This is a genomic window from Streptomyces cylindrosporus (genome assembly GCF_022698165.1).
Taxonomy (GTDB): domain Bacteria; phylum Actinomycetota; class Actinomycetes; order Streptomycetales; family Streptomycetaceae; genus Streptomyces; species Streptomyces cylindrosporus.
Map to the genome: position 1 here is coordinate 340,285 of NZ_JALDAY010000006.1, position 226,806 is coordinate 567,090.

The 226,806-nt window shown below is 71.6% G+C and carries 195 protein-coding genes and 2 pseudogenes (2 of these 197 cut by a window edge); 93 read left to right on the forward strand and 104 right to left on the reverse strand.

Translation table 11 applies throughout. The annotated features are described in order from the left end of the window. Positions 1-1,520, forward strand: partial view of a GMC oxidoreductase gene (locus MQP27_RS21375; RefSeq protein ID WP_242766892.1) — the 3' portion only. The gene continues 100 nt to the left of window position 1, outside the view; 1,520 of the gene's 1,620 nt are visible here — the last part of the coding sequence; its start codon lies beyond the left edge, outside the window; the stop codon is at positions 1,518-1,520. 65 nt (positions 1,521-1,585) lie between these two features. Here the strand turns inward: MQP27_RS21375 and MQP27_RS21380 are convergent, their stop codons facing one another. From MQP27_RS21380 to MQP27_RS21420, 9 genes are all read right to left on the reverse strand, one after another. Beyond that, a complete protein-coding gene (locus MQP27_RS21380; protein ID WP_242766893.1) occupies positions 1,586-2,668 on the reverse strand; it encodes a class I SAM-dependent methyltransferase in 1,083 nt (360 codons plus the stop codon). Continuing rightward, complete coding sequence (locus MQP27_RS21385) at positions 2,665-3,855, reverse strand: glycosyltransferase (RefSeq protein ID WP_242766894.1); 1,191 nt, start codon at positions 3,853-3,855, stop codon at positions 2,665-2,667. Before MQP27_RS21385 ends, MQP27_RS21380 begins: the two co-directional genes overlap by 4 nt. Continuing rightward, entirely contained in the window at positions 3,852-4,664 is an 813-nt protein-coding gene (locus MQP27_RS21390) for an alpha/beta fold hydrolase (RefSeq protein ID WP_242766895.1), read from the reverse strand. The genes MQP27_RS21385 and MQP27_RS21390 overlap by 4 nt, the downstream gene beginning before the upstream one ends. A gap of 3 nt (positions 4,665-4,667) precedes the next feature. Next, complete coding sequence (locus tag MQP27_RS21395; protein WP_242766896.1) at positions 4,668-4,979, reverse strand: acyl carrier protein; 312 nt, start codon at positions 4,977-4,979, stop codon at positions 4,668-4,670. Next, on the reverse strand, positions 4,976-9,535 hold the full coding sequence (locus tag MQP27_RS21400; RefSeq protein ID WP_242766897.1) for a type I polyketide synthase: 4,560 nt from the start codon (positions 9,533-9,535) through the stop codon (positions 4,976-4,978). Before MQP27_RS21400 ends, MQP27_RS21395 begins: the two co-directional genes overlap by 4 nt. A gap of 13 nt (positions 9,536-9,548) precedes the next feature. Further along, positions 9,549-16,502, reverse strand: coding sequence for a type I polyketide synthase (locus MQP27_RS21405; protein WP_242766898.1), 6,954 nt, complete (start codon positions 16,500-16,502; stop codon positions 9,549-9,551). Between the two features lie 235 nt (positions 16,503-16,737). Beyond that, positions 16,738-18,408 (reverse strand): FAD-binding protein, encoded by a 1,671-nt coding sequence (locus tag MQP27_RS21410; RefSeq protein WP_242766899.1) that lies wholly within the window; start codon positions 18,406-18,408, stop codon positions 16,738-16,740. A 126-nt stretch (positions 18,409-18,534) separates the two neighbouring features. After that, the gene (locus tag MQP27_RS21415; protein ID WP_242766900.1) at positions 18,535-19,710 is read right to left on the reverse strand and encodes an NAD(P)/FAD-dependent oxidoreductase; all 1,176 of its coding nucleotides are present in this window, start codon (positions 19,708-19,710) and stop codon (positions 18,535-18,537) included. A gap of 34 nt (positions 19,711-19,744) precedes the next feature. Continuing rightward, on the reverse strand, positions 19,745-20,398 hold the full coding sequence (locus MQP27_RS21420; RefSeq protein WP_242766901.1) for a TetR/AcrR family transcriptional regulator: 654 nt from the start codon (positions 20,396-20,398) through the stop codon (positions 19,745-19,747). A 115-nt stretch (positions 20,399-20,513) separates the two neighbouring features. Here MQP27_RS21420 and MQP27_RS21425 point away from each other — a divergent pair, with 115 nt between their 5' ends. From MQP27_RS21425 to MQP27_RS21470, 10 genes are all read left to right on the forward strand, one after another. Then, a complete protein-coding gene (locus MQP27_RS21425; RefSeq protein WP_242766902.1) occupies positions 20,514-21,164 on the forward strand; it encodes a TetR/AcrR family transcriptional regulator in 651 nt (216 codons plus the stop codon). 199 nt (positions 21,165-21,363) lie between these two features. Then, a complete protein-coding gene (locus MQP27_RS21430; RefSeq protein WP_242766903.1) occupies positions 21,364-21,558 on the forward strand; it encodes a ferredoxin in 195 nt (64 codons plus the stop codon). Between the two features lie 19 nt (positions 21,559-21,577). After that, positions 21,578-22,804, forward strand: coding sequence for a cytochrome P450 (locus MQP27_RS21435; RefSeq protein WP_242766904.1), 1,227 nt, complete (start codon positions 21,578-21,580; stop codon positions 22,802-22,804). Then, positions 22,798-23,595: an SDR family NAD(P)-dependent oxidoreductase gene (locus tag MQP27_RS21440; protein ID WP_242766905.1), complete on the forward strand. Its 798-nt coding sequence runs from the start codon at positions 22,798-22,800 to the stop codon at positions 23,593-23,595. Before MQP27_RS21435 ends, MQP27_RS21440 begins: the two co-directional genes overlap by 7 nt. Positions 23,596-23,618: 23 nt before the next feature. Next, the gene (locus MQP27_RS21445; RefSeq protein ID WP_242766906.1) at positions 23,619-24,782 is read left to right on the forward strand and encodes an amidohydrolase family protein; all 1,164 of its coding nucleotides are present in this window, start codon (positions 23,619-23,621) and stop codon (positions 24,780-24,782) included. A 37-nt stretch (positions 24,783-24,819) separates the two neighbouring features. Then, positions 24,820-26,031, forward strand: coding sequence for a M24 family metallopeptidase (locus MQP27_RS21450; protein WP_242766907.1), 1,212 nt, complete (start codon positions 24,820-24,822; stop codon positions 26,029-26,031). Next, complete coding sequence (locus tag MQP27_RS21455) at positions 26,021-27,145, forward strand: M24 family metallopeptidase (RefSeq protein ID WP_242766908.1); 1,125 nt, start codon at positions 26,021-26,023, stop codon at positions 27,143-27,145. The genes MQP27_RS21450 and MQP27_RS21455 overlap by 11 nt, the downstream gene beginning before the upstream one ends. 77 nt (positions 27,146-27,222) lie before the next feature. After that, positions 27,223-28,194 (forward strand): enoyl-CoA hydratase/isomerase family protein, encoded by a 972-nt coding sequence (locus MQP27_RS21460; protein WP_242766909.1) that lies wholly within the window; start codon positions 27,223-27,225, stop codon positions 28,192-28,194. Then, positions 28,191-30,533, forward strand: coding sequence for a CaiB/BaiF CoA-transferase family protein (locus tag MQP27_RS21465; RefSeq protein ID WP_242766910.1), 2,343 nt, complete (start codon positions 28,191-28,193; stop codon positions 30,531-30,533). The genes MQP27_RS21460 and MQP27_RS21465 overlap by 4 nt, the downstream gene beginning before the upstream one ends. Before the next feature lie 21 nt (positions 30,534-30,554). Continuing rightward, the gene (locus tag MQP27_RS21470) at positions 30,555-30,866 is read left to right on the forward strand and encodes a hypothetical protein (RefSeq protein ID WP_242766911.1); all 312 of its coding nucleotides are present in this window, start codon (positions 30,555-30,557) and stop codon (positions 30,864-30,866) included. Positions 30,867-30,919: 53 nt separating this feature from the next. On the opposite strand, the gene MQP27_RS21475 is transcribed toward MQP27_RS21470, so the two are convergent. After that, positions 30,920-32,371, reverse strand: coding sequence for an MFS transporter (locus MQP27_RS21475; RefSeq protein ID WP_242766912.1), 1,452 nt, complete (start codon positions 32,369-32,371; stop codon positions 30,920-30,922). 190 nt (positions 32,372-32,561) lie between these two features. After that, the gene (locus MQP27_RS21480) at positions 32,562-33,395 is read right to left on the reverse strand and encodes an SDR family NAD(P)-dependent oxidoreductase (protein WP_242766913.1); all 834 of its coding nucleotides are present in this window, start codon (positions 33,393-33,395) and stop codon (positions 32,562-32,564) included. Positions 33,396-33,567: 172 nt separating this feature from the next. Between MQP27_RS21480 and MQP27_RS21485 the strand changes: the two genes are divergently transcribed. The 4 genes from MQP27_RS21485 to MQP27_RS21500 all read left to right on the forward strand — a co-directional run bounded on the left by MQP27_RS21485 (position 33,568) and on the right by MQP27_RS21500 (position 37,470). Next, positions 33,568-34,458: a helix-turn-helix transcriptional regulator gene (locus MQP27_RS21485; RefSeq protein WP_242766914.1), complete on the forward strand. Its 891-nt coding sequence runs from the start codon at positions 33,568-33,570 to the stop codon at positions 34,456-34,458. Between the two features lie 122 nt (positions 34,459-34,580). After that, positions 34,581-35,585, forward strand: coding sequence for an RNA polymerase subunit sigma-70 (locus MQP27_RS21490; protein WP_242766915.1), 1,005 nt, complete (start codon positions 34,581-34,583; stop codon positions 35,583-35,585). A gap of 20 nt (positions 35,586-35,605) precedes the next feature. Continuing rightward, on the forward strand, positions 35,606-37,030 hold the full coding sequence (locus MQP27_RS21495; RefSeq protein WP_242766916.1) for a DHA2 family efflux MFS transporter permease subunit: 1,425 nt from the start codon (positions 35,606-35,608) through the stop codon (positions 37,028-37,030). Positions 37,031-37,119: 89 nt separating this feature from the next. Continuing rightward, a complete protein-coding gene (locus MQP27_RS21500) occupies positions 37,120-37,470 on the forward strand; it encodes a VOC family protein (protein WP_242766917.1) in 351 nt (116 codons plus the stop codon). Here the strand turns inward: MQP27_RS21500 and MQP27_RS21505 are convergent. After that, on the reverse strand, positions 37,457-38,152 hold the full coding sequence (locus MQP27_RS21505; RefSeq protein ID WP_372511266.1) for an AraC family transcriptional regulator: 696 nt from the start codon (positions 38,150-38,152) through the stop codon (positions 37,457-37,459). The genes MQP27_RS21500 and MQP27_RS21505 overlap by 14 nt on opposite strands. 150 nt (positions 38,153-38,302) lie before the next feature. Here MQP27_RS21505 and MQP27_RS21510 point away from each other — a divergent pair, with 150 nt between their 5' ends. Next, positions 38,303-39,319, forward strand: coding sequence for a zinc-binding dehydrogenase (locus tag MQP27_RS21510; protein ID WP_242766919.1), 1,017 nt, complete (start codon positions 38,303-38,305; stop codon positions 39,317-39,319). A 32-nt stretch (positions 39,320-39,351) separates the two neighbouring features. Then, the gene (locus MQP27_RS21515) at positions 39,352-40,209 is read left to right on the forward strand and encodes an alpha/beta fold hydrolase (protein WP_242766920.1); all 858 of its coding nucleotides are present in this window, start codon (positions 39,352-39,354) and stop codon (positions 40,207-40,209) included. Here the strand turns inward: MQP27_RS21515 and MQP27_RS21520 are convergent. Both MQP27_RS21520 and MQP27_RS21525 read right to left on the reverse strand, forming a co-directional pair. Next, a complete protein-coding gene (locus MQP27_RS21520; RefSeq protein ID WP_242766921.1) occupies positions 40,200-40,628 on the reverse strand; it encodes a nuclear transport factor 2 family protein in 429 nt (142 codons plus the stop codon). The two genes, MQP27_RS21515 and MQP27_RS21520, sit on opposite strands and share 10 nt — an antisense overlap. Further along, positions 40,628-41,350 carry a GNAT family N-acetyltransferase gene (locus MQP27_RS21525; protein WP_242766922.1) on the reverse strand — a complete coding sequence of 241 codons (723 nt, stop codon included), beginning with the start codon at positions 41,348-41,350 and terminating at the stop codon, positions 40,628-40,630. The genes MQP27_RS21520 and MQP27_RS21525 overlap by 1 nt, the downstream gene beginning before the upstream one ends. 494 nt (positions 41,351-41,844) lie before the next feature. Here MQP27_RS21525 and MQP27_RS21530 point away from each other — a divergent pair, with 494 nt between their 5' ends. Next, positions 41,845-43,080 (forward strand): acyl-CoA dehydrogenase family protein, encoded by a 1,236-nt coding sequence (locus MQP27_RS21530; RefSeq protein WP_242766923.1) that lies wholly within the window; start codon positions 41,845-41,847, stop codon positions 43,078-43,080. Between the two features lie 53 nt (positions 43,081-43,133). Here MQP27_RS21530 and MQP27_RS21535 read toward each other — a convergent pair whose 3' ends face one another. The 7 genes from MQP27_RS21535 to MQP27_RS21565 all read right to left on the reverse strand — a co-directional run bounded on the left by MQP27_RS21535 (position 43,134) and on the right by MQP27_RS21565 (position 56,479). After that, positions 43,134-43,727: a GAF domain-containing protein gene (locus tag MQP27_RS21535; protein WP_242766924.1), complete on the reverse strand. Its 594-nt coding sequence runs from the start codon at positions 43,725-43,727 to the stop codon at positions 43,134-43,136. A 32-nt stretch (positions 43,728-43,759) separates the two neighbouring features. Further along, positions 43,760-44,362, reverse strand: a complete 603-nt coding sequence (locus MQP27_RS21540) for a GTP-binding protein (protein ID WP_242766925.1) — start codon at positions 44,360-44,362, stop codon at positions 43,760-43,762. Continuing rightward, on the reverse strand, positions 44,340-44,717 hold the full coding sequence (locus MQP27_RS21545; RefSeq protein WP_242766926.1) for a DUF742 domain-containing protein: 378 nt from the start codon (positions 44,715-44,717) through the stop codon (positions 44,340-44,342). The genes MQP27_RS21540 and MQP27_RS21545 overlap by 23 nt, the downstream gene beginning before the upstream one ends. Before the next feature lie 2 nt (positions 44,718-44,719). Further along, positions 44,720-45,148, reverse strand: a complete 429-nt coding sequence (locus MQP27_RS21550; protein ID WP_242767151.1) for a roadblock/LC7 domain-containing protein — start codon at positions 45,146-45,148, stop codon at positions 44,720-44,722. A gap of 51 nt (positions 45,149-45,199) precedes the next feature. Beyond that, the gene (locus MQP27_RS21555) at positions 45,200-46,780 is read right to left on the reverse strand and encodes a sensor histidine kinase (RefSeq protein ID WP_242766927.1); all 1,581 of its coding nucleotides are present in this window, start codon (positions 46,778-46,780) and stop codon (positions 45,200-45,202) included. Positions 46,781-47,202: 422 nt separating this feature from the next. Then, positions 47,203-48,675: an FAD-dependent oxidoreductase gene (locus tag MQP27_RS21560; protein ID WP_242766928.1), complete on the reverse strand. Its 1,473-nt coding sequence runs from the start codon at positions 48,673-48,675 to the stop codon at positions 47,203-47,205. Positions 48,676-48,724: 49 nt separating this feature from the next. Continuing rightward, on the reverse strand, positions 48,725-56,479 hold the full coding sequence (locus MQP27_RS21565; RefSeq protein WP_242766929.1) for a type I polyketide synthase: 7,755 nt from the start codon (positions 56,477-56,479) through the stop codon (positions 48,725-48,727). A gap of 353 nt (positions 56,480-56,832) precedes the next feature. Between MQP27_RS21565 and MQP27_RS21570 the strand changes: the two genes are divergently transcribed. Continuing rightward, positions 56,833-57,291 (forward strand): SRPBCC family protein, encoded by a 459-nt coding sequence (locus tag MQP27_RS21570; RefSeq protein ID WP_242766930.1) that lies wholly within the window; start codon positions 56,833-56,835, stop codon positions 57,289-57,291. A 47-nt stretch (positions 57,292-57,338) separates the two neighbouring features. Here the strand turns inward: MQP27_RS21570 and MQP27_RS21575 are convergent, their stop codons facing one another. Next, entirely contained in the window at positions 57,339-58,262 is a 924-nt protein-coding gene (locus MQP27_RS21575) for a hypothetical protein (RefSeq protein ID WP_242766931.1), read from the reverse strand. 5 nt (positions 58,263-58,267) lie between these two features. After that, a complete protein-coding gene (locus MQP27_RS21580) occupies positions 58,268-58,738 on the reverse strand; it encodes a hypothetical protein (RefSeq protein ID WP_242766932.1) in 471 nt (156 codons plus the stop codon). A 332-nt stretch (positions 58,739-59,070) separates the two neighbouring features. Between MQP27_RS21580 and MQP27_RS21585 the strand changes: the two genes are divergently transcribed. Further along, complete coding sequence (locus tag MQP27_RS21585) at positions 59,071-60,600, forward strand: APC family permease (RefSeq protein ID WP_242766933.1); 1,530 nt, start codon at positions 59,071-59,073, stop codon at positions 60,598-60,600. A gap of 11 nt (positions 60,601-60,611) precedes the next feature. Here the strand turns inward: MQP27_RS21585 and MQP27_RS21590 are convergent, their stop codons facing one another. Next, positions 60,612-61,103: a MarR family winged helix-turn-helix transcriptional regulator gene (locus MQP27_RS21590; RefSeq protein WP_242766934.1), complete on the reverse strand. Its 492-nt coding sequence runs from the start codon at positions 61,101-61,103 to the stop codon at positions 60,612-60,614. Positions 61,104-61,188: 85 nt separating this feature from the next. On the opposite strand from MQP27_RS21590, the gene MQP27_RS21595 reads away from it, so the two are divergent. Together MQP27_RS21595 and MQP27_RS21600 are read left to right on the forward strand one after the other, a co-directional pair. Further along, on the forward strand, positions 61,189-61,770 hold the full coding sequence (locus MQP27_RS21595) for an NADPH-dependent FMN reductase (protein ID WP_242766935.1): 582 nt from the start codon (positions 61,189-61,191) through the stop codon (positions 61,768-61,770). 62 nt (positions 61,771-61,832) lie between these two features. Then, positions 61,833-63,227 carry an FAD-dependent oxidoreductase gene (locus MQP27_RS21600; RefSeq protein WP_242766936.1) on the forward strand — a complete coding sequence of 465 codons (1,395 nt, stop codon included), beginning with the start codon at positions 61,833-61,835 and terminating at the stop codon, positions 63,225-63,227. Positions 63,228-63,280: 53 nt separating this feature from the next. Here the strand turns inward: MQP27_RS21600 and MQP27_RS21605 are convergent, their stop codons facing one another. Then, on the reverse strand, positions 63,281-64,198 hold the full coding sequence (locus MQP27_RS21605; RefSeq protein WP_242766937.1) for a peptidoglycan-binding domain-containing protein: 918 nt from the start codon (positions 64,196-64,198) through the stop codon (positions 63,281-63,283). 169 nt (positions 64,199-64,367) lie between these two features. Between MQP27_RS21605 and MQP27_RS21610 the strand changes: the two genes are divergently transcribed. Then, on the forward strand, positions 64,368-64,721 hold the full coding sequence (locus MQP27_RS21610; RefSeq protein WP_242766938.1) for a VOC family protein: 354 nt from the start codon (positions 64,368-64,370) through the stop codon (positions 64,719-64,721). A 16-nt stretch (positions 64,722-64,737) separates the two neighbouring features. On the opposite strand, the gene MQP27_RS21615 is transcribed toward MQP27_RS21610, so the two are convergent. Continuing rightward, the gene (locus MQP27_RS21615) at positions 64,738-66,258 is read right to left on the reverse strand and encodes an MFS transporter (protein ID WP_278196339.1); all 1,521 of its coding nucleotides are present in this window, start codon (positions 66,256-66,258) and stop codon (positions 64,738-64,740) included. A gap of 159 nt (positions 66,259-66,417) precedes the next feature. On the opposite strand from MQP27_RS21615, the gene MQP27_RS21620 reads away from it, so the two are divergent. Further along, positions 66,418-67,638 (forward strand): chitinase, encoded by a 1,221-nt coding sequence (locus MQP27_RS21620; RefSeq protein ID WP_242766940.1) that lies wholly within the window; start codon positions 66,418-66,420, stop codon positions 67,636-67,638. 170 nt (positions 67,639-67,808) lie between these two features. After that, positions 67,809-68,480, forward strand: a complete 672-nt coding sequence (locus MQP27_RS21625) for a hypothetical protein (RefSeq protein ID WP_242766941.1) — start codon at positions 67,809-67,811, stop codon at positions 68,478-68,480. A 23-nt stretch (positions 68,481-68,503) separates the two neighbouring features. Here the strand turns inward: MQP27_RS21625 and MQP27_RS21630 are convergent, their stop codons facing one another. From MQP27_RS21630 to MQP27_RS21645, 4 genes are all read right to left on the reverse strand, one after another. Next, positions 68,504-69,283, reverse strand: a complete 780-nt coding sequence (locus tag MQP27_RS21630; protein WP_242766942.1) for an alpha/beta fold hydrolase — start codon at positions 69,281-69,283, stop codon at positions 68,504-68,506. Positions 69,284-69,364: 81 nt separating this feature from the next. Then, positions 69,365-69,601 (reverse strand): hypothetical protein, encoded by a 237-nt coding sequence (locus tag MQP27_RS21635; protein ID WP_242766943.1) that lies wholly within the window; start codon positions 69,599-69,601, stop codon positions 69,365-69,367. A gap of 107 nt (positions 69,602-69,708) precedes the next feature. Next, positions 69,709-70,902: a GDSL-type esterase/lipase family protein gene (locus MQP27_RS21640; protein WP_242766944.1), complete on the reverse strand. Its 1,194-nt coding sequence runs from the start codon at positions 70,900-70,902 to the stop codon at positions 69,709-69,711. A gap of 16 nt (positions 70,903-70,918) precedes the next feature. Beyond that, a complete protein-coding gene (locus MQP27_RS21645; protein WP_242766945.1) occupies positions 70,919-71,497 on the reverse strand; it encodes a TetR/AcrR family transcriptional regulator in 579 nt (192 codons plus the stop codon). Between the two features lie 70 nt (positions 71,498-71,567). Here MQP27_RS21645 and MQP27_RS21650 point away from each other — a divergent pair, with 70 nt between their 5' ends. The 4 genes from MQP27_RS21650 (at position 71,568) to MQP27_RS21665 (ending at position 74,941) form a co-directional block, all read left to right on the forward strand. Then, positions 71,568-72,062, forward strand: coding sequence for an FBP domain-containing protein (locus tag MQP27_RS21650; protein ID WP_242766946.1), 495 nt, complete (start codon positions 71,568-71,570; stop codon positions 72,060-72,062). Positions 72,063-72,071: 9 nt separating this feature from the next. Then, positions 72,072-72,692, forward strand: a complete 621-nt coding sequence (locus MQP27_RS21655; protein ID WP_242766947.1) for an L-threonylcarbamoyladenylate synthase — start codon at positions 72,072-72,074, stop codon at positions 72,690-72,692. Positions 72,693-72,819: 127 nt separating this feature from the next. Next, on the forward strand, positions 72,820-73,575 hold the full coding sequence (locus MQP27_RS21660) for a dienelactone hydrolase family protein (protein WP_242766948.1): 756 nt from the start codon (positions 72,820-72,822) through the stop codon (positions 73,573-73,575). A gap of 190 nt (positions 73,576-73,765) precedes the next feature. Next, a complete protein-coding gene (locus MQP27_RS21665) occupies positions 73,766-74,941 on the forward strand; it encodes a glycoside hydrolase family 64 protein (protein WP_242767152.1) in 1,176 nt (391 codons plus the stop codon). A 51-nt stretch (positions 74,942-74,992) separates the two neighbouring features. Here the strand turns inward: MQP27_RS21665 and MQP27_RS21670 are convergent, their stop codons facing one another. Both MQP27_RS21670 and MQP27_RS21675 read right to left on the reverse strand, forming a co-directional pair. Continuing rightward, entirely contained in the window at positions 74,993-77,389 is a 2,397-nt protein-coding gene (locus tag MQP27_RS21670) for a M4 family metallopeptidase (protein WP_242766949.1), read from the reverse strand. Positions 77,390-77,576: 187 nt separating this feature from the next. Further along, entirely contained in the window at positions 77,577-79,607 is a 2,031-nt protein-coding gene (locus MQP27_RS21675) for a S9 family peptidase (protein WP_242766950.1), read from the reverse strand. Between the two features lie 88 nt (positions 79,608-79,695). Between MQP27_RS21675 and MQP27_RS21680 the strand changes: the two genes are divergently transcribed. Beyond that, complete coding sequence (locus tag MQP27_RS21680) at positions 79,696-80,268, forward strand: GNAT family N-acetyltransferase (RefSeq protein ID WP_242766951.1); 573 nt, start codon at positions 79,696-79,698, stop codon at positions 80,266-80,268. Positions 80,269-80,272: 4 nt separating this feature from the next. On the opposite strand, the gene MQP27_RS21685 is transcribed toward MQP27_RS21680, so the two are convergent. Then, positions 80,273-81,184 (reverse strand): helix-turn-helix domain-containing protein, encoded by a 912-nt coding sequence (locus MQP27_RS21685; protein ID WP_242766952.1) that lies wholly within the window; start codon positions 81,182-81,184, stop codon positions 80,273-80,275. Between the two features lie 128 nt (positions 81,185-81,312). On the opposite strand from MQP27_RS21685, the gene MQP27_RS21690 reads away from it, so the two are divergent. Both MQP27_RS21690 and MQP27_RS21695 read left to right on the forward strand, forming a co-directional pair. Further along, a complete protein-coding gene (locus MQP27_RS21690; protein ID WP_242766953.1) occupies positions 81,313-82,113 on the forward strand; it encodes an SDR family oxidoreductase in 801 nt (266 codons plus the stop codon). A 315-nt stretch (positions 82,114-82,428) separates the two neighbouring features. Further along, positions 82,429-83,382 (forward strand): MHYT domain-containing protein, encoded by a 954-nt coding sequence (locus MQP27_RS21695; RefSeq protein ID WP_242766954.1) that lies wholly within the window; start codon positions 82,429-82,431, stop codon positions 83,380-83,382. A gap of 32 nt (positions 83,383-83,414) precedes the next feature. On the opposite strand, the gene MQP27_RS21700 is transcribed toward MQP27_RS21695, so the two are convergent. Then, positions 83,415-85,679: a zinc-dependent metalloprotease gene (locus MQP27_RS21700; protein ID WP_242766955.1), complete on the reverse strand. Its 2,265-nt coding sequence runs from the start codon at positions 85,677-85,679 to the stop codon at positions 83,415-83,417. A 114-nt stretch (positions 85,680-85,793) separates the two neighbouring features. Then, positions 85,794-86,309, reverse strand: a complete 516-nt coding sequence (locus tag MQP27_RS21705; RefSeq protein WP_242766956.1) for a putative immunity protein — start codon at positions 86,307-86,309, stop codon at positions 85,794-85,796. A gap of 221 nt (positions 86,310-86,530) precedes the next feature. Between MQP27_RS21705 and MQP27_RS21710 the strand changes: the two genes are divergently transcribed. The 3 genes from MQP27_RS21710 to MQP27_RS21720 all read left to right on the forward strand — a co-directional run bounded on the left by MQP27_RS21710 (position 86,531) and on the right by MQP27_RS21720 (position 90,472). Beyond that, the gene (locus tag MQP27_RS21710; protein ID WP_242766957.1) at positions 86,531-87,754 is read left to right on the forward strand and encodes an RNA-guided endonuclease InsQ/TnpB family protein; all 1,224 of its coding nucleotides are present in this window, start codon (positions 86,531-86,533) and stop codon (positions 87,752-87,754) included. Between the two features lie 75 nt (positions 87,755-87,829). Then, the gene (locus MQP27_RS21715) at positions 87,830-89,338 is read left to right on the forward strand and encodes a metallophosphoesterase family protein (RefSeq protein ID WP_242766958.1); all 1,509 of its coding nucleotides are present in this window, start codon (positions 87,830-87,832) and stop codon (positions 89,336-89,338) included. A gap of 93 nt (positions 89,339-89,431) precedes the next feature. After that, positions 89,432-90,472 (forward strand): LLM class flavin-dependent oxidoreductase, encoded by a 1,041-nt coding sequence (locus MQP27_RS21720; protein WP_242766959.1) that lies wholly within the window; start codon positions 89,432-89,434, stop codon positions 90,470-90,472. Positions 90,473-90,532: 60 nt separating this feature from the next. Here the strand turns inward: MQP27_RS21720 and MQP27_RS21725 are convergent, their stop codons facing one another. The 7 genes from MQP27_RS21725 to MQP27_RS21755 all read right to left on the reverse strand — a co-directional run bounded on the left by MQP27_RS21725 (position 90,533) and on the right by MQP27_RS21755 (position 96,270). Further along, positions 90,533-91,216: a response regulator gene (locus tag MQP27_RS21725; RefSeq protein WP_242766960.1), complete on the reverse strand. Its 684-nt coding sequence runs from the start codon at positions 91,214-91,216 to the stop codon at positions 90,533-90,535. Positions 91,217-91,295: 79 nt separating this feature from the next. Beyond that, positions 91,296-91,964: a potassium-transporting ATPase subunit C gene (locus MQP27_RS21730; RefSeq protein WP_242766961.1), complete on the reverse strand. Its 669-nt coding sequence runs from the start codon at positions 91,962-91,964 to the stop codon at positions 91,296-91,298. A 6-nt stretch (positions 91,965-91,970) separates the two neighbouring features. Then, on the reverse strand, positions 91,971-94,103 hold the full coding sequence (gene kdpB, locus MQP27_RS21735; RefSeq protein ID WP_242766962.1) for a potassium-transporting ATPase subunit KdpB: 2,133 nt from the start codon (positions 94,101-94,103) through the stop codon (positions 91,971-91,973). Further along, positions 94,100-95,764, reverse strand: a complete 1,665-nt coding sequence (gene kdpA, locus MQP27_RS21740; RefSeq protein WP_242766963.1) for a potassium-transporting ATPase subunit KdpA — start codon at positions 95,762-95,764, stop codon at positions 94,100-94,102. The genes kdpB and kdpA overlap by 4 nt, the downstream gene beginning before the upstream one ends. An 8-nt stretch (positions 95,765-95,772) precedes the next feature. Further along, entirely contained in the window at positions 95,773-95,862 is a 90-nt protein-coding gene (gene kdpF / locus MQP27_RS21745; RefSeq protein WP_016434100.1) for a K(+)-transporting ATPase subunit F, read from the reverse strand. Next, positions 95,859-96,032, reverse strand: coding sequence for a hypothetical protein (locus MQP27_RS21750; protein WP_242766964.1), 174 nt, complete (start codon positions 96,030-96,032; stop codon positions 95,859-95,861). Before MQP27_RS21750 ends, kdpF begins: the two co-directional genes overlap by 4 nt. 85 nt (positions 96,033-96,117) lie before the next feature. Next, a complete protein-coding gene (locus MQP27_RS21755) occupies positions 96,118-96,270 on the reverse strand; it encodes a hypothetical protein (RefSeq protein WP_242767165.1) in 153 nt (50 codons plus the stop codon). A 124-nt stretch (positions 96,271-96,394) separates the two neighbouring features. Here MQP27_RS21755 and MQP27_RS21760 point away from each other — a divergent pair, with 124 nt between their 5' ends. Further along, positions 96,395-97,969 carry a Na+/H+ antiporter gene (locus MQP27_RS21760; protein WP_242766965.1) on the forward strand — a complete coding sequence of 525 codons (1,575 nt, stop codon included), beginning with the start codon at positions 96,395-96,397 and terminating at the stop codon, positions 97,967-97,969. Positions 97,970-98,027: 58 nt separating this feature from the next. On the opposite strand, the gene MQP27_RS21765 is transcribed toward MQP27_RS21760, so the two are convergent. The 3 genes from MQP27_RS21765 to MQP27_RS21775 form a co-directional block, all read right to left on the reverse strand. Next, positions 98,028-99,002, reverse strand: a complete 975-nt coding sequence (locus MQP27_RS21765) for a TauD/TfdA dioxygenase family protein (protein WP_242766966.1) — start codon at positions 99,000-99,002, stop codon at positions 98,028-98,030. Between the two features lie 111 nt (positions 99,003-99,113). Then, a complete protein-coding gene (locus MQP27_RS21770) occupies positions 99,114-99,659 on the reverse strand; it encodes a HEAT repeat domain-containing protein (protein WP_242766967.1) in 546 nt (181 codons plus the stop codon). 87 nt (positions 99,660-99,746) lie between these two features. After that, complete coding sequence (locus tag MQP27_RS21775) at positions 99,747-101,297, reverse strand: glycoside hydrolase family 32 protein (RefSeq protein WP_242766968.1); 1,551 nt, start codon at positions 101,295-101,297, stop codon at positions 99,747-99,749. 169 nt (positions 101,298-101,466) lie between these two features. On the opposite strand from MQP27_RS21775, the gene MQP27_RS21780 reads away from it, so the two are divergent. Genes MQP27_RS21780 through MQP27_RS21795 form a run of 4 tightly spaced genes read left to right on the forward strand, consistent with a single transcriptional unit; the run spans position 101,467 to position 106,071 of the window. Beyond that, positions 101,467-102,876 (forward strand): extracellular solute-binding protein, encoded by a 1,410-nt coding sequence (locus MQP27_RS21780; RefSeq protein ID WP_242766969.1) that lies wholly within the window; start codon positions 101,467-101,469, stop codon positions 102,874-102,876. Next, a complete protein-coding gene (locus tag MQP27_RS21785; protein WP_242766970.1) occupies positions 102,873-103,820 on the forward strand; it encodes a carbohydrate ABC transporter permease in 948 nt (315 codons plus the stop codon). The genes MQP27_RS21780 and MQP27_RS21785 overlap by 4 nt, the downstream gene beginning before the upstream one ends. Positions 103,821-103,834: 14 nt before the next feature. Beyond that, positions 103,835-104,689, forward strand: coding sequence for a carbohydrate ABC transporter permease (locus MQP27_RS21790; protein WP_242766971.1), 855 nt, complete (start codon positions 103,835-103,837; stop codon positions 104,687-104,689). Continuing rightward, the gene (locus tag MQP27_RS21795) at positions 104,686-106,071 is read left to right on the forward strand and encodes a glycoside hydrolase family 32 protein (protein ID WP_242766972.1); all 1,386 of its coding nucleotides are present in this window, start codon (positions 104,686-104,688) and stop codon (positions 106,069-106,071) included. Before MQP27_RS21790 ends, MQP27_RS21795 begins: the two co-directional genes overlap by 4 nt. 32 nt (positions 106,072-106,103) lie before the next feature. Here MQP27_RS21795 and MQP27_RS21800 read toward each other — a convergent pair whose 3' ends face one another. Continuing rightward, the gene (locus MQP27_RS21800; RefSeq protein WP_242766973.1) at positions 106,104-107,168 is read right to left on the reverse strand and encodes a LacI family DNA-binding transcriptional regulator; all 1,065 of its coding nucleotides are present in this window, start codon (positions 107,166-107,168) and stop codon (positions 106,104-106,106) included. A 97-nt stretch (positions 107,169-107,265) separates the two neighbouring features. Here MQP27_RS21800 and MQP27_RS21805 point away from each other — a divergent pair, with 97 nt between their 5' ends. From MQP27_RS21805 to MQP27_RS21815, 3 genes are all read left to right on the forward strand, one after another. Continuing rightward, entirely contained in the window at positions 107,266-108,096 is an 831-nt protein-coding gene (locus tag MQP27_RS21805; RefSeq protein WP_242766974.1) for an aldo/keto reductase, read from the forward strand. Positions 108,097-108,145: 49 nt separating this feature from the next. Next, positions 108,146-108,763, forward strand: coding sequence for a DNA polymerase ligase N-terminal domain-containing protein (locus tag MQP27_RS21810; RefSeq protein ID WP_242766975.1), 618 nt, complete (start codon positions 108,146-108,148; stop codon positions 108,761-108,763). A gap of 112 nt (positions 108,764-108,875) precedes the next feature. Beyond that, the gene (locus MQP27_RS21815) at positions 108,876-109,310 is read left to right on the forward strand and encodes a cupin domain-containing protein (protein WP_242766976.1); all 435 of its coding nucleotides are present in this window, start codon (positions 108,876-108,878) and stop codon (positions 109,308-109,310) included. Here MQP27_RS21815 and MQP27_RS21820 read toward each other — a convergent pair whose 3' ends face one another. The 4 genes and pseudogenes from MQP27_RS21820 to MQP27_RS51710 form a co-directional block, all read right to left on the reverse strand. Next, positions 109,311-111,650, reverse strand: a complete 2,340-nt coding sequence (locus MQP27_RS21820) for a SpoIIE family protein phosphatase (protein ID WP_242766977.1) — start codon at positions 111,648-111,650, stop codon at positions 109,311-109,313. A gap of 76 nt (positions 111,651-111,726) precedes the next feature. Continuing rightward, the gene (locus tag MQP27_RS21825; protein ID WP_278196340.1) at positions 111,727-112,194 is read right to left on the reverse strand and encodes a peroxiredoxin; all 468 of its coding nucleotides are present in this window, start codon (positions 112,192-112,194) and stop codon (positions 111,727-111,729) included. Next, a complete protein-coding gene (locus MQP27_RS21830) occupies positions 112,191-112,571 on the reverse strand; it encodes a DoxX family protein (protein ID WP_242766978.1) in 381 nt (126 codons plus the stop codon). The genes MQP27_RS21825 and MQP27_RS21830 overlap by 4 nt, the downstream gene beginning before the upstream one ends. Positions 112,572-112,648: 77 nt before the next feature. Beyond that, positions 112,649-112,783: pseudogene (locus tag MQP27_RS51710) on the reverse strand (helix-turn-helix domain-containing protein); the annotation flags it as partial. Here MQP27_RS51710 and MQP27_RS51715 point away from each other — a divergent pair. After that, entirely contained in the window at positions 112,776-113,105 is a 330-nt protein-coding gene (locus tag MQP27_RS51715) for a hypothetical protein (RefSeq protein WP_372511269.1), read from the forward strand. The pseudogene MQP27_RS51710 and the gene MQP27_RS51715 overlap by 8 nt on opposite strands. A 1-nt stretch (position 113,106) precedes the next feature. Here the strand turns inward: MQP27_RS51715 and MQP27_RS21845 are convergent, their stop codons facing one another. The 6 genes from MQP27_RS21845 to MQP27_RS21870 form a co-directional block, all read right to left on the reverse strand. After that, a complete protein-coding gene (locus MQP27_RS21845; RefSeq protein WP_242766979.1) occupies positions 113,107-113,634 on the reverse strand; it encodes a MarR family winged helix-turn-helix transcriptional regulator in 528 nt (175 codons plus the stop codon). A 100-nt stretch (positions 113,635-113,734) separates the two neighbouring features. Continuing rightward, positions 113,735-114,565: an SDR family oxidoreductase gene (locus MQP27_RS21850; protein WP_242766980.1), complete on the reverse strand. Its 831-nt coding sequence runs from the start codon at positions 114,563-114,565 to the stop codon at positions 113,735-113,737. 16 nt (positions 114,566-114,581) lie between these two features. Then, complete coding sequence (locus MQP27_RS21855) at positions 114,582-115,766, reverse strand: NAD(P)/FAD-dependent oxidoreductase (RefSeq protein WP_242766981.1); 1,185 nt, start codon at positions 115,764-115,766, stop codon at positions 114,582-114,584. Beyond that, on the reverse strand, positions 115,763-115,957 hold the full coding sequence (locus tag MQP27_RS21860) for a ferredoxin (RefSeq protein ID WP_242766982.1): 195 nt from the start codon (positions 115,955-115,957) through the stop codon (positions 115,763-115,765). Before MQP27_RS21860 ends, MQP27_RS21855 begins: the two co-directional genes overlap by 4 nt. Positions 115,958-116,010: 53 nt before the next feature. Beyond that, positions 116,011-117,228 carry a cytochrome P450 gene (locus tag MQP27_RS21865; protein WP_242766983.1) on the reverse strand — a complete coding sequence of 406 codons (1,218 nt, stop codon included), beginning with the start codon at positions 117,226-117,228 and terminating at the stop codon, positions 116,011-116,013. 282 nt (positions 117,229-117,510) lie between these two features. Next, positions 117,511-118,248: a response regulator transcription factor gene (locus MQP27_RS21870; protein ID WP_242766984.1), complete on the reverse strand. Its 738-nt coding sequence runs from the start codon at positions 118,246-118,248 to the stop codon at positions 117,511-117,513. Between the two features lie 211 nt (positions 118,249-118,459). Here MQP27_RS21870 and MQP27_RS21875 point away from each other — a divergent pair, with 211 nt between their 5' ends. After that, positions 118,460-119,395 (forward strand): SGNH/GDSL hydrolase family protein, encoded by a 936-nt coding sequence (locus tag MQP27_RS21875; protein ID WP_308289966.1) that lies wholly within the window; start codon positions 118,460-118,462, stop codon positions 119,393-119,395. Positions 119,396-119,417: 22 nt separating this feature from the next. Here MQP27_RS21875 and MQP27_RS21880 read toward each other — a convergent pair whose 3' ends face one another. Both MQP27_RS21880 and MQP27_RS21885 read right to left on the reverse strand, forming a co-directional pair. Further along, on the reverse strand, positions 119,418-120,068 hold the full coding sequence (locus MQP27_RS21880) for a TetR/AcrR family transcriptional regulator (RefSeq protein WP_242766985.1): 651 nt from the start codon (positions 120,066-120,068) through the stop codon (positions 119,418-119,420). A 2-nt stretch (positions 120,069-120,070) separates the two neighbouring features. After that, entirely contained in the window at positions 120,071-121,291 is a 1,221-nt protein-coding gene (locus MQP27_RS21885; RefSeq protein ID WP_242766986.1) for a cytochrome P450, read from the reverse strand. A 159-nt stretch (positions 121,292-121,450) separates the two neighbouring features. Here MQP27_RS21885 and MQP27_RS21890 point away from each other — a divergent pair, with 159 nt between their 5' ends. Continuing rightward, positions 121,451-122,932, forward strand: a complete 1,482-nt coding sequence (locus MQP27_RS21890; protein WP_242766987.1) for an MFS transporter — start codon at positions 121,451-121,453, stop codon at positions 122,930-122,932. 43 nt (positions 122,933-122,975) lie between these two features. On the opposite strand, the gene MQP27_RS21895 is transcribed toward MQP27_RS21890, so the two are convergent. Continuing rightward, positions 122,976-123,158 (reverse strand): hypothetical protein, encoded by a 183-nt coding sequence (locus MQP27_RS21895; RefSeq protein WP_242766988.1) that lies wholly within the window; start codon positions 123,156-123,158, stop codon positions 122,976-122,978. 270 nt (positions 123,159-123,428) lie between these two features. On the opposite strand from MQP27_RS21895, the gene MQP27_RS21900 reads away from it, so the two are divergent. The 3 genes from MQP27_RS21900 (at position 123,429) to MQP27_RS21910 (ending at position 125,784) form a co-directional block, all read left to right on the forward strand. Next, positions 123,429-123,671 (forward strand): hypothetical protein, encoded by a 243-nt coding sequence (locus MQP27_RS21900; protein WP_242767166.1) that lies wholly within the window; start codon positions 123,429-123,431, stop codon positions 123,669-123,671. 201 nt (positions 123,672-123,872) lie between these two features. After that, positions 123,873-125,060 (forward strand): sensor histidine kinase, encoded by a 1,188-nt coding sequence (locus MQP27_RS21905; RefSeq protein WP_242766989.1) that lies wholly within the window; start codon positions 123,873-123,875, stop codon positions 125,058-125,060. 40 nt (positions 125,061-125,100) lie between these two features. Next, complete coding sequence (locus MQP27_RS21910; protein ID WP_242766990.1) at positions 125,101-125,784, forward strand: response regulator; 684 nt, start codon at positions 125,101-125,103, stop codon at positions 125,782-125,784. Between the two features lie 4 nt (positions 125,785-125,788). Here MQP27_RS21910 and MQP27_RS21915 read toward each other — a convergent pair whose 3' ends face one another. After that, positions 125,789-126,490, reverse strand: a complete 702-nt coding sequence (locus tag MQP27_RS21915) for a TetR/AcrR family transcriptional regulator (protein ID WP_242766991.1) — start codon at positions 126,488-126,490, stop codon at positions 125,789-125,791. Positions 126,491-126,603: 113 nt separating this feature from the next. Here MQP27_RS21915 and MQP27_RS21920 point away from each other — a divergent pair, with 113 nt between their 5' ends. From MQP27_RS21920 to MQP27_RS21950, 7 genes are all read left to right on the forward strand, one after another. Continuing rightward, a complete protein-coding gene (locus MQP27_RS21920) occupies positions 126,604-127,353 on the forward strand; it encodes an SDR family oxidoreductase (protein WP_242766992.1) in 750 nt (249 codons plus the stop codon). A 71-nt stretch (positions 127,354-127,424) separates the two neighbouring features. After that, a complete protein-coding gene (locus MQP27_RS21925) occupies positions 127,425-128,327 on the forward strand; it encodes an SDR family NAD(P)-dependent oxidoreductase (RefSeq protein ID WP_242766993.1) in 903 nt (300 codons plus the stop codon). Between the two features lie 262 nt (positions 128,328-128,589). Continuing rightward, positions 128,590-129,573, forward strand: a complete 984-nt coding sequence (gene ligD, locus MQP27_RS21930; RefSeq protein WP_242766994.1) for a non-homologous end-joining DNA ligase — start codon at positions 128,590-128,592, stop codon at positions 129,571-129,573. 143 nt (positions 129,574-129,716) lie between these two features. Next, positions 129,717-130,493, forward strand: a complete 777-nt coding sequence (locus tag MQP27_RS21935) for an NPP1 family protein (protein ID WP_242766995.1) — start codon at positions 129,717-129,719, stop codon at positions 130,491-130,493. Positions 130,494-130,569: 76 nt separating this feature from the next. After that, on the forward strand, positions 130,570-132,126 hold the full coding sequence (locus tag MQP27_RS21940; protein WP_242766996.1) for an MGH1-like glycoside hydrolase domain-containing protein: 1,557 nt from the start codon (positions 130,570-130,572) through the stop codon (positions 132,124-132,126). Positions 132,127-132,197: 71 nt separating this feature from the next. Further along, positions 132,198-133,214 carry a questin oxidase family protein gene (locus MQP27_RS21945; RefSeq protein ID WP_242766997.1) on the forward strand — a complete coding sequence of 339 codons (1,017 nt, stop codon included), beginning with the start codon at positions 132,198-132,200 and terminating at the stop codon, positions 133,212-133,214. A 148-nt stretch (positions 133,215-133,362) separates the two neighbouring features. Next, the gene (locus tag MQP27_RS21950; protein WP_242766998.1) at positions 133,363-134,331 is read left to right on the forward strand and encodes a formylglycine-generating enzyme family protein; all 969 of its coding nucleotides are present in this window, start codon (positions 133,363-133,365) and stop codon (positions 134,329-134,331) included. Between the two features lie 42 nt (positions 134,332-134,373). Here MQP27_RS21950 and icmF read toward each other — a convergent pair whose 3' ends face one another. The 3 genes from icmF to MQP27_RS21965 all read right to left on the reverse strand — a co-directional run bounded on the left by icmF (position 134,374) and on the right by MQP27_RS21965 (position 140,215). Further along, positions 134,374-137,604, reverse strand: a complete 3,231-nt coding sequence (icmF, locus tag MQP27_RS21955; protein WP_242766999.1) for a fused isobutyryl-CoA mutase/GTPase IcmF — start codon at positions 137,602-137,604, stop codon at positions 134,374-134,376. Positions 137,605-137,717: 113 nt separating this feature from the next. Next, a complete protein-coding gene (locus tag MQP27_RS21960) occupies positions 137,718-139,148 on the reverse strand; it encodes a phytoene desaturase family protein (RefSeq protein ID WP_242767000.1) in 1,431 nt (476 codons plus the stop codon). A 77-nt stretch (positions 139,149-139,225) separates the two neighbouring features. Beyond that, the gene (locus MQP27_RS21965; RefSeq protein ID WP_242767001.1) at positions 139,226-140,215 is read right to left on the reverse strand and encodes an ArsR/SmtB family transcription factor; all 990 of its coding nucleotides are present in this window, start codon (positions 140,213-140,215) and stop codon (positions 139,226-139,228) included. 112 nt (positions 140,216-140,327) lie between these two features. Here MQP27_RS21965 and MQP27_RS21970 point away from each other — a divergent pair, with 112 nt between their 5' ends. Next, on the forward strand, positions 140,328-141,509 hold the full coding sequence (locus MQP27_RS21970) for an MFS transporter (RefSeq protein ID WP_242767002.1): 1,182 nt from the start codon (positions 140,328-140,330) through the stop codon (positions 141,507-141,509). 70 nt (positions 141,510-141,579) lie between these two features. Continuing rightward, positions 141,580-142,515, forward strand: a complete 936-nt coding sequence (hemC, locus tag MQP27_RS21975; protein WP_242767003.1) for a hydroxymethylbilane synthase — start codon at positions 141,580-141,582, stop codon at positions 142,513-142,515. Positions 142,516-142,540: 25 nt separating this feature from the next. On the opposite strand, the gene MQP27_RS21980 is transcribed toward hemC, so the two are convergent. From MQP27_RS21980 to MQP27_RS21995, 4 genes are all read right to left on the reverse strand, one after another. Next, entirely contained in the window at positions 142,541-143,065 is a 525-nt protein-coding gene (locus MQP27_RS21980) for a hypothetical protein (RefSeq protein WP_242767004.1), read from the reverse strand. Between the two features lie 192 nt (positions 143,066-143,257). Beyond that, a complete protein-coding gene (locus MQP27_RS21985; RefSeq protein ID WP_242767005.1) occupies positions 143,258-144,112 on the reverse strand; it encodes an ABC transporter permease in 855 nt (284 codons plus the stop codon). Beyond that, the gene (locus tag MQP27_RS21990; protein ID WP_242767006.1) at positions 144,072-144,923 is read right to left on the reverse strand and encodes an ABC transporter ATP-binding protein; all 852 of its coding nucleotides are present in this window, start codon (positions 144,921-144,923) and stop codon (positions 144,072-144,074) included. Before MQP27_RS21990 ends, MQP27_RS21985 begins: the two co-directional genes overlap by 41 nt. Beyond that, entirely contained in the window at positions 144,920-145,372 is a 453-nt protein-coding gene (locus tag MQP27_RS21995) for a MarR family winged helix-turn-helix transcriptional regulator (protein WP_242767007.1), read from the reverse strand. The genes MQP27_RS21990 and MQP27_RS21995 overlap by 4 nt, the downstream gene beginning before the upstream one ends. A 256-nt stretch (positions 145,373-145,628) precedes the next feature. Between MQP27_RS21995 and MQP27_RS22000 the strand changes: the two genes are divergently transcribed. Next, the gene (locus tag MQP27_RS22000) at positions 145,629-146,423 is read left to right on the forward strand and encodes an RNA polymerase sigma factor SigF (protein ID WP_242767008.1); all 795 of its coding nucleotides are present in this window, start codon (positions 145,629-145,631) and stop codon (positions 146,421-146,423) included. A 15-nt stretch (positions 146,424-146,438) separates the two neighbouring features. Here MQP27_RS22000 and MQP27_RS22005 read toward each other — a convergent pair whose 3' ends face one another. Further along, positions 146,439-146,780, reverse strand: coding sequence for an ANTAR domain-containing protein (locus MQP27_RS22005; RefSeq protein WP_372511270.1), 342 nt, complete (start codon positions 146,778-146,780; stop codon positions 146,439-146,441). Positions 146,781-146,940: 160 nt separating this feature from the next. Here MQP27_RS22005 and MQP27_RS22010 point away from each other — a divergent pair, with 160 nt between their 5' ends. Continuing rightward, positions 146,941-147,735, forward strand: a complete 795-nt coding sequence (locus MQP27_RS22010; protein WP_242767010.1) for a VOC family protein — start codon at positions 146,941-146,943, stop codon at positions 147,733-147,735. 12 nt (positions 147,736-147,747) lie between these two features. Here MQP27_RS22010 and glgX read toward each other — a convergent pair whose 3' ends face one another. After that, positions 147,748-149,895: a glycogen debranching protein GlgX gene (gene glgX / locus MQP27_RS22015; RefSeq protein WP_242767011.1), complete on the reverse strand. Its 2,148-nt coding sequence runs from the start codon at positions 149,893-149,895 to the stop codon at positions 147,748-147,750. Further along, positions 149,892-150,395, reverse strand: a complete 504-nt coding sequence (locus MQP27_RS22020; protein ID WP_242767012.1) for a pep a2 — start codon at positions 150,393-150,395, stop codon at positions 149,892-149,894. The genes glgX and MQP27_RS22020 overlap by 4 nt, the downstream gene beginning before the upstream one ends. 247 nt (positions 150,396-150,642) lie before the next feature. On the opposite strand from MQP27_RS22020, the gene MQP27_RS22025 reads away from it, so the two are divergent. The 9 genes from MQP27_RS22025 to MQP27_RS22065 all read left to right on the forward strand — a co-directional run bounded on the left by MQP27_RS22025 (position 150,643) and on the right by MQP27_RS22065 (position 165,340). Further along, entirely contained in the window at positions 150,643-150,945 is a 303-nt protein-coding gene (locus MQP27_RS22025; protein WP_242767013.1) for a DUF5133 domain-containing protein, read from the forward strand. A gap of 69 nt (positions 150,946-151,014) precedes the next feature. Then, positions 151,015-152,982: an alpha-1,4-glucan--maltose-1-phosphate maltosyltransferase gene (locus MQP27_RS22030; RefSeq protein ID WP_242767014.1), complete on the forward strand. Its 1,968-nt coding sequence runs from the start codon at positions 151,015-151,017 to the stop codon at positions 152,980-152,982. 25 nt (positions 152,983-153,007) lie between these two features. Further along, entirely contained in the window at positions 153,008-154,726 is a 1,719-nt protein-coding gene (gene treS, locus MQP27_RS22035; RefSeq protein ID WP_242767015.1) for a maltose alpha-D-glucosyltransferase, read from the forward strand. A 28-nt stretch (positions 154,727-154,754) separates the two neighbouring features. Then, the gene (locus MQP27_RS22040) at positions 154,755-156,077 is read left to right on the forward strand and encodes a maltokinase N-terminal cap-like domain-containing protein (protein WP_242767016.1); all 1,323 of its coding nucleotides are present in this window, start codon (positions 154,755-154,757) and stop codon (positions 156,075-156,077) included. 4 nt (positions 156,078-156,081) lie between these two features. Beyond that, positions 156,082-158,286, forward strand: a complete 2,205-nt coding sequence (gene glgB, locus MQP27_RS22045; RefSeq protein ID WP_242767017.1) for a 1,4-alpha-glucan branching enzyme — start codon at positions 156,082-156,084, stop codon at positions 158,284-158,286. Between the two features lie 60 nt (positions 158,287-158,346). Beyond that, complete coding sequence (locus MQP27_RS22050; protein WP_242767018.1) at positions 158,347-159,435, forward strand: glutamate--cysteine ligase 2; 1,089 nt, start codon at positions 158,347-158,349, stop codon at positions 159,433-159,435. A 140-nt stretch (positions 159,436-159,575) separates the two neighbouring features. Continuing rightward, positions 159,576-161,483, forward strand: a complete 1,908-nt coding sequence (locus tag MQP27_RS22055; RefSeq protein ID WP_242767019.1) for an AMP-dependent synthetase/ligase — start codon at positions 159,576-159,578, stop codon at positions 161,481-161,483. A 159-nt stretch (positions 161,484-161,642) separates the two neighbouring features. Then, the gene (locus MQP27_RS22060; RefSeq protein ID WP_242767020.1) at positions 161,643-163,016 is read left to right on the forward strand and encodes an NAD(P)/FAD-dependent oxidoreductase; all 1,374 of its coding nucleotides are present in this window, start codon (positions 161,643-161,645) and stop codon (positions 163,014-163,016) included. Positions 163,017-163,096: 80 nt separating this feature from the next. Further along, positions 163,097-165,340 (forward strand): FUSC family protein, encoded by a 2,244-nt coding sequence (locus MQP27_RS22065; protein ID WP_242767021.1) that lies wholly within the window; start codon positions 163,097-163,099, stop codon positions 165,338-165,340. 6 nt (positions 165,341-165,346) lie between these two features. Here the strand turns inward: MQP27_RS22065 and MQP27_RS22070 are convergent, their stop codons facing one another. The 5 genes from MQP27_RS22070 to MQP27_RS22090 all read right to left on the reverse strand — a co-directional run bounded on the left by MQP27_RS22070 (position 165,347) and on the right by MQP27_RS22090 (position 168,416). Beyond that, positions 165,347-165,778 carry a hypothetical protein gene (locus tag MQP27_RS22070; protein ID WP_242767022.1) on the reverse strand — a complete coding sequence of 144 codons (432 nt, stop codon included), beginning with the start codon at positions 165,776-165,778 and terminating at the stop codon, positions 165,347-165,349. A 44-nt stretch (positions 165,779-165,822) separates the two neighbouring features. Beyond that, positions 165,823-166,668: an ANTAR domain-containing protein gene (locus MQP27_RS22075; RefSeq protein ID WP_242767023.1), complete on the reverse strand. Its 846-nt coding sequence runs from the start codon at positions 166,666-166,668 to the stop codon at positions 165,823-165,825. Continuing rightward, the gene (locus tag MQP27_RS22080; RefSeq protein WP_242767024.1) at positions 166,665-166,898 is read right to left on the reverse strand and encodes a DUF5133 domain-containing protein; all 234 of its coding nucleotides are present in this window, start codon (positions 166,896-166,898) and stop codon (positions 166,665-166,667) included. Before MQP27_RS22080 ends, MQP27_RS22075 begins: the two co-directional genes overlap by 4 nt. Before the next feature lie 28 nt (positions 166,899-166,926). Beyond that, the gene (locus MQP27_RS22085) at positions 166,927-167,790 is read right to left on the reverse strand and encodes a SigB/SigF/SigG family RNA polymerase sigma factor (protein ID WP_242767025.1); all 864 of its coding nucleotides are present in this window, start codon (positions 167,788-167,790) and stop codon (positions 166,927-166,929) included. 188 nt (positions 167,791-167,978) lie between these two features. Then, the gene (locus MQP27_RS22090; protein WP_242767026.1) at positions 167,979-168,416 is read right to left on the reverse strand and encodes an ATP-binding protein; all 438 of its coding nucleotides are present in this window, start codon (positions 168,414-168,416) and stop codon (positions 167,979-167,981) included. Positions 168,417-168,549: 133 nt separating this feature from the next. On the opposite strand from MQP27_RS22090, the gene MQP27_RS22095 reads away from it, so the two are divergent. Together MQP27_RS22095 and MQP27_RS22100 are read left to right on the forward strand one after the other, a co-directional pair. Next, on the forward strand, positions 168,550-168,783 hold the full coding sequence (locus MQP27_RS22095; protein WP_242767027.1) for a hypothetical protein: 234 nt from the start codon (positions 168,550-168,552) through the stop codon (positions 168,781-168,783). A 266-nt stretch (positions 168,784-169,049) separates the two neighbouring features. Then, complete coding sequence (locus MQP27_RS22100; protein WP_242767028.1) at positions 169,050-169,505, forward strand: cyclic nucleotide-binding domain-containing protein; 456 nt, start codon at positions 169,050-169,052, stop codon at positions 169,503-169,505. Between the two features lie 4 nt (positions 169,506-169,509). Here MQP27_RS22100 and MQP27_RS22105 read toward each other — a convergent pair whose 3' ends face one another. Together MQP27_RS22105 and MQP27_RS22110 are read right to left on the reverse strand one after the other, a co-directional pair. After that, the gene (locus MQP27_RS22105) at positions 169,510-170,805 is read right to left on the reverse strand and encodes an MFS transporter (RefSeq protein ID WP_242767029.1); all 1,296 of its coding nucleotides are present in this window, start codon (positions 170,803-170,805) and stop codon (positions 169,510-169,512) included. 120 nt (positions 170,806-170,925) lie between these two features. After that, a complete protein-coding gene (locus tag MQP27_RS22110) occupies positions 170,926-171,543 on the reverse strand; it encodes a LysE/ArgO family amino acid transporter (RefSeq protein WP_242767030.1) in 618 nt (205 codons plus the stop codon). Between the two features lie 66 nt (positions 171,544-171,609). On the opposite strand from MQP27_RS22110, the gene MQP27_RS22115 reads away from it, so the two are divergent. Continuing rightward, positions 171,610-172,521, forward strand: a complete 912-nt coding sequence (locus tag MQP27_RS22115; protein WP_242767031.1) for a LysR family transcriptional regulator ArgP — start codon at positions 171,610-171,612, stop codon at positions 172,519-172,521. 40 nt (positions 172,522-172,561) lie between these two features. Here the strand turns inward: MQP27_RS22115 and MQP27_RS22120 are convergent, their stop codons facing one another. Beyond that, positions 172,562-173,299 carry an SDR family oxidoreductase gene (locus MQP27_RS22120; RefSeq protein WP_242767032.1) on the reverse strand — a complete coding sequence of 246 codons (738 nt, stop codon included), beginning with the start codon at positions 173,297-173,299 and terminating at the stop codon, positions 172,562-172,564. A 93-nt stretch (positions 173,300-173,392) separates the two neighbouring features. Between MQP27_RS22120 and MQP27_RS22125 the strand changes: the two genes are divergently transcribed. Next, a complete protein-coding gene (locus MQP27_RS22125; protein WP_242767033.1) occupies positions 173,393-174,256 on the forward strand; it encodes a LysR family transcriptional regulator in 864 nt (287 codons plus the stop codon). 264 nt (positions 174,257-174,520) lie between these two features. Here MQP27_RS22125 and MQP27_RS22130 read toward each other — a convergent pair whose 3' ends face one another. After that, a complete protein-coding gene (locus MQP27_RS22130; protein ID WP_242767034.1) occupies positions 174,521-175,228 on the reverse strand; it encodes a TetR/AcrR family transcriptional regulator in 708 nt (235 codons plus the stop codon). Positions 175,229-175,331: 103 nt separating this feature from the next. Between MQP27_RS22130 and MQP27_RS22135 the strand changes: the two genes are divergently transcribed. Then, positions 175,332-176,546, forward strand: coding sequence for a saccharopine dehydrogenase family protein (locus tag MQP27_RS22135; protein ID WP_242767035.1), 1,215 nt, complete (start codon positions 175,332-175,334; stop codon positions 176,544-176,546). Between the two features lie 108 nt (positions 176,547-176,654). Next, on the forward strand, positions 176,655-176,909 hold the full coding sequence (locus tag MQP27_RS22140) for a WhiB family transcriptional regulator (RefSeq protein ID WP_242767036.1): 255 nt from the start codon (positions 176,655-176,657) through the stop codon (positions 176,907-176,909). On the opposite strand, the gene MQP27_RS22145 is transcribed toward MQP27_RS22140, so the two are convergent. From MQP27_RS22145 to MQP27_RS22160, 4 genes are read right to left on the reverse strand one after another with little or no spacing between them, the layout of a single operon-like run. Beyond that, on the reverse strand, positions 176,906-178,732 hold the full coding sequence (locus tag MQP27_RS22145) for a sensor histidine kinase (protein ID WP_242767037.1): 1,827 nt from the start codon (positions 178,730-178,732) through the stop codon (positions 176,906-176,908). The two genes, MQP27_RS22140 and MQP27_RS22145, sit on opposite strands and share 4 nt — an antisense overlap. Next, positions 178,729-179,427: a response regulator transcription factor gene (locus MQP27_RS22150; protein ID WP_242767038.1), complete on the reverse strand. Its 699-nt coding sequence runs from the start codon at positions 179,425-179,427 to the stop codon at positions 178,729-178,731. Before MQP27_RS22150 ends, MQP27_RS22145 begins: the two co-directional genes overlap by 4 nt. Before the next feature lie 18 nt (positions 179,428-179,445). Continuing rightward, the gene (locus MQP27_RS22155; protein WP_242767155.1) at positions 179,446-180,204 is read right to left on the reverse strand and encodes a L,D-transpeptidase family protein; all 759 of its coding nucleotides are present in this window, start codon (positions 180,202-180,204) and stop codon (positions 179,446-179,448) included. 48 nt (positions 180,205-180,252) lie between these two features. Further along, a complete protein-coding gene (locus tag MQP27_RS22160; protein WP_242767039.1) occupies positions 180,253-181,677 on the reverse strand; it encodes a M1 family metallopeptidase in 1,425 nt (474 codons plus the stop codon). A 161-nt stretch (positions 181,678-181,838) separates the two neighbouring features. Here MQP27_RS22160 and MQP27_RS22165 point away from each other — a divergent pair, with 161 nt between their 5' ends. Beyond that, positions 181,839-182,198 (forward strand): DUF488 domain-containing protein, encoded by a 360-nt coding sequence (locus tag MQP27_RS22165; protein WP_242767040.1) that lies wholly within the window; start codon positions 181,839-181,841, stop codon positions 182,196-182,198. On the opposite strand, the gene MQP27_RS22170 is transcribed toward MQP27_RS22165, so the two are convergent. From MQP27_RS22170 to MQP27_RS22190, 5 genes are all read right to left on the reverse strand, one after another. Then, complete coding sequence (locus MQP27_RS22170) at positions 182,153-184,009, reverse strand: GMC family oxidoreductase (protein WP_308289967.1); 1,857 nt, start codon at positions 184,007-184,009, stop codon at positions 182,153-182,155. The genes MQP27_RS22165 and MQP27_RS22170 overlap by 46 nt on opposite strands. Then, positions 184,006-185,388, reverse strand: coding sequence for a tocopherol cyclase family protein (locus MQP27_RS22175; RefSeq protein ID WP_242767041.1), 1,383 nt, complete (start codon positions 185,386-185,388; stop codon positions 184,006-184,008). The genes MQP27_RS22170 and MQP27_RS22175 overlap by 4 nt, the downstream gene beginning before the upstream one ends. Beyond that, complete coding sequence (locus MQP27_RS22180; protein ID WP_242767042.1) at positions 185,385-186,071, reverse strand: FadR/GntR family transcriptional regulator; 687 nt, start codon at positions 186,069-186,071, stop codon at positions 185,385-185,387. Before MQP27_RS22180 ends, MQP27_RS22175 begins: the two co-directional genes overlap by 4 nt. A 156-nt stretch (positions 186,072-186,227) precedes the next feature. Then, positions 186,228-187,898 carry an FAD-binding dehydrogenase gene (locus tag MQP27_RS22185; RefSeq protein ID WP_242767043.1) on the reverse strand — a complete coding sequence of 557 codons (1,671 nt, stop codon included), beginning with the start codon at positions 187,896-187,898 and terminating at the stop codon, positions 186,228-186,230. 13 nt (positions 187,899-187,911) lie between these two features. Further along, positions 187,912-188,553: a TetR/AcrR family transcriptional regulator gene (locus MQP27_RS22190; RefSeq protein ID WP_242767044.1), complete on the reverse strand. Its 642-nt coding sequence runs from the start codon at positions 188,551-188,553 to the stop codon at positions 187,912-187,914. Positions 188,554-188,705: 152 nt separating this feature from the next. Here MQP27_RS22190 and MQP27_RS22195 point away from each other — a divergent pair, with 152 nt between their 5' ends. The 4 genes from MQP27_RS22195 to MQP27_RS22210 all read left to right on the forward strand — a co-directional run bounded on the left by MQP27_RS22195 (position 188,706) and on the right by MQP27_RS22210 (position 191,879). Continuing rightward, positions 188,706-189,332 (forward strand): alpha-ketoglutarate-dependent dioxygenase AlkB, encoded by a 627-nt coding sequence (locus tag MQP27_RS22195; RefSeq protein WP_242767045.1) that lies wholly within the window; start codon positions 188,706-188,708, stop codon positions 189,330-189,332. Between the two features lie 143 nt (positions 189,333-189,475). Continuing rightward, positions 189,476-189,763: a hypothetical protein gene (locus tag MQP27_RS22200; protein WP_242767046.1), complete on the forward strand. Its 288-nt coding sequence runs from the start codon at positions 189,476-189,478 to the stop codon at positions 189,761-189,763. 92 nt (positions 189,764-189,855) lie between these two features. Continuing rightward, positions 189,856-190,602: an MBL fold metallo-hydrolase gene (locus tag MQP27_RS22205; protein WP_242767047.1), complete on the forward strand. Its 747-nt coding sequence runs from the start codon at positions 189,856-189,858 to the stop codon at positions 190,600-190,602. A gap of 41 nt (positions 190,603-190,643) precedes the next feature. Further along, on the forward strand, positions 190,644-191,879 hold the full coding sequence (locus tag MQP27_RS22210; RefSeq protein ID WP_242767048.1) for a DUF4032 domain-containing protein: 1,236 nt from the start codon (positions 190,644-190,646) through the stop codon (positions 191,877-191,879). On the opposite strand, the gene MQP27_RS22215 is transcribed toward MQP27_RS22210, so the two are convergent. After that, the gene (locus tag MQP27_RS22215; protein WP_242767049.1) at positions 191,866-192,753 is read right to left on the reverse strand and encodes a universal stress protein; all 888 of its coding nucleotides are present in this window, start codon (positions 192,751-192,753) and stop codon (positions 191,866-191,868) included. The two genes, MQP27_RS22210 and MQP27_RS22215, sit on opposite strands and share 14 nt — an antisense overlap. 61 nt (positions 192,754-192,814) lie before the next feature. Here MQP27_RS22215 and MQP27_RS22220 point away from each other — a divergent pair, with 61 nt between their 5' ends. After that, a complete protein-coding gene (locus MQP27_RS22220; protein ID WP_242767050.1) occupies positions 192,815-193,171 on the forward strand; it encodes a VOC family protein in 357 nt (118 codons plus the stop codon). Positions 193,172-193,187: 16 nt separating this feature from the next. Here the strand turns inward: MQP27_RS22220 and MQP27_RS22225 are convergent, their stop codons facing one another. From MQP27_RS22225 to MQP27_RS22235, 3 genes are all read right to left on the reverse strand, one after another. Next, positions 193,188-193,601 (reverse strand): hypothetical protein, encoded by a 414-nt coding sequence (locus MQP27_RS22225; protein ID WP_242767051.1) that lies wholly within the window; start codon positions 193,599-193,601, stop codon positions 193,188-193,190. A gap of 50 nt (positions 193,602-193,651) precedes the next feature. Continuing rightward, positions 193,652-196,189 carry an FxSxx-COOH system tetratricopeptide repeat protein gene (fxsT, locus tag MQP27_RS22230; protein WP_242767052.1) on the reverse strand — a complete coding sequence of 846 codons (2,538 nt, stop codon included), beginning with the start codon at positions 196,187-196,189 and terminating at the stop codon, positions 193,652-193,654. Positions 196,190-196,316: 127 nt separating this feature from the next. Next, positions 196,317-197,492 carry an NB-ARC domain-containing protein gene (locus MQP27_RS22235; RefSeq protein ID WP_242767053.1) on the reverse strand — a complete coding sequence of 392 codons (1,176 nt, stop codon included), beginning with the start codon at positions 197,490-197,492 and terminating at the stop codon, positions 196,317-196,319. Positions 197,493-198,059: 567 nt separating this feature from the next. Here MQP27_RS22235 and MQP27_RS22240 point away from each other — a divergent pair. From MQP27_RS22240 to MQP27_RS22255, 4 genes are read left to right on the forward strand one after another with little or no spacing between them, the layout of a single operon-like run. Next, positions 198,060-199,736 (forward strand): NAD(P)/FAD-dependent oxidoreductase, encoded by a 1,677-nt coding sequence (locus MQP27_RS22240; protein ID WP_242767054.1) that lies wholly within the window; start codon positions 198,060-198,062, stop codon positions 199,734-199,736. After that, entirely contained in the window at positions 199,733-201,190 is a 1,458-nt protein-coding gene (locus MQP27_RS22245; protein WP_242767055.1) for an ATP-binding protein, read from the forward strand. Before MQP27_RS22240 ends, MQP27_RS22245 begins: the two co-directional genes overlap by 4 nt. Continuing rightward, positions 201,187-201,537 carry a UBP-type zinc finger domain-containing protein gene (locus MQP27_RS22250; protein ID WP_242767056.1) on the forward strand — a complete coding sequence of 117 codons (351 nt, stop codon included), beginning with the start codon at positions 201,187-201,189 and terminating at the stop codon, positions 201,535-201,537. The genes MQP27_RS22245 and MQP27_RS22250 overlap by 4 nt, the downstream gene beginning before the upstream one ends. A gap of 36 nt (positions 201,538-201,573) precedes the next feature. After that, entirely contained in the window at positions 201,574-204,525 is a 2,952-nt protein-coding gene (locus MQP27_RS22255) for a helix-turn-helix transcriptional regulator (RefSeq protein WP_242767057.1), read from the forward strand. Here MQP27_RS22255 and MQP27_RS22260 read toward each other — a convergent pair. The 4 genes from MQP27_RS22260 to MQP27_RS22275 are packed head-to-tail and all read right to left on the reverse strand — an operon-like array spanning position 204,522 to position 211,145. Further along, positions 204,522-205,751: an SGNH/GDSL hydrolase family protein gene (locus MQP27_RS22260; RefSeq protein ID WP_372511275.1), complete on the reverse strand. Its 1,230-nt coding sequence runs from the start codon at positions 205,749-205,751 to the stop codon at positions 204,522-204,524. The two genes, MQP27_RS22255 and MQP27_RS22260, sit on opposite strands and share 4 nt — an antisense overlap. Then, positions 205,748-208,114, reverse strand: coding sequence for a glycosyl hydrolase family 95 catalytic domain-containing protein (locus tag MQP27_RS22265; RefSeq protein ID WP_242767058.1), 2,367 nt, complete (start codon positions 208,112-208,114; stop codon positions 205,748-205,750). Before MQP27_RS22265 ends, MQP27_RS22260 begins: the two co-directional genes overlap by 4 nt. Positions 208,115-208,134: 20 nt before the next feature. Further along, positions 208,135-209,931 (reverse strand): alpha-galactosidase D, encoded by a 1,797-nt coding sequence (locus MQP27_RS22270; RefSeq protein ID WP_242767059.1) that lies wholly within the window; start codon positions 209,929-209,931, stop codon positions 208,135-208,137. Between the two features lie 26 nt (positions 209,932-209,957). Then, on the reverse strand, positions 209,958-211,145 hold the full coding sequence (locus MQP27_RS22275) for an ROK family transcriptional regulator (RefSeq protein WP_242767060.1): 1,188 nt from the start codon (positions 211,143-211,145) through the stop codon (positions 209,958-209,960). 95 nt (positions 211,146-211,240) lie between these two features. On the opposite strand from MQP27_RS22275, the gene MQP27_RS22280 reads away from it, so the two are divergent. Next, entirely contained in the window at positions 211,241-211,981 is a 741-nt protein-coding gene (locus MQP27_RS22280) for a hypothetical protein (RefSeq protein ID WP_242767061.1), read from the forward strand. A gap of 55 nt (positions 211,982-212,036) precedes the next feature. On the opposite strand, the gene MQP27_RS22285 is transcribed toward MQP27_RS22280, so the two are convergent. Continuing rightward, the gene (locus MQP27_RS22285; protein ID WP_242767062.1) at positions 212,037-213,836 is read right to left on the reverse strand and encodes a M4 family metallopeptidase; all 1,800 of its coding nucleotides are present in this window, start codon (positions 213,834-213,836) and stop codon (positions 212,037-212,039) included. Positions 213,837-214,098: 262 nt separating this feature from the next. Between MQP27_RS22285 and MQP27_RS22290 the strand changes: the two genes are divergently transcribed. After that, entirely contained in the window at positions 214,099-215,340 is a 1,242-nt protein-coding gene (locus MQP27_RS22290) for a serine hydrolase domain-containing protein (protein WP_242767063.1), read from the forward strand. Between the two features lie 977 nt (positions 215,341-216,317). On the opposite strand, the gene MQP27_RS22295 is transcribed toward MQP27_RS22290, so the two are convergent. Then, positions 216,318-216,926 carry a helix-turn-helix domain-containing protein gene (locus MQP27_RS22295; RefSeq protein ID WP_242767064.1) on the reverse strand — a complete coding sequence of 203 codons (609 nt, stop codon included), beginning with the start codon at positions 216,924-216,926 and terminating at the stop codon, positions 216,318-216,320. Between the two features lie 94 nt (positions 216,927-217,020). Here MQP27_RS22295 and MQP27_RS22300 point away from each other — a divergent pair. Both MQP27_RS22300 and MQP27_RS22305 read left to right on the forward strand, forming a co-directional pair. Further along, a pseudogene (locus MQP27_RS22300) lies at positions 217,021-217,188 on the forward strand (FAD-binding protein); the annotation flags it as partial. 132 nt (positions 217,189-217,320) lie between these two features. Further along, on the forward strand, positions 217,321-218,922 hold the full coding sequence (locus tag MQP27_RS22305) for an MFS transporter (protein WP_242767065.1): 1,602 nt from the start codon (positions 217,321-217,323) through the stop codon (positions 218,920-218,922). 81 nt (positions 218,923-219,003) lie between these two features. Here MQP27_RS22305 and MQP27_RS51720 read toward each other — a convergent pair whose 3' ends face one another. The 3 genes from MQP27_RS51720 to MQP27_RS22315 all read right to left on the reverse strand — a co-directional run bounded on the left by MQP27_RS51720 (position 219,004) and on the right by MQP27_RS22315 (position 220,886). Further along, complete coding sequence (locus MQP27_RS51720; protein ID WP_372511279.1) at positions 219,004-219,321, reverse strand: hypothetical protein; 318 nt, start codon at positions 219,319-219,321, stop codon at positions 219,004-219,006. A gap of 108 nt (positions 219,322-219,429) precedes the next feature. Continuing rightward, positions 219,430-220,365 carry a WD40 repeat domain-containing protein gene (locus MQP27_RS22310; RefSeq protein WP_242767066.1) on the reverse strand — a complete coding sequence of 312 codons (936 nt, stop codon included), beginning with the start codon at positions 220,363-220,365 and terminating at the stop codon, positions 219,430-219,432. Between the two features lie 185 nt (positions 220,366-220,550). Next, on the reverse strand, positions 220,551-220,886 hold the full coding sequence (locus tag MQP27_RS22315; protein ID WP_242767067.1) for a hypothetical protein: 336 nt from the start codon (positions 220,884-220,886) through the stop codon (positions 220,551-220,553). 280 nt (positions 220,887-221,166) lie between these two features. On the opposite strand from MQP27_RS22315, the gene MQP27_RS22320 reads away from it, so the two are divergent. Then, positions 221,167-221,981, forward strand: a protein-coding gene (locus MQP27_RS22320; RefSeq protein WP_242767068.1) for an IS5 family transposase whose coding sequence is annotated in 2 segments (ribosomal slippage) — positions 221,167-221,518 and positions 221,518-221,981 — 816 coding nt in all. Because the reading frame shifts where the segments join, the coding sequence is not laid out codon by codon here. A 40-nt stretch (positions 221,982-222,021) separates the two neighbouring features. Then, entirely contained in the window at positions 222,022-222,423 is a 402-nt protein-coding gene (locus tag MQP27_RS22325; RefSeq protein ID WP_242767069.1) for a hypothetical protein, read from the forward strand. Between the two features lie 394 nt (positions 222,424-222,817). On the opposite strand, the gene MQP27_RS22330 is transcribed toward MQP27_RS22325, so the two are convergent. Both MQP27_RS22330 and MQP27_RS22335 read right to left on the reverse strand, forming a co-directional pair. Then, complete coding sequence (locus MQP27_RS22330) at positions 222,818-223,597, reverse strand: hypothetical protein (RefSeq protein WP_242767070.1); 780 nt, start codon at positions 223,595-223,597, stop codon at positions 222,818-222,820. After that, positions 223,597-224,922, reverse strand: a complete 1,326-nt coding sequence (locus MQP27_RS22335) for an SGNH/GDSL hydrolase family protein (RefSeq protein ID WP_242767071.1) — start codon at positions 224,920-224,922, stop codon at positions 223,597-223,599. The genes MQP27_RS22330 and MQP27_RS22335 overlap by 1 nt, the downstream gene beginning before the upstream one ends. A 233-nt stretch (positions 224,923-225,155) precedes the next feature. On the opposite strand from MQP27_RS22335, the gene MQP27_RS22340 reads away from it, so the two are divergent. Together MQP27_RS22340 and MQP27_RS22345 are read left to right on the forward strand one after the other, a co-directional pair. Next, a complete protein-coding gene (locus MQP27_RS22340; RefSeq protein ID WP_242767072.1) occupies positions 225,156-225,923 on the forward strand; it encodes an alpha/beta hydrolase family protein in 768 nt (255 codons plus the stop codon). A 66-nt stretch (positions 225,924-225,989) separates the two neighbouring features. Then, positions 225,990-226,559: a GNAT family N-acetyltransferase gene (locus tag MQP27_RS22345; RefSeq protein ID WP_242767073.1), complete on the forward strand. Its 570-nt coding sequence runs from the start codon at positions 225,990-225,992 to the stop codon at positions 226,557-226,559. Between the two features lie 84 nt (positions 226,560-226,643). Here the strand turns inward: MQP27_RS22345 and MQP27_RS22350 are convergent, their stop codons facing one another. Then, on the reverse strand, positions 226,644-226,806 hold the end of the coding sequence (locus MQP27_RS22350) for a glycoside hydrolase family 97 protein (RefSeq protein ID WP_242767074.1). 1,757 nt of this gene lie beyond the right edge of the window; only the last 163 of its 1,920 coding nucleotides appear in the window; its start codon lies off the right edge, out of view; its stop codon occupies positions 226,644-226,646.

A 226,806-nucleotide genomic window follows, 5' to 3' on the forward strand; every position in this document is an offset into this window, starting at 1 on the left:
CCGGTACCGCCCGGGCCTCGACCGCCGCGGCCACCCGGGCCGACGTGACCGAACTGCGCGCCCGTGCCGTGGTCGTGGGCACCGGCTTCGGCGGCGGTGTGACCGCGCTCCGGCTGGCACAGGCCGGGGTGAAGACCCTCGTCCTGGAGCGCGGCCGGCGCTGGGTCACCGGCCCGAACGCGACCACGTTCTGCCGCTTCGCCACCATGGACAACCGCTCGGCGTGGCTGACCGACCACTCCATCGTCGGCGGCGTCGACAAGACCTGGACGCCCTACACCGGCGTCATCGAGGCCGTCGAGGGCAACGGGATGACCGCCAACGTCGGCGCGGCGGTCGGCGGCGGCTCGATCACGTACCACGGGATGACCCTGCAGCCGACGAAGGCGAACTTCGCCCGCTCCATCCCGCTCGCCGCGGACTTCTACGACTACCTGGACAAGGTGTCGTATCCGACGGTCTCCCGGATGCTGGGCATCTCCCCCATCCCCGACGACCTGCTGGCCTCCGACCCCTACAAGTCCTCGCGGCTGTTCCGGGACGTGCTGCCCAAGGTGGGCCTGACGCCGTTCAAGGTGCCGCTGCCCATCGGCTGGGAGTACGCCCGCGGCGAACTGACCGGCCGCTACGAGCCGACGTACACCACCAGCGACGTGGCCTTCGGGGTCAACAACGGCGGCAAGCACTCGATCGACGTCACCTATCTCGCGCGGGCCGAGTCGACCGGTCTGGTGGAGGTGGCGCCCCTGCACGTCGTGCGGGATCTCGCGCTCGACGCGAACAAGAAGTGGGTGCTGTCCGTCGACCGCATCGACACCGGCGGCGCCGTCCAGGAGAAGATCAGCGTGACCGCCGACGCGGTGTTCCTCAACGCGGGTTCGCCCGGCACCACCCGGCTGCTGGTGAAGTCCCGCGCCAAGGGGCTGGTCCCGGACCTGCCGGACGCCGTCGGCAGCAAGTGGGGCAACAACGGCGACCGGATCTGGGCCTGGCTCAACCCGAACGGGGACGCCGGCACCCAGCAGGGCGGCCCGGCCTGCATCGGCGCCACCGACTCCGGCAGCCCGATCCCGTACACCATCGTGCACGCGGGCTCGCCCGCGCCGGTCTCGGGCGCCACCCTGATGACCGTCGTCGGCTACGGCATCGTCGACGGCGCGGGCACCTGGGCCTACGACGCCGACAAGGACGACGCCGTGCTGACCTGGCCGTCCACGGCGGACGCGGCGCTGCAGGCGCTGATCACGGCACGGATGGAGTCGATCGCGGCGGCCGGGGGCGGTCTCATGCTCGACACCAACGCCACCGCGCCCTCCACCTGGCACTCGCTGGGCGGCGTGCCGATGGGCGGGGCGGTGGACCTCTACGGCCGGGTCCTCGGGCACAAGGGCCTCTACGTCCTCGACGGTGCCCGCATCCCCGGCTCCACGGGCGCCTGCAACCCGTCGTACACGATCGCGGCGCTCGCCGAGCACAGCATGGAGACCATCGTCCGCAAGGACCTCGGCACCGTCTTCTGACGCTTCTTCCGCACGGACACGCCGACGGACCCGGCGCTCATGGAGTGCCGGGTCCGTCGGCGGCCTCAGTCGCGTCGGGCCACCAGCCGGTAGGCGTTGGCCAGGCCCAGCGGCCGGGCCAGCGGCCTGACGACGAAGCGGTCCGTGAGCGTGCCGAGGACCAGGGCCGGGATGCCGGCGATCAGGGTCGTGGCCCGGAGGGTGCGCTGCAGGGCGGTCGGCGGGGTGGGCAGCCACGGCAGGTCGTCGCGCGGGGCGATGGCGTCCAGGGCCAGCCAGGCGGCGGCGAGGAGGTCGACGGGGTCGTGCGGCTCGGCGTGCTGCTCGGCCATGACCGTGAAGCCGAGGGTGCGCAGCCGGCGGCGCAGGTTCTCCACGGGCACGAGGTGCAGGTGCTGCGGCTGAAGCCAGGGCAGCCACCAGCGGCCCAGCAGACGCGCGTAGCGGCTGTCGGGGTCCGGGACCTCGATCAGCAGATGACCGCCGGGGCGCAGGGCCCGGTGCGCCGCCTCGAGTTCACGGGCCGGCTCCGTGCTGTGCTCCAGGTAGTGGAACATGCTCACGACGTCGTAGGCGCCCGCGAGTCCGCCGGCCAGCTCGGGGAAGGCGCCCCGGTAGCCGCGGTCCACGCGTCCGGCGCGCTCGGCGAGTTCGGCGCCGTCGGTGAAGTCCAGGCCGTCGAAGGACGTGCCGGGGTGGACGATCCGGGCCGCCTCGCAGAAGTGGCCGTGTCCGGTGCCGACGTCCAGCCACTTCTTGGGCGTGTCGACGAACGGCAGCAGCGACTCGGCCCGCCCGACGTACATCTTCGTCCGGCCCCCGAAGGTCTGGCCGAGCTGCTTCTCCCCCAGCCCGTCGTAGAAGTCCCGGTAGTAGAACTCCAGTCCGGCCTCGCTCAGGCGCGGGTTCTGGAAGGTGTGCCGGCACTCCCGGCACCGGTCCAGGACGAAGCGGCCGGGCTTGTGCTGGATCAGGTCGGTGGTGCGCAGCCGTGTCGTGAGCCGGTCCGAGCCGCACCACGGGCAGGTGTCGCGCCGGGGTTCGAAGAAGCGGTCGAGGCCGTCGGCGAGGTCGGCCGCGTAGCCGGGGCGCAGGGCGGCCACCTGCTCGCCGCGGCTGCGCGGCGGGGTGGCCGGATCGTCGCTCATGTGTCCTCCTTGGCGGGTGTGGCCAGTCGCTCCAGGTGGGTTGCGGCCGCCCGGCTGCCTCCGGCGGCACGGAACGCCGTACGGATCCGGTCGGCGGCGGTGCGGTGACCGGGTTCGTCGAGTACGGCGTCCAGGGCGGCGCCCAGCCGTGCGGCGGTGACCCGGCCGAAGCGCACCCGGACGCCCGCGCCCGCCGCGGTGACCTGTGCGGCCACCACCGGCTGGTCGTCGCGGATGGGTGCGACGACGAGGGGGACGCCGTGCCACAGGGCCTCGCACACGGTGTTGTGGCCGCCGTGGCAGACGACGGCCTGCGTCCTTTCCAGCAGGGCGAGTTGGGGCACGGAGGGCAGGATCAGTACGTCCTTGTCCTGGTCGTCGGGCGGGCCGAGGGCGGCGCCCGGATCGACGACCACGCCCTGCACGCGGTCGGCGCGTTCACGCAGCGCCCGCACGCACTCGCCGAGGAAGCGGGCGCCCACGTCGGTGTTGGCGGTGCCGAGGGTGACCAGGACCGTGGCGCGGCCCGGATCGAGCCGGTGCCAGGGAAAGCCGGGCGCGGCCGGGCGGTGTCCGATGGAGGGCCCCACCCAGCGGATCCGCTCCGTGTGTGTCGCGGGGGCGGCCAACTCCAGTGTGCTGAAGGCGAGGACGAGGTGCGGGGAGAAGCGCGGGTCGCCGGTCCCCGCCGGATCGCCGACGCGGGCGCGGAGCTGGTGCAGGACGCCGTCGAGCCACTCGGCGACCTTGGGCATGCCCGCCAGGGCGTCCGCGAACTCCGCGGAGGTGGTGGCCGAGGTCGCCCACGGCAGGCCCAGCCGCTCGGCCACCAGCCCGCCGGCCAGGGCCTGTTGATCCGCCACGACGGCATCGGGCGCGAAGTCCGCCACCGCCGCTCGAACCCCGGGCGCCATCTCGTCGGCGAGCGGCACCAGGAACCGCTCCCAGAGGAACTTCAGCGCCTCCGGGCCCCGGATGTCCGGCGGCCGGACACCGTGCCCGGCGCCGGGCACGGGTCCCTCGCAGGGGAAGACCACCGCGGTCCGGCCCGCCAGCCGGCGGACAAGGCCGGGGTCGGGGCAGACCCAGGCGCACTCGTGTCCGCGTGCGGCCAGTTCGGCCGCCACCCCCACCGCGGGGTTGATGTGCCCGGTCAACGGCGGTACGACGAACAGGAATCTGCTCACCGGGCGACGGCTTCCGCCGAGCGCACCCCGTCGATCAGCGTGAGGATGTGCCCGCCGACCACGCCCGCCGCCTCCACCAGCACCGAGTGCTCGTGCCCCGGCACCACGACCGTCCGGCAGTCGGGCAGCAACTCCTCCAGCCACGGCACGAGTTCGGCGAGGTCCGAGTCTCCGCCGTACACCCCGAGCACCGGGCAGCGCACGGCGCGGATGCGGTCCTCGGTCAGCACCCGGCTGGCCGGGATGTCCCGTGCCAGTGTGCTCTCCCGGGCCAGCCGGGCGGCGCCCTTGGCCAGGCGTGCGGTGTTGTGGCCGCGGTGGGCGTTGATCCAGGTGAGCGCGTCGGTCTCGTTGTACGCCAGCTCGTGCAGGACGCGTCGCAGGATGCCGCCGAGCTTGACCGACCAGGCCGCGGTGGCCGGTTCGGACTCGATCAGGGTGACGCTCGCGGCCCGCTGAGGGTGCCGGGCGGCGTAGCCGAAGGCGACGGTGCCGCCGTAGGAGTTGCCGACGAGGTGGACCGGGCCGGTCACCTCCAGCCGGTCCAGCAGAGCCTCCAGGTCGTCGATGTTGTCGTCGAGGGTGTAGCCGCTCGACGGGCGGGCGCTGCGGCCGTGGCCGCGCAGGTCGTACATCACGACGTCGAGGCCGGACGCGGCGAACGCGGGCGCGACGGTGAAGTAGTAGCTGGCCAGACTGTCGGTGAGGAGCCCGTGCACGAGCACGACCGTGGCGGTCGCCGCCCGGCCGTCGCGCGGCCCCATCCGCTGTACGTGCAACCGGAGTTGACCGGTGTCGACCATCGCCATGGCTCAGCCCGCCTCCGCCGCCTTCAGGCTGTGCACGACGTACTCGACGAGTCGGCCGACGGTGAGGTCGATGATCTCGTCGAACTCCATCCCGGCCAGGAACTCGGCGAAGTTGACCTGTCGGCCGTACTTGTCCTCCAGCAGGCCGGCGAGTGTCACCAGGTCGATGCTTTCCAGCTCCAGGTCGCGGTTGAAGGTGGTCGCCATGCCGATCTCGACGTCGTCCAGCCCGTATTCGTCTTCGAGGAGGGCGGTGAGCAGGCCGGCGATGTCGGCGAGGACCGCGTCCTCGTCCGTGGCGGTGGGGTGGGTCATCGGTCGTCCGTCTCCTTAGCGGGCGTCGCCGGGCCGGCCGTCCAGGCCACGACGTAGTTCCGGTCGGGCAGTCCCGGTGGATTGGCGGTACGTTCGTGTCGCACCAGGTAGGAGCCGTTCAGCCGTCCCGACACCAACAGCACTTCCGGTTCGGTCGCTTCGAGGACGGTGAAGTCGCGGGGCTGGCCGGCGAATCCGGTGCCCTCCGCCTTGGCGACCGCCTCCTTCGCCGCCCAGAACCGGGTGAACCAGAGCGCCTCCGGCTCGGCCGTGGCGGCGGACCGCTCCCGCAGCAGGGCGAGTTCGGACACGCCGAGGGCGGTGGCGAAGGTCGCCGGGTCGCGGTCGACGACCTCCTCGATGTCGATGCCGGGACCGGAACCGGGACCGGCGCCGGCGTCTCCGTGTCGCGGCCGTACGATCGCGACCGCCGCCTCGGCGCGGTGGGCCAGCGACACGTCCAGCGGGGACAGGGTCCGGCCGTGCAGGCCGGTGACGTACGGACGCCCGGACGCGTCGTTGCGCACCCGCACCTCAGCCGGGAAGACCGGACCCTCGCCGTGGTCCCACAGCCACCGCCGCACCGCGTCCTTGGCCGCGATCCGGCCGAGCAGCCACTGTCTGCGGCCGCGTGGCGGGTGGGCGGCGTACTCCGACCGCTCCGCGCCGCTCAGCAGGTTGCGCATGGTCAGCTCGCGGGAGGCGAGGTCGGGCCAGCGCTCGTGCAACAGCATCCAGCCGCCGGGCCGGGCCTCGGAGAGCGTGTTGCGTTCGGGGAAGCGTTCGACGGGCCGGGTCTTGGGGTCGTTGTCGAAGCGGCGGTCCTGCCAGCCGGTCAGCTCCGCCCAGACCCGTCCGGCGACGGTCAGCTGGACGTCGGCTTCGAGTTCCGTGTCGGTGAGGGAGGTGATCCGCACCAGGCACGCGACCTCGGTTCCGGGGGCCGGGTGAGGGCCGTAGAACCGCATCTGCCGTGTCTGGACGGGGAAGACGACGGTCCGCTCGGTGCGGGTCGCCATGATCCAGTAGCCGAGGATCTGGCCGACGTTGTCGAGGAGGGCGCCGGGGGCTGCGGGTGTGGTGATCACGCCTCGGATGTGGGAGTCGCCGATGGCGGTGAGCTCGGTGACGCCCTGGAAGGCCGGGCCGTGGAACATCCAGCGTTCGCGGTAGAGCCGGTCCGCGGTGTGCTCGGGGATGTGTTCGGTGGCGGGGTCCGTGCGCCAGGGGGGCGGGGGTGCAGCGGTGTGGCCGGCGGCGAGTTCGACGACGGCACGGGCCTGGTGGCCGAAGGCGACCGCGAGCCGGTCCGGGCCCTCGGCGGTCACGGTGACTGGCACGTCCACCGGTGGCGTGGCCGTGACCCATTGCCCGAAGCGGGCCCCGTGCACGGCGACCGCCCGCTTGCCGGGGGCCGCCCGCTCGGCCACCTCCATCATGTGGTGCACGATCGTGGTCGCCGGCACGACCGGCCACCGGTCGGCCATGTCGGGCCAGCCCGGGCGCTGCCGGAAGAAGCAGTGGTCCAGGAGGTAGGGCATGGCGTCGGTGGAGACGTGGACGGTGGTGCGGTGCTCCTGGGGTGGGGCGGGACGCACAGCCGGCGGGATGGAGGCCGGTGGCAAGGGCGGGGCGGCCAGGTGGCCGGTCGGTGTGGCGCTCGGATGCCCGGTCGGGCGTCGCGCGCCCGCGGTGATCAGCTCCGCGGCCGTCGCCGCCGTGTCCCGCAGCAGGGCGGAGAGTTCGGCGGCGGCCGATGAGCGCGTGGCGAGCGTGTCCAGCGGCGAGGAGTGCGGCTGTCCGGCGGCAGGTCGGAGGGTGTGACGTAGTTCCGCGAGGGCCGGGCCTTCCAGCGACACCAGGGCTCCGCCCAGGTCGAGCCGGACCGGCGGCCGGGTCGACCGCGGGGAGGCCGGGGAGGCCTGGGCTGGGGTGAGGGCCGGGGCTACCGCCGCGCCCGTGCTCCACAGGGCGGTCGCCACCCGGCGGAGCTGCGCGAGGCCCGAGCGGTGCGGGGAGTTGGCGGCCACGACCAGGTGGTCGCGGCCGGCGAGGGTGTCGTCGATGAGCGAGCCGAGCCGGCCGGTGCCGACTTGGACGAAGGTGCGGTGTCCGGCGTCGTACAGCGCCTCCACCAACTGCCGGAACCGGACCGGCTCCAGCAGATGCCGGACGAACAACTCCCGTACGCCTGACTCGTCTTGGGGATACGGCGACGCGGTCGTCCCCGACCAGAGGGGGACCGTCGGCGGGAGGAGCCGGAGGCGGCGGGCGGCCTCTTCGATGGGGGCCAGGTAGGGCTTCAGCATGGGTGTGTGGAAGCCGGAGCGGAACGGCAGCACCTGGGCGATCACGCCCTGCGCCCGGAAGGACCGTACGAACTCCTGGACCGCTTCGTCCGGACCGCAAACCATGGACTGGCTCGGCGCGTTGTCGTGGGAGAGCACGACTCCGGCCGCCGCCCACGCCTCCTCGTCGAGGGCGGCCAGGACACGCGCCGCCGGTGCGCCCAGCGCGCCGAAGGACAGTCCGGGGACGTTCAGGCTGTCGGGGTCGAAGGCGGCCATGAAGTCGCTGACCTCGTCCGCGGAATACAGGCCCGCCGCCGCCATCGCGGTCCACTCGCCGACGCTGTGCCCGGCGACCGCGTCGGGTACGACGCCCATGCGCCCCAGCGCGGCGTCGAGGAGCCGGCCGACGGCGACCACCTCCAGGCCGTGCCTGCCGACGTCCGCGACCTTGGCGCCGGAGTGGATGCCGGGCAGAGCGAAGTGGGCGGCCACATCGTCCACTTGGGGCACGAACTCGCCCTCCAGGCCCGGAAACACGAAGACGAGGCCGCCCTCCAGCGGTCGCGGTGCGAACCACACGTCGCTGCGGCCCTGCCACGCGCGTCCCTTGGCGACGGCCTTGCGGGCGAGGGCCAGTTTCCTGGCGGTCGGCTCGACCACACCGAGCCGGCAGCCGCCGGCCGCGGCGTGGGTACGGCGGTCGTCCAGGCCGGCGGCCAGGACGGCGGTGTCGGAGGCGTCCAGCAGCCGGGCCAGCTCCTCGGGGCCGTCGGCGGCGAGCAGGAGCGTCTTCTCCGGCTCGGTCACGACGGCCTTGGCGCGGCGCGGCCGGCGTGTGCCCGGCGGCTCCTCCAGGACCACGTGTGCGTTGATGCCGCCGAACCCGAACGCGTTGACCGCGGCCCGCCGCACCGGCCGCTCGGGCGTGGTCTCCCACGGCTCAGCCTGCCGCAGCGGGCGGAAGCGGGTGGCGGTGAGCGCGGGGTGGGGGTCGTCGCAGTGGAGGGTCGGCAGGAGTGTGCCGTGGTGGACGGCGAGGGCGGCCTTGATCAGGCCGGCCACTCCGGCGGCGGGCATCGTGTGGCCGATCATCGACTTCACCGAGCCGATGACGGCGTGCTCCCGCGAACCGGCGCCCTCCGCCGGGCCGAACACTTCGGCCAGCGTGGCCAGTTCGGCCGCGTCACCGGCCGGGGTGGCCGTGCCGTGTGCCTCCAGGAGGCCGACGGAGCCGGGTTCGGCCGGATCGAGCCCGGCGGCGTGCCAGGCCTGGCGCACGGCGTGGGCCTGGCCGGCCGAGTCCGGGTTGACGAGGCTCGCGGTACGGCCGTCGCCGGCCACGCCGGTACCGCGGATGACGGCGTACACGCGGTCGCCGTCGCGTTCGGCGTCGGCGAGTCGCTTGAGGACGACGATGCCGGTGCCCTCGCCGATCAGGATGCCGTCGGCGTCCCGGTGGAAGGGGCGGATGCGCTGGGACGGGGAGAGGGCGCGCAGCTGGGAGAAGACGCTCCACAGAGTGATGTCGTGGCAGTGGTGGACTCCCCCGGCGAACATCACGTCGCAGCGTCCGGCGGTGAGTTCGCCGACCGCCTGGTCGACGGCGACCAGCGAGGAGGCGCAGGCCGCGTCCACGGTGTAGGCGGGACCGCGCAGGTCGAGGCGGTTGGCGACCCGGGAGGCGGCGAGGTTGGGCACCAGGCCGATGGCGTTCTCGGGGCTGTCGGGGCCGAGCCGGTCGGTGAACGCCTCGCGGACGCGGTCGAGTTGACCGGGTGTCAGCTCCGGGACCAACTCGCCCAGGGTACGCACGAGTTGTCCCGCGGTACGGACCCGCTGGTCGAGCCGGACCAGGCCGGGGGTGAGGTAGCCGCCCCGGCCCAGGACGACGCCGACGCGACGGCGGTCCGGCAACCGGCCCTCGCCGCCCGCGTCGGCGAGGGCCTCGGCGGCCACGTGCAGGGCGATGAGCTGGTCGGGCTCGGTGCCGGCCACCGAGTTCGGCATGATCCCGAACCGGGTGACCTCCACCTCGGCCAGGGCGTCGACGAATCCGCCGCGCCGGCAGTACACCCGCTCCGCGACGGCCCGGCCGGTCGCCGCTCCTTCCCGGTAGTAGGCGTCGGTGTCCCAACGCCCGTCCGGCACGTCGGAGATGGCGTCCCGGCCGTGCCGCAGGTTGTCCCAGTAGGCGTCCAGACCGGCGGCGCCGGGCAGCAGCGCCGACATGCCCACGATGGCCACCGGGGTCTGGCGGCCCGTCATGTGCGGTCGCATCTCACCAGCCCGAGGCGGTGTAGACGACGGCCCCGGCCGATTCCTCGCCCCAGGCGAGCTCGCGCAGGAGTGCCGCGGTGCCTTCGTCGGGGTCGATGAGCCGGATGCCGCGGCGGGCGTACTCACGGCCGAGTTCCGGGGTCACCATGCCGCTGTGGCCCTCGGCCGGCGCCCAGGGCCCCCAGTGCACGGTCAGGACCCGGCGTCCGGTGCGGGCGGCCCAGGCGGTGCCCAGGGTTTCGAGGGCGTCGTTGGCGGCGGCGTAGTCGGCCTGGCCGCGGTTGCCCAGGACGGCGGAGATGCTGCCGAACAGCACGGTGAAGGCAGGTCCGTTGGGCATGCCCTCCAGCGCGGCCAGCAGGGTTTCGGCACCGCAGGTCTTCGTGCTGTACACACGCTCGAAGGACTCGGCGCTCTTCTCGGCGATCAGCCGGTCCTCGATCACCCCGGCCGCGTAGACCACGCCGTCGAGGCGGTCGTACTCGGCGTAGGTCTCCTTCACGGCCTGGAGTGCCGCGTCGGGATCGCGGAAGTCGACGGCGTGGTAGCGGACTTGGCTGCCCAGCGCCGTCAGTTCCGCGACGGTGGCGGCTATCTCCCTTTGCGCCAGCAGGAGTTCGGCTCTTCGGTTGATCTCGGCGGGGGCCAGGCCGCCCTGGGCGGCGAGCGCCGCGCGCAGTTCGGCCGGGGTGCGGGCGTCGGCCGTCGCCGGGTCCTCGGGTCCGGCCGGGGCGGGTGTCCTGCCGAGCAGTTCGATACGGCAGCGGGATGCCGCGGCGAGCGAGGCGGCCACCTTGGCGGTGATACCGCGGGCTCCGCCGACCAGCAGCACCACCGAGTCCCGGTCGAGGCCCAGCGCGGCGGCCTCGGCGGCTCCGTCCCCGGCCGGTCCGGCGCCGTTGGTGGCCAGGGGGCCGAGCGGGGTCTCGACCAGCTCAAGTCCCTGCCGGCCGGACGCGGAGCGCAGGACGACAGGGGCGTCCGACCCGGAGATCAGCAGTTCGGCCAGCAGCGCGTCGGCGACCGTCCTGGACGAGGTGTCGTCGAGGTCGACCACCCGGGCGACCGTCTCCGGATACTCGCGGGCGATGGTACGGAACAGGCCGTGCAGCCCGGCCGAGCGGATCGCGCCGGAGGGTCTTACGGCGATCAGCCGCCCTGGGGTGCGGCGGAGCGCGGCCTGCAGCACGGGGAAGGCGGTGGGCAGGACCGGCAGGCCGGCGGGGCTGAGGGCGTCGAGGTAGAGGATGGCGTCCACCGGGGTGCCGGTCTCCGAGAGCAGGTCGTCGGCGGTGACGTGGTGGGCGTCGGCGCCGTGCGCGGTGAGCCGGGCCAAGGCCTCGCGGGCCGTGTCACCGCCGTCGCCGACGAGGAGGATCCGCAGGCCGGTGAGCGCGCCGGTCGGGTCCGCCGGGCCGTCGCCGTCCTGGTACTGCAGGCGCACGGGTCGCAGCTGGAGACGCTTCGGCGCCACGCCGGTCACCGGCGCGGGGTGCTGTGTCACATCGTCGGTCGTGGACGTCGGCCGCGGTGCTTCCCGCGCCTCCTCGGCCGGGTCGCCCGCGGGGAGGCGTGCCGCGAGCCATCCGGTCACCGAGGCCGCCGTACGGGCCCTGGCCAGCTCCTCCAGCTCCATGTCGTCCAGCGCCGTGACGTCCGCGCCCCCGATGCCCAGGCGCTTGGCCAGCTCACCGGCGATCTCCGCCCGCTTGATGGAGTCGATGCTGAGGTCCGCCTCCAGGTCCAGGTCGGGCTCGATCATGTCGACGGGATAGCCGGTGCGCTCGCTGATGATCTCCAGGACGACCTGTTCGAGGTCGGTCGCCGGAGCCTCGACGGCCGCGGCGGCTTCCAACTCCGGTTGCGGCATGACGACTTCGGCGACCGGCAGCGGCTGGGGAGCCGCCGGTGCAACGGGCGGCGTCCCGGGCGTCGCCCCGAAGTAGGTGAGCAGCACATCGCGCTGGGCGGCCACCATCTCGCGGCTGGTACGCAGGAATTCGCTGATCAGCGCGTCCCGGTCGGCCGTGCCGGGGACACCCTGCGGATGGTTCGTCGTCACTGTCGTCTCCACGACGCGTCGGGCCGGCGTCAGGGCGCCGGGAAGGAAGTCGCCTGCGGCGGTACGGACCAGCTGTCCGTCGACCGTCCAGCCGGGCCGTACGGGTGCGGGAGCGCGGCTCGCGTCGACGGCGTCACGGCCGCGGAAGAGCCGTCCGGTGCTCACCGGCACTCCGGTGACGGCCAGCCGGGCCAGGGCGTCGAGCCAGCCGCGCAGGCCGGCTCCGGCGTGCGGCTCGCAGGCGATGGTGCGGTGCGGGCGGTCGCCGAGGATCTGGGAGACCAGCCGGGTCAGCACGGTGCCGGGTCCCGCCTCGACGAAGGTCCGCGCCCCGGCCGCGTACATCGCCTCGATCTGCTCGGCGAAACGCACGGGTGCGCCGATCTGGGCGGCCAGTTCGGTCCGTACGGCGTCCGCGTCGTCGCCGTAGACGGCGGCGGTGCGGTTGGACCACACGGGGAACTCGGGGGCGTGGACGGTCTGTTGTGCGAGGGCCTCGGCGAAGCGCGCTCCGGCATCGGCGACCAGGGGGCTGTGGAAGGCGCAGGCCACCGGGATGCGTTTCGCGCCGAACCCGGCGTCCCGCAGCAGTCGTACCGTGTCGGTGACCGCCTGCGTCGGACCGGAGATCACCGTCTGGCGCGGGGCGTTGTGGTTGGCGACGACGACCGAGGCGGGGGCGCCGCGCTCGCGCAGGGTGCGCTCGACGTCCTCGGCGCCCGCCTCGACCGCGGCCATGGTGCCCGGGTCGTCGGTGCCGGTGGACGCGAGGATGGCCGCCGCGCGCTCGCCGCTCAGCCGCAGCAGTGCCTCCGGGCCGACGGCACCGGCCGCGCACAGGGCGACGAGTTCGCCGTAGCTGTGGCCGGCCGCCATGTCGGGCCGTACGCCGACCGCGGTGAGCAGGGCGTGGGCGGCCAGCCCGGCGATGCCCAGCGCGGGCTGCGCGGCCCGGGTGTCGGTGAGGGCGGCCCGGTGGCGGTCGCGGGTGGCGTCGTCGAAGGCGGCGGACGGGTACAGCACGTCGGCGTGCTCGCGGCCGAGCTGGAGATAGTGCTGCAGCTCGGGGAAGGCGAGGAAGACGTCGGCGAGCATTCCGGGGCGCTGACTGCCCTGGCCCGGGAAGAGGAAGGCCACCTTTCCCACGGGCAGGGCGGGTTCGTCGCTCGTACTGTCCGCCTGTGCGGGCACGGCGCCACGGAACCGGTCCGCGGACGCGCCGGATTCTCGGTCCGCGAGATGGATGCCCGCCGCCGGGTCGTGCTCGCCCGCCAGCGCCCTGCGCAGTTGGGCGAGCAGGCCGTCCGGGCCGTCCACCGAGGTCGCCACCACCGCCACCTGGACCGGGCCCTGGCCGGCCTCGGCGCGGCGGGACGCGGTCAGGGCGAGGTCGCGCAGCCGCCAGGGGCGGGCGTCACCGGTGTCGGCGGCCGCCAGGAGGGCCTCGATCGCGCGGTGGGCCGTCGCCGTGTCCCGGCCGCGGAAGGTGAACAGCTCGGCGGGCCAGACGTCGAAGCCGTGAGCCGACGGTACGGGATCGTCGTAAGCGCCCAGCACCACATGGAAGTTGGTGCCGCCGAAGCCGAACGCGCTCACCCCCGCGAACCGCCCGGCCACCGGGGCGGCCCAGGGCCGTGCCTCGGCGTGGAAGACGAAGGGGCTGCCGTCCTCCTGCCACGCCGGGTTGGGCCGGTCGATGTGCAGGGTGGGTGGCCTGACCCCGCTGTGCAGGGCGAGGAGGGTCTTGATCAGGCCCGCGAGTCCGGCGGCGCACTTGGTGTGCCCGATCTGCGACTTGACCGAGCCGAGCGTGCAAGCGCCCGGCTGTGCCCCGGCGTCAGTGAACACCTCGCTGAGGATGGTGAGTTCGGTGCGGTCGCCCACGACGGTTCCCGTGCCGTGCGCCTCGACGAGGCCGACGTCGGCGGGTGAGACGCCCGCGTTGCGGTACGCCCGTTGCAGCGCGGTTCGCTGGCCCTCGGGGCGGGGCGCGGTCAGGCCGAGCGAGCGGCCGTCGCTGGAGCTGCCGACTCCCTTGATCACGCCGTAGATACGGTCGCCGTCGCGTTCGGCGTCGGCCAGGCGCTTCAGTACGACGCAGGCGACGCCCTCGCCGAGCGCGATGCCGTCGGCCGAGCCGTCGAAGGCGCGGCAGCGTCCGGTCGGGGACAGGGCGTGCACGGAGGAGAAGAGGACGTAGTCGTTGATGCCGTTGTGCAGGTCGGCGCCCCCGCACAGGACGACGTCGCTGGTGCCGCCGACGAGTTCCTTGCAGGCGACGTCGACGGCGGCGAGCGAGGAGGCGCAGGCCGCGTCGACGGTGTAGTTGGCGCCGCCGAGGTCGAGGCGGTTGGCGATGCGGCCCGAGATGACGTTGGAGAGCATGCCGGGGAAGGAGTCCTCGGTCAGGCGGGGCAGCTGCTGTGCGACGCCGTCCGGGAGCTGCCCGTAGTACGCGGGGAGGACGGCCCGCAGGGTGGTCGCGTTGGAGAGGTCGCTACCCGCCTCGGCGCCGAAGACCACGGAGGTGCGCGTACGGTCGAACTCCCGTCCCTGTTCGCCGTATCCGGCGTCGTCCAGGGCTCGCCTGGCGGCTTCCAGGGCGAGCAGCTGGACGGGTTCGATGCTGCCGATGGAGGCGGGCGGGATGCCGTAGCGCAGCGGGTCGAAGGGGATCCGCGGCAGGAAGCCGCCCCATTTCGAGACGGTGGCTCCGGTGCCGTCCTCGGACCAGTGCACGGCCGGGTCCCAGCGCTCGGGCGGCACCTCGCCGACGGCGTCGTGGCCGGCGAGGATGTTCGCCCAGTAGGTGGCGAGGTCGGGGGCGTCCGGGAACATGCAGGCCATGCCGACGACAGCGATGTCGAGCGGGGCGGGCGCCTCGGGGGCGGTCCGCGCGTCCTCGCCCAGGCGGGCGCGGACGGCGCGTGCCCGGGCGGTGAGCAAGTCGGCGGCTTGGTCGGTCACCGAGCGGTGGAGGGCGGTGAGGGTGGTGGTCGCCGAGCGGAGGACCGCCACCTCGCCGGCCATGAACAGGCCCTCGGCGAGGCTGCGTTCCTCGTCGACGGAGGTCAGGGTGCCGTCCGCGGCGCGCTCGACGCCCTTGCCGGCGATGCGCAGCCGGCCGACGTTGAGGCGTTCCAGCTCTTCCCAGATCTGCCGGTCGGGCACGCCCCGGGCGCGCAGTTCGGCCTCGAACTCCCGGTAGCCGTCGGTGAAGGGGCTCGGCACGCAGCGGGTGGCGTGTCCGGGTGCGGTCTCCAGCAGGGTGGTCGCCCGCGCCCGTACGGCCTGCTGCTGGAAGAGAGGCTGGATCGCCCCGCAGGTGACCGCTTCCTCGGTGAACAGGTAGGCGGTGCCCATGAGGACGCCCACGCGGGCGCCGCGCGCGGTCAGGGGTGCGGCGAGGGCCGCGACCATCGCGGCGGACCGCTCGTCGTGGACGCCGCCGGCGAAGAACACCTCGACGGCGGCCGCGGTCTCGTCATCCGTGCCGTCCAAGTAGTCTTCCAGTACGGCGAGTTGGGCTTCCCAGAGGGGGAAGCTCGCGCGCGGTCCGACGTGGCCGCCGCACTCGGAGCCCTCGAAGACGAACCGGCGTGCTCCGGCCTCCAGGAACTGCTTGAGCAGTCCGGGCGAGGGCACGTGCAGGAAGGCGCTGATGCCGGCCCGCTCCAGGGCCTCGGCCTGGGCCGGACGTCCGCCCGCGATGATCGCGTGCGTGGGCCGCAGTTCGCGCACGGCGTCCAGCTGGGCGTTCCTGACGTCCTCCGGCGCGAAGCCGAGGATGCCGACGCCCCAGGGCCGGCCGGCCAGGGCGGTGCGGGTTTCGGTGAGCATGGTGCGGGTTTGTTCGGGGCCGGCGACGGCGAGCGCGATGAAGGGCAGGGCGCCGTCCTCGGCGACGGCGGCGGCGAAGCGTGCCTGGTCGCTGACGCGGGTCATGGGGCCCTGGGCTACGGGGAGTCGGGTGCCGAGCGCTGCGCTGAGCGGGGAGCCGGGGCGGAGAGTCGCGGCGGGGGTGTCGTCGCGTACGGCGTCTCGTATGGCGTCGGTCAGGGCGCGAAGTGTTCGGGCGGTGGTGTGCCAGCGGGTGGCGAAGCGGGCGGCCAGGAAGCCGTCTTGGCCTACCGGGAGGGGCAGATCCGTGGTTTGGCGGCTGCGGGTTGTCGGGGGCTGGTCGCGCCCACGCGGCGGAGCCGCAAATGTCACAGCCCCGCGCCCCTTAGGGCGTCGCAGTGCACGGTAGCCAGACACCACCGTCGTTTCCGAACCATCCATGGAGCGGAGAATGGTTGCCGTTGCCTCCGGTAGGCCTGACTCGGCCAGCAGGGCCAGCTGACTGTCCAGGACAACCCCGGCCGCGCCGCCCACCACCGCCGCTGCCGCAGTGTGCGGGCCGATGCCGCCGCACGCCCACACCGGGACGTCCACGGTGGGTTCGGCGAGGAGTTGCTGGAGCAGGACGTAGGTCGTGAGTTCGCCGATGCGGCCGCCGCTCTCGCTGCCCCGGGCGATCAGGCCGTGGGCTCCCGCGGCGATCGCCGCGAGTGCCTGGTCGAGGTCCGTGACCTCGACGAGCACCCGGTGGTCGGCGGCCGTGTCGTCGATACGCCAGGGGGCGTCGGCGCCGAGGATCACGGTGTGGGGGCCGCCGGGGACAGTGAGTTCGGCGGGCTCGGTCCGGCAGTGCGCGGTGATGCGCACGCCGAAGCGGCCGGGTGTCCAGTGCCGGAGTCGTGCCAGCGCTTCTCTGGATGTCCGGTCGCCGGGACCCAGGTCGAGGACTCCGAGCCCGCCGGCCCGGGTGACGGCGGCGGCGAGCCCGGGGTCGGGCTCGCCGAAGGGGGTGATTCCGATGATCAGGTCTTCGGCGCACACGGCAGATGTCATGATTCTCCGAATGAACGGTGAAACTGCGTGGTGGGGGGATTGAGCCCAAAGACAGCGAATTGAATCGCGAATGCGCGTCTCGTCCGTTTTCCGTGACGCGTCGCGAGCGGTTTTCGTGGGGAAACTGCTTGGAAACTAGACCCGCGGTAAGGCGGTGGTCAACACCGTATGTGATTCCTTTACTTGGCAGGCGGTTCCGCAACGCGCCGGAAACACAGGTGCTGTCAGGGAAAAGTCAGGGCCGCGTCAGGGATGTGGCGTGATCAGCGGCGATATAGCCGAAAACCGCCGATGCGGCAATGCTGGCCCCGGCACCCAGGTACTTTCGCCCCATTACGGACGCGGTGCAGTTGCCGGTTGCGTAGAGGCCCGCTATCGGCGCTCCTTCGGTGTCGAGGACGCGCGCGAATTCGTCGCAGAGAATTCCCCCGCTGGTTCCGATGTCGCCGGGATACAGGGCCACCGCATAGTAGGGCGACTTCGACACCAGACCGAGGCAGGGATTTGGGCTGTGGGTCACGTCGCCGTAATACTTCTCGTGGTCTCCTTCGCCCCGGTGGAAGTCCTCGTCGACGCCGGTCTCGGCAAAGCGGTTGAAGCGCTCGACCGTCTTGAGGAGGCCTCCGGCGTCGATGCCGCACCGGCGGGCGAGTTCTTCGAGGGTGTCGGCGCGTTTCATCGCGCCGCTGGTGATCCACTCCGTGGGTGTCCGGCCGGGCGGGGACATGCCGAACGGGTAGTGGCCGCGGTGCCGGGAGTCGACGACGAGCCAGGAGGGCACAGCGCCGCCGGACTCCAGCTCGTGCGCGTACATCTGCTGGCCGGCCTCCTGGTAGGCGACCGCCTCGTTGAAGTAGCGCCGGCCCTGCGCGTCGACGACGATCGCGCCCGGCTTGCTGCGCTCGGACAGGCACATGGCGGGGGTGCCGTCGGGCATCATCCACGAGGGCATCCACCAGGCCTCGTCCAGCATGTCCGTGGCGGCACCCCGCGCCATGGCGATGCGGATCACCTCCCCGGTGTCGCCGGGGTTGGCCGAGGTCCAGGTGGCCGAGGTGGGCCGCCCTCCCCCGTACTCCTCGCGCATCTCCGCGTTGCGGGCGAAGCCGCCAGCGGCCAGCAGGACGCCGTCCCGGGTCCGGACCCGCACCTCACGGCCGTTCTGCCGCAGGGCCGCGCCGACGACCCGGCCGTCCTCCACGACGAGGTCGGCGAGCGCGGACTCCAGCCACACGTCGGCGCCCTGACGCAGCAGCACCTGGAGGAGGCGGGCGGTCAGGGCGGCCCCGTTGGTCACGAGCCGCCGGCGGCGGATCCGGCCGAGGGCCGTACGCATCCCGACGCGGGCCAGGACCGCGAGCCCGATCCGGGTCCGCATCAGCATCATGGGGCCGGCCTCACCGGTGTAGACGGTGAGGCCGCCCGAGAATCCGAGGCGGATCCGGTCCCCCCACGGCCCGAGCCGGTTCTTGTCGAAGGCCTTCGCCTCGATCGACCTGCCGCGCGCCGAACCCCCCTCGCAGCCCCGCACGCCGGAGTAGTAGTCGCTGTAGCCCTCGCAGCGCCGGAACTCCACGCCCTCGGACTCCAGGAAGTCGACCATCTCGACACCGGCGCGGAGGTAGGCCCGCCGGCGGGCGTCGGACGAGGCCGGTCCCGCGTCGCCGACGACGGTCTCGAAGTAGCGCAGTGCCTCGTCGAACGAGTCGGAGACGCCCTCGCGGCGCATGAGCGGGTTGTGGGGCAGCCACATGACGCCGCCCGACATACAGGTGGACCCGCCGAACCTGTCGGTCTTCTCCACGACGAGAACGTCCTTGCCGAGCGCGCGTGCCCGCACCGCTCCCACGACGCCCGCACCGCTGCCGACCACCAGGAAGTCCGTCACATGATCCCAGCCGGTCAATGGACCTGCCTCCTCCACTCCTCGGATGCGGACAGGTGCGCCAACCGTAGGTGCGGGCGATCAGCGCACCGGCTTCGCGCTCCCGCTGAGTGGAACAGGCCGACCGAGTGGAACGGGGACCGACGTCTAGGGCCTCGCGACGTCCGTCCAGGGCGCCCGCGCCGCGATGTCCTGCCGCCATCGCAGGAGCGCCTTGGGCGGCATGCCGACCGCGAGCGCGCCGACGAGCCGGTCGCCTCCCCGGTAGGCGGCCACGAACCGACGCTCCGTCAAGTCGCCTTCCACCACGGTGACTTCGTCGTAGCCGCGCAGCCATCCGTACGCCTGGACGCGCATGTCGTACTGGTCGGACCAGAAGTACGGCACCGGCGCGAACGGCTTGGAGCTCTCCGGCCGCAGCAGGTTGCGCGCGGCGGCCATGGCCTGCTCGGCGGCGTTGGTGCGGTGCTCGACGCGCATCGGGACGCCGAACAGGGGGTTGTGCCAGCGCGCGACGTCACCGGCCGCGTACACCTCCGGTGCGGCCCGGCAGTACTCGTCGCACACCACGCCGTCGGCCACGGTGAGCCCGCTGCCCGCCAGCCATTCGGTGTTCGGCCGGCAGCCGACCGCGACGAGCACCGCGTCGCCGCGCACCGTCTCTCCGTCCGCCAACCGCACGCCGTCCGGGGCGACTTCGGTGACCGCGACGCCGCAGCGCAGGGTCACTCCGTGGTCCAGGTGCGCCTGGGCCAGCACCTTCCCGACGGACTCCCCCACCGCGTGCGCCAGCGGGACGGGGGCGGGTTCGAGGAGGACCACCTCGCAGCCGCGGGAGCGGGCCACGGCGGCGGCCTCCGCACCGAGGAAGCCGGCCCCGACCACGATCAGCCGGCGCCCGGGCCGCAGTTCCTCGCGCAGCGCGAGGGCGTCGTCGAGGGTGCGCAGGACGTGGGCGCCGTGCCCGGGAAGGCGTCGGGGGCGTACTCCGGTGGCGACGACCAGTGCGTCGTACGGCAGTTGGGTCCCGTCGGTCAGGTGTACGGCACGGCCGGTCGCGTCCAGGCCGGTGGCCGGGGTGTGCGGGCGGAAGTCCAGGCCGAGTGCGTCGAGGGCGGTCGCGGAGCGCAGGGCGAGACGGTCGGCGGGCCACTGGCCGGTGAGGAGTTGCTTGGACAGGGGCGGGCGGTCGTACGGCGGACGGGACTCGTCGCCGAGGAGGGTGAGCGTGCCGTCGTACCCCTCGCGGCGCAGGGTCTCGACGGCGGTGAGGCCGGCGGCCGAGGCGCCCACGACCACGATCCGGTTCGGTTCAGCGCGCATGGGCATCCCGCCTTCTCGGTAGGGGAGTTGCCGGTCAGGGCTCGTGCGTCACCGGTGACTGCCACAGCGCGACGATCGCGTCGACGAGGCCGGTGGCGGCTTCGTGCCAGGTCGGGCGGAGCGGGCGGGCGCCGGCGGCGAGGGCCCGTTCCCGCTCGACGCACATCTGCACGATCAAGTGCCGTGTCATGACGGCACGTTCGGCCCGCACCCCCTCGGACAGGTCCGGCACACAGCGCGTCAGGCCTTCCTCCGCGGCCCGCAGGCCCGGGGAGACGGCGTAGAACTCCTCCTCCGCGACCGTGTAGAGGGCGGGGTCGGCGGAGACCTGGGCGATGAATCGGGCGTACCAGCTGGGGCAGCCGAGTTCCTCCTGGTGCTCGGTGACGGAGCGGACGGACAAGTCCACCCAGTCGCGCAGGTCCGCGGAGTCGCCGATGTCCTCCAGCATCCGCATGCGAAGGACCTCGATGCGTTCGGCGTGTCTGCGAATGAGGGCCCGCACCACGTCCGCCTTGGTGCCGAAGTGGTAGACGACCGCGGTGTTGTTGCCCTGGCCTGCGGCCTCGCTGATCTGGCGGTTGCCGACCGCGTGCACCCCGTGCTCGGCGAACAGGCGCTCCGCCGCGTCCAGCAGTGCCTGCCGGGTCGCCCTGACCTGCTCGTCCCGCCTGGTGCCGCTCGCCATCCCCACCCCCGTGTGCGGTCCTCACCCCCGTGTGCCGTCGCGCCCCAAAACTTAAATCACCCGATTGATTTCTGTCCAGTGTGCGGCGGTGGACCCTCCCGGTACGGTGGTGGCCATGGCGGGGAGAAGTGTCCGGGCCGAGCAGGTCCGCGCGACCCGGGAGGCCATCCGGACCACCGCGGAGCGGCTGTTCGCCGAGCGCGGGGTCAACGCGGTGTCGAACCGTCAGATCAGTGAGGCCGCGGGGCAGGGCAACACCGCTGTCGTCGGGTACCACTTCGGCACCAAGGCGGACCTGGTCCGGGCGATCGCCCACCACCACACCGAGCGGCTGGAGCGCGTCACCGAGCGGTTGCTGGCCGAGACCGGCGACTCGGCCGAACTGCGGGACTGGGTGGCCTGCCTGGTGCGGCCGACGCCGACCTATCTGGCGGAGCTGGGCAGTCCCACGTGGTTCGCCCGGTTCAGCGCGCAGGTGATGGCCGATCCGGCCCTGCACGAGATCGTCGTGGACGAGACGCTCAGCGCTCCCGTGTGGCGGCGGATCCTCACCGGTCTGCACCGCTGCCTGCCGGAGCTGCCGGCCGAGGTGCGGGCCGAGCGGATCGCCATGACGCGGCACGTGATCCTGCACATGTGCGCGGACCGCGAGCGCGCCCTCGCGCTGGGCACCCCGACACCCCGGGCGAGCTGGCACGACGCGGCCACCGGCATGATCGACGCCATCGTCGGGATCTGGACGGCACCGGTCACCGAAGGGTCTTGACGGTCCGTCAGCCCTCTTCACGGAACCCGTCCACCTGTCTCAAGAGATTTTGAATCAACCGATTGACTTAGCTTCTGAGCGGGAGTTCACTCGGAGGCGCGGTCGACGGAGCCGGGACGGGTTCCGGCCGCTCAACTCCCTTTTCCCACACGGTCGATACGAAGGCTCCGCCGTGCCCGCGGCGACGAGGAGCGGCCCCGTGAAAGTAACCGTCGAACAGGACAAGTGCGTTGCGGCCGGCCAGTGCGTGGCCACCGCGCCGGACGTGTTCGACCAGCGCGACGAGGACGGAGTCGTCGTCCTGCTGACCGAGGAGCCGGCCGCCGATCTGGCCGACGACGTCCGGTACGCGGCCGCCGTCTGCCCGGCGCTGGCGATCCACATCGAAGACTGACGACCCCCCGAGGATGACGATGTCCGACGTACTTCCCGAAGCCGAGGCGCCCGAGTGGCCGATGCCGCGGGCGGCGGGCTGCCCGTTCGACCCGCCACCGGCGCTGCGGGCGCTCACCGACGACAAGCCGCTGGCCAGGGTGCGGATCTGGGACGGCAGCACACCCTGGATCGTGACCGGTCACGCCGCCCAGCGGACCCTGCTCGGCGATCCGCGGGTGAGCGTCGACGAGCGGCTGCCCGGCTTCCCGCACTGGCACGAGGGCATGGCGGCCGCCGTCGAGTACCGCCCGCGGTCCGTCTTCAACTCCGACGCCCCCGAGCACACCCGATACCGCCGGATCATGACGGGACCCTTCACCCTCAAGCGGGTCGAGGCGCTGCGCCCCACCATCCAGAAGATCACCGACGATCTCATCGACCGGATGCTCGCCGGGCCGAAGCCGGCCGACCTCGTCGAGGCACTGGCACTGCCGCTGCCCACGCTGATGATCAGCGAGCTGCTGGGGGTGCCGTACGAGGACCACGACTTCTTCCAGGAGAACGCGGCCCGCGGGATCGCCCACAACGTGTCCGCCGAGGAGAGCATGCGCACCTTCGGGGCGCTCAACGGCTACCTGGTCCAGCTCGTCGAGAAGAAGGCCGCCGAACCCGCGGACGACGCCCTCTCCGACATCGCCGCCCGCGTCAACGCAGGCGACATCACCGTCGCCGAGGCGGCCATGATGGGCCTCGGGCTGCTCATCGCGGGGCACGAGACCAGCGCCAACATGATCGGCCTCGCCACCGCCGCGCTCCTGGAACACCCCGAGCAGCTGGCACTCCTGCGCGACACGGACGACCCGAAGGTGGTGGCGGGCGCGGTGGAGGAGCTGCTGCGCTACCTGGGCATCATCCACGGCGGCCAGCGGCGCATCGCCAAGGAGGACATCGAGATCGCCGGCGAGACGATCCGGGCCGGCGAGGGCATCATCATCGAACTCTTCAGCGCCAACCGGGACGCCGACGTCTTCCCCGAGCCCGACGTGATGGACCTGCGCCGGGCCAACGCCCGGCACCACAACGCGTTCGGCTTCGGCATCCACCAGTGCGTCGGACAGCAACTCGCCCGCGTGGAACTCCAGATCGTCTACTGCACGCTCTTCCGCCGCGTCCCCACCCTGGCCCTCGCCGTGGAGCGCGACGAGATCCAGTTCAAACACGACCGGCTCGCCTACGGCGTGTACACGCTGCCGGTGACATGGTGAGCGCGCCGGCCGCGGGGACGGTCGCCGTGGTCACGGGCGGTGCCTCGGGCCTCGGGCGCGCGAGCGTGGAGCGGCTCCTGGCGGACGGGGCCCGGGTCGTCGTGGCCGACGTCGACCGGGACGCCGGCGAGGCGCTGGCCAAGGAGCTCGGGGCGGACGTGCGGTTCCGGTACACCGATGTCGCGGTCCCCGAGCAGGTCAGGGACCTCGTCGCCGTCGCCGTCGGCGAGTTCGGCGGGCTGCACCTGATGGTCAACAACGCGGGCGTCTCCGGCGCGATGCACGCGAGCCTCCTGGAGGAGGACTTCGCGGACTTCCAGCGCGTGCTGTCGGTCAACCTGCTCGGCGTGATGACGGGAACGCGGGAGGCGGCCCGGCACATGGCGGCGCACGGCGGCGGCTCCATCGTCAACATCAGCTCCGTCGGCGGTGTGCAGGCCGGCCCCAGCGTGCTGACGTACCGCGCCTCGAAGGCGGCCGTCATCCACTTCACCAAGTGCGCGGCCCTCGACCTCGCCGAGCACGGCATCCGCGTCAACTGTGTCGCGCCGGGCGGCATCCCCACCGGGCTGCTGGCCTCCGCGACCGCGACCGACGAGATGACCGACCGCATCCGCGCCCACATGGCGGCCATGCAGCCGCTGCCGCGCCCGGGCACCCCCGAGGACGTGGCCGAGGCCGTCGCCTACCTGGGCGGCGACCGCTCACAGCACGTCACCGGAACCGTGCTGACCATCGACGGCGGCACCACCGCGGGCCTCAAGCCGACGCGGCCCGCCCCGGCTCCGTAGGACCGAACCAGGGAAGGACGACGATGTCCAGCCAGGCAGACACGCTGTACCCGCCCGAGGGACTGGGCGCACCGAAGGACCGCCAAGGCCACACCGGCAGCGACCTTCACCTCCCGCCAGGAACCGAGATCTTCTCCGCCGACAACCACATCTCGCTCGCCGAGGACATCTTCGTCGACAGGTTCCCCGAGCGGCTCAAGGACCAGGCCCCGCGGATCTGGTACGAGGACGGCGCCTACGAGCTCGGCATGGGCGGACAGTCGTTCCTGCCCAAGGAGTTCAGCAGCGTCCTCATGCAGTACGACCCGCTGACCGGTTCCGGCTCGAACAACATCGAGGGCCGGATGGCGGAACTCGCCTCCGACGGCATCCAGCGGGAACTCGCCTTCCCCAACGCTCTGTTGGCGATGTTCTTCTACCCGGACCCGGAGGTCCGCGAGCTCACCTTCCGCATCTACAACGAGTACGTCGCGGGACTGCAGGAACGTGCCGAGGGCCGCTTCTACGGCGTCGGGCTCATCAACTGGTGGGACGGCAAAGGCGCGCGCAGGACCCTGGAGGAGCTGAAGGGCTACGGGATCAGGACCTTCCTCATGCCGATGAATCCGGGCAACGACCTGGAGGGCAACCCCATCGACTACGCGAGCACCAGGATGGACCCGGTCTGGGAGGCCATCGAGGAGTCGGGGCTGCCGGTCTCGCACCACATCGGCGAGAGCACGCTGAAGTCCCCCTGCGAGTCCAACGCGATCGCCGTCGGCATGGTCGTCAACGTGTCGCCGTTCCGCGAGGTGTGGGCGAAGTACGTCTTCAGCGGCATCCTCGACCGCCATCCGGGCCTGCGCGTCGGCTGGTTCGAGGGCGGCGCGAACTGGGTTCCCTCCGCCCTCCAGGACGCCAAGCACATCCTCGCCTCCTACCGGCACATGCTGGACCGGCCGTTGGAGCACGACGTCCAGTACTACTGGGACCACCACATGTACGCGTCCTTCATGGTCGACCCGCTCGGGCTGAAGCTCCTGGAGGACATCGGGGTGGACCGGGTCATGTGGTCCGCCGACTACCCGCACAACGAGAGCACGTTCGGCTACTCCGAGAAGTCGATCGGCCTGGTCGTGGACGCCGTGGGACCGGAGAAGGCGGCGCGCATCGTCGGCGGCAACGTCAAGGAATACCTCGGCCTGTGAGGCCGTCCGGACCCATGACCTCGCAACGGAGGCGGCGATGACCGTCATCGACATCCCGGCCGAACCCGACCTGGACCGGATGAGCCGGGAACGCGGCGCACGGCTGCGGGCGGCCATGACCGACCAGGGCGTCGACGCTCTGGTCCTGCTCGGCAACACGGCGGTGAGCTATGCGACCGGGGTGAGCTGGCCGCTGGGCGACTCCGGCCTGGCCCACGCGGACCGGCCCGTCGCCGTGGTGGTGGCGGACGACCCGTGGCCGCACCTGTTCATGCCGTTCCGCGAAGGCACCCCGGGCGAGCCGTCACTGCCCGCCGACCATGTCCATCCGCCGGTCTATCCGGAGTACGACGAAGGGGTACAGAGCTTCGCCGCCGTTCTCGCCGAGCTGCTGCCGGAGGGGGCGCGGGTCGCGGCCGACGAGCTGACCGGTGCGATGCGCAGGGCGGACAAGGCCCTGTTCCCGGGCGGGCCGCCCGGCGACGCCTCGATGGTCCTGGCGGTGGCCAAGCTGATCAAGACCCCCGACGAACTGGCCTGCATCCGCACGGCGTTGCGCATCACCGAGCGGGCCATGGCCGGCATCGAGGGCTCGCTCGCGCCGGGCATGCGGCAGATCGACCTGTCGGCCGGCTTCGTACGGCAGGCCTACGAGCACGGCGCCCAGGCCAACGTCCTCGACCCCATCTGGCAGGTGATGCCGAACAGCAGGGCCGAGGGCGTGTGGACCACCCACGGCGACCTCGCCCTGCCGCTGCTGACGACCGAGCGGGAGCTGGCCGCGGGCGACGTGCTGTGGACCGATGTGAGCATCACGTACGCCGGGTACTGCTCCGACTTCGGCCGGACCTGGATCGTCGGCCGGGATCCAGATCCGCGCCAGCGGGCGCAGTTCCGCAAGTGGTGGGACATCCACTCCGCGGTGAAGGACGTACTGCGGGCGGGCGCCACCGCCTCCGACCTGACCAGGGCGGCCATCGCCGCGAACGGCGGCACCAAGCCCTGGCTCCCCCACTTCTACCTCGCCCACGGCATGGGCGTGGACCCCGCCGAGATGCCCTTCGTCGGCACCGACCTGGGCGAGGAGTTCGACGAGCAGCTGGTCCTGGAGGCCGGCATGGTGCTCGTCCTCGAACCGGTCGTCTGGGAGGACGGCACCGGCGGCTACCGCAGCGAGGAGGTTCTCGTGATCGAGGAAGAGGGCTTCACGGCCCTGACCGACTATTCCTACGCCCCTTATGGCGACTGAGGTCCTGCCGGACGACCGGGCTCTCCGCGTCGGGCGGCGGGAGCGCGCGCTGGCACAGATGGCCGCCCATGACCTCGACGTCCTCGTGCTGGGACGGGAGGCCAACGTCCGTTACGTCACCGGCACCCGGAGCCTGTGGACCGCGGGCACCCGCCCCTTCGCGCCCGCTGCCGTGCTGGTCCGCGCCACCGGCGCCGTCCACGCGCTCATGACCTGGGACGAGGGGCTGCCCGACGACATCCCCCGCGAGCACCTGTACGGCCTGACCTGGAACCCGATGAACTGGGTGACGGCGCTGCAGGGCATCGAGGGCACGGGCACCGCCCTGCGAGTCGGCACGGACTCCATCTCGCCGCTGTTCGCGCAGCTGCTGCCGATGGCCTGTCCCAAGGCCGAGCTGGTCGACGGCGAACCGGCCATGCGGGCCGCCCGCCGGGTCAAGACCGCCGAGGAGATCGTGGCGCTGCGCGAGTCCCTCGCGGTGGCCGAGGCCAGTCTGGCCACGGCGGTCGCCGAACTGCGCCCCGGCGTCACCGAGCAGCACCTCACCGGCGTCCTGCTGGAGGCTGCGGCCGCCGGCGGTGTGAGCACTCCGGCGACGCAGGAGGTTGCCTGGGTGACCTCGCGGGATCACCCCTGGCGCAAGGCCGGCACGGACGGCCGGGTGGGCCCGGGCGACCTCGTCGCCTTCACCTCGGGCGTGGTCGCGGGCGGCTACATCGGCGAGGTCGGCCGCACCTGGCCGGCCGACGGCGGGAACTCCCCCGACACCCGTGCGCTGTACCGGCGTTGGGCCGACCTGTGGGGCGGTCTCTACGACGCCTGCCGGCCCGGAGCCCCGGCCGCCGATCTGCTCGCCGCCTACGACACGGCGGGTGAACCACTGCCCCCGATGCCCGTCGCGCGCGGCCTCGGCCTGGGCTTCGACCCGCCGGTCGTCGCCTCCGGCCTGCCGCAGACGGCGGCCGAGGAACGCCTCGAACCCGGCATGGCGCTCGCCGTGACCGGCTACGTCTGGCAGGAGGGCGTCGGAGCCGTCCTGGGCCGTGAGGCCGTGCTCATCACCGCCGACGGGGCCGAGCTGCTCACGTCGAGTCCCCACTGGAAGCCGTAATCCCCGCGCGGGGCAGGACCGACCGCTCCGGTCCTGCCCCGCGCCCCTGCACGCGGCCGGGAAAGGAACCCCCGCACATGGCTGACAGCACGCGTCCCTCCGCGGAAGAGATCATCCGCTACGAGAAGGACCCCAAGACCAGGATCGCCACCCTCACCCTGGACCGGCCCGACGCCCTCAACGCGCCGACCGCGGCGGCCCGGCTGCGCTTCGCGGACCTGCTGCACCGGGCCAACGTCGACGACGAGGTGAAGGTCCTGGTGATCCGGGGTGTCGGCGACGACCTCGGCTCGGGCGCCGACATCGCCGAGACCATGGAGATGCACGCCGCGCCGACGGCCGGACCGCTCCTGGCGGAAGAGGGCATCGGCGAGGACGAGGACGTCCGCTATCCCCCCAAGGGCTCCTACCGCTACGGCGGCACCCCCTCCCAGTGGTACGCGAACCCCCGGGGCGGCTGCCGGAGCCTGCAGGACTTCAAGAAGATCAGCATCCTGGAGGTCAAGGGCTACTGCTACGGCTGGCACTTCTACCAGGCCGCCGACGCCGACCTGGTGATCTCCTCCGACGACGCCCTCTTCGGCCACCCCTCCTTCCGCTACATCGGCTGGGCGCCGCGGATGTGGAGCTGGGCGCAGACGATGGGCCTGAGGAAGTTCCAGGAGATGGTCTTCACCGGCCGCCCGTTCACCGCCCGCGAGATGTACGAGTGCAACTTCCTCAACTCCGTGGTCCCGCGGGCCGAGTTGGAGGCGGAGGTGGAGAAGTACGCGCTGGCCTGCGCGCGCACCCGGCCGACCGACACCGTGTTCATGCAGAAGGTCTTCTTCGAGATCTTCAAGCAGCACCAGGGCGAGTACATGGGTTCGCTGCTCACCGGTCTCTTCGAGTCGATCGGCGGGATCGCCCGGGCCGACGGCAACGACCTGATGCTCGACGAGGAGACGGTCGACGGAGGCATCGCCAACGCGGTGCGCGGCAACGACGACCGCTTCCCTCCCGACTTCCGGCTCAGCAAGTCGGGCCGCAGGCGCGGGAACGAGTCATGACCTCCCCCGAACCGCCGCTCGGCGACTGGGTCGTGGCCGACCTCTCCACGGGCATCGCCGGCGCCTACTGCACCAAGCTGCTGGCCGACGGCGGCGCGCAGGTGGTCAAGGCCGAGGCCCCGGAAGGCGATCCGCTACGACGGTGGTCGGCGTCCGGCGCCCCGATCCAGCCCGGCCGCGACGGGGCCCTCTTCAGCTTCCTGGCCTGCTCCAAGGAGAGCGTCGTGGCCGAACCGGACCTGGTGCGGGAGCTCCTGGAGTCGGCGGACGTTGCGGTGTGGTCGCCGGGCTCACCGCTCGACCCGCGGGAGATCCACCGCACGTACCCTCATCTGGTCGTCACCTCGATCACGCCGTTCGGGCTCGACGGGCCGTGGCGGGACCGTCCGGCCACCGAGTTCACCCTGCAGGCCTGGTCCGGCGGGATCATCGGGCTGGGGCGGGGCGACCCGGAGCGGGCGCCGGTCTGCGTGGGCGGACAGGCCGGCGACTGGACCTCGGGCGCGTACGCGGCGGCCGCCACCCTGGCCTCCCGTATGCGCGGAGGGGGTGAACTCGTCGACCTCTCCATGCTCGAGGCGCACATCATGACGTTCACCTATCACCCGGTGACCTTCTGGGAGATGCTCGGGCGTCCCTGGCAGCAGGCACGCAGGCTCAACATGCCGGGCGTGGCCGCCGCCAAGGACGGCCTTGTGGCGCTCGGGTGCGCCACGGCCCAGCAGTTCTTCGACCTGTGCGCGATGGTCGGGCACCCGGAGTGGATCGACGAGGAGAACCCCTTCTCGATCGTCGCGCGGGCCACCGAGGTGGCCCCGGTGATCCAGGAGTGGATCGCGGCCCGTACGACCGCCGAGATCCGCGAGCTCGCCACGGCGTTCCGCATCCCCAACTCCCCCGTCGTCAACGGCGCGAGCGCCGCCTCCATGGACCACTTCGACGCACGGGGCACCTTTCTGCGCAACCCGCGCGACGGCTTCCTCCAGCCCGGCCCCCCGTATCGCCTGCACCCGGACGTACTCCGCCCGCCCGGTCCGGCCCCGCGGCTCGGCGAGCACACGCCGAAGCGCCGTACCGCCCGGCGGGCCGCCGAGCCGGGCCTGTCCTTCGGCGGTCTGCGGGTCCTGGACATGACCGCCTTCTGGGCCGGCCCCTCCTGCACCCACGCCCTCGCGATGCTCGGTGCGGAGGTGATCCACCTGGAGGCCACCGCGCGTCCCGACGGGACCCGGCTCATCGCCGGGGTGCCGCCGAGTGTGGAGCAGTGGTGGGAGCGGTCGCCGATCTTCGCGGGCCTGAACACCGACAAGAAGAGCCTGACGCTCGACGTCCGGACCGAGCGCGGCCGAGAGGTGCTGCGGCGGCTGATCGAGACCTGCGACGTGGTGGTCGAGAACTACACGCCCCGGGTGCTGGACCAACTCGGCCTGGACTACGAGGCGATACGTGCCGTGCGCCCCGACGCGATCGTGGTGCGCATGCCCGGCTTCGGGCTCGACGGGCCGTGGCGCGACAACGCGGCCTTCGCCTTCGTCATCGAGGACGCCTCGGGCCTGACCTGGCTGACCGGCCATCCCGACCAGAACCCCGTCGAGCCCTACTCGATCGGCGACCCCAACGCGGGCCTGCACGCCCTGGTCGGCCTGCTCCTGGCGCTGCAGCACCGGCGCCGCACCGGCGAGGGCATGCTGGTGGAGGCGGCCATGGTCGACGCGGCCCTCAACGTGGCCGCCGAGCAGGTCATCGAGCACTCGGCGTACGGCGCCCTGCTGGAGCGGGCCGGCAACCGGGGGCCGTCCGCGGCCCCGCAGAACCTCTACCGGACCGCGGACACCGACGAATTCGGCGGGAACGACTCCTGGGTGGCGATCGCCGTGGCCACCGACGAACAGTGGCAGGCACTGTGCGAGGCCCTGGGCCGACCCGACTGGACGACCGACCCCGACCTCGCCACCGCCGCGGGACGGCGCGCACACCACGACACCATCGACGCCCACCTCTCCGCCTGGTGCGCCGAGCGCACCGCCGACACCGTCGTCGACGGCCTCTGGGCCGCCGGCGTCCCGGTGGGCAAGGTCCTCCAGCCGCACCGCCAGGCCGAGTTGGAGCAGCTGCGCTTCCGCGGCTTCTTTGAGGAGGTCGACCACCCCGTGAGCGGCAGGGCCCGCTACAGCACTCTGCCGGTACGGCTGTCCCGGGGCCCCGAGCGCCACCATGTGCGCCCCGCCCCGCTGCTCGGTGAGCACAACCGGGAACTGCTGGCCGGACTCGGGCTCTCGGAGCGGGAGATCGCCGCGTTGGAGTCCGACGGGATCATCGGCCGGGCACCGGCCCGGTAGGCGACGTACAGAGGGAATGAGATGACACCACGCATCGGGATGATGCTCGCGAGCACCGTGGACAGCACCAGCGTCGTGGTGGTCCGCTGGGCGGCGGGCGATCAGGAAGTGACGTGCGGGGGCTCGCCGATGGTCGATCCCACCCAGGCCGACCCCACACCCCGACAGGCCCCGGATCCGGACCGGTCGACGGGAACGCTGCTGGGCAAGCGGTACGCCACCGAGGACGGCACCGTCGAGCTGCTGTGCACCAGGCCCGGCAAGGGCACTCTCGCGGTGGGCGGTACGCCCCTGCGCGTCAAGAGCGCCAAGCCGCTGCCCGCGTCCGACTGACGGGCGCCGAGAACGCCCGGGGATCCCGCAGGTGGGTGCGGGATCCCTCGGGTTCACGCCTTGGTCGCCAGAGCGGCCGAGGGGGCCGCGGCTCCGGAGCGCTCTCCCGAGCGGATGAACAGGGCCAGGACGAACCCGGCGGCGGAGCAGGCCCCGATGAGGGTGAATCCCTGACTGAACGCGTCGCTGCTGCTGAACGGCGTCCGGGGCACGAGGTTGTGGCTGAGGAAGTACGTCGCGAGCGAGGTGCCCAGGGTCGTGAAGACCGTGCGCACGACCACGTTCAGGCCGGTCGCCTCACTGGTGTTCTCCTCGGGTGTGTCCTCCATGATGAGGATCGGGATCGCGGACAGGACGAACGACGTCGCCACGGCGAGGAACGCGACCGAGACGACGACTCCGGTGACGCTGTCGTGGAACAGCGCGAGGCAGAGCGCGTTGACGACACCGAAGAGGCTGCCGACGACCAGTGACTGCCGGGCGCCGGCCCGCGCGGCCAGCCAGCCGGCGACCGGCGACAGCAGCAGCCCGAGGGCAGCCACGCCGAACAGCAGCCAGACCGTCTCGCGCGCGCTCAGACCGATGCCGACGGGCGCCAACTCCGGTGTCTGCATGAGCGTTTGGAGCAGCAGACCGGCCGCGCCGACGATCCCGGTCACGAGCACGGCGGTCGCCAGCGTCGTCAGTACGGTCTTCCGGCCCGTGAGCAGCCGCACGTTGATCATGGGATGCTCGACACGCCGCTCCCACGCGGCCCAGAGCGCCAACAGCGCCAGGCCGCACACGATCCCGGCGATGGTGCGCCCGTCGGACCAGGACCGCGTGATGCTGCCCTGAACACCGAACAGCACCAGGGAGACCGCCGCGACCAGCACCACGCCCGCGAGCCAGTTGACGCGCTCGCCTCCTCCGACCCGGGCGGATCCGGGCAGCAGGATGCAGGCGAGACCGGCGAGCAGGGTGGCGGCGCCGGTGACGACGAGGAGGTAACGCCAGCCCGGTGACTGGACCATCGCCTCGGCGACGACGGCGCCGGTCGCTCCGCCGAGCGTCGCGGCTCCCGCGATCACCGCGGTGGCCACCGGCACCTTCTGCCACGGGAGGGCTTCCCGGGCGAGGCCGAAGCACAGCGGCAGGACACCGCCGGCCACGCCCGCGACCGCCTGCCCGGCGATGACCCCGGACAGGGTGTCGGTGGCGAGGCTGATGGCGGCTCCGACGGTGGAGACCAGCAGCAGGGCGACGAGCAGCCTGCGCCGCCCGTAGCGGTCGCCGACGCGCCCGCCGACCACGGCGGAGGCGGCGGCGACCAGGATGAACGCGTTGACCGCCCAGCCCGCGTTGTCGAGGTCGGTGCGGAAGTGGACGATCAGCACTTGCAGTGCGCCGACCAGCGCCGTGGCGGCGAAGCCCGCGGCGGCCGCCGCGAAGGCCAGCAGTCCGACCAGCAGCGGCAGGGGACGGGCAGGGCGGACACCGGTGGCGGTGTCTGGGGATGGTGACATCTCTGTCCTTCTCGGATAGGCGGCGAGGAGTGATCGCCTCGCTCGGAACGCCGTTCCGCAGGAGGAACCGACCCGGGGACTGGGCCGCTGCTCCCGTGGAAGGGCCCGTTCGCCTCGGAGCGTGACAGCGGCGCGAAAGGGGCGGCAAAACCGAGTCCCGCTGAGTGGTGCGCCCGTTGAAAACCCCGCTCTACAAGGCCGGTTGGGCCGCCCGGGCCCCCTCGGGGAAAGACTCCCAACGGTCCAGTTCCGCCAGGCGCGAGCGCAGGGACGCCCGGATGTGTTCGACCGCGTCCGCGCCGACGGCCAGCCGCAGCGGCGGCTCCTCCAGCGCCGTGACCGCCGTGATCGCGTCCGCAACCGCGACCGGGTCGCCGAACGCCTCGGGCGGCAGCTCGGAGAAGTCGGTGAGGAACTTGCCGACGGTCGGGGCGTAGACGTCGTTCGGGGCGACGACGCGGAGGTTGGCGGCGAAGTCGGTGGCGAAGGTGCCCGGCTCGATGACGGTGACCTTGACGCCAGTGGGGGCCAGTTCGTGGGCGAGGGCCTCGCTGAACAGCTCCACGGCACCCTTGGAGGCGGCGTACAGGCCCGAGGAAGCCCAGGCCAACTGGCCGACGAGCGAGGAGGTCTGCACGACACGGCCCCGGGCGGCGCGCAGCGCCGGGAGCGTGGCCCGTAGGACGGTGAGGTTGGCCAGCACGTTGGTGTCGAAGACCGCGCGGGCCTCGTCGGCGTCGATCTGCTCGACGGCTCCGAACAGCCCGTATCCGGCGTTGTTGACGAGGACGTCCAGGCCGCCTGCTGCCTGTACGGCGGCTGCCAGGACGTCCTGGGCGTCGGGGGCGGTGATGTCCAGTGCGACCGGGGTGACCTGCCCGCGAGGGGCGCGGTCGGACAGGTCGGCGAGCCGGTCTCGGCTGCGGCCGACCGCGATCACATGGGCGCCGTCGGCAAGCGCGCGTTCGGCGACGAGGCGACCGAAGCCGGAGGTGGCGCCGGTGATGAGCCAGGTGGAAGGCATGTCGAGGACTCCGTGGGGTGGGGTGGAAGCGGGATCGCCGAGTGGCGTCCCGCTCTTCAGCCAACCGCCGTCGGACCCGTACGGGGGCCCTGGAACCGGCCCGCCGCTTCCTGGGATCCGGAGGGCCACCTTGGCCACCGCGCCGCGCACCGGCGCGCGCGACCATGGGGCCATGGAGCGGAACGAAGGACTCGCCGACTTCCTGCGTGCCCGGCGCGCGGCGATGGACCCCGGGCGGCTCGGCATCCACGACGCGGCCCCGCGCCGGGTCCCCGGGCTGCGCAGGGAGGAGCTGGCGGCCCTGGCGGGCGTCAGCGTGGACTACTACACACGCCTGGAGCAGGGCAGGCCCATCACGCCCTCGGAGTCGGTGCTCGACGCCCTGGCGGACGCCCTGCAGCTCGACGCGGCGGAGCGCAGCTATCTGCGCGCGGTGGCACGCAGGCCCTCGGCCGCGGGCAGGCGCCGTAACCCCCGAACCGTGCAGAAGGTACGGCCCGGTGTGCACGCGTTCCTCGCCCGTCTCGGGGACACGCCGGCGTTCGTACTGGGCCGCCGTACCGACATCCTGGCCAGCAATCGGATGGCCCGCGCTCTGCTCGCCGACTTCGACGCGATGCCGGTGCGGGAGCGCAGTGCCGTGCGCTGGGTGATGCTCGACGAGGCCGCGCGGTCGTTGTTCGCCGAGGGCTGGGAGAAGGCCGCCTCCATGTTCGTCGGGATCCTGCGGATGGACGTGGCACGTCATCCCGACGATCTGCGCACGGCCGAGCTGGTGGGCGAACTGTCCATGAAGAGCGAGCACTTCCGTCGCTGGTGGGCCGACCAGAAGGTGGTCGAGCCCGCGCACGGCAGCAAGACCCTGCGCCATCCGATCGTCGGCCGCCTGACCCTCCACACCGAGGCGCTGACCTTCCCCGGCGACCCCGACCAGAGCCTGTTCGCCTTCCTCGCCGATCCCGGATCACCGTCGGAAGAGGCACTGACGGTGCTCTCCGCCTGGGCGGCCGAGCGCGCCGGCTCCGGCCGGTCCGAGGCGGCCCCTGCCCGGCGCCGGCCGTAGGTCCGGCATCTCGGCCAGGACCCGGAGAGTCTCTTCCGGGAAACCGCCCAGTTTCCGCGACCGTCGCCGTCAGTACGTATGACAGCCGGAAGGGGGGACCGACATGGGAGGAACCCGACACCATGGAAACGTCACTGCTGACGCGTGCGCGGGCAGGGGACGGAGAAGCGTTCGGCCTGCTGGTCGAGCCCTACCGCCAGGAACTGCACGCTCACTGCTACCGGATCCTCGGCTCCGCCCAGGACGCCGAAGACGTACTGCAGGAGACCCTGCTGTCGGCCTGGCGCGGCCTGACCGCGTTCGAGGAGCGCTCGGGCCTGCGCACCTGGCTCTACCGCATCGCCACCAACCGCGCCCTGGACGCGCGCCGCTCCGCAGGCCGGAGGCCCCAGATGCAGCGGCCCGAAGTCGGCGTCAACCCCGAACTGCCTGCACCCACGCACACCAGCGAGGTGGCGTGGCTCGAACCGATCCCGGACCACGTCCTGGAGACCCTGGCCGACCACCGGCCCGGTCCGGCCGCCCGGTACGAGGCCAACGAGGCGATCTCTCTCGCCTTCGTCAACGCCCTCCAGCTCCTGCCGGCCCGCCAGCGCGCCGTACTGGTCCTGCGCGACGTGCTCGGCTACAGCGCGGCCGAGTCCGCCGACATCCTTGAGACCAGCACCGAGTCCGTCACCAGCGCCCTCAAGCGCGCACGTGCCACCCTCGCCCGGCACCGGCCCGAGCGGGCACCCGCGCCGCCCCCGGACTCGCCGGCCGAGCGCGCCCTGGTCGACAGGCTCACCCGTGCGTACGCGACGGCGGACGTCGACCAGGTGATCGCCCTGCTCGCCGAGGACGTGCGCCTGAGCATGCCCCCGGTGCCGTTCGAGTACCGCGGCCGCGACGCCGCCGCCGGGATGCTGGCCGCGGTCTTCGCCCGGGTCGGAGGGCGCCGACTGGTCGCGACCCGCGCCAACCACCAGCCCGCCTTCGGTGTGTACCAGCGCGAGCGGCACTCCGGCGTGCTGCACGCGGCCGGGCTGATGGTGCTCACCCTCAGCGGCGACCGGATCGCCGAGATGACGATCTTCGACAACAACGTTCTCGCCCGCTTCGGGCTGCCGCGCACCCTGCCGGCCTGATCACGACAGGAAACACCCCCATGATCGAACAGAGCCGGGTGGCGACCCCCGCCACCCGGGCCGAACCCACGGCTGCGCACAACCCGCGAGCCGTCCTCACGGTCCTGTCGCTGGCCGCGTTCATGGCCAGCCTGGACACCTTCGTCGTCAACGTCGCCTTCGACGCGATCGGTACGAGCTTCAGCGGGTCGTCGATCGCCAACCTGAGCTGGGTGCTCAACGGGTACGCGATCGTCTTCGCGGCGCTGCTCGTGCCGCTCGGACGTCTGGCCGACAGGATCGGCCGCAAGCGGATGTTCCTCCAGGGCCTCGGGCTGTTCACTGCGGCGAGCGTCGCCTGCGCCGTCGCCCCGGGCCTGTGGTGGCTGGTGGTGTTCCGGCTGCTGCAGGCCGCCGGCGCGGCCGCGATCACCCCGACCTCGCTCGGCCTCCTCCTGGCCGCGGTGCCGGCGGGCAAACGGCTCGGGTACGTGCGGATCTGGACCACCGTCGCCGGGATCGCCGCGGCAGGCGGACCCGTCATCGGCGGCCTGCTGGTCACCGCTTCCTGGCGCTGGGTGTTCCTGATCAACCTCCCGGTCGGGATCGTCGCGTTCGTCGCCGCCCGCCATGTCGTGCCGGACTCGCGGGACACCGCCGTGACCAGGATTCCCGATGGGCTCGGCGCCGGGCTGCTGACCGTCGGTGTGGGCGCGCTGGCCCTTGCCATCGTCAAGGGCGGCGACTGGGGCTGGGGCAGCGAGGACACGATCGCGGTCTTCGTGCTCGCCGTGGCAGCGCTGGCAGGGTTCGTCTGGCGGGCCGAGCACCACCCCGTGCCGGTGGTCGACCCCGCCCTCTACCGCGTCCGCACCTTCGCCGCGGCCAACCTCGCGATGCTCGCCTTCAGCCTCGGCCTGGCCGGCTACCTGCTCATGGTGGTGCTCTGGCTGCAGAACGTCTGGCACTGGTCGACGATCGCCACCGGTTTCGGCGTGGCGCCCGGACCCGCCATGGTCCCCCTCGTGGCCGTGCTCACCCAGCGCCTCGCCCACCGGGTGCAGGCCGGCGCCCTGGCCGCCGTGGGCAGCGTGCTGTTCGTGGTGGCCGCCGTGGTCAACCTCCTGTTGCTCGGCCCGCACGGCACGCGCTACGCGAGCGAACTGCTGCCCGGCCAGCTGATCGCCGGCCTCGGCATAGGGCTGACCCTGCCCACGCTGCTGGCGGCCGCGACCGCGGGCCTGCCGCCGCACCGGGCCTCGACCGGCAGCGGAGTGATCAACATGACGCGCCAGATCGGGTTCGTGCTCGGCGTCAGCATCGTCGTCGCGATCCTCGGCGCCCCCGCCTCCTACGCCGCGGCACACCATGCCTTCCAGCACGGCTGGTGGACCATCGCGGGCGCCGAGCTGGTCGCCGCGGTGTCCTGCCTCGGCTTGCTGCGCCGGCGGGCGAGCACGGACTGACCGGCACGCGTCCCGTCGGCCGGGCCCCACCACCCACCCGCACAGACCCAAGACACACACCCACATCACGCGGCAGAAAGCAGACCGTCATGTCCAGCGCAGTCTTCGGCATCACCTTCGACGCCTCCGACGCCAAGGTCGCCGCGTCCTTCTGGGCCGAGGTCCTCGGCCGTACCGTCGCGGAAGGAGCCGACGAGACCAACGCGGCCATCGAGGCCGACCCCGCCGTCCCGGGCTCCCGGATCGGCTTCCGCCAGGTCCCCGAGGGCAAGAAGGTCAAGAACCGCGTGCACTTCGACCTGGTCACCGCCGACTTCGACGCCGAGGTACGACGCCTGACCGAGCTCGGAGCCACCCGGCTCAACGAGGTCGACGCCCACATCCACTACGTCACCCTCGCCGACCCCGAGGGCAACGAGTTCGACCTCATCGCCGCCTGACCTCACCGACGCGGCCGGCCCGGTAACGGCCGGGTGTGGTGCCGATGATGCTCGCGAAGGCCTCGATGAAGCCGCTGGGGTTCGCCCAGCCGCAGGCGTGCGCGACGCGGGTCGTGTCGTGGCCGTCGGCCAGCAGGACGAGGGCGTGATGGATGCGCACCTGGGTGCGCCATTCGTAGAAGGTCATGCCCAGTTCGTCGCGGAAGAGCCGGCTGAGCGTGCGGGCGCCGGCTCCGACCGCCCGCCCCAGTTCGGCCAGTGAGCTGTTGTCCGCGGGCTGCTCGTGAAGGATCCGCGCGACGGCCCGCAACCGGTCGTCGCGCGGCTCCGGCAACTGCAGCGGCTGCTCGTTCGCCTCGTGGAGTTCGTCGACGAGGACCCGGCGCAGCCGGGCGCTCGCGGCGCGGTCGTGGCTGCGGGGCCCCGTGAGGGTCAGCAGGATCTCGCGGGCGAGGCCGGAGACGAGGAACACGGCCGGCCGGTCCGGCACCAGCCGAGCCAGGGACGCCGGCAGGAACACGATCCGCATCTCGGTGTCGCTGTGCGCACGGTGCTGGTGGGTGAACCCCGCGGGAGTCCAGGCGACCCGGTTGGCCGGCACGATCGACGTACCGCTCTCCGTGCGCACGGAGAGCACACCCCGGGCCGCATACACCAGATGCCCACGGGTATGGCGGTGCACCGAGCTCGCCTCCCCCGAGGGCCACAGATGCACCCCTGCGGACGGCCAGAGCTGTGACGTCCCACCGGTCCCGGGGACTTGGCGGCCTACAGGCATAGCTTGGCATTCTACCGGTGGCCCGCCGCACCGGCCCCGGGCAACAGTGGACCCATGCGCGAACAAACAGGGCACCCTCAAAGGGTTACGACGATGAAGGCGGCGGTCTGTGTCAGGGCAGGCGGCCCGGAGGTGCTGGAGCTGCGTGAGCTGCCGGTCCCGGAGGTCCGGGAGGGCTGGAGCCTGGTGCGGATCAAGGGCGCGGGACTGAACCGCTCGGAGCTGAGGACCCGTCAGGGGCACTCCCCCGACGTAAGGTTCCCGCGCGTGCTGGGCATCGAATGCGTGGGAGTCGTGGCGGCCTCGACCGACCCCCTCCTCCCGGACGGCACCACCGTCGCCGCCGTCATGGGTGAGATGGGCCGGCAGTTCGACGGCGGATACGCGGAGTACGCGCTGCTGCCGAACTCCCTCCTGATGCCGCTCGCCACCACCCTGCCCTGGGACGTCCTGGCCGCGCTGCCCGAGACGTACCTGACCGCGCAGGGCTCACTGGACGCGCTGGGAATCGAACCGGGCGGCAAGGGACGGCTGCTGATCCGCGGCGGGACCTCGTCGGTGGGCATGGCGGCCGCGTCGATCGCGGCCGGGTACGGCATCGAGACCGCGGCCACGACGCGGCGGCGCGACAAGACCGATGCGCTGGCAGCGGCGGGCGTGGACCACGTACTCCTGGACGACGGCGAGCATCTGGCGGACGGTGTGCACGAGATCTGGCCCGAGGGTCCGGACTACGTTCTGGATCTCGTCGGGACGGCCACGGCGGTCGATTCGCTTCGGCTGGTGCGGCGTGGCGGGACGGTGTGCATGACGGGCACGCTCAGCGGCTGGCTGATCCCGGACTTCGAACCGGTCGCGATGATCCCGTCCGGAACCAGGCTCACGGCCTTTCACAGCGACAACGTCAAGGGCAGCGCGGGCAGGCCCCTGCTGCAACGCGTCGTCGACGAGGTCGAGGCCGGCGTCTACCGGCCCAACGTGGACCGCGTCTTCGCCCTCGACGACATCGCCGCGGCCCACCGCTACATGGAGGACAACCGGGCCGCCGGGAAGCTGGTCGTGCTGCCCTGAAGGGAGAATGGGCGAGGCGAGGAGGTGCGGCGATGGCTGAACGCATGATCGACGCAAACGGCGTGGAGCTGTGCACCGAAGCTTTCGGTGACCCCTCGGACCCGCCCGTCCTGCTCATCATGGGCACCGGCGCGTCGATGCTCTGGTGGGAGGAGAGCTTCTGCCGGCTGCTCGCCGATGGCGGACGGTTCGTGATCCGTTACGACCACCGCGACACCGGTCGCTCCGTCACCTACGAGCCGGGGCGGCCCGCCTACACCGGCGCGGACCTCGTCGGTGACGCCGTCGCCGTGCTGGACGCCCATGGGATCCCGGCCGCGCACCTGGTGGGTGTCTCGGCCGGAGGGGCTTTCGCCCAGCTGGTCGCGCTCGACCATGCCGATCGGGTGCTCTCGCTGACCCTCATCAGCACGACCGGCGCAGTGCCCATGGACCGCGAACTGCCGCCGCCGACGCAGGAGTTCATGCGGTTCGTGTCGTCGGCGCGGGTCGACTGGTCCCGGGCCGCCTCGGTGATCGACCACCTGGTCGCCTACTCACGTGTGCTCGCGGGCGGCCGCCGCCCGTTCGACGAGGGCGCGGCCCGTGACCTGGTCCGCCGTGACGTCGAGCGCGCACGCGACTTCGCCGCCGTACAGAACCACGACCTGCTCCCCCACGGCGAGCAGCCACACCAGGGCCTGTCGTCGCTCGCCGTGCCAACCCTGGTCATCCACGGCACCGCCGATCCGATGTTCCCCTTCGAGCACGGCCGGGCGCTGGCGCAGGAGATCCCCACGGCCGACCTGATGGCCTTGGAGGACGCGGGCCACGGCGTCGAGCGGGCCGACTGGGAGACGATCGCCGATGCGGTCCTGCGACACACCGCGACACCAGGGGATCACGCCTGACGCAGATGCCGACTCACATCGCCGACCAGGTTGATGCGAACCCGCCGCTCCACGAAGCGCCACTGCCCGTCCCGTCGCTCGAAGCGGTCGTGGTAGCGGCCGCCGGCGATGGGTTGCAAGGGCAGGTCGGGCAGTGCCTGCAGCACGGTGACGTACGAACGTGCGACCGCCGTACCCGCCTCTTCGTCGACCTCGATGGCGATGTTGGTCGTGACGTGCTGGGTGCGGGGCGTGCCGTCGGCGTAGACGATCAGCGTGTCCCGGAACATCTTCTCGATCGCGTCCCTGCTGCGCACCGGCTCGCCGCTGCCCGCGAAGGTGGCGTCCTGGAGCAGCCCTCCAAGGCCCGCGAAGTCTCCGTCGTCGACGAGTTCGGCGTAGCGCGCGATCAGGTTCTCGATGGCTCGGTGGCTGGACATCAGGCAAGCTCCAAACTGAGCTGGGAGCCGAGTTCCGCGAAGCCCAAGGCGGCTGCCACGCGCCGTGAGGCCAGGGGCCGTGCGCGCCATTGCGGCAGCAGCCCGGCGCCGAGAGCGTGCGAGACCGCCGCCGAGCCGGCCACTCGCGCCAGCCCTCGCCCACGCGCCCGGGGCGCCGTCAGCACGCACAGGTGGGCGGTCCTGCTCGGCCAGGTCCGGTAGCCCGCGGCAGCAATCGCCCGACCCTGCTCGTGAACCACGAACGCCGGCGAGGTGATCTCGTCGAGTGCGGCCTCTCCGGCGTCCTGTTGGCCGGCCGTCTCCTCCAGGCGGCGCAAATCCGGGTGGTCGGCGGGCAGTTGAGCGACTGCCACCGCACCGGTTCCCGCCCGCCGGAAGCCCTCCGCGGAGACATACGCCAGTGTCGCGGGCCCCAGCATCCGGGCCACGGGCAGCACCTCCCGGACCGATTCGCCATCCATCAGGGCCTCCACCGACAGCCGCGCCGGCGTGTCGGAAACGATCAGGGCGGCGCGCTCACTCGGCACGGTCATCAGCGCCGAACCGCCCAAGGCCACAGCCCCGAGCCAACCGGGCGGGCACAGAGCGGATTTCGGGGAGACCACCACGTTCACACCACCGGCCGGCGCGAATGACACCGGCACTCCCGCCAGTTCCTCCCACAGCCCCCGGGCCCTCACCAGCAACGGATCACTCGCCACACCGCCCGATCCTGCCAGACGCCCCCGGATCGCTTCGCGTGCCCACTGCAGTGGGGCATGTGGCTGGTGTTGCGGCGGGTCTCGGGGCGGCCCGTGGTGACCATGGCTGGTTTGCGTCGGTGAAGCGGGCGGACGGCACGGATGACGGTTCCCTTATCGGCCAGACAGAACGTGACCGGTTGTGGCCCGAGGCCGGTGCCTGCCCGCCCGGCAATTGCCTGGCGGGCAGGCCTATGTCCGCATTGGGCGAACCTTGTTCACAGTTGAGCGGTTTCTCTCCGTGACGTGTCCGGAACAGACCAAGTGCCGCTCCGTATCGCACAGTTGAGCCGGAATGCAAGGTGCCGCATTTCAGTCAATGTCCATGAGTGATCTTGGCTGAGAGGGGTCGATAAGTAGACAATATTTTGGGCGGTCGGCCCGGGGCGATTGACCACTGCCCGACGAATGACCTCCAGAGCCAGCGGGTTCGGAGGCAGCGTGCAGGAGGGGTTGTGGAACGCGAATTCACCAGCAGGTGGCACGAGGACCTGCGCTACACGGTCCGGGAGTTCGCCGAACGGGAGGTGCGTCCGCGGATAGCGGAGATGGAGACCTCCCGTGCGGTGGCCCATGAGCTGTCCCGGCTCATAGCCCGGCAGGGCTGGATCGGTGTCACCATCGCCAGGGAGTACGGCGGGATGGCGGCCGGACACCTGGCCAAGACGATCACCATCGAGGAACTCGCCCGCGTCAGCGGCGCGATGGGCGCCATGGTCCAGGCCTCCCAGCTCGGCGTGGCCAAGATCATCCACTTCGGGAACGACGAACAGCGCAGAACCTGGCTGCCGCGCATCGCCGCCGGCGACTGCCTGCCCACGATCGCGGTCACCGAGCCCGCCTCGGGCGGCCATGTCCTCGGCATGGGCAGCACCGCCGTCCGCGACGGCGACGAGTACGTGCTCAATGGCAGCAAGGTCTTCGTCGGCAACAGCCACGTCGGCGACCTCCACGGGGTGGTGATGCGCACCGGCGAGGGCTCGAAGGGACTGTCCGCCTTCCTCGTCGAGGCCGACCGGCCCGGCTTCTCGCTCGGCGAGCTGCAGCCCGCGATGGGCCTGCACGGCTTCAGCTTCGGCGAGCTCGTCTTCGACAACTGCCGGGTCCCGGCGGCCAATCTGCTCGGCACCGAGGGCCAGGGCCTGGCCGTCGCCTACTCCTCCAGCATCCTCTACGGCCGCCCCAATCTGACGGCGGTCTCCCTCGGCATCCACCAGGCCGTCTTCGAGGAGACGACGGCCCTGTGCATCGAGCGGGAACGCTACGGCGCACCCCTCGGCGAACTCACCAACATCAAGCTCAAGTTGGGCAGGATGAAGTCCCGGCTGATGACGGCCCGGCTGGCCGCCTACCACGCCGTGCACCTGCTCGACCAGGGGCTGCCGTGCGACGCGGAGCTGATGAACGCCAAGCTCCTCAACGTCGAGGCGGCCATCGACTCGGCCCGCGACAGCATGGAGATCCATGCCGCGAGCGGACTGTTCACCGACCGCCCCGTCGAGCGCTATCTGCGCGACGCCCACCACATCTACTCCCCCGCCGGCACCTCCGACATCCAGCTGCTGCGCCTGGGCGAGATCGCCCTCGGCACAGCCAAGGGCCAGTGGTCCGAGCGCCTCGCCGATCTCGTACGGACCGTGCCGCCGCGACGCTCGCAGGAACCGCTGGAGACCGCCGGCCACCCTGCCTGAGCGAAGAGGACCGCCGGGAACCGGGAACACAGCGCTGTGCCCCCGGCTCCCGGTCAGATCTCGCCCCGGGTCTCCATGGTGTGCAGCCGGTCGACCAGCTGCTGCGCCAGCGACTTGATGGTCGCCAGGCCCTCCCGGCCCCACGGGTGGGTGTCGGTGTCGACCACGCAGATCGTGCCCAGGGCCATGCCCGTCTTCCAGTCGATCAGCGGAGCGCCCATGTAGGAGCGGATGCCGATCTCGTCGACGACGCGGTTGCCGGCGAACCTGGGGTAGTCGCAGACGTCCTCCAGCACCAGGGCCTTCTTGCGTACGACGACGTGCGGGCAGTAGCCCTGGTCACGGGTCATCGTCCGGCCGACCGGGGTCTGCTGCTGGGACGGCTCCAGCTGCACGCCCGGCCGGCCCGCCGCGTACAGGCCAGCGAAGTACTGGCGGTTCTCGTCGATGAAGTTGACCATCGAGAAGGGTGCGCCGGTGACGTGCGCGAGGTTGCGCGCGAAGTCGTCGAACTCCGGGACCGGGCTGTCGGCGATGCCGAGCTCGCGCAGCCTGGCCACACGGGCGGGCGCGTCCCGGTCCTCGGGGGTCAGCAGCAGATGACCGGTCGGGTCGAACGGGGGCTGGTAGGGAACCGGGGCTGACATGCAGGCTCCATTCGGCTCGGCGGAGGATGTCCTCAGCCGAGCGGGTTGCGCTCCGCGGGCGGTGTGCCGGGAGTCGAGGCGAGCAGATGTTGCAGGAGTGCGATCAGCACGCGCGTCGCCGAGTTGCACTGGCGGGCGTCGCACATCACCACGGGAATGTCGGGCTTGAGGTCAAGGGCCGCGCGTATCTCCTCGGACTCGTAGCGGTAGGCGCCGTCGAACTCGTTGACGGCCACGATGAAGCCGATGCCGCGGCGCTCGAAGAAGTCGACGGCGGCGAAACACTGCTCCAGCCGCCGGGTGTCGGCCAGCACCACCGCACCCAGCGCCCCGGACGACAGCTCGTCCCACATGAACCAGAACCGCTCCTGCCCCGGCGTACCGAACAGGTACAGGACGTGGTTGTCGTCCAGGGACATGCGGCCGAAGTCCATGGCCACCGTGGTGGTCGTCTTGCCCTCGATGCCGGCCAGGCTGTCGGTACGGGCGCTGACCTGGGTCAGCAGTTCCTCGGTGCTCAGCGGTTCGATCTCGCTGACCGCACCGACGAAGGTGGTCTTGCCGACCCCGAAGCCGCCCGCGATGAGGATCTTCAGCGCGGTCGGGAAGGGGTCAGAGGCGCTTGCGAAGGCCATGCAGCACCGTCTCCAGGAGATGTCGGTCGGTCGGGGAGCCGGCTTCGATAGCACGCGGCGCGCTCGTGGTGAGCGCCCGGTGCGTGACGAGGTCGGACAGGAGGACTTTGGTGACGACGGCCGGCAGCCGCAGGTGGGCGGCCACCTCGGCGACCGAGACGGGCCGGTCGCACAGCGCGATGACCTGGTCGTAGTCCGGGCCGAGATGGGCGGGGGGCCGGACGCCGGTCGTCATCACCAGGGTGAGCAGGTCGAAGTGCGACGAGGGGCGGGTACGGCCGTTGCTCACCGTGTACGGCCGTATCAGCCGCCCGGCCTCGTCGTCGAGCCACGACCCGTCCGGCGCATCCGGCATCCTCAGCGCCCCGGGTCGAACGAGCTGCCGGCCGCCTGCTGCCGTGCCGGGGTGGCGAGGTACGGGCGCACGCTCTTGACCAGCATGGCCATCTCGTAGCCGAGCACGGCGGCGTCGGCGTCCCGGTCGGCCAGCACGGCCAGACAGGCGCCGGAGCCGGCCGCGCAGACGAACAGCAGAGCGGTGTCCAGCTCCACCACCACCTGCCGCACGTCGGCCCCGGCGGCGAACTGCACGCCCGCGCTGCGCGCGAGCGAGTGCAGGCCGGAGGCCAGCGCGGCCAGGTGTTCCGCCTCGGCGGCCGTCTCCAGCCCGTCGAAGGCTTTCGCCAGCCCGTCCGAGGACAGCAGCAGGGCACTGCGTGTGTAGGGGACCCTCTGGACGAGTCCGGCCAGGAGCCAGTCGAGGTTCTTGGGCTGGCCGGCATGCATGTCGCTCACGGTGGGGTTCTTTCTCCTTGTTGCGAATACAGGGGCCTCGGGTCAGCGCGAACTGCCGGTGGGAGGCTCGTCCGGTTCGTTGTCGGCGAGGCGGATTCCGCGCTGGAACAGGGCCATCAGCCCTGGATCGTGTTCTTTGTCCTGCTCCTCGGCGTTCCGCGGGGCGGGGCTGTCGCGCAGCTCGGGCGCCAGGTGCTCCTGGGCGTGGCGCTGGGGCAGCGCGGGCCGCCGGTCGCCGGGCATCCCGCCCTGCATGGGCGGGCGCGTGTGCGGCGGGGGCGCGGCCTGGGCCGGCGGCAGGGGCTGCCGCAGCGGCGGCTGGGTCATGGGACGGGTGGCCTGGGCCGGGCCGGCCGCGGGCGACGGCTGGGCGGGCGCGGCGGACCTGGGCATCTCGGCCTGCGTCCGGGGTGGCGCCGCGGCGTTCTCGTCGCCGAGCAGGCCGGGGGGCAGGATCAGGACCGCCTGGATGCCGCCGTAGATGTTGCTCTGCAGCCGGACCGCGATGCCGTGGCGGCGGGCCAGCGCCGACACCACGTACAGGCCGATCCGGCCGTCCGCGAGCAGCTTGCTGAGGTCGACGTGGTCGGGCTCGGCGAGCAGCGCGTTGATGCGGGCCTGTTCCTGGGGCGGCATGCCCAGGCCCCGGTCCTCGACCTCGACGGCCAGTCCGGAGGCGACGCGCTGGGCCCGCAGCAGCACCTGGGTGTGGGGCTCGGAGAACGCGGTGGCGTTCTCGACGAGTTCGGCCAGCAGGTGGATGACGTCGGCGACGGCGTGTCCGCGCAGGGTCCCCTCGATCGGCGGGACCAGCTTGACCCGGGAGTAGTGCTCGACCTCGGCGATCGAGGAGCGCAGCACCTCGGTCAGGGTCACCGGGCGGGTCCACTGGCGGCGGGAGACCGAGCCGCCGAGGACCGCGACGTTCTCGGCGTGGCGGCGGATGCGGGTGGTGAGGTGGTCGACGGTGAACAGGCCCTTGAGCAGCTCCGGGTCCTCGACCTCGTTCTCCAGCTGGTCGAGCATGTTGATCGCGCGGTGCACGAGCGACTGCAGACGCCGGGCGAGGTTGACGAAGACCTCGACGCGCTCCCCGCTGTCCTGCGCGTTGCCGCGGGGCAGCTGCGCCGTCTGGGCCAGCGCGGCGCGCACCTGCCACATGCCGACGGCTATCTCGTACGCGAGCAAGGCCAGCGGGTCGGTCCGCGGCGGGACCACGCCGCTGAACGGGGTCTGCTCGACCGGCTCGCCGCGTTCGAGCCGCTGCACCACGGCGTGCAGGTCGGCCTGTCCGGCGGTCACCGACCGGCGCAGCGCCTCGTACTGCCGTGCCGTGCGCCGGTCCTCGGCGCGGCCCGCGTACACGGCGGCGGCCAGCACACCGCAGCCCAGCACGGCGGCGACGGCGAGGACGGTCCAGGTGCCCGCGCCGGCGGTGCCCGACTGCGAGCGCAGCACGAACACGACGACGGCGGCGGCGAGGACGGCCATGACGGCCGCGGGCAGGACGCCGAGGCGCACCGCGCGGGACCGGCCCGCGGTCTCACCGAGTTCGTCCTGCCCCGAATGCCGACCGCGCCTGCTTCGCGTCGGTCCCGCCGCGGCCGCCTGACCTGGTTCCACGCGCACTGCGTAAGGCGGAGATTCGGGCATCGGAGTCCTCTCGGTCAACCAGCAAGGACGCGCGGCACGCAGCGCGCAGCAAAGGTCAACTCCCGTACAAGACCGGACAGTTAACGGTCAGCAACCCTACGCCACTCAACGCACTCTGGCGTAAACACATCCCCACAGAAACAGACCCACAGCCCGCTGAAACGATTCCGCTTCACGGCCTCTTCACCACGTCCGACGCGACTCTCGACCAATCCGGCCAGCCGGAGGACCGATTCGTCCCCTGCCGCAACACACCCGACACACCGTTCCGAGGCGCGGAAACCGGTCGGACGGTCGCCATGGCAGGAAATGCACGCTCCGACAGCGATCAAGAGACGTTCGGAATGTGGCGAAAAACGGCCCGAACCGATGTGGCCACCTCCCGCCGGGCGTTACGACGCGGCCCAGGCCAGGCCGTCGGTGGTGACGGCCAGACCGCTCCGGGCGGCGGGACCCGGGTCGTCGAGCGGGCCGCCGTACAGGGCCTGCTCCTGGAGGTCGTTGCCGGTGTGGAAGGTCTCGGCGACGACACGCGTGGACAGCAGCGGGTTCACACGGTGGTCACCGGCCGTCAACTTGCCGACGGCGCCGTCCAGTTCGGCCGCCGCGGCGCTCCAGTGGGCGCCGAGGTCCGCGGGCACGCCGACCGCCGCGTCGCCGGAGGCGACTCCCCCCGCCAGTTCGGCGAAGGCGGCGGCCTCGTCGAGGTCCACGCGGGTGACCTTCTTCGCCGACCAGAAGTACGAGCGGTCGTTGCGCTCCATGTCGTAGAAGGCGATGAGGAATTCGTAGAACACGCCGTACTCGCGCCGGTAGCGCGCCTCGAACTCGGCGAAGCCGCGCTCCTCGGAAACGCTGCCGTCCAGCGCGGAGTTCACCGCGCGGGCGGCCAGCAGGGCGCCGTAGGTGGCCAGATGGACGCCTGAGGAGAGCACCGGGTCCACGAAGCACGCGGCGTCCCCGACCAGGGCCATGCCGGGTGTCCACAGGGAGTTCTTCCAGTACGAGTAGTCCTTGCGGACGCGGACCTGGTCGTACGGCGGCTCGCTCGCGACCGGCACGTCGGTAAGCAGCCGGTCGACCTCCGGGCAGGCCTTGATCATGTCCTGCCAGGCGGTGCGGGCGTCGTGCTGGACGGCCGCGTAGTGCTCGGGTGCGATGACGGCGCCGACGCTGGTGAGGTCGTCGCGCAGCGGGATGTACCAGATCCATCCGGCGTCGAAGGCGGCGCAGAAGATGTTGCCGCTGTTGGGTTCGGGCAGCCGGCGGCCGCCGGCGTAGTAGCCGAACACGGCGAGGTTGCGGAAGAAGTCGGAGTAGACGCGGGCGCCGCCGACCCGGCCGTGCAGGCGGCTGGTGTTGCCGGAGGCGTCGATGACGAACCGGGTGTGCGCGGTGCGGGTCGTGCCGTCCGCGTCCGTGTACTCGACGCCGTGCACCCGCCCGCCCTCGGTGAGCGCGCGGCGCACCGGGCTGTTCTCGCGGACCTCGACGCCGACACGCCGGGCGTTGCGCAGCAGGATGTCGTCGAAGCGGGAGCGCTCCACCTGGAAGGCGGTGGCGGTCGGCTCGGGCAGTCGCGGGGTCATCGAGAACGAGAACTGCCAGGGCTGCGGGTCGCGGCCCCAGCGGAGGGTGCCGCCGCGCTTGAGGGTGAAGCCGGCCTGTGCGACCTCGTCGGCGACGCCGAGCAGGCGGCACACTCCGTGGACGGTGGCGGGCAGGAGCGACTCGCCGATCTGGTAGCGCGGGAAGGTGTCTCGCTCCAGCAGGAGCACCCGGTGTCCGCGCATCGCCACGGCCGTCGCGGCGGTCGAGCCGGCGGGTCCGCCGCCCACGACGACGAGGTCGTACTCCGGGGTCATTCGGGGTCTCCTGTTCTGCAGCGGTCCATCAAAGCCCGTACACGGGTGGTCAGTTGGGAAGCCAGGCGCGGAGCGCCGCCGCCGTGCCGTCGGCGTCGCGGTGGAGGAGCGTGTAGTGGTCGCCGGGGATGTCGGCCGTGTCGTGCGGCGGCGGCCACTCGGGTTCCCAGCCGCCGTCGGGGTCGATGCGCCGCATGTGCGGGGTGGGGCGGCCGCGCAGCAGCAGGGTCGGCACGGGTGACGGTTCGGGGCGCCAGTCCTCCAGCACGCGCGCGTAGCCGCCTCCGGCGATCAGCAGCGAGTCGTCCATCTGCTCGGCCGCCTCGTCCGGCAGGTCGGTCGCCGCGGCCATCAGGGCCAGTCCGCGTGGATCGCCGCGGCGCAGGAGTCCTGCGTGGGAGTCGAGCAGGACCACGCCGGCCGGCGCCTGTCCCTCTCGCGCGAGGTGGCGGGCCACGGCGTGGGCGATAGCGCCGCCGGCGCAGTATCCGACGATGACGGGTGGCGCGTCGGTGGACAGCGCGCGCACGGTGTCGGCGTGCGCGCGCACCAGCGTGCCGACGCTGTCGGGGACGCCGCGGCGGGCTCCGAACCCGGGGTGCTCCAGCAGGAACAGGTCGCGTTCACCGGCGAACCGCTCGACCAGGCCGGTGGGCACGCGCGTGTACGGCGAGAGGTAGTCCGGGATGTACGCGAGCGGGGTGCCCTCGCCCTGGGTGAGCCGCACGGGCGGGACCTCGTACCGGGCACGCTCGCCGTCGGTGATGGCCGGCAGCGCGTGGGAGGCGAGGAGGCGCAGGCCCATCGCCTCCAACGGCCCCCGCTCGCGCAGCACCCGGTGGTAGAGCACGCTGAAGCGGTACGACGCCGCCGCCGCCCCTCCGTCGGAGCCACCGCCGGTTTCCGCCTCTGGCTCCCCCTGCGGCAGCGCCCCCGCGTCGATCAGCGCGGCATGGACGTGCGCGGCCAGGGCGGGCAGCGTCGGGTACTCCAGCACTACGGTCGGCGCCAGTCGTACGCGCGTGAAAGCGCTCAGCCGGTTGCGGACCTGGACCGCGGCCAGGGAGTCGAACCCGAGCTCGGTGAAGGACCGTTCGGCCGGGAGCGCGGCCGGGTCGGGGAAGCCCAGGACCGCGGCGATCTCGGCGCGGATCAGGTCCGCGAGCACGGCCTCGCGTTCGTGCGGGGCGACGGCGGCGAGTCGCTCGCGCCAGGCACCGGGCGCCTGCCCGGGTGGCGCGGCGGCCGGGCCGCCGGTGGCGGCGGCCGGGCTGCCGGTGGCGGCGGTCGACGCGCCGGTTCCGGCGGGCGCGGTCCGGGCCGGACGCCGCTTGAGCAGGTCGGCGAGGACCGGTGCGTCCGCGGCGGCGCGGTCCAACGGGATCGGCACGAGTACGGGTTCCGTACTGCGCAGGGCCGCGTCGAGGAGCGCGATGCCCTCCTCCTCGGTGACGGCCAGGACGCCACCCTCGCCCAGCCGTTCGGGCGCGACCCGGCCCGCCATCCCTTCGTCGCCCTCGGTCGTCCACGGCCCCCAGGCCAACGCCTGGGCGGGCAGCCCGTGAGCGGCCCGGTGGCGGGCGAGCGCGTCGAGGAATCCGTTGGCGGCGGCGTAGTTCGACTGCCCCGGCCGGCCGAGCACCCCGGCGGCCGAGGAGTACAGCACGAAGGCCGCCAGGCCCGACTCCTTCGTCGCCTCGTGCAGATGCCAGGCGCCGTCCGCCTTCGGCGCGAGCACGGTCGCGAGCCGCTCGGGGGTCATGGTGTCCACCACACCGTCGTCCACGACTCCGGCGAGGTGGAACACGGCCGTGGGCGCGGGCCGGCAGGAGGCGACCAGGGCGTCGACGGCAGCGCGGTCGCTCACGTCGCACGTCACCACACGCACCTTGGCGGGAAGGTCTCCCACCCAGTCCGGGACCCGTCCGCTGCGGCCCGTCAGCAGCAGGTGGCGCACGCCCCGTTCGGCGACCAGATAGCGGGCCAGGGCGTGTCCGAGAGCGCCGGTGCCACCGGTGACGATCACCGTCCCCTCCGGGTCCAGGGCGGGGGGCTCGGACGAGGGCGGCGCCACCGGAGCCAGTCGGGGCACCAGAACGGTGCCGTCGAGCAGCGCCACCTGTGGTTCGCCGGAGCGCAGTGCCGCGTCCAGTTGTGCCGGTGTGCCCGGCGTGCCCCGCTGGTCGACCAGCGCGATCCGGCCCGGGTGCTCGGACTGGGCACTGCGCACCAGCCCCGCGACGGCCGCCCCGGCGAGGTCGGGGTCCGCGCCGGTGGCGTCGCGGGTGAGCACGACCAGACGGCCGGGCCTGATGTCGGCGGTCCAGTCGCGAATCCGCTCCAGTACGGCCGTCAGGAGCGCCCGTGCGCGATCGGGCGGGGTGGCGTCGGCAGGCAGGGCGGCGGCGAGCCGGGCCACGTCGAGGAGTTCATGCTCCGTGGGCGTGTCCGGCAGGCCGCGCTCGGAGTCCGCCGCGGCGGGCCGCCAGGTGAGGCCGTAGAGGTCGTCGGCGGCCGCGAGGTGTGCCGGGATCGGACGCGTGACCATTGAGTCGACGTGGGCGAGGGGGCCACCGGCCAGGTCGGTGAGGGTGACCCGGAACTCGTCGGGCCCCAGGCGCCGTATGACTGCCCGTGCGGCGGAGGCTCCGGGCGCGTGCACGGTCAGGCCGGTGAAGGCGAGGGGGGCCCGGGGCTCGCGGGGGTGCTCGCCGGGTTCCTGGGCGAGGAGCGCGGAGTGCAGTGCCGCGTCGAACAGTGCGGGGTGCAGGGTGTACGAGCTCGCGGTCGCCGCTTCTCCGCCGGGCAGCGCCAGTTCGGCGTAGAGGTCGTCGCCTTGGCGCCACAGGGCTGTCACTGCGCGGAAGGCGGGCCCGTAGTGGTGGCCGTCTGCTTCGAGGCGGGGATAGTCGACCGGGATGGGTGCGGCGCCCGCGGGCGGCCATGTTCCGGGCAGGTCGGTGGCGGGGGGTGCCTCGGTGGGAGCGGTCGTCGCCGTCGCATGGTGTCGCCACGCCTGCGTGGTGTCGGCGGGGCGGGCCCAGACGGTGACCGGTCGGGCGCCCGCTTCGTCCGGGGCCGCGGCCACCACCTGCACCTGTGTCCGGTCCTGCGGGGACAGCACCAGGGGTTCGTGCAGGGCCAGTTCGGCCAGTCGGGCCGGGCCGGGGGTGCCGGTGGCGCGGAGGGCCAACTCCGCGAAGACAGCGGCGGGGACGACCACGCGGCCGCCGATGGCGTGGTCGGCGAGCCAGGGCTGGTGTGCGGTGGACAGTACGCAGGTGTGCCGGATGCCGGGGCCGTCGGCATCCGGCTGGGGCTGGCCCATCAGGGGGTGGCCGGTCGGCGGCCGGTGCCGGACGGCGTCGAGCCAGTACCGCTGTCGTTGGAAGGGGTAGGTGGGCAGCGGACGTCGGCGGGCACCGCTTCTCGCGTACGCCGCCCGCCAGTTCACCTCCACCCCGTGCACATGCAGGGCGGCCAGCGCCTCGAAGGCCGTGCCCGGATCCGCGCAGCGGGTCATCACCGCGTCCGGCCCGGAGCACTCCTCCGTCGCCGTGCCCAGCGAGGCGGACGGGCCGGCCTCGACGAACGCCGTGACGCCCTCGTCGGCCAAGTGCCGTATCGCGTCGGCGAATCGGACCGTCTCGCGTGCCTGTCGTACCCAGTGGTCGGCGGTGGTGAGTGCGTCGCGCTCCTGGCGGCCGGTCAGGGTGGAGATCACGGGCACGGACGGCTGGTGGTACGTCACCGACTCGGCGACCGTGCGGTATTCGGCCAGCATCGGGTCGAGGAGCGGTGAGTGGAAGGCGTGGCTCACGTGGAGCCGGTGGGAGGGCCGTCCGATGCGGGACACCAGGTCCGTCACCGCGTCCTCGTCGCCTGAAAGCACCACGGACGACGGGGAGTTGACGGCGGCGACCGCCACCCGTCCGGAGATCTCGTCCAGTTGGCGGGTCACCTCGGCCAGTGGTACGCGGACCGCGACCATCGCGCCGCCGACGGGCAGCGCCGCCATCAGCCGGCCGCGGGCGGCGACCAGCCGTACCGCGTCGGCGCGGGAGAACACGCCGGCGATGTGGGCGGCGACGAGCTCGCCGATCGAGTGGCCGACCAGGTAGTCCGGACGTACGCCCCACTCGGCGAGCAGGGCGTGCAGGGCGACTTCGAAGGCGAACAGTGCGGGCTGCGCGTAGTCGGTGCGGTTCAGGAGACTGGCGTCGGGGGCGTCGATCACCTCCAACAGCGGCCGTTCCAGCCACGGGCCGAACTCCTCGCACAGCTCGGTGAACACCGCGTCGAAGACGGGGAAGGCGGCCCGAAGTTCACGCCCCATGCCGACGCGCTGGGCGCCTTGGCCCGCGCACACCAGAGCCGTCCTGGGGCGCGTGCGTGCGGTGCCGCGCAGCACGGCCGGACTGTCGACGCCGGCGGCCAGGTCGCGCAGCCCGGCGAGCAGACCCTCGGCATCGGCGGCCAGAACGGCGGCGCGGCGGGACAGGGGTGCCCTGGTCGTCGCCAGCGAGTACGCGGCGTCCAGCGCGGCGTGCGGGCCGGACACGTCGGCCAGTGCGACCGCCAACTCCCTTGCGTGCGCGCGCAGTCCGGCCTCGTCGCCGCCTCCGACGAGCCACGGGGTGACCGGCAGGTGCGATTCGGGACCGGCACCGGAACGCGCGACGGAATCGGTCTCCTCCGGCTCCTCGATGATCACGTGAGCGTTCGTGCCGCCGATGCCGAACGACGAGATCGCCGCCCGTCGCGGGTGCTCGCCGCGCGGCCAGGGGCGCGCCCGGTCGAGGAGCCGTACGGCACCGGAGTCCCAGTCGACGTGCGGTGACGGCTGCTCGGCGTACAGGGACACGGGCAGCTCGGCGTGGCGCATCGCCTCGATCATCTTGATGAGGCCGGCGATTCCCGCCGCGGCCTGGGTGTGCCCGAGGTTCGACTTGACCGAGCCGAGCCACACCGGGTCGGCGGGATCGCGGTCCTGTCCGTAGGTGGCGAGCAGGGCGCCGGCCTCGATCGGGTCGCCGAGCGAGGTTCCCGTGCCATGTCCCTCGACGACGTCGACGTCCGAGGCCCGCAGCCCCGAGTCGGTCAGCGCCAGCCGGATCAGTTCCCGCTGGGCCTGGCCGCTGGGGGCGGTCAGGCCGTTCGACGCGCCGTCCGAGTTGACCGCGGAGCCGCGCAGGACGGCGAGCACCGGATGGCCGTTGCGTCGCGCGTCGGACAGCTTCTCCAGCAGCACCAGGCCGACGCCCTCGGCCCAGGCGGTGCCGTCCGCGCCCGCGGCGAAGGACCGGCAGCGGCCGTCCGGCGAAAGGCCGCGCTGGCGGCTGAAGGCGATGAACGGCTGGGGGCTCGACAGCACCGTCACCCCGCCCGCCAGCGCGAGCGTGCACTCCCCCGCGCGCAGCGACTTGGCGGCCAGGTCCATCGCGACCAGCGAGGACGAACAGGCCGTGTCCAGGGTCATGACCGGGCCCTGCAGCCCCAGGACGTACGCGACACGCCCGGAAGCCACGCTGCCGGACGAGCCGATGCCGACGTGCGACTCCAGCTCGTGCGGCGCGAGCCCGCTGCCGTAACCCACGTGCATCAGCCCGACGAACACGCCCGTGCTGCTGCCGCGCAGCGCCGGTGCGGGGATCCCGGCGCGCTCCAGTGTCTCCCAGGCGACCTCGAGCAGCAGCCGCTGCTGGGGGTCGGTGGCCAGGGCCTCGCGGGGTGACATGCCGAAGAAGAGCGGGTCGAAGTCCGCGACGGCGTCGAGGAAGCCGCCACGGCGGGTGTACGACGTCCCGAGCCGGTCGGGGTCGGGGTCGTAGAGGGAGGCCAGGTCCCAGCCACGGTCGGTGGGGAAGTCACCGGTGACGTCCGTTCCCTCGGCCACCACCCGCCACAGGTCCTCGGGGGAGGTCACCCCGCCCGGGTAGCGGCAGCCGACGGCGACGATCGCGATCGGTTCGGATTCCGGGCCGCGGGGCGGCGGGGTTGCCGCCGGCGCCGGCGTGCCGTGCAGCCGGGTGTCCAGGTGGGCGGCGACGGCGGCCGGGGTCGGGTGGTCCCAGACCAGCGTCGCCGGGAGGCGCAGCCCGGTGCGCAGGCTGAGCCGGTGCCACAGGGTCATCGCGTCCATCGAGGACAGCCCGAGGTCCGCGAAGGACGTACCGGCGTCGGCCGCGCTCCCCCGGATGGCCGAGACTTCCGCGCACACCAGGTCGGTCAGCGCGGCGCGCCGTTCGCCGGGTGTCCGGTCGGCGAGGTGGGCGAGGGCGGGTTCGACGGGGCGCGCGGTGAGTGCCTCGCGGAGCAGGGCGCGGCGCGGCTTGCCCGCGGCGGTGCGGGGCACGGCCGGGGTGAACAGGATCTCGTCGGGCACCTTGTGCGCGGAGAGCACGGCGGCGCACGCCCGCAGCAGGGCCGCCCGGTCCAGGGTCTGCCGCTCGGGCACCACGAAGGCCACCGGGACCTCGCCGAGCAGCGGATGGGGGCGCGCCACGACGGCCGCGTCCCGTACTCCGGGCAGTGCGCGCAGTACGTGCTCGACCTCGGCCGGGTCGACGTTCTCGCCGCCGCGCACGATCCGGTCGTTCACCCGGCCGGTGACGGTCAGACAGCCGTGCTCGTCGAGGCGGCCGAGGTCGCCGGTGCGGTACCAGCCGTCCCGTACGGCGTCGGCGGTGTCGTCGGGCCGGTTGTGGTAGCCGAGCATGACGCCGGGGCCGCGTACCCAGATCTCGCCCTCGCCGTCCGGGCGGTCGTCTCCGGTCCGCGGGTCGGCGAGCCGGACGTCCATGCCGGGCAGCGGGCGTCCGCTGCCGCCGGGCACGCGTGGCGCGTCGGGCGACTCCATGGCGATCTTGCCGCAGGTCTCGGTGCTGCCGTACCCGTCGAGGAGCGGGGCGCCGAACCGTGCCTCGACCTGTTCCCGCAGGTCCGGCTCGCTGGGTGCGCCGGCGGTGACGCAGAACCGCAGCGCCGGGACCGGGCCCAGGCCGGCGTCGAGCAGCCGGCGGTAGGTGAGGGGCACGCCGCCCAGCACGGTCGGCGCGAACTCGCCGACCAGGCGCACCAGTTCGGCCGGGTCGGGCGTGGCGGTGATCCGGGCGCTCGCCCCGGCGGCGGTGGTGCCCAGGACGCAGAGCGAATGGGCGTAGGTGTGCGAGAGCGGGAGCGGCCACAGGAGGCGGTCCGCCGCCGACAGTCCGAGCCGAGGCAGATAGCAGGCCACGGAGGACCAGAGGGCGGAGCGCTGGCTGGAGACGGCGGCCCTCGGTGTGCCGGAGGTGCCGGAGGTGTAGATGAGCCAGGCGGGCTCGTCGAGGCCGAGGTCGTCGGCGGGCGGGGGCGTGGACCCGGCGATCAGGGCCTCGAAGCTCGTGGCGTGTTCCGGCAGGGGGCCCTCGCCGGTCACGACCAGCCGGAGCGACCAGCCCGCGGTGAGCCGGGCGATCCGGGGCAGGTTGCGCCGGTCGGTGACCACGACGGCCGGATCGCAGTCGGTCAGCAGCTCCGCGAGCTCGGGATCGGTGCCGCGGGAGCCGATCGGCACGCCGACCGCGCCGGCCCGCACGCCGGCGAGCAGCCCCTCGACCAGTTCCACGGCCGCGTCGAGACAGAAGACCACCCGGGCGCCCCGGCCGACGCCCAGTGCGGCCGCCAACCGGGCGGTCCTGCGCTCCAGTTCGGCCCAGCTCACGCCGCGCCGGTCGTCGGCGAACGCGAGCTTCTCGCCGTAGCGCAAGGAGTTCTCGACGAGCAACTCCGCGACGGGCCGCACCTCGAACGCTTCCGCCACCCCCACCAGGCTGCCCCTTTTTTGGTCGAACGTCCGCTCCATGGCGGCCTGTTGATCAGACTACGACGGGACACTGACACGTCACGAAAGCGGCTCGCCGCTGGATCGGACCGTCTCTCCGCGTCCGGTGGACATGACACGGAGGCGCAGACGGAGTGCGCTCGCTGTATGAGCGGCTGTCGAGGGCCTGGGTGGGACGTTCGGCGGAGATGGCCGCCCGATTCCGGTCGGGGGTGCCGTCTCGTGAGGCCGTACGCGCCGTTCGCCTCGCGGGATGTCCGGTCGTCCCATAGGGTCGCGGTGCCGCTGTGACCGTACGGGCGGCGATACGGCGTGGCCGATGAGGAGTGCCCATGTCCGGACAGTTCGAAGCGGTGGTCGAGGTCGACCGGCCCATCGAGGAGGTCTTCGCCTACCTCGCCGACGGGCGCAACGATCCGCAGTTCAGCCCCCGGGTCCTCAGGATCGACCGGACGCCCGACGGCCCGACCGCCGTGGGCACGGTCTTCCGGAGCACGGTCAAGGACGCCGGGATGAAGACCGCCCGGGAGTTCCGCATCACCGAGTTCGAGGCGCCGGTGAGGCTGCGCTGGGCCGAGGTGTCGAAGAACAGCGTGACGGCGAGCGAGGGCGGCTACGACCTGGAGGCACTGGGCGAGGGGCGGACCCGCGTCCGCATCTTCAACGTCCTGGAAGGCCACGGGCTGGGCAAGCTCCTCGTCGGACTGGCCCTGAGCGCGGCCCGCAAGGACGCCCCCGCCTTCGGGGCCCGCATCAAGGCGGCGGCGGAGTCGGCGATCGCCGCGAGCTGATACGTCACCTGGAACCCCAGGGCCGCGACGGACCCCGACACCATGGGCTACCGCGACGACCCAGTAGGCGGCTCCGTGCTTCCGGCGGCTGCCGATCGGGACCGGCGCCACTGCCAGACGGCGCCCACCGCGACCGACCCGGTGATCAGGACGATACCGAGCACCGGCCAGTTGCTGCCGGCGATCCGGACATCGGTGGCGAGGACGCCGACGACCAGGATCAGTGGCACCAGCAGGGCGATCAGGGCCCGGCCCGCGCTCGCCAGCGCGGCCGGGTCCAGCCGGCCGCGCGCGGCCAGGGGGATGTCGGCGAAGTAGTGGCGCACGGCCCGGTCGGTGAAACGGGCGGTGGCACGGTCGTACGAGTACGCCATGTAGGGCAGCCAGACCAGCGGGGCGACCAGGCCCACCAGGAACACCCCGGCCAGGAGCAGCCAACGACCGGCCTGGACCGCCCGCTGCGGCCGGCCGGTGGCGTCCGTCGGCGCGAGCAGACCCAGCAGACGTGCCATGCGCCAGGTCAGGTCCCACGCCGCCGTCAGGTGCAGCCGGCGCGGTGGCGGGGGCGGACGGTGGGCGGCAAGGGCGCGGCGGGCGGTGTCCAGGTCCGTGTGCACTCCCTGCAGGACGAGAAGTTCGGCGGCGCGCTCCTCCGTCGTCGGGTCGCGGCCGTCGAGGGCGGCGAGCTCCAGGGCCGTACGGGCCTGCCGGAGCAGGGCCGCGCAGAACGCCACCGGGATGAGCAGCAGGAAGGGGCCGCCGACGAACGCGCCCTCGGTGACGGTGGCGCGGCGCCCCCGGCGGACCAACTCGGCCCGTACGGCGGCCGGTTCAGCGTCCTGGGCGAGAGCGTCCACGGTTCTGCGGGCGGCTTCGCCCCGATGCCGTACCGCGAACAGGGCGAGTTGCTCGGGCAGACCGCGCGGGTCCGCGAGGACCTGACGCAGGAGGGTCCGCTCCGGGGGCAGCATGGCTGTCAGTACCGCAGGGCCGTGCCCACCTCGGCCTTCACGTCGCCGGACAGCTTGTGGGTGCTGCGTGCCGTCGCCTCACCGGACTTGCCGGCCGCGACATCGGAGAGCGTCACGACCACCGTGTCCAGCAGACTGCCGCCGGGATCCTCGAAGTTGACCTGTACGGCGAAGGACTTGGCGGAGGACGTCTTGTTGTCGGCGGTCACGGACACGGTGGTGCGCCCGTCGCCGCCGGTCTTCGGTGCACCCAGCCGCACCGCGTCCCTGGCGTCGATCCCGCCCTTGACCTCGTCCAGCTTCCGCCCCGCCTCCGCGGTCGCCGAAGCGAGTACTTCCGGGGCGCGTGAGGCGAGGGAGGCCGCGGCCGATGCCGCCTTGCTGACCGAGGAGGACGCGCTGCCGTCGTCCGAGCATCCGGCCAGCCCCGCGACGAGGACCGTCACCAGTACCGCACCTGCCGTCCAGCGGGCCATGACCTCTCCTTCGTTCGGTCCGCCCCCGTCCCAGTGAAGTGCCTGCGGTCGGCGATCGCACGTGGGTGTCACCCGAACAGCACGGTACTGCTCGCGCTCGTGGTGCGGGGGCGGCCGGCCGGCGACTGGTCGGCGCAGCCGGTCTCCGCTGCCTCCCGTCGGCCGTCGGCCGTCGGCCGTCACCAGGGTGGCCGGATCGCGCCGGAGGCCGGGGCGAGCGAAATGGGGAGAGGTGATGGTCAAGACTTCACCACGAACGCTTGTGCGCTTGTTCCGGGGCACCGATCATTGGCCGAATCACACACCCCTCCCGCGCCCCCGAGGAGTTCCCGGTGACCGCTGGCCCCATCGCACCCGAGCCGGTCGCCGAACCGGCGGCAGCCCAGGAGGAGCGGCAGAAGCTGCGCAAGCACTTCGGCCGCTTCGACATCCTCTTCTTCCTGCTGTGCACCATCGTCGGCGTGGACACGATCGGCACCGTGGCCGCCAACGGCGCCGAGGCTTTCACCTGGCTCATCGTGCTCGCCGCGGTCTTCTTCATCCCCTCCGCGCTGCTGACCGCCGAGCTCGGCGCCGCGTTCCCGGACGAGGGCGGGCCGTACATCTGGACCAGCCGGGCCTTCGGCCGCCTCGCCGGTGCCGTCAACAACTTCCTGTACTGGATCACCAACCCGGTCTGGCTCGGCGGCACCCTCTCCGTCTCCGCCGTCGCCGCGTACACCACGTTCTTCAACGACGGAAAGGACTTGAGCACCCCGGCGTTCTACGTCTTCACCCTCGCCTTCGTCTGGATCGGCGTGCTCGCCGCGATCCTCTCCTTCGACATCGGCAAGTGGATCCCGACCATCGGCGCGTGGAGCCGTTTGCTCCTGCTCGGCCTGTTCACCCTCACCGTGGTCGTGTACGGCATCAAGCACGGACTGCACGGATTCGGCTTCGGCGACTTCTCACCGACGTACGCGGGATTCGTCGCCCTGGTGCCGGTGCTGATGTTCAACTACGTCGGCTTCGAGCTGCCCAGCACCGCCGGCGACGAGATGACCGACGCCCGGAAGGACGTGCCGTTCGCGATCTTCCGCAGCGCCTTTCTCTCCGTCCTGCTGTACGGGCTCCCGATCCTCGGCATCCTCCTCGTCCTGCCGGTCAAGGCCGTCACGGGCCTCGGCGGCTTCATCGACGCCATCCGCCAGGTCTTCACGGTGTACGGCGGTCACGTCGGCGCCGACGGCAGCGTCTCGCTCAGCGGTGCGGGGAGCGTGCTGGGCGACCTCGCCGCGATCATGTTCATCCTCACGGTGCTGTCCTCCGGCGTCACCTGGGTCATGGGCTCCGACCGGGCGCTGGCGGTCTCCGGCTACGACGGCGCGGCTCCGCGCTTCCTGGGCGTGATCTCCAGCCGGTTCGGCACGCCGGTGCGGGTCAACATCCTCAGCGGGCTGGTCTCGACCCTCGTCCTGGTCCTGGCGCACGAACTGACCGACGGCAGCGCCGCGAAGCTCTTCGGGGCCGTCCTCGGCCTCGCCATCTCCACCACGCTCATCAGCTACCTGGGCATCTTCCCGGCGCTGCCGGTGCTGCGCCGCAAGGCCCCGTACGTCCCCCGCCCCTACAAGGCGCCGATCCCCCGCACCATCGCCACGGTACTGACCCTGCTCATCCTGTTCGCGAGCGTGCAGCTGGTCGCTCCGGGACTCGGCGACCACTGGTTCGGCTCCGACTTCCGGCCGGACGGCTGGAGCTACGGCGAGCGCTGGAAGTACCTCCTGACGGAGGCCGTCCCGCTCGCCGCCTTCATCCTCCTCGGCGTCCTCTTCTGGGCGCTGGGCAGCCCGACCCGCAAGTCGGCCACCGTCGAGAAGTAGCGCGCCACTGATCACTCGGGGGCGGCACCCTCTGTGGTCCCGGTGCCGCCCTGCCCGAGGCGGTTGATCGTCTGCTCGCTCCACGCCCTGATGGCCGCGGCCTGCTCGGGCGCGAGCGGGTCGAGGAAGTGGCGGCGGACGTTGCCGCCGTGCGCGACGACGGCCCGCTCCACGAGGCGGCGCCCCTCCGGCGTCAGTCCGATCCCGGTGCGTCGCCCGCTGGCCCCGCTCTCCGCGCGGACCACGAGGCCACGGCCCTCCATCCGCGTGAGCTGGTGTGAGACCCGGCTCTTCTCCCAGCCGAGTGACGCCGCCAGGTCCACGACGCGCATCTCGCTGCCGGGCGCCCGCAGCAGGGTCACCAGCACGCTGAACTCGGCTTTGGAGATGCCGATTTCACTCTGCAGCCGCCGGTCGATCTCCTGGAGGAGCAGCCGCTGGGCCTGCATCCAGGTGTCCCAGAGGTCCCACTCCTCCGGCTTCAGGGCATCGGGATTCCGCATGCGGCAAGGCTACCGGGCAAGAGTTGACGCAACAACTCCTCCTCCCTAGAGTTGACACGTCAACTCCTACTTCCAGAAGGACGCCATGAACCTGCGCATCGGGATCATCCTCGGCAGCACCCGGCCCGGACGCCGCGGCGACCAGATCGCCTCCTGGCTGCTCGACACCGCACGCGCCCACGGCGGCGCCGACTACGCACTCGTCGATCTCGCCCACCACGACCTCGGCAACCTGGACGAGCCCGGCAACCCCAACCACCAGCGGTACCAGCACGACCACACCCGCGCCTGGGGTGAACTGATCGACGGCTTCGACGGCTATGTGTTCCTCGTGCCCGAGTACAACCACTCGTTCCCCGGGGCGCTCAAGAACGCCCTGGACTACGTCTACCGGGAGTGGAACGACAAGGCCGCCGGCATCGTCAGTTACGGCGGATGGGCGGCCGGGGTCCGGGCCGCCGAGGCGCTGCGCCTCGTGCTCGCCGAACTCCAGGTCGCAACGGTCCGCGCACAGCCCGCCGTTCCGCTGATCCCCAGCTTCGCCTCCGGCACCTTCGCACCCGGCGACGGTCTCGCGGCCTCGGTCGGCGACATGCTCGACCAGGTGACGAGCTGGTCGACCGCGCTGCGCGGCGTGCGAGAAGGGAAGATGAGCCCGGCCGCCTAGCCGGGCACTGCCCCCGGAGGCGGTCGCCACCGGCGTGCGGGGACAACCGGAACGGGGCTTTCATGGCGAGGATCGTCGTACTCGGAGCCGCTCTCGGCGGTCTCCAGACCGCACTGCTGCTCGCCGCCGACGGCCACGACGTGATCGTGCTGGAACGCGATCCGCACCCCGCACCGCACGACCCGGACTCGGCGTGGTCGCGCTGGACCCGCCCCGGCATCCCCCACCTCCCCCTCGCCCGCTGGATGCAACTCGCCGAGGATCAACTGCCGGAACTCGTACGGGAGATGACGGCCGCCGGAGCGGAGCGCACGAACGTGGTCGCGCCGGAGCCGGGGCTGCGCGGTCGACTGCGCGCGGACGACGCACGGTTCGACACCCTGGCCGCCCGGCGCCCACTGCTGGAGTCCGCCGCAACCCGGCTCGCCGAGGCGACCGGTGTCCGCATCCGGCGGGGTGTCGTGTGCCGCGGGTTCAGCGACCCGCGCGACGGACGGCCGCCCCGCCCTCCGCACGTCACCGGTGTGGAGACGAGCGAGGGCACGGTCACGGCCGACCTCGTCGTCGACTGCACCGGCCGACGCTCCCGACTCCCTTCCTGGCTGCGGGACTTCGGCGTGAGGGAGGTGAGCGAGGAGTCCGGGCGGCGCGGCTTCGCCTACTACGGCCGCTACTTCCGCTCCCCCGACGGCGCCCTCCCCGCCACCACCTTCCCCCTCGTCGTCGAGCACGGCTCGCTCGGGCTCCTGCGCATCCCGGCCGATCACGGCACGTACTCGCTCTGCCTCATCATCCGCAGCGACGACCGGGAACTACGCACCTTGCTCCGCGACGAACGCGCCTGGTCCGCCGCCGTGCGGCTGTTCCCCGGCGCGGACGCCTGGCTCGCCGGGCGGCCCATCACCGACGGTGTCCAGATCATGGGCGGGCTCACGGACCGCAAGCGGAATCTGTACGACGCCGAACAGCCCCTGGTCACCGGGGTGGTCGCGGTCGGCGACGCCTGGGCCTACACCGTCCCAACCGTCGGCCGCGGCCTGGCGATGAGCCTGGAGCACAGCCTCGCCCTGCGCAACGCCCTGCGGGAAACGTGCCTGACCGACCCGGTCGACCTGGTCACGCGGTTCGCCGCCGCGACCAACGCCGACCTCGCCCGGATCTACCGGCAGACCACCTCGTACACCCGCCACCGCCTGGCCGAGATGGACGCGCACGCGGCCGGCCGCCCCTACGACCACCCCGGCTGGCGCCGCGCCAGGGCGCTGGCCCACCTCGCCCGGCAAGACCCGGACGCGCTGCGCGTGGAACGGGCCGCGGCCCACCTTCTGCCCGGCGCCGCGGAGGCCCTACGCGCGCCGGTCGTCGCCGCTGCCGTGGACCGGCTCCTCCACGAGTTCGAGGGTCGGATGCCGCCCGGCCCTGCCCGGCCGGATGCCCTCAAGGCCGTCGCCGAGTGAGCGGGGAGGACAGGCAACTACCCTGCGGTTGAGCGCAGTTGCGCCGAGCGTCGTTACGGCTCCTTGGTCTCCGCCTCGAGGGCGGCGCGGGTCGCGTGGCCGTACACGCCCGACTCGTCCGTCAGGATGAGGCGGGTGAACTGATAGCTGCGGACCGCGCTCTGGACGTCGCTGTCGAAGTCGCCGTCCGCCTTGCCGTCGTAGTAGCCGATCTGCTTGAGGCGGAGCTGGAGTTCGACGACTTCGGCTCCCTTGTCGCCGAGGCGCAGGACGGGGGCCTGTCCCCCGGACTCGGTCGGTGCGGGGGCGCCCGTGGTCGTGGCGGTGGCGGTGGCCGACGGGCCTGTGGGGGCGGTGGAGCCGGTCGGGGTGGGCGAGCCTTCGGTGGAGGTTGCTCCGGGTGAGGAGGACTCGGTCGGGGACGAGTCCGCGGAGGTCGTCGCCTGTGACGGGTCCGGGGAGGGCGTGGAGCTCGCCGAGAGCGATCCCGCCGGGAGGCCGGCGCGCACGCCGCCGGACAGGGAGTCGTCCCGGGCGGGGCCGTCGTACCAGAAGATGCCCCCGACGAAACCGGCGGTCACGACGACGGCCACGGCGGCTCCGACCCCGGCGATCAGTACGGCGCGGGGGCGTCGCTTGCGGGGCGGGGCGTTCTCGGCTGGGGGCGGGGGCGTGTCGTGATCGAGTCTGGCCTGGGTCACGTCGTCCAGTTCGGCCGGGAGTTGTTGCTTCCCGACGTCGTTCGAGCTGTCAGCCTGGTCCTCGGGCGTCTCCAACTGCCCGGGCTCGTCGCCGACTTCGACGAACGGCCGGATGCGTACCGGGTCGAAGTCCTCCGCGGCCGCGGCCTCCGCCGTGCGCGCCGCGCGGTGGGCGTCGGAGGCGCGGCGACCGCAGGAGCAGGACGGAGTGCCGTCCGCTGCCCGGGACTTGCCGCATTCAGGGCAGACGGGGCCCATCGGTTCGCTCACTTGTTCCCTCTCCGTGCGAAGTCCAAAGTTTAAACAGTTGGGCTCCACGCGATGTCCACAACTCCTGGGAATCCGGACTCGGGACGTCCGGAAGAGAAAGGAACCGGCCACCGCGCGGACGGCGGTGTGGTGCCGGGCCGCCCGATCGCCGTACTGGCACGATGGCGGCATGGAACGTGTGCTTGGAATCGGTGGTTACTTCATGAAGGCCGCCGACCCGGTGGCCCTGAGCGCCTGGTACCGCGACTGCCTGGGTCTGGACGCCGACGAGCATGGGCTGTGGCGTCAGGAGGCCGGGGCGACGGTGTTCGCGACGTTCGAGTCGGGGACCGACTACTTCGGGTCCGCCGACCAGCGGACCATGCTCAACTTCCGGGTCCGCGACCTCGACGCGATGCTCGCGCAACTGCGCGCCAAGGGTGCCGATGTGGCCGAGGAGACGCAGGACATGGAGGGCGTGGGCCGGTTCGGCTGGGTCACCGATCCCGAGGGGAACCGGATCGAGCTCTGGCAGCCCGTCTGACCGGTTCGCCCGGCCGTCAGCCCTGGCCCGCGTGCAGGTGGCTGTGGGAGACCTCGGGCGGACAGGGCTCTTTTCTGGCGCGGTGGTCGCGGTGCCAGTCGTGGACGGCGAGGGCCAGCGCGCAGGCGACGGGCACGATGCCCAGGCCGACGGCGGTGGCGACGGCCGTGCGGTAGTCGTGGTGGCCGGAGGCGAGGACGAGGTAGAAGAGACCGGGCAGGGCCGCCGTACCGATGGATCCGCCCAGGCGCTGTCCGGTCTGCAGGGCGCCGCCCGCCGCCCCGGCCATGCGGACCGGTACGTCCCGCAGGGTCATGGTGACGTTGGGCGAGATGACGCAGCCGCTGCCCAGGCCGCCCAGGAACAGGGCGGGGACGGTGATCCAGGCGGCGAGGCCGGTGGGGGCCAGGCGCAGGATCAGGGCGGTACCGCCGAGGCCGAGCGCGACGGCGGCGAGGCCGCAGACGGTGAGCACTCTGCCCAGGCGGTCGACGAGCCGGCCGGCCAGGGCCGCGGCGAGGGCGGAGCCGAGGGCGAAGGGGGTCACGGCGAGGCCCGAGCGCAGGGGTGAGTAGTCGAGGCCGTTCTGGTAGTAGAGGGCGAAGACCAGCCAGACGCCGCTGAAGCCGACGAAGTAGAGGGTGGCGATGGCCGCGCCGGCGGCGTAGCCGCGGGTGGTGGTCAGCAGGCGGGGGTCCAGGAGCGGCCGGCCTTCGCGGGCCGCGACGCGTTGTTCCCAGTGGGCGAACGCCCACAGGAAGGCCGGTCCGACGAGGAAGAGCCACCACAGCCGTCGTACGCCGCCGGACTCGGCGAGCACCAGCGGCAGCATCAGGGCGAGGACTCCGCAGCCGAGGAGCGCGACGCCGACGACGTCGAGGCGTTCCCGGCGGCCGGGAGCCGTCCTGGGGAGCAGGCGGATGCCGAGCAGCAGGGCGACCGCGCCGACCGGGACGTTGACGTAGAAGATCCAGCGCCAGCCCTGGGGGCCGTCGGCGAGGGCGAGGATCAGGCCGCCGACGACGGGGCCGACGGCGCTGGAGATGCCCACGGTCGCGCCGAACAGGCCGAAGGCGCGGCCGCGTTCGGCGCCGCGGAACATCTGCTGGATGAGGGCGGAGTTCTGCGGGGCGAGGCAGCCGGCGGCCACGCCCTGCGCGAGGCGGGCCGCGACGAGCCAGGTGATGGAGGGGGCGGCGCCCGCCGCCGCGCTGCACAGCACGAAGGCGGCGAGGGCCACGAGGAAGACACGGCGTCGGCCGACGGCGTCGCCGACGCGGCCGGCGGTCACCAGAACCAGGGCGAAGGCGAGCGCGTAGCCGGAGACGACCCACTGGATGGCGGGTGCCGTGGTGTGCAGGTCCCGCTGCATGGACGGCAGCGCGACGGCGACGATGGTCACGTCGAGCAGGCTCATGAAGCCCGCCACCAGGGTGACCCACAGGGCCTTCCACCGCCGGGGGTCGGTCCCGTCCTCCGCCTGCGTCGGCACCGTTCCTCCTCCGCGCGCCGGGGTACCGGCTTGTCCGGACAGCATGCCCCGGGTACCGCACCCGTGCGCGTCGACCACACCTCCCAGCGCAAAGGAATCTTATGGTCTAGGCCAATAGATGGTTTGGTCTAGACCTAAACGTAGACGTGCCCGCCGCCCAGCCCGAAGCTGGGGGCCACTCCCCCACCTCACCGGAGGCACACCGTGAGACGTCTTCGCGCATGTCTCGGCGCAGCCGCCGCCGTCGGACTCACCGCCGCGGGAACCACCGCGCTGATGGCGGGCCACGCCTCGGGCGCCACCACCGCGCTCGACAACCGCTGGTACGCCGCGGCCCCCTACCTGATGCCGCTCGACAACGACCCGCCGGACCCGGCCGCCATCATGGACGCCACCGGCCTCAAGGCCTTCCAGCTCGCCTTCGTCCTCGCCCCCAACGGCGGCGGCTGCTCGCCCACTTGGGGCGGCACGGCACCGGTGTCTTCGGACACGGCCGTCCAGTCGGTCATCGACACCATCCGCGCCAAGGGCGGCGACGTGTCCGTGTCCATCGGCGGTTACGGCGGTACGAAGCTCGGCCAGACCTGTTCCGACGCGGCATCGACCGCGGCCGCCTACCAGCAGGTCATCACCAAGTACGGCCTGCACGCCATCGACTTCGACCTGGAGGAACCGGAGTACGAGAACACCGCGGCGATCCACAACGAGATCGGCGCCGCGAAGATACTCCAGCAGAACAACCCGGGCCTGTACGTCTCCGTGACCACGGCCGGCACGGCGGACGGCACCGGCTGGTTCGGCAAGCAGATGCTCCTGGAGGCCAAGTCGCAGGGGTTCACGCCGAACAACTTCTCCATCATGCCCTTCGACGGCGGCTTCAACGGGGCGGCCTCGCAGACCAGCGCCCTCACCAACTTCAACGCCATCCTCCAGTCGGCCTTCGGCTGGGACCAGGCGACCGCCTACGCCCACGAGGGTTTCTCCGGGATGAACGGGCGCAGCGACACCGGCGAGTACTTCACCCAGGCCGACTTCCAGACCGTGCTCGACTACGCCACGAGCCACAACATGGACCGCTTCACCTTCTGGTCCCTCAACCGGGACCGCCAGTGCACGCCGGCCGACAACGGCGGCCGTACGTCCGGGACTTGCTCCAGCGTGGCGCAGAACTCCTGGGACTTCGCGAAGTACTCGGTGAAGTTCGCGGGCGCCACCCCGCCGTCCACGACCCCCACCCCCACCCCCACGCCCACTCCCACCCCGACGCCCACCGGGTGCAAGACGCCGTGGAGTTCGAGCGCGGTCTACACCAACGGCGACGAGGTCTCGTACAACAAGCACAACTGGAAGGCCAAGTGGTGGACCCAGAACGAGGTGCCCACGGCCTCCGACTGGGGTGTCTGGCAGGACGAAGGACCCTGCTGACGGCGCGAGTCGCGGGCCCGCGAGAGCGCGGGCGCGCGACTCGCCACCCCTGACGCCTCCGTGCGCCGGTGTGTGCTGCCGGATTCCCTCCCGCCCGTCGGGCACCCGGTCGAGGACCGGGTATCGATGCCAACGCGGGTGGAAGCGGGCGGCGTTGGGGGGCTGGCACTGTGGCGCGCCGATCGCGGGCTCACCGACCCTACGAGTCACGGCGAGCACGGAGACGCAACGCCGTACGCCTGCTGCGCGTCGAGGGGCGCTACGGTCCGCGGCTGCGCGATGTACTGCCGGCGCTCGCGGGGCTGGCGGTGGTCGTGTGCGCGCTGGTCGCCGGGCTGGCGGCGGGCTATCGCGCCGCCGGGGTCGCCGTACCCGTCGCCGGTGGCGCCGCGGTGCTGTTGCTGGTCGCGTTGGGGGCCCGACGCCGGCGCCCCGGGATCCGCCGCCGCTCCGGCTACTACACCTCGGACGAACTGCTCGAACTCGACACGCAGGGCCTCGCGTTGGCGGTGGCCCGGATGCTGCGCCGGGACGGGTGGCGGGTGCGGATGACATCCGCACCCGAGCGGCCGCACCTGTGCGCCAAGGACAAGGGCGGCCACCGTCTCGAAGTGGCCTTCCGGCCGGTGGCGGAGCCCCTCCCCGACGAGGATCCGCTCCATCCTCACCAACGCCGGGGAGACACCTCGCCGTTACGCCTGGTCGTGCACCGGGGAACATTCAGGGCACGGGACGTCCGCTGGGCGCACCGGGAGGGGAGGATCTGCCTGCTCGACGGGACCGCGCTGCGGCGCTGGGCCGAGGGCACACGGCTGAACGACCTGCTCGCCGGTCAGCTGTGACGCCCCGGGACGTGGGAGGGCGGTCACGCCCGTTCGCTCAGGAACGCGTCGAGCGCGGCGGTCAGTTCCGCGGGCTTCTCCACCGGCAGTTCGTGGCCCGCATCGATGATGCGGACCACGGCGTTCGGATAGGCCTTCGCCATGCGCAGCATCTGCTTCAGGGGCAGTTGGATGTCGTGGTAGCCGTGCACGAGGAGCGTGGGAGCCTCGATCTCGCCGAGCCGGTCGAGGACGTCGAAGGCCCGCATCGCGCCGTAGTCGGTCATCACGACCTCCTTCGGCGTGGCCGTGGAGGCCTCGATGTACTTGCGGACCTCCTCGCGCGGGTAGCCGGGCGAGAAGGCCCGTTTGATGTTGGTGGCGACGAACAGCTTGTAGGGCAGGCGGGTGGAGACCGCCATGAGCAGGCCCCGCCCACGGCTGTAGGTCATACGGCTGATCGAGTCCACCAGCACCAGGCGCTCCACCCGGTCCGGCCGGGCGAGGGCGATGGTCTGGACGATCATCCCGCCCATGGAGTGGCCGACGAGGACGCACCGGTCGACCTTCAGGTGGTCCAGCAGGGCGAGGACGTCGTCGGCGAGTTCGCCGACGGCCCGTACGCCCGCGCCGGTGCTCTCGCCGTGCCCGCGCAGGTCCAGCCGTATCACCCGCCGCCCGGCGGCGAAGTGCTCGATCTGGTGGTCCCAGCGATGGCGGTCGGCCGTCCACCCGTGCACGAACACCAGCGGCACGCCCTCGCTGTCGCGGGGCCCCTCGTCGTCGTACGTCAGCACTGCGCCGTCGACTTCGAGCTGCGGCATGGTCGCCTCCTGGACGCGGTCCGGTTACTGGCGAGTACCGTAGCCGTGGCCGGGCCGTTCGTCACTGCCGGAGGCGTGTGTTCAGCCGCCGTTGAGCCGTGACTTCAGGAGCGTCTTGCCGAGTTCGGCGCCCTTGCGGCTGTCCGCCTGGGCCTTGCGGAACAGGTCGGCGGTCTCGGTGTCCTTCTCGCGCTCCGCGTCCTGGATGTACGTCTCCAGACGCAGGGCGTTGCTCAGGCACGCCTCGACGTACCAGATGAGGTTGTAGTCCTTGTCCGGGGTGCCGGTCACACCGCCGGTCTCGCTGCTGCTGGTCATACGGGCCGCCTCCAGCCGTAGTCGTTGTGGGACCGTCCGAGTACCCGCACTTCGCCGGGCAATCGGCCGACGTCGCACGGAAAGCGGCCGGCGACCGTGGGTGGGTTTCAGGCGTCGGACGCGCCCCTTTCTCCGAAGGCGCCACCGTCCGCGAAGGCCAGTTCGGCGAAGCGCTCCCCGATGCGGCGGTGGGTCGCGGCGTCCGGATGGAGGTCGTCCGGCAACGGGAACTCGGCCGCGTCGGCCTCGCCATAGAGATCGCGGCCGTCGAGGTAGTGGAGGTTCGGGTCGTCGGCGGCGCGCCGGCGGACGATGCGGGCGAGTTCGTCGCGGATGACGTTCAGGGTGAGCTTTCCGCTCGCGCGCTCCGCCGGGTCGCCCAGGGCGGCGAAGCGCAGGCGTCCGGCGGCGATGCCGCTGAAGTCCGGGACGCTCGGACCGGGCGTGTCCTCGTGCATGGGGCACAGGATCGGCGAGACGACCAGCAGGGGCGTGTCGGGGTGGCCCTCGCGGATGGTGTCGAGGAAGCCGTGCACGGCGGGGGTGAAGGCACGCAGGCGCATCACGTCGGCGTTGACCAGGTTGATGCCGATCTTGACGCTGATCAGGTCCGCGGGGGCGTCGCGCAGGGTGCGGGCGGTGAAGGGGTCGAGCAGGGCGCTGCCGGCCAGGCCGAGGTTGGTCAGTTCCACTCCGGCGAGGGAGGCCGCGAGCGCGGGCCAGATGGACGTCGGGCTCGCGGCGTCGGAGCCGTGGCTGATCGAACTGCCGTGGTGCAGCCACACTCTGCGGCCGTCGGCGGGGGCGGGGTCCACGGGGGCGTCGGTGCGCAGGGCGACGACTTCGGTCCTCTCGTTGTGCGGCAGCCAGATCTCCACGGTCTTCAGGCTGTCGGGCAGGCCGGTGAAGCGGACGGTGCCGACGGGGCCGGGCCGCAGTTCGGCGGTGCCGGCCGTCATGTCGACGGTGACGGTGTTGCCGCCCGTGACGCTGCCCTGACCCGTCAGGCGGCCGTCGACGAGGAGGTCGTACAGGCCGTCGGGGCGTGGCGGGGCGCCCACGTACTCGCGCTTGGTGCGCAGGGTGTCCAGTTCGACGACGGTCGCCCGGGTGCGGAGGGCGAGCCGTATGCCCGATGACTGCGACTCGGCCATGGCCAGCTGCGGGTCGGTGTTCTGGGCCCGGGCCCAGGCGGGCAACCGGTGCGGCAGCAGGCCGTGTTCGGTCCTCTCCACGTCGAGAGCGCCGCGCAGGAGGCCGGCCGTGACGGGGGTGGTGATCAAGTCGTGCTCGGCGGGCATGTCCTCGGCCTGTCGATCAAGGGGTGGGGGTGGCGGGCCAGTTGCGCAGCAGGGCGTCGAGGGCGTCCAGGATCCGGGTCCAGGACTCCTCCGAGTCGGGGGCGCTGTGGCTGAAGCCGCCGGCCAGCTCCAGGCTGCTGTAGCCGTGGAAGACGCTGCCCAGCAGCCGTACGGCATGGGTCTGGTCGGGTTCGCCCAGGTCGTAGCCGCGCAGGATGGCGCGGGTCATCTGCGCGTGCCGTACGCCCGCGCTCGCCGCCGCGGTCTCGGGGTCGAGCCGCATGCGGGCCGCGGTGGCGCGGCCGGGGTGTTCGCGGCCGTAGTCGCGGTAAACGTTCGCGAAGGCGACCAGGGCGTCCTTGCCGGCCCGGCCCGCCACGGCGTCGGCGGCCAGGTCGGCGAGCTCCTCCAGGGCGAGGAGCGCGATCCGGGTCCTGAGGTCCTGGGAGTTCTTCACGTGCGCGTACAGGCTCGCGACCTTGACGTCGAAGCGCCGGGCCAGCTCCGAGGCGGTCACCTGGTCGAAACCGACCTCGTCGGCCAGCTCCGCGCCCGCCCGGACCACCCGGTCCGTGGTCAGTCCTACCCGTGCCATGAGCACCCTTCCGCTCGCCTGAAGCGATTATGCATTTGCCTAAAGCTTTTAGGCAAATTAGCGTGGCCTTATGGAACCGCTGACCGAGCAAGAGATCCGTGCCGCCTTCGTGAACTGCTCCAAGGGCGAGGCGAAGCGGCTGAACGTCCCGCGTGACCTGGCCGAGCAGCCCTGGGCGGACCTGGACTACCTCGGCTGGCGCGATCCGCAGGCGCCCGACCGGGCCTATCTCGTGATAGCGCTGGACGGCCGCCCCAGGGCCCTCGCCATGCGCGCGTCGAACGCCGGCTCCGGGCAGACCCGGCGCAGCATGTGCTCGATGTGCCTGACCACGCACTCCGGGGGCGTCTCGCTGATGGTGGCGCCCAGGGCGGGCAGGGCCGGGCAGCAGGGCAACTCGGTGGGCGCCTACATGTGCAGCGACCTCGCCTGTTCGCTGTACGTGCGCGGCAAGAAGGACGCGGGCGTCGGCGCCCGGCTGCACGAGACGATCACCCTGGAGGAGAAGGTCCGCCGCACCGTGGCCAACCTCGCCGCGTTCGTCGCCAAGGTGAGCACGGCATAAGCTCGGCGAATGGCGAAGTACTTCGACGTGCACCCCGACAACCCCCAGCCGCGCACCATCTCCCAGGTCGCCGACAGCATCCGCCAGGGCGCCCTGATCGCGTACCCCACCGACTCCTGCTACGCGCTCGGCTGCCGGCTGGGCAGCCGGGACGGCATCGACCGGATCCGCACCATCCGGCACCTGGACGACCGGCACCACTTCACCCTCGTGTGCCAGGACTTCGCGCAGCTCGGCCAGTTCGTACGGGTCGACAACGACGTGTTCCGGGCCATCAAGGCGTCCACGCCCGGCAGTTACACCTTCATCCTGCCGGCGACGAAGGAGGTGCCGCGCATGCTCCAGCACCCCAAGAAGAAGACGGTCGGCGTGCGCATCCCCGACCACGTCGTCACCCAGGCCCTGCTCGCCGAGCTGGGTGAGCCGCTGCTGTCCAGCACGCTGCTGCTGCCCGACGAGGAGGAGCCGATGACCCAGGGCTGGGAGATCAAGGACCGCCTCGACCACGTGCTCGACGCGGTGGTCGACTCCGGCGAGTGCGGCACCGAGCCGACGACCGTCATCGACTTCTCGGACGGCGAGGCGGAGATCGTACGACGAGGAGCCGGGGACACCTCCCGCTTCGAGTGAACTCCAGCGTTCCAGCAGGCCGGGGCCCCTTCCGGCCCGGTAGGTGGCTCGTGCAACGATGGCCGCATCCGGCCCGTCGGGCAGCAGAGCCGGTCGGCGCCGAGCACGCAGAGAGGCAGCCCCCCCCATGACCTCCGTACAGGGAACGGCCGTTGACATCACCACCGAGGACGGCGTCGCCGACGCCTACCTGGCGCACCCCGCCGACGGCCTCCCCCACCCCGGCGTACTGCTCTACCAGGACGCCTACGGACCGCGTCCGCACCTGAACGCCATGGCCGACCGGCTGGCGGCCGCCGGTTACACGGTTCTGCTCCCGCACGTGTTCTACCGGCACGGGCGCGCGCCGGTCTTCGACCTCCCCGACTTCATCGGCCCGGAGACCCGGGGCGCCCTCTGGGAGAAGATCCCCGCGGTGATGCAGTCCCTCACCCCGGAGTTGGCCATGCGGGACGCGGGCGCGTATCTGCAGTGGATGGCCGACTCCCCGCTGGTCGCGGACGGGCCGGTCGCGCTGACCGGCTACTGCATGGGCGCCCGGCTCGTGCTGCTCACCGCCGGCACCTACCCCGACCGGGTCGCGGCGGCGGCCGGTTTCCACGGCGGGCGGCTGGCGACGGAAGCACCGGACAGCCCGCATCTGGTGGCGGGGAACGTCACCGCGGAGGTGTACTTCGGCCACGCCGACCAGGACGCCTCCATGCCTCCCGAGCAGCAGCAGTTGCTGGAGGAGACCCTGACGGCGGCGGGCGTACGACACCGCTGCGAGGTCTATCCGGGCGCGCAGCACGGGTACACGCAGGCGGACACGGACGCCTACGACAAGGAGGCCGACGAGCGGCACTGGGCGGCGCTGCTCGATCTGCTCGGCCGGACCTTCTGAGGCGCGGGTTCAGAAGTTGGGGCGACGCCCGCGGGTTCAACTCCGCGGGCGTCGTTCTGTGTTCAACTCATTGACATGCACGCATCCCGGTGCCACCTTGAGAGCGCTCTCAACCACAGGTACGGACCAATCCCCTCGAGTGACCCCCCACACACGGAGGTGGAGCGTGCACCACAAGCTCACACGCCGCATGCCGGCCTTCGCGGCCGCGGCCGCCCTGATCGCCACGGTGATCGCGATCCAGTCGCCCTCGTCCGCCAAGGCGGCGGTACCGGCGACGATTCCCCTGAAGGTGACCAACAACTCCGGCCGCGGCGACGCCGTCTACGTCTACACGATCGGCACGCTGCTCTCGACGGGCCAGCAGGGCTGGGCGGACGCGAACGGCACCTTCCACGCCTGGCCGGCCGGCGGCAACCCGCCGACGCCCGCGCCGGACGCGTCGATCGCGGGGCCGGCCGCCGGTCAGTCGAAGACGATCCAGATCCCCAAGTTCTCGGGGCGGATCTACTTCTCGTACGGGCAGAAGCTCGTGTTCAAGCTGACCACCGGCGGACTGGTGCAGCCCGCCGTGCAGAACCCGACCGACCCCAACCACGACATCCTCTTCAACTGGTCCGAGTACACGCTGAACGACTCCGGTCTGTGGCTCAACAGCACGCAGGTGGACATGTTCTCGGCGCCGTACGCGGTGGGTGTGCAGCGCTCCGACGGCAGCACGCTGAGCACCGGGCACCTCAAGTCGGGTGGCTACAACGGGGTCCTGAACGATCTGCGCGGGAAGTCCGGCGGCTGGGCCGGGCTGATCCAGACGCGGTCCGACGGTACGGTGCTGCGGGCGCTCGCGCCGGGGCACGGGCTGGAGTCCGGTGCGCTGCCGGCGTCCGTGATGGACGACTACATCAACCGCGTCTGGCAGAAGTACGCGTCGGCGACCCTGACCGTGACACCGTTCGCCGACCAGCCCGACACCAAGTACTTCGGCAGGGTCTCGGGCAACGTCATGAACTTCACCAACGGTTCGGGCGCGGTCGTCACCAGCTTCCAGAAGCCGGACGCGGACAGCGTCTTCGGCTGCCACAAGCTCCTCGACGCGCCCAACGACCAGGTGCGCGGCCCCATTTCACGCACCCTGTGCGCGGGCTTCAACCGCACCACGCTGCTGGTCAACCCGAACCAGCCGGACACGTCCTCGGCGAACTTCTACCAGGACGCGGTGACCAACCAGTACGCCCGCGCGATCCACGCGCAGATGGCCGACGGCAAGGCCTACGCGTTCGCCTTCGACGACGTCGGCAACCACGAGTCGCTCGTCCAGGACGGCAGCCCGCAGCAGGCGTATCTGACCCTCGACCCGTTCAACTGACGCCGAAGGGCCTCACCCCGTGCGGGGTGGGGCCCTTTTGCGTGCGGGTGGTCAGCTGGTCGTCAAAGCGGTGTCGTCGACGACGAAGCTGGTCTGGAGCGAGGAGTCCTCGACACCGCTGAACTTCAGGGCGACGGTCGAGCCCGCCAGGGACGACAGGTCGAAGGACTTCTGGGTGTAGCCGGAGGCGGCGTTGAGGTTCGAGTACGTCGCCAGGGTGGTCGAACCGGCGGTGACCGTCAGCTTGTCGTACTGAGTGCTGGTGGTGGTCTCCGAGGTATCGATGTGGAGATAGAAGGTGAGCGTCGCCTTGCAGCCGCTCGGGATGGTCACCGACTGCGAGAGCGTGTCGGTGTGGGTGGAGCCGTAGCCGTCCAGCCACGCGTAGTACGAGCCGCCGTGGGCGCTCTCGCTGCTGGAGTTGGTGATGACTCCGCTGGTCGCGGTCCAGGTGGTGTTGCCCGACTCGAAGCCCTGGTTGCCCAGGAGCTGGGCCGAGGTGCAGGTGCCGCCGCCTCCGCTGGAGCTGACCGTCCAGGTGAAGGAGGCGGTGCCGGTGGCGCCGGTCGAGTCGGTCACCGTGACGGTGGTGCTGTAGGTGCCGGCGGTGGTCGGCGTACCGGAGATCACGCCCGTCGAGCTGTTGATCGACAGGCCGGTCGGCAGACCACTGGCGGCATAGGTCAGGGAGCCGCTGTTGGTGGAGCTGGCCGAGATCTGCAGGCTCACCGCGGTTCCGACGGTGGAGGACTGGCTGCCCGGGTTGGTGACCGTGACACCGCTGGTCGGCACGGTGATGTGGCTGCCGACGTTGATGCCCGCGAACGCGTTGCCGACACCGGCGTACTGGGTGGAGCTGGTGCCGTACAGCGCGGCGGCGGCGTTGAGCGCGGCGGTGCGGGCTCCGGCGTAGTTGGTGCTGGACGTCATGTACGTCGTCAGCGCCTTGTACCAGATCTGCAGGGCCGCGGCCCGTCCGATGCCGGCGACGGCGACACCGTCGGAGGTGGTGCTGGTGTAGGTGACGCCGTTGATGGTCTTGGTGCCGCTGCCCTCGGACAGCAGGTAGAACATGTGGTTCGCGGGGCCCGAGGAGTAGTGCACGTCGAGGTTGCCGACACCGGAGTACCAACTGTCCGCGGACGAGCCGTCCTTGCTGGGCTTGTCCATGTAGCGCAGCGGGGTGCCGTCGCCGTTGATGTCGATCTTCTCGCCGATGAGGTAGTCGCCGACGTCGGAGGAGTTGTTGGCGTAGAACTCCACGCCCGTGCCGAAGATGTCGGAGGTCGCCTCGTTCAACCCGCCCGACTCACCGGTGTAGTTGAGCCCCGCCGTGTTGGAGGTGACGCCGTGGCTCATCTCGTGGCCGGCGACGTCCAGCGAGGTCAGCGCGTGCGTGCCGCCCGAGCCGTCGCCGTACGTCATGCAGAAGCAGCTGTCGTCCCAGAAGGCGTTGACGTACGCCGAGCTGTAGTGGACGCGCGAGTAGGCGGCGACGCCGTCGTTCTTGATGCCGCTGCGGCCGAAGGTGTTCTTGTAGAAGTCCCAGGTCGTCTGGGCGCCGTAGGCCGCGTCCGCGCCGGCGGTCTGCGTGTTGGAGCCGGAACCGGTGCCCCAGACGTCGTCGGAGTCCGTCATCAGGGTGCCGGTGCCGGACGTGCCGTTGTTGAGGTTGTACGTCTTGTGGCCGCCGCGCGTGGTGTCGTACAGCTGGTACGTCGAACCCGACAGCGTCGTGTTCAGCGTGACCGTGCCGCTGTACTGGGTGTTGCCGGTGCCCGTCTTGATCGCCTGGTACCGGTAGAGCTCCTTGCCGGTGGCGGCGTCGGTGATGACGTGCAGCTGGCTGGGCGTGCCGTCGTCCTGGAGGCCGCCGACCACCGTCTCCCAGGCGAGCTTCGGGGTGCCGGTGCCGGCCCAGATGACCTTGCGGGCGCTGTCGGTGCTGGGCCGTACGGCGTCGAGGGCCTTCGCGGCCTTCAGGGCCTTGGTCGCGGCGGCCGCCTTGGTGAAGGTCGCGGTGGTGGAGGCGACCTTGATGGTGTGCTTGTTGTTGAACGTCGTACTCACCGTGCCGGCCGCGAGGGAGGCGGGTGGGGTGTGCACGACGAGGTCGCCGCCGAGGACGGGCAGACCGGCGTACGTCCGCTCGTAGCGGGTGTGCAGGGTGCCGTCGTTGTCCTTCACGACGTCCCTGACGACCAGCTTCTCCTTGGCGCCGAGTCCGAGGGAGCGGGCGGTCGCGGAGGTCTTCTGCTCCGCGCTCTTGACGAGTGCCTTGTGCTGCGCCGGGGTCAGTTTGGCCTCAAGGCCCCCGGCGCGCAGGGGACTTGGGTGGGGAGCCGCGGGCGTGGCGGTCGCCGGAACCGACTGGATGCCGACGGCGAGGAAGGCTGCGGTGGAGACCAGGGCTCCTGCCGCGGTCCGCTTGCGGGGGATGCGTCTCACTCGTTCTCCTACTGCGTTGGCCGCGTGGGGCGACCGGTGACAGACCGGGCAGACGGGTGTGCTGACCGGGACGAGCCGAGCTGTGCGGGACCGGCTGTGTTGAGAACGTGGGGGGTGTGTGCGGCGGTTGGGGGGATGGTGGCAGGATTGACCGGTCCATGTCATCCGCGTCCGTGGTAATCGAGGGTTATCCCTCTGTGCGTACGCCGCCCAAGTCGGCTTGCAGAAACCGCACTTGACGATCCAACAGCTCCTTCGTCGCCGGGCTGCCGATCGGTTGATGGCCGACGCCCGGCAGGAACAGCACCTCGTGGGGGCGCCCGGCGGCTTGCAGCGCCTGCGCCATGCGCAGTGTGTTGACGGGCGGGACGTTGACGTCGGCGAGGCCGTGCATCAGGAACAGCGGCCTGGTCAGACGCGGCGCCTCACGCACCAGATCGCAGGCCGCGTACCGCTCCGGATGCCTGTCGGGCTGCCCGAGGAACCGCTCCCGCCAGTGGGCGTTGTACAGCCGCTGATCGGTGACCCCCGCCCCGGCCACCGCCACGCGGAAGACGTCCGGCCGGCGCAGGACGGCGGCGACGGCGAGCGCTCCGCTGAAGGACCATCCGCGGATGCCGACGCGGTCCGGGTCGAGCGCGGGATGGCGCCGTACCGCCTCGCGCACGGCGGTGACCTGGTCGTCGAGGGCGAGCGTGAACAGATCGCCGTGCACCTCGCGCTCCCAGTCCGGCCCGCGCCCGGGGGTACCGCGCCCGTCGGTGGCCAGCACCGCGAACCCCTGCTCGGCGAACCACTGCGACACCAGCACCCTCCAGTCCGCCTCCGCGGTGACGCGCTGTCGCGCCGCGCCGCCGTAGGAGTCGACCAGCACCGGCAGGCGCCCGCGGCCCGGGCGATACCAGGACGGGAAATGCAGCCGGGCACGCAGCCCAAGGGGTCCGAGGGCGAGGTGACGCATATCGAGCTCGATGACCGGCTGTTCGACGTACGAGGCGACGGGCACGGGGCCTCGCCCTTCCCGGCGGGCCTCGACTCCCCCGACGGACCGGTCGGCACCGCGAGCGACTCCGAGGAGCGTGCCGCCACGGCGCACACCGGAGTGGACAGCCCGGGCGGAGGTGAGCTGCCGCAGGCCGTCCACCGGGTCGTGGCTCCACAGGTGCGTCTCGGTGGGTTCCTCGGAAGCGGTGAACAGCACCTGGTCGCCGTCCTCGCCGAGCAGGGCCCGGAGTTGGAGTCCGGGTGGTGTGACGGGTACGCCGTCCACGGTCAGGTGGCGAGTACCGTCTCGGTCGGCGTGTGAGAGGAGGGCGCCGGAGGCGGTGCGGGCGGGGAGTCCGGGGACGAGACGGACCCAGCGGTCGTCGCGCTGCTCTTCCAGGATCGTCGTCCGGCCGTCGGCGGGGTCGATGGCGAGGAAGCGGACGGCGCACTGGTCGCGGGACTGTACGACGGCGTAGGGGCCGTGGTCGTCCCAGCCGGCGCCGACGACGTACTCGAAGGCGTCACGGTCCCAACACGTCTGCGTGAGCGAGCCGTTGAGATCAGCGATCCAGAGCGTGACGTCCGGATTGGGGCAACCGACCGCCGAGAAGGGCGGCTTGGGATCTTCGCCTTCGATCCCCGGCCAGGGCGGGACGGCGGCGAAGTCGCTGCGGGCGACGAGCAGGTGGGTCCCGTCCGGGGACCACCAGTGGCCGCGCGGGTCGTCGGGTGAGGTGGCGACGGTATGCCTGGCGGCACCGAACTCGATGTCGGGGCCGCCCGGTTGGGCGAGGGCGCGGTCCGCACCGCCGTCCGCCGCCCTGACACGCAGGGCGCCGTCGGTGACGTAGGCGATGTGACGGCCGGTGGGATCAGGGCGCGGGTCGGACACCGCGCCCGGCACCGGCAGGCGTCGCGGTGGCGTCCGGCCCGGACGGACCGTCCACAGCTCGCCCTCCAGGGCGAAGGCGATCAGACCGGCGGTTCGGTCGGTGGCGTACGACTCGATGCCCGATCCCCCGGGCCCCAGCAGCCGTAAGGGGTCCGCAAGGAGCTCTTCCGTGCCGGTGTCGAGGTCCAGCGCCCAGAGGCAGACGGCCGGGTCGTCGCCGGCACGGGAGCGGAGGAACAGGACGGTTCGGCCGTCGGGGGTGAGCGAGAAGCGGTCCGGCATGCCCAGGGTGAAGCAGCGGGTGCGGATGAGCTGCTCGGGAAAGGAGGGTGTCGGCATGCAGAGGACCTACCATCGAGCACTTGACTCAAACACATATTCGAATAATTGGTCGCCGCCGCCCCGCCCCGCGTGCCATCGTGGTGTCATGAGCATCGACGTTCGTCCCGCTTCGGTCTTCGAGGACGTCCGTGCCGTGATCGGCCCCAAGTCGCCGGGGGCCACGGTGTGCTGGTGTCTGAGTCACCGGATCCCGTCCCGGCTCGACAAGGAGCTGCGCGGGCCGGCGCGCGGGGAGTACGTCGCCGGGCTGTGCCGTGCGGAGCCCGCGCCGGGGGTGCTCGCGTACGACGGTGACGTGCCGGTCGGCTGGGCCGCCGTGGCGCCGCGCGCGGACACCACGTACGCGCGCAGCCGCACCGTCCCGCACCTCGACGACCTGCCGGTCTGGTCGCTGTGGTGCCTTCGGGTGCGTCCCGGCCACCGGGGGCAGGGGATCTCGCACGCGCTGATCGCGGGCGCCGTGGAGTTCGCTCGCGCGCAGGGCGCACCGGTCGTCGAGGCGTATCCCGTCGACAACGGTGGCGGCGCGGTCGACACGACGATGGCGTACGCCGGGATCCGCAAGAACTTCGAGCGAGCCGGGTTCGTGCATGCCGCCGACACCAGGTCGGTGCTGGCCGGTCATCCCCGGGTCGTGATGCGGCTCGACCTGCGGTGAGGGCTCAGTCGGCGCCGGGTGACGGGTTCTCGGACGGGGTCCGTTCTTCGGCGGGGCGGTCCGCGGTGAGGCTGCCCAGCAGGGCGAGGGCCTCCGCGGAGGGGCTGTTCGGGGCGGCTTCATAGACGACGAGTTGCCGGCCGGGGGCGCTGTTGATGGTGAACGACTCGTAGTCGAGGGTCAGTTCGCCGACCAGGGGGTGGCGCAAGCGTTTGGTTTCGTGGGTCTTCCGGCGGATGTCGTGGCGGGCCCACAGGCGGCGGAACTCCGGGCTCTTCAGGGAGAGTTCGCCGACCGTGCGGATGAGGTGCGGGTCGTCGTGGTCAGTGCCCGCGGCCGCGCGGAGTGCGCCCACGGTGTTGGCCGCCGCCCGCTCCCAGTCCGGGTAGAACTCGTGCGCGTCCGGGTCGAGGAACACCAGGCGGAGCAGGTCGTCGCTGTAGGTGTGGCCCGCGAACAGGGCCCGGCCCAAGGGGTTGTGGGCGAGGACGTTCATGCGGCGTCCGAGGACCACCGCCGGTGTCGAGTGCCAGCGGTCCATCATGCGCAGCAGGACCGGGCTGACCTGTTCCGGCGCTTTACGGGTGCGGTCCCGCCCTCGGGCCGGGCGGGCCAGCCGGTGGAGGTGTTCCGTCGCGTCGGCGTCCAGGTGCAGGGCCCCGGCCAGCGCGTCGAGCACCTGGGCGGACGGGTTACGCTCGCGGCCCTGTTCGAGCCGTACGTAGTAGTCGGTGCTGACCCCGGCCAGCATCGCGACCTCTTCGCGGCGCAGCCCCGCCACCCGGCGCCGCGCGGAGACGGGCAGGCCGGAGTCCTCGGGCCGCACCTGCGCCCGGCGGGCTCGCAGGTACTCCCCGAGCGAAGCGAGACGGGGGTCCCCGCGGACGGAGTCCGGGGCAGGGTTCGCGCTGTCCATGCCCACGAGCGTAGGCATGGCCCGCACGCCTGGGCGAGCGCGGAAGGTGGCCGTGGTACTCCTACGTTCACCCCTCCCACGAGAACCGCTGCCTGGTCGCCGTTGTGCGATCGCCGCAGGCTGTGGGCATGACTTCCGAACTTCTCAACAACACCAACAGCAGCACCTCCGCCCAGCCCCTCGGCGGGCGTGTCGCGGTGGTGACCGGCGCCTCCAGCGGCATCGGTGAGGCGACGGCCCGCCGGCTGGCCGGCGACGGGGCCGCGGTCGCCCTCCTGGGCCGCCGCGAGGACCGGCTCAAGATCCTGGCCGACGAGCTGCGGCCCACCGCCACGGGTGCCGTGCTGCCGGTGACCGTCGACCTCACCGATCCCGACGCCCTCGACACCGCCGCCCGCGCCGTCCGCGACGCGCTCGGCCCCGTCGACCTCGTCATGGCGAACGCCGGGGCGATGCTCGGCGCGCCCTTCGAGGACGGCCGGGCCGACGAGTGGGACCGCATGATCGACGTCAATCTGCGCGGCCTGCTGCACACCGCGCGCGCCTTCACAGGCGACCTGCTCGCCACCGCGGAGCCGGGCCGGGCAGCGGACCTGGTGCACGTCGGCTCCGTGGCCGGGCACGCCCTCTACCCCAACTGGTCCGTCTACAGCGCCACCAAGTCCGCGGTCGCCCACCTCACCCGCAACCTGCGCGCCGAGCTGGGGCCCCGTGGCGTCCGCGTGAAGAACGTGGAACCCGGCGTCACCGTAACCGAGTTGGGCTCGGACATGCAGGACGCCGACCTGCGCACGGCACTGGACGACATGCGGACCGGCATCCGGCCCCTGGCCGCCGAGGACATCGCCGACGCCATCGCCTTCGCCGTGAGCGCGCCCCCGCACGTCAACGTCGCGGAGCTGATCGTCGTCCCGGTCCAGCAGGGCTGAACACCGGGCGCGCCTTCCTCCGCACCGGAGGGCCCGTCACGGATTCGGCCAGGGCACGACCCTTCGGCGAGAAGCCCGGCGAGCAGGTGGCGGGTTCGATGCCGTGACCGCTAGTGCGGAGGCCACCGGGGACACCGACGTCACAGCGGCCACCCCGGTCGACCGATCATGGCCAGAACTCACCGTCGTGCGACAAGAGTTAACCACTCATAGTTGAGAGTTAATCACTTACCGGCGGTAATCCCTTGCGGTTACAGGCTCCCCACCCGTAGACCTTGCTCCACAATCTGCCATGGCTCTGGGGGGAGTTGGCATATGCAAGGCACGGTTGACGGGTTCCGCTATGGCGCGGTGACCCCGGTGGCGGCCTATCTGATGGCCTGCATGGGAGGGGCGCTGGGACTGCGCTGCATCGTCCGGTCCCTGCTCAACGAGGCGTCCTGGAAGCCCGGTTGGCTCGCGCTCGGCGCGGCGTCGATCGGCTGCGGGATCTGGACGATGCACTTCATCGCGATGCTCGGCTTCCAGGTCGAGGAGACCGGAATCCGTTACGACATCGGCCTCACCCTGCTCAGCCTGGCCGTCGCGATCGTGGTGGTCGGCATCGGGGTGTTCATCGTCGGATACCGGGGCGCGGGCCGCGGCACGCTGGCCGTCGCGGGCACCGTCACCGGCCTCGGCGTCGCCGCCATGCACTACCTGGGCATGGCCGCGATGGAGCTGAACGGCGACATCCAGTACAACACCGGCACGGTCCTGCTGTCGGTTGCGATCGCGATCGTCGCGGCGACGGCGGCACTGTGGGCGGCCGTCACCGTCCGGGGCTTCCTGACAAGTCTCGGCGCCAGCCTGGTCATGGGCGTCGCGGTGTCCGGCATGCACTACACGGCGATGGCCGCCGTCAGCGTCCATGTGCACGGCAAGGGCAACGGGACCTGGGCGGGCGACTCGCCGACCTCCCTGCTGCTTCCCATGCTGCTGGGCCCGGCGGTCTTCCTGCTGCTGGCCGGAGTGGTGGTCATGTTCGACCCGCTGCTGGTCCTGGGCGACGGCGAGTGGAACCAGTCCGCCGCTGCCCGGCGCAAGGCCGGGGCCAAGGAGCGAGAGACCGCGCCACTCGCCGGTGAGCCCTTCTTCGACGGCGCCACGCGAACCGCACGGTCACGACAGGACGCATACACTCCGGCCCCGCCGAGGCAGCAGGGTTCGTACGGCACCTCGCCGCAGTCCGCATCGCGTTGGACCTCGCCGCGCTCGCCCGAGCGCTGAGCCGGGTCTTCCCGACGGCGCCCGGGACGCGCTCAGTTCGGCGCGCCCGGCGGCACGCGCGGCAGCGGGTCGAGGGTCACCGAGGCGGGGTCGGCCAGGACGCGGTCGATCAGGTCCGCGGCCTCGCGCCGGCCGTCCTCGTACCCCTCCCGCAACTCGCCGGCCAGTCGGCGCAGGGCACTGCGCAGCGCCGTGCGAACCGGAGCGTGCAGGGCGCCGTCCTGCAGCACGGTCAGCAGGTGGTTGAGGACCGTCCAGTCGGCCGTGCGCTGCACCTCCGCACCGCCCACGACCTCGGCCGGGACCGGGTCGGTGCGGCGCCACGTGGCCGCCAGCAGCGCGTCGGCCAGATCGGCGGCTCCGGGTACGGCGGGGTCGGCGGCGTGCTGCCAGGCGAGCCGGTTGAGGCGGGCCGGCTCCAGCAGCGGCTCGGTGACCAGGGTGACGGCGACACGGACGGCCTCGAAGGGGTCGAAGACGTACCCGGCGTCGGTGTCGAGGTACTGGTCGGTGCGCCCGTAGCGAATGGCGGGCGGGGTGAGGGTGCTCAACACGCTGTCCGGCAGGGCGAGTTCCTCGGCGCGCAGAAGGTTCGCGAGCCGGGCGAGGGCTCTGTGCTGGGTGGTGGCGTCGACGGGCCGGGGGCCCTGGGTGGCGTCGCCCGCGAGGCCGTACGCGTAGTGCACTCCCCCGACCAGGCGGGCGACGGCGGTCACCTCGTGGCGGTGCAGGAGGTGCAACAGCAGGGCGCGCTCCTCGAGTTCACCGGTCTGCCGGTCGGGCGGCAGCACTCCACGGCCGAATCCCTCCAGCGCGATGCGCCGGGCGCGCGTCATGTTCTCCAGTGCCTCCAGCGGGTGCCCTCCCGTCACCCAGGGCACCGCGTCGGCGTGGGCGGCATGGTTGCCCTGGGCGTCCTCGTCGGCGATGAAGTGCAGACCCGCGCGAGCCGCCTCCTCACGCAACTCCGCGAGGGCCGCGGCCTCGTGGTCACCGTAGGCGTGGGCGACGAGAAAGTGGTCCCAGGGGCCGAGGCCCGTGGTGTACGCGACGGAGAGGTCGAGGCGGGCGTCGTCGGTGACGCGGACGCGGGCGTGCGGGTAGTCCATGACGGACGGCTTCGGGTGGGTCGTACTGGCGAAGTTGTGCATGAAGCCGAGCGCGTGGCCGATCTCGTGCGCGGCGAGATGGCGCAGCCGGGCGAGGACCAACTCCTCGACGGCGGCGAGCCGTTCGGCCTCGTCAGGGCGGCCGTAGGGGGCCAGCAGGGCCTCGCCGAGGGCGCGCACCTGCTCGACGCGCTGGGAGCCGAGCCGGACCCGGGCGTGCAGGATCTCGCCGGTGCGCGGGTCGGTCAGCCCCTGCCCGAGGGACCAGCCGCGGCCCGCCCGGTGCACCCACACGACACCGTTGACGCCGGGCTCGTACGGGTCGAAGCCGGCGTCGCCCGCCTCCACCCGGTAGGCGCCGGGCAGTCCGGCGGCGGCGAAGGCCTCCTGCCACCAGTTGCCGCCCTCGATCACCGCCGAGCGGAAGGGCTCCGGGATCGCCGGGTCGACCCGGAACACGATGGGGGCGCGGTCCGGGCCGACGCGGAAGCGGGGCTGGACCTTTACCTGGGTGTCGCGCAGGCCGACGTTGCCGTGGTCTGCGTAACCGACGCCGTAGCCACCGGAGTTGGGGTGGAAGCGGCGGGCGGGCATCGGATCGGACGGCAGTCGGACCAGGTTGAGCTGCTGGACGAGGGTCAGGGCGCGCGGGTCGGCGGCGACCGCGCGCACCGCCGACCCGCGGCCCGGTCCACGGAAGGTGAGCAGCGCGGGGAGCCGGATGCCGGCCGGTCCGGTGCGGCTGTCGGCGACGAGCGGCAGACTGCGCTCCTCGTCGACGACGTACTCCCCCTGCTCCCTGTCGAACAGGTGCTCCGCGACCCGGTCGTGGTCGGCCAGGACGAGCCCGCTCGCGTCCACGACCACCGCGCCGTCGGCTTCGCGCAGCACCGGCCCGCTCCACACGACGGACGGCGCGAAGGACTCCTGCCCGGCCCGCACGGCCGCCTCGTCGCCGGACGTCAGGAAGTGCTTGTTCCGTACGAGGAACAGCACGCGGTCGCCGACCCGCCGGAACTCCGCCGACCTCGCCTTGCCCGCCCTGCCCCGGTCCAGCCACAGGTCGCTCGAACCCAGCCCCTGGGAGAGGGAGACGGTGAGCAGGAAGGGCTCGCCGAAGTGGCGGATGCCCAGCAGCAGCCGGCCCTGCTCGGGGTCGGGGACGAGGTCGATGAAGTCGGCGGGCATGCGTGGCCTTTCGGAGGGGCGGTGCTCGCCGTTGATCCTCTCAGGCCGGGCGCGGCGGTTCGGACGGTACGTGCCGGTTGCGGTGCGCTCGTCGCACTGCCCGCGGACCGGGCCTCAGCAGTCGAACACCGACCAGCAGATGTCGTTCCGCAACCGCTGGTCGTCGAGGACGAGTTCGCGGATCGCCTCGGGGAGCCGGTCGCGCTGCCACCGGCACTCCCGCCGCCCCGCGGCCTCACTCGCGCCCTTCGGCGCGGCGGCGCGCACAGCCTTGATCGCATAGGCGGCGGCACCGAGTTCGTGCGCGGCGACATGCGCGACGACCGCGGCCTGGCCGGCGGCGTAGGCGGCATGCCGTGCCGCACCCTCCAGGTCCCGAGCCGCGCCCATGGCGTGACCGCCGGCCGCGCGGGCCTGCATCATCCGGACCTCGCCCCGGTTCCAGGCGCGGGCATGCTCGATCGCCTGCCGCGGCCGTGGGTCCCCGGGCCGGGCCGACTCGAACAGTTCGAGCACGTGCTCCGCGCAGTCCGCCGCCCACAGGGCGAGGAGATGGTGATCGTCGTCCGTGAGGGTCCCGCCTCGGCGGATCGTGACGAAGCGGGGATCTCTGACCTTCGGCAGGATCACGGCTCTTGTTCCTTCCCGGTGGCCGATCCGCACGGCAGGTTACCGGGATTCATTCGCGGTGCTCCGGCTTTGAGGCTGGGGGTGCAGCGAATCTTGTGGCGGCGACGCGGACCGTCGCGGTCTCGTTTCGGCGGAGCCGGACCCTGCTCGTTCGTGACGGTGACGGGTCGCTCGCACGTTCCCGGTGACGGCGTGGGTTCGATTTGCCTAGTGTGGTCGTCATGCAGCTGCGGTACGCCTTCCGGTTGTACCCCGACGCCGCTCAACAGGCCGCGCTGGCCAGGGCGTTCGGGTGCGCCCGTGTCGTGTTCAACGACGCGGTGCGGGCCCGTGAGGACGCCCGGAGGGCCGGGCTGCCGTTCCCGACCGCCGGTCAGCTGTCCCGGACGCTGATCACCGAGGCCAAGCGGACGAAGGAGCGGTGCTGGCTGAGCGAGGTGTCCGCAGTCGTGCTCCAGCAGTCTCTGCGCGACGCCGAGGCGGCCTACCGCAACTTCTTCTCCTGCCGCAAGGGCACCCGCACGGGAGCGAAGGCCGGCTCGCCCCGGTTCAAGTCCCGTAAGGACGCCCGGCAGTCGATCCGGTTCACCGCCAACGCCCGCTGGAGCATCACCGGCCATGGCCGTCTGAACCTGCCGAAGATCGGCGCGGTGAAGGTGACATGGTCTCGCAAACTGCCCTCCACGCCCACCTCCGTCACCGTCGTCAAGGACGCGGCTGGCAGGTACTTCGCCTCCTTCGTCATCGACACCGACCCCGCAACCGATGCAATGCGGATGCCCGAGAGCGACCGCACCGTCGGCATCGATCTCGGCCTCACCCACTTCGCCGTCCTCTCCGACGGCACGAAGATCGACTCCCCGCGCTTCCTGCGGCGCGCGGAGAAGAAACTGAAGAAGGCCCACCAGGAACTGTCCCGCAAGCAGAAGGGATCAAAGAACCGGGCCAAGGCCCGCCTGAAGGTCGCCCGCGCCCACGCGAAGGTCGCTGACGCGCGCCGTGAGTTCCACCACCAGCTCTCCACCAGGCTGATCTCCGACAACCAAGGGATCGCCGTGGAGGACCTGTCGGTGGCAGGACTGGCCCGCACAAAGCTGGCCAAGTCCGTGCACGACGCCGGATGGTCCTCGTTCATCAGCATGCTGACCTACAAAGCACAACGGTACGGGCGCACCCTGGTGAAGATCGGCCGATTTGAGCCGACCTCCCAGACCTGCTCCACCTGCGGCGCCGTGGACGGACCCAAACCCCTCAACGTGCGGGAATGGACCTGCAGCGCCTGCGGCAGCGTCCACGACCGGGACCACAATGCCGCACTCAACGTCAAACAGGCCGCCGGACTGGCGGTATCAGCCTGCGGAGCGCCGGTAAGACCAGGAGCAATCCCGGCACAGCGCGAAGAAACAGGAAGCCACGGATTCCCGACCGGAAACCGTGCCGCGTAGCGGCACAGCCTCCAGTCGAGAAGGCCAAAATCCTCGGATTTCACTTCAGGGCGAGGAGCATGTCAAGGTGCCCCGGTGTCTGACTCCTCACGCGATACCGCCGAAGGCGCCGGCTGGGGCGCCGCCGAACGCGGCGAGTACAAGCGGCTGATGCCGCACAAGGTCGAGAAGCTGTCCTGGCTCAACCCCCGGACGCTGTGGGCCGCCCGCAACGGCGTGCTGGCCTCCTGGTTCGGCGACCCGACCGGCCGTACCCGCGCCCGCTGGGTGGCCCAACGCGAAGCCGCCGGCGCACCCGCCGACAAGCTCATCCGGCGCGACGACCCGGACCGCTTCTCGTTCATGGTCATCGGCGACACCGGCGAGGGCGACGATCCCCAGTACGCCGTCGTACCGGGCTTCCTGAAGGTCAGTCAGGGCACGAACTTCTCCGTGATCGCCAGCGACGTCATCTACCCGGTGGGCAGCGCCGACGACTACCGCACCAAGTTCTTCCGGCCGTACCAGGACTACCCGGCGCCGATCTACGCGGTCCCGGGCAACCACGACTGGTACGAGGGCCTCGGCGCGTTCATGCGGGTCTTCTGCGCGGACGCCCCGCCGCTCGCCGCCGAGCCCGCGCCCCGCCCGCTCACCAGGGCCTGGCTGCGCTCGCTGCTGTGGCACCGGCCCCGCAAGGCGGACGGCCAACATCTCGACGAGGCGCGCGAGTTGCGCTCGGCACCGGCTCAACAGGCCGTCCAGCCGGGCCCGTACTGGGCCATCGACGCCGGACCCGTACGCCTCATAGGCATAGACACGGGTCTGCTCGGCACCATCGACGCCGAACAGGGCGCCTGGCTGCGCGAGGTGTCGAAGGGCCCCCGCCCGAAGATCCTCATCACCGGCTCGCCGCTGTACGTGGACGGCAAGTACGACCCGTGCACGATCGAGGACGGCGGCGGCACGGTCGACGACATCGTCAGCGACCCCGAGCACCACTACGTGGCGGCCATCGGCGGGGACATCCACAACTACCAGCGCTACCCTGTCCGGTTGGCCGACGGGCGCACCATTCAGTACGTGGTCTCGGGCGGCGGCGGGGCGTTCATGCACGCCACCCACACCATCCCGCGCGTCGACATCGCGAACGTCACCGAGAAGGAGTTCCGCTGCTACCCGCTGCGCGGCGACTCCCTCGCGTTCTACAGCCGGCTCTACGGCCGCCGGCTGCGTCTGCGCCGCTTCTTCACCCTCACCGAGGCCGAGGCGATGGCGGTGATCGCCGAGCGCCTGGGCATCGAGCCGACCCGCGCCCCCGGCACCCCGGCGCGCGTGACCCGCCGTACCCGCCTGGTGGCCACCCTGCTCGGCGCCGGCGGCCGCCCCGACCGCACCTCGCGCTTCCGCCTCCCGGTGCGCAAGATCTACACGCAGCTGTTCTCGCCGGGTTCGGCGACCTACAGCCCGCCCTTCTTCAAGTGCTTCCTGCGCCTGGACGTCACTCCGGAGGCCGTCCGGCTGCGCTGCTACGCCGCCACCGGCAACCGCGCGCAGGAGATCGAACCGCCGGTGGAGGACGAGGTCACCATCCCGCTCACCTGACCAGATCTTGACCCAGGTCATGGGAACAGTTCGCGCGGCGACCGGGTTGGCATGCCGTAATACTTGATTCATCAAGCAACCGCGGAGGAACCCGTGTCGCCGTCTCCTCGCCCCCTGCGCAAGCTGGGCTTTCTGACCATCGGCCTGTTCGACGAGGCGGATCCACGGCGGGGCCACGAGTCCACGCTGGAGATCATCGAGCTGGGCGAGCGGCTCGGTTTCGACAGCGCGTGGCTGCGCCACCGCCACCTGCAGTACGGCATCTCCTCCCCCGTCGCGGTGATGGCCGCGGCCTCGCAGCGCACCAGCCGGATCGAGCTCGGCACCGCGGTCATCCCGCTGGGCTGGGAGAACCCGCTGCGGCTGGCCGAGGACCTGGCCACGGTCGACATCCTGTCCGGGGGTCGCGTCAACCCGGGCGTGAGCGTGGGTCCGCCGATGCACTTCGACCAGGTCAAGGAGGCGCTCTACCCGGACACGGCCGACGCCGAGGACTTCTCGTACGAGCGGGTGCGGCGGCTGGTGGACTTCGTGCGGGGCAAGAGCGCGACGGACTTCAGCGGGGTCGAGGGCTTCGAGGTCTTCTCGGACCGGGTTCAGCCGCACTCGCCCGGCCTGGGCAAGCGGCTCTGGTACGGCGGCGGCAGCCTGAGCTCGGCGCGCTGGGCCGGCGAGCACGGCATGAACTTCCTGACCAGCAGCGTGGTCAAGGCCGAGGGGGCCGACGGGCCGGACTTCGACTTCGCTGGGATCCAGCTCTCCCACATCCGCGCCTTCCGCGCCGCCCACCCCGACGGCGAGGCCGCCCGCGTCTCGCAGGGCCTGGTCGTCATCCCGACCGACTCCGCCTCGCCCGAGCAGCGCGCCCGGTACGAGGAGTACGCGGCCAAACGCACCCCTCGTACGACGTCACCGCAGGGCCCCGCCCGGCTCCTGTTCGCGCCGGACCTGGTCGGCACCTCGGCCGAGATCGCCGAACGCCTGCACGCACACGCCGCGTTCCGCGAGGTGGACGAGGTCGCCTTCGCACTGCCGTTCACCTTCGAGCACGAGGACTACGTGCAGATCCTGACGGACATGGCCACGAAGCTCGGGCCGGCGCTGGGGTGGCGGCCGGGCGGCGGTACTGCCTGACCACGCGCTACGGCGTACGCCGCGCCGGGGCGGTGGATCCGGACCTTGCCGCCTGCCCTGTCATCCCTCGAAGCGGTAGCCCATGCCGGGCTCGGTGATCAGATAGCGGGGGTGGGCGGGGTCCGTCTCCAGTTTGCGGCGGAGCTGGGCCATGTAGACGCGCAGGTAGTTGGTCTTGTTGCTCTGGGACACGCCCCAGACCTCCTGGAGCAGGTGCGTCTGCGTGATCAGCCGGCCGGGGCTGACCACGAGGATCTCCAGCAGGTGCCACTCGGTCGGGGTCAGCCGCACGTCCCGCCCGTTGCGCACGACCTTCTTCGCCAGCAGGTCGATGCTGAAGTCGTCCGTCTCGACCCGTGTGGTCTCGGGGACGAGCGGCGCGTCCTCGGTGCGGCGGACCGCGGCCCGCAGCCGGGCGAGCAGCTCGTCCATGCTGAACGGCTTGGTGATGTAGTCGTCGGCGCCGGCGTCCAGGGCGGCGACCTTCTCGTCGGACGCCTGCCGCGCCGACAGCACCAGGACCGGCACCCGGCTCCAGCCGCGCAGCGCCCTGATCACGTCCACGCCGTCCATGTCGGGCAGCCCGAGGTCGAGCATGACCACGTCCGGCCGGCGCGCCGCCGCGAGCCGCAGCGCGGTGGCCCCGTCGGGGGCGGCGTCCACTCCGTACCGCCGAGCCTGCAAGTTGATCACGAGGGCCCGTACCAGCTGCGGGTCGTCCTCCACCACGAGCACCCGGGTCATGGGTGTGTGCCTCTCCTGTCGTGCGTCGGGCCGTGCGCGCCGGGCCACGACACGCACGGATCGCCTGACGCCGTCACCGCTACTGCTTCGCCACGAGATCCTTGAGCGCGATGTTGAGTTCGAGGACGTTGACCCGGGGCTCGCCCATGAAGCCGAGCGTGCGGCCCTCGGTGTGGTCCTTGACCAGCTTCTCCACCGCGGAGACGGACAGGCCGTTCTTCGCGGCGATCCGGTGGACCTGGAGTTCGGCGTAGGCCGGGGAGATGTCCGGGTCCAGACCGGAGCCGGAGGACGTGACCGCGTCGGCGGGCACCTCGGACGCCTTGACCGTGTAGCCGGGCACCGAGTTGTCCTTGATGACGGCGGCCTTGGCGGCCTCGACCTGCTTGAGCAGGTCCTTGCTGTCGGCGGACAGGTTGGTGGCGCCCGACAGCAGCAGCTTGTACTGCGTGTTGACGCTGTTGGTGCCGAGCCCGTTGGCCGGCCGGCCCTGGAACCACTTCAGGTCGGGGTCGGGGGTCTTCTGCCCCTTCTTGAGCGGCAGGTTGTACGACTGCCCGATCAGGGACGAGCCGACGACCTTCCCGTCGGACCTGATCTCGGAGCCGTTCGCCTTGTCGTTGAACAGCGCCTGCGCCACACCGGTGACGACCAGCGGATAGATGACGCCGGTCACCAGGGTCAGCACGAGGAGGGCACGCAGGCCCGCCCCGAACAACCGGGCAGTGTTCGATACGGAGTTGTTCATGATGGATCAACCGATCCCGGGGATGAGAGAGATGAGCAGGTCGATGATCTTGATGCCGATGAAGGGGGCGATCAGCCCGCCGATGCCGTAGATCGTGAGGTTGCGTCGCAGCAACTTGTCGGCGCTCACCGGCCGGTACTGCACGCCCTTCAGGGACAGCGGCACCAACGCGATGATGATCAGCGCGTTGAAGATGACCGCGGACAGGATCGCGGAGTCCGGGGAGGACAGGCCCATGATGTTGAGCTTGTCGAGGCCCGGGTACACGGCCGCGAACAGCGCCGGGATGATCGCGAAGTACTTCGCGACGTCGTTGGCGATCGAGAAGGTCGTCAACGCGCCCCGGGTGATGAGGAGTTGCTTGCCGATCTCGACGATCTCGATGAGCTTGGTCGGGTTGGAGTCGAGGTCGACCATGTTGCCGGCCTCCTTGGCGGCCGACGTACCGGTGTTCATCGCCACGCCGACGTCGGCCTGCGCGAGGGCGGGCGCGTCGTTGGTGCCGTCGCCGGTCATCGCGACCAGCTTGCCGCCCGCCTGCTCCCGCTTGATGAGCGCCATCTTGTCCTCGGGCGTGGCCTCCGCGAGGAAGTCGTCGACGCCCGCCTCCTCGGCGATCGCCTTGGCCGTCAGCGGGTTGTCGCCCGTGATCATGACGGTCTTGATGCCCATGCGGCGCAACTCGTCGAACCGCTCCCGCATGCCGTCCTTGACGACGTCCTTGAGGTGGATGACGCCCAGGATCCGGGCGCCGCGCTCGTCCTCGACGGCGACGAGCAGCGGCGTGCCGCCCGCCTCGGAGATGCGGTCGGACAGCGTGTCCGCGTCCTCGGCGACGGTGCCGCCCTGCTCCTGGACCCAGGCGATGACCGAGCCGGCCGCGCCCTTGCGGATCCGGCGCCCGTCGACGTCCACGCCCGACATGCGGGTCTGCGCGGTGAAGGCGATCCACTCGGCACCGGCCAACTCGCCCTGGTGCCGCTCCCGCAGTCCGTACTTCTCCTTCGCCAGTACGACGATGGAGCGGCCCTCGGGCGTCTCGTCGGCCAGCGAGGACAGCTGCGCGGCGTCGGCGACCTCGGCCTCGGTGGCGCCCCGCACCGGCACGAACTCGGACGCCTGCCGGTTGCCCAGCGTGATGGTGCCGGTCTTGTCGAGCAGCAGCGTCGACACGTCACCGGCGGCTTCCACTGCCCGGCCGGACATGGCCAGGACGTTGCGCTGCACCAGACGGTCCATGCCCGCGATGCCGATCGCGGAGAGCAGCGCGCCGATGGTGGTCGGGATCAGGCAGACCAGCAGGGCGACCAGTACGACCATCGTCAGATGCGTACCGGCGTAGTCCGCGAACGGCGGCAGCGTGGCCACCGCCAGCAGGAAGACGATCGTCAGCGAGGCCAGCAGGATGTTCAGCGCGATCTCGTTCGGCGTCTTCTGCCGGGCCGCGCCCTCGACGAGGCTGATCATCCGGTCGATGAAGGTCTCGCCCGGCTTCGTCGTGATCTTGATGACGATGCGGTCGGACAGCACCTTGGTACCGCCGGTCACGGCGCTGCGGTCGCCTCCGGACTCGCGGATGACGGGGGCCGACTCGCCGGTGATGGCCGACTCGTCGACCGAGGCCACGCCCTCGATGACGTCACCGTCGCCGGGGATGACGTCGCCGGCCTCGCAGACGACGAGGTCGCCGATCCTCAGGTCGGTGCCGGGCACCTGCTCCTCGCGCTCGCCCACCAGCCGCCGGGCCACCGTGTCGGTCTTGGCCTTGCGCAGGGTGTCGGCTTGGGCTTTGCCCCGGCCCTCGGCGACGGCCTCCGCCAGGTTGGCGAAGACGACGGTCAGCCACAGCCAGGCGCTGATCGCCCAGCCGAACCAGTCCCCCGGGTCCTTGAAGGAGAACACGGTGGTCAGCACGGACCCGATCCACACCACGAACATGACGGGCGACTTGACCATCACCCGCGGATCGAGCTTGCGGAACGCGTCCGGCAGCGACTTCAGCAGCTGCTTGGGGTCGAAGAGGCCCGCACCGACGCGGCCCTCGGGAGCCTTGTGCCCGGTGGGTACGTCGCTGTGCGGCGCCCGGGTCGGAGTGGCTGTGGACATGGAGTCCTCTGACTTCTCTGTGCGGGTGGTCATGACGCCAGCCCCTCGGCCAGCGGACCCAGCGCCAGCGCCGGGAAGTAGGTCAGACCGGTGATGATCAGGATCGCGCCCACCAACAGGCCGGTGAACAGCGGCTTTTCGGTGCGCAGGGTGCCCGCGGTGGCCGGCACCGGCTTCTGCTCGGCGAGCGAGCCGGCCAGCGCCAGCACGAACACCATCGGCAGGAAACGGCCCAGCAGCATCGCCAGTCCGGTCATGGTGTTGAACCAGTCGGTGTTCGCGTTCAGACCGGCGAAGGCCGAACCGTTGTTGTTCGCCGCGGAGCTGAAGGCGTACAGCACCTCGGAGAAGCCGTGCGCGCCGGAGTTCAGCATCGAGTGCGGCGGCGTCGGCAACGCCATGGAGGCGGCCGTGAAGATCAGCACCAGTGCCGGCGTGATCAGGATGTAGCAGGCGGCCAGCTTGATCTCGCGGGAGCCGATCTTCTTGCCCAGGTATTCGGGCGTACGGCCGACCATCAGACCGGCGATGAACACCGCGATGACCGCCATGATCAGCATGCCGTAGAGGCCGGAGCCGGTACCGCCGGGCGCGATCTCGCCCAGCTGCATGCCCAGGATGGTGATGCCGCCGCCGAGCCCGGTGAACGAGGAGTGGAACGAGTCCACCGCACCGGTCGAGGTGAGTGTGGTCGACACCGCGAAGATCGACGAGGAGCCGACGCCGAAGCGGACCTCCTTGCCCTCGTACGCCCCGCCCGCCGCCTGCAGCGCCGGGCCGTGGTGGGCGAACTCGGTCCACATCATCAGGGCGACGAAGCCGACCCAGATCGTGGCCATCGTGGCGAGGATCGCGTAACCCTGCTTGATCGAACCGACCATGACGCCGAACGTCCGGGTCAGCGAGAACGGGATGACCAGTAGCAGGAAGATCTCGAAGAGGTTCGTGAACGGGGTGGGGTTCTCGAAGGGGTGCGCGGAGTTGGCGTTGAAGTAGCCGCCGCCGTTGGTGCCGAACTCCTTGATGGCCTCCTGCGAGGCGACCGCGCCGCCGTTCCACTGCTGCGACCCACCCATGAACTGACCGACCTCGTGGATGCCGGAGAAGTTCTGGATGGCACCGCACGCGACCAGCACGATCGCGGCGATCGCCGCGCCGGGCACCAGGATCCGCAGGGTGCCGCGCACCAGGTCGGACCAGAAGTTGCCCAGCTCGCCGGTGCGGGAGCGGGCGAACCCGCGCACCAGGGCCACGGCGACGGCGATGCCGACGGCCGCCGAGACGAAGTTCTGCACGGCCAGACCGGCGGTCTGCACGACGTGACCCATGGTCTGCTCGCCGTAGTACGACTGCCAGTTGGTGTTGGTCACGAAGGACACGGCCGTGTTGAAGGACTGCGCCGGGTTGACCGAGTCGAAGCCCAGGGAGCCGGGCAGGATGCCCTGCAGCCGCTGGAGCAGGTAGAGGAACAGCACGCTGACAGCGGAGAAGGCGAGGACACCGCGCAGGTAGGCGGGCCAGGTCATCTCGGCGTCGGGGTTGGCACCGATGCCCTTGTAGATCCACTTCTCTACCCGCCAGTGCTTGTCGGAGGAGTAGACCCTGGCCATGTAGTTGCCGAGAGGGATGTAGGCGAGCGCCAGCGCGCCTATGAGGGCGAGCAGCTGGAGGAAGCCTGCGAGTACGGGACCCATGTCGTGGCTCAGAACCTCTCCGGGAAGATCAGGGCGAGGACGAGATAGCCCAGCAGGGCGACGGCCACGACAAGGCCGACGATGTTCTCGGCGGTCACAGCTTCGTCACCCCCTTGGCGACTAGAGCCACCAGCGCGAAACCCGCGATCACGGTGACGACGAAGGCCAGATCGGCCATCGCGAACTCCTGGAGTGAGGTTCGGTTGAATCGGACGGTTCGAGGAAACAGCCCTCGCGGCCGGAGATGAGCGCCGTTGACGGGTCCCATACGGCGGCCCGCACGGCTTTGACGGGACTCTTACGGCCCCGCCCCGCACCGGTGAGTACGGCGCCGGGACCAGCGGTGACCTGGTTCACAGCAGCCGGAACCGGAGCCGGCAGATCGCCGCGTCGATCTCAGCCCCCGCCACACGCTGCGGCTGGGTCTCCGCGATCAGTACCGTGACGCGCGTGCCCGGCTCGGCGGCGGACACCTCCCGCACGTACGCGGCGATCGCCCGGCCCACGCTGCGCCGCCCGACCTTGACGCTGTCTTGACGTGGCCCGGCCCGATAGGGTGAGAACCGGTGTGCCGGGAAGTCTGGTCGGCCGGGGACCACGGCGGTTCTCCGTAAGCCCCAGGGGGACGGCATGCGCAGCGTCGGTACGGTTCTCGCCCTCGTGGTCCTCGCCACGCTGGTCGCCACCTTCGCGCGCCGGTGGCGCATTCCCGCCCCTTCCCTGCTCGTGGTCGCCGGTCTCGCGGTGGCCCTGCTGCCGGGCACCCCGCAGATCGAGATCAGCCCCGAGATCATCGGCCTGGTCGTGCTGCCGCCACTGCTGTACGCGAGCGCGGAGGAGATGCCGTGGCGTGAGCTGCGCGCGGTGTGGAAGCCGGTCGGCATCCTCGCCATCGGGCTGGTGCTCGCCTCCGCTGCGGCCGTCGGCGCGGTGGCGGCCCTGGTGACCCCGCTGTCCTGGGAGATGGCGTTCGTACTGGGCGCGGTGCTCGCCAGCACCGACCCGGTGGCCGTCACCGCACTGGGCCGGCGGCTGGCGCTGCCGCCCAGGGTCCAGGTGCTGGTGCAGGCCGAGAGCCTGTTCAACGACGCGACCTCGCTGGTGCTGGTCAGGGTCGCGGCCGGCATCGCGGTTGCCTCCGCCGCCGCGAACTGGGGTGCGGCGGGCGGGGAGTTCCTGGTGCTCGCGGGCGGTGGCACGGTGATCGGGGCCGCGGTGGCCGCGGCGATCGCCCTGATCCGGCGGCGCACCGAGGACCCGGTCCTGGAGACGGTGATCGCCCTGGTCACCCCGTACGCCGCCTATCTATTGGCGGAGGCCGCGCACACCTCCGGAGTGACGTCGTGCGTGGTGGCGGGCGTGGTCCTCGGCGGCCGGGGGGACCGGCTCACCAACGCCCGCATCCGGCTGCAGTTGCACGCCGTGTACGGCACGGTCGTCTTCCTGCTGGAGAGCGTCGTGTTCAGCCTGATCGGGCTGGCCCTGCCCACGCAGGTGCGGGCGCTGGCCGACGGCGACCGGGCATGGCCGCTGTACGCCCTGGCGGTCGCCGGCACGCTCGTCGCCGTACGACTGCTGTGGCTCGCGCCGCTGTCGGCCGTCGTGCAGCGCAAGGGCGGGATCAGCCGCCTGAACTGGCGGATACCGATGGTGCTGACCTGGGCGGGCACCCGCGGGGTGATGCCGCTGGCCGCCGCCCTGTCCATCCCCGAGGTCACCAAGGACGGCACCCCGCTCACCGACCGCCCCCTCGTCCTGGTCCTGACCACCTCGGTCGTGGTCGTCACCCTCGTCGTGCAGGGCTTCACCCTGGCCCCGGTCGTCCGCGCCTCCGGCATCGCGCTGGAGCCCGCCCACACCGCGCGCGAGGAGGCCGAGGCCCGCTCCCACCTCGCCCACGCCGGGCTCGCCCGCCTGGAGGAACTCGCCGAGCTGGAGGCCGCACCGGACGTCGTCCTCGACCGCCTGCGCCGCGGCCTGACCGCCCGCCTCGACGACGCCCGCGACCGCCTCACGGAACAGAACGGCACCGCGACCGCCACCGAGTCGGCCGACCTCGTCTACCGCCAGCTCCGCCGCGATCTGATCACCGTCGAGACCATCGAACTCCAACGCCTCTACGACACCCACACCATCAGCGACACCACCCGCCGCCGGCTGCAGCGCTCGCTCGACCTGGAGGAGGCCCGCCTGTCGGACTCCTGACGGAACCCGGCGCACCCGGGCCGCAGTCCGAGCAGGTCAGCAACGCGGCCGGCGCCGGTTACCACCGCCCGGGCGCCGTCCCCGCAACCGCCTTGGACGCCCTGCCGTCCACCCCCACCGGCACGTCCCCGGTCAGCATCACCCGGTGCATGATCCGCGGGAAGTCGAGGTGGGCGTTGTCGCCGGGGGCGAGGTGGATGGTGGCGCGGTTGTCCCAGAAGGCCACGCTGCCGGGCTCCCAGCGGAAACGGACCGTGTACTCGGGCCGGGTCGCCTGCTCGAGGAGCATGTCGAGGATCGCGCGGCTCTCCGGCCGGGAGAGGCCGGCGATCTGTTCGACGTAGTAGCCGTTGACGAACAGCACCCGCTCCCCCGTCTCCGGGTGGACGCGGACCAGCGGGTGCACGGAGGCGACCTGGTGGTCCAGCAGGTGGCGCAGATAGGAGTCGTCGCCGGGGCGCGGCTGGTAGCCGACGCCGAGACGGTGCTCGGCGCGCAGTCCGTCGACGAACTCCCGTACCGGCACGGACAGTCCGGCGTACGCGGCCGCCAGGTTGGACCAGGTCGTGTCGCCCCCGTACGGCGGTACGGTCTCGGCGCGCAGGATCGTCGCGGCCGGCGGGTCGATGCGCGCGCCGTGGTCGCAGTGCCACCCGCGCAGCAGCGTGTGCCGGCGGCGCTGCAACCACTCCTCGTGCTCCATGCCGAACTTCCCACCCAGTTCCAGCCGGTCGGCGGTCGTCTCCACCTCGGGGAAGTCCGGCGGCGAGGCGCTCCCCCGCTTGCCCAGCACGACCGGCTCGCCGAACCGGCGCGCGAAGGCCACATGCCCGGCGTGGTCCAGCCGCTGCCCACGGAAGAACACCACCTTCCAGCGCAGCACGGCCGCCCGGATCGCGGCGACCTGGGCGTCGTCGAGGCCGGCGGCCAGATCGACGCCCGTGACCTCGGCCCCGATGTGTCCGGCGACCGGTCGCACCTCGATCCCGGCGCCCTGCTCGATCCCCGCCGCCCTGTCCCGGTCCGTCGTCATGCACGCCCTCCAGCAGCCGTCAGTCGCGAGCCGTGACTCGTGACTCGTCCACTCCGTTCCACGAAGATCGTGACAGTGTTCGCGAGCCCTGGCGACAGGGCCTCACAACTCTCAGGCCCGCGGCGCGCGTACAGGCTTCGGTGCGGTACGGCGGTGAACGGGGCCGCCGGGCGTATACCAGCCCGCCTTCTTGCGCACGGCCGGTGACGGGTCCTCGTCGCGGGCGCGCTCCAGGGCGGCGAGGGCCTGCGGGTCGGTGTGCACCCAGAGTCCGACGAGTTCGACCGCCCGGGTCCTGACCTGCGGGTCCGGGTCGTCGTGCAGGATTCGGATCGCGCGCTCCTCGATCACGGCACGGTCGGGACGGCACGCGTCGGCGTCCGGCTTGCAGCGGTCGCAGGACAGGGCGTGCAGCGCGGCCACCCGTACCCCGGGGTCGGGGTCGTCGACCATGGCGATCAGGTCGTCCACCGCCTCGGGGACGAGGAGTTGGTCCAGCAGCCGGCAACACTCCTCCCGCACCTTCGGCACCGAGTGCGCGAGCCCGCGGCGGATGTCCGGTACGGCCTGCGTGCCGCGTCGCACGAGTTCGCGGAAGGCGGCCGGGCGGCGCGGCTCGCTGCCCAGCGCGTCGACCAGGGATTCGTTCGTCGGCATCGGATCCTCCCGTCGACCGGTCCGACGAGACGAGTGTGTGCGCCCGGCCCCCTCGGCCTCAAACCCTTTTGCGGCGGGACGCGTTCGTTACAGCGTGAACTCCCGTATCACCGTGTTCCGGAACACCGCCGTTCCGTCGATCGTGAACAGCGCGAGCCCGGTGTCGATCAGGTACGGGAACGCCTCCGAGGAGTGCACGTACCGGCCGTCGTCGACGAACATCTCCACGCTCGTACGGTCCACGAGGATGCGCAGCTTCACCGTGCCCGCGGACCGGTCGAACGGGCTGTGGCTCTCCTGGCGGTCCCCGCTGGTGTCGGGGCCCACGGTGGTGCGGCGGTTGAGGAAGGCGTAGTCGCCGTAGACGCCCGCGTCGATGTGCCGGCCGCCGTCGGGTGAACGGCGCAACTGCACTCCGGCGCCGGTGAGTCGGTCCCAGGTGATCTCGGTGCTCACCTCGTAGGAGATGCCGGTGTAGTTCAGCACGCGGGTGCCGTCGACAGTCAGGTCGCCGAGGTCCACGGTCCGCGAGACGTACGAGTCGAGCGCGGCGATCGGCCGCGAGGCAAGGTAGTAGGCGCCGGAGGAGGCGCGCTTCAGTCCGACCTCGCGGACGATCGAGTCGGTGCCGTTGAAGCCGTCGCAGTCGATGGTGGGGGTGGTGTTCGCGTAGGCCCAGTTGTTCAGCCAGCCGAGGGCGTAGCGGGCCGTCGGGTCGAGGGCGCCACCGGCATCGCGCTTCTCGAAGGTGACGGCGCCGTACCAGTCCCAGCCGTGGTCGAGCCATTGGGGGTCGGTGGAGTCGGCGGTGAAGGCGGTGCCGTCGAAGGAGCCGGTCCAGTACGCGTACGTGTTGGGCTGTCCGGACGAGCGGCCGTCGGCGCTGGCGCCCAGCACCCACTTGGCGGTGCCGTCGTCGGCGGTGAGGCGGAACAGGTCGGGGCACTCCAGGACACCGATGCCGTCCTTGACGAAACCGCCCGTGTAGGCCCAGGACTTGAGGTCCGCCGAGCGGTAGAAGCCGATCTTGTTGTTCTCCGCGAGCGCCATGACCCACTGGTTTCGGTCCTCGTCCCGGATGACCTTGGGGTCGCGGAAGTCGGCCACGCCCGGGTTGGGCAGGACGGGATCGGTGCCGTGGTTCGCAAACGTACGGCCGCCGTCCGTGGAGTAGTACAGGAACTGCTCCTGGTGGTCGGTGCCGCCGCCCGGCGACATGGTGACCAGGACGACCACCGCGCCCGCCCCGAAGCCCGCGGTGTTGCCGGTGTCGACCACCGCCGAGCCCGACCAGACGTCCCCGTTGGACGTGGTGTCCTTCGGCACCGCGACCCCGCGATCGGTGAAGGAGACCAGGTCGCCGCTGGTGGCCAGGCGCCACGCGGTGCCGACGGCGCCGCTGAAGTAGTCGGCGTTGTAGAGGTAGTAGTAGTGGTACTCGCCGTCGATCCAGACCGGCCGCTGCGGGTCGTTCTTCCAGGCGTCCGGGACCGTGAAGTGGTAGCCGGCCCGGTAGCTCGCGCACCCCGGAGCCTTGGCCCCCTTGGGTTTGGCGGCGGCCGGCGCCGCGGGCAGCAGTGCGGCGGCGGTGCCGGCGCCCGTACCGGCCAGCAAGGCTCTCCTGGACATCCCACGCATCACTCTTCGTTCCTCTCGTCGTCGAGCTGAGAACGGCGGCTCATGTGATGCAGGACTGTGCGACCTAACTCGTTAAAGGTCAAGGGGTGCACGACCCTTGACACCCCCACCTCCCGCTCCCCATCATCTCGGGCATCAACCCTGATCTAACACGAGTTAGGCACGCTGGATGACCGACTCGAACCTCACTCGCCGCACCCTGCTGCGCTACGGCGCCTACGGGGCGGGAGCCGCCGCCCTGGCCGGTACCGCCGCGAGCTGGGACCGGCTCACCGGAAGCGACATCCCCGGCCGCGACGACGGTTCCCTCACCGTCGCCACCCTCGGCCCCGCCTACGGGCCGGAGGCCATCCGTACGCTCACCGAGGGCTTCCGGAACGTGCACCCGGACATCAAGCTCCGGATCAACGCCGTGCAGGCCGTCGACTGGTCGGACTTCTTCGCGAAGATCCTCACCCAGATCGCCGCGGGCACCGCACCCGACCTGGTCTACGTCGCCACCGAGGGCGTGCAGCTGTTCGCCAAGAGCCTCGGCGTCCCGCTGGACCACTACGTGCGGCGGGACGCGGCCGAGCTCAAGGAGTACTTCGCCGACGTCCACCCGTCGCTCGTCGAGTCGATGATGTACGAAGGACGGCTCTATCAGCTGCCGGTCGAGTTCAACGCGGCCGACATGTACCTGAACCGGCAGGTGCTGCAGCGGGCGGGCGCGGACTTCCCGGCCCCCGACTGGACCCGCGACGACTTCACCGCCCTGTTGCGGGGCATGAAGAAGTCCAGCGGCTCCCAGTTCACGCCGTACTTCTGGACCAACCGTCTGTGGGGCGGCGTGGTCCCCTGGCTCTTCGCGGGCGGTACCAACCTGCTCACCGAGTCCAAGGCCCCCGGCGGCGCCTGGCTGTGGGACTCCTTCTACCCGGCCGCCGAGCGCGAGGGCCGCGGCGGCGGCTTCCGCTGGACCACCCCGCAGGCCACCGACGACCGCGTCGAGGAGGCGTACGACTATCTCGCCTCCCTCATCCAGGAGGGCCTGTGCACCCGCCCCGAGGGCGGCAACGGCCAGAACCTCGTCGGCGTGTTCTCCACCGGCCGCGTCGGCGTCACACCCGCGGGCGGCTTCTGGGCGGGCGGTCTGCACCTCGCGGGCATGAAGGCCGACGCCTTCGACGTGCAGTACTTCCCGCGCTGGCGCACCCAGCGCCACCAGTTCGGCGCGGCGGGCTACGCCCTGCTGCGCACCTCCAGGAAGCAGGACGAGGCCTGGGAGTTCATCAAGTACGCCGCCCGCAGGGACACCCTCATGCGGCTGTTCGACACCAACCAGACCACCCCGGCGCGCCGCTCGATGCTGACCGCCGGCCGCTACGAGGAGTCCGGCCCGCGGCACTGGCAGGTCTTCTACGACACCCTCGACAAGTTCCCCGACACGGGACCGATCCCCGCCCCGCCGCAGGTCGCCGAGGTGACCGAGGTGCTGCTCAAGTACACCGGCACCGCCCTGGCCTCCCCGCGCTCGGTGCGTCCCGCGCTGCGCCGGATGCAGGGCGATCTGGAGAAGGCCATGGAGCGTGACGTATGACGAACACTCAGACAGTCAGCCCCGCAAGGCCGTTGACCCGGCCGGTGGCGGCCCCGCGGCCGTCCCGCCGGGATCGCGGTACGCGGCTGCTGGCCACGCTCTTCCTGGCCCCGACCGTCGTCGGGATCGTCGTCTTCACGGTCGTGCCGATCGTCGGCTCGGTCGTGCTGAGTCTCTTCCACTGGAACGTGATCGACTCGCCGAGCTTCGCGGGGACGGCCAACTACCGTGAGGTCTTCACGGATTCGACCGTGCGGGTCTCCTTCCTCAACACCCTCGTGTTCATGGTGTTCGCGGTCGCGGCACAGCTGCTGATCGCCCTGTCGCTGGCGCTGACCCTGAACGGGCGGATGCCGACCTGGCTGCGGTCGGTGTTCCGTTCGGCGTTCTTCTTCCCGCTGGTGCTGTCCGCCGCGTCGATCTCCGTGGTGATGAAGTACCTGTTCAACCAGGACTTCGGTGTCGTCAACTGGCTGATCGGGCTGGTGGGGATCTCGCCGGTGCCGTGGCTGACCTCGGAGCACGCGGCGCTCGCCACCGTGATCATCGTGTACGTGTGGCAGCAGTTCGGGTTCTCGTTCCTGCTGTTCATCGGCGGTCTGAACAACATCCCCAAGGAGGTCCACGAGGCCGCCTCCCTGGACGGCGCGACCGGCCTGCGCAAGCACCTCCACGTCACGCTGCCGCTGCTGTCGCCGACGCTGCTGGTGGCGACCGTGGTCGGTGTCATCAACGCCTTGCAGGTCTTCGAGCAGCCGTACGTCCTCACCAACGGCGGGCCCGGCGACTCGACCCGCACCGTCGTCATGGTCATCTACGAGACGGCGTTCGAGCAGCTGCGCTTCGGCGAGGCCTCCGCGGTGGGCGTGCTGCTGTTCGTGCTGATCATGGCGGTGACCGCCCTCCAGTTCCGGCTCAGCCGGCGTTTCGTCCACTACCAGTGAGCCGGGTGAGTCCCTTGAGCCAAGCAAGCCTGTCCCTGAGCCGCGCCCGGTACTCGCTCGGGCCCTGGGCCCGGATCGTCGCGCTGGCCGTGTGCGCGCTGCTGACCCTCGGTCCGGTCATCTGGACCGTCTCCACCTCGCTGCGCACCCCGGCCCAGTCCTTCGACCTGCCCCCGAAGATCATCCCGACGCATCCCACGACCGAGGCCTATCGCGGGGTCTTCGACCAGATCGACGTGTGGCTGCTCGCCCTCAACTCGACGCTGGTGACCGCGCTGATCGCGGTCGGCCAGATGGTCACCGCGGGGCTTGCCGGTTACGCCTTCGCACGCCTCGAATTCCGTTTCAAGAAGCCCCTGTTCGGGCTGGTGCTGGCCACGATGATGGTGCCGCTGCAGGTCACGATCGTCCCGGTGTTCCTGGTCCTGAAGTCGATGGGCCTGACCGACACCCTGCTCGGCCTGATCGTTCCGGCCTTCCCGACCGCGTTCGGCACCTTCCTGATGCGCCAGTACTTCCTGGGCATGCCCAAGGACCTGGGCGAGGCGGCCATGCTGGACGGCGCCGGGCCGTGGCGGATCTTCCGCTCGGTGTACGCGCCGCTGGCCGCGCCCGGCCTCGCGATCGTCGGCGTACTGGCCTTCAACTACCACTGGAACGAGTTCTTCCGCCCGCTGATCCTGGAGACCTCCGGCCAGAACTACACGCTGCCGCTGGGCCTCGTCTCCCTCCAGGGCAACCTGGGCACCGGCTCCATCTCGGTGGTCCTCGCCGGTGTCGTCCTGTCCATGCTCCCCGCCGTCGCCGTGTTCGTCGTCGGCCAGCGCCCTCTGCGCGAGGGCATCACGTCCGCAGGAGTCAACCGTTGAGCCACGACCCCAACGCACCGCGCTTCAGGGTCCGTCCGCCCGCAGGCTGGGTCAACGACCCCAACGGGCCGTTCCGTTGGCGGGACCGCTACCACCTCTTCCACCAGCACAACCCTGAGGCGCCGGTGCACGCGAACGTCCACTGGGGCCATGTCTCCAGCCCGGACCTCGCACACTGGGAGCACCATCCGATCGCGCTCACCCCGACGCCCGGCGGCCCGGACGAGGCGGGCTGCTGGTCGGGCTGCGTGGTCGACGACGACGGCGTGCCGACGGCCGTGTACACCGGCGTCGACCGCCACCACACCGGCCTCGGCACGATCTGCCTGGCCCGCGCGGTCGTCCCGGACGACGAGACCCTCACCGACTGGAAGCCGCTGCCCGCACCCGTGCTGCCCGGTCCGCCCGCCGGCCTGGACGTGACGATGTTCCGCGACCCGTTCGTGTTCCGAAGTGGCGGGCGGCGATGGGCGGTTGTCGGAGCGGGGCACGCGGACGGAACGCCGTCCGTCCTGCTGTACGACTGCGACGAGCTGACCGACTGGCGGTTCGCCGGGGTTCTCCTCGACGGCAACGACCCTGTCGCCGCGGATGTGTTCGGCGACAAGGCGGTCGGCTGGGAGTGCCCGCAGCTGTTCGCGACGGCCGGTGGTGAGTGGGTGCTCGTGCTGTCGCTGTGGGACGGACACCCGTGCCACACCGGCTATCTGACGGGACGTCTGCACCCGTCAGCCGACGGCGGGTTGAGCTTCGAGGCGCGCACCGGCGGCCTGCTGGACCACGGGCGGGACTTCTACGCCCCCGCGGTGCTCCAGGAACCGGACCGGGCGCTGATGTGGGGCTGGTCCTGGGAAGCGCGGGAGCAGAGCGAGGTCGACGGCGCCGGGTGGGCAGGGGTCCTCACCGCGCCGAGGGTCGTGGACACGCGTCCCGACGGCACGCTGCGCGTCGTACCGGCTCCGGAGCTCGAACTCCTGCGCGCGCCCGAGCCGTTCGTCTCGGCGCCCCGCGGCCCGCTTCCGCTCCCGCGGTCGTACGACATGACGGTCACCGCGCGCGGCCGTACCACCGTGCGTCTGCTGCGGTCCGCCTCCGGGGCGGAACTGACGGTCGTGCTCGACCCGGACGAGGGCACGGTGACCCTGGACCGCGGTGACTGGCCGAGGTCGCGGCCCGACGGGTCGGCGCCGATCGTGGTGCGGGCGCCGGCCGAGGAGGTGCGGGTGCTGGTCGACGGTTCACTGGTGGAGCTGTTCGTCGACGACCGGGTCACGGTCACCGAGCGGGTCTACCGCCGGCCGGACGACGTGGCGGAGCTGGAGGTGACCGGGCTCGCGGGCGGGGTCACCGGGTGGGAGCTGATCACCCGGACGGCCGAGTGATCACCGGATCGGTCTCACCGGCACCCGCGTGATCACCGGGTGGGAACCGGCCCCACGGATGCCCGGCTGATCACCGGGCAGGCGATGCGCCGCGTGGTGGCGGCGGGGGTGCGGCCGGTGTCGATGGAATCGAGCAGCAGGCGGGCCGCCGCCTCGCCCATCGCCCGGTGCGGGAGGGCGACCGTCGTGAGGGGCGGGTTGAGGTAGGCGGCCATGTGCTCCTGGTCGTCGTAGCCCACCACCGAGAGGTCGGCGGGGACGTCGATGCCGAGCCGGGTCGCGGCGTGCAGGACGCCCGCCGCGACCCGGTCGTTGTAGCAGAAGACGCCGGTCGGGCGCCGGTCCGCGGGCGCGCCGTCGAGGACGCGCATCGCACCCTCGTAGCCGCCGGAGATCTCACCGCCGGTGCGCAGGACCCAGTCCTTGGGGACCGTGACGCCCTCGGCGCGCAGGGCGTCACGGAAGCCGCGCAGCCGCTCCACGGAGGCGATGTCGTCCTGGCCGCCGATCATGGCGACCCGGCGGTGCCCCTCCTCCAGGAGCAGCCTGGCCGCCGTACGGCCCCCGGCCCGCTCGGCGGGGACGACGGCGGGCAGGGAGTCGTCCTCGGGCAGGCAGTTGGCGAGGACGGAGTGGGTGCGGTGCAGGCCCTCGGGCACACGGACCCGGCGGAGCGACATCGCGGCGTAGATGATGCCGTCCACGCGGCGGTCGAGGAGTTCGGCGACGGCGGCGTCCTCCTTGGCGGGGTCGCCGCCGGAGTCGACGGTCAGGACGAGGTGCTCGCTGCCCCAGGCGGTCTCCATGGCGCCGCGCAGCAGCCGGCCGGCGAACGGCGAGGAGGCGATCTCGTCGGTGACCAGGCCGATCACCGCCGTACGGCGGCTGCGCAGGCCGCGGGCGACGGGGTCGGGGCGGTAGCCGAGCCGGGCGGCGGCCTGCCGGATGCGTTCCTGGGTGGCGGGCGAGAGGTTGCCGTCGGCGCGTCCGTTGAAGACGAAGGAGACCGCGGTGTGCGAGACCCCGGCCAGCCGGGCGACGTCGCGGGACGTGGGGCGCCCGGATCCCGTCGGCTGCTTCTCCTCGGTGCCGCTCATGCCGTCCGCTGTCCTCATCCCCCACCTGTGCGTTTGATCAGGACTCACCCTATCCGTGAGGCTGGGGGTACGGCACAGTCGAGGGAAAGGTCCCACCGTGGTCAGCATCCCGACGCACACGCTCAACGACGGCACGCGGCTCCCCGCCATCGGCCTGGGCACCTGGCCGATGAGCGACGCGGAGGCGGAACGCGCCGTGGCCGAGGCACTGGGCCTGGGCTACCGCCTGGTCGACACGGCCGCCAACTACCGCAACGAGGACGGAGTGGGCCTCGGCATCGCCCGCGGCGGCGTCCCGCGCGAGGAGGTCGTCGTGACGACGAAGCTCCCGGGCCGCCATCACGGTTACGAGGAGACCCTCGCGTCCTTCGAGGAGTCCCGGCGCCGGCTCGGCCTGGAGTACGTGGACCTGTATCTGATCCACTGGCCGCTCCCCCGCGTCGACAAGTACGTCGACTCGTGGCGGGCGATGATCAAGCTCCGGGAGGACGGGCTGGTCCGCTCGATCGGCGTCTCCAACTTCACCGTCGAGCACATCGAGCGGCTGGAGAAGGAGACCGGGGAACTGCCGTCGGTCAACCAGATCGAGCTGCACCCGCTCTTCCCGCAGCAGGAGCTGCGGGAGTTCCACGCGGCCAAGGGCATCGTCACCGAGAGCTGGAGCCCGCTGGGTCGTGGCTCCAGCCTGCTGGAGGACCCCGTGATCGTCAGCATCGCCGAGGCCTTCGGGGTGACGCCCGGGCAGGTCGTCCTGCGCTGGCACACCCAGCTCGGCGCGGTCCCCATCCCGAAGTCGTCCAACCCCGAGCGCCAGCGGCAGAACCTCGACATCTTCGGCTTCGAGCTCGGCCCGGCCCAGCTGCGGGCCGTCTCCGACCGCGCGCATCGCCGCCTCGGCGGGGACCCGGTGGTGCACGAGGAGTTCTGAGCGGCCCACCGGGGTACCCGGGGCCCGCGCGGAACGGAGGGAGCGCGAGGTGAGCGGACAGGACCGGCTGCGGGAGTACCGCGGCAAGCGGGACTTCGGGCGGACCGGGGAGCCGGAGGGCCGGCCGGGGGCTCCCGGCGAGGAACCCCGGTTCGTCGTGCAGATCCATGACGCGAGCACCCTGCACTTCGACTTCCGGCTCCAGGTGGGTGACGTACTGAAGTCGTGGTCGATCCCGAAGGGCCCCTCGGGCGATCCGCACGACAAGCGGCTCGCCGTGCCCACGGAGGACCATCCGCTGGAGTACGAGGAGTTCGAGGGCGTCATTCCGGAGGGCGAGTACGGCGGCGGTGCCGTGATCGTGTGGGACCACGGCACCTATGAGCCGCTGAGCCATGACCGCAAGGGGCGGCCCGTCGGGTTCGAGGAGTCCCTGGAGCGCGGGCACGCGCGGTTCCGGCTCAAGGGGTCGAAGCTGCGCGGCGAGTACGCGCTCACCCGGTTCCGCGGCGGCGAGGACGGTGACCGGGAGGAGGCCTGGCTGCTGGTGAAAGCCGGCGGCGGGGCGCACGGTCACGGGACGCCGGATCCGCGCCGGGCGCGCTCGGTCACCAGCGGCCGTACGCTCGCCCAGGTCGCCGCGGACGGCGGGGCGTCTTCCGGGTGAACTCGCCGTGTCCCGGCACGGATTGAGGCGTTCCGGCCCCAACAGGCCTCGCGGGCCTCTATGTTCACGGCCGTAGGCGATCTTCGCTCCTCGTCCCGGGAGGCCTCTCCGCATGCGCAACGCGCTCCGTACCGCCGCCGTCGGTGCGATCGTCACCGGCACCGTCCTGACCTGCGGCACCGCCGGTGCCACTCCGGCCGGGCCGGGGGTGACCGCCAAGCTGATCAGCGTGACCACCGTCGGGGACACCGACTACGTGGTGCGGGAGATCACCGTTCCGCCGGGCCAGGCGACCGGCTGGCACTACCACGACGGACCCGTCTACGGCTTCGTCCAGCAGGGCACGCTCACCCACTACCACGCCGACTGCAAGCAGGACGGCGTGTACAAGACGGGCACCGTCGTCCGTGAGCCGGGCGGGCCGAGCGACGTTCACCTCGGCCGCAACGAGGGCGACACGCCGCTGGTCCTGGACGTGCTGTACATCCTGCCGCACGGCGCGCCGTACTCGGAGGACGTCCCGAACCCGGGCTGCTCCTTCCAGTGATCACCCCGGCGGCAGCGGCTGTTCGGCCCAGATCGTCTTGCCGCTGCCGGTCTGCCGGCTACCCCAGCGCTGGGTGAGCTGGGCCACCAGCAGCAGCCCGCGGCCGCCCTCGTCGAAGGCGTGGGCGCGGCGCAGATGCGGTGAGGTGGAACTGCCGTCGGAGACCTCGCAGATGAGGGTGCGGTCGCGGATCAGCCGCAGCTGGACGGGGGGTGCGCCGTACCGGATGGCGTTGGTGACCAGTTCGCTGACGACCAGTTCGGTGACGAACGCGGCCTCGTCCAGGCCCCAGGCGGTGAGCTGTTCGGTGGCGGCCTGCCGGGCGGCGGCGACCCGTTCCGGGTCCGGGGTGATGTCCCAGGTGGCGACCTGGTCCGCGCCCAGCGCCCGGGTGCGGGCCAGCAGCAGCGCCACGTCGTCGCTCGGCTCCTCCGGGAGTACGGCCTTCAGCACTGTGTCGCACAGGGTGTCGAGGGTGTCGGCGGGTGCGGTCAGGGCGCGGCACAGCTCGTCGGTCGCGTGGTCGACGTCGCGGTCGCGGTCCTCGATCAGGCCGTCGGTGTAGAGCGCCACGACCGCGCCCTCGGGCAGTTCGAGCTCGGTGGCCTCGAAGGGCAGGCCGCCCACGCCGAGCGGGGGTCCCGCTGTCATCGGTACGAGGCTCGCGGTGCCGTCGGGCAGCAGCAGCGCGGGCGGCGGGTGGCCGGCCGCGGCCATGGTCAGGCGACTGGAGACGGGGTCGTAGACGGCGTAGAGGCAGGTGGCGCCGAGCTCGGCGACCTCGTCGGCGTCGTCGGAGGCGAGGTGGGTGACCAGGTCGTCGAGGTGGGTGAGCAGTTCGTCCGGCGGCAGGTCGACGTCGGCGAGGGTGCGCACCGCCGTGCACAGGCGGCCCATGGTCGCCGAGGACGGGATGCCGTGCCCGACGACGTCTCCGACGACCAGGGCGACGCGGCTGCCGGAGAGCGGGATCACGTCGAACCAGTCGCCGCCGATGCCGGCCAGCGATCCGGAGGGCAGGTAGCGGTGGGCCACCTCGACGGCGGCCTGGCCGGGCAGTCCCCTGGGCAGGAGGCTGTGCTGGAGGGCCAGGGCGGTGGTGCGTTCGCGGGCGAAGCGGCGGGCGTTGTCGATGCAGACGGCGGCGCGGCTGGCGAGTTCCTCGCCGAGGACGGCGTCGTCCGTGCCGTAGTCGTCCGGATTGCCGATGCGGACGCAGACCATGACACCGAGCGTGGTGCCGCGGGCCCGCAGCGGCACCGCCAGCACCGAGTGGGCGCCGGTGCGGTGGCGGCGGCCTTCCGGGGCCCGGGCGTTGCGTTCGGCGACCCAGCGCACGAAGTCCGGCTCGCCCGCCTGGCTGAGGACGGCACGCCCGGTCCGCAGGGCCTTCGCGGGCGGCGTGAAGGCGGGGTAGACGTCCGTCTCGCCGACGCGCACGGCGGCCTCGGGCGTGCCCTCGGTGCCGGAGCCGTGGGCGACGCGGCGCAGCGTGATGTCGGCGCCCGGCAGCGCGGGCCGCTCGTCCGCGCCAAGCACCCAGTCGAGCAGGTCGACGCTGGCGAAGTCGGCGTATCCGGGCGCGAGCAGCTCGACCAGTTCCTCCGCCGTGCGCACCACGTCGAGGCTGGTGCCGATGGACGCGGCGGCCTCGTTCAGCAGGGCCAGGCGCCGGCGGGCCCAGTACTGCTCGGTGCTGTCGAACGCGGCCAGTGCGACGGCCGTCGTCTCACCCGTGGCGGCGTCCTTCAGGGGCCACATCTCGATGCTCCAGGCGTGCTCCCGGTTGAGTGAGGGCGCGCCCGCGAAGCTCTCGTAGCGGACCGACAGCCCGGTCTCGGCCACTTGGCGCAGGTTGGCCAGGAAGCCGCGGTTGTACTCGGCGTCCTCGACGGAGTCCGGGAAGTGCCGGCCGAGCAGGGCCTCCTCGGGTACGCCCATCACGCGGCAGGCGACGTCGTTGAGGCGCAGATAGCGCTGCCGGGTGTCGAAGACCGACATGGACATGGAGGCCTGCTGGAAGGCCTGCCCGGCCAGCAGCGAGGCGTGGTCCTGCGGCGGCTCGACGGTGACGGTGTAACCGGCCGGTTCCCCGCCCGGGCCCTGCAGGGCGCAGGCCCGCAGCCTGAGCGTGACGGTCGAACCGTCGCGGTGGCGCAGTGCGGCGGTGCCGTGCAGGGCCGCGACGGCCTCTGACGGCGGTTCCTCGGCGAGCAGCTCCCGCACCGGGTGTCCCACGACCTCTTCGGCCGGGTGTCCCGTCAGCTGCCGGGCGCCCTCGCTCCACCCCGTCACGATGCCCTGGGCATCGACGATCGCCACGGCGGAGGCGTGCTCCATATCCCTCAGGATGGTGCTTTTGTCGCACCGATACAACCGAAACGGAGGACCGGCGAGGCCCTCCGTTTCGCGCCCGTCACTTCTGTGCGGCCCTGAGCGCGGCGAGCGCCCGGTCGGCGTGGGTGTTCATGCGCAACTCGCTGCGGACGACCTCGAGGATCGTGCGATCGCGGCCTATGACGAAGGTGGCCCGCTTGGTGGGCGCCAGGGTGAAGCCGCGCTTGACGCCGAACCGCTCCCGGATCGTCCCGTCGGCGTCCGACAGCAGCGGCATGCCGAGGGTGTGCTTGCCGGCGAACTCCTGCTGGCGTTCCACCGAGTCGCCGCTGATGCCCACCGGGCGGGCGCCGACGGCCGCGAACTCGGCGGCCAGATCGCGGAAGTGGCAGGCCTCCGCGGTGCAGCCGGCGCTCAGGGCGGCCGGGTAGAAGAACAGCACGACGGGTCCGTCGGCGAGCAGTCCGGACAGGGTGCGCGGGGCGCCGGTCTCGTCCGGCAGCTCGAAGTCGTCGATCCGGTCGCCGACGTTCACCTTCTCGCTCATGCCTGCGCCTCCCCGCCACGGGCGACGCTGCGGGCCCACAGGACGAGGGGCAGTTGCAGCGGCAGCCGGCCGATGGCGGCGGCCTTGAGCGGCGCGGGGCGGTGGCGCCAGTCGACGGCCATCTTGACGTTGGCGGGGAACACGCCGACGAAGAACGCGGCCGCCGCGAGCGCCGCCGCCTTGCGGGTGCGGGGCAGTGCGATGCCGGCGGCGAGGGCGAGTTCGGCGGCTCCGCTGGCGTACGTCCATGTCCTGGGCGTGCCCGGCAGGGCGCTCGGGACGGTCGCGTCGAAGGGGCGGGGTGAGGCGAAGTGGGCGACACCCGCGGTGGCCAGCAGGCCGGCGAGCAACAGGGGCGAGCGTTCGGACCGGGTCAACGGTTCCTCCTCCGGTGGGCCTGCCGCGCGATATTACTGGACGGTACAAGCAGCCCGTACGGCGCCCTGTCCGCTTGTCAGGAACGGCGGTTGTGGGTGCCGGGCGTGTAGCCGAAGGAACGGCGGAAGACGTCGATGAAGGCGCTCGCGGAGGACCAGCCGCAGCGGTGGGCGACGGTCGTGAAGGGGGTGTCGTCGGCGAGCATGCGCAGGGGCGCGGTGGGCGTGCACGGTGCCGGCGGGGATGCACAGGGCGCGGTGCCGGAGGCGAATCAGGTGCCGGCGTCGGTGGTGACGGCGAGGACGCCCGTGCCGGCGTACACGATCTGGTGCTCGTCGTGCACATGCCTCGTGGTGAGCGTCGGCGGGGTCGCCGCACCGGCCGTCGGGGCCCTGGCCGACGCGACTGCCCTGCTCCCGTTGATCGTGCTGCCCGTCCTGGGCCGGCTCCTGCTGGTCGGTCTGCGGGAGCCCGTCCCTCCCGTCGGGCAGGCGCCCGCACCCCGGCCGTGTTCCCGCAGGGCGTCGGCCTGAGTCAGGCGGTGGCCGCCGGGGCGACGGTCTGTTCGGTCTCGTCGTCGATGGCGTGGGCGAGGAAGTCGTCGACCATGCGGTGGAAGAGGGTGGCCAGCTGGCCGAGTTCCTCGGGCGTCCAGTCGGACAGCGCCACCTGCATGCCGCGGGCGCCGGCGTCACGGACGCGGTCTATGGCCTGCCGGCCCGCCTCGGTCAGCTGGATGCGCTGGGCGCGGCGGTCGTCGGGGTCGGGGACGCGGGTGACGTACCCGGTCTTCTGCAGTTGCTGCACGGTGCGGGTGACGTGCGAGGCCTCCACACCGAGCCGGGTGGCGAGCTCCCCCGGTCGCAGCGGCTCCGAGTCGGCGACCTGCCGCAGCAGCGCCACGGCCGCCCGGTCCAGCGGCACCCCGGCCAGCGCCATCAGACGGTCGTGCTGACGGGCCCGGGTGCTCAGGTAGGTGATGCGGGTGAGCGCGCGCTCGATCTCGATGACCTCGTCGGACGCCGGGGTGTCGGGGATCTCGGGGAGCGGTGGAGTGGACATGCATCCACTTTACCATCTTGTTGCGTAACTCAAGTAATCTACTGCGTACGTTCAGCCCTCGTACTGCGAAGGAAGTACGGCGTTCGTACGTCGCCCCGGGTCAGTGCCAGCGCATCCACGCGGTGAGGCCGCCGTCGACGACCAGGTCGGTGCCGGTGAGGTAGGACGACTCGGGGCCGGTGAGGAAGGCGACCGCGTCGGCGATCTCCGTCGGGGTGGCGGCGCGGCCGGCGCCGCAGGCGTCGAGGGACTTCCCGACGTGCTCGCCGTACACCGAGCCGGACTCGGCCCGTGCCATCGCGGTGGACACGACACCGACGCTGACGGTGTTGACCCGGGCGCCGCGCAGGCTCCAGGCGAGGGCCGCGGCCTGGGCCCGGATCTGGGCGGCGCGGTTGGACACGATGTACGCGGGCACCGCGTCGTCCCCGACCCGGGCGACGATGTCGAGCGCGAGGAGTTCCTCCGTGCCCACCGTGGCCAGGGCGGTCTCCTCGTCCGGGCTCAGGGAGCCGTAGTGGCCGGCGACGGCCGTGAGACAGACGAGTGCGGTGCCGCGGGTGGCGACGGCCTGGAACTCGTCGAGCACATGGGCCGTCCCGACCATGTTCACCAGGAAGTTGGTGCTCGCTGAGGCGATCGCCGCGCACACGCCCGCGGTGTGCACGACGGCCGCGATCCGGCCCTCGGCCGCGGCCGCCTCGGCGAGCTTCCGCACCGACGCGCGCTCGCACACGTCCATCACCGTGCCCTGCGCCGCGTACCCCTCGGCGCGCAACGCGGTGACGGTCCGGTCGAGCTGACCGCGGGAGGCGTCGGCGAGGAACAGCGTGCGGCCGCTGCCGATACGGCGGGCCACCGCCGTTCCGATCCCGCCCGCCCCGACGACCACGACCACGTCGTCGCGTGCGCCGTACGGAAGACCCGCCATGGACAACCTCCTTGCTTCAGGCCCCCGTCGGGGAGGCCTCGGTGCGTACGGCCTCGTCCCAGGCCGCGCCGGCCGCGATCGCCTGCCGCCAGGTCCGGATGGCCTTGGGCGGCATGCCGACCGCGAGGGCGCCGGTCACCCGGTCGCCGGTGCGGTACGCGGCGACGAACCTGCGCTCGGACAGGTCTCCGTCCACGACGGCGACTTCGTCGTGGCCGCGCAGATAGCCGTACGCCTGGATCTTCATGTCGTACTGGTCGGACCAGAAGTACGGCACGGGCGCGAACGGCTTGCGGCCGGCGGGGCGCAGCAGGTTGCGGGCGGCGGCCATGCCCTGTTCGGCGGCGTTGGTGCGGTGCTCGATCCGCATCGAGGTGCCGAACAGCGGGTTGTACCAGCGGGCGACGTCACCGGCGGCGTACACGTTCCGCGCCGCCTCGCAGTACTCGTCGCACACCACGCCGTCGCCGACGCTGAGTCCGCTGCCCTCCAGCCACTCGGTGTTGGGCAGTGAGCCGATGGCGACGAGCACCTCGTCGGCCTCGATCACCTGGCCGTCGGCGAGCCGCACCCCGTCCTCGGTCACCTCGCTCACACCGGTCCCGCAGCGCAGGTCCACGCCCCGCTCCACATGGGCGGCGGTGAGCATCGCGCCGACCTCGGTTCCGACGGCGTGGGCCATCGGCACCGGCGCCGGTTCGAGGAGGGTCACCTTGGCACCGAGCCGCCAGGCCACCGCGGCGGCCTCCGCGCCGAGGAACCCGGCGCCGACCACGACCAGCCGCAGCCCCGGGCCGAGCCGGTCGCGCAGGGTCAGCGCGTCGTCGAGGGTGCGCAGCACATGAGCGCCCTCGCCGGGCAGCCGCCGCGGCCGCACCCCGGTGGCCACGATCAGTCCGTCGTACGGCACCTCGCTCCCGTCGGCCAACCGCACGGTGCGCTCGGCCAGTTCGAGGCCGGTCGCGGCCACGCCGAGGCGCAGGTCGAGGCCGAGGGCAGCCAGGTCGTCGGCGGGGCGCAGGTCGAGCCGCTCGGGCTCCCACTCGCTCGCCAGGAGCTGCTTGGACAGCGGCGGACGGTCGTACGGGGCGAGGGGCTCGTCGCCCACCAGGGTCAGCGTGCCGTCGTAACCCTCGCGGCGGAGCGTCTCGACCGCCGCGAGTCCGGCGGCCGAAGCTCCGACGACGACGATCCGGTTCACTGCTCGACCAGTCGGATCGCGGCGGCCGGGCAGACCGCGACGGCTTCCCGGACGTCGTCGAGGAGTTCGGGTCCGGGCGTCTCCTCCAGCAGGACCGCGATCCCGTCGTCGTCCTGGTCGAAGACGTCCATCGCGGCCAGTACGCACTGCCCGGAGGCGACGCACTTGTCGGCTTCCAGCTCCACCTTCATGGGTTCTTCCTTTGCTGTACGTGGTTCTCGGTCTGTTGCGGGACGGGAAGCCGTCACCAGGCGACGGGCAGTTCGTGCACGCCGTAGATGAACGCGTCGTGCTTGAACCTCACGTCCTCGGGCCGGCAGGCGAGCCTGAGCGTGGGGATGCGCTTGTAGAGGGTGCCGTAGACGACCTGGAGCTCCATCCGGGCCAGGGGCTGACCGAGGCACTGGTGGACGCCGAAGCTGAAGGCGACGTGCCGGCGGGCGTCGCGGGTGATGTCGAGGCGGTCGGGGTCGGCGAAGACCTCGGGGTCGCGGTTGGCGATCTCGTTGGTGAAGATGAGGCCCTCGCCGGCCTTGACGACCTGCCCGGCGATCTCGATGTCCTCGACGGCCGCGCGCCGGCGTCCCAGGTGGGTGATGTTGAGGTAGCGCAGGAGTTCCTCGACCGCGGAGGCGACGAGTTTGGGGTCGTCGGACTCGCGCAGCAGCGCGAGCTGGTCCGGGTGTTCGAAGAGCGCGGCGGTGCCGAGGGCGATCATGTTCGCGGTGGTCTCGTGGCCCGCGAACAGCATGAGCAGGGCCATCTCGGTGGCCTGCCGGTGGTCGATCTCGCCCGCGGTGACGCGTCCGGCGATGCTGGAGAGCAGGTCGTCCCGGGGGTCGGCACGCCGTTCGACGAGCAGTCCGGAGAGGAACTCGGCGATGGCCCGGACGGCCTGGCCGCGCTCGGCGGGGGTGGCGTCGCGGTGGACCATGGTCTTGGTGTTGTCCTGGAAGAACTCGTGGTCGTCGTAGGGGACGCCGAGGAGTTCGCAGATGACCAGGGAGGGGATCGGCAGGGCGAACGCCTCGACGAGGTCGACCGGTTGGGGGCCGGCCAGCATGTCGTCGATCAGCCCGTCCACGATCTTCTGGACGGTGGGCCGCAGCGCCTCGATCCTCTTGATGGCGAAGGGCGCCGTGACCATCCGGCGCTGCCGGGCGTGTTCGGGGTCGTCCAGCATGATGAAGCTGAACTTGTCCTCGCCGTTCTCCCCGCCGCCGCCGTCGCCCTTGGTGGGGTAGCCGGGCATCGTGTTGTCGGCGCTGACCCGGGCGTCTCCCAGCAGCGCCCGCTGTTCGGCGTAGCGGGTCACGAGCCAGGGCTCGCTGCCGTCCTGCAGCCGCACCTTGACCAACGGGCCCTGTTTCTGGAGCTCTTGGAGGGCGGGCGGCGGGTCGAAGGGGCAGCCGGAGGCGCGCGGCATGGGGAACTCGGGGACGACGTCCGCCGTCTGGGCCATGGTCTCTCCTCGGTGGTGGGGGACTCCGGGATGAGCACATGCAAACAGAGGGGGCTGACGCACTCCGGACAGACACCTGACGGGAACCTGACGTGACCCGGATCACATTGCGAGTTGAGTACTCTTCTGCGGGAGGGCTGCATGACAACCCCCTTGCGGGCGGGTGGAGTTGAGAATCCCCAGAAGGTCCGACGCGCACTGCGCACATCACGAAGAGGGCGGCACAAGGCCGCCCTCCACGAAGTTCGCACATCCGCCCCCGAGTGTTTGCTTTCGAGCCCCTCAGGTCTCCGCGTCGGCGCTCCCCAGCCAGTAGCCGAAGCCCCGGCGGGTCTGGATCAGCGGGGGATCGTCCCGGTCCACCTTGCGGCGCAGCCGGGAGACGAGCTGCTCGATGGCGTTGTCGCCGCGGAAGTCGCCCCAGACGTAGCGGCCGATCTGCTCCTTCGACAGCACCCGGTGGGCGTTGACGAGGAGGTGGCGCAGCAGCCGGTACTCGGCGGGGGTGAGTTCCAGCGCCCGCGTCCCGCGCCTGGCCTGACATCGGGCGTCGTCCAGGGCGAGGTCGCCGTAGGCGAGCGCGTCCCTGCGCGGGCCGGGGTTCGGGCCGCGCAGCAGGACCTGCATCCTGGCGAGCACCTCCGCCACCCGGAACGGCTTGGTGACGTAGTCCTTCTCCCCCAGGCCCAGTTCGGGCAGCAGCCGGTCCAGGGAGTCGAAGGCGGTCAGGAAGAGCACCGGCGGACGGTGGGCGGCGGGCGGTCGCCGGCCCCGGCCCAGGGACGCAACGTCCGGCAGCGTCGCGTCGAGGACGACGAGGTCGTAGCGCTGCCGCACGGCCCGCGCCATGGCCTCGGTGCCGGTGTCGACCTGGCTGACCCGGTAGCCCGCCAACTCCAGGGTGGTCGACAGCAGTTCGGCCAGTTCCGGTTCACCCGCGACGACCAGCACATGCTGCCCCGCTCCGCGGGCGAGGGCCGGGCGCTCACTGACGGTGCCGTTCGGCGACGAGGGAGGCATGTCGGTCACCTTACCGTTCTGCTTGCCTAACTCAAGTAAATCAATCCATTGCTTGACTCAAGTAATCTAACTATGCTTGCCTTACGCAAGCAACCCTTCCTGCTCGGTTGTCCAGCCGCCCGCTCCCCCGGCCGAGCGACGTGCGGCGTTTCCCGCGTCCGGCCGCGCCCTTCGGCACCGGACGGACACCTCCGAGACGGAAGAGCAGGACATGGCCATGAAGAACTCTGTACGGGCCGGGCTGGCCGGGGCCCTCGCCTTCGGGGTGCTGGGCACCGCGGTCGGCATCGCGCACCACGACGACTCGGACGGGCCCGCGCCGAAGGGCCCGTATGTCGCGCTGGGCGACTCGTACACGGCCGGCCCGGAGATCCCCGACCAGAGCGGCAGTCCCGCCGGCTGCGACCGCTCCGACCGCAACTACCCCTCGCTGGTCGCCCGCCGACTCGGCCTGAAGTCCGCCGACTTCCGCGATGTGAGCTGCAGCGGCGCGACCATCGGCAACCTGACCGGCGTCCAGGGCACCGACGACGGCGCCAACCCCGCCCAGCTCTCGGCCCTGTCCGGCAAGACACGCCTGGTCACCCTCGGGATCGGCGGGAACGACATCGGGTTCAGCTCGATGATCAAGCAGTGCGTGCAGCAGGGGGTGATCTACTACGCGCTCGGCGGGGGCGAACGGGCCGACGGCGACGACGCGCCGTGCCGTGAGCGGTACGTGTCCGGGGGCACCGACGAGGTCCAGGAGAAGATCCGGGCGGCGGACGAACAGCTCACCCTGGCGCTCGGCGAGGTCCGGCAGCGGGCGCCGCAGGCGCGGGTGTACGTCGTCGGCTACCCGGCGATCCTGCCCGCCGAGAGCTCCGGCTGCGGGCGCGCGATGGGGCTGGCGCCCGGCGACGTCTCGTATCTGCACGAGAAGGAGCAGCAGCTCAACGCGATGCTGCGCGCTCGGGCCAAGGCCGCGGGGGTCCGCTACGTCGACACGTACACGCCCTCCGTGGGACGCGACGCCTGCTCGGCGCAGGGCGAGCGCTGGATCGAGCCGCTCGTCCCCCGCGCCGCCGCCGCGTCCGTCCACCCCAACGAGCGCGGCGAGCGGGGCATGGCCGACGCGGTCCTGGAGGCGCTCGGCACGGCCGGCTGAAGGTCGGCCGCGCCCCACGGGCTCACCGACCCGGCGTCACCGGCGCCAGCCACAGGCCGATGATCGCGTCGGCGAGCCCGGTGGCCGCGTCGTCCCAGTTCGAGCGGGAGGTCGGGCGGCCCTCGGCGAGGGCCCGCTCCCGTTCGGCGGGCATGTGCACGATGAGGTGGCGGGCCATCTCGCCGCGCTCCGCGCGGACCTCGGGGGGCAGGTCGGGCAGACAGCGGTTCAGCCCGTCGATGCACTGCCGCAGGGACGGGGAGGCGAGGGACTCCTCCATCATGATCTGGTGCAGCGCCGGGTCGGTGGTCACCTGGGCGCAGAACCGCGCGAACCAGGTGGGCCCGCCGAGCCGGCCGAGGTGCTCGGGCATGGGACGCACCAGGCAGTCCGCCCAGTCGCGTACGCCGGGCGAGTCGCCGATCCCGGCCAGCAGCCGGGCGCGGATCTCCTCGATGCGGACGGTGTGCTTGCGGACGATGGCACGGACCAGGTCCGCCTTGGTGCCGAAGTGGTAGCCGACCGCGGTGTTGTTGCCCTGTCCGGCGGCCTCGCTGACCTGGCGGTTGGAGACCGCGTTCACACCGCGCTCGGCGAACAGCCGCTCGGCCGCGGTCAGGATCAGCTCCCGGGTCGCGCTGACCTGTTCCGCCCGTACCGTCCTGCCGGTCATCCTCACCACCGCACCGGGACTTCGCTCAGCCCTCCGACGGCCAGCCCCTCGAGCCGTCGCAGGTCCGCCGCCGGTGCGGCGAGTTCCAGCGACGGAAGCCTACGCAACAGCACGTGCAGGACGGTCTGCAGCTCCGCGCGGGCGAGCGCCTGGCCCAGACAGGAGTGGGGTCCGGTGCCGAAGGCGAGGTGAGGGTTGGGGCTGCGGTCGAGGACCATCTCGCCGGGCGTGTCGAAGACCGTCGCGTCCCGGTTGGCGGCCGCCGTGCAGCAGATCACGGTCGTGCCGGACGGCAGCACATGGCCGGCGATCTCGGCCTCCTCGTCGAGGTAGCGCGGTACGCCGACGCCGGGGTCGGCGTCGAAGCGCAGCGCCTCCTCGACCGCGGAGTGCACCAGTGAGCGGTCGTCGAGGAGGCGCTCCCAGCGTCGGCGGTCAGCGAGGAGCAGGGCCACGGTCTTGCCGATGACGTTGGTGGTGGTCTCGTGGCCGGCGACCAGCAGGGCCTGGCCGGTGAAGACCAGTTCCCGTTCGGACATGGGCTCGCGGTCGGGGTCCCACTCGATGACGAGGTCGCTGAGCAGGTCGGCGCTCGGGGTCTCGCGCTTGGTGTAGACGAGCGCGGCCATGTAGTCGACGAAGTCGTCCTGGGCCTGCTCGATCTCGTCCTGGCCGTAGCGGTTGAGATTGAGCAGGACGTCGGACCAGTACGCGAAGCGGTCGTGGTCGGCGGCCGGGACGCCCAGGAGGTCGCAGATCACCCACACGGGCAGCGGGTAGGCGAGATGGGTGCGCAGGTCCGCCGGACGGCCGTGCGCCACCATGTCGTCGACGAGCTTCTCGGCCATCGCCTCGATGCCCGGTCGCAGCGTGGCGATGCGCTCGGCGGTGAACCATCTGCCGACGGCCTGCCGCCAGCGCCGGTGCGTCTCGCCACGCGCCGGGATGGCCATCGCCATGTCGCTGCCGAACACCCCGCCCGACTCCTCGTCCGAGATCCGGGCCGCGTCCCGGGCCCGCAGCACATTGGTGAAGCGGGGGTCGGCCAGCACCTGCCGGACGTCCTCGTGCCGGGTCAGCAGCGTCGCCTCGTCCCCGCTGGGCAGCGTGACGCGGGCGAACGGGCACCGCTCGTGCAGCACGTCCCACTCGCCGGGCGCCGCCAGCGCCGTACTGCCGTGCAACGGATACCTCAGGGGCTCTCGGTCCTGGCTCGGGCACATACGCGCTCCTTGGATCCGGCGGTCGCTGCACGATCAGGCAAACCGAGCCCTTAAGGTAAGTCAAGCGCCTGACTTAAAGCCGGCGAAGTTTCCCGGCTCCCCGCACGTCCCCGCGCACTCACATTCCCGACGGATCCACGTCCCCATGGAGGACCCTTCATGTCCGACGCTCTTCCCAGACCTGCGGACGCGGGTGATGCGGCCGCTCCGCGGTCGAACGCCGTGGTGGCGGTGCTGGCCTTCGCCGGCATCGTCGTCTCGCTGATGCAGACCCTGGTCATCCCGATCGTTCCGGAGCTGCCGAAGCTCCTGGACGCTCCCGCTTCGGACACCGCCTGGGCCGTGACCGCGACACTGCTGGCGGCGGCGGTGGCGACGCCGGTGGTGGGACGGCTCGGCGACATGTTCGGCAAGCGCCGGATGCTCCTGGTCAGCGTCGTGCTCCTGGTGACCGGCTCGGTGGTGTGCGCGCTCAGCGAGTCGCTGGTGCCGATGATCGTCGGACGGGCGGTGCAGGGGCTCGCCTCCGGCGTGGTGCCGCTGGGCATCAGCATCATGCGGGACGAACTGCCGGCCGAGCGGCTGGCCGGGTCGACCGCGCTGATGAGCGCCTCGCTGGGCGTCGGCGGCGCGCTGGGGCTGCCGACGGCCGCACTGATCGCGGACCACTTCGACTGGCACGTGCTGTTCTGGAGCTCGGCCGGCATGGGCGCGGTGGCGCTCGTGCTCGTCGTGCTGTTCGTGCCGGAGTCCCGGGTGCGTTCGGGCGGCCGCTTCGACGTGGTCGGCGGTGTCGGCATGGCCGCGGGGCTGGTGTCGCTGCTGCTGGCGATCTCCAAGGGCGCCGACTGGGGCTGGACCAGCGGCACCACCCTCGGTCTGTTCGCCGCGGCGGTCGTGGTGCTGCTCGCGTGGGGCTTCTTCGAACTGCGCACCTCCGAGCCGCTGGTGGACCTGCGCGCCACGGCCCGCCGTCAGGTGCTGGTGACCAACCTGGCGTCGATCGCGATCGGCTTCTCGATGTTCGCGATGTCGCTCGTGCTGCCCCAGCTGCTGCAACTGCCCACCCAGACCGGCTACGGCCTGGGCAGGTCGCTGCTGACCGCCGGCCTGGTGATGGCACCCTCGGGTCTGGTGATGATGGCGTTCGCGCCGGTCTCCGCGGCCGTCTCCAAGGCCAAGGGTCCGAAGGTGACGCTGATGATCGGCGCCCTGATCGTTGCCTCCGGCTACGGCCTGAACATCGTGCTGATGTCCGAGGTCTGGCACCTGGTGGTGGTCTCCTGCGTGATCGGCGCCGGCATCGGCTTCACGTACGGCGCCATGCCCGCGCTGATCATGGGTGCGGTCGACCCGTCGGAGACCGCGGCCGCCAACAGCCTCAACACGCTGATGCGGTCGATCGGTACGTCGTGCGCCAGCGCCGTCGCCGGTGTCGTCCTGTCGCAGATGACGATCAGCCTGGGCGGCTACGCGCTGCCGTCGGAGGACGGCTTCAAGGTCGTCATGGGCCTGGGTGCGGGTGCGGCCCTGCTGGCCTTCGTCGTGGCGTCGTTCATCCCGCGCCGCCGTCCCGTGACCGGGGCCCCGACGGCTCCGGCGGTCGCCGAGCCGGCGGCCGACGCCTCCAAGGTGGGCTGAGCCCGCTGCCCGGCGAGGGCCGCCGGCCGACGGTCGGCGGCCCTCAGGCCGGCTGCTTGCGGGTCCGCAGCAGGCTGACGCCCGCCCCGAGCGATACGACTCCCATGCCGACGCAGGTCAGGACGCCCTGGGCGCCGTCGACGACGAACGGGGCGAGCGCGGCGACGACCAGGTTGAACAGGAAGAGGAACCAGAGCACGGGTCGCGACGCCAGCAGGGACTGCATGGGTTTTCCTTCCGGGAGGGGTGGGCTGTTCGTGTACCGACAACCCTGCCGGGGCGGGAGGGGCGGCTCGATGGAGTGCGCTCCCGAACCCATGGTGTAGCCCGCTTCACCACCGTCCGGGCCGTGCCCCTCGTGCTCGGGGATGACGGATGCGCGGGCCCGTACTGCGTTCTCAGTAGCGGCGATTGTCGGCAGCCGCACGACGACGTGACGGGCCCGTGCCGCGAGTCTGAGGAGGTACCCGAGACCAGATGGGGAGACCTCCGTTCCATGGCCGCATTCCTGTGCCGACCGGTCGGCGTGGGCACCGGCGCGGTGACCGCGCCTGCCGCCGGGGACTGGACCTCGACCAAGCCCGGCATCGAGGCGCAGAAGGCGTTCGACGTGCTGGAGCAGCGGCTGCCCGGCACGAAGGGCGACGAGGCGAGCGCCCGGGCGGGACGGCGGTCCTCGCCCTGCTCGGCAAGGCCGCCTGCCGGCTGTCGCGGTCGCTGGACGGGGTGCTGCCGGTGATCGGGGGCGAGGGGCTGACCCACCGGGCCCTGGCCGCCCCGGCTTCCGCCGAGCCGGACGCGCGGGAGGCCGCCCGTCTCTGACCTTCGCCCCATCCCCCCGGGAGGGTCGCCCGTGTCGCCGGACACGGGCGACCCTCGCCCGCCGTTCCCGGTGGGCATCGCCCACCATGGCCCCAGGAACCACGACCGGAGTTACGCCATGAGCATCCCCTGGCAGCGCTACGCGGACGACCACGTCCGCACCGTCGACACGATGACGGCCGCGCTCCTGTTCGCGGCCTTCCTCTTCGGCAGCGAGGTCCAGGTGCCCGGCGCCCACCGCGACGACTCGGTGCTGCCGACCATCGCGCTGGCGGCCGCCTCCTGCACGGCACTGTTCTGGCAGCGCAGCCACCCCCGGACCGTCGTCACGGTGACCGCGCTCGCCGCGGCCTGCGCCGGCGCGCTGGGCCATCTGCTCACCCCGCTGCTGCTGGGCCCGGTCATGCTCGCCCTGTTCCGGCTCGCCATCGACACCGACCGCAGGACCACAAGGCTCTTCTTCTTCGCCACCCTCTTCGCCGTGGTGATCCCGGCCTTCGCGGTCGACCCCAACGACCATCCCTGGCCCCTGAAGACGCTCGGCCCGGCCGCCTGGCTGGTGCTGCCGGTCGCCACCGGGAGCACGGTGCGCATGAAGGAGGCCTATCTGGAGGCCGTCCAGGCCCGCGCGGAGTACGCCGAGCGCAGCAGGGAGGACGAGGCCCGGCACCGGGTCGCCGAGGAACGCATGCGCATTGCCCGCGAACTGCACGACGTCGTCGCCCACCACCTGGCCCTGGCCAACGCCCAGGCCGGCACGGCCGCCCATCTCGCCCGCACCCATCCCGAGCAGGTCCAGAGGATCCTCACCGATCTCGCCGGTACGACGTCCTCGGCGCTGCGCGAGATGAAGTCGACCGTGGCCGTGCTGCGCCAGGGAGACGACCCGGACGCGCCGCTGGCACCGAGCCCGGGGCTGGCCCAGCTCGCCGACCTGACGGACGCGTTCGGCGGCACCGGCCTGACCGTCCGGGTGGGCACGGAGGGGTCGCCCCGGCCGCTGACACCCGGCGTGGACCTGACGGCGTACCGCATCGTGCAGGAGGCGCTGACCAACGTCGCCAAGCATGCCGCGGCGAAGGACGTGTGCGTCCATCTCCACTACGGCGACGACCAGTTGACGATCACCGTCACCGACGACGGCACCTCCGTCGCGCCCGCCGAACCCGCCCCGGGCCACGGTTTCGGACTGATCGGCATGCGTGAGCGCGCCCGGTCCGTCGGCGGCGCCCTGCAGGCCGGTCACCGGCCGACGGGCGGCTTCGAGGTGACCACCCGGCTGCCCCTGTACCCGATCGCTCCGTGACACGAGGAACGCGAGCCATGAGACGACAAGAATGGACACCATGACCATCCGCGTGCTGCTCGCCGACGACCAGGCCCTGCTCAGGGCCACGTTCCGGATCCTGATCGACTCCTGCGCGGACATGGAGGTGGTCGCCGAGGCCACCGACGGTGCCGAGGCGGTCGACCTGGCCCGCATCCACCGCCCCGACGTCGTCCTGATGGACATCAGGATGCCGGGCACGGACGGCCTGGCCGCCACGACCGTCGTCTGCGCCGATCCGGAACTGTCGGGCACGCGCGTGCTGATCCTCACCACGTTCGAGATCGACGAGTACGTCGCCCAGGCGCTGCGGGCCGGCGCGAGCGGGTTCCTCGGCAAGGACGTGACCGCCGACGCCCTCCTGGACGGCATCCGCACGGTCGCGTCCGGCGAGTCGCTGCTTTCGCCGCACGCCACGCGCGTGCTGATCGCGCGTTTTCTGACCGCCCCGGCACAGGGCGCGCGCCTGGCGGCGTCCGACGACCTGTCCGCGCTGACGGCTCGGGAGCGGGAGGTGATGGCCTGGGTGGCCGAGGGCCACTCCAACGAGGAGATCGCCGAGAAGCTCTACGTCAGCCCGCTGACCGTACGCACCCACGTGCACCGCGCGATGACGAAGCTGGGCGCCCGCGACCGCGCCCAGCTCGTCGTCATCGCCTATCAGTCGGGGCTCGTGCAGGCCCCGCCGCGCAGCGAGCGCTGAGGCGTCAGCCGGCGGACAGCTTGTCCAGCCACTGCTCCAGCAGCGCCGACTCGGCGGGGGTGAACACCGGGGACTGCTCGGCACGCAGCCGGGCCGCGAGCGTGGCGGCGGCGACGGGCACGGCCCTGTCCCGACCGTCCTGCTCCCCCGCCTGCTCGCTCTCGGCGGGCCGGGTCAGCGTGCCGAGCAGGGCGTCGCGCAGCCGCTCGGAGAACCGCGGGTCCGGGTACTGCTCGGGCCTGGTGAGCATCGACAGGGCCGCGCCCACGTTGGCGGACATGATCATCCGGGTGGCGAGGGCGGGCGGGACGGTGAGCCGTCCGGCGGCCGCGCAGCGCTCCAGGATCTCCAGCAGCAGGGCGTGCGCCTCCTGGGCGGCGGCGGGCGGGACCGTGAGCTCGGGCGAGTACATCAGCCGGTAGTGGTTGGGGTGCTCCAGGGCGAAGCGCATGTGGTTGTCCCAGCCGCTCCTGAGGTCGGCCACCGGATCGCCGCTGGGCCGGGCCGCCCGCTTCGAGGCGAGGTACTCCTCGAACCCCCGGTCGACGACGGCCGCCAGCAGCCCCGCCTTGTCCCCGAACAGCCGGTAGAGCATCGGCGCCCCCACCCCGGCCTTCTCGCACACAGCACGGGTGGAGACATCGGCGGCCGGCGCCTCGGCCAGCAGTTCGGTGGCCGCTTCCAGGATCTTTTCCCTCGCATCCATGGGTACAAGGTACGCCATCCGTAACGCCGATACGAATTGACTGTACCGACGCTACGATTCCGTGTTATCGTCGATACGAAGCAGTCGTAGCAGCGCTAACAAAGGATGCAGTCATGACCTCTCAGCCCCAGCAGGACCGGCGTGTCGCGATCGTCACCGGGGGTTCGCGCGGCATCGGACGACAGGTCGCCCAGCGGCTCGCCGCCGACGGCTTCGCGGTCGTCGTCGGCTACGCGGGCAACAAGGACGCGGCGGACGACGTCGTGGCCGGGATCGAGGCGGCCGGCGGCACGGCGTACGCCGCCCGCGCGGACGTCGCCGACGAGGCCGAGGTCACCGCCCTGTTCGACCTGGCGGAGGCCACGTACGGCGGCGTCGACGCGGTCGTGCACGCGGCCGGCCGGATGCCGCTGTCCCCGGTCGCGGAGCTCGACCTCGGCGAGCTGGACGCCCTGTACCGGACCAACATCCGCGGCACCTTCGTGGTCGACCAGCAGGCCGCGCGCCGGCTGCGGCCCGGCGGAGCGCTCGTCAACTTCTCCAGCTCGGTGGTGGGCCTCGCCTTCCCGGGCTACGGCGCCTACGCGGCGAGCAAGGGCGCGGTCGAGGCCCTGACGCTGATCCTCGCCCGGGAGCTGCGCGGCCGTGACGTGACCGTGAACGCGGTGGCGCCCGGCCCCACCGCGACCGATCTCTTCCTGGACGGCAAGGACGAGGAGACCGTCGCCCGGCTGGCCGGACAGGCGCCGCTGGAGCGGCTGGGCACGCCGGAGGACATAGCCAACGTCGTCGCCTTCCTGACCGGCCGCGAGGGCCACTGGGTCAACGGCCAGGTGCTGCGGGCCAACGGCGGCATCATCTGACGGCTCACCGCCGTCGCCCTGCACAGCAACCCCCATCCAGAGGATTCCGACAGGATCCGAGAGGAACAGTCATGAACGACAGCAAGGTCGTCCTCGTCACCGGCGCCTCCAGCGGTTTCGGCGCCCTCACCGTCCGCGCGCTCGCCGCGCACGGCCACACCGTCTACGCGGGCATGCGCGCCCTGGGCAGCCGTAACGCCGGAGCCGCCGCCGACCTCGCATCCCATGCGGCCGAGCACGGCGTGGACCTGCGCGCCGTGGAACTCGACGTCACCCGGCAGGACAGCGCGGACGCGGCCGTCGCCCGGGTCGTCGCGGAGCAGGGGCGCCTGGACGTGGTGGTGCACAACGCCGGGCACATGGTGCTCGGCCCGGCCGAGGCCTTCACCCCCGAGCAGCTGGCAGACGTGTACGACACCAACGTGCTCGGCACCCAGCGCGTCAACCGCGCGGCACTGCCCCGGCTGCGCGAGCAGGGGCACGGCCACCTCGTGTGGATCGGCTCCTCCAGCACCCGCGGCGGCTGCCCGCCCTTCCTCGCCCCGTACTTCGCGGCGAAGGCCGCCATGGACGCCCTCGCGGTGAGTTACGCGGCCGAGGTCGTCCGGTTCGGGATCGACACCACCATCGTGGTGCCCGGCGCCTTCACCTCGGGCACGAACCACTTCGCGCACGCCGGCACACCGGCCGACGGCGAGCGGGCGACCGCCTACGACGCCCGGTACAAGACGCTCATGGACGACGTGAACGAGCGGCTGGCGCGGCTGATACCGCCGGACGCGGACGTGGCCAAGGTCGCCGAGGCGGTCGTACGCAGCGTGGAACTCCCGCCGGGCGAGCGCCCGTTCCGGCTCCATGTCGACCCGAGCCGCGACGGCAGCGAGGTGGTGTCCGCCGTGGCCGACCGCATCCGGGTGGAGTTCTTCCGCCGCGTCGGCCTGGAGGACCTGCTGACACCGGCGAGCAGTCTGTAGCAGCGCCGTTCGGCGACTTCGGGCGAACGGGAGCCGAGCAGGACCGGGTCGGCGGCATGGTGGCGGACGGACCGGGCAGGAGCGGTTCGGCGGCATGCGGGTGGACGGGACCGGGCAAGACCGCCTCGACGGCATGGTGGCGGACAGGACCGGGCAGGAACGGTCGGACGACCCTGGCCCGGCCTTCTTCGGACAGCGCCGTTCAGGGGAAACCCGGGGGCAGGGCGCGTGACGGTCGGCGGGGCCGTCGACATCTCACCCCGTGACGCTCCCTCTGATCCCGCCGATGCTGGCCACACCGGGCCGCCTGCCGCCCGCCGCGCAGGACGCCCGTTGGGCCTACGAGACCAAGCAGGACGGCCAGCGTGTGGTGGCCTACCTCGAAGGGGACGGTGGCGTGCTGCTGCGTGCCCGGTCCGGGGAGGACATCACCGGCGCCTACCCCGAGCTGCACGCGCTCGGCACGGCGCTGGGGACGACGTCCGCCGTGCTGGACGGCGAGGTGCTGGCGCTCGACGAACGGGGCCGCGCCGACTTCCAGTTGCTGCAGTCCCGCATGGGCCTGGTGCACTCACCCGGCAGGGCGGCACGTCAGGCGGCGAAGGTGCCGGTCCATCTGGTGCTGTTCGACGTGATGCATCTCGGCGGCCGGGACCTCACCCCGCTCCCCTACACCCACCGCCGGGAGCTGCTGCACGGACTCGGTCTGGACGGCCCGTTCTGGTCCACGCCCGCCGCCCTCGTCGGACACGGCGAGCAGGCCCTGCGGGCCACCCGGGAACACGGTCTGGAGGGACTGGTGTGCAAACGGCTCGACTCGGTCTACGAGCCCGGGGTGCGCTCCCGCAACTGGATCAAGATCCGCAACATGCGCACCGAGGACGTCCTGGTGGGCGGCTGGCTGCCCGGCAAGGGTCGGCTGTCGGGCCTACCCGGCGCGGTCCTGGTCGGGCAGCGGGCCGGCGAACGCCTTCGGTACGTCGGCAGTGTGGGCACCGGCTGGAGCGAGACCGAGCGCAGCCGGCTGGCCGAGCTGCTGGCGGCCGCCGCGACGGACGTGTGCCCCTTCGACCCCGCCCCGCGGGTCGCCGGTGCGCACTGGGTCGTGCCGCGGCTCGTCGGCGAGGTCCGCTACAGCACCCGCACCCGGGCCGGTCTGCTGCGCCAGCCGTCCTGGCTGCGGCTGCGGCCCGACCTCGCGCCGGAGGACGCGGCGGCCGACCTCCCGGACGACACCACCCACTGACGCCCCGTCACCATCCGAATATTGGGCTGTGCTTCACCACTGGTACGCCTGTGGCCTCTTGGCCCGGAAGTGAAATGCCGCGATGCTGAACTCCCTTGCCCCCCACAGCCGTTGGGCTGCGCCCGGACCAGGAGGAGGACGCAGTGTCGTCAGCGAAGTTCAAGGTGAACCGCAGGAGATGGCTGACCGGTCTGGCCGGTGCCGCCGTGCTCGTCGTGGCGTTTCCGTCCGCCGCCTTCGCGGCGCCGCCGACGGCGCTGCCGGCCAATGCCGAGGCCGCCGAGTTCACGTACCAGCCGGCTTTCGACTACGACACGGACGGCTGCTACCCGACCCCCGCGATCGGCCCCGACGGCACCATCAACGGCGGTCTGAAGCCCACCGGTTCGCTCAACGGGGAGTGCCACGACGCGTCCGACCTGGACAACACCAACAGCTACTCCCGCTACAAGTGCAACAACGGCTGGTGCGCCTACATGTACGGCCTGTACTTCGAGAAGGACCAGGCCATCTCCGGCAGCAGCATCGGCGGGCACCGGCACGACTGGGAGCACGTGGTGGTCTGGGTGCAGGACGGCCAGATCAAGTACGTGTCGACGTCCAACCACGGCTCGTTCACCGTGCACGCCGCCTCCGAGGTCCGCTTCGACGGCGGCCACCCGAAGATCGTCTACCACAAGGACGGCATCAGCACGCACTGCTTCCGGCTGGCGAACTCGAACGACGAGCCGCCGGAGAACGACAAGCACACCTGGCAGTACCCGCCGCTGGTCGGCTGGAACGGCTACCCGGCGGGCCTGCGCGACAAGCTCAGCGCGTACGACTTCGGCAGCGCCAACTTCGGCCTCAAGGACGCCAGCTTCGCCTCGCACCTCTCCTCGGCGAAGCCGTCCGGCATCGCGTTCGACCCGAACGCCTGACACCGGGACCGTTCGTCGGCCGTCGTTCCACAGCTCCCGGAGTCATCCTGGCTCCGGGAGACAGGAGGGACGCAGCATGCCGGTCGAGGAACGGAGCAGCCGCGGACGGCTCTCCCGACGGGGCTTCCTGGCCGCGGTGACCGTTCTCGGCGCCGCGAGTGCGCGGACCGCGGCGCAGGGGAACGGCTACACCATGCCCACCCTCGCCTTCGCCGACCCGGCCGTCCAGCACCGGCTCGGCACCCTGTACTCGACCGCGCTGGCGACCCTCGCCGGCAGGCACACCATCGACGCCGACCCGTCCGTGTACGACAGGGCGGGGCTGCTCGCCTACCCGCCCGGGACGGTCGTACGGGCGGGTGGCGGCTATCCGGCGCCGCAGCGGTGGACGCGGGACGCGGCCGTCAACGCGTGGAGCGGGGTCAGCCTGCTCGCGCCGGCCGTGGGCCGCAACACCCTGTGGTCGGTGGTCGACCGGGGTCCGGGCGGACTGGTCGTGCAGCAGGACGACCAGTGGTGGGACCAGGTGGTGTGGATCGTGGCCGCCCTGCACCACTACCGGGTCACCGGCGACCGCGTCTTCCTGACCCGGGCCCACGAGACCTCCGCCAACACCCTCGCCGCGCGCCGCACGAGCGACTTCGACCCGGCCTACGGCCTGTTCCGGGGGCCCGGATTCATGAACGACGGCATCTCCGGCTACCCGAGCCCGCCCGCCTCCGCCCAGGCGCACTCGTCCTTCGTCCTCGACCATCCGGGCACCGAACGCCTGATGTGCCTGTCGACGAACTGCCTCTACTACAGCGCCCTTTCGGCGCTCGCGGACATGGCCGACGCCCTGGGCGAGCCGACGCGGGCGGTGTCGCTGCAGGCAGAGGCGGCGCGCCTCCGGAAGGCCGTCGACCGGCATCTGTGGCGGGAGGACGCGGGCACGTACGCCTACTTCGTCCGCGAAGACGGGCACGTCGACACCTCCCAGGAGGGTGCCGGACTCGCCCTCGCCGTCCTGTGCGGAGTCGCCGACGCGCGACGGGCCCGGCTGCTCCTGGACGGCACTCACTGGCAGCCGCACGGCATCGTCAACGTCTGGCCGCACTTCCCGCGCTTCGACGACAGCGGACCGGGGCGGCACAACGTCATGGTGTGGCCGATGGTGCACGGCCTGTACGGGAACGCGGCCGCCGGCGCGGGCCGCGCCGACCTGTTCGAGCGGGCCGTCGACCGCCTCGCCGCTCTCGTCTCGGCGAGCGACGACGACTTCTACGAGCTGTACGACTCCGTGACCGGCGCCGTCGACGGCGGCTGGCAGGAGGGCGGCAGCGGGCGGGCCGAGCACTTCGTCTCGCAGCCGGACCAGACCTGGTCGGCGACGGCGTACCTGCGGCTGGTCAACGAGGGTCTGTTCGGGCTGACCTTCACCGAGGACGCCGTACGGCTGCGGCCGTGTCTGCCCCCGGGGTGGGGTGCGGTGAGCCTGCGCGGGCTGGCCTACCGGGACATGACGCTCGACCTCACGCTGAGCGGCGGCGGCAGCCGGGTGCGGGCGTGCACGATCGACGGACGGGCCGCGGCACCCGTCGTACCGGCCGACGGAACCGGACACCACAGCGTGGACCTGGTCCTCGGGATCTAGGTCCGGAAGCGTGCCGGGCTTGGTTCCCGCGCCCGATCCCGGGCCGCGGGCCGGTGCCTAGCGTCGTTCCCATGCAGACCACCGACACGAGCGGACAGCTCGAAGAAGCCCTGGAACGAGTCCACGCCACCGGACCGGAGCGCCTCGGCCGGCTCACGAACCACGCTCCGATGGTCGTCGAGGCGCTCGCCGCGCACGGACAGGCGGGCGCCGTGCACCGCTGGCTGGACCTGTACCACGACAAGTTGGAGGACTTCCCCGACAGGCTCGAACCCGTGACGGACGCCAACTGGCCCACGGCGCTGGGCGATCCACGCCGGGCCGCGGACTGGATCGACCACTTCACGCGGACGCTCGCGGAGCGTCCGTGGCGGGACGTCCTCGCCGAGTGGTGGCCGCGCCTGCTGCCGGGCATGTACGGCGGTTCCACGCATCCCGTGATCCGGACCGGCCACGCGGTGCGCGCCCTGGAATCCGGCGAGAACGCACCCCGCCGCACCGAACTCGCCCACGCCCTGGGCTACTGGGCGGCCCGCCACCACCCCGTCTCCGGCATCACCACCCTGCCCGGCGCGCCGACGGCCGCGGCCTCCCTCGACGCCGTCCCCGCGATCGCCGAGGGTCCGATGGGATTCCCGGCGCGGCTGGCCGCGGTACGCCGACTCCCGCTGTGGGCGGGCGAAGTGAGCGACCCGGACACGGCCCGGGAGCGCCTGACGGAACTGGTGCAGGCCGCGACCCACCGGTACGCCACCCACGGGCACGGCGAGGAGACCATGCTCGTGCACGCGGCGACGGCACCCAACGCGGTGCTGCGCACGCTGGGTTCACTGCCCCGCGACCTGTGGGCCCCCAGCCTGCACGCCGCCTGGACGGCGTCCGCGGCGGTCACCGCGATGTACGCCCCCGCCGAGCCCGTCACCTACACGCCCCCGGCGCGCCTGACGGCGGAAGAGGTCGTGGAACGCGCCCTGGCACACGGCGACGAGCACGTCATCAAGCTCACCGACACGGCCCTGGACGTCGGCGACGAACAGGCACTGGCGGCCGCCCAGCGGGCGATCGAGATCAGCGCGCCCTTGGTGTAGCGGGCCACTCGGCCGTGGCTGACGCTGCGCGGGCACGGCGTCGAGGCGAGGTGTGCGGGGCAGTCGGCGACGCTCCCGGCGAGGCGCCGTCCTGACAGGAAGGCCTGCGAGGATCGGGGATCGCGACGAGAGAAAGAACCTGGAAGCGATGACCGATCAGTCCACCCCGCCGGGCCGCTGCTGCATGCCGTCGGCCGGGCATTCGGCCGAGTCCGTACGGCCGCTGCCCTCGCCCCCGGCCGGGCGGCGCACGGAGGCCGGGACCGACGGGACGGTGCTGCTGCCGGGCGGCGAGTTCCTCATGGGGGCCGAGGACGCGGAGGGTTTCCCGGCGGACGGGGAGGGCCCGGTGCGGGCGGTGCGGCTGGACCCGTTCCGCATCGACGCGTACGCGGTCACCAACGAGCAGTACGCGGAGTTCGTGGCCGACACCGGGTACGTCACCGACGCCGAGCGGATCGGATGGTCGTACGTCTTCGCCTCCTTCCTGCCCGGCGCGCTGCGGCGCGGCGCGCCGCGTCCCGAGCACACGCCGTGGTGGTGCGGGGTGGGCGGGGCGGCGTGGAACCGGCCGGAGGGCCCCGGCAGCACGGTCGAGGACCGCGCGGACCATCCGGTGGTGCACGTGTCCTGGCACGACGCCGCCGCCTACGCGCGGTGGTCGGGCAAGCGGCTGCCGACCGAGGCCGAGTGGGAGTACGCGGCCAGGGGCGGCCTGGAGCAGAAGCGGTATCCGTGGGGCGACGAGCTGAACCCGTCCGGCGAGTACCGCTGCAACATCTTCCGCGGCACCTTCCCCGCCAAGAACACCGCCGCCGACGGCTACCGCGGCACCGCCCCCGTGGACGCCTTCGAACCCAACGGGTACGGCCTGTACAACGTGTCCGGCAACGTCTGGGAGTGGTGCGCGGACTGGTGGTCCACCGACCACGACGGCCCTGCGACGACCAATCCGACAGGCCCGGCCGACGGCACGGCGAGGGTCATCCGGGGCGGCTCCCACATGTGCCACCGGTCCTACTGCAACCGCTACCGCGTCGCCGCCCGCAGCGCCAACACACCGGACAGCTCCAGCGGCCACACCGGGTTCCGCTGCGTGCGGGACGCGGGGCGGTGAGAGCGGACGGCCCGTCGTCCCCGTCTCCCCGCCCGCTTCCGCTCAGACGTTACGGCGGTACTGCCCGCCCACCTCGAAGAAGGCGTCGGTGATCTGCTGCAGCGAGCAGACCCGGGCGGCGTCCATCAGGACGGCGAAGACGTTGTCTCCGCTGATCGCCGCCTCCTTGAGAGCGGCCAGGGCGGCGTGAGCCGGCTCCTGGTGGCGGGCCTGGAAGTCGTGGACGCGCTCCAGCTGGGAGTGCTTCTCCTGCTCGGTGGCGCGGGCGAGTTCGACGGCGGCGGGCTCTGCGGTGTCGGCGTGCGGGTTGCGGAAGGTGTTGACGCCGATGAGCGGCAGCGAGCCGTCGTGCTTGCGCTGCTCGTAGAGCATCGACTCGTCCTGGATGCGGCCGCGCTGGTAGCCGGTCTCCATCGCGCCGAGGACACCGCCGCGTTCGCTGATCCGCTCGAACTCCTGGAGCACCGCCTCCTCGACCAGGTCGGTCAGCTCGTCGATGATGAACGACCCCTGCAGTGGGTTCTCGTTCATCGCCAGGCCCCACTCCCGGTTGATGATCAGCTGGATGGCGAGGGCGCGGCGCACGGAGTCCTCGGTGGGGGTGGTGACGGCCTCGTCGTAGGCGTTGGTGTGCAGGCTGTTGCAGTTGTCGTAGATCGCGATGAGGGCCTGCAGGGTGGTGCGGATGTCGTTGAAGTCCATCTCCTGGGCGTGCAGGGAGCGTCCGGAGGTCTGGACGTGGTACTTCAGCTTCTGCGAGCGCTCGTTGGCGCCGTACTTCTCCTTCATCGCCACCGCCCAGATACGGCGGGCGACCCGCCCCAGCACGGAGTACTCGGGGTCCATGCCGTTGGAGAAGAAGAACGACAGGTTGGGGGCGAAGTCGTCGATGTGCATGCCTCGCGCGAGGTACGCCTCGACGTAGGTGAAGCCGTTGGCGAGGGTGAAGGCGAGCTGGCTGATGGGGTTCGCGCCGGCTTCGGCGATGTGGTAGCCGGAGATCGACACCGAGTAGAAGTTGCGGACCTGGTGCTGGATGAACCACTCCTGGATGTCGGCCATCATCCGCAGGCTGAACTCGGTGGAGAACAGGCAGGTGTTCTGCCCCTGGTCCTCCTTGAGGATGTCGGCCTGCACGGTGCCGCGCACGGTCGCCAGCGCACGGGCACGCAGTTCGGCCGCCTCCTCGGGCGAGGGCTCGCGGCCCTCGGCGTCCCGGAACTTCTCGGTCTGCTGGTCGATGGCGGTGTTGAGGAAGAAGGCCAGGATGGTCGGGGCGGGGCCGTTGATCGTCATCGACACCGAGGTCGTGGGCGCGACGAGGTCGAAGCCGTCGTAGAGCGCCTTCATGTCGTCGAGGGTGGCGATGGAGACGCCGGAGGTGCCGACCTTGCCGTAGATGTCGGGGCGCTCGCCGGGGTCGCGGCCGTACAACGTCACCGAGTCGAACGCTGTCGACAGGCGAGTCGCCGGCTGCCCCTCCGACAGCAGCTTGAAGCGCCGGTTGGTGCGGAACGGGTCGCCCTCGCCCGCGAACATGCGGGCCGGGTCCTCGCCGTCGCGTTTGAAGGGGAACACCCCGGCCGTGAAGGGGAATCGGCCGGGCAGGTTCTCCGCGCGCCAGAACCGCACCAGCTCGCCGTGGTCGGTGAAGCGGGGCAGGGCCACGCGCGGGATCCTGTTGCCGGACAGGGACTCGCGGGTCAGCGTGGTGCGGATCTCCTTGTCCCGGACCTTCACGACCTGCTCGTCGCCGGAGTAGGAGGCCACGACCGAGGGCCAGTTCTCGATCTGCTGAATGATCTCGTACGGCAGCTGCCGACGCGCCTCGACCAGCAGCGACCGTACGTCCGCCGCGTCCAGGCCGGCGTCGACGAGCTCCTCCTCGACCAGTGCCAGCCGCTGCACGCGCCGTGCCGCGTCGGCGAGTCGGCCGGTGGCGGAGTGGTAGGCGCGGACGGTTTCGGTGATCTCGGCGAGATAGCGGACCCGGTCGGCGGGCACGACCTGGCGGATCCCGGAGGAGTGCCGTACGTCGACCGGGGCGAGCGCGCCCTCGACCAGCGGCAGCCCCTTCTCCGCCAGGAGGGTCTTGAGGTGCTGGTGGAGTGCGGTGACGCCGTCGTCGTTGAAGGTGGCCGCCGAGGTGCCGTACACCGGCATGTCCTCGGGGCGCTTGCCGAACGCCTCGCGGTTGCGGACCAGTTGGCGGCCCACGTCGCGCAGCGCGTCCTTGGCTCCGCGCCGTTCGAACTTGTTGATGGCCACCACGTCGGCGAAGTCGAGCATGTCGATCTTCTCCAGCTGGGAGGCGGCGCCGAACTCCGGCGTCATCACGTACAGCGAGGTGTCGACGAACGGCACGATCGCCGCGTCGCCCTGCCCGATGCCCGGCGTCTCCACGATCACCAGGTCGAACCCGGCGGCCTTCACCACGTCGATGACGTCCGAGAGGTGCTCGGGCAGCTCGCGGCTGCCGCGGGTGGCCAGGCTGCGGAAGAACACCCGGTTGCCGTCGAGGGAGTTCATCCGGATCCGGTCGCCGAGCAGCGCACCGCCGCCGCGCCGCCGGGTCGGGTCCACGGCGATCACCGCGATCCGCAGCTTGTCCTGCTGGTCGACCCGGAAGCGGCGCACCAACTCGTCGGTGAGCGACGACTTTCCGGAGCCGCCGGTGCCGGTGATGCCCAGCACGGGCACCACCCGCGCCGAGGCCGCGGCGCGCAGCTGCGCCGTGAAGTCCGCGGGCAGCTTGCCGAGTTCGGCGCCCGTGACGGCGCGGGCGATCGCGAACCGGTCGCCCGCGAGGACGGCGGCGACGTCGGCCGGCTTGCTGTCCCACAGGTCGAAGTCGCAGTCCCGGACGACGGAGTTGACCATCCCGGCGAGGCCCATCCGCTGCCCGTCCTCCGGCGAGAAGATGGTCACCCCGCTCCCCCGCAGCCGGGCGATCTCCTCGGGCACGATGACACCGCCGCCACCGCCCACCACGCGCACGTGCTCCGCCCCCTGCTCGCGCAGCGACTCGACCAGGTACTCGAAGTACTCGACATGCCCGCCCTGGTACGAGGAGACCGCCACCCCGTGCGCGTCCTCCTCCAGCGCCGCGTCCACGACCTCCTGCACCGACCGGTTGTGACCGAGGTGGATCACCTCGGCGCCCTGGGACTGGAAGATCCGCCGCATGATGTTGATCGACGCGTCGTGCCCGTCGAACAGGGCCGAGGCCGTGACCAGACGGACGGGGTGCACAGGGCGGTGCAGATCGCTCATGGCGGGGCCTTCCCAAGACGAGTCACGGAGCGCCGACACCTAGATACTAGGACGTCCTAGTAAATCGATGGCGCGCCACGCGGTGTGACGAGAAGCACAGGTACTAGGACGTCCTACTTTCGCGCCCGCGCGCGTCGCAGATGGCGCAGCGCCGACGCGGCCGCGTGCGCTCCGCACATGCCGTGCGCCCCGGCCCCGGGCGGGGTGGCGGCCGAGCAGATGAACATGCCGGGCACCCCCGTGGCGTACGGGTCCGGGGCGGGACGCGGGCGCGCCAGCAGCTGGCGGACGGTGTTGGCGCCGGTGACGATGTCCCCGCCGGTGAAGTTGGGGTTGTACTCCTCGAACGCGGCCGGTGTGCGCACCGCCGTGCCGACGATCCGCTCACGGAAGCCGGGCGCGAACCGTTCGACCTGCCCGACGATCGCCTCGGTGGCGTCGCCGTCGTAGCCGTACGGCACGTGCGCGTACGTCCATACGGGGTGGACGTCCCCGTTTGAGCGCTGCGGGTCGGCCAGGTACTGCTGCCCGACCAGGACGAACGGCCGCGCGGGCATGCGGCCCAGATGGACGGCCTGTTCGGCGGCGGCGACCTCCTCGAAGGTGCCCCCGAGGTGCACGGTGCCCGCCCGCCGGGCCGCCTCGTGGGTCCAGGGCACCCCGCCCTCGACCGCGAAGTCCACCTTGAAGGCGGCGGGGCCGCGCCGGAACCGGCGGTAGGCACGGGCGACCCGGGCCGGCAGCCGGTCGCCGAGGACATCGGCGACCGCGCTCGGCGCGAGGTCGAACAACACCACGTCGGACGGCGGGAGTTGAGTCACCGACCGCACCCGGACACCCGTCTCGATCCGGCCGCCCCGCTCTGCCAGCAGCGCCGCGAGCGCGTCGCTGATCGCGCGGGAGCCGCCCGCCGCCACCGGCCAGCCGTACCGGTGCCCGGCCGCGATGATCGACACCCCGATGGCGGCGGTCGCGGGCCGGTGCAGCGGCCGGAAGGCGTGCGCGGCGGCCCCGCCGAACAGTGCCCGCGCCGCCTCCGTGCGCCACAGCCGCGCCACCGCCGCGGCGGGCAGCAGAGCGGGAACGCCGAAGCGGGCCAGCAACAACGGATGGTGCGGTACGCGGGTGAGCGGGCCCATGAAGTCGTCGGCCAGCGCGTCGAAGCGCTCGCCCAGCGGCCCGAACAGCCGCTCCCACCGGGCGCCGTCGGGCCGGCCGAGGCCCTCGGCGGTCTCCCGGACCGACCGGTGCAGGACGCCCGCCGCGCCGGAGTCGAGCGGGTGCACGCAGTCGATCTCGGGCAGGCACCAGCGCAGCCCCAGGCGTTCCAGGCCGAGCGTGCGCAGGTACGGCGAGCCGACCGCCATCGGATGGGTGGCCGAGCAGTGGTCGTGCAGCAGGCCGGGCGTCAGCTCGCTGGTGCGGGTGCCGCCGCCGATGGTGTCCGCCGCCTCCAGCACGGTGACGTCGACGCCCTCGCCCGCGAGCCGGACGGCCGCCGCGAGCCCGTTGGGGCCGCTGCCCACGACGACGGCTGTGCTCATGGTGGCTCCTCGGGGCGGCGGCTCGGCACTCCCTTTCGATGCTAGGTCGGCAGTCGTACGACCGCCTCGACGGGCCACTACCCCCCGGCCACCAGCGCGTTCCCGAGCGCCGTCCGCTCGTACAGCACGTAGTGGCCATGGCGTCGCGCTCCGAGCAGTCCCGCCTCCCGCAGGGCCGTCAGATGGGCCGACACCGTGGACGGCGCCAGGCCGTGCCGGTCGGCGAGGGCCGTCGTCGCGGCGGGGGCCGTCAAGTCGGCAAGGAGTGCGGCGCGTTGACGGCCCAGGAGGCGGGCGAGGGCGGCGGGCGGGCGCGCGGGCGAAGTGCTGTGGAGGCGGCCCATGCCCAGGGCCGGGTAGATGACCGTCGGCTGCCAGGGGCGGGCGAAGCCGCTCACGACGTCCGGCCAGACGAAGACGCTCGGCATCAGCAGGATGCCGCGCCCGTCGGGCCGCTGGGCGTCCGCCCGGTCCTCGTACTGCCCGAGGGTGAGGGTGTGCGCGGCCCAGTCGACGGTGGGGTGCAGCCCGGTGAGCAGGGCGTCGAGGCCTGTGTCGGCGGCCCTGCGGGCGCGCTGGGCGATGTCGGCCTCCAGGAGGGCACGGTGGCGCGGCCAGTCCGGGGCGAGCAGGGCGTGCCAGGCCAGCTCGGTGAGGTCGGCCAGGCGGCGGACGGTCGCGGCGGGGTCGTCGAGGGCGGCCCGGCCCTGCGGCGACTCGGCGAGGCCGGGTGTGCAGGCGAGCGAGCGTGCCATCTCGGCGCGGGCCAGGGCGGGGTCGGTGGCGCGCATCCGGGCGAGTTCGTCGTCGATGGAGGGGTACGGCTCCTCTGGCGGCGGGCCGAGGAAGTCCGGGGTGTAGCCGCCGGGGCGGGGCACGAACAGCCACAGGGGTGCCAGGTCGAGGCCGGCGAGCGTGCGGTCCGTACGGCGCAGCCAGGCGCGGTGGTAGCCGTGCCGGGACGGGCGGCGCAGCATGCGCAGCGCCTCGTGGGTCTGGCACAGCGGCGAGATCGCGAACCGGCAGCGGGTCAGATCGTCCGGACCCAGGTGCAGGGTCAGCGGCAAGGCGGCCTCCGTACGCGGTGTTCCGATTCGGTCAGGAGCGAAACAGTGGAGGGCCTACGCCCGGCCCGGCACGCTGGCCCCCGTTGTTCCCGACACCCCGGAGGGCATCTGGATGGGCAGCGTACGTCCCGCCGCGTGGCGCAGGGGCGCCGTCGTCGCGGCGCTGATGCTGGCGGCGTTCACCTTCAACACCGCCGAGAACCTCCCCGTGGGCCTGTTGTCGCTCATGGCGGCCGACCTGGGGGTGTCACTCGGCGCGGTCGGCATCCTCGTCACGGGATACGGGCTGACGGTGGCCGTGGTGTCGCTGCCGTTCGCCCGTGTCACCCGCTCGGTGCCGCGCCGGTACCTGCTCGCCGGGCTCCTCGGGCTGCTGGCCGTGGCCAGCTGGGTCTCGGCGGCGCACGCCGTCTCGTACGGGCTGCTGATGGCGGCGCGCGTGGTCACGGCACTCGCGCAGGCCGCGTTCTGGGTGGTGATGGGCCCGGTCGCGGTCGGCCTGTTCCCGCCCGAGCGGCGCGGCCGGGTCATGGGGCTGCTGTCCATCGGCGGTTCGCTCGCCACGGTGCTCGGCGTACCGGCCGGGACCTGGCTCGGCGGCCACAGCGGCTGGCGGGCGCCCTTCGCCGTCCTCGGCGCGCTCGCGCTGGTCTGCCTCCTCGTCGTCGGCGCCCTGCTGCCGACCTCCCGCCCCCAGGAAAGCCACGCGGCGTACGGCGCCGCCCCGGACCGGCGCCGTTTTCTCGTCGTCGTCTCCACGACCGCCCTGTCGGTGACCGGGGTGTTCGCGGCGTTCACCTACGTCGCCGCCTTCCTCGACGAGGTCGGCGGGTTCGGCGAGGACGCCGTGAGCGGTGTGCTGTTCGCGTTCGGAGCGGCCGCGCTCGCCGGCGTCACGCTCGCCGGGCCGCTGCTCGACCGCTTCCCCCGCGGCACGCTCACCGTGCCGGTGGTCACGCAGGCGGTGGCCCTGCTCGGCCTGTACGCGGGCGGCGGCAGCCAAGTGGCCGCGGTGGCGCTGCTGATGCTGCTGGGCGCCTCGGTCGCGCCCGTCTTCATGGCCACGCAGAGCCAGGTGCTGCGGGTGGCGCCGGGCCGCACCGAGACCGCGCTCGCGGCCAACTCGATGGCCTTCAACGCGGGCGTGGCCGCAGGTGCCCTCCTCGGCGGCGGACTGCTGCCGCTCGTCGGGGTGCGCGGCACCTTCCTGGTCGGCGGCCTCCTCACGGTGGGCGCGCTGGCGGTGCTGACCTGGCCGGAGTCCAGGGTGCCGGCCGCCGTGACGGAGCGGTGACGACGTGATCCCTGTCCCGATTGGCGCAGTACGGCACAGCCGCCCCCTCCGGGAGGTCTATCGTGTCCGCATGTCCGTGCCCGAACTGATCCGTATCGTCTCCCGCGACTCGCCCATGGCGCTCGCCCAAGTGGAGCGTGTCCGCGCCGAGTTGGCGGTGCTGCATCCCGGGGTGCGCACCGAGGTCGTGCCCGTGAAGACGACCGGTGACAAGTGGATGGGCGACCTGTCCAAGGTCGAGGGCAAGGGGGCGTTCACCAAGGAGGTGGACGCCGCGCTGCTGGCGCACGAGGCCGATCTCGCGGTGCACTGCGTGAAGGACGTACCGGCCGACCGGCCGCTGCCCGCAGGCACGACGTTCGCCGCGTTCCTGAAGCGGGACGACATCCGCGACGCCCTCGTCCACCCGGGCGGCCTCACCCTGGACGAACTCCCGGAGGGCACCCGGATCGGCACCTCCTCGGTGCGCCGCGCGGCCCAACTGGCCGCCACCCACCCGCACCTGGAGTGCGTGCCGTTCCGCGGGAACGTCAACCGGCGGCTGGCCAAGCTGGCGGCCGGCGAGGCGGACGCGCTGCTGGTGGCGATGTCAGGTCTTGAGCGCATCGGCCGCCAGGACGTGGTCACCGAGGTGCTCTCCCCGGAGACGATGATGCCGCCGATCGGCGCGGGCATCCTGGCCCTGCAGTGCCGGGAGGGCGACACCGAGCTGATCGACGCCGTCAGCGGGCTCGGCGATCCGGACACCCACCGGGAGGCCACCGCGGAGCGCATGTTCCTGCACGTCCTCCAGGGCCACTGCAACAGCCCGATCGCCGGGTACGCGCGCGTGGACCACGGCGGCGAACTCTCGCTGCGGGCCTGTGTCTTCACCCCGGACGGCAAGACGCGGCTGAACGCGCACGAGTGGGCGGGCCGACTGGATCCGGCCACACTGGGCACGTCGGTCGCGGTGGCACTGCTGCGTCAGGGAGCACGCGAACTCATCGACGGCATCCCGCACTGAGCCGGGATCCGCGGGGTGCCGCCGGTCAGGCGGTGCCCTCCTCCGCCTGATCCCGAAGGAAGTTGCTCACCTGATGGGCCAGGCCGCCCTCCCGGCCGGGGCAGGCGTGCGCGCCGACGCTCTCGTCGTGCAGTCCGATGCCGCCCGCCCACAGCCGGCGGTCCGCCCAGTCGTCGTCGACGCGCAGCTGGATCTGGACGTCGATCTGGCTCAGCGAGGCCTCGGGGCCGGCCGCGTACAGCACCGCCGTGGCCCGGCGCAGCGGGTAGACGTCGAAGCCCTCGATGAACTGCGAGTTGCGCCAGTCGATGAACGCGGCCTCGCCGTCGGGCCCGATCCGCACGTCGATCTGGCCGTCCTCCAGGTGGATGGTGGTCTGCCGGCTGCCGCGGTTCTCGACGGTCACGCGGACACTGAAGTACGTCAGCCCCTCGGCCGCGTCGTCCCGTCCCCGGGGCGGCTCGGCGGCTTCCAGCCGGTGGACGCGGACACGCAGACCGGCATGCTCGTCGTACTCTTGCCAGTCCCCGACCACGTTCGGCTCGTACACAGTCCACCTCTTCGACCTCAGTGAGCTGCTTCCTATCTGTGTGCTCAGCGCACTGTCAAATGAGCAGAATGCGCTGTGGCCAGCGAATTCACCCCCTTTGATCGCTGATCAAGCCGTGCGCAGGAACAATTCGCAAAGGACCGCACGCATGCGCGGTCCGGTGCGTGCCGCACATCACTTTCGCGCCCTTGATCAGCGGGCCAGCCGGCCGAGGAGCGAGGAGGCGGCGGTGATGCCGAGCGCGGCGGCCACGGCCAGTACGCCGAAGTCGAGCGCCACGTGCGCGTGCGTGCCGAGCAGGAGGCCGCGCAGGGCGTCGACTTCGTAGCTCAGCGGGTTGGCCTTGCTGACCGCCTGGAGCCAGCCCGGCATGACGGAGACCGGGTAGAGGGCGTTGGAGCCGAAGAAGAGCGGCATGGTGATGGCCTGTCCGAAGCCCATGAGGCGGTCGCGGCTGAGCACGATGCCGGCGATGGTCATCGACAGGCAGGAGAAGAAGGCGGATCCGAGGACCACGACGGCCGCGACGCCGAGCAGCTTGAGCGGGTTCCAGGTCAGGGCGACACCGAGCAGCGCGGCGATGACCACCACGACGATCGCCTGGACCAGCGACTTGATGCCGGCCGCGAAGGCCTTGCCGGTGATCAGCGCCGACCGTGGAGTGGGCGTGACCAGCAGCTTGTTGAGGATGCCGGCGTCGCGTTCCCAGATGATCTGGATGCCGTAGAAGATGGCGATGAACATCGCGGACTGGGCGATGATGCCGGGCGCCATGTAGTCGATGTAGGGGATGCCGCCGGTGGGTATCGCCCGGATGCGGGTGAAGGTCTGACCGAAGATCAGCAGCCACAGGGCGGGCTGGACGGCGCGGGTGTACAGCTCGGTTCGGTCGTGGCGCAGCTTCTGCAGTTCGACGGCGCACATCGCCACCACCCGGGCGGGCAGCAGCCGCCAGCCCGCGCGCGGCTCGGGCGGGCGCAGCAGCAGGGCTATGCCGGCCGCCGGGTCAGCCGACGCGGTTGGCGGTGCGACGGGTGCTTCGGACATCGCGGAAATCTCCTGACTTGTCGTCGAGGCCGCTGCCCGCGACCTCGCGGAAGACGTCCTCCAGCGTCGGCAGCGGACCGCCCGCCGCCGCTCCGGCGGCGCGCCGGCGCTCGCCGAGGCCCTCCCTGAGTTCGGCCGGGGTACCGAGGGCCCGGATGCGGCCGCGGTGCATGAGGCCGACCCGGTCGCAATACTGGTCGGCCTCGTCCATGTAGTGGGTGGTCACCAGGACGGTCATGCCGGTGGCGGCGCGTACGGCGTTGATGTGCTCCCACACGCCGGTGCGGGCGATCGGGTCGAGGCCGATGGTCGGCTCGTCGAGGATCAGCAGCCGGGGTGCGCTGACCAGCGCCTGGGCGAGTTCGAGGCGGCGGATCATGCCGCCGGAGTAGGTCTTGGCGAGCCGGTCGGCGGCGTCGGTGAGGTCGACGGCGGTCAGGGCCTGGGCGACGCGTTCGTCCCGTTCGCGGCGGGAGACGTCGAAGACGCGGGCAAACAGGGCGACGTTCTCGCGTCCGGTGAGCCCGGCGTCGGCGGACAGCTGCTGCGGTACGTAGCCGAGCAGGCGCCGTACGGCCATGCGGTCGCGGGCGGTGTCGTGGCCGAAGACGCGGACCATGCCGGCCGGGACCGGCAGCAGGGTGGTGATGCACCGGATCGCGGTGGTCTTCCCGGCGCCGTTGGGGCCGAGCAGGCCGAAGACCTCGCCCTCCGCCACCGACAGATCGAGCCCGTCGACGGCGTTCGTCTCGCCGAAGGAGTAGGCGAGCCCGGTGCAGCTCACGGCCTGCGTGTTCGCGTCCCGTGTCATGACTCCTCGGCCTCCTCGTGCAGGTTGTCGGCGAGCTTCCGCAGCGCGGGGATCGCCGCGCTCAGTGCTGCCAGGTCCGTTCCGTCGAGACCGGACAGCCCGTCCCGTACGAGTTCCGCCCGCCGTTTGCGCCATTCGGCGAGCCTCGCCTCGGCCGCCGGGGTCGGCATCAGCCGGGCGGCGCGCCGGTCGGCGGGGTCGGTCTCGCGGACCAGATAGCCCTGCCGGGAGAGCTGGTTGACGAGCGTCGAGACCGAGTTGCCGGCCAGGTGCAGCTCCTTGGCGGCGTCCGAGATGCCGATGCCGGGCCGGGACACGACCAGGCGCAGCAGCTCGACCTCGGCGCCGCGCAGTTGCGGTGCGATCTGCCGGCGCAGACGGCGACGGAGAAGCCGCTGGACGCCGATGAGGGCGTCGATCAGCTCGTCCGGGAAGGTTTCCGGTTCCACATCTCGAAGATACCTCTGTAGCAGAGGTAATGAACCCAAGGGACAGTCAAGCGTGACGGCGCACAGCCGCCGGACCACGTGGCGTCACCGGAATGCCCGATTTGTTTTGAAAGCCCGGATGCCGGGCATCCGCATTACGTGCTTCGGACAGGAGGCACATCCGTGGGAGCCGGCCAGGCCCCGGATGTCTCCGTAAGTCCGAGCCGTGCCTCCCATGGTGTCCGTCCACCGGCACCGCCTGAGGGAGGTGCGCGCGATGCGCGTCACCACCAGCAGAACCAAGGTTCACCCGCACGACGACGCCCCCGACACGGCCGAGGCCTTCGAGCGGCTCTCCCGGACACCCGCCGGTCCCCGGCGCGAGGCACTCCGGGACGAGCTGGTCCGGGCCTGGCTGCCCATGGCGGAGCGGATCGCGGTGCGGTTCAAGGGGCGCGGCGAGTCCCTCGAAGACCTCTACCAGGTAGCGGCACTCGGCCTCGTCAAGGCCGTCGACCACTACGACCCGGCCCGCGGCCACGCCTTCGAGGCGTACGCGGTGCCCACCGTCACCGGCGAGATCAAGCGGCACTTCCGCGACCACATGTGGACGCTGCACGTGCCGCGCCGGGTCCAGGACCTGCGCAACCGGGTGCGGCAGGCCGCCAAGGAGCTCTCCCAGACGACACCCGGCCGGCCGCCGACCGTCGCCGAGATCGCCGAGTGCGCCCAGCTGAGCGAGAGCCAGGTGCGCACGGGGATGGAGGCCCTGGACTGCTTCTCCGCGCTGTCACTGGACGCCGAGATGCCCGGCACCGACGGCTACGCCCTCACGGACGCGATCGGCGGGCCCGATCCGGCGTACGACCTGGTCGTCGACCGGGTGTCCGTCGGCCCCTGCCTCCGGAAGCTTCCGGAGCGCGAGCGGACCATCCTCTACCTGCGGTTCTTCGGGGGCATGACACAGAGTCGCATCGCCCAGCAGCTGGGCATCTCGCAGATGCACGTCTCCCGGCTGCTCAGCGGCTGCTTCGCCCAGCTGCGCGAGGAGCTCGTGGCGGGGGCCGGCTGACAATCCCGGGCGGCTTCACTCGGGCGGGCTCTCGGGGATCTGCGTCGGGCCGTGGCGGTCGAGGGCGTCCTCCAGCTCGGCGCGGATCTCCGGGGGCATCTCGCCGGTGCGTCCCCAGATCAGGATCAGTTCCGCGACATTGCGCAGTCTGATGTTCGTGTGCTGCGAGACGTCCTTGAGTACGGCCCAGCCCTGGTCCGGGCTCACCCGGCCGAGGGCGACGACCATTCCGATCGCCTGGTCCACGACCGCGTGCGAGGCCACGGCCTCCTTCAGCTGGTCGACTTCCTCTTCCAGCGCGAAGATGCGGTCCGTGTCGTCCTCGGGCTCTCGTGCTCCTGCTGCCACGCGTCCCATGGTCGTCACTCCCCCGGCTCTGTGCCAGTGGGCCGCGAACGGGCGACACGCCCGTTTCGGTGCCGTCTCCAGGGTACTCGGCAGGCGCACAGGGCGGTTCCGGTTGGACACTGGTGACAGACCGGTGGCTGCCGGTCGACGAGACCAGGACGCGAGTGCCATGAACCACGACACGACACGCCCGAGCGGTCCGAGGGGCGTCGTCTCCTCGCACTCCGTGTTCGGTGCGCCCTGCTGGGTGAGTCTGACCAGCCGCGACCTCGACGCGACGCAGGAGTTCTACGGGGCCGTGCTGGGGTGGCGGTGGCGCTCCGGCAAGCTCGGCGACCGCTTCCGGATCGCGATGGTGGACGATACGCCGGTCGCCGGAATCGCCGCCGTCGCCTCCATGTGGCAGATGGCCGTGGCGTGGACGCCGTACTTCGCGGTGCCCAGCGCGGACGAGGCGGCGGCCCGGGCCCAGGAACGCGGCGGTACGGCGGCGGTCGGGCCGATCTCCTTCCCGCCGGGCCGGGCGGCGCTGCTGGCGGACCGGGACGGGGCGGCCTTCGGGGTCTGGGAGGGTGAGCTCTTCGCGGACTGGGACAAATGGCAGCAGGCGGCGCCGACGTTCATCCGGCTGCACACCCGGGACGCGTTCGACGCGGCGATCTTCTACGGCGAGGTCCTGGACTGGGCCACCGAGCGGCCCGACTGCTGCGAGGTGCGCTACGAGGGCGGCGAGGTGGTGCTGCGCAGCCAGGGGACGGTGGTGGCGCGCATCGAGTCCGGGGCACTGGGAGCGGCGCCGGATCCCACCATTCGCCCGCACTGGCAGATCCACTTCACGGTGGAGGACGTGACGGCCTGCGTGCGGGCGGCGGAGACGCACGGGGGCAGTGTGCTGTCCAAGGGCAGCGAAGAGGCGGTGCTGCGGGACGCGGACGGGGCGCAGTTCACGGTCGTGCGGGCCTAGGACAACCGGTCGTCACAGCTTTCTGTGCGAGGGCCTCGACAGGAGCATCAGGCTGCGGCGCTCCACCAACAGCCCCGTGTTCGCCTTGTGTTCCGTCTCGTCCGGGGGGCCGTGCGGCTCCGCCGTGTCGATCAGGGGCGTCCAGCGTTCTCCGTACTCGGCGTCCGGGAGCTGGAACTCCACCGGTTCCCAGTAGCTGTTGAGGAGGAGCAGGAAGGAGTCGTCCACCACCGGGCGGCCCTGCGGGTCGGGTTCGGCGATCGCGTCGCCGTTGAGGAAGACGGCCACCGAGTGGGCGTCGGGGCGCTGCCAGTCCTCCTCCGTCATCTCCCGGGCGTCCGGGGCCAGCCAGACCAGGTCGGGCAGGGGCTGGTCGGCGCGGGTCGCGGTCTCGCCGCGGAAGAAGCGGCGGCGGCGCAGGACCGGGTGGGCGGCCCGGAGGGCGATGACGTAGCGCGTGAAGTCGGCCAGTTCGCGCTGCTCCTCGGTCAACCGCCAGTCGATCCAGGACACTTCGTTGTCCTGGCAGTAGGCGTTGTTGTTGCCCCGCTGGGTGCGGCCGAGTTCGTCGCCGTGGGCGAGCATCGGGATGCCCTGGGAGAGGAACAGCGTGGCCAGGAGGTTGCGTTGCTGGCGGGCGCGCAGGTCGGCGACGGCCGGGTCGTCGGTGTCGCCCTCCGCGCCGCAGTTCCAGGACCGGTTGGTGCTCTCGCCGTCCCTGTTGCCCTCGCCGTTGGCCTCGTTGTGCTTGTCGTTGTACGACACCAGGTCGCGCAGGGTGAAGCCGTCGTGCGCGGTGACGAAGTTGACGCTGGCCCGCGGGCGGCGCCTGCTGTGCTGGTACAGGTCGGAGGAGCCGGTCAGACGGGAGGCGAACTCGCCGAGCGTGTGCGGCTCGGCCCGCCAGAAGTCCCGTACCGCGTCCCGGTACTTGCCGTTCCACTCCGACCACAGCGGCGGGAAGTTGCCGACCTGGTAGCCGCCCTCGCCGACGTCCCACGGCTCGGCGATCAGCTTCACCCGGCTGATCACCGGGTCCTGCTGGATCAGGTCGAAGAACGCCGACAGCCGGTCCACCTCGTGGAACTGGCGGGCCAGCGTGGCCGCGAGGTCGAAGCGGAAGCCGTCGACGTGCATCTCGGTCACCCAGTAGCGCAGCGAGTCCATGATCAGCTGCAGCACGTACGGGTGCCGCATCAGCAGGCTGTTGCCGGTGCCCGTGGTGTCGTAGTAGTGGCCCCAGTCGCCGTCCACCAAGCGGTAGTACGAGGCGTTGTCGATGCCGCGGAAGGAGAGGGTGGGGCCCTTCTCGTTGCCCTCGGCGGTGTGGTTGTAGACGACGTCGAGGATCACCTCCAGGCCGGCCGCGTGCAGCGCCTTCACCATCGACTTGAACTCGGTGACCTGACCGCCGCGGGTGCCGTGGGCGGCGTAGGCGTTGTGCGGGGCGAAGAAGCCGATCGTGTTGTAGCCCCAGTAGTTGGACAGGCCGCGGTCCCGCAGCACGCCGTCCTGGGCGTACTGGTGCACCGGCATCAGCTCGACGGCGGTCACACCGAGCGAGGTCAGGTGCTCGATCACCGCGGGGTGGGCCAGGCCCGCGTAGGTGCCGCGGAGTTCGGCGGGGACCTCGGGGTGGGTGTTGGTCAGGCCGCGGACGTGGGCCTCGTAGATGACGCTGTCCGCGTACGGGCGCCGTGGCGGCTGGTCGTCGCCCCAGTCGAAGGCCGGGTCGGTGACCACGCCGAGCATGGTGTGGCCGGCGCTGTCGGACCGCGAGGGGCCGTCCGGCGAGCGCTCGAAGAGGGAGGCGTGGTTGTCGACCTGGCCGTCCACGGCCCTGGTGTACGGGTCGAGGAGCAGCTTCGCGGGATTGCAGCGGTGGCCCAGCTCCGGGTGCCAGGGGCCGTGCACCCGGTAGCCGTAGCGCTGGCCGGGGCCGATGTCCGGCAGGTAGCAGTGCCACACGAAGCCGTCCACCTCGGTGACCGGGACACGCCGCTGCCCTCCCCCGTCGTCGACGAGGACGAGTTCGACCCGCTCGGCGACCTCGCTGAACAGAGCGAAGTTGGTGCCCTTGCCGTCGAAGGCCGCACCCAGCGGGTAGGGGTGCCCGCTCCACGCGGGCACCCCTGCCTTGCGGCGGCGCTTCGCCGTCACCGGGCGGCTTCCAGTACGTCGCCCGACGCGGCGGCCAGCGCCACGGCCGGCACCTCGCGCGGCAGCTGGCGCACCTCGCGCAGGCTCGGCGCGGGCGCCACGGGCACCAGGGGCACGCGCTCACCGGCCCGGGCACGCTGCGAGAACCAGATGACCTTGCTGCCGGTGTCCGTGGCGCAGCAGCCCCAGCCGTCGCTGGTGGCGGCGATGCGCGCCAGGCAGGAACGCAGGTCCTGGTCCGGGCGCAGTTCGCAGTCGTTCTCCCCCACGGCGGTGATCAGGTGCTGCCCGTTCCACCACATCTCGATCGAGGTGGCCTTGTCCGTCGCGTGCTCGTCGATGGCCTTCAGCAGCAGCTCGGCGCTGCGGCAGACGGGCTCGACCAGTGTCTCGAGGTCCCAGAGCCGGAGGTGAGCGGCCAGGATGCGCCTGACCTGGCCGACCCGCTCCGGGCTCACTTCCACATCGAGGTGGTAGTAGCAGGGCACTGCGGTCTTCATCGTCGTTTGCTCCTCACCGGCGAAGCCCTCGCTTCTCCTCGCCCCTGCGGGACGAGCCCCGAACGCGAAGCGTGAGCAGTGATCGCTTCTGAGTCACCTCAAGCGTGGGAGCACTACGCCATTCGTGCAACACGAGAGCACCACCGAGGTGGTTGAACACCCAACAAGACGTTGCGTGGTCACACGTGCACCATGGGTGAAGACCTCTGTGCGCGTGCGGATCCCACTCCGGAAGGTGAACGGCGTCATGCTGCTACCGGCCAAAGCCGAAGTGGCCCGGCAACTGCGGCGGTACCGGGCGTGGGAGCGCGTCATGCTCGCCTCTCCGGCCGACCGCACGGTGCGGGCCACTTTCGAGGACTCGGGGTACACGTTGTGCGTGCTGATGGGCAAGCGCTGTGCCCGCGAGGCGGCGGACGCCGCCGAGCGGTATCTGCGGACCACTCTGGTCGCCTATCTCCGCGAGCAGAACGAGCGGCCCAGGGCGGCCGCTCCCGTCCGGCCCGGTCCGCCGGCGGCGCCGTACCGGCATTCCCCCGCGGGCGGGTGACCCCCGGCGCGGCTTCCATCCCCGACCGGGCAGGCGGGCCCGGTTCCGAGCACGGCGGAGGTGAGACCCATGAGTGCGACTTCGGTCATCGGCCGCATCCCGGTACGGGATGTCCACCCGGTAGTCGAATGCGGCAGGCGACCGGCGAAGGCGGTCGCGGGCGAGACGTTCGAGGTCACCGCGACCGTGTTCCGCGAGGGGCATGACGCGGTCGCCGCCAATGTCGTGCTGACCGGCCCCGACGGCTGTCACGGCCCGTGGACGCCGATGCGCGAACTGGCCCCCGGCACCGACCGCTGGGGCGCCGAGGTGACGCCCACCTCCGAGGGCCGTTGGACGTTCCGCGTGGAGGCCTGGAGCGACCCGGTCGCCACCTGGCGCCACCGGGCCCGGATCAAGATCCCGGCCGGCCTCGACGTCGGCCTGGTGCTGGAGGAGGGCGCCGATCTCTTCGAGCGGGCGGCGGCCGGAGTCCCCGCGGACGAAGGCCGTACGACGGTGCTGGCGGCCGTGGACGCGCTGCGCGACGAGGCCCGTCCCGCTGCCTCCCGTCTGGCGGCGGCGTTGACGCCGGAGGTGGACGCGGTTTTGGCCGCGCATCCGCTGCGGGAGTTCGTCACCGCCTCCGACACGCTGCCCCTGCTGGTCGAGCGGGAACGCGCCCTGTACGGGGCCTGGTACGAGTTCTTCCCCCGCTCCGAGGGCACCCCCCAGCAGCCGCACGGCACCTTCCGCACCGCCGCCCGCCGCCTGCCGGCGATCGCCGCGATGGGCTTCGACGTCGTCTACCTCCCCCCGATCCACCCCATCGGCACCACCTTCCGCAAGGGCCGCAACAACACCCTCTCCGCCGGCCCCGACGACGTCGGCGTGCCCTGGGCCATCGGCTCCCCCGAGGGCGGCCACGACACCGTCCACCCCCAGCTGGGCACCCTCGACGACTTCGCCTGGTTCGTGCAGCAAGCCAAGCGGCACGGCCTGGAGATCGCCCTCGACTTCGCCCTGCAGTGCTCCCCCGACCACCCCTGGGTGCACAAACACCCCGAGTGGTTCCACCACCGCCCCGACGGCACCATCGCCTATGCCGAGAACCCGCCCAAGAAGTACCAGGACATCTACCCCATCGCCTTCGACGCCGACCTCGACGGCCTGATCACCGAGACCCTGCGGGTCCTGCGGCTGTGGATGGACCTGGGGGTGCGGATCTTCCGCGTGGACAACCCGCACACCAAGCCGGTCGTCTTCTGGCAGCACGTGATCGCGGAGATCAACCGCACCGACCCGGACGTGATCTTCCTGGCCGAGGCATTCACCCGGCCCGCGATGATGCGCACCCTCGCCCAGATCGGCTTCCAGCAGTCGTACACCTACTTCACCTGGCGCAACAGCAAGCAGGAACTGACCGACTACCTCACCGAGCTGTCCCGGGAGACGGCCGCCTACATGCGGCCCAACTTCTTCGTCAACACCCCCGACATCCTGCACGAGTTCCTCCAGCGCGGCGGCCGGCCCGCCTTCGAGCTGCGCGCCGTGCTCGCCGCCACCCTCTCCCCCACCTGGGGCCTCTACAGCGGCTACGAACTGTGCGAGAACCTCCCGCTGCGCGACGGCAGCGAGGAGTACCTGGACTCGGAGAAATACCAACTCCGCCCACGCGACTGGGAATCCGCCGAACGCGAAGGCCGCAGCATCGCTCCGCTCATCGCCAGGCTCAACGCCGTCCGGCGGCGTCACCCGGCCCTGCACCGGCTGCGGAACCTGCGTTTCCACACCACCGACAACGACATGGTCATCGCGTACAGCAAGACCACGGGACCCGACACGGTCCTCGTCGTCGTCAACCTCGACCCTCACCACACCCAGGAGGCCACGGTCTCGTTGGACATGCCGCGACTCGGCCTGGAACAGCACGCATTCATGTCGGCGCACGACGAACTGACGGGTGAGACCTATCACTGGGGCAGAAACAACTATGTGCGCCTGGAACCCGGTCGGACTCCGGCACACGTGCTCCACGTCCAGCGGTCGTCCGCGTAGCCATCGATCGGAGGGTCAGAGCCTCATGACTGTCAACCAGCCCGTCCCGGACACCTTCGAGGACACCCCCGCCAAGGACCGTGACCCGGAGTGGTTCAAGCGCGCGGTCTTCTACGAGGTCCTCGTCCGCTCCTTCCAGGACAGCAACGGCGACGGAGTCGGCGACCTCAAGGGCCTGACCGCGAAACTCGACTATCTGCAGTGGCTCGGCGTCGACTGCCTCTGGCTGCCGCCCTTCTTCAAATCACCCCTGCGGGACGGCGGTTACGACGTCTCCGACTACACCGCCGTCCTGCCCGAATTCGGTGACCTCGCCGACTTCGTGGAATTCGTCGACGCCGCCCATCACCGCGGCATGCGCGTGATCATCGACTTCGTGATGAACCACACCAGCGACCAGCACCCGTGGTTCCAGGAGTCCCGGAAGAATCCCGACGGGCCGTACGGCGACTACTACATGTGGGCCGACGACGACAAGCAGTACGCCGACGCCCGCATCATCTTCGTCGACACCGAGGCCTCCAACTGGACCTTCGACCCGGTCCGCGGCCAGTACTTCTTCCACCGGTTCTTCTCCCACCAGCCGGACCTCAACTACGAGAGCCAGGCGGTGCAGGAGGAGATCCTGGCCGCTCTCCGCTTCTGGCTGGACCTGGGTATCGACGGCTTCCGTCTCGACGCCGTGCCTTATCTGTATGCCGAGGAAGGCACGAACTGCGAGAACCTCCCCGCCACTCACGAGTTCCTCAAGCGTGTCCGGCGCGAGATCGATGCCATGTATCCGGACACGGTGCTCCTGGCCGAGGCCAACCAGTGGCCCGAGGACGTCGTCGACTACTTCGGCGACTTCCAGAGCGGCGGCGACGAATGCCACATGGCCTTCCACTTCCCCGTCATGCCGCGGATCTTCATGGCCGTGCGCCGCGAGTCCCGCTACCCGGTGTCGGAAATCCTCGCCAAGACCCCGGCCATCCCGTCGAACTGCCAGTGGGGCATCTTCCTGCGCAACCACGACGAGCTCACCCTCGAAATGGTCACCGACGAGGAACGCGACTACATGTGGGCCGAATACGCCAAGGACCCGCGGATGCGCGCCAACATCGGCATCCGCCGACGCCTCGCCCCGCTCCTCGACAACGACCGCAACCAGATCGAGCTGTTCACCGCCCTGCTCCTGTCCCTGCCCGGCTCGCCGATCCTCTACTACGGCGACGAGATCGGCATGGGCGACAACATCTGGCTCGGCGACCGCGACGCCGTTCGCACGCCGATGCAGTGGACGCCCGACCGCAACGCGGGCTTCTCCTCCTGTGATCCCGGGCGCCTCTCCCTCCCCGCGATCATGGACCCCGTCTACGGGTACCAGGTGACGAACGTCGAGGCCTCCATGTCCTCGCCGTCGTCCCTGCTGCACTGGACCCGCCGCATGATCGAGATCCGCAAGCAGAACCCCGCCTTCGGGCTCGGCTCCTACACCGAGCTCCAGTCGTCCAACCCGGCGGTCCTCGCCTTCCTGCGCGAGTACGGCGACGACCTCGTGCTGTGCGTCAACAACTTCTCGCGGTTCGCCCAGCCCACCGAGCTCGATCTGCGCGAGTACGACGGACGGCACCCGGTGGAGCTGATCGGCGGAGTGCGCTTCCCGGCGATCGGTGAGCTGCCGTATCTGCTGACCCTCGCAGGGCACGGCTTCTACTGGTTCCGGCTCACCCGAGTCGCATCCCGCATCGGCCGACGACTCTGAACCCGCCCCGAGGAAAGGACGCGTCACCATGACGAACACCGCGTTCGTCCGCCCGAGACCCGCGGTCGTCACCGACCCCATGGTCTCGCTCTCGGGGCTGCTGCGGGAGTGGCTGCCGCGGCAGCGCTGGTTCGCGGGCAAGGACCGGCCCGTCAACGAGCTCGGACTGCTGTCGCTGACCGAGCTGTTCCCGGGATGCCTGCATCTGCTGGTGCGCGCCGGCGACGACTGCTACCAGCTGCTGCTCGGCGTACGGCCGCATCTGTCGCCGCGGCACGGCCGGGCGCTGATCGGCAGGGCGGAGACGGGTCCGCTGGCCGGGATGACGGTGTTCGACGCCCTTCAGGAGCCGCGGTCGGCACAATTGCTGCTGGAGCGGCTGCGCAGGCCCGGCGGCGCCGGTCCCCTGCGCTTCGAGGCCGATCCGTCCGTGCCCCTGCCCTCCGGGCTGGTGCCTCGGGTGCTGGAGGCCGAGCAGTCCAACTCCTCGCTGGTGTACGGCGACGAGTTCATCCTCAAGGTGTTCCGGCGCGTCCAGCCCGGCGTCAACCCCGATCTGGAAGTGCCGGGCGCGCTGGCCGGGCAGGGCTGCGCGCGGGTGCCGGCGCCGGTGGCGTGGTTCCGGACGACGTATCCGCAGGAGGCGACGCTGGGGGTGCTCCAGCCGTTCCTGCGGGACGCCTCCGACGGCTGGACGCTGGCCCTGCGGGCGCTGGCCGCGGGCGACGACTTCACCCTTCAGGCCCGGGAGTTGGGGCGGGCCACGGCGGAGGTCCATCTCGCGCTGGCCGTGTCCTTCCCCACCGGCGCGCACGAGGAGGGCGTGCGTACGGCGTCCGCGATGACCGAGCGCCTGGACGCCGCCGCCGACACCGTCCCCGCCCTGCGGCCGTACGTCCCCGGCCTGCGTACCGCCTTCGGTGCGCTCGTCGCGTGCGATCCCGGCCCGCCCGCCCAGCGCATCCACGGCGATCTGCACCTGGGGCAGGTGCTGCGGGCCGGCCGGGACTGGTTCGTCATCGACTTCGAGGGCGAGCCGTCACGACCGCTCGCCGAGCGGCGCAGCACCCACTCCCCGGTGCGGGACATCGCGGGCATGCTGCGCTCCTTCGACTACGCGGCCCGCCAGCGCCGCCCCTGGCGTCCGGAGTGGGCGCGGCGCTGCCGCGAGGCCTACTGCGCGGGCTATGCCGAGCGGGCCGGCTGGGACCCGCGCAAGAAGCACGGTCTGCTGCGTGCCTACGAGACGGACCGGGCAGTGTACGAGGTGTTGTACGAGGCCAGACACCGTCCGGACTGGCTTCCCGTACCCATGGCGGCGATCGAGCGTCTCGCCGTGAGAGGAGGCTGAAGCGATGGCCCTGCGCGACACCTCGCTCCCCGAGCCGTCCGGCCCCGCGCTGTGCGCGAGCGCCCCGTCCCTGGAGGCCGGTGACCGGGAACGGCTGCTGGCCGGCCGGCACCACGACCCGCACGCGCTGCTGGGCGCCCACCCGGTCGCGGGCGGCATCGCCTTCCGGGCGCTGCGCCCGTACGCCCGGGCGGTGAGCGTGGTCGTCGCCGGGGAGCGGCACAAGCTGGCCTCGGAGGGCGACGGCCTCTTCTCCGGGGTCCTGCCCCTGGCGGCGATCCCCGAGTACACGCTGCTGGTGACGTACGCGGACGGCGAGCACGAGGCCGCCGACCCGTACCGCTTCCTGCCCGCCCTCGGTGAGCTGGACCTGCACCTCGTGCGTGAGGGCCGGCACGAGCAGCTGTGGAAGGCGCTGGGCGCCGAGCCGATGACGCACCAGGGCGTGACCGGCACCCGGTTCACGGTCTGGGCGCCGAACGCCCAAGGGGTCCGGGTCGCCGGGGAGTTCACCTGCTGGGACGGGACGGCCCTGCCCATGCGCTCACTGGGCGCGTCCGGGGTGTGGGAGCTGTTCGTGCCCGGCATCGGTGAGGGCGCACGCTACAAGTTCGAGATCACCTCCCGGTACGGCGGCCGCTTCCTCAAGGCCGACCCGATGGCCCGCCGCACCGAGGTGCCGCCCGCGACGGCGTCCGTGGTGACGGCCGCGCACCACGAGTGGGGCGACGCGGAGTGGATGGCGCACCGCGGGGACACGCCCGTGCACGAGGCGCCGTTCTCCGTGTACGAGGTCCATCTGCCGTCCTGGCGCGCGGGGTTGACGTACCGTCAGCTGGCGGAGGAACTGCCCGCGTACGTCAAGGACCTGGGCTTCACGCACGTCGAGCTGATGCCGGTGGCCGAGCATCCGTACGGCCCCTCCTGGGGTTACCAGGTGACCTCGTACTACGCGCCGACCTCACGGCTCGGCACCCCCGACGACCTGCGGTTCCTGATCGACGCCCTGCACCGGGCCGGCATCGGCGTGATCATGGACTGGGTGCCCGCCCATTTCCCCAAGGACGACTGGGCGTTGGCGCGCTTCGACGGGGATCCGCTGTACGAGCCCGGGGACTCGCGGCGTGCCGAGCATCCGGACTGGGGGACGTACGAGTTCGACTTCGGCCGGGTCGAGGTGCGCAACTTCCTTGTCGCCAACGCCGTCTACTGGTGCGAGGAGTTCCACATCGACGGGCTGCGCGTCGACGCCGTCGCGTCGATGCTCTATCTCGACTACTCGCGCGACTCGGGCCAGTGGACGCCCAATGTGCACGGCGGTCGCGAGGATCTGGACGCGGTGGCGTTCCTGCAGGAGATGAACGCGACCGTGTACCGGCGGGCGCCGGGCGTGGTGACCATCGCCGAGGAGTCGACGGCCTGGGACGGGGTGACCCGGCCCACCGACGGCGGCGGCCTCGGGTTCGGCCTGAAGTGGAACATGGGCTGGATGCACGACTCGCTCGGCTACATGAGCCACGAGCCGGTGCACCGCAAGTACCACCACAACGAGATGACCTTCTCGATGGTGTACGCCTACAGCGAGAACTACGTCCTGCCCATCTCGCACGACGAAGTCGTCCACGGGAAACGGGCGTTGGTGTCGAAGATGCCCGGCGACTGGTGGCAGCAGCGCGCCGACCACCGCGCGTACCTGGGCTTCATGTGGGCCCACCCCGGCAAGCAACTCCTCTTCATGGGCCAGGAGTTCGCGCAGGGCGCCGAATGGTCCGAGACGCACGGGCCCGACTGGTGGCTGCTGGACCCGGCGTACGGCGCGGAGGCCGACCACCGGGGCGTGCGTGACCTGGTCCGCGACCTCAACACCGTGTACCGGGACACCCCGGCGCTGTGGCAGCGGGACATCGATCCGGCCGGGTTCCGGTGGGTCGTCGGCGACGCGGCCGAGGACAACGTCTTCGCCTTCCTGAGGTTCGCGGCCGACGGCAGCCCGCTGCTCGCCGTGTCCAACTTCTCGCCCGTGGTGCGCGCCGACTACCGGCTGAGCGTCCCCGACGAGGTGCCCGCCTGGCGCGAGGTCCTCAACACCGATGCCGCGCGGTACGGCGGCGGCGACGTGACCAACCCGGACGACCTCAAGCCGGAGTCGGGAAGGATCTCGCTCACCCTGCCGCCGCTCGCGACGGTGTGGCTGACCCCGTTCCAGTGACGATCACCGGGGTACTCGGACGTCGTATCACAGGGCGACGTCGGAGAAAGGCGGCCTCAGGTGCGGACCGTCGGAGTGGAGGAGGAACTCCTCCTGGTGGACCCGGAGACCGGTGAGCCGAGGGCGCTGTCCGCCGCGGTGCTCGCCCGGGCGACGCACGACGGCGCCGACGAGGGGGTGTTCGAGAAAGAGCTGTACGGGCAGATGCTGGAGTTCGCCACGCATCCCCAGGCCGACATGGCGGACCTGGGCGCCGAGATCGTCCGCTGCCGCCGGGAGGCCGCCCGGCACGCCGGTGAGATCGGCTGCACGGTCGCCGCGCTCGCCACCTCGCCGCTGCCTGTCAGCCCGTCCGTCGGCAAGGGCAGCCGCTACCAGTGGATGGCCGAACAGTACGGGCTGCCCGCGCAGGAACAGCTCGTGTGCGGCTGCCACGTCCACGTCTGCGTCGACTCCGACGAGGAGGGCGTCGCCGTCCTCGACCGCATCCGGCCCTGGCTGTCGGTGCTCGCCGCGCTCAGCTCCAACTCCCCGTTCTGGCAGGGCAAGGACACCGCGTACGCCAGCTACCGCAGCCGGGTGTGGCCGCGCTGGCCGTCGGCCGGGCCGACCGAGGTGTTCGGGTCGGCCGAGCGCTATCACCGGCTCGTCGCCGACATGGTGGCGAGCGGCGTGATCCTCGACGAGGGGATGATCTACTTCGACGCCCGGCTGTCCCAGACCTATCCGACCGTGGAGATCCGGGTGGCCGACGTCTGTCTGCACGCCTCGACGGCCGTCCTCGTCGCCCTCCTTGCCCGCGGGCTCGTGGAGACGGCGGCCCGGGACTGGCGGGCGGGCCGGGCGCCGGCCGACCACAGCGTCAGTCTGCTGCGGCTGGCCGCCTGGCGGGCCGCCCGCTCCGGGCTCACCGAGGAACTGCTGCACCCCGTGACGATGCGCAGGCTGCCCGCCGAGACCGTGGTCGGCGCACTGCTCGAACACGTCGGGGACGCACTCGCCGACACCGGCGACCTGGACCACGCCCGAACCGGCTGCGCACGGCTGCTGGACGGCGGCACCGGCGCCCAGGTCCAGCGCGATCTCCTGGAGCGAACGGGGAGTCTGCGCGAGGTCGTCACGGGCTGCGCGCGCCACACCCAGGAGTGATCCGGCACCCCCGAGATCATCACAGCTCCGTCACTTCGCACGTTCCGGTCACCATCCGCTCTCACCTGGGCTAGATTCGAGCACCGTCGACAACGGAACTCGTCGACGTGGTCACCCTCCGTACAGCTCAGGAGCAGCGCATGCGCGACGTCGCCATCGCTCCCCCGACCATTTCACCCCTCACCGGCGGGCTGGCCGACAGCATCTTCGACACGGCGGCCCTCGACCCCACCCTGCCGCTTCTCGCGCGCCGCACCGATCCCGCCTCCGGCACGTGGGAGGAGGTGACCGCGGTGGAGGTGCGGGACGAGGTGGTGGACCTGGCCAAGGGGCTGGTCGCGTCCGGGATCTCGCCCGGCCACCGCGTCGCGATCATGGCGCGTACCCGCTACGAGTGGACCGTGCTCAGTCACGCGCTGTGGGCGGTCGGCGCCGAGGTCGTGCCGATCTATCCGACCGCCTCCCGCGACCAGGTGGAGTGGGTCCTCAGGGACGCCGACTGCGTGGCCGTGGTGGTGGAGGACGAGCAGGCGGTGATGACGGTCGGCTCCGTGTGCGGCAACCTGCCCCGGCTGCGCCACGTCTGGCAGTTGGACGCGGGCGCGCTGGACGACCTCGTGCAGCGCGGCACGTTCATCCCGCTGGCCACCGTCGACTCACTGCGCCGTATCGTGCTGCCGGACTCCACGGCCGCCATCAGCTACACCTCGGGCACCACGGGCCGGGCGCTGGGCTGCGCGCTCAGCCACCGCAACCTCGCGAGCGCCAGCGACGTACTGCTGCGGGGCTGGGGCCACACCGTGATCCCGCCGGGCGAGCGGCAGGCGACCGTGCTCGCCTTCCTGCCCTTCTCCCACGTCTACGGCCTTCTCGTGCAGACGCTCTGCGTCCGCGGCGGCATGCAGATGGCGCACGAGCCCGACATGAGCGAGGAGGCGCTGTCCGCGTCCCTGCGCTCGTTCCGCCCCACCTATCTGTGCGCGGTCCCCTCGCTCCTGGAGAAGATCTACAAGAACTTCCTGCGCACCGCCCAGGAGTCGGGCCGCGGGGCCCTGTTCGAGCGGGCCGCGGACACGGCGCGGGACTTCGCGGCGGCGCTGGAGCGCCAGCGGCTGGGCGGCGGTTCGGGCCCCGGGTTCGATCTGCGGCTGCAACACGCCCTGTTCGAGCGGACGGTGTACCGCAAGCTGCGTGCCGCGCTCGGCGGCAGAGTGGTCCGCGCGACGTCCGGCGGCTCGTCCCTCAGCCGCGAACTCTCCCTCTTCTACGAGGGCATCGGGATCTACGTCAACGACGGGTACGGCCTCACCGAGGCGTCCGGCGGTGTCACCGCGCAGCCGCTCGGCCGGGAGATGTCGGGCACCGTCGGGCAGGCGCTGCCGGGCAACGAGATCATCGTGGCCGACGACGGCGAGATCCTGGTCCGCGGGCCGTCGGTGTTCCACGGCTACATCAACGCCGAGGCGGCCACCCGGTCCGTCCTGCGCGGCGGCTGGCTGGCCACCGGGGACCTGGGACGGCTGGACTCCGAGGGCTATCTGACGATCACCGGCCGCAAGAAGGACATCATCGTCACCAGCAGCGGCAAGAACGTCGCGCCCGCCGCCCTGGAGCAGCGGCTCAGGATGCATCCGCTGATCCACCAGGCGGTCGTCGTCGGCGACAACCGCCCCTGCGTGGGGGCGCTGATCACCCTGGACCCCAGGTTCGTCGCGTACTGGCGCGGTTCGCTGTCCCTGCAGAGCGACACGCCGAGCCACCAGGCCCGTGAGGAGAACGCGCTGCGGGAGGAGATCGGGCGGGCCGTGGCCGCGGCCAACAGCGCGGTGTCGCGCTCGGAGTCGATCCGGGTGTTCCGGGTGCTGCCCGACCAGTTCGACACCGCCAACGGGCTCATGACGCCGTCCATGAAGCTGCGCAGGGACGCGATCGTCAAGCACTACGCCTTCGAGATCGACGCGATGTACCAGGCCCGCACCCGGCAGCCCCGGCAGAGCCCGGTCGACGAGCTGTCGAGCTGGGACGAGGCGGACAACGTCTTCCGCTGATCGGTCGATCACCGGCAAGGTTGTCCTCGACGCGTTCGTCTGCCTGCCTCGTCCAGCTGGCGGAACGGCTGGAGGCAGGGTGGGATCGATGTGGTGCGTGCAGCGATCCAGGGCATGCGAAAGGCGTTGGATGCAGACCGCCTGGAGCCGCAGAAAGGGATGAACGACGTGACACGACCCAGGATCCTGGTGGTTGGCGCGGGCTTCGCCGGTGTGGAGTGCGTGCGCCGGCTGGAGCGGAAACTCGCGCCCGACGAAGCGGACGTCACCCTGGTGACGCCGTTCGCCTATCAGCTCTATCTGCCGCTGCTGCCCCAGGTCGCCTCCGGCGTACTGACGCCGCAGTCGATCGCCGTGTCCCTGCGGCGCAGCAAGAAGTACCGCACGCGGATCATCCCGGGCGGCGCGATCGGCGTCGACCTGAAGTCCAAGGTCTGCGTCGTCCGCACCATCACCGACAAGATCGTCAACGAGCGGTACGACTACATCGTGCTGGCCCCCGGCAGCGTCACCCGCACCTTCGACATCCCGGGCCTGACCGAGCACGCCTTCGGCATGAAGACCCTCGCCGAGGCCGCCTACATCCGCGACCACGTCATCTCGCAGCTCGACCTGGCGGACGCGAGCGACGACCCGGCCGAGCGGGCCTCCCGGCTGCAGTTCGTGGTCGTCGGCGGCGGGTACGCCGGCACCGAGACCGCCGCCTGTCTGCAGAAGCTCACCCACGCGGCGGTCAAGCGCTACCCGCGCATCGACCCGTCCCTCATCAAGTGGCACCTGATCGACATCGCGCCGAAGCTGATGCCCGAGATGGGCGACAAGCTCGGCCGCAGCGCGATGGAGATCCTGGCCCGGCGCGGCATCGACGTCTCCCTGGGCGTGTCCATCGCGAAGGCGGGCCCCGAGGAGGTCACCTTCACCGACGGCCGGGTGGTGCCCACCCGCACCCTGATCTGGACCGCCGGGGTGGTCGCCAGCCCGCTGATCGCCACACTCGGCGCGGAGACGGTCCGCGGCCGGCTCGCGGTGAACGCCGAGATGACCCTGCCCGGCCAGGACGGCGTCTTCGCGCTCGGCGACTCCGCCGCGGTGCCCGACCGGGCCAAGGACGACGAGAACGCCATCTGCCCGCCCACCGCGCAGCACGCGATGCGGCAGGGCAAGCACGTCGCCGACAACGTCATCGCGACCCTGCGCGGCAAGCCGCTCACGCCGTACGAGCACAAGGACCTCGGCCTGGTCGTCGACCTCGGTGGGACGGACGCCGTGTCCAAGCCGCTCGGCATCGAACTGCGGGGCATTCCCGCCCAGTTCGCCGCCCGCGGCTACCACTGGATGGCACTGCGCACCAACGTGGCCAAGGTCCGGGTCGCGACGAACTGGACGCTCAACGCCCTGGCCGGCGACGACTTCGTGCGCACCGGCTTCCAGGCCCGCAAGGCGGCCCGGCTCAAGGACTTCGAGTTCACCGACGCCTACCTGACACCCGAACAGGTACGGGCCCACGTCGAGGGCGCCGACCGCGAGGAGTGAGGCGGGTGCGGGCCGCCCGCCCGCGTCGTGTCATGCTGAGATACGGATCATGACCTGACAACGGGAGCGAGTACGGCGGCGTGAGGACAGCGGGTGGGTCGGTCCGGGCACGGCTGAGGGATCGGGTCGTGGCCTCCGACCCCGGGCTGCTGCGCCTGGCAGCGGGCCTGCGCACTGTGGCCGCCATCACCCTCACGCTGGCCGTGCTCGCCCTGCTGCGGGCGGACGTGTCCCACCTGGTGGCCGGGGCCATCGCCGCGATGGTCGCCACCTTCGCCATCCGGGAGAAGCAGCGCGGCGCCCAGGCCCTCACCCTCGCGCTCGGCCTCCCGGTGGCGCTGGCCTCCGTGTCGCTGGGCGCGGTGCTGCACTCCCGTGTCGTGGCCGGCGACCTGTTCTTCGTCGCGCTCATCTTCTGCGCCGTCTACGTCCGGCGGTTCGGGGACCGGGGCACCGCGCTCGGGCTGATCGGCTTCCAGATCTACTTCGTCTCCCTGTTCGTCGGCGCCACCGTCCCGGCCCTGCCCGGACTGTGCGGGGTCGTCGCGGTGGCCTTCGCGTCCAGTGCCCTGGCCCGTTTCGTGCTGGTGCCGGAGACGCCCGCGGGGATCCTGGAGCGGCTGCGCGACGCCTTCCGGGCCCGGCTGGCCCAGCTGGTCTCCGCGCAGCTGGAACTCCTCGACGCGGGCCCGGACGAGACCGAGAAGGCGGTGGCGGCCCTGCGCGAGGGCACCGCCCGGCTGCACGAGACGGCGATGATGATCCAGGGCCGTCTCGAGGACGGCACCGCCGACGCGGCCGTGGCCCGGCTGGTGCAGCGGCGTGTCGCGGACGCCGAGATCGCCGCCGAGCGCCTGGGCCTGCTGCTGCTGACCGCGCGCAGCGCCGAGCGCGCCGACACGCTGACCCTGCATCTGCCGGGCGCTCCCGTGCCGGAGGGCGGCCGGCTGCCGGACGGGGAGGAGGCGACGGCCGCGCTGCGCCGGGATCTGGAGGCGCTACGGCTGCTCGTGCTGCGGCCCGTCTCCGTGAGCACGGGCACCGGACTCGCCCAGGTCCGCAACCGGCTGCTGGGCTACCGGGACGAGGAGAACCTGCCGAAGGCCTCCCCCGCCGTCCAGGACGTCTTCCGTGGCATCGGCGAGGCCGCCCGCGCGGTCCTCGGTCTGCGCATCGCCCTGGACGGCCCCCAGGACGAGTCGGACGACACCCCGTCCACGGCACGCTCGCGGGAGGAGCTGGACGCCGAGGACGCCGCGATCGACGCCGGCGACGAGGAGGCGCGGGAGCAGCCGTCGGGGCTCGACCGGCCCACCACGCGGGCGGCCCTGCAGGTCGCGGTGGGGTCGTCGCTGGCCATCGTCGGCGGCGAGTTCCTGTCCAGCCAGCGCTGGTACTGGGCGGTGCTGACCTGCTGGATCGTGTTCATCAACACCGCCTCGACGGGCGAGATCCTGGTCAAGGGCTACCGCCGGCTGGTCGGCACGGTCCTCGGCGTCGTCGCCGGCCTGCTGCTCGCGGGCCTGGTAGGCCATCACACCTGGCCGGCGTTCGCGCTGGTGCTGCTGTGCGTGTTCGCGATGTTCTACACCGCGCCCCTGTCGTACACGCTGATGTCGTTCTTCGTGACGGCCGCACTCGGCGTGCTGTACACCCTGCTGCACACCTACAGCCTGTCCGTGCTGGTGCTGCGGGTGGAGGAGACGGCGCTGGGCGCGGCCTGCGGGATCATCGCGGCGGCCTTCGTGCTGCCGGTGCACACGGACCGTCGTACCAACGATCTCCTGGTGACCGTCCTCGACCGGCTCAGGGACGTCACCGAGGCCGCCGTCGACCAGCTCAGCGGCGGGCCGCCGGCCGAACTGCTCGACGCCTCGCGCGAGTTGGACCAGGCGCTGGCCGACCTGCGGGCCGCCACCCAGCCGCTGACCCACCCCATCACCCCGCTGCGGGGCCGCCGCAACACCGCGCGCTACGTCGTGGCGCTCCTGGAGACGTGCGCCTACCACGCGCGGTCGCTGGCCGCGATGGCCGAACTGCTGCCCACCCATCCCTCGATCGCGGCGGATCCGCGGCTGCGCCGGGCCGGGCGGCGCATCCTGCACAACATCGGGGCGATCGCCGCACGTGTCGCGGACGAGCGGGCGGCCGTCGAGGTCGAGACGGGCGCGAGCCTCGCCGCCCTCCTGGAGGTCGACGTCCCCGGCACCTCCCGCTACGGCCGCATCACCGACCGCGTGCTGCGGCATCTGCAGCGCCTCGACGAGGCGGTGGTCGGCCTGGCGCGGCCGCTGCGGGTGCCCGTGCGGGCGCCGAAGCGCTGAGGGGTCTCAGAAGTCGGTGGGCAGGTCGCTGACCTCGGCGATGCCCCGCAACTCCTCGTTCTGCCGGTGCCGTTCGCGGATGTAGTCGGCGATCTCGCCGAGCCGTTCCGGGTCGGCGGCGGTGTCGGCGTCGGTGATCACCCGGACCGGGCCGGTCTCCGCCACCTGGATCTCGATGACCTCGTTGTCCAGCCGGCCCGTGACCGCGGCGGCGATGACCAGGGCGGCCTCGTCTCGCAGCTCCTGCGACAGCTCGTCCGCCTCCCCGCCGTCGAGCGCGAAGTCCAGCGAGGACAGACGTTGCTCCTCCAGCGCGCGCAGGACCGGCTCGACCACGTCGAGAAGCTGCCGGTAGTCCTCCGTGTCCATCCGGTTGCGCAGGAGGCCGAGGTAGAGGTCGACGGGCCGGTGCTCGGGTGGAAACTCGGATTCGTTCATCCGGTCCGTGTTCCCCGCCTCGCGCTCCTCAGACCCCGCCCCGGTCACGCCCTGCGCATCCGGGTGCCGCGCCGGGCGCGGCCGAGGGAGTGGAGGTACTCCAGGGCGTCCAGGACCACCGTGCGGTCGTGCCAGGCGAGCCAGCGGCCGGCCTCGGCGCCCATCACGTCCAGCGCCTTGAGCTGGGCCCGGGTCGGCTCGCGCAGGGTGTGCTCGGCATGCGCGGAGACCATGCCGACGCACAGGCCCGACGCGGTGGTCAGCGGCACGCTGTGACAGGCCCGGCTGCCCGCCTCCAGGATGGCCGCGCGGGCCGGTTCGGAGAACACCGGGTCGCTCTCCACGTCCCGGACCGTGACCTGGGCGATGTCGCGGGCAGCCTGCGCGCAGGCGGTGCCCTCCCCGCTGACGTGCTCGAAGAAGTCGACGAAGTCCTCGGTCAGGCCGGTGTGCTTCTCCAGCCGCAGGCCGCCTCTGACCCGGTCGGCCACCTGGACGTTGCCCATGCCGGTGCCGACCACGGCGAGGGTCTGGCTCAGCACAGCGCTCAGCACGGCCCCGCGGTTGCGGGCCTGACGCCCGTGGCCGGGCGCGAAGGTCAGCGTCGGTTCGGGGTGGCGGACGCGCTGCGGGAACCACAGCCGCTCGCCGTGGTCCGGGCGCGGGACGGTGACCACGGCCTCGGCGAGCATGCGCAGCCTGATGTTGAACCGCTGGGATGCCTGCTGCATGAGCGCGAACGCGCTGTCTCCGTCGGGCAGTGCGTAACGCTCCTGCAGGATGCCCTGGGCCCGCTCGATCGGCGGGCGGGTACGGGCCCGGGCGCGCAGGTCGCGCACCTCGGCCCGCAGCCGCTCCACTTCGTCGTGCCCTTCACCGGGCCCGGTCACTCGACGGCCGCGGTGGGACGGGGCCCGTCGGCGGGGGCGGCCGCGAGCAGACGGTGGGCCGCTTCCAGGGCGCGTCTCACGTCTCGGGTGCCGGTCGACACGCACAGGGTGTAGGCCAGGTCCTGCGCCCGTGGGCTTGCCCAGCCCCGGCCGGTCTCGGCCTCCTCGGCGCGCAGGGACTCGTACTCCTCGACGAGCTTGCGCAGGACGGCGGGATGGGGGATCAGCATGGTTCTCGCTCCTCGTTCGCTCGTGGTCTCATGCCGCCGCGGCCGGACGCTGCCGGGTGTCGCACCGGCCGCGCTGTCCGAGCGCCTCGGCGCGCACCTGGGCGCAGCTGCGGCTGATGAGGCGGGACACGTGCATCTGGGAGATGCCGAGCCGGTCGGCGATCCGGCTCTGCGTCATGTCCTCGAAGAAGCGCATGTAGAGAATGGCGCGCTCGCGTTCGGGCAGGCGGCGCAGGCACTCCTTGGCGGACTCGCGGTCGATCACGACGTCGTACGAGTTGTCGGGCTCGCCCAGGGTGTCCGAGAGGCTGTAGCCGTCCTCGTCGCCGGAGAGCTCGGCGTCCAGCGACAGGGTGCTGAAGCTCTCCAGGGCCTCCAGTCCGCAGGTCACCTCGTCCTCGGTGAGGCCGCTGTGGGCGGCGAGGTCGGCGACGGTGGGTTCGGGGCTGCCCGGGGTCTGGGTGAGCTCACGTCGGGCCACCCGGACCTTGTTGCGCAGCTCCTGCACCCGGCGGGGCACCCGCAGCGCCCACATCCGGTCCCGGAAGTGCCGCTTGACCTCGCCGGTCACGGTGGGGACGGCGTAGCTCTCGAAGGCGCCACGCTCCGGGTCGAAGCGGTCGACGGCCTTGACGAGGCCGAGGGCCGCGACCTGGCGCAGGTCCTCGACGGACTCGCCGCGGTCGCGGAAGCGGCCGGCGATCCGGTGCGCCATGGGCAGCCAGGCGGTGACGAGCTCCTCGCGGACGCTGTCCCGCTCGGGGCCGTCCGGAAGGCGGGAGAGGCGGGCGAAGAGGTCCGCCGTGTCGGGGGCGTCGTCGTGACGGCGCTTGCGCTGGGCGGTGGGCCGGTTACGTGCGCCGGGACGGCTTGTCGACATGTCGATGAGCATGCGGAATCGCTCCTGAACGTGGGTTTCAGGGACTTACCGCGGGATGGACACCACCCGGACCGGTCGAGGGCCCAGGGCGGTCATACCGCTCCCGCTGGGGGCGCCTCCGGTCCGAAGCACGATTCTCCATCTGCCCTGGCCCTGCCGGAACAAACGGCCATCCGGAAAAGAATTTCACGAAGAGTAGTTCAGGAAAGAGCGACCTCGGCGGTGATGCACTTGCCGCCGCTCGGAAGCTCGGAAACCCGCACGTCACGGGCGAGCCGGCAGACGATGGGCCAGCCGCGGCCGCCGGTGCGGTGCCGGTCGCGCGCCTCCAGCGCCCCCGCCACCGGCATCTCGTCGCTGCGGTCGCTGACCGAGACCCGCAGGCACGGCCCGGCGACGTCGACGTGGAAGTCGGTGACCCCGCCGCCGTGCAGGATCGCGTTGGTCGTGAGTTCCGAGACGACGAGCAGAGCGTCGCCCAGGGCATCCGGGTCGCACGGCGTGCGGGCGGCGCGGCAGCGCTCGGCAACCACCCGCTCCACGGCCCTGCGCGCCTCGGCGGGCCTGCACAGCCGTGTCGTCCCGTAGCCCCGGGAACCCGGCTCGACGGTGGTTTCGGTCCTGTGCTCGTTGCACATCGCCTGGCTCCCTGTAGGCAGCATGAGAAGTGGGGCCCCTCTTCTACGGCTCACCTGGGCAGGCCCGGACAAACATCGCAACGAGCGGGCGGACACCGGTCATCCCACGGCGTTTTGCGGGTACCCGGACGTCATGACGGATGTCGTGGACTCGGACGAACTGCTGCGTCGCCTCCAGCGTGCCCGGGCCTGTGCCCAGCAGGAACAGCTGACCTGGCAGTCGCGGAGCGAGGAGTTCGGGGCCGGCTCCCCCGACCCGGCGCACGCCGCCGCCGTACGGACGCTGGCCTACGAGGTCGTGGTCAGGGTGCTGGACGAGGTCCTGACCCCGGGCAAGCGCGCGGCGCGCACCGGGACCACCGAGTGAAACCGGTCACGTGACCCGCTTCGGGCTACGCGAAATCCTCTTTGATGGTTTACCGTTCATACATACGTGGTGACGGAGTGGACCATATCGGTCCTCCGACACCACCGCTTACGGCCCTGGCTGGCCTCCCCCGTCCAGCCAGGGCTTTTTCACGTCCGGGGACTTCTTCGCGGAACTGCCGTCCGCCGAGGTGCTCGCGGCGCCCGCAGCGGATGAAATGGGCGTAGGGAAACACCGGAACCCCGGCCGGCGAGGAGCCCCGCGTCATGACCAAAGCGATCAAGCTGCTGACCGCCCTTCCCCCACCCCAGCGCCAGAGCCTGATGGCGCTCGCGCGGGAGGTCTCCTTCCCGGAGGACACCCGCATCTTCGAGGCGGGCGGCCGGGCCGACCGCTTCTGGGTCGTCCGCTCGGGGGCGGTCTCCCTCGACCAACGGGTCAACTCGCTGCAGCGGGTGACCGTGGCGAGCCTCGGCGCGGGCGATCTGCTCGGCTGGTCCTGGCTGTTCCCGCCGCACGAGTGGGACTTCGGCGCGGAGGCCTTCAGCCCCGTGCGCGCCTACGAGTTCGACGCGGCGCAGGTGCTGCGGCTGTGCGAGGAGGATCCGCGGCTCGGGGTGGTGCTGGTGCGCAGCGTCGCCGAGATCCTCGCGCACCGGCTGGAGATGACGCGGGGCAAGCTCATGGAGCAGTACGCGACGCACCGGCGCGGCGTCCTGTAGCGGATCAGACGCGGTAGCGGCGCAGGGCGGGCACCGCGAGGGCGAGGCCGAGCATCACGGCGACGACCAGGAGCCCGCCGCCGGCGACGGCCGCGCGCGGGCCGAAGGCCGAGCCGGCGGTGCCGTGCAGGACGTCGGCCAGGCGCGGGCCGCCGGCGACGACGACCGTGAAGACACCCTGCATCCGGCCGCGCATCTCGTCGGTGGCGGCGGACAGCAGGATCGCGCCGCGGAAGACCATCGAGACCATGTCGGCGACCCCGGCCGCGGCCAGGAAGGCGGCGGCGATCCACAGGTTGCCGCTCAGTCCGAAGCCGGTGATCGCCAGCCCCCACGCGACGACCGCGCCGATCACCATCGGACCGTGCCGCCGGGCCCGGGAGAAGGTGCCGGAGAACAGTCCGCCGAGCACGGCGCCGATGGGGATCGCCGCGAACAGCAGGCCGAGCGCGAGCCCTTCGCCGTAGGAGCCGTACGTCTCGGCGGCGAGCTGCGGGAACAGGGCGCGGGGCATGCCGAAGACCATCGCGATGATGTCGGCGAGGAAGGAGAGCAGCAGCACCTTGTGCATGGAGATGTAGCGGAAGCCCTCCGCGATCTCGCGCACCCCCGCGCGCCGGGTCGCGGCGCCGGCCAGGGGCGGCAGCGGGGGCAGCTTGTAGACGGCCCATACGGTCACGCACAGCGCGAGCGCGTCGATCAGGTACAGCTCGGGCAGGCCGATGACGGGGATCAGCGCGCCGGCGAGCAGCGGGCCGACGACCTGGCCGGTCTGCATCACGGTCGAGCCGAGTGCGTTGGCGGCGGGCAGCTGTCCCTCGGGTACCAGTCGGGCGATGGAGGCGTTGCGGGCCGGGGCGTTGAGCCCCCAGAAGGCCTGCTGCATGGCGAGCAGGACCATCAGCGCGGCCACCGACTCGAGGCCGGTGACGGCCTGCAGCCAGAACAGCAGCGAGGTGACGGCGATCCCGCTGTTGGTTATCAGCAGCAGCTTGCGGCGGTCCATGCTGTCGGCGACCGCGCCGCCCCACAGCGCGAACACGATCAGCGGCAGCAGGCCCGCGAGACTGGCGGCGCCGACCCAGGCCGAGGAGCCGGTGATGTCGTAGATCTGCTTCGGTACGGCGACCGCGGTGAGCTGGCTGCCGACCGCCGTGACGATCGTCGAGGACCACAGCCGACGGTAGGCCGGGATGCGCAGCGGACGGGTGTCCATGGCCCAGCGGCGCCAGCCCCTGCGCGGGGGATCCTCCGCGACGGGGGCCGACTGGGGTTCGGTGCTGCTCTCGCTGGTGTCCACGGGTGTCCTGGTTGCTCGATACATCTTTCGGGTCCAGGGTTCACTATCCCAGCAGGGGCCGAGAGTTCGGGACGCGCATTCTCAGCTTGTGGACTTCAGCGGCTCGCCTTCATCAAGCTTTCACGCCCTTACGACGAGCAGCGCGCCGAGCGCGATCATCGTCGCCGCGACCAGCCCGTCGAGCACCCGCCAGGCGCTCGGCCTGGCCAGGAAGCGGCCGAGCGCCCGAGCGCCGAAGCCGAGGGCCGCGAACCAGCACAGGCTGGCGAGCGCGGCGCCGAGGCCGAAGGTCCAGCGCAGCGGGCCGCGGTGGGCGGCGACCGAGCCGAGCAGGAAGACGGTGTCGAGGTAGACGTGCGGGTTGAGCCAGGTCAGCGCCAGACAGGTCAGCACCGCCCGCCTGCGCGAGCCGGCCGCCTCGCCCTCGGCGCGCAGGGCGCCGTCGCCCGGCCGGAACACGCGGCGGGCGGCCAGGGCGCCGTAGCAGAGCAGGAAGGCGCCGCCGATCCAGCCGACCGCGGTGAGCGCCTGCGGGTACGCCACCACCACCGCGCCCACACCGCCGACGCCGAGCGCGATCAGGACGGCGTCGGACAGGGCGCAGATGCCCACCACGGCGAGGACCGCGTCGCGGCGGATCCCCTGGCGCAGGACGAAGGCGTTCTGGGCGCCGATGGCGACGATCAGCGAGAGGCCGGTGCCGAATCCGGCGGCCGCGGCGGTCAGGGCGTTGGTCATGCCATCGACGCTAGGGAAGCGACATCCTGACGTACAGCTAAAGATTCTTACGTATCCTTAGCGCTCGTGAAGTCAGAGCTGACCGAGCTTCCCCTCGACCAGGTGCGGACGCTGCTCGCGGTGGTGGACGAGGGCACCTTCGACGCGGCGGCCGCGGCGCTGCATGTGACGCCGTCGGCGGTGAGCCAGCGGGTGAAGGCGCTGGAGCAGCGCACGGGCCGGGTGCTGCTGTTGCGCACGAAACCGGTGCGGCCCACCGAGTCGGGCGAGGTCGTGGTCCGCTTCGCCCGCCAGCTGGCCCGCCTGGAGCGCGACGCGCGTGCCGAGCTCGGGATGAGCGGTGCCGGGGAGCCGACCCGGGTGTCGATCGCGGTGAATGCCGACTCCCTGGCCACCTGGCTCCTGCCGGCGCTGACCCGCGTACGGCACGAGCCGCGGCTCTGCTTCGAGCTGCGCCGCGAGGACGAGACCCGTACGGCGTCGCTGCTGCGGGAGGGCCTGGTGATGGCGGCCGTGACCTCGTCGCCCGAGCCGGTCACGGGCTGTTCGGTGCGGGCGCTGGGCAGGATGCGGTACGTGCTGGTGGCCAACCCGGACTTCGCCCGGGAGCATCTCGGCGGACCGCTGCGGGACTGCCTCGCGACCGCGCCGACGGTGGCCTTCGACCGCAGCGACGACCTCCAGGACGCCTTCGTCCGCCGTCTGCGGCACGACCGGCGCGGGGCGAGCGCGGAACGCCACTACATGCCGACCTCGGAGGGCTTCGCCGAGTCCGTGGCCGCGGGGCTCGGCTGGGGCCTGGTCCCCGAGGTCCAGGCCGAGCCCCTGCTGCGGGCCGGCCGCCTTGTCCACCTGGCGCCGGAGCGGTCGGTCGACGTACCCCTGTACTGGCAGCAGTGGAAGCTGGACTCGCCCGCGCTGGCGGCGGTGTCGGAGGCGGTCGTGGCGGCGGCCGCGGAGGCGCTGCGCGGGGCGTAAGCCCGTGCAGGGCCGCTGATCACACCTCACACCCCGCGTCTCACCAGGGGATCACACCGTCGTCCTCGAAGAACGAACCCGTCGGGCCGCCGTCGGGCAGTGTGGCCAGCCGGATCGCCGTGGCCGCGCCCTGCTCGGGGGTGCGGGGACCGTGGAAACCGTTGAAGTCGGTCGCGACCAGGCCCGGGCAGGCGGCGTTGATCAGGATGTCCGTGCCGGCGAACTGCCGGGCGTACTGCACGGTGACGGCGTTGAGGAACGACTTCGAGGGCGCGTAGGCCGCCATGACGGGACCGATCTCGGTGTCCGGGTCGGCCTGCCGGGTCAGGGAGCCGACGGAACTGGAGACGTTGACGATACGGGGCGACGTGGAGCGGCGCAGCAGCGGCAGCATCGCGTTGGTCACCCGGATGACGCCGATGACGTTGGTCTCCACGACCGTGCGGACCAGGTCGAGGTCGAGCGTGGTCGGATCCTGCACCCACCCCGGCCCGGTCTCACCGGAGATGCCCGCGTTGTTGACCAGGACGTCCAGGCGCCCTCCCTGTCGTTCGATCAGTTCCGCGGCGGCTATGGCGCTCTGATCATCCGTCACGTCCAGGGGTACGCCGAACGCGTCCGCCCCGCCCGCGCGCAGCTTCTCGACGGCGGACGCGCGCCGGGCCTCGTCGCGGGCTCCCACACCCACCCGGTAGCCGAGGGCGCCGAGCCCAGACGCGATCTCGTACCCGATCCCCTTGTTCGCGCCGGTCACCAGCGCGATCTTCGTTTCGCTCATGGCACTGATGCTCGCTCGCCGACGTGGGCTGCATCCAACACCGATCCGGTGCCCTGTCATACCCGGCGGGTATCACCGAAGTACGCTCTGGCCATGGACACCCTGGAGACCCGCGAGCTGCGGTACTTTCTCGCCGTCGCGGAGGAGCTGCACTTCGGCCGCGCCGCCGAGCGCCTCGGTATGGCCCAGCCACCGCTGTCCCGGGCCATCCAGCAGCTCGAACGGCGCCTGGGCGTCGCCCTGTTGACACGCAACCGTCGCGGCGTCGCCCTGACCGGGGCCGGAGAGGTGCTGTTGCACGAGGGGCGTGCGGCCCTCGACGCGGCCACCGCCGCCGCCCGCCGTACCCGTCGCGCCGGTGGCGCCGACGCGCCGGGCGGCTCCGGCAACCGTCTGGTGCTGGCGGTGAAGGCCGCGGCCGCCCACGACCTCCTGCAGAAACTGCTGGACGCCTACGCGGCCCAGCCCGACGCCGCCGAGATCGAGGTGCTCCCGAGCGGCATGTGCGAGCAGGAGGAGATGCTGCGCGACGGGCGAGCCGACGTGGCGCTCATGCACGCGCCGTTCGACTCCCTCGCCGGGTTCGACAGCGAGGAGCTGATGCGCGAGGGGCAGATCGCCGTCCTTCCCGCCGGGCACCCTCTCGCGGCACGCCGGACTCTGACCCTGGCCGAGGTCGGCGACATCCCGGGCCTCCCGCTCGCGCGCTGGCCCCGGCACGGCGTCTATCCGCCCGGCCCGGGCCCCGAGATCCGTGACCAGACGCAGTTGGCGCAGCTGATCGCCCTCGGACGCACCGTCACCGTCTTCCCCGAGTCCGCCCGTTCCTGGCTGTGGGCCGCGCACGCCACCGTCCCGGTGACCGACGCGCCGCCCGTCGTCACCCACATCGCCTGGCCGCCCCACAGCCGCTCCGTGGCTCTCGCCGGGTTGATCCGTACGGCCACCGGGCTCTGACCCGCGCCCGTGTCATTCGGCGGCTTCGGCCGACGGCGCGTCGGGGGGTGCGGGAGGCGCATCGTGAAGACCGTCTGCGTGTCCGGGGTGCTGGTCACCGCCCAGCACCGGGGTGCGTATCCGGGCCATCAGCTCGCGCGGGCTGCAGGGCTTGGATCACTCCTCGTCCTGCACGTAGGGCGCGTGCACGACCTTGACGGCGACCCGTCGCCCCGAGTCCGAGCGGCCCGGATCGGTCACATGGTGGATCGCAGGAACCGGCCGTCAGCCGTTCAGTGCCCGTAGCTGTGCCTCCGCGCTGTCGAGCAGCATCTCCAGCGCCGTGGGGTACGCGCTGTCGACCATGCGGGCCGCCAGCAGGGGTGCCGCCTCGGCGATGCGTGGGTGGGTGGTGCGGGGCAGGCGGGCGTACGTGGAGCGCCACATGTCCTCGTCGGCGTGCAGGGCGGCGCTCGGCAGGGCGAGGGACGCCGCGTCGAGGGCGGCGAAGGCCAGGGTCTGGTCGATGAAGGCGTGGTAGATGCGCACGGTGTCCGGGAGCGGGAAACCCGCGGTGCGCAGGACGTCCAACACCGCCTCGTCCGCGGCCAGTTCGTTCGCGCGGCCGGTGACGCGGCTGGTGGTCAGCACGGCCGCCTGGGGATGGGCGACGTAGGCGGCATGGATGCGCAGGCCCACATCACGCAGGTCGGCCCGCCACTCCCCCGTCGGCCGCCAGCCGTCGAGGGCCTGCCCGATGAGGGCGTCGCCGATGGCGAGCGTGAGGTCGTCCATGCCGCGGAAGTAGCGGTAGAGGGTGCTCGGGTCGGCGTCCAGGGCGAGGCCCAGTCGGCGGGCGGTCAGGCCCGCGCTGCCGTGCTCGCGCAGCATCCGCAGGGCCGTCTCGACGATCAGCGCCTCGGACAGCACCGTCCCGCTCCTGGTCGGCCGGCGCCTGCGCCGCTTCTCCTCGGGTACGACCGGTTTCGGCATGCCTGCCTCCCTTATGCCAACGCCATTGACCTTACGTGAGGCGGCGGCGTTGTATCTGCGGCGGGGCCCCTCGTCATCCATCCTCAGGACAGGGAGATCTGTCATGCGTGTACTGCTCGTGGGCGCCGGCGGTGTGGGCACCGCCATCACCCGGATCGCGGCCCGCCGCCCGTTCTTCGAGGCGATGGTGGTGGCCGACTTCGACCCGGCGCGCGCCGAGGCCGCTGTCGCGACGGTCGACGACGGTCGCTTCCGTGCCGAGCGCGTCGAGGCGAGCGACGAGGACGCGGTGGTGGAACTGCTGCGCCGGCACGGCTGCGACGTCCTGCTCAACGCCACCGACCCGCGCTTCGTGCTGCCCCTGTTCCGCGCGGCCCGCGCCGCCGGCGCCTCCTACCTCGACATGGCGATGTCCCTGTCCCACCCGCACCCCGAGCGCCCCTACGAGGAGTGCGGGGTCAAGCTCGGCGACGACCAGTTCGCGCAGGCCGAGGAGTGGGCGAAGGCGGGCGCGCTGGCCCTGGTCGGCATGGGCGTCGAGCCGGGTCTGTCGGACGTCTTCGCGCGGTACGCCGCCGACGAGCTCTTCGACGAGATCGAGGAGATCGGCGTCCGCGACGGCGCGAACCTGACCGTCGACGGCTACGACTTCGCCCCCTCCTTCAGCATCTGGACCACGATCGAGGAGTGCCTCAACCCGCCGGTCGTCTACGAGGCCGACCGCGGCTGGTTCACCACCGAGCCGTTCAGCGAGCCGGAGGTCTTCGACTTCCCCGAGGGCATCGGCCCGGTGGAGTGCGTCAACGTGGAGCACGAGGAGGTGCTGCTCGTGCCGCGCTGGGTGGACACCCGCCGGGTCACCTTCAAGTACGGCCTGGGCCGGGAGTTCATCGACACTCTCAGGACGCTGCACCTGCTGGGCCTGGACCGCACCGAGCCGGTCACCGTGCCGAGCTCCGGCGGACCGGTCGCGGTCTCGCCCCGGGACGTCGTCGCCGCCTGTCTGCCCGACCCGGCGACGCTGGGCGAGCGCATGCACGGCAAGACCTGCGCGGGCACCTGGGTGCGCGGCACCAAGGACGGGCAGCCGCGCGAGGTGTACCTCTACCATGTGGTCGACAACCAGTGGTCCATGGCCGAGTACGGCAGCCAGGCCGTGGTCTGGCAGACGGCGGTGAACCCGGTCGTCGCCCTCGAACTCCTCGCCACCGGCGCCTGGTCGGGCTCGGGCGTCCTCGGCCCGGAGGCGTTCCCGGCCCGCCCGTTCCTCGACCTGCTCACCGAGTACGGCTCCCCGTGGGGCCTGCGCGAGCAGTGACCGGCACCCTCCCAGGACTCCGTTGTTTCACTCACGCATCGACAGGTGACCCGGAAGCGAGTAAGCCATTCGCGAGGGCACATACGACATCGATCGCAGGTGACATTGATGGACGACTGGCGAGACGAGGCCGCCTGCCGGTTCGAGGACCCGGACCTCTTCTTCCCGATCGGCACTTCCGGCCCGGCACTGTTGCAGACGGAACAGGCCAAGGCGGTGTGCGGTCGTTGCCCTGTGCGGGAGCGCTGTCTGCGCTGGGCACTGGACGTGGGCGAGTGCCTGGGCGTGTGGGGCGGCCTGAACGAGAACGAACGGCGGCTGCTGCAACGGCGACGGCGTGCGGCACAGGCCCGTAACGGCTAGGCCTTGTCCGGCTGCGGAGCGCCCGGCAGGCGCAGCGTGAACACCGCGCCGCCGCCGGGTTCGCTCTCCGCCGTCACCGTGCCGCCGTGCGCGGCGACGAGGTGACGGACTATGGGCAGCCCCAGCCCGCTGCCGCCGGTGCGCCGGCTGCGGGACTTCTCCGCCCGCCAGAACCGGTCGAAGACGTGCGGCAGGTCCTCGGCCGCGATACCGGTACCGGTGTCGGCCACCGTGAAGACCACGTCGTTCCCCTCGTGGCGGGCGGCGAGGGTGACCGTGCCGTCGGCCGGGGTGTGCCGCAGGGCGTTGGAGACGAGGTTGCCGAGGGCCTGCCGCATCCGCACCGGGTCCGCGTCGAGCCGGCACTCCCCGTCGGTCTCGGTGCGCACGTCCACCCCGGCCGCGACCGCGGCGACGCGGTGGGCGGCGGCGACCTGGTCGAGGAGTTCGTCGGCGTGCAGGGGCTCCGGGTGCAGGCGCAGGGTGCCCGCGTCGGCGGCCGCGAGGTCCTGGAGGTCGTCGATGATCCGCTGCAGGACGAGGGCCTCCTCGTGCAGGGAGGCGAGCAGCGCGGGGTCCGGGTCGACGACACCGTCCCGGGTGACCTCCAGCCAGCCGCGGATGTTGGTGAGGGGGCTGCGCAGTTCGTGGGCGATGTCGCTGACCATGGCCTTGCGCTGGGCTTCGATGCGTTCGCGGCGCTCGGCCAGGTCGTTGAAGGCCTCGGCGAGGATCCCGGTCTCGTCGCGGGTGGTCACCGGGACGCGCACATGCCGTTCCGGCGGCTGCTGGGCGGCCGCGGTCAGCGCGCGCAGGGGCCGTACGAGCCGGGTGGCGACGACGGCCGTGACGGCGACGGTGACCGCGAGCACGAGCCCGACCACGCCGACGATCTTCGCCTTGTTGGCCGGGGACATGTCGAAGCGGGGCGGGGTGGTGTCGTCGCCGCCGAGGTACAGCTCGGCCGCCGGGGCGACGTACGGGTCGAGTTGGGTGCGCTGGGCCGCCTCGACGCAGGTCTCCGCCGTCTTCTGGGCCTGCGGGTCGAGGTCCTTGGCGTACTTGGCGAGGATGCGCCGCCCGACCGGGTTCGTGCTGCTCGGGCTCATGTAGAGGAACAGCGGCGCGTCGAGACTCGGGTGCTGCTTGCGCAGGCAGTCGCGGGCGGTGGTGGCCAGCGCGTCCAGCGCCTTCTGTTCGGTGGGGACGGGCTGGCTGAGTCCGTACCCGCACCCCTCCATCAGATCGCTGGACGCGTCGCTGCCGTCCGAGTTGAGCAGGAGCGGACGGCCGCTCGGGCTGTGCTCGAGCTTCACGTCGACGCCGTGCTCGGCGTAGCAGGACCGCTTGTTCTTGGCGAACGCGTCCAGCTTGGCGCGCTCCTGCGCCGTGAGCCGGTACGGGCCCACGGCACGCGGGTCGATTCCGCTCAGCTGGGCGCCGGGCTGGGTGTAGGTGTCGGTGCGCAGGGGGTCGACGGTGGCGGCGGCGCCGAGGGGCAGGGCGGTGCCCTTGCGGGCCGAGTCGGCGATCAGGGTGCGGTCGGTGGTGGTCAGCGCTATGCGCCGGCCGGTCTGCCGGGCCAGCGTGCCCACCAGGGACTGGACGCCCTTCCACTGCGGGTGGGTCGCGGCGTACCCGCTCAGCTCGGCGAGGATCTTCATGTCGTCGGCCAGGTCCTGGCCCTGTTCCTCGCGCAGGGCGCGGGTGGTGGTCTCCACGGCGAGCCAGGTCGTGGCGGCCACGGAGCACACGGCGATGAGGGCGGAGGCGATCAGCAGCCGTACCAGCAGCCGCTTGCGCAGCGGGATGCGGCTCGTCATGCGCGTCCGCCGCTGAGCTTGTAGCCCACCCCGAACACGGTGAGCAGGCGCACCGGCTTGCGCGGGTCGGCCTCGATCTTCTTGCGCAGGTTCATGATGTGGACATCCACGGCCCGCTCGGTGGACGCCCGGTCGAAGCCGCGGGTGCACTGGAGCAACTGCCGCCGGGTGAACACCCGTTCCGGCTCCCCCGCCATGGCCAGCAGTATCTGGAACTCGCCCGGCGTGCACTCCACGAGCTCCCCGTCGCAACGCACCTCGTGCCGCTGCGGATCGACGGCGATCCCCGCCGCCCGTACGACGGGATTCTCCGGCAGGGCGGCCGCCCGCCCGCTGCGCCGGAGCACCGTCCGGATGCGGGCCATCAGCTCGCGCGGGCTGTACGGCTTGGTCATGTAGTCGTCGGCGCCCAGTTCGAGGCCGAGCAGCAGGTCGTCCTCCTCGGAGCGGGCGGTCAGCATCAGCACGGGGATGTCCTCGGCTCCGCCCCGCAGTACCCGGCACACCCCGAAGCCGTCGACGACGGGCAGCATCAGGTCGAGGACGACGAGGTCGGGTCTGAGCCGACGGGCGGCGTCCAGCGCGGCCGCCCCGTCGTGGACGACGGTGGCCGTGTGGCCCTCCGCCAGCAGGGAGCGGCGTATGAGTTCGGCCTGCATCTCGTCGTCCTCGGCGACCAGCACATGTGCGCACACCCGGCGGATCCTAAGCGGTCAGCGGGCCAGGGACGCGGCGTCGCCCATGACGACGACCGGGTGCAGGGCCGGGTCCAGCGCCCGGAGCAGTTCCTTCATGTGGTTCTCGGCGATGCTGACGCAGCCGTGGGTGGGGCCGCCGTGGTCGACGTGGATCCATATGCCGCCGCCCCGGCTCGCCCCCAGCGGGCGGGTCCAGTCCAGGGGCGAGGTGCCCGCCCGGCGGTTGTAGTTGATGGCGATCACGTAGTCGAAGGATCCGGCGAGCGGCTCGCCCTCGAATCCGGTGCCGGGCGAGGTGAAGCCGGAGCCCTGGTCGTACGGCAGCTTGGTGCCGGGGTCGGCCAGCAGCCCGCCGGCGTCGGTGAGGCCGTACACGCCGATGGGTGAGCGGAGGTCGCCGGCCATGTGGTGGTCGGACCAGCCCCTGAGGGCGTTGTGGGCGGGCCAGGGCGTGCCCGCCTGCCAGCCCGTCGCGGTCCGCTCGTACAGGACGACCGTGGACTTCGGGGAGTTCGCGCCGCGTCCGGTGACGACGACCGCCTGCCGGGCGTCGGAGGGCACCTCGGCCAGCGTCTTCGGGCCCAGGCCCGGCAGTTGCACCCGCGCGGCCTCGGCGGACATCTCCGGCTCGGACGTCTGCAGGGGGCTCACGCTGGGCGTGCCGGGTTCGGCGGTGGCGACCTCGGACGGACGGCCCGAGGACGCCACGGCCCCGCCGCCGCATCCCGTGAGGAGCAGGGAGGCGGCGAGCAGTACGGTGCGGCGGCTATTCATGATCACGGGATCGACTGTGACCGAGACATGTGAGGAACTCGTCAGGTTTCAGGCTTTGTTCGGCTTCCCGGGAGCGTAGAGCCAGGTGGTGAACAGGGGGTGAAGGCTCTTACCCGACTCCCACTCGGCGAGCCGTTCAAACTCCGCCGTCGTGCCGTGTCCGTTCCGGTGCCGGCCGGCCCAGGTCCGCAGGATGCGGTAGAAGGTCCGGTCGCCGACGGCCTTGCGGAGTTCGTGCAGGGCCATGGCGCCGCGGGCGTAGACGGGGGTGCCGAAGATGTTCGCGCCGCTGCCCGGGTCGCCGGGCGGGAACGCCCACAGGTCGTTGCTCGCGGGGAGGGCGTAGAGCGTGTCGAAGGTCTTCTGCGCGCTGTCGCCGCCGTGCTGCTCGCTGTAGAGCCACTCGGCGTAGGTCGCGAAGCCCTCGTTGAGCCAGATGTCCTTCCAGGAGGTGAGGGAGACGGAGTCGCCGAACCACTGGTGGGCGTTCTCGTGCACGAGTGTGCTCAGGTCGGGCGCGCGGTCGTACAGCGGCCGGGACTGCGTCTCCAGCGCGTATCCGACGCTCTCGGCCTTGTCGACGATCGAACCGGCCGAGCGGAACGGGTAGGGCCCGAACAGCTTGCTCTCCCACTCCAGGACGGAGGGCAGCTTCTTCAGCACGGGAGCTGCGGCGGAGGCCTCGCGCGGGTCTACGGCGTTGTAGACGTGCAGGCCGTCGCGGGTGGTGTACTGCTGGACCTGGAACTTCCCGACGGTCGCGGTGGCGAGGTAGGCGGCCATGGGCTCGGCCTGCCGCCAATGGAACGTCGTGTACCCGTGGGCCGTGCGCCGCCCCACCAGCACGCCGTTCGAAACGGCGGTGCGGTCCTTGGGCACGGTGATCGTGATGTCGTACGAGGACTTGTCCTTGGGGTGGTTGTTCGCCGGGAACCAGGTCATGGCGCCCTGCGGCTCCCCCGCGACGAAGGCGCCGTCGTCGGTGGGGATCCATCCGTCGGCCGAGCCGTCGGGGTCGGTGACCTGCTTGGGGGTGCCCCGGTAGACGACCTTGACCTGGAACTCCTCGCCCTGGCGCAGGGTCCGGTGCGGGGTGACGACGAGTTCCTGGCCGTCGCGGCGGAAGTCGGCCTTGGCGTGGTCGACGGTCAGGCCGGTGATCTTCAGCCCGCTGAGGTCGAGGTCGAACCGGGGCAGCCGCTGGGTCGCGCGGGCGGTGAGGACGGCGGTGCCGTCGAGGTGGCGGCTGCCGGTGTCGTAACGCAGCGTCAGGTCGTAGTGGTCGACGTGGTAGCCGCCGTTGCCGGCGAGCGGGAAGTACGGGTCGCCGACGCCGGACGCGCCGCCGGTACCGGCCGACGCGGGCCCGGCGGCGGCGAGCAGGGCGGCCACGGCGACGGGGACGGTGGCGACGAAGGCCTCGCGGCGGAGAACTGCTGCGGGTCTGACGGACTTTCGGCCTGACTGCCTCACATACCCTCCTGGCTGGACGGACAACCGGTGGTCGATCGCCCCAAGGCTAGGCGCCGTCGCGGCCCGGGCTCCTCCTCATTCAGGTCAAGTCACGCAGCGTCGTCCGATTCCCCCGGACTAGGCTCGGCATCGTCCGCCGCACCGTCAGAAAGGCCCTCACCGTGAGTGTTCGTGTGCGTCGCGTCTACGATCCGCCCGAGTCGGACGACGGTGTGCGGGTGCTGGTCGACCGGCTGTGGCCGCGCGGGATCAAGAAGGAAGCCGCGCGTGTCGACGAGTGGCCCAAGGGGCTGACGCCGTCGACGGAGCTGCGGCGGTGGTATCACGCGGGTGAGGGGTCGTACGAGGAGTTCGCCCGGCGGTACGAGGCGGAGCTGGCCGAGCCGGAGGCCGCGGAGCTCCTCGACGGCCTGCGGGGACGGGTGCGGAAGGGGCCTGTGACGTTGCTGACGTCCGCCAAGGACCCGGAGCGCAGTCATGCCGCTGTGCTGGTCGGGCTGCTGGAGTCCGCTTCGAGGTAGTTCTCGGTAATGGCCAGGGCCGTTGCCATGACGCTGAGTTGGGGGTTCACCTCCGGGCAGGACGGCAGTACGGAGGCGTCGGTGACGAGGACGCCGTGGACGCCGCGCAGCCGCCCGTCGGGGCCGGCGGGCGCGCGCTGCGGGTCGGCGCCCGCGGCGGCCGTGCCGGTGGGGTGGAATGCGGACAGGTGCAGGTCGCGTGCGGCGGTTGTGGAGAGCACTTCGTCGAGTTCGGCCAGGGTGCGGGCGCGTGGTGCGCGCGGGATGCCGGTGAGGACCTCCTGGGCTCCGGCGGCGAAGAGGACGCGGGCCATGGCGCGTACGGCGGTCAGCAGCCGGTGCCCGTCGCGGGGGTCGAGGTCGTAGCGGACGAGGGTGCGTTCGCGCCCCAGGACGCGGCCGGACGGCCGGTCGGCGATCATGGCGCCGAGGACGGCGAGCCGGTCGGCGTCGTCGAGTTCGCGGCGCAGGGCGGTGCCCAGGCCGGGCAGGACGAAGCTGCTCATGCCGGGCGGGCTCGCGGTGGCCTCGATGAGGATGCCCTGGTCGTGGAGTTCCTCGATGCCGACGCTCTGCAGGACCCCGCTCCAGGAGGTGACCGGGTCGGGGAAGCGGCCGGCGATGCTGGTGGCGGGGTGCACGCTGAGGTTGCGGCCCAGGCGGGGGTGGCCGCCGAGGCCGGAGCGGCGGAGCAGGGGCGGGGTCTGCAGGGCGCCCGCGGCCACGACGACGAGGGGGCTGAGGATCTCCAGTTCGCTGCCGTCGGCCCGGCGGACCAGCACGCCGGCGGCCCGGGGCGGCCCCGGTCGGTCCCGGTCGAGGAGGATCCGCCGGACGCGGGCGCCGGTGACGATGCGGGCTCCGTGGGCGTGGGCGTCGGGGAGGACGGAGAGCTGCACGCTCTGTTTGGCGCCGGTGGGGCAACCCACCACGCACTGGCAGGAGCCCTTGCAGCCGGGGGCGTTGCGCCGCAGCGGGCCGGCTCGCCAACCGAGCTTCTCGGCTCCGGCGAGCGCGAGCAGGCCGTTGGTGCCGAGGACGTCGAGGGGCTGGGTGGCGACCCGGATCGTGCGCTCGATCTCGTCCAGCCGGGTCGCCAGGTCTTCGGCGAGGTGGAAGCCGTGGTGGCGGTGCCAGCGGTCGAGGACGTGGTCCGGGGTGCGGTAGCAGGTACCGGAGTTGACGACAGTGGTGCCGCCGACGGCCCGTCCGACGGGAAGGAGGAGGGGTGGGTTGCCGAGGGCTGCCGTGGCGCCGCCGTCGCGGTAGAGGGCGGTGAAGCGGTCCAGGGGTGTGCGTCGGCCGAAGGACGCCGTGGTGTGGTGTTCGCCCTCTTCCAGGACGACGACGTCGAGGCCGGCGCGGGCGAGGGTGCGTGCGGCCACGGCGCCGCCGGCGCCGGATCCCACGACGACGGCGTCGGCCGTACCGCGGGCGGGCCATTCCACCGCCGGGACGCAGTCCAGGGGCGGATCCTCGGGGGCGGTGGCGGTGTGCGGTGCGGGTGTGCGCTCGGTGGCCGCGGCGAGCAGGACGGGAACCTTGAGCAGGTCGAGGGCGGGCAGCAGTGCGGGGCGTGCGGCGAGGGACGCCAGTACGGCTTCTCGCTCGTCGGGGGTGAGTCCGGCCAGGGGGCGTCCGCTGTGCAGGACGGCGTAGGCGTCGACGGCTGCGGTGGCGGCCCGTATGCCGGTGCGCACGGGGGTGGGCAGTGCGGACAGGAAGGTGCCGAGACGGGCGGGGACGCGGGCGGTCCATGGTGTGTCGCCGGTGTCGGCGAGGAGGGCGGCGACCAGTCCCGGGGCGGTCACCGGTCCCCCACCTCGGCGTGGGCGGTGCCGTGCAGGGTCCAGGTGGCCTCGGTGCGCCAGTGGCCCCACCAGCGTTCGAGCAGGACGTCGGCGTCGGCGGTCTCGCTGTTGTGGCAGACGGCGGGTGAGCCGTCGGGGTCGTGGTAGTCGAGGGTGAGGGTGCGGTCGGTGGGCTGGGTGACCTCGACGCGCAGGCGGCGCAGCAGGGTGCGGCCGGTGACGGTCCATCGGGGCAGGCTGATCCGGGCGCGGAACCGCCCGAGGCCGAGCAGCCCGACCGCCGAGCGCTCGGCGCGGCGCGGCAAGACGCGGCCGCGGTGGTGCAGGCGCAGGAAGACGAGGGGCGGCAGCCGGCGCAGTGCGGGCCGTGTCGACACGGCCGCGATCACTTCCAGTACGGCACCGTCGCCCAGGTCGGCGTGGAGCCAGGCCCAGCGGCGGGCGTTGCCGTGGCCGTGGATGCGGGCGGAGGCTCCGGGGGCGGCGCGCAGGGTGAGGGTTCGCTCGCCGTCGTGGAAGGTGCCGTCGTAGCTCGCCCGGGCCGCCGGAAGCATGTGGGCGGCGGGCAGCAGGGGGCGCTTCCAGGACCAGCGCGGGAAGGTGAACAGGGGTGCCGCGAGGGGCTGTTCGGTCAGGTCCCAGCGGAAGGCACCCGCGCTTCCGGTCAGGCGCCCCTGGATGGCGGTGACGTCTGCGGCGGTGAAGCCGTCTGTGGGGCTGTTCCAGGGCGCGGGACCGAAGCGGGCGTGCAGGGTCTTTCCTTCGGGCGGGAAGGCGGCGGCCCAGCCGTGGGCGAAGGGCGCGGATCCGTCGGCCGGGGTGACCACTTCGTGGTGGAGCCAGATGCCGGTGCCGGTCGTCGGGTCGGTGAGGGTGGTGTACCAGACCTCGGTACGGCCGGGACTGCCGTCCGAGCGAGGGGCGAGGTGCCGGGCCGGTTCCTCTCTGCGCGGGAAGCGGAAGCCGAGGAGGAAGGGCGCAAGGCCGGTTCCGAGCGGGAAGCGCAGAGTGCCCTGCCCGACGCGCGCCCCGTCCTCGTACAGCGTGAACGGCAGGACGGTCATCGACCTCACCGGGTGGCGCGGGGTGACCGACTTCCAGCCGTCCAGGGTGAGATGGCGGCCGTCTGCGGTGAACGACAGGCGGTAGCGGATGCGGCGCCGGGCCAGGGGCGAGATCTCCAACTCGCCCGTGCTGTCGGGATCGTCGGCCACCCCGGAGACGCGGGTACGTCCGGTCAGCCGGGCCCGGGTGGTGCGGTGCGGGCGCAGCAGCTCGTCGGCCTCGGCCCGCAGGTCGAGCCGGATGCGGCGGACCGGAGTCCCGGTGCCGAGGCGGACGGTGCCGAACATGGTCTCGGTGAAGGTCGTGCCCCTCATGCCAGTCCCTCCCGCATGATCCGTTCCGTCTCGCCGAGGTAGGCGTCGGCGGCGGCGTGGGCCTCGGCGCGGTCGCCGGACGTCACCGCGGCCACGACCGGGGCGAGCCGCCGGTGGGCGGCCTCGGGGTCGGTGAAGGGTCCGCGCAGGGCGGCGCGGACGGGCAGGTAGGCGTTGAAGAGGGTGTTGGTGAGCAGGACGTAGACGCGGTTGCCGGTGGCGCGGGCGAGGGCGCGATGCACCTCGACGTCGGCGAGCTGGACCTCGTCGGGGCTCGCCGCCTCGCGTACGGAGTCCAACAGGGCACGCAGTTCGGCGTGTTGGGCGCGGGTGGCCCGCGTCGCCGCCCGCTCGGCGATCAACGCGCCGACGGCGCGCCGTACTTCGAAGATCTCGCGGACCCATCTGGCGTCGTGGCGCACGAGCATCGGCAGCAGGTCGGCGCCGCCGACGCGGGCGTAGTCGCGCACTTTGGTGCCCACGCCGTGCCGGGTCTCCAGGAGACCGGCCTGCACCAGTCGGCCGAAGGCGTGTTTCAGGGTGGTGCGGGTGACCCCGTAGCCGTCGGCGAGTCGGCGCTCCGGGGGCAGGTAGCTTCCGGCGGGATGCCGGCCGCCCAGGATGTCGTCGCGCAGCCGTGCTTCGAGTACGTCCACGATCGTCTCCCGGGGCAGCGCTTCCATGGACGTCTCCTCGCACGAGCGGACTGGATGAGTGGCTGAGCCACTGAACCAGTGCGAGTATCCGAGGGTCAATCCCCTTGCGGGGACGGGTTGTTCCGGGAATGCCGAGAGGCGGCCGGCAGGATCCGCCGACCGCCTCTCCCCATGGCCGGAGTGTCAGGCGGTCTGCTTCGCCGCCGCGCGTCCGGCCGCCCGCCCCGAGAAGAGGCAGCCGCCGAGGAACGTGCCCTCCAGCGCGTTGTAGCCGTGGACGCCGCCGCCGCCGAAGCCGGCCACCTCGCCGGCCGCGTACAGGCCCTCCACGGGGTTGCCGTCGGTGCCGATGGCGCGGGAGTCGAGGTCGGTCTGGATGCCGCCGAGGGTCTTGCGGGTCAGGACGTGCAGCTTGACGCCGATGAGGGGGCCCGCTCCGGGGTCGAGTATGCGATGCGGGGTGGCGACCCGGCCGAGGCGGTCGCCGATGTAGCGGCGGGCGTTGCGGATGCCCTGGATCTGGGAGTCCTTGGCGTAGGGGTTGGCGATCTGCAGATCGCGGGCCTCGATCTGGCGCCGCAGGTCGGCCGCGTCGAGGAGCGGCTTGTCCGTCAACTCGTTCATCTTCGTGACGAGTTGCTCCAGGGTGGGGGCGGTGACGAAGTCGGCGCCCTTGCGCAGGAAGGCGTCGACCGGGCCCGGGGCGCCCTTGCCGAGACGGTTCTTCAGGACCGCGGCCTTGTCCTTGGCGGTGATGTCGGGGTTCTGCTCGGAGCCCGAGAGCGCGAACTCCTTCTCGATGATCTTCTGGGTGAGGATGAACCAGGAGTGGTCGTAGGCGGCGATGTCCTCGGTGGTGCGCAGGTGCCTGAGCGTGTTGAGGGTGTCGTACCCCGGCAGGCACGGGTCGGGCAGCCGGCGGCCGAGCGCGTCGAACCACATCGAGGACGGTCCGGGCAGGATGCGGATGCCGTGGCCCGGCCAGATCGGGTCCCAGTTCTGCAGGCCCTCGGTGTAGTGCCACATGCGGTCGCGGTTGACCAGGCGGACGCCCGCCTCGGCGCTGATGTCGAGCATGCGGCCGTCGACGTACGCGGGGACGCCGGTGACCATCTCGGCGGGCGGGGTGCCCAGCCGCTCGGGCCAGTAGCGGCGGACGATGTCGTGGTTGGCGCCGATGCCGCCGGTGGTGACGACGACGGCCTGGGCGGTGAGTTCGAACTCGCCGACGCGGTCGCGGTTGGAGGCCACGCCCCGGGCCGCGTTGTCCTCGGCGAGGACCGTGCCACGCACCCCGCGGGCGGTGCCGTCCTCGATGACGAGCTGGTCGACCTGGTGCCGGTGGTAGAAGGTGAGCAGGCCGTCGCGGGCGGCCCGCTTGGCCGAGTCGACGAAGGGTTCGACGACGCCCGTGCCGGTGCCCCAGGTGACGTGGAAGCGGGGTACGGAGTTGCCGTGCCCGTCGGCGCGCAGGTCACCGCGCTCGGCCCAGCCGACGGTGGGCAGGAACCTGATGCCGTGGCCCTCCAGCCAGGACCGCTTCTCCCCCGCCGCCCACTCGACGTAGGCGCGGGCCCAGCGCACCGCCCAGGAGTCCTCGTCGTCGGCCCGGTCGAACTGCGCGCTGCCCTGCCAGTCGTTCCAGGCGAGGTCGAAGGAGTCCTTGATGCCGAGACGACGCTGCTCCGGCGAGTCGACGAGGAACAGCCCGCCGAAGGACCAGAAGGCCTGGCCGCCGAGGTTGGCAGCGTTCTCCTGGTCGACCAGGGCGACCCGGCGGCCCCGGCTGGTGAGCTCGTGCGCGGCGACCAGGCCCGCGAGGCCCGCTCCGACGACGATGACGTCCGCATCCATGGCGACCGTTCCTTTACTGGTGAGGGTCTCGTTGGGGGGTGCCGCTGCCGTCGGTCAGCAGCGCGGTGAGCAGTTGCTTCAGCCAGACCCGGGCGCCGTCGACGTCCTTGTCCAGCAGCAGTTGGACGGTGACTCCGTCGTAGGCGGCGACCACGGCGTGAGCCGCGCCCTCGGCGTCGTCGAGCACGGCGGGCGGCTTGGCGAAGCCACGCGCGCGTGCGAGCCGGTCGGCGATGGCCTGCCGCAGTCTCGCCCGATGCTCCAGCAGGGTCTGGGCGACGTCGGGATCGCGGGCGGCGTGCACCAGGAAGTCCGTCTTGACCAGGAGCCAGTCCCGGTCGAGGAGCAGCACCTCGGTGACGCGGTCCACGGCGGCCGGTACGTCGAGGTCGGGGCCGTCCAGGGCGAGGGCGCCGGAGACCTGCTCGGCGATCAGGTCGGCGCGCTGGCGGTAGAGGGCGAAGAACAGCTCGTCGAGGCTGTCGAAGTTGGAGTAGAAGGCACCCCGGCTGTAACCGGCGGCCTCGCAGACCTCCTCGATGGAGACGCGCCCGAAACCCTTGGCGGCGAACACGGCGAAGGCGGCGTCGAGGAGGTTGGCGCGCGTGCGGACCCGGCGCCTGGTCACGCGCCGCACCGTTTCTTCCACCACCATGTCCGGCCCTCCGTTCGATACGCGAATGTATCCGATACACCGATGTATCGAAAGCGGTGGAGTCAAAAGCGGTGCGTCGCAAGCGGGTCCTCGAAAACGGCAGACCCAAAATGGGTGGGAACATATTTTCGAATAAGGGGTACGCTGGATACATGAGCACGCACCTCCAGGGCTCCCTCTTCGACCAGACCGACCAGCTGCGCCTCGGCTCCCTCGACGGGATCCGCCGCACCCGGCTCGGCCTCGGCGCCTGGATCGACGAGCTGCCCGGCTGGCTCACCGGCTCGGACACACTGTTCGAACAGCTGGCCGCCGAGGTCCCGTGGCGCGCCGAGCGCCGCAAGATGTACGACCAGGTCGTGGACGTACCCCGGCTGCTCGCGTTCTACGGCGCCGACGATCCCCTGCCGCACCCGCTCCTGGACGAGGCGCGCTCCGCCCTGACCGCGCACTACGCCGAGGAGCTGGGCGAGCCGTTCGCCACCGCCGGGCTCTGCCACTACCGCGACGGCCGGGACAGCGTGGCCTGGCACGGGGACCGGATCGGGCGGGGCGCGCGGGAGGACACGATGGTCGCCATCCTCTCGGTGGGCGCGCCGCGGGACCTGCTGCTGCGTCCCATGCGCGGCGGGCAGTCGGTGCGCCGGCCGCTGGGCCACGGCGACCTGATCGTGATGGGCGGTTCCTGCCAGCGGACGTGGGAGCACTGCGTACCCAAGAGCACGCGGGCCGCCGGTCCGCGGATCAGCATCCAGTTCCGGCCGAACGGCGTGCGCTGAGGCGGAGAGGCGGCCGCTTCCGGCGCACGCGGGGGCGGCCTCCGGCGGACGGTGCCGGAGGCCGCACCTCCTCTGTATGCGGCCGGGCCCACCTCGCGACACCTGTAGTGACCGTGTTCGCCGGGTTAGGCATGGTGTGGGCGATGCCGATCCGGTTCCTCGTCGCCGGTCTCGGCGCCCGCCACTCGCTGCGCCGCCGCGGGCCGGGAGGCTTAGCCCTCGAACGCCTCCTGCGTCGTACTGGCACATCTGGCCACGCTTCCTCACGGTTCGTCGTCCTACTGCTGGCCTTCTGTCTGCTGCTCCTCCTGTTCGCACTTCCGCTGTACGTGCTGCACCAGCCGGTCGTCGTCGCCTTCGCCTACGGGGTAGTGGGCTGGAGGGTGCGGCGTACGCGAGTGACGAGGTTCCTGTTCGGGAGGCGTCCCTGAGCAGCGAATTGGCCCGGACCCGGTGGTTCCGGTCCGGCCCGGCTCTGCTTTGCTGTTGCTGTCGGGCAGGAACTCTGGACTCGGGGTCGGTCATGCGGGCAGACGTGCGGCAAGTCGCCGACGGCATTCATCTGGTGCACGGCAGCAACACCAACTGGGTGATCATCAGGGAGGGGGACGAACTCACGCTGATCGACACCGGCTATCCCGGGGACCGGCAGCAACTCCTCGCCTCGCTGACGGCGGTGGGCGGCTCGCCGGAGGCCGTGGCGGCGGTGCTGATCACCCACGCCCACAACGACCACCTGGGCTCCGCCGAGTTCCTGCGCTGCACCTACGACACGCCGGTCTACCTGCACGAGGCCGAAGTGCCGCACGCCCGCCGGGAGTTCCTGCACCAGGTGACCATCGGGCAGGTGGCGCGCAACAGCTGGCGGCCGGGTGTGCTGCCCTGGGCGGTGCACGCCCTGCGCTCCGGCGGCACGGCCAAGGTCCCGGTCGGCGCGCCGGAGGCGTTCCCGGTGCAGGGCGCGCTGGACCTGCCCGGCCGGCCCGTGCCGGTGCACACGCCGGGCCACACCGACGGGCACGTGGCCTTCCACCTCCCGGACGCGGGCGTGGTGATCTCGGGCGACGCACTGGTCACCGGCCATCCCACCTCACGCCTGCACGGGCCCCAGCTGCTGCCCGACATGTTCCACCACGAACGCACGCGGGCCGTTGCGTCCCTGGACGTCCTGGCCGGGCTGGAAGGCGGGCTGCTGCTGCCCGGGCACGGGCCCGAGCACCGTGGTCCGGTCCGTGAATCGGCACTTCAGGCCAAGGAGCGCGCCCTCTAAGGTGAGGTGACGATCACCCGCGAGGCAAGGAAACGCACGCCATGGCACTGCAGATCAGCGCGACCAACCCGGAGCATCCCGCGCTCCTGCTGGCCCTGCCGTGGCACCTGCCGCTCGAGGAGTGGCCGGAGGAGTACCTGGTCCCGCTGCCGCGCGGCATCTCCCGGCACGTCGTGCGCTACGCGCGCGCCGGCGACGAGGTCATAGCCGTCAAGGAACTCGCCGAACGCCCCGCCCTGCGCGAGTACGAGCTGCTGCGCGACCTGGACCGGCTCGGCATCCCCGCCGTCGACCCCCTCGCGGTGGTCACCGGCCGCACCGGTGCCGACGACGCCCCGCTGGAGCCGGTGCTCGTCACCCGGCATCTGCGCGGATCACAGCCGTACCGCTCGATGTTCGAGACGACGATGCGCCCGGCGACCATGCACCGCCTGATGGACGCCCTGGCCGTGCTGCTGGTGCGGCTGCACCTGGCCGGGTTCGCGTGGGGCGACTGCTCGCTGTCCAACACCCTCTTCCGGCGCGACGCGGGCGCCTACGCCGCCTACCTCGTGGACGCCGAGACCGGTGATCTGCATCCCCAACTGAGCACCGGGCAGCGGGAGTACGACCTCGACCTCGCGCGCGTGAACATCAGCGGGGAGCTGCTCGACCTGGAGGCGTCCGGGGCGCTGCACCCTTCCGTGGACCCGATCGAGTTCGGCACGGAGATCTGCGCCCGCTACGGCGACCTGTGGGACGAGCTGACCCGCACCTCGGTCTATCCGGCGGGCAAGTACCACTACATCGAGCGCCGGATCCGCCGCCTGAACGAACTCGGCTTCGACGTCGCCGAGATGCAGATCCAGCACTCCTCCAACGGCGACACGGTCACCTTCGTGCCGAAGGTCGTCGACGCCGGGCACCACCAGCGCCAGCTGCTGCGGCTGACCGGCCTGGACACCGAGGAGAACCAGGCCCGGCGGCTGCTGAACGACCTGGAGAGCTGGATGGCCACCCAGGACGACTACGCCCCGGGCGACCCCCTCGCCGCCCGCCCCGAGGTCCTCGCCCACCGCTGGGTGCGGGACGTCTTCCGGCCCACGGTCCGGGCCGTGCCGCCGGAGCTGCGGGGCTCGATGGACGCGGCCGAGATCTACCACGAGCTGCTCGAACACCGCTGGTACCTCTCCGAGCGGGCCCAGCACGACATCGGCCTCGACATGGCGGTCGCCGACTACATCGAGAACGTGCTGCCCAAGGCGCGCGAGACCCTGGTGCCGGTCACGCCTGAGTGACCCGGGCGTGCGGGACCACGGCCACCGGGCACGGCGCGTGGTGCAGGACCCCGTGCGCCACCGAGCCGATCCGCGCGCCCACGGCCGTACGGCGGGCACGGCGGCCCACGACCATCAGCTGGGCCCGCCCGGCGACCGACAGCAGCACCTGCCCCGCGCTGCCCATCTCGATGTGCTCCAGCACGGGCACGTCCGGGAAGCGCTCCCGCCACGGCTCCAGCGCCGCGGTCAGCGCCTTCCTCTCGTACGGCTCCAGGCCGCCGGCCTCGTCGAGGAGCTTCATCGAGCCGGGGCTGTACGCGAACACCGGCGGCAGCGTCCAGGCGCGCACCGCCCGCACGGTCGCCCCGCGGGCGGCCGCCGTCTCGAAGGCGAACCGCAGCGTGTCGGCGCTGTCCTCGGGCTCGCCCTCCTGACCGACGACGATCTCGCGGCCCGCGGCCTCGGCGGTCGGCTGGTCTCCGGCCCGGACGAGCACCACCGGCCGCGTGGTCTCGGCGATCACCTGCTGGCCGACCGAGCCGAGCAGGAACCCGACGACCGGTCCGTGCCCGCGCGCGCCGATGACCAGCATCTCGGCGTCGGCCGCCGCGCCGACCAACTGCTCGGCGCTCTCGCCCTCCAGGACGTCCGTGGTCACCTCCAGGCCGGAGTGCCGGCTGCTGACGGCACGGGCGGCCTCGGACACCGCGTCCCGCACCCACCCGGCCTGCGTGTCGAGGTCCGCCGCGTCGATCGCCTCGTACGGCTGGAACCGCCAGGCCTGCACCACCCGCAGCGCCAGCCCCCGGCGGACCGCCTCCCGGGCCGCCCAGTCCAGTGCCGCGATGCTCTCCTCGGTTCCGTCGACGCCTGCGGTGATCGGGCGGGTCATGGCACTGCCTCCCAGTGTCGCGGTCAGGTCACTCGCGCCCAGTCTTCACTAGGCTCGCCCCATGACCTTGGAATGGGAGCAAGTGATCGTCGACTCGGCCGACCCGGAGGCGCTGGGCCGGTGGTGGGCCGAAGCGCTCGGCTGGGTCGTGGTCAACGACGAGCCCGAGGAGTACGAGATCCGGCCCGAGAAGGACCGGCTGCCGGGGCTGCTCTTCGTGCGGGTGCCGGAGACCAAGACCGTCAAGAACCGGCTCCACCTCGACTTCCGCCCCGAGGACCGGGACGCGGAGGTCGAACGGCTGCTGGCGCTGGGCGCACGCCACGCGGACATCGGGCAGCGGGGCGACGAGTCGTGGGTGACGCTGGCGGATCCGGAGGGGAACGAGTTCTGCGTGCTTGCTCCACGCAGGCGCTGACACGGCCGCGCCGACGTCAGCTGTTCCTGTGCACGTCACGGCCAGCGTTGAAGACATTGATGCTGCCGCCCAGCTGGGTGTAGGCGGACACCGATACCTGGCTGACGCGCACGGAATTGGTGGGCGGCGTGAGACCGGGGCTGCTTGCCACGAACTCCCGCAGGCGGGAGGCGGTTTCCGGGCGATCGCTCACCAACAGGCGCAGCCTGGCTCCCCAACGGGGCACCATGTCCGCCAGCATCTCGTCGCGGGACATCTCTGGGCTGTTCGCAACGGCGTCGGCAAGAGCGTCGAGCCTCAGTGCCGTCACCACGTCCTGCTGCTCGTCCTCGTCGAAGGTCCTGAGGAAACCGGCGCGGACCGCGGACCAGTCGTCCCGGCCCACCGCGGAGACGAGCGTCGTGACGACCGCCTCAGTGAGGAGAGCCATCTCGGAATCCATACGACCTCCCTGGTCGGACCGCGTGGTGAGCATACCCTTCACCGATCTCCACGTATGCCGTTCAGAGCGGTGCGCAGCGACAGCGTCAAGGAGTGTTCGTCTCCGAGGACGCGCCGGGCAACGTCGTGTGTCCGTGCCAACATAGCCTCGGCCTCGACGGGGTGGCCCATGCTCCACAGGGCCTGCGCCAGGTCGTGGTGAGACGCGATGGTGTCGGGATGCTCCTCTCCCAGGATTCGGACACGGTCAGCGGCCGCCTTCTCCAGCAAGGGCAGCGCCTGCTCATCGTCGCCCGAGGCCATGAGCGCGAAGGCGAACGAGGCCAGAGACGTGAGGGTGTCGGGATGATCCGCACCGAGGACGCGCTGCCGGTCCGTCAGCGCCCGCTCCAACAGTTCGAGAGCCCGTCCCGGATCGACCGCTCCGTGGACAAGGCCGAGATTGTTGACGGTGGCGAGGGTCCTCGGATCGTCCTCTCCGAGCACCCGGATCTGATCGGCGAGGACCCGCTCATAGGATTCGCGTGCCTCGACCACGTCACCGGACAGGAGATGGACGTAGGCGAGGTTTCCGCGCGTTGTGATGGTGTCCGGATGGTCCTCGCCCACCACTCTGATCAACTCCTCCAGAAGCTGGGTGTAGCGGGCACGCGCGCCGGCCAGGTCGCCCGAGGAGGCGAGAGCGGCGGCGAGGTTGTTCTCCGTGCCGAGTGTCTGGATGTGTTCTGCGCCGAGGATGCGCACCTGGTCGTGCAGGAGATTTTCGTAGGTTTCCACCGACCGGTCGATGTCACCGGCCGACGCGTATGCGGCGGCGAGGTTGTGGCGGGTAACGAGGGTTCGCGGGTGGTCTTCGCCCAGAATCCGTCGCTGGGTGTCGAGGATGCTCTCGTAGGACGTCAAGGCGTGCTCGACGTCGCCGAGTGCGTGATAGGCGAGCGCGAGGTTTGCCGCTGTCACCAGGGTTCCGGGATGGTGGTCGCCGAGGACACGGGACTGGCGTTCGTGCACGTCCTCGTAGAGGGTGACGGCTCTGCGCGTGTCGCCCGCAGACGCGTAGGCCCCGGCCAGGTTGTTCAGCAGCGCCAACGTGTCCTGGTGGTCGCGCCCGAGTTCCCGCGTCACATCCTCGACCGCCCGTTCGAGCAAGGTGACAGCACGTCGGACGCTGCCCTGCTCAACCAGGAACTGTCCGGTGCGCGCTCGCAGGACGGCCATAGCCGGCGTCGCGGAGCGTGGCTGGATGTGGGCGTCCAAGTGGTCGACCTGTGGGAGGAGTTCGTTCCACCAGGAGAGCGATTCGCGAGTGACAAAATCGTCCGGCAGCGACGCCAATAGCAGGTCGGTGGCGCGTTCCTGCGCCACCTGGATCCGCTCTGGGGCACGGTGCGGATCGGCAGGGTCGGGGGTCCTTGCGGTCGCCTGCACCAACGGGTGCACGGAGACCGTGTCCCGGTCGAGGGTGATCAGGCTGTGTGCTGCGAGTCCTGCCAGGGCCCTGAGCACTTCGCCTTTGTGGCCGAGTCCGACAAGGAGAGTCCGGGGAATACCTCTCGGCGCGTACCAGGCCATGATGCGCAGCAAGTCGGACGCGAGTGGGTTGTCCCTCAGCCGGTCGAGACTGATCTGCCACACCCGCGCGACCGTCCGTTCGGGGGCCCAGCCCTCCGCCGAGGAAGCGAGCGTTTCCGCGGGGTAGTCATGAAGCAGCGCGAGATAGTCATCCGCGCCCATGTACGTCACTCGGCAGTAGGCGGCGGCCTGCTCGATCGCCAGGGGCAGATGGCCGAGTTCCCGGCACAGTGTGCGGATGCCGGTCAGTCCGGAGGCATTCGCTCCGCCCGCGTCGGAGATCCGTCTGAACAGTTCGATGGCGGACGGTTCATCCAGTGCGTCGATCCGCAGGTCCGTGGCCACGCCGTGCCAGCCGCCAGACCGTCGTGTCGTCACGAGCACTCGTCCTCGCGGATTGAGCCGGGCCAGCAGCCCTCGGACGTCGTCGGGTTGGTCCACGTCGTCAAGCACGAGCATCCAGTCGTCGTGCGCGCTGAACCACTGGAGCGCCCGTTCCCGCAGAGTGTCGGCAGGCAGCACGGCGAGCACGGGCTGCAGAGCCCGGGCGAAGTCCACGAGGCCCGCGTCGATCTCCTCGCCGGTCTCGGCCCGGGCCCACCACACGACCCTGCCCTCGGCCGTGTTGCGTGCCGCGACATACGCAGCGAGGGTCGTCTTGCCCACACCACCCAGACCGTGCACGGCCACCACCCGCCCGCGGTCTGTGTCCAGGGTCTCCTCCAGCAGCCGGACCTCGGCCTCACGTCCGACGAAGACACCTGGAACCCCGGGGATATTAGTGAGGGAACTGACCGGCTCCACGTCCGCCAGAGGTACGAATGCCTCGGGCGGCAGCAGTCCCTCGCGCGTCCCCTCGCGCAGCGCCTCGGCCGAGCCCGCTGCGGAGACCTGGGCGAGAGCAACAGCCAGTTGTTCCGCGGACACGTCGGTTCCGGTTTCCGGTCCCGGCCCGCTGTCCGGCACCGGATCACCGGCCCGGTTCTTGCCTCGTGGCCACTTCACGAGCCACTCCTATGCACGTAGCGGCCTGTCCTCGTGATCGTCACGTCCCCTGCCCTGCGCGTGCACGTTGCGCCTTCAGTGTCCACCAGCCTGGTCATCTTCCCGACCTGCCGCTCGCCCGCACCGTTCATCGCGTTCCACCTGTCGTCGGGCGGCCGATGTCATTCGGGAAAGTCCAGGCGATCACCGGCGCGGCCCGCTCGTGCGCGGCCCTGATCAGCTCCGGTGACCGATGCGGGCTGTCCGCTCTGGACGTGCGGACCACGGACTGGACGACGCGGTGGACGTACACGTATTCCTGGTCGAGTCCGATGAGACTGTGCGCGGCCAGTCGGCCCAACGCCTTGAGCACGGCCGGCCGAGGGCCCAAGGACTCCAGGGCGGCGCGCGGGACTCGCGTCGTCGGAAACGCAGGGTCATGCGCAGGAATCCATGCGAGAGTGCGCAGAACATCCGCGGCGAACGGGGTGTCGCCGAGGCGGTCGAGACTCGGTTCCCAGACACCCGCCATGGTCCGCTCCAACTGGCGTCCCTCGTAAGGCGCCTGCTGCATCACGTCCGGCGCTTCGGCCATCTTGTCCAGGTAGAGCTGGGCGGTCATGCCTTCCTCCAGTACGCAATAGGCAGCCGCCTGCTGGATCGCCAGGGCCAAATAGCCGAGTTCCGCGCACAGTTCCTCGACACCGCTCGTGTCCTGCGGCCCCTTCTCCTCGTAGATCCTGGTGAACAGTTGCACGGCAGCCGCTTCGGACAGCAGCCTGACCGGTACCGCGGTACCAATGTCGTGCCACCCGGCAGCGAGCCGGGTCGTGATCAGAACACGGCCCCGGTTCCGCGCGATGGCCTTGAGGAAACGCACGTCGTCGGGGTTGTTGACGTTGTCCAGTACCAGCAGCCAGTCGCGATGCGTCAGCAGCCACTCCTTCGCCCGTTCGCGCAGTGCCTCCGGCGACAGCCATTTCGCCACCACGTCCCGCAGTTCATGGGCGATGTCCGCGAGACCAGCGGTGATCGACTCGGCCGAGCTCCCGTCGATCCACCAGACCGGGTGGTACTCGGCAGTGTGGTTGACCGCCCATTGGGAGGCCAGCGTGGTCTTGCCGACGCCTCCGAGGCCCCACAACGCCTGGATCACAGCCCCTTCCTCGAAGGCGCGCGTGATCGCCAGTAACTCGTCCTCCCGCCCTTCGAAGATCCTCGGCTCATCGGGAAGTCTGCCGAGCCCAGGTCTGGCCTCGATGTCGGCGAAGGGCAGGAACGCCTCGGACGGCACGGTCAGGGCCAGATCGGTCCTGTTGTTCACAGCCGTGGCGTGATGTCCAGTTGCGGCAGCACCCAGATCCCGCCCTGCGGCAGCAGCCCGCGGAGCCGACGCCGCGACCAGCGGCCTCGGACCGTTTCGGTCGGGGGCCTGGGATATGGCCTCGGGCAGGTCATCCAGCGTCGGCCGGGCCGACGACTGCCAGAAACGGGGCCATTTCATGCAGCACGCCCTGCCGGAGCGGCGGAGCCCGGCAGGCACCCGCCACATCCTCGTCGGCGGTCGCTTCTTCGTCGAGACACAGGGAAGCCAGCCTGTCGAGCTTGGTGTGACCGACTGTGGCATGCCCCCATGCAGCCCATCATGGCGCGAGCGGGGCCACGCCATGCATCCTTCGGCGAGATCGCGAGAAAGTCCCCGTCCGCTCCCTCGGTCCGCCCGACCCTCACGAACGGTCGGTCACCTCGTCCCCTCCATGATCCCTTCGCTCTCGGCCGAACCAGAGCGAAGCGGGACGATCGAACATACGATGGGCGGGAGCCGGCGCGGTGACCGTCTTGCGACAGGGCTCGCCGCGCCGTCGGTCCGACCACTCGGGGTGGGAGACGTATGGCACAGGCGTCCGACGCAGCGCGGACCGTCATCATGACCGTGGACGACGACCCGGGGGTGTCCCGGGCCGTCGCCCGCGATCTGCGACGGCGCTACGGCGAGTCGTACCGGATCGTGCGCGCGGAGTCCGGCGAGTCCGCGCTGGACGCCCTGCGGGAGCTGAAGCTGCGCGGCGACCTCGTGGCCGTGATCCTGGCCGACTACCGCATGCCGCAGATGAACGGCATCGAGTTCCTCGAACAGGCCCTGGACGTGTATCCGGGCGCACGGCGTGTCCTGCTGACCGCGTACGCGGACACGAACGCGGCGATCGACGCGATCAACGTCGTCGATCTGGACCACTATCTCCTCAAGCCGTGGGATCCGCCGGAGGAGAAGCTGTATCCGGTCCTCGACGACCTGCTGGAGGCGTGGCGGTGCAGTGACTTCCGGCCGGTGCCCGCCACCAAGGTGGTCGGGCACCGCTGGTCGGCGCGGTCCTCGGACGTGCGGGAGTTCCTGGCCCGCAACCAGGTGCCGTACCGCTGGTACTCGGCGGAGGAGCCCGAGGGGCAGCGGCTGCTCGCGGCGGCCGGCGCGGACGGGCAGCGGCTGCCGCTCGTGATCACGCCGGAAGGGGATCCGCTGGTCGAGCCGGAGGCACCCGAACTGGCCGCGCGTGTCGGGCTGGCGACGACTCCGGCGTCGGACTTCTACGACCTGGTCGTCATCGGCGGCGGACCCGCCGGCCTGGGTGCGGCGGTGTACGGGGCGTCGGAGGGGCTGCGGACCGTGCTCGTGGAGCGGTCGGCGACCGGCGGGCAGGCCGGGCAGAGCTCCCGGATCGAGAACTACCTGGGCTTCCCGGACGGCGTGTCCGGGGCGCAGCTCACCGAACGGGCCCGGCGGCAGGCGGCGAAGTTCGGCGCGGAGATCCTCACCGCTCGCGAGGTGAGCGGGCTGGAGGTCAACGGGGCCGCGCGGACCGTGCGGTTCTCCGACGGGTCGGCGGTCGCCGCGCACAGCGTGATCCTCGCGACCGGCGTCTCCTACCGGCAGTTGGAGGCGCCCGGCTGCAACGACCTGACCGGCTGCGGGGTGTTCTACGGATCGGCGCTCACGGAGGCGTCCTCCTGCCAGGGGCAGGACGTGTACATCGTGGGGGGCGCCAACTCCGCCGGGCAGGCGGCGATGTACCTGGCCCGGGGCGCCAAGTCGGTGACCCTGCTGGTGCGCGGCGCCGACCTGTCGGCCTCGATGTCGTACTACCTCATCCAGCAGATCAACGAGGCCCCGAACATCTCGGTACGCGCGCGTACCGTCGTCGAGTCCGCGCACGGCGCCGATCACCTGGAGCAGCTGACCCTGCGGGACCTGAACACCGGTGAGACCGAACTGGTCGACGCGCAGTGGATGTTCGTGTTCATCGGCGCGGCCCCGCTGACCGGCTGGCTGGACGGTACGGTGCTGCGCGACGAGCACGGGTTCATCCTGGCCGGGCCCGATCTCACCGCGGACGGGCGGCCGCCGGCGGACTGGGAGCTGGACCGGCCGCCGTACCACCTGGAGACCAACATTCCCGGCGTGTTCGTGGCGGGCGACGCGCGTGCCGAGTCCGCCAAGCGCGTCGCGTCCGCCGTCGGAGAGGGAGCCATGGCCGTGATGCTCGTACACCGGTATCTGGAGCAGTCGTGAGCGGGCAGTTGATGCCCTGCAGCCCGCAGGAGATCGGGTCGCTGTTCCTGTTCGAGAAGCTGACCCCGGAGCAGCTCGGGCGGCTGTGCAGCGAGGGGCGGGTGGAGAAGTTCGAGCCGGGTCCGGTGTACACCGAGGGCGAACCGGCCACCTGCTTCTACGTGATGATCGAGGGCGGTCTCGTGCTGTCCCGGCGGGTTGGCGGCGACGACGTGGAGGTCACCCGGACCGCGCAGCCCGGCGTGTACTGCGGGGCCATGCAGGCCTATCTCGGGGACCGGGTCCGGCAGGTCTACAACAACTCCATGCGGGTGACGGACACTTCGCGGTTCTTCGTGATGCCGGCGGACACGTTCGCGAACATCATGCAGGAGTGGTTCCCGATGGCGGTGCACCTGCTGGAGGGACTGTTCTTCGGGTCGAAGAGCACCCAGCGGGCGATCGGACAGCGGGAACGGCTGCTGGCCCTCGGCTCGTTGTCGGCCGGGCTGACGCACGAGCTCAACAACCCCGCGGCGGCGGCCGTCCGCGCCACGGCGACCCTGCGCGAGCGGGTCGGCAAGATGCGCCACAAGCTCGCCGTCATCTCCTCGGGGCCCTATCCGCGTGAGGCGCTCGCCAATCTCATCGAGGTGCAGGAGCGCACGGCCGAACGCGTCGCCAAGGCACCGACGTTGAGTCCGCTGGAGGCCGCGGACCGGGAGGACGCGGTCACCGACTGGCTCGACGACCACGGCATCCCGGACGGCTGGCGGCTCGCGCCCACCTTCGTGCAGGCCGGCCTCGACATCGACTGGCTGGACCAGGTCGCGGCCGCCGTGGACGCGGAGATCCTGCCGGGCGCGATCGGCTGGCTCAACTACACGGTCGAGACCGAGCTGTTGATGGACGAGATCGAGGACTCGACCAGCCGTATCTCGCATCTGGTCGACGCGGCGAAGCAGTACTCCCAGCTCGACCGCGCCCCCTACCAGAACGCCGACGTCCACGAACTCCTCGACAGCACACTGCTGATGCTCTCGGGCAAGATCGGCACCCGGATCCAGGTCGTCAAGGAGTACGACCGTACGCTGCCGAAGGTGCCGTGCTACCCGGCGGAGCTCAACCAGGTGTGGACGAACCTCATCGACAACGCGGTGCACGCCATCAACGGCGTCGGTGGAGAAGGCACGTTGACGGTGCGGACGGCGCTGGAGCACGACCGGCTGCTGGTGGAGTTCCGGGACACGGGGCCCGGGGTGCCGGCCGACATCCGCGGCCGTATCTTCGATCCCTTCTTCACCACGAAACCGGTGGGCGAGGGGACCGGGCTGGGGCTGGACATCTCCTGGCGTATCGTCGTGAACAAGCATCACGGCACCCTGCAGGTCGAGTCCGAGCCGGGCGACACCCGCTTCCAGGTTCTTCTTCCGCTCACCGCCGCGGCCGACGAGACCTCCGAGGAGTCCGCATGAGCAGTGCGAACGGCATCGACCCGAGTGTTCCGCCGAGCGGCACGGGCTGCGTCGAGTGCGACGAGGCGGGCGGGTGGTGGTTCCATCTGCGGCGGTGTGCGCAGTGCGGGCACATCGGGTGCTGCGACGACTCGCCCGCCAAGCATGCGACGGCTCACTACAAGGCCACGGGGCACCCGGTGATCCGGAGTTTCGAGCCGGGCGAGCAGTGGTTCTGGGACTTCTCCAGTGCGCAGCTGTACGAGGAGGGGCCCGAGCTGGCGCCGCCCGTGAGTCATCCGGTGGATCAGCCGGCTCCGGGGCCTGCGGGGCGGGTGCCGGAGGACTGGGCTCGGACCCTGCGCTGAGAACGGGCTGTCAGTGGTGCGTGACAGGATGGACGGGTGTCTGAAACCGGATCCCCCACCCCCCTGATCGGCCGCGGCGAGGACCTCGCCCGCCTCGCCGACGTGCTCAAGCGCGCCCGGGCGGGCGAGGCGGGAGCCCTGCTCGTGGCGGGGGACGCCGGGGTCGGGAAGACGCGGCTGCTCGACGAGGTCGCGGGGCAGGCCGCCGCCGACGGGATGACCGTGCTGACCGGGCACTGTGTCGATCTCGGGGACGTCGGGCTGCCGTATCTGCCCTTCACCGAGATTCTCGGGATGCTCGCCGGGGACGCGCGGTTCGCCTCGGCGGTGGACGCGTATCCCGTGGTCGGGCGGCTGCTCGGGGCCGGGGCGGACTCCGCGGCGGACTCGGGCGGGCGGCTGCGGCTCTTCGAAGGGGTCGCCGGGCTGCTCGCCGAGGTCGCCGACGTCGCACCGCTGCTGGTGGTGCTCGAAGACCTGCACTGGGCCGATCAGTCCTCGCGGGATCTGCTGCGGTTCCTGCTCAGCCGGGGCATTCTGCAGCGGGCCGCCGGTGGCGCGCCCACTCACCGCCTCGCCGTCCTCGCCTCCTACCGCGCGGACGACCTGCACCGGCGTCATCCGCTGCGCCCCCTGCTGGCCGAGCTGGTACGGCTGCCCGCCGTGGAGCGGCTCGAACTGCGGCCCCTGGCCGATCCCGAGGTCGCCGAGCTGGTGCGGGCGCTGCAGGACCGACCGCTGCCGGACGCCACCGTGCGGCGGATCGTCGAGCGGGCGGAGGGGAACGCCTTCTACGCGGAGGAGCTGGTCGCCGCCGACACGGACACCGGAGGGGTGCCGAGCGGGCTGGCCGACGTACTGCTCATCCGTGTCGAGCAGCTGTCGGACACCGCCCAGCAGGTGCTGCGGACCGCCGCCGTGGCCGGGCGGCGGGTCGAGCACGACCTGTTGCGGGACGCGGTCGGGCTGCCGGAGGACGAGCTGGAGTCGGCGCTGCGGGAGGCGATCGGGCGGCAGCTGCTGGTCGCCGGGGGCGGGGACACGTACGCCTTCCGGCACGCGCTGGCCCGGGAGGCGGTGTACGCGGATCTGCTGCCGGGTGAGCGGGCCCGGCTGCACGGCGCGTTCGCCCGGCTGCTCGAAGGGCGCGGACATCCGGGCGAGAGCGCCGCGGAGCGCGCCCACCACTACCGGGAGAGCCACGATCTGCCGGAGGCGCTGGCCGCCTCGCTGGAGGCCGCGGGCCACGCCCAGCGCGTCGGCGCCCCCGCCGAGGAGCTGCGGCACCTCGAAACGGCCCTCGATCTGTGGGCGTCGGTCGATGCGGCGGCACGGCCGTCCGGCGAGGGCGTGGACCGGGTCACGCTCACGCTGCGCGCGTCTGCGGCGGCCGCGCACGCCGGTCAGCTCCATCGAGCCGTGTCCCTGACCCGGTCCGCGCTCGCGGGCATCGGGCAGGACGCGGACTCCGAGCTGGCCGCGCGGGTGCGGTACACGCTGGCCGGCAATCTGATGAGCGTCGACAACCTGACGGCCGCGTTCGCCTACAGCAGCGAGGCGCTCGCGATGATCCCCGCCGAGCCGCCCTCCCGGACCTGGGTGTGGGCGGCGGCCACGCATGTCCTGGCGGCCCGGCACATGGGCGAGAACGAGACCGCGCTGCGCGTCGCCCGTCAGGCCCTCGGCGTCGCCGAGCGGCTGGGGGCGGCGGACGCGCAGGCCGATCTGCTGGTGTCGCTGGCCATCCTGGAAGGGGGCGGGCGGCGCACCGTCGCGGGACGCGAGCGGCTCGTGGCGGCCCGGGAGCTGGCGCGGCAGGCGGGCAGCACACCGGTGGAGATGCGCGCCCTGTTCAATCTCGCCGTCGGCTGCTTCGAGTCCGGGGATCTCGAAGGGTGCCTGCCCTGGGTGACCGAGGGATTGGACCGGGCCCGGCGGGCCGGGCTGCTGTCGTCGCTGTACCCGCTGGAGATGCGGTATCTGCATCTGCTGGTGCTGTACACGCTGGGCCGCTGGGACGAGTGCGTGCGGGCCGCGGCGACCGATGCCGCGGTGCTGCCCTCGTCGGGCGGGTACGCGGTGGGGCCCGCGCTGTATGTGGCGCTGGCCCGCGGCGATCTGAGCGCGGCCGAGCGCGCGCGGGCGCTGCTGGAGGGGCACTTCGACTGGATGGCGACGATGGTCGCGAGCATCGCGTTGACCGAGGCCGCCCTGTTGCAGGGCGACACGGAGGCGGCGGTCGAGCGGGCCCGGGTCAGTATCGACGCGCTCACCGACGACTCGGGCGTACGGCCCCACATCGCGGTCCGGCTCGCGGCGCTCGCCCTGTCCGCCGTCGCCGACGCGGCGGCGGAGCTGCGGCAGGCCGGTGACACCTCCCACCGCTGGAAGGACACCGCGGACGAGTTGGTCGAGGTCGCCCGCCAAACGGCGCTGCACGGCGAGGGCGATGTCCCGCAGGGTCCCGAGGGGCAGGCCTGGCTGGCGCGCGCCGAGGCCGAGTGGGCACGGGCCGTGTCCGGGCCGGACGCGGCGGCCTGGGAGAAGGCGGTGGCCGCGTTCGGCTACGGCGACGTGTACGAGCGGGTGCGCTGCCAAGTGCGGTACGTCGAGGCCCTCTTGGCGGGCGAACGGCGTGAGGAGGCGGCGGTGCGGGCGCGCGAGGCGAGAGCGGTGGCCGAGCGGCTCGGCGCCACTCCCCTGCTGGAGCGGCTCGACGGGCTGATCCGCCGCGGCCGCCTCGCCGACACCCCGGCGGGCGGTGAGCGCACCTCGCCGCTCACCGCCCGCGAGCAGGACGTGCTGCGGCTCCTCGCCCTCGGGCGCAGCAACCGGCAGATCGGCGAGGAGCTGTTCATCACCGGCAAGACGGCGAGCGTGCACGTCTCCAACATCCTGGCCAAGCTGGGCGCGGCCGGCCGTACGGAGGCGGTGGCGATCGCCTACCGGGAAGGGTTGATCGTGCCCGAGCGGACGGCGTCCTCCTAGGGGCCGGCGCAGTCGAGGCCTTTCAGGTCCACGGCGTCGGCCATCGCCTGCATCCCCTTGTCGTTGGGGTGCAGATGGTCGCCCCCGTCGAAGAACGGGAGGATCCGCTCCGGGTCGTAGGGGTTGCGCAGGATGTGGTCGAAGTCGGTGACGGCGTCGAAGTCTCCGCTGTCTCGCAGGTAGGCGTTGACCTCCTGACGTACGGCCTCGGCGGCCGGATCCCATTCCGACCAGCCCTTGAAGGGGGCGACGGTCGCGCCGACGACGCACTTCCCGGCCGCGTGCACCCGCCGGGCGATCTCGCGGTAGCCCGCGATCATGTCCTGGGCGGTGACGCCGGTGTGGGCCTTGATGTCGTTGACGCCCTCGAAGAGGAAGACGGTACGGACGCCCGGCTGGGACAGGACGTCACGGTCGAGGCGGTTCAGCGCGCTCTGCCCGGCGCCGTCCGCGAGGACCTTGTTGCCGGAGATCCCTTCGTTCGCGACGCCCTTGACGGCGGTGTCCGCCTTCGCGAGCCGGCGGGCCAGGTAGTCGGGCCAGCGGCGGTCGAGGTCGGTGGTGGACTGCCAGCCGTCGGTGATGGAGTCGCCGAGGGCGACGACGGCTCCGGTGCCCGCGGGCGGTCGTACGGAGACGGAGTCGAGGTAGGTCCAGGAGCCGGTCGTCTCCGTCCAGTTGGCGGCGCTCTCCTCGGCGGTGTGGTCGCCGCTGGTCGTGTAGGACGTCTGCATGGCCATCCAGTGGCCGGTCGCCGGGCCCGCCGCGTCGGGTGAGTGGATGCTGACGACGAGGTCGGTCGCGGCGGGGACCCGGCCCGGCAGGGGGTCGCTGAGGGCGACCGCGCCCGCGGGGACGGTGACGGAGGGGGCGCCGTCGAAGGTGAGGCGGCGGTTGCTGCCGCGGACCAGTTCGGCGCCCGCCGACCGGACACCCGCGTAGGCGCTGTCGAAGGTCACCGGCCGGTCCCCGAAGGCGTTGGAGAGCCGGATCCGCAGACCGCTGCCGCCGACGCTCGTGTGCACGACCAGCCGGTAGCCGCGGTCCGCGGCGCCGTCGCCCATCCGGTCGGCACTGGAGGCCCAGGTGACCACGTCACGGTTGTCCACGGGCGCGCCCAGGGTCTGGAATCCGGCCTCGGAGGCGTGCACGGGTGCGGCCTGGACCGTGCCCGCCAGCAGGAGCAGCACGGCCAGGCGGCAGGCGCGCGTAACACGGGCGCTCACCGGGCGAGGTCCTTGAGCGTGACGGACCCGCCGGGCCGGAGGGTGACGGTGCGGGACGTGCCGCCGTACGCCACCGTCGTCGTACGACCGCCGACGCTGCGGATGTGTGCCTCGGTCGGCCTGCCGTCGCGCCAGCGCAGGTCGACGACGAAGCCGCCGCGGGCGGGGGCGCCGGTGAGGGAGCCGGCCGCGGACCAGGCGTCGGGGAGGGCCGGGAGGAGTTCCAGGTGGCCGGGGCGGGAGTACAGGAGCATCTCGCTGACGGCGGCCGGGGTGCCGAAGTTGGCGTCGATCTGGAAGATGCCCCGGCCCTGGGAGACCTCGTAGATGTCGAAGAGGTTGGGTGCGGTGCCGTTGCTGCCGTCGGTGGAGGGGCGGAGGTTGGTGACGATGAGCTGGTAGGCCTTGTCGGCGTTCTTGAGGCGGGCCCAGCACAGGCTGCGCCAGGCGTTGGCCCAGCCGAAGCTCTCCATGCCGCGCGCGGTGAGCAGGGCGGTGGCGCCGGCCACGAGGTCGGCCGGGGTGGAGCCGTCGGGGCGGATGCGGTCGCCGGGGAAGAGGCCGACGAGCGGGGACAGGTGGCGGTGGGTCGTCTCGCCGAGGTTGTCGGGGGACATCCACTCCTCCAGCCAGCCGGACTTGGGGCTCACCTGCGGCAGGTACAGACGCTTCCGCAGGCCCGCGATCGTCTCCGCGTACCCGCCGTCCTTCTTCAGTTCGGCCGCCGCGACGCAGTAGTTGCCGAACAGCGCCCACACCAGCTCCTGGGCGTAGGTGATGCCCTTGGCGTCGAGCGGGCCTTGCTCCGGCGACCAGTCGCTGTCGGCGATCAGGACCTCCCGGGAGGTGCCGGGCAGGGTCGTCGTCAGCAGCCGTGCCTCCCAGAACTCGCAGGCGCCCTTGAGCAGAGGGTAGATCTTCTCCAGATGCGTGTGCGAACGCGTGTACTCGTAGTGTTCCCAGAGGGTGTTGCACAGCCAGGCGTTGCCCGCGGGATGCCACCACCAGCCGCCCCCGCCGTAGGGGTTGGTGGAGATGCCGATGGTCCAGCCCGCGTTCTTTCCACTGGAGTTGCGGTAGCGGTTGCGCGGGTCGTTGAACAGTCGGCGGGTCACGTCGGTCCAGGACGGGACCTGGGCCACGCAGTAGTCGGTGAACGCGTCGAAGCAGGAGGACAGGCCCGCCCGGTCGGCCATCCAGTAGTTCATCTGGATGTTGATGTCGGTGTGGTAATCGCCCATCCAGTCGGGGTCGTTGCCGTCGAGCCACAGCCCCTGCAGGCCCAGCGGCAGGCTGCCGCGCGAGCCGGAGATCATCAGGTAGCGGCCGAACTGCACGTAGGCGGCTTCGAGTTCGGGGTCGGGCACCTCGTCCCGGGCCCGCGCCTGGATGCGTTCCCAGGTGTCGAGGGAGCGCTGCTCGGCGGTCGACGTGCCGAGCGAGAGGCCGAACGCCCCGAACACCTCGCGGTAGTCGCCGACATGGGTGTTCAGCAGGGTGTCCGCGGAGTGCGCGGCGGCGTCGCGGACCTTGGTGCGGGCGAGCCCGTGCGGGTCGAGGGACGGGTCGCGGTAGCCCTTGGCCGCGTCCGGCGCGTAGTCGGTGCCGCCGCTCACCACCACGGTGAGGTCCTTGCAGCCGGAGAAGTCGATGCGTGTGCCGCTGACGGTGACGCGGCCGCCGGTGCCGTACGCGGTGACGGCGGCCCCGTACTTCAGTCCGTTGGGGAACGCGGCGCCGAAGGAGACTCCGGCGCCCTCGCCGTGCGTGCCCTCCAGGGTGACGGTGCCGGTGTAGCGCCCTCCCCCGCTCTGGGTGAAGTGCAGGACGATCACGTCGTCGGGGCGGCTGGCGAAGATCTTCCGCCGGTAGGTGACGCCCGATCGGACGTACGACGTCGTCACCACGCCCTGGGCGAGGTCCAGGGTGCGGCGGTAGCCGGAAACGGCGCCGAGGTCGTGGTCGGGGATGTCCACGGTGAGCCGGCCGAGCAGCGTGAACGAGCCGAAGTCCGTGCGCCCGTAGGGGAATTGGCCATCGGAGTCGAGGGTGTCGTTCAGCCCGCCGGTCCACATCGTGGCGTCGGTGACGAGCAGGACCTCGTGCCCCGGGTCATTGCTCGCGAGGGCGCCGAGGCGGCCGTTGCCGACGGGCAGGCCCTGCTCGATCATCGAGTTGTCGTCGGCGGGGGCCTGCCACCACAGTTCGAGCGGTGAACTCGCCTTAGTGGAAGGCGAGTCGACCGGGCGCTGCGGTGCGGCCGAGGCGGTGAAGGCTGGCAGGCCGGCCAGCGCCGCGCCGGTCATCGCGGCGAGGGCGAGCAGGTCGCGTCTGGGCAGCATGGGGGAAGGGTCGGTGGTCATGGCGGCTCCTGGTCGGTCGTTCAGTACGACTTCGGTACGTCGATCCGGTCGATGTCCGGCGCGTAGCTGTTGCCGCTGTCGAAGGTGATCGTGTTGGAGCCGGCCTTGAGGGTCAACGGCACGCTGACGGTTTCGACCGTCCCCCAGTCGCCGGTGGAGGGGTACTTGTGGCTGACCGCGCCGCCACCGTTGGCGGAGACCGCGGCCGAGCGGGCGTCACCGCTGACGTAGGCGATCTTCACCTGGTAGGTGCCGGCCTTGGGGACGACGACGTCGTTGAAGGTGAGCTTGCCGCCGAGGTAGAGGTTGCCGACCTTCTTGCCGCCGGAGCAGGCCGAGCAGTCGGCGACGGAGGCGTTGCCGGCGAGGGTGTTGGCGGACGACTCGGCCTCGTAGCCGGTGAAGGCGAGGGCGCTGCCGTGCGGGGTGACGGTGAACAGGCGGGAGCCGTGGGCGGGCAGGGCCTCGGTGACCTTGTCCTTGAAGCTGCCGAGGTTCTCGTGGTTCCACAGGTCGCGGACGGCGGCCTTGCCGGTGAAGCCGAGGGCGGCCCAGTTCGCGGAGACGGCGGCCGGCTTGTCGGCGAGGTTGAAGAGGGCGACGGTGTAGCTGCCATCGGGGTTCTTCGCGGCCCACACCTGCTGCGGGTCGGACGGGGTGATGGGGCGTGCCGGCGGGGTGGCGCCCTGGTCGACCGCGATCACCTCCTTGTTGGTCAGCAGGGAGAGGCCGTAGGAGTCGAGGCGGGTGAGGTCGTCGCCGGTGAAGAGGGGGGACTTGGCGATGGCCCACAGGGTGGCGTAGCTCTGCCGCTCGGCCTTGGTCAGGCCGTCCATCTCGCCGTTGCCGACGTCGAGGGAGTCGAGGTCGTTCCAGCCGCCGGGGCCCGCGTACTTGGTCCAGCCGGGGGTGTCGTCCCAGCGGTCGTCGACGGAGTTCTCCCAGCTGACGAGGGTGTTGCAGTAGCACTCGACGTCGGTGTCGATGCGCCAGCCCTGCGAGTACTTCTGCCAGTCGGCGGCGTGGCCGATGTCCAGGGACCAGGACAGTTCGAGGTGGATCGGGCGGCCGGTGGCGGCGATGGCCTTGTTCCAGGCGGCCACGTCAGCAACGTTGTCGTACTGGTCACCGCTCTTCCCGGACCCGGGGCCGACCCCGTCGAGCTTGAGGAAGTCGTAGCCCCAGCCGGCGATCAACTGGGCCTGGGAGTCTATGTACTTCTGCGCGCAGGGCCGGGAGAAGTCGATCTTGTAGGCGCTGTCCCAGCCGTTGGTGGTGCGCAGGTCGCTGTAGACGATGTCGGCGGTGGTGCAGCCGTCGGCGTTCCAGATCGGCGTCTTCCCGTCGCCGTAGGCGCCCTTCTCCAGGCCCGCGGGGAGGTAGATGCCGGCCTTGAGGCCCTTGGAGTGGATGCGGTCGGCGACGGCCTTCATGCCGCTGGGGAAGCGGACCGGGTCGGCCTTCTGCCTGCCGTACTGGTCGTAGCCCGTCTTCCAGGTCTTGTCCATCCACCAGCCGGCGTCGATGTTGACGTACTCGTAGCCGTACTTCTTGAGCTTGGCGGCCAGGGCGTCGGTCTGCTTGGCGACGTTCGCCTCGGTGAGGTAGCTGTAGTCGCCGTCCAGGTTGAGGCCGGGGTACTTGGACGACTGCATGCTCCAACTCGACCAGCCCATGTAGGGCTTGGCCGCGAGGGCGGGTGCGGTGGTCCCGGCGTGGGCCGCGGGGGTGACGGTGACGGCGCCGGCGGCGAGGGCCAGGACCACCGCGGCTCTGAGGGCGCGCAAGGGCATGACGGAGTACGAGGATGACCGCATGGGTCGTACCTCCAAGGGGAGTTGGTTCAGCGGCTCGGGTGCGGGTCGTCGGGGGTGATGAAGGACTGGATCGCGGTGGCCGCGGCCCCGCGGGCCCACTCCTCGAAGGGCAGTGGGCGGGTCTGTACGTCGCACTGGGCGGCGGAGCCGAAGGCGGCCGCGGCGAAGGCGCCGCGGATCTGCTCGGCGAACAGGTCGTAGGCGGCGAGGCCCTCGCCGGAGATGATCACGCGCTCGGGGCCGAGGAGGTTGGCGACGGTGGCGATGCCACGGCCGATGGCCTCGCCCGCCCTGGCGTACGCCTCGCGGGCTCCGGCGGCTCCCCGGTGGGCGAGTTCCACGGCCTGGGCGGTGTCGGTGACGTCGGCGCCCGTGGTCTCGCGGATCCGCCGCAGGATCGCCGCCTCGCCCGCGATCGCCTCCACGCAGCCGCGGTTGCCGCAGTGGCAGGGCGGTCCCGCCGGGTCGACGGTCACATGGCCGATCTCGCCGGCGACGCCGTGGGCCCCTTCGATCACCCGGCCGTGCACGACCAGGCCGCAGCCGATGCCGGTGCCGACGGTGACCACGGCGAAGTCGGACAGGCCCACGCCCGCCCCGAACCACTGCTCAGCGACGGTCAGCGCGCGTACGTCGTTCTCGACGGTGACCGGCAACCCGGTGGTCATGGCGGCGAGTTCGGCGAAGGGCACGTCACGCCAGTCGAGGAAGGGCGAGTAGCGGACGACGCCCTCAGCGCGGTCGACGTCGCCGGAGACGGCGACACCTAGGCCGAGGACCGGGGTGCCCAAGTCCTCGGCCTCGGCGAGCAGTTGGTGCACCAGCTCCGTGAGGTGGGGCAGCACCGCCTCGGTCGTCCGGTCGGTCAGCGGGACGTGCCGGGCGACCCTGATACGGCAGCACAGGTCGGTGAGTACGCCGATCAGCTCGCCGCCGGTGACCTTGACACCGATGAACAGCGCCCGTCCGCCGTCGACCCGTACCGGGTTGGCGGGCCGGCCGAGTGCCGGGCGGGCCTCCTCCGCCGCGTCCTCCACCAGGTAGCCGGCCTCGATCAGGGGCCGGACCGCCTTGGTGACGGCGGCCGGGGACAGCCCCGCCCGCCGGGCCACCTCTAGCCGGGTCAGGGGCCCTTGGGACAGGACCGTGGTGAAGATCTGCGAGACGGCCGGGGTGTTCGCCGGGAACGTCTCGACACGAGGGGTCGGGCGCATGACCGGGAACCTAGAGCCCTTCTTTTCCGTCGTCAATAAAAGAAGCAGGATTCGTCTGTGACCCCGCTGTCAGTCCCGCGCGGCACAATCGCCCCATGACGACGATCGATTGGGCCGAACTGACCCACGCCTATGGCAGCGCCGAGGACATCCCTGGACTGTTCGCGCAGCTCGGCGGCCCGGAGGACGACAGGGTGTGGTCCGACCTGTGGTCGGCGCTGTGCCATCAGGGGTCGGTGTACGAGGCCAGTTGGGCGGCGATGCCGGTCCTCGCCGACATAGCGCTCGGGCGCGCGCCGGGCGAGCCGGTACAGGCGGTGCTCATGGCGGGACTGATCACGACGGATCCGGACGCCGAGCGGCGCACGCGCTACGCACGCGAGATCGAGGAGTTGCTGGGCGTGGCACGCGCGTTGCTGGCGACCGCGACCGAGGAGACCGGCGACTTCGTCTACCTGCAGATGGCCGTGCTCGCCTTCGAGGACGCCGGCGTGTGGGCCGAGGCGCTGGAGCAACTGGTCAACGAGGAGTACGAGCTGGAGTGCCCCGAGTGCGCGGCCGGCCTGTTCGTCGCCTTCGGTTCGTACGGCTTCTTCAGCGTGGTCGGCGACTACGTGGTCGGACCGGGCGCCGAGAGCGGGGAGGGCCGGGTGGATCTGATGCCGGTCGCGCCGGACCGGCTCGACGGCATCGGCGCGCGTCTGTACCGGGAGGCGACGGCGGCCGGGCGCGCTGATCTCGCGAAGGCGCTCACGTACGTCTTCGGCAGGGCCCGCTGCCCCTCCTGTGACGCCGAGTTCACGGTGTCCGACGAGGTCGAGCGGCAGTGGATCTGATCCGGGCGCCCCGCTCGTGGCCGGGGCGCCCGGACCGGTGCGCGCGCTCCGCGGGTCAGCGGTGCGCGGCCGGCGTGTTGGCGCTGGTGACGTTGACGGCGGCCCAGGCCTTGTTCACCGTCAGGTACTCCGTGCTGTTGAGCCCGTAGAGGTCCTTGGCCGCCTTCAGCGTCGCGGTGCGCGCGTCGTGGAAGTCGGTGGTGGAGACCATGTAGCGGGTCAGGGCGCGGTAGAAGATCGCCGTGGCCTTGGTGCGGCCGATGCCCTTGACGATCGAGCCGTCGTAGGTCGGCGAGTCGTACTGGACGCCGCCGATCGTCTTCTGGCCGCTGCCCTCGGCGAGCAGGTAGTACGCGTGCGAGGAGACGCCGGAACCGGCGTGCACCTCGGCGTCGTACGTCTCCGGCGCCCAGTAGTCGATCGTGCCCTCGAGCACGTCGAGGGACGGGTGGTCGAGACGGCGCAGGAACTTCTGGGCCAGGCCCATCTTCTCGCCGATGAGGTAGTCGGGCTTGTCCTTCGCGTTGTTGGCGAAGAACTCGACGTTCGAGCCGAAGATGTCCGCGAGGGACTCGTTGAGCGCGCCCGGCTCGCCGTACTGGTTGCCGTCGGCGTCGACGCGGGTCGGCTCCAGCTTGGCGGTGGCGTCGACCACGCCGTGGGTCAGCTCGTGGCCGGTGACGTCCAGGGCGACCAGCGGCTTCTTGAACATGTCGCCGTCACCGTCGCCGTACAGCATGCAGCCGCAGGTCGGGTCCCAGAAGGCGTTGGCGATCTTCTCGCCCCAGTGGACCATCGCCTTGGCGGGCTTGCTGTTGTTCGCTATGCCCTTGCGCGCGAAGGTCTTCTTGTAGAAGTCCAGCGTCTTGGTGATGCCGTACTGGGCGTCCGCGGCGGCGCTGTTGCGGCTGGAGGTGGCGCCGTTGCCGAAAACGTCGTTCTTGGTGGTGATCTTCACGCCGCGGCTGAAGCTCTCCGTGTAGCCGCCCCTGGCGTCCCGGGTCTCGGTGCCGTAGCGCGTCGGGTCCTTCAGCTGGAAGGTGGTGCGCGCCGTCTGGGTGGTCTTCAGCGGAACCACGCCGACGAAGAGCGACTTGCCGGTGCCGTTGGCCGTCTTCGGGTACGCGGAGGCGGCGGTGGCCGCGGACGCCGAGGTGAGCCCGGCGGACAGCGTGCCGACGCCGGTGGCGGGGTCCGCCACCTCGCCGCGCTCGCGCAGGGTCTTGAGCAGCTCGGGCGAGAGGAACTCGTCGCTGTCGGGGGTGTTGCTGCGCACCTTGCCGGTGACGGCGTCGACGACGACGGTCCGGGAGCCGCCGCCCTCGGTGGTGCCGCTGTCGGCGACCGTCACCTGGTAGGCGAGCGCGGAGGCGCCGTCGCGGGCGTCCACGACGAGGACGGCGGTGCCCGCGTCGCCCTTGGCGACGGACGCGGCCTTCTGCTCGGCCTGCGCGGCGGACAGCTTGGCGTCGGTGGTGGCCGGCTCGACCGTGTGGTCGGCGGCGCGGGTGACGCCCGCGTACGACAGCTGCTTGGTGAGGTGGACGACGAGGTCGCCGCCGAGCACCGCCATGCCCTGGTGGGTCCGGGTGAACCGGACGTGCCGCGCACCCTCGGGGTCGATCATGACGTCGGTGGCGTGCAGTTCGTCGCCCTGGGAGACGCCGGTCGCGGCGGCGTGGGCGAAGGCGGCGGCGCGGGCGGCCGACGCCACCGACGCCGCCGAGGAGGACTGGGCGACGGCAGCCTGACCGGCCCCCGCGTCCGGTCCGGCGAAAGCGGTGCCCGCAAGGCCCGTGGCGGCCGTCGTCACGGCGACGGCGACGGCCAGGCTGCGTATGTGCGGTCTACGCACTGGTGAGGGTTCCTTCCTCGCAAGGCGGCCGGGATCACCAACCGCCCTGAGGCATGGCGCAGTTGGGCGCCATGGGGGCTGGTCGGGCCCCGGAACGAAACCCTTTCGGATGAGTCATGGACATGTAAAGCCGAAATCATCGCTTTCAGCGCGAAATATGGCAATACTTTGCAAATCCATGTCACACGGTGATCGAGAGGTGACCAACTGCGTGTCGACTACGGAGATGTGACGAGACGGAAGAAAGTTGCCTCGCGTGAATGTGACTCATCTCGCATCCAGGAGCGCCCTGCTGGGGACGGTCGTGCTCTCCCTTCTCACCGTCCCGGCGCACGCCACCCCGGCCGAGTCGCTGCCGAAACCGGACATCACCGGCCTCCAGGGCGTTCTGCGCACCGCGCTCCGGCAGGGCGCGCCGGGGGCGATCGCACGCGTCGACGACCGGGGCACGGTCCGGACCACGGCCGTCGGCCTCGCCGACCGCCGCAGCGGACGGGCCGTCTCCAACGCCGACCGGTTCCGCATCGGCAGTGTCACCAAGGTGTTCTCGGCGGTGGTGCTGATGCAGTTGGCGGACGAGGGGAAGCTGAACCTGGACGCCTCGGTCGACCGCTATCTGCCGGGGCTGCTGCCCGACCGCTCCATCACGGTGCGGCAGGTCCTCGGCCACCGCAGCGGCCTGTACGACTACACGAACGACATGTTCGCGCGCTCGGTCGCCGGCTTCGAGGCCGTGCGCACCAAGGTCTTCACCTATCGCCAGCTGGTGAACCGCTCCCTGCGGCACGCCCGCACCAACCGGCCCGGCGCCGCGTACTCGTACTCCAACACCAACTTCGTCGTCGCCGGCATGCTCATCGAGAAGCTGACCGGCCACTCCGTGCACACCGGGTACCAGAACCGCATCATCAAGCCGCTCAAGCTGCGCGACACCTTCTACGTGCACCCCGGCACGAGGATCCCCGGCCGCCACGCGAGCGGCTACCTCACCCCGGACAAGGCGGGCGCGCCCCTGATCGACGCGACGCGGCAGACGGTGTCCTGGGCGCAGAGCGCGGGCGCGATCATCTCCAGCACCCGCGACCTGAACACCTTCCTGTCCGCGCTGCTGCGCGGCCGCCTCACCTCGGCCGCGCAACTCCGGCAGATGGAACGGATGATCCCGGTGAACAGCACCCAGGCGTACGGCCTGGGGCTGCGCCGCCGCGACCTGTCGTGCGGGATCTCGGTGTACGGCCACACGGGCGCCGTCCAGGGCTACTACACGTACGCGTTCGCCACGAAGGACGGCCGCCGCAGCCTCGCGGCGATGGCCAACACCTCCAACAACGGGGCGGTGCTCAACACCATGCTGGTCACCCTGGAGTCGGCGTTCTGCGGCAAGCAGGCGAAGCCGCGGAACGTCACGGCCGGATCGTCAGCCAGTCCGGGCGCGCGACCCGAGGGCCTCCCTTCGCGGCCAGGCAGAGGGAGTGAACACCGGACAGCCGACGGGGCAGAGTGACCGACCGCTCCTCCCAGGTGTCCGCCGCACCGGGGGCGCCCACAGCATCTGTACGGGCTGTGAGCCGAGGGGCCTTCGGCCTCGAAATAGCAGGCATTGGCTCTTGCATCCTTTCCGCAGTCGTGGCGATGTCGGGAAGCAGGTCGGCGGGCAGTGTGATGCGGATCGTCACCTCGTCCGGGTCGTAGTGCAATTTCGGCCTTTCTCTCGGACCGCGTGTTCGGCCCCGAGTGGGGGCGCGCAGGATCTCGCACACCGACGACTCTGCCGGGTGTCCAGGAGACTCCGCGTGGGTTCCTTCTGCCCGCAAGCGCATGCACTTCGTCCGGTTGAGCATGGGGGCTGAGACATGATCGTGCGGCCTTGTCAGGAGCGCTGTCAGCATTTCACGTTGTCACCGGACGACGACCGGTTCCTGCGTGGTCTGCATGATGTCCGTCATCTCGTGAGCGGCGAATGGGCCTGGGACGTTCTCACGGCCCTCCGCCAAGGTCCGCTGCGGTACACGAGCCTCCTCAACACCATTCGTTCCAAGGACACAGGAACCGGCTGGCCGAGCAAACAACACCGGCTTTTGCGTGATGGCCCGTTGAATCGGACTCTTCGCCGACTTGAACAAGGCGATCTCGTCACACACCACCGCGAACCCGTCTTCCCTACCGCGTCACCTACGAGCTCTCGCCCGGCGGCCAGGAACTCCTCGACGAAGGCACCCCCCTGGCCACATGGGCCCTCAATCACAGGGGTCTCGTGGACCGGGCTCGGCAACGCCGCCATATCGAAAGCGCCGCGCACCATGAACCGGGCTGACCTCGCTGCCGGGGACTGCGGCCGAGGCCGGGCTCTGCGACCTGTGTTCCGGCGTGCCGCAGGGCTCGGCGGCAGCGCGTCGGAAGCTAGTGCCGCCGTACGACGATGAGTACCTTCCAGGTCCGATGCCGTCCGGTCAGCCTTGCGCCGGGGCCTGTGGAGCGAGCTCAAAGGCCTTGTACGTCTCCGCGGTCGCCTGCGTTGCCATCTGTGTCGGTGTCGCGTTGATGGCTGCGGCGGGCGTCTCGGTCGAAAATGCCCATGATCTCGCACGGTCCCCCTGCGGAGCCGATGGCGTGCGGCATCATGGTGGGGAACTCCGCGGCCTGGTTGGTCTCGATGCGCAAGCGCCGGTGCCCGAGCATGAGGGTGGCGGTGCCGGACAGCACCACGAGCCATTCACGGCCGGGGTGGGCGCGCATGCGGGCGGGATTGTCGGGCGGCGGTTCGGTCATCCGCTGACGCATGACGCTCATGCCGGGGTCGCCCTTTATGGGCCAGCGCATCAGGCCGTGGGTGCCGTCGATCATCGGGCTGATGACGACATCGTCGGCGGCGTTCTCCACGAGCTGGTCCAGGGTGGTGTCCAGGGCGCGGGCCAGGGTGACGAGTTGGTCCAGGGCGAGGCGGCGCCGGCCGTTCTCGATGCGGCTCAGTGAGGACTGGCTGAGGTTGGCGCGGGTGGCCAGTTCCTCCAGGGACCAGCCCTGGGCGACCCGCAGGGCGCGGATCCGTTTGCGTACGAGGCCGTCCAGCTGGCCGTCTTCTTGCGTCATAGGCAACATCGTATGCCCCTAGTGCAATGTGGGCTTAGCGTCGACCACGGCTGGTCCGGTACGGCGCGGGCCTCGTACGACGAAGGGGCGCGGCATGTCTTTGCGGACTTCCCGCTGCGAGAGCGACGGCCTGCCCGTCGAGACTGTGGACGCGGTGGTGATCGGCGGCGGGGCCGCGGGCCTGAACGGTGCGCTGACGTCGGCGCGTTCGCGCCGCTCGGTCGTCGTGACCGACAGCCGTATTCCGCCGCACGTCCCCGCCAGGCGCGACATCGGCGCCTGACCGGCACCCGTACCCCACCCCGCACCACCCCGCGATCTTCTTTCCGCCTCGCCCGGGACCCGCTCCGGTGACGAGCCCTGCCCGCACGCCCTCACTTTTGGAGACCCTCCCATGCCTACGAACCCGCCCCCCACCAGGGCAGCTGCCAAAGTGCCCGGCGGGGCCGCACCCGACGCACGCCAGTTGCGCACGATCCTGATCGCCGTGTCGATCGCGCTGATGGCCGTCATCGCCTCCGTGTCGGGTCTGAACGTGGCGCAGACGGACATGGCCGTCGAGTTCCACGCCTCCCAGGGCACCATTTTGTGGATCATCAACGTCTACACCCTGGCCCTGGCCTCGCTGCTGCTGCCGCTCGGAGCGCTCGGCGACCGCCTCGGCCGCAAGCCGATGCTGATCACCGGCCTGCTCGTGTTCGGCGTCGCCAGCGCACTGTCGGGCCTGGCCCCCACCGCGGAGATCATGCTCGCCGCCCGCGTACTCAGCGGCATCGGCGCGGCGATCGTCATGCCCATCACGCTCGCCGTGATCACCTCCACCTTCCCCGAGGAGCAGCGCGGCAAGGCCATCGGCGTATGGACCGGTGTCGCCGGAGGCGGCGGCATCCTGGGCATGTTCCTCTCCGCCCTCCTGGTCGACGTGGCCTCCTGGCGCTGGCTGTTCGTGCTGCCCATCGCGCTCATCGCCGTGGCCCTGGCCCTGACCATGGGCTCGGTCCCCAACTCCCGCGAGCGCGCCGCGCACCCCTTCGACACCGTCGGTGCGCTGGCCTCCGTCATCGCCGTGGTCGGATTCATCTTCACCCTCCAGGAAGGCCCCGAGCACGGCTGGAGCGCTCCCGCCACCCTGATCGCGCTCGCCGTCGGCATCGTCGCCGGTGTCACGTTCGTGTGGTGGGAGCTGCGCTGCCGGGACGCCTCCCTGCTGGACGTCCGCCTCTTCGGTGAACGCCGGCTGGCCGGCGGGTCCGCGACTCTCCTGGTGGTCTTCGGCATTCAGGCCGGCATCGCCGTCGTCCTCTTCCCCTTCCTCCAGGCCGTGCTCGGCTGGTCGGGGCTGCTGTCCACGCTCGCACTGATGCCGATGGCCGTGCTGATGATGATGACCTCCGGTCTGGCGCCCAAGCTCGCCGCGCGGATCGGCGCCCGCCTGACCATGGCCGGCGGCATCGCCCTGGGCGGCCTCGGCCTCGTCTCGATGGCGCTGTTCGTGTCCGTCGACGGCGGCTACCTGTCCATCCTGCCCGGCATGATCGCCATGGGCCTCGGCATGGGCCTGGCGATGACCCCCTCCACCGAAGCCATCACTGCCTCCCTCCCCCGCGAGAAGCAGGGTGTGGCCTCCGCGCTCAACGACGTCACCCGCGAGTTCGGCACCGCGCTCGGTGTCGCCGTACTCGGCGCGCTGCTCTCGGCCGGCTACCAGAGCTCGATCGGCACCAAGCTCTCCGGCATCCCCCAGGGCACAGCAGACAGCGCCCGCGAAGGCATCGCCACCGCCATCGAAGCAGCCCAGGACGCCGGCGCGCAGAAGGACGCCGTCATCCATGCCGCCCAGCAGTCCTTCGTGAACGGCTGGCAGCAGGCCATGTGGGTGGGCGCCGCCGTCATGGCCGCCATGGTCCTCTACGTCCTCGCCCGTGGCCCCAAGAACACGCCCGCCACCCCCGCACCCCCGGCCGAAACGAACACCGACCCCGTTCCCACCCAATGACCATATGAAAGCCGGGCGACCGGCACACCCCACCGTGCGGCAGGCATCCGCGACTTCACAGTGCCTGCCGCAGCCTGTACGTCAGTCGTCTGGTACTGCAGACCCGCAGGTCAGGTTGGATTCTCCCAGAGGCGTACCGTGCCGTCGTCGCCAGCTGTCGCCAGCTGTCGCCAGGAAGCGTCCGTCGGAGCTGAAGTCCATGCAGGCGACCGCGTTCATGTGGCCATGGAGCGTCCTGACACGCGTCGGTGTTCCGGCCGTGGACCACAGCTCGATGATGCCGTCGCTGCGCCAGTCTTGGTTGAGCACAGCCACGGGAGCGGTGGCAAGGAGTGGCCTGCTCGGGTGGAAGGTCGCGCTGGTGGAGGCTGATAGCCCCTTCGCAGAGCGGCGCCACATTCCGTCGGATCCGAGCCGCCAGAGGTCGCAGCGAGCGCCGGTCACAAGGAGGCAGTCGTCGTGCGGACTGGCCAGCACACCTTCCGGCAAGTCTCCGTTGGAGTCCTGCTACTCCGAGGCGAGAAAGAGCTGCTGACCGTGCTCCTTGAACTCGGGTGCTCGGTAAGCGACAACGGGTCCGCCTGCAACACCGACCGTCAACTCGCCCTGACGCTGACCGTCGACTCCGTAACGGCATACGAAGTAGCCGTCGTAATTGGAGGATTCGCCAGTCCACGAATACTCGCCAGCGAGGTAGCCACCCTTGGGGTGGAAGGTGAAGGATTGCGCCGTTTTGAGTTTCCAACTGGCCCGCAGGGTCACGGGTCCGGGCCCAACGGACCAGAGTTGTATGTGCTTTTCTCGACCGACTGCCAGGAACTTTCCGTGCCGATCGAAAGCCAGCGCACTGACGTCCGAGACGGTTTCGCCGAGGTAGTCGGGTCTGGCTGGCAACCGTCCCCCTGGCAGTACGCTCCCACACCAGATCCTCAAGTCCCCCGCCACCCACACGAGTTCGTAACCGGCCACTCCCGGCCGGAATGCGACCGCCGACGCGGGCCATCCATCCGGATCCGCAAATATCGTTCTGCTCTGGTCCCGGTGGTGCGCCAGGGCCGCCCCTGTCCCGGCAAAGACCGCTGCCAGCCCCGCCACCATCACGACCCGCCTGCGTACCCTCTCCGGTTCTCTCGCTTGTGGCGTGGGAACCGACCGGCCATGAGCGCGATGAGCAGGCTGACCGGCGAGGGCCTCCTGGAGCCGAATGTGCCGGAACGGGTAGGTGCCGCCGGACTGGCGCAGGATCTCCCGCTGCCGGGCATCGGCCAGGAAACTCAGCAACCTCCACGGCAACCGGCCCCGTGCGGCGAGCCACCAGCGGGCCAGGACGAAGCGCGGCCAGGCACGGGTCAGCACCACGAAGCAGGAGACTGATTCCCTGTACAAGAAGAAGATTGCCGAGACGGGAAACAAAAAGGAGTACGTTGTCAGCGGCGTGTTCACCTCGGGGCCGGTGACAATGATTCCGCATCGGGCGTATGACAAATACTCGCTGAGGATCCTCGGGGGCGCGGTGACCTAGAGAAAGTAGTTACGCCCGGACGCGACGGTCCCTGCCTGCAGCAGCAGGGGCCGTCGCTCCGTAATCCCGTGTTCCGCCCGTGGACAATCTTGTCAGGCAATCTGCCCTACAGGGGCGAGCAGATGAGTTCTTCCACCTTCTCTTTGTACTCCTGCATTTCGCCCGCCTCGTAGCCCGCGTCCTTCAGGCTCTGCATCAGTGACGCCGTGTCGCCGCACAGGCGGGGACGCTGCTGTTCCAGGTAGGATTTGACACCTTCAGCGGTCAACTGTTCCCACACCCGTCTAGTCTCGTCGTTCTTCTCGTGCGCGTAGGAAAACTCGACCCATTCCTTCTCCCGGGCCGTCAGACGGGACGTGTCGACAGGCGTGTCGCTTCCCCCACATGAGGCGACCATGAGAGTGCACGCCACCACCGCGAGACATATGCGCACTTTCTTCATAATTCCTCTTCTGTTTAGATCGGCAGGGGCGCACTCTACGGCATGCGCACGTCAGTTACCCGAATGGAAATGCGTCACGATGAACGCCTGTGTTCGCGTAAGCTGCGAGTCCCCTTCTGGTGCTGGCCTCGATTCGTTCAGTGCCCGTGGCAGCGGAAATGCGAAGGTCCCCCAGACAGCCTGATCGTCTCCCCTCTGCAAGAGCGTGACGTGAAAGGCCTCGATCTGTCTTGTTGACCTAAGACGGTGTCTTGATTGGCGATAGCTCGTTGCTCCGGGCATGGACATAGTTGAGCGGCTGGTGCCGGATGGGCTGTGGGAGATCTTCCAGGACGTGGCGCCGGAGCCGCCGGTACGCGCCCAAGGTGGAGGCCGGCGGCGGTGCGATGACCGCGCGGTCCTGGCCGCGATCATCTTCGTCGCCACCTCAGGCTGTGCTTGGCGGCAGTTACCGCCAGTCTTCGGCGCCTCTTGGCAGACGGTGCACCGGCGTTTCACGGACTGGTCCACGGCGCGGGTGTGGGCCAAACTGCACCGCGTGGTTCTCGACCGACTTGGCGTGAACGGTGAGCTGGACTGGTCGCGCTGCGCGATCGATTCGGTCAGTGTTCGGGCGGTCAAAGGGGGCCCCTGACCGGACCGAATCCGACCGATCGCGGCAAGCTCGGGTCGAAGATTCACCTGGTCTGTGACCGCAACGGGCTACCGCTCTCGGTCGGCATCTCCGGTGCCAACCTCCACGACAGCCAGGCACTGATCCCGTTGATGCGTGGCATCCCGCCGGTCCGCTCCCGCTTTGGCCCCCGGCGCCGACGCCCAGCCAGGCTGCATGCGGACAAGGGCTATGACTTCGACCACCTACGAGGTTGGCTGCGCCGTCGGCAGATCGTGCCGCGCATCGCCCGCCGCGGGGTGGAAAACTCCAACCGCCTGGGCCCGCACCGCTGGGTGGTCGAGCGGACGATGTCCTGGCTGAACGGATGCCGTCGCCTGCACCGTCGTTATGAGCGCAAGGCCGGCCACTTCCTCGCCTTCGTCGGCATCGCCAGTGCCCTGATCTGCTACCGGCGCCTCCGCCGATCAGGACATTCTTAGAGTCCCCAGCAGGCTGGCGAGGCAACGGGAGGTTGCAGGGATGCTCGTGTGGTGGACGGCAACGGACCTGGAATCGCGACAGTTCTCCGCGATTGAGCGAACCTCCGACGTTGCCGATCTAACGGATCACTTCACCGCACTGCGCTCGCGGGGTCAGGGGTACCTGGAAGTCCGTCTGCCGGGCGGCGAGTTTCCGCTGCTGACCGTGGGCTTCCAAGACGATCAAGCAGTCATCCATCTGCTCGACGCTACTGAGAAGTCGTCCCTCCTCGTCGGCGATGGCACGGCCACAGCGGATGCCGTCGTGCAAGTGCCGATCATGGACGACCTGGCTGTGTTCAGTGGCGACTGCGTCCTCGCTGTCGATCGCGCGTGGGCCGTTGTACGCAACTTCATCCTCACCGGGGCGCCTGGCGAGCTGGGTGAATGGCGTGCCTTGTAACCCCGGCCCTATCACCAATCGAGACACCGTCTAAGAGGACAACGACAGCAGTACCACCCGGCATGACCAGCAAGAACACCCCGGCAGATACGCCGGGACGCCGGCGCCCTCGACGGGCCTGGCCGACCGCCGTACCAGCGGGGTGCGCGGCCGAAGAGGTCGGCGGCCGAGGTGGAGAACGAGCGGCTCAAGCGGGAGGTGGCCCATCGGGACGCGGCTCTGGATGTGCCGGGAAGAGTTGACGCGCAATTGGCTCCAGGAAGCGGAAGGAGCAACTGCGGTCGGCTCGTGAGGTCGAGGTGCCGAAGCATTCGGCGTCGCGAAGAACTCGACGAGTGTCGTCGAACCCTGATGGCCGGTGCTGTCGAGGAACACGACGCCCTTTTCCGCTGCCTCAGTGAGCGCAGTGCGCGGCGGCGACTGGGGCAGCGGTGACGGAGTCCTGGCCGTAGGAGCCGGTGTGCCGGACGAAGCGGTAGCACTGGTCGACGGTTGTCTCCGAGTTGGATACGAGTACGAGGACTGTCACCGCGGCCCCCTCGCGGGTCACGCTCGTGATGTCGTAGAAAAGTCGCCCGTTGGGGGAGAGGGCCTTCTGGACCCCGGTACGGGTCAGGTCGGCGTCGGGGAGGTTCGCGATACGGGTGCGCGCGAGGCGGGCCAGGTCATTGATCTCGTCGCCCGGGCGGCAGGTGTCGTCGTCGCGCTCGGTGAGGTGGGACGTCCATGCCTGGCCGGATGGGTGGGTGTAGGTGAAGACGAGGCAGCGGGTCACCCGGACGGGGCCTGCCCCGAGGATGGCCTTCCCGTCGTACTGGGCGAATTTCGTGGTCGTGGCGGTGAATTCGTGGCGGGTCGCGTCATAGGTGATCACGGGGGCCTCGGTGTGCCGCCAGATCACTTCGGTGAGGGCGTCGGGGTCGGTGGTGCCGCTTGTGTCGAGGGCGTGGGCCGTGGTGCTCGCCGTGTCACGGGCTCGGTCCAGGAGCGATGCGCGGGCCGTCTCCTCGCGTTCGCTGTTGACGCGTTCGTCGTGCCAGGTCCGGTACCACAGCCAGGAGACCGGGACGGCGAAGACGACGATGAGCGCGATGAGGATGGTCAGGCAGCCGGTGGTCATGAGGCGGTTCGTCCGCCTCATGACCACCGTGCCGCCGGTCTCGTCAGTGTGCACTAGCTGCCTTTGTATCCGATGTCGGCCAGGGTCTGGCCCATGACTTGTGCGTAGCCCGTGGTGCCCGCGCTCTTCGGGTGGAACGACTCCAGGCTGGCGCAGATGTCCTCCCCGGGCCAGGGGAGGCAGGGAACCTGGTTGGCCGGGTCGCCGTCGTGGAAGTCGCCGTCGCCGTTCGGGCCGGCCACGACACGGTTGATCCACTCGTCGTCGTCACAGATCCCGTGTCCTTGGAACGCGGGGATCGGGTCGGCGAAGGCCACTTTGACCCCCGCCCTGCTCAACTCGTCCACCTTGGCCTTCTGTTTGTCGCGGACGTAGTCGGCCAGGTAGTTCAGGGCGTCGAAGTCCGCGGTCACGCAGGGATCGTCGCTGACCAGGTGGGGGTAGCCCATCAGTACGATCTGTGCGCTCGGCGCGGCGGACGCGATCTCGCTGATGACTGTCCCGGTGTCCGTGACCGACTGGTCGACGTTGCCGGTGTAGTCGTCGGCGTCGCACACCCCGACGATGTAGCAGTTCGTGACGGCCTTGGTGAAGTTGTCGCCGTCGTTGCCTCCGATGGTCAGCATGACCAGAGTGGTGTCCGAGCTGAGGACACCGGAATCGATCTGGCTCTTCTCCCGGTAGTTGCCGATCTTCCCCCAGGGCGTGGGGTCGCCGGTCGTCAACTGCCAGGTGTGGGCGCCGGAGCAGCTGACGTCCAGGTAGTCGGCGGTGGTGCTGTGGGCGTCCGAGAGGTCACCGAGGGTGGTGCTCCGGTTGGGCAGCAGGGTCTTGCGGGGCCAGGAGTTGGCGCCGCGTCGGCAGGCGTTCCAGGTGGACTCGCCGTGGTCGCGGTCGCTCTCGGGAGAGTAGGTCCCCGAGCCCTCCCCCGAGGTGTAGGAGTCGCCCATCGCGACCACCATGTCCGTCGGTTTGCCGGAGAGCTTCTGGAAGGCCACTGAAGTGAATGCCACGTCCTCGTCGGCGGTGCCGTCATCGGTGGTGTTCGACAGTTCTACCCGGGGCGTTCCGGTGAACTGGTAGACGCCGAGTTCGGCCCAGGTGTTCTCGCCGTAGTGGGTGTTGAGGTAGCGGTCGCGGTCGCCGCCTGCCACGCCGTGGATGATGTAGTGCGCCTGCTGGGTGTGTGCCCCGGTGTCGGGCAGGTGCACGAACACGCGGGCCCAGCCGTTCAGGCTCTGCCCGAGAGTCCAGGTCCCCTTGACGGTCATGAACCCGTCGTCGCCGCCGAGGTGGGATTCGTCGCGGGTGTGGGCGTACCAGAAGTGCCCGTCGGATTCCGCGCATTCGCCGTCGAACCTCCTCGCCGGCCTGGTCACCTGGGAGGCCTTGCCGAGGCTCTACTCCGGCCGATGAGAAGGCGGGAAAAACATTGGTCCGGGCGGCGATCAGCTTGCTAGCTTCTCCCCCGACCGTGACGCCGCCCGAGGAGGTGAGACCCATGAACGCTGCAACGCTGTGGGTGCTCCCCGTCTCCGTCACGGGCGCGCGACCGATCTAGGGGTCGCCGGGAGCGCCTCGACCACAAGGCACTCCCGAAAGGCAACACCCCATGGACACTGTGCACTTCACTGCGGAGACGACGTCGGCGGACGGTGTCGTCGAACGCGACTTCACGATCGGCGAGATCACCGGCGCACTCTGGTCCCCCGCCTCCGGCCCCCAGCGGGCACCCCTGGTGCTGCTCGGCCACGGCGGCGGCAACCACCGCAAGTCACCGGCCATGGTCGGCCGGGCCCAACGCCTGGTGACCGGCGCCGGTTTCCACGCGGCCTGCATCGACGCGCCCGGGCACGGCGGCCGCCCCCGGACGGCGTACGACGAGCAGGAGATCGCCGCGATGCAGCGGGCGATGGCGGCGGGTGAGCCCGTCGGCGAGATCGTCGTCCGCTACAACGCCCACCTGGCGGAGCGGGCGCTGCCCGAGTGGCAGGCGACGCTGGACGCCCTGCAGGGGCTGCCGGAGATCGGGGTCGACGGGCCGGTCGGCTACTTCGGGCTGAACATGGGCACCGCGATCGGCGTGCCGTTCGTGGCGGCCGATGCGAGGATCACGGCCGCCGTCTTCGGTCTCCACTGGCCCGATGCCCTGGCGGAGTCGGCGCGGCGGATCACCGTCCCGATCGAGTACATGCTCCAGTGGGACGACGAGCACATCCCGCGCGCGGCCGGTCTCGCGCTGTTCGACGCGTTCGCCTCGAAGGAGAAGACGCTGCACGCCAACGCGGGCACCCACAAGGAACTGCCCAGGTTCGAGGCCGACAAGGCGGTCCACTTCTTCGCCCGCCACCTCGGCAGGGCCCTGGCCGCACAGGCATGACCCGACGGGCGTCGGCGGCCGGCCCTCGGTCGGCCGCCGGGCGCCGCGACGGCATACCCTCGCCCGATGGAGAAGATCACCGCACGCCTGACGGCAGCCGCCACGCCGTCGGCCCCCGCGCTCGTACTGCGCCCCTGGACGCCCGCGGACGCCGCCGCCCTGGTCGCGCTGGACTGGGACGACGCCCTGCGGCGGTGGACGACCGCGACCACGGACGACGAGGCGAGCGCGACACGGTGGATCGGGATCCAGCAGGAGGGGTGGGAGGCGGGACACCGCTTCGCGTTCGCCGTCGTCGAGTCCCCGTCCGGGGACACCGAGGGGCGGCTGGCCGGTCACATGGTCCTCAAGATCGTCACGCCGGGCATCGCGTCCGCCGAGGTCGGTTACTGGACCGCAGCCCACGCGCGCGGTCGCGGAGTGGCGCCGCGAGCCCTGGAGGCGCTGACGGAGTGGGCGTTCACCGCCTTCCCCGGTGAGGAACTGACGCGCCTCGAACTCCTGCACCAGGAGGACAACACGGCGTCCTGCCGGGTCGCGGAGAAGACGCGGTACGCACTGGCCTCGATCCTCCCCGCGTCGCCACCCGCCCACCCTCACGCCGGGCACGTGCACGTACGGACGCGCGAGATCTGATCCACTGACGGCGATCGGAAGGCTCAGGGGCAGGGCGTCCCGGCGGGCGGACACAGAGGGACGGCACCCACCAGGACTCAGAGCTCAGCGATAGCAGGTGGTGACGCCCGGGTGCCAGCGGCAAACGAGCCCGGCGAAGCCGCCGTTCGCGACGACCTCGACGTCGAACTTGTCGCCGCCGCGCAGGACTTGGCGGTCCTGGACGAGTCCGTCCGCGCCGTCGCGAATGGTCTCGACGAGCCAGCGC

What these genes read in the sequence shown, in the direction of transcription:
- MQP27_RS22295 (WP_242767064.1), bottom strand. Translation starts at nt 216,926, where the DNA reads ATGACGCAAGAAGACGGCCAGCTGGACGGCCTCGTACGCAAACGGATC.
- MQP27_RS22100 (WP_242767028.1), top strand. Translation starts at nt 169,050, where the DNA reads ATGACCAAAGCGATCAAGCTGCTGACCGCCCTTCCCCCACCCCAGCGC.
- MQP27_RS21770 (WP_242766967.1), bottom strand. Translation starts at nt 99,659, where the DNA reads ATGCCGACGAACGAATCCCTGGTCGACGCGCTGGGCAGCGAGCCGCGC.
- kdpA (WP_242766963.1), bottom strand. Translation starts at nt 95,764, where the DNA reads ATGGGTCCCGTACTCGCAGGCTTCCTCCAGCTGCTCGCCCTCATAGGC.
- MQP27_RS21380 (WP_242766893.1), bottom strand. Translation starts at nt 2,668, where the DNA reads ATGAGCGACGATCCGGCCACCCCGCCGCGCAGCCGCGGCGAGCAGGTG.
- MQP27_RS21630 (WP_242766942.1), bottom strand. Translation starts at nt 69,283, where the DNA reads ATGCCGCAGCTCGAAGTCGACGGCGCAGTGCTGACGTACGACGACGAG.
- MQP27_RS21485 (WP_242766914.1), top strand. Translation starts at nt 33,568, where the DNA reads ATGGAGCGGAACGAAGGACTCGCCGACTTCCTGCGTGCCCGGCGCGCG.
- MQP27_RS21990 (WP_242767006.1), bottom strand. Translation starts at nt 144,923, where the DNA reads ATGACACGGGACGCGAACACGCAGGCCGTGAGCTGCACCGGGCTCGCC.
- MQP27_RS21475 (WP_242766912.1), bottom strand. Translation starts at nt 32,371, where the DNA reads ATGTCACCATCCCCAGACACCGCCACCGGTGTCCGCCCTGCCCGTCCC.
- MQP27_RS22345 (WP_242767073.1), top strand. Translation starts at nt 225,990, where the DNA reads ATGGAGAAGATCACCGCACGCCTGACGGCAGCCGCCACGCCGTCGGCC.
- MQP27_RS21405 (WP_242766898.1), bottom strand. Translation starts at nt 16,502, where the DNA reads ATGACATCTGCCGTGTGCGCCGAAGACCTGATCATCGGAATCACCCCC.
- MQP27_RS21675 (WP_242766950.1), bottom strand. Translation starts at nt 79,607, where the DNA reads ATGCCGACACCCTCCTTTCCCGAGCAGCTCATCCGCACCCGCTGCTTC.
- MQP27_RS22280 (WP_242767061.1), top strand. Translation starts at nt 211,241, where the DNA reads ATGACGACGATCGATTGGGCCGAACTGACCCACGCCTATGGCAGCGCC.
- MQP27_RS22225 (WP_242767051.1), bottom strand. Translation starts at nt 193,601, where the DNA reads ATGGCTCTCCTCACTGAGGCGGTCGTCACGACGCTCGTCTCCGCGGTG.
- MQP27_RS22205 (WP_242767047.1), top strand. Translation starts at nt 189,856, where the DNA reads ATGCGGGCAGACGTGCGGCAAGTCGCCGACGGCATTCATCTGGTGCAC.
- MQP27_RS21680 (WP_242766951.1), top strand. Translation starts at nt 79,696, where the DNA reads ATGAGCATCGACGTTCGTCCCGCTTCGGTCTTCGAGGACGTCCGTGCC.
- MQP27_RS22220 (WP_242767050.1), top strand. Translation starts at nt 192,815, where the DNA reads ATGACCTTGGAATGGGAGCAAGTGATCGTCGACTCGGCCGACCCGGAG.
- MQP27_RS21655 (WP_242766947.1), top strand. Translation starts at nt 72,072, where the DNA reads ATGGCGAAGTACTTCGACGTGCACCCCGACAACCCCCAGCCGCGCACC.
- MQP27_RS21785 (WP_242766970.1), top strand. Translation starts at nt 102,873, where the DNA reads ATGACGAACACTCAGACAGTCAGCCCCGCAAGGCCGTTGACCCGGCCG.
- treS (WP_242767015.1), top strand. Translation starts at nt 153,008, where the DNA reads ATGACTGTCAACCAGCCCGTCCCGGACACCTTCGAGGACACCCCCGCC.
- MQP27_RS21455 (WP_242766908.1), top strand. Translation starts at nt 26,021, where the DNA reads ATGGCGACTGAGGTCCTGCCGGACGACCGGGCTCTCCGCGTCGGGCGG.
- MQP27_RS22110 (WP_242767030.1), bottom strand. Translation starts at nt 171,543, where the DNA reads ATGACCAACGCCCTGACCGCCGCGGCCGCCGGATTCGGCACCGGCCTC.
- MQP27_RS21600 (WP_242766936.1), top strand. Translation starts at nt 61,833, where the DNA reads ATGGCGAGGATCGTCGTACTCGGAGCCGCTCTCGGCGGTCTCCAGACC.
- MQP27_RS22055 (WP_242767019.1), top strand. Translation starts at nt 159,576, where the DNA reads ATGCGCGACGTCGCCATCGCTCCCCCGACCATTTCACCCCTCACCGGC.
- MQP27_RS22325 (WP_242767069.1), top strand. Translation starts at nt 222,022, where the DNA reads ATGCTCGTGTGGTGGACGGCAACGGACCTGGAATCGCGACAGTTCTCC.
- MQP27_RS21890 (WP_242766987.1), top strand. Translation starts at nt 121,451, where the DNA reads ATGTCCGACGCTCTTCCCAGACCTGCGGACGCGGGTGATGCGGCCGCT.
- MQP27_RS21725 (WP_242766960.1), bottom strand. Translation starts at nt 91,216, where the DNA reads ATGACCCGGGTGCTCGTGGTGGAGGACGACCCGCAGCTGGTACGGGCC.
- MQP27_RS21550 (WP_242767151.1), bottom strand. Translation starts at nt 45,148, where the DNA reads ATGCATGCCGGCCAGCCCAAGAACCTCGACTGGCTCCTGGCCGGACTC.
- MQP27_RS21945 (WP_242766997.1), top strand. Translation starts at nt 132,198, where the DNA reads ATGCAGACCACCGACACGAGCGGACAGCTCGAAGAAGCCCTGGAACGA.
- MQP27_RS22040 (WP_242767016.1), top strand. Translation starts at nt 154,755, where the DNA reads ATGACGAACACCGCGTTCGTCCGCCCGAGACCCGCGGTCGTCACCGAC.
- MQP27_RS21560 (WP_242766928.1), bottom strand. Translation starts at nt 48,675, where the DNA reads ATGACCCCGGAGTACGACCTCGTCGTCGTGGGCGGCGGACCCGCCGGC.
- MQP27_RS21400 (WP_242766897.1), bottom strand. Translation starts at nt 9,535, where the DNA reads ATGACGGGCCGCCAGACCCCGGTGGCCATCGTGGGCATGTCGGCGCTG.
- glgB (WP_242767017.1), top strand. Translation starts at nt 156,082, where the DNA reads ATGGCCCTGCGCGACACCTCGCTCCCCGAGCCGTCCGGCCCCGCGCTG.
- MQP27_RS22085 (WP_242767025.1), bottom strand. Translation starts at nt 167,790, where the DNA reads ATGCTCATCGACATGTCGACAAGCCGTCCCGGCGCACGTAACCGGCCC.
- MQP27_RS21660 (WP_242766948.1), top strand. Translation starts at nt 72,820, where the DNA reads ATGACCTCCGTACAGGGAACGGCCGTTGACATCACCACCGAGGACGGC.
- MQP27_RS21580 (WP_242766932.1), bottom strand. Translation starts at nt 58,738, where the DNA reads ATGGCCCGCTGGACGGCAGGTGCGGTACTGGTGACGGTCCTCGTCGCG.
- MQP27_RS21910 (WP_242766990.1), top strand. Translation starts at nt 125,101, where the DNA reads ATGACCATCCGCGTGCTGCTCGCCGACGACCAGGCCCTGCTCAGGGCC.
- MQP27_RS51720 (WP_372511279.1), bottom strand. Translation starts at nt 219,321, where the DNA reads ATGTGGCGCCGCTCTGCGAAGGGGCTATCAGCCTCCACCAGCGCGACC.
- MQP27_RS21685 (WP_242766952.1), bottom strand. Translation starts at nt 81,184, where the DNA reads ATGGACAGCGCGAACCCTGCCCCGGACTCCGTCCGCGGGGACCCCCGT.
- MQP27_RS21885 (WP_242766986.1), bottom strand. Translation starts at nt 121,291, where the DNA reads ATGTGCCCGAGCCAGGACCGAGAGCCCCTGAGGTATCCGTTGCACGGC.
- MQP27_RS21985 (WP_242767005.1), bottom strand. Translation starts at nt 144,112, where the DNA reads ATGTCCGAAGCACCCGTCGCACCGCCAACCGCGTCGGCTGACCCGGCG.
- MQP27_RS22145 (WP_242767037.1), bottom strand. Translation starts at nt 178,732, where the DNA reads ATGACGAGCCGCATCCCGCTGCGCAAGCGGCTGCTGGTACGGCTGCTG.
- MQP27_RS22185 (WP_242767043.1), bottom strand. Translation starts at nt 187,898, where the DNA reads ATGGATGCGGACGTCATCGTCGTCGGAGCGGGCCTCGCGGGCCTGGTC.
- MQP27_RS22315 (WP_242767067.1), bottom strand. Translation starts at nt 220,886, where the DNA reads ATGAAGAAAGTGCGCATATGTCTCGCGGTGGTGGCGTGCACTCTCATG.
- MQP27_RS21775 (WP_242766968.1), bottom strand. Translation starts at nt 101,297, where the DNA reads ATGCGTGGGATGTCCAGGAGAGCCTTGCTGGCCGGTACGGGCGCCGGC.
- MQP27_RS21765 (WP_242766966.1), bottom strand. Translation starts at nt 99,002, where the DNA reads ATGACGACGGACCGGGACAGGGCGGCGGGGATCGAGCAGGGCGCCGGG.
- MQP27_RS22155 (WP_242767155.1), bottom strand. Translation starts at nt 180,204, where the DNA reads ATGAATAGCCGCCGCACCGTACTGCTCGCCGCCTCCCTGCTCCTCACG.
- MQP27_RS21875 (WP_308289966.1), top strand. Translation starts at nt 118,460, where the DNA reads ATGGCCATGAAGAACTCTGTACGGGCCGGGCTGGCCGGGGCCCTCGCC.
- MQP27_RS21665 (WP_242767152.1), top strand. Translation starts at nt 73,766, where the DNA reads ATGCCGGCCTTCGCGGCCGCGGCCGCCCTGATCGCCACGGTGATCGCG.
- MQP27_RS21545 (WP_242766926.1), bottom strand. Translation starts at nt 44,717, where the DNA reads ATGCCGGATGCGCCGGACGGGTCGTGGCTCGACGACGAGGCCGGGCGG.
- MQP27_RS22080 (WP_242767024.1), bottom strand. Translation starts at nt 166,898, where the DNA reads ATGCTGATCCCCCATCCCGCCGTCCTGCGCAAGCTCGTCGAGGAGTAC.
- MQP27_RS22025 (WP_242767013.1), top strand. Translation starts at nt 150,643, where the DNA reads ATGCTGCTACCGGCCAAAGCCGAAGTGGCCCGGCAACTGCGGCGGTAC.
- MQP27_RS21490 (WP_242766915.1), top strand. Translation starts at nt 34,581, where the DNA reads ATGGAAACGTCACTGCTGACGCGTGCGCGGGCAGGGGACGGAGAAGCG.
- MQP27_RS21950 (WP_242766998.1), top strand. Translation starts at nt 133,363, where the DNA reads ATGACCGATCAGTCCACCCCGCCGGGCCGCTGCTGCATGCCGTCGGCC.
- MQP27_RS21540 (WP_242766925.1), bottom strand. Translation starts at nt 44,362, where the DNA reads ATGGCCTTCGCAAGCGCCTCTGACCCCTTCCCGACCGCGCTGAAGATC.
- MQP27_RS21510 (WP_242766919.1), top strand. Translation starts at nt 38,303, where the DNA reads ATGCGCGAACAAACAGGGCACCCTCAAAGGGTTACGACGATGAAGGCG.
- MQP27_RS21570 (WP_242766930.1), top strand. Translation starts at nt 56,833, where the DNA reads ATGTCCGGACAGTTCGAAGCGGTGGTCGAGGTCGACCGGCCCATCGAG.
- MQP27_RS21730 (WP_242766961.1), bottom strand. Translation starts at nt 91,964, where the DNA reads ATGAACAACTCCGTATCGAACACTGCCCGGTTGTTCGGGGCGGGCCTG.
- MQP27_RS21960 (WP_242767000.1), bottom strand. Translation starts at nt 139,148, where the DNA reads ATGAGCACAGCCGTCGTCGTGGGCAGCGGCCCCAACGGGCTCGCGGCG.
- MQP27_RS22270 (WP_242767059.1), bottom strand. Translation starts at nt 209,931, where the DNA reads ATGCGGTCATCCTCGTACTCCGTCATGCCCTTGCGCGCCCTCAGAGCC.
- MQP27_RS21900 (WP_242767166.1), top strand. Translation starts at nt 123,429, where the DNA reads ATGGCCGCATTCCTGTGCCGACCGGTCGGCGTGGGCACCGGCGCGGTG.
- MQP27_RS22265 (WP_242767058.1), bottom strand. Translation starts at nt 208,114, where the DNA reads ATGACCACCGACCCTTCCCCCATGCTGCCCAGACGCGACCTGCTCGCC.
- MQP27_RS21895 (WP_242766988.1), bottom strand. Translation starts at nt 123,158, where the DNA reads ATGCAGTCCCTGCTGGCGTCGCGACCCGTGCTCTGGTTCCTCTTCCTG.
- MQP27_RS21610 (WP_242766938.1), top strand. Translation starts at nt 64,368, where the DNA reads ATGGAACGTGTGCTTGGAATCGGTGGTTACTTCATGAAGGCCGCCGAC.
- MQP27_RS21535 (WP_242766924.1), bottom strand. Translation starts at nt 43,727, where the DNA reads ATGTCAGCCCCGGTTCCCTACCAGCCCCCGTTCGACCCGACCGGTCAT.
- MQP27_RS21920 (WP_242766992.1), top strand. Translation starts at nt 126,604, where the DNA reads ATGACCTCTCAGCCCCAGCAGGACCGGCGTGTCGCGATCGTCACCGGG.
- MQP27_RS22250 (WP_242767056.1), top strand. Translation starts at nt 201,187, where the DNA reads ATGAGCAGTGCGAACGGCATCGACCCGAGTGTTCCGCCGAGCGGCACG.
- MQP27_RS22070 (WP_242767022.1), bottom strand. Translation starts at nt 165,778, where the DNA reads ATGAACGAATCCGAGTTTCCACCCGAGCACCGGCCCGTCGACCTCTAC.
- MQP27_RS22030 (WP_242767014.1), top strand. Translation starts at nt 151,015, where the DNA reads ATGAGTGCGACTTCGGTCATCGGCCGCATCCCGGTACGGGATGTCCAC.
- MQP27_RS21495 (WP_242766916.1), top strand. Translation starts at nt 35,606, where the DNA reads ATGATCGAACAGAGCCGGGTGGCGACCCCCGCCACCCGGGCCGAACCC.
- MQP27_RS22130 (WP_242767034.1), bottom strand. Translation starts at nt 175,228, where the DNA reads ATGCCGAAACCGGTCGTACCCGAGGAGAAGCGGCGCAGGCGCCGGCCG.
- MQP27_RS21845 (WP_242766979.1), bottom strand. Translation starts at nt 113,634, where the DNA reads ATGTCCACTCCACCGCTCCCCGAGATCCCCGACACCCCGGCGTCCGAC.
- MQP27_RS22000 (WP_242767008.1), top strand. Translation starts at nt 145,629, where the DNA reads ATGCGCGTCACCACCAGCAGAACCAAGGTTCACCCGCACGACGACGCC.
- MQP27_RS21880 (WP_242766985.1), bottom strand. Translation starts at nt 120,068, where the DNA reads ATGACCGGCAGGACGGTACGGGCGGAACAGGTCAGCGCGACCCGGGAG.
- MQP27_RS21905 (WP_242766989.1), top strand. Translation starts at nt 123,873, where the DNA reads ATGAGCATCCCCTGGCAGCGCTACGCGGACGACCACGTCCGCACCGTC.
- MQP27_RS22305 (WP_242767065.1), top strand. Translation starts at nt 217,321, where the DNA reads ATGCCTACGAACCCGCCCCCCACCAGGGCAGCTGCCAAAGTGCCCGGC.
- MQP27_RS22210 (WP_242767048.1), top strand. Translation starts at nt 190,644, where the DNA reads ATGGCACTGCAGATCAGCGCGACCAACCCGGAGCATCCCGCGCTCCTG.
- MQP27_RS21870 (WP_242766984.1), bottom strand. Translation starts at nt 118,248, where the DNA reads ATGCCTCCCTCGTCGCCGAACGGCACCGTCAGTGAGCGCCCGGCCCTC.
- MQP27_RS21780 (WP_242766969.1), top strand. Translation starts at nt 101,467, where the DNA reads ATGACCGACTCGAACCTCACTCGCCGCACCCTGCTGCGCTACGGCGCC.
- MQP27_RS21445 (WP_242766906.1), top strand. Translation starts at nt 23,619, where the DNA reads ATGTCCAGCCAGGCAGACACGCTGTACCCGCCCGAGGGACTGGGCGCA.
- MQP27_RS22020 (WP_242767012.1), bottom strand. Translation starts at nt 150,395, where the DNA reads ATGAAGACCGCAGTGCCCTGCTACTACCACCTCGATGTGGAAGTGAGC.
- hemC (WP_242767003.1), top strand. Translation starts at nt 141,580, where the DNA reads ATGTCCGTGCCCGAACTGATCCGTATCGTCTCCCGCGACTCGCCCATG.
- MQP27_RS21970 (WP_242767002.1), top strand. Translation starts at nt 140,328, where the DNA reads ATGGGCAGCGTACGTCCCGCCGCGTGGCGCAGGGGCGCCGTCGTCGCG.
- MQP27_RS21590 (WP_242766934.1), bottom strand. Translation starts at nt 61,103, where the DNA reads ATGCGGAATCCCGATGCCCTGAAGCCGGAGGAGTGGGACCTCTGGGAC.
- MQP27_RS21480 (WP_242766913.1), bottom strand. Translation starts at nt 33,395, where the DNA reads ATGCCTTCCACCTGGCTCATCACCGGCGCCACCTCCGGCTTCGGTCGC.
- MQP27_RS22190 (WP_242767044.1), bottom strand. Translation starts at nt 188,553, where the DNA reads ATGGTGGTGGAAGAAACGGTGCGGCGCGTGACCAGGCGCCGGGTCCGC.
- MQP27_RS21645 (WP_242766945.1), bottom strand. Translation starts at nt 71,497, where the DNA reads ATGGCACGGGTAGGACTGACCACGGACCGGGTGGTCCGGGCGGGCGCG.
- MQP27_RS21750 (WP_242766964.1), bottom strand. Translation starts at nt 96,032, where the DNA reads ATGGGACCCGTCAACGGCGCTCATCTCCGGCCGCGAGGGCTGTTTCCT.
- MQP27_RS22090 (WP_242767026.1), bottom strand. Translation starts at nt 168,416, where the DNA reads ATGTGCAACGAGCACAGGACCGAAACCACCGTCGAGCCGGGTTCCCGG.
- MQP27_RS21450 (WP_242766907.1), top strand. Translation starts at nt 24,820, where the DNA reads ATGACCGTCATCGACATCCCGGCCGAACCCGACCTGGACCGGATGAGC.
- MQP27_RS21515 (WP_242766920.1), top strand. Translation starts at nt 39,352, where the DNA reads ATGGCTGAACGCATGATCGACGCAAACGGCGTGGAGCTGTGCACCGAA.
- MQP27_RS21500 (WP_242766917.1), top strand. Translation starts at nt 37,120, where the DNA reads ATGTCCAGCGCAGTCTTCGGCATCACCTTCGACGCCTCCGACGCCAAG.
- MQP27_RS21710 (WP_242766957.1), top strand. Translation starts at nt 86,531, where the DNA reads ATGCAGCTGCGGTACGCCTTCCGGTTGTACCCCGACGCCGCTCAACAG.
- MQP27_RS21760 (WP_242766965.1), top strand. Translation starts at nt 96,395, where the DNA reads ATGCGCAGCGTCGGTACGGTTCTCGCCCTCGTGGTCCTCGCCACGCTG.
- MQP27_RS22060 (WP_242767020.1), top strand. Translation starts at nt 161,643, where the DNA reads ATGAACGACGTGACACGACCCAGGATCCTGGTGGTTGGCGCGGGCTTC.
- MQP27_RS21415 (WP_242766900.1), bottom strand. Translation starts at nt 19,710, where the DNA reads ATGCGCGCTGAACCGAACCGGATCGTGGTCGTGGGCGCCTCGGCCGCC.
- MQP27_RS22180 (WP_242767042.1), bottom strand. Translation starts at nt 186,071, where the DNA reads ATGGAAGCGCTGCCCCGGGAGACGATCGTGGACGTACTCGAAGCACGG.
- MQP27_RS21390 (WP_242766895.1), bottom strand. Translation starts at nt 4,664, where the DNA reads ATGGCGATGGTCGACACCGGTCAACTCCGGTTGCACGTACAGCGGATG.
- MQP27_RS22195 (WP_242767045.1), top strand. Translation starts at nt 188,706, where the DNA reads ATGAGCACGCACCTCCAGGGCTCCCTCTTCGACCAGACCGACCAGCTG.
- MQP27_RS21615 (WP_278196339.1), bottom strand. Translation starts at nt 66,258, where the DNA reads ATGCTGTCCGGACAAGCCGGTACCCCGGCGCGCGGAGGAGGAACGGTG.
- MQP27_RS22135 (WP_242767035.1), top strand. Translation starts at nt 175,332, where the DNA reads ATGCGTGTACTGCTCGTGGGCGCCGGCGGTGTGGGCACCGCCATCACC.
- MQP27_RS51715 (WP_372511269.1), top strand. Translation starts at nt 112,776, where the DNA reads ATGCGCAGGGGCGCGGTGGGCGTGCACGGTGCCGGCGGGGATGCACAG.
- MQP27_RS22125 (WP_242767033.1), top strand. Translation starts at nt 173,393, where the DNA reads ATGGACACCCTGGAGACCCGCGAGCTGCGGTACTTTCTCGCCGTCGCG.
- MQP27_RS21420 (WP_242766901.1), bottom strand. Translation starts at nt 20,398, where the DNA reads ATGGCGAGCGGCACCAGGCGGGACGAGCAGGTCAGGGCGACCCGGCAG.
- MQP27_RS22095 (WP_242767027.1), top strand. Translation starts at nt 168,550, where the DNA reads ATGACGGATGTCGTGGACTCGGACGAACTGCTGCGTCGCCTCCAGCGT.
- MQP27_RS22215 (WP_242767049.1), bottom strand. Translation starts at nt 192,753, where the DNA reads ATGACCCGCCCGATCACCGCAGGCGTCGACGGAACCGAGGAGAGCATC.
- MQP27_RS21850 (WP_242766980.1), bottom strand. Translation starts at nt 114,565, where the DNA reads ATGGCGGGTCTTCCGTACGGCGCACGCGACGACGTGGTCGTGGTCGTC.
- MQP27_RS21435 (WP_242766904.1), top strand. Translation starts at nt 21,578, where the DNA reads ATGTCCGACGTACTTCCCGAAGCCGAGGCGCCCGAGTGGCCGATGCCG.
- MQP27_RS22120 (WP_242767032.1), bottom strand. Translation starts at nt 173,299, where the DNA reads ATGAGCGAAACGAAGATCGCGCTGGTGACCGGCGCGAACAAGGGGATC.
- MQP27_RS21825 (WP_278196340.1), bottom strand. Translation starts at nt 112,194, where the DNA reads ATGAGCGAGAAGGTGAACGTCGGCGACCGGATCGACGACTTCGAGCTG.
- MQP27_RS21470 (WP_242766911.1), top strand. Translation starts at nt 30,555, where the DNA reads ATGACACCACGCATCGGGATGATGCTCGCGAGCACCGTGGACAGCACC.
- MQP27_RS21690 (WP_242766953.1), top strand. Translation starts at nt 81,313, where the DNA reads ATGACTTCCGAACTTCTCAACAACACCAACAGCAGCACCTCCGCCCAG.
- MQP27_RS21465 (WP_242766910.1), top strand. Translation starts at nt 28,191, where the DNA reads ATGACCTCCCCCGAACCGCCGCTCGGCGACTGGGTCGTGGCCGACCTC.
- MQP27_RS22240 (WP_242767054.1), top strand. Translation starts at nt 198,060, where the DNA reads ATGGCACAGGCGTCCGACGCAGCGCGGACCGTCATCATGACCGTGGAC.
- MQP27_RS22200 (WP_242767046.1), top strand. Translation starts at nt 189,476, where the DNA reads ATGCCGATCCGGTTCCTCGTCGCCGGTCTCGGCGCCCGCCACTCGCTG.
- MQP27_RS21915 (WP_242766991.1), bottom strand. Translation starts at nt 126,490, where the DNA reads ATGGATGCGAGGGAAAAGATCCTGGAAGCGGCCACCGAACTGCTGGCC.
- MQP27_RS21800 (WP_242766973.1), bottom strand. Translation starts at nt 107,168, where the DNA reads ATGAGCGGCACCGAGGAGAAGCAGCCGACGGGATCCGGGCGCCCCACG.
- MQP27_RS21860 (WP_242766982.1), bottom strand. Translation starts at nt 115,957, where the DNA reads ATGAAGGTGGAGCTGGAAGCCGACAAGTGCGTCGCCTCCGGGCAGTGC.
- MQP27_RS21520 (WP_242766921.1), bottom strand. Translation starts at nt 40,628, where the DNA reads ATGTCCAGCCACCGAGCCATCGAGAACCTGATCGCGCGCTACGCCGAA.
- MQP27_RS21575 (WP_242766931.1), bottom strand. Translation starts at nt 58,262, where the DNA reads ATGCTGCCCCCGGAGCGGACCCTCCTGCGTCAGGTCCTCGCGGACCCG.
- icmF (WP_242766999.1), bottom strand. Translation starts at nt 137,604, where the DNA reads ATGAGCGATCTGCACCGCCCTGTGCACCCCGTCCGTCTGGTCACGGCC.
- MQP27_RS21695 (WP_242766954.1), top strand. Translation starts at nt 82,429, where the DNA reads ATGCAAGGCACGGTTGACGGGTTCCGCTATGGCGCGGTGACCCCGGTG.
- MQP27_RS21700 (WP_242766955.1), bottom strand. Translation starts at nt 85,679, where the DNA reads ATGCCCGCCGACTTCATCGACCTCGTCCCCGACCCCGAGCAGGGCCGG.
- MQP27_RS21820 (WP_242766977.1), bottom strand. Translation starts at nt 111,650, where the DNA reads ATGGAGCACGCCTCCGCCGTGGCGATCGTCGATGCCCAGGGCATCGTG.
- MQP27_RS21940 (WP_242766996.1), top strand. Translation starts at nt 130,570, where the DNA reads ATGCCGGTCGAGGAACGGAGCAGCCGCGGACGGCTCTCCCGACGGGGC.
- MQP27_RS22175 (WP_242767041.1), bottom strand. Translation starts at nt 185,388, where the DNA reads ATGAGGGGCACGACCTTCACCGAGACCATGTTCGGCACCGTCCGCCTC.
- kdpB (WP_242766962.1), bottom strand. Translation starts at nt 94,103, where the DNA reads ATGACCACCCGCACAGAGAAGTCAGAGGACTCCATGTCCACAGCCACT.
- MQP27_RS21440 (WP_242766905.1), top strand. Translation starts at nt 22,798, where the DNA reads ATGGTGAGCGCGCCGGCCGCGGGGACGGTCGCCGTGGTCACGGGCGGT.
- MQP27_RS21425 (WP_242766902.1), top strand. Translation starts at nt 20,514, where the DNA reads ATGGCGGGGAGAAGTGTCCGGGCCGAGCAGGTCCGCGCGACCCGGGAG.
- MQP27_RS21650 (WP_242766946.1), top strand. Translation starts at nt 71,568, where the DNA reads ATGGAACCGCTGACCGAGCAAGAGATCCGTGCCGCCTTCGTGAACTGC.
- MQP27_RS21595 (WP_242766935.1), top strand. Translation starts at nt 61,189, where the DNA reads ATGAACCTGCGCATCGGGATCATCCTCGGCAGCACCCGGCCCGGACGC.
- MQP27_RS21925 (WP_242766993.1), top strand. Translation starts at nt 127,425, where the DNA reads ATGAACGACAGCAAGGTCGTCCTCGTCACCGGCGCCTCCAGCGGTTTC.
- MQP27_RS22010 (WP_242767010.1), top strand. Translation starts at nt 146,941, where the DNA reads ATGAACCACGACACGACACGCCCGAGCGGTCCGAGGGGCGTCGTCTCC.
- MQP27_RS22275 (WP_242767060.1), bottom strand. Translation starts at nt 211,145, where the DNA reads ATGCGCCCGACCCCTCGTGTCGAGACGTTCCCGGCGAACACCCCGGCC.
- MQP27_RS21460 (WP_242766909.1), top strand. Translation starts at nt 27,223, where the DNA reads ATGGCTGACAGCACGCGTCCCTCCGCGGAAGAGATCATCCGCTACGAG.
- MQP27_RS21815 (WP_242766976.1), top strand. Translation starts at nt 108,876, where the DNA reads ATGCGCAACGCGCTCCGTACCGCCGCCGTCGGTGCGATCGTCACCGGC.
- MQP27_RS22340 (WP_242767072.1), top strand. Translation starts at nt 225,156, where the DNA reads ATGGACACTGTGCACTTCACTGCGGAGACGACGTCGGCGGACGGTGTC.
- MQP27_RS22140 (WP_242767036.1), top strand. Translation starts at nt 176,655, where the DNA reads ATGGACGACTGGCGAGACGAGGCCGCCTGCCGGTTCGAGGACCCGGAC.
- MQP27_RS21640 (WP_242766944.1), bottom strand. Translation starts at nt 70,902, where the DNA reads ATGCCCGCCGAGCACGACTTGATCACCACCCCCGTCACGGCCGGCCTC.
- MQP27_RS21635 (WP_242766943.1), bottom strand. Translation starts at nt 69,601, where the DNA reads ATGACCAGCAGCAGCGAGACCGGCGGTGTGACCGGCACCCCGGACAAG.
- MQP27_RS21865 (WP_242766983.1), bottom strand. Translation starts at nt 117,228, where the DNA reads ATGGCCCAGACGGCGGACGTCGTCCCCGAGTTCCCCATGCCGCGCGCC.
- MQP27_RS22005 (WP_372511270.1), bottom strand. Translation starts at nt 146,780, where the DNA reads ATGGGACGCGTGGCAGCAGGAGCACGAGAGCCCGAGGACGACACGGAC.
- MQP27_RS21395 (WP_242766896.1), bottom strand. Translation starts at nt 4,979, where the DNA reads ATGACCCACCCCACCGCCACGGACGAGGACGCGGTCCTCGCCGACATC.